General features: G+C 55.3%; 214 protein-coding genes, 6 tRNA genes, 3 rRNA genes and 2 riboswitches (1 of these 225 only partly in view). Of the genes, 105 read left to right on the top strand and 118 right to left on the bottom strand.

Annotation, left to right across the window (positions count from 1 at the left end):
• A protein-coding gene (locus tag LH86_RS07310) for an enterotoxin (RefSeq protein WP_039299730.1) crosses the window boundary here: on the top strand, positions 1 to 513 show its 3' end. The gene continues 1,377 nt to the left of window position 1, outside the view; only the last 513 of its 1,890 coding nucleotides appear in the window; its start codon lies beyond the left edge, outside the window; the stop codon is at positions 511 to 513.
• A 42-nt stretch (positions 514 to 555) separates the two neighbouring features.
• Here LH86_RS07310 and LH86_RS07305 read toward each other — a convergent pair whose 3' ends face one another.
• Positions 556 to 1,158 carry a hypothetical protein gene (locus LH86_RS07305; protein ID WP_039299728.1) on the bottom strand — a complete coding sequence of 201 codons (603 nt, stop codon included), beginning with the start codon at positions 1,156 to 1,158 and terminating at the stop codon, positions 556 to 558.
• A gap of 142 nt (positions 1,159 to 1,300) precedes the next feature.
• Positions 1,301 to 2,167, bottom strand: coding sequence for a 16S rRNA (cytidine(1402)-2'-O)-methyltransferase (gene rsmI, locus LH86_RS07300; RefSeq protein WP_039299726.1), 867 nt, complete (start codon positions 2,165 to 2,167; stop codon positions 1,301 to 1,303).
• A gap of 61 nt (positions 2,168 to 2,228) precedes the next feature.
• Between rsmI and LH86_RS07295 the strand changes: the two genes are divergently transcribed.
• Genes LH86_RS07295 through dolP form a run of 4 tightly spaced genes read left to right on the top strand, consistent with a single transcriptional unit; the run spans position 2,229 to position 5,904 of the window.
• On the top strand, positions 2,229 to 4,331 hold the full coding sequence (locus LH86_RS07295; RefSeq protein WP_039299717.1) for a penicillin-binding protein activator: 2,103 nt from the start codon (positions 2,229 to 2,231) through the stop codon (positions 4,329 to 4,331).
• Complete coding sequence (locus LH86_RS07290; RefSeq protein WP_008453674.1) at positions 4,289 to 4,684, top strand: YraN family protein; 396 nt, start codon at positions 4,289 to 4,291, stop codon at positions 4,682 to 4,684. Before LH86_RS07295 ends, LH86_RS07290 begins: the two co-directional genes overlap by 43 nt.
• 21 nt (positions 4,685 to 4,705) lie before the next feature.
• On the top strand, positions 4,706 to 5,296 hold the full coding sequence (diaA, locus tag LH86_RS07285) for a DnaA initiator-associating protein DiaA (protein WP_008453676.1): 591 nt from the start codon (positions 4,706 to 4,708) through the stop codon (positions 5,294 to 5,296).
• Positions 5,297 to 5,328: 32 nt separating this feature from the next.
• Entirely contained in the window at positions 5,329 to 5,904 is a 576-nt protein-coding gene (gene dolP, locus LH86_RS07280) for a division/outer membrane stress-associated lipid-binding lipoprotein (protein ID WP_008453679.1), read from the top strand.
• 155 nt (positions 5,905 to 6,059) lie between these two features.
• Here the strand turns inward: dolP and LH86_RS07275 are convergent, their stop codons facing one another.
• The 10 genes from LH86_RS07275 to LH86_RS07230 form a co-directional block, all read right to left on the bottom strand.
• The gene (locus LH86_RS07275) at positions 6,060 to 7,970 is read right to left on the bottom strand and encodes a BglG family transcription antiterminator (protein ID WP_039299715.1); all 1,911 of its coding nucleotides are present in this window, start codon (positions 7,968 to 7,970) and stop codon (positions 6,060 to 6,062) included.
• Positions 7,971 to 8,016: 46 nt separating this feature from the next.
• Positions 8,017 to 9,168: a lactonase family protein gene (locus LH86_RS07270; RefSeq protein ID WP_039299713.1), complete on the bottom strand. Its 1,152-nt coding sequence runs from the start codon at positions 9,166 to 9,168 to the stop codon at positions 8,017 to 8,019.
• Between the two features lie 154 nt (positions 9,169 to 9,322).
• Positions 9,323 to 10,063 (bottom strand): 2-dehydro-3-deoxy-phosphogluconate aldolase, encoded by a 741-nt coding sequence (gene dagF, locus LH86_RS07265; protein ID WP_039299712.1) that lies wholly within the window; start codon positions 10,061 to 10,063, stop codon positions 9,323 to 9,325.
• Positions 10,064 to 10,065: 2 nt separating this feature from the next.
• The gene (locus LH86_RS07260) at positions 10,066 to 11,178 is read right to left on the bottom strand and encodes a DgaE family pyridoxal phosphate-dependent ammonia lyase (protein WP_039299709.1); all 1,113 of its coding nucleotides are present in this window, start codon (positions 11,176 to 11,178) and stop codon (positions 10,066 to 10,068) included.
• The gene (locus tag LH86_RS07255; RefSeq protein WP_039299706.1) at positions 11,162 to 12,295 is read right to left on the bottom strand and encodes an amidohydrolase/deacetylase family metallohydrolase; all 1,134 of its coding nucleotides are present in this window, start codon (positions 12,293 to 12,295) and stop codon (positions 11,162 to 11,164) included. Before LH86_RS07255 ends, LH86_RS07260 begins: the two co-directional genes overlap by 17 nt.
• A gap of 55 nt (positions 12,296 to 12,350) precedes the next feature.
• Positions 12,351 to 12,992, bottom strand: coding sequence for a DUF4310 family protein (locus LH86_RS07250; protein WP_008453690.1), 642 nt, complete (start codon positions 12,990 to 12,992; stop codon positions 12,351 to 12,353).
• A gap of 11 nt (positions 12,993 to 13,003) precedes the next feature.
• A complete protein-coding gene (locus LH86_RS07245; RefSeq protein ID WP_008453692.1) occupies positions 13,004 to 13,780 on the bottom strand; it encodes a DUF4311 domain-containing protein in 777 nt (258 codons plus the stop codon).
• Positions 13,781 to 13,929: 149 nt separating this feature from the next.
• Positions 13,930 to 14,226 carry a DUF4312 family protein gene (locus LH86_RS07240; protein WP_039289594.1) on the bottom strand — a complete coding sequence of 99 codons (297 nt, stop codon included), beginning with the start codon at positions 14,224 to 14,226 and terminating at the stop codon, positions 13,930 to 13,932.
• A 2-nt stretch (positions 14,227 to 14,228) separates the two neighbouring features.
• Positions 14,229 to 14,591 carry an SFCGS family glycine-rich protein gene (locus tag LH86_RS07235; protein ID WP_008453696.1) on the bottom strand — a complete coding sequence of 121 codons (363 nt, stop codon included), beginning with the start codon at positions 14,589 to 14,591 and terminating at the stop codon, positions 14,229 to 14,231.
• 17 nt (positions 14,592 to 14,608) lie between these two features.
• The gene (locus LH86_RS07230) at positions 14,609 to 14,929 is read right to left on the bottom strand and encodes a glycine dehydrogenase (protein ID WP_419656866.1); all 321 of its coding nucleotides are present in this window, start codon (positions 14,927 to 14,929) and stop codon (positions 14,609 to 14,611) included.
• 475 nt (positions 14,930 to 15,404) lie between these two features.
• Here LH86_RS07230 and LH86_RS07225 point away from each other — a divergent pair, with 475 nt between their 5' ends.
• Positions 15,405 to 16,037, top strand: a complete 633-nt coding sequence (locus LH86_RS07225; protein WP_039299700.1) for a CatB-related O-acetyltransferase — start codon at positions 15,405 to 15,407, stop codon at positions 16,035 to 16,037.
• Positions 16,038 to 16,074: 37 nt separating this feature from the next.
• Here LH86_RS07225 and cybC read toward each other — a convergent pair whose 3' ends face one another.
• Both cybC and pmbA read right to left on the bottom strand, forming a co-directional pair.
• On the bottom strand, positions 16,075 to 16,461 hold the full coding sequence (gene cybC / locus LH86_RS07220; RefSeq protein WP_008453720.1) for a cytochrome b562: 387 nt from the start codon (positions 16,459 to 16,461) through the stop codon (positions 16,075 to 16,077).
• A gap of 64 nt (positions 16,462 to 16,525) precedes the next feature.
• Entirely contained in the window at positions 16,526 to 17,878 is a 1,353-nt protein-coding gene (pmbA, locus tag LH86_RS07215) for a metalloprotease PmbA (RefSeq protein WP_039305980.1), read from the bottom strand.
• A gap of 99 nt (positions 17,879 to 17,977) precedes the next feature.
• Between pmbA and yjgA the strand changes: the two genes are divergently transcribed.
• Positions 17,978 to 18,532, top strand: coding sequence for a ribosome biogenesis factor YjgA (yjgA, locus tag LH86_RS07210; RefSeq protein WP_008453724.1), 555 nt, complete (start codon positions 17,978 to 17,980; stop codon positions 18,530 to 18,532).
• A gap of 57 nt (positions 18,533 to 18,589) precedes the next feature.
• Here the strand turns inward: yjgA and LH86_RS07205 are convergent, their stop codons facing one another.
• The 3 genes from LH86_RS07205 to LH86_RS07195 form a co-directional block, all read right to left on the bottom strand.
• On the bottom strand, positions 18,590 to 19,219 hold the full coding sequence (locus LH86_RS07205; protein WP_008453726.1) for a LysE family translocator: 630 nt from the start codon (positions 19,217 to 19,219) through the stop codon (positions 18,590 to 18,592).
• A gap of 71 nt (positions 19,220 to 19,290) precedes the next feature.
• A complete protein-coding gene (locus tag LH86_RS07200) occupies positions 19,291 to 19,821 on the bottom strand; it encodes a GNAT family N-acetyltransferase (RefSeq protein ID WP_039299698.1) in 531 nt (176 codons plus the stop codon).
• 47 nt (positions 19,822 to 19,868) lie between these two features.
• Positions 19,869 to 20,831 carry a GlxA family transcriptional regulator gene (locus LH86_RS07195; protein ID WP_052045553.1) on the bottom strand — a complete coding sequence of 321 codons (963 nt, stop codon included), beginning with the start codon at positions 20,829 to 20,831 and terminating at the stop codon, positions 19,869 to 19,871.
• Positions 20,832 to 20,970: 139 nt separating this feature from the next.
• On the opposite strand from LH86_RS07195, the gene LH86_RS07190 reads away from it, so the two are divergent.
• Entirely contained in the window at positions 20,971 to 21,672 is a 702-nt protein-coding gene (locus tag LH86_RS07190; protein WP_039299695.1) for a cysteine hydrolase family protein, read from the top strand.
• Positions 21,673 to 21,709: 37 nt separating this feature from the next.
• Here LH86_RS07190 and epmA read toward each other — a convergent pair whose 3' ends face one another.
• From epmA to LH86_RS07175, 3 genes are all read right to left on the bottom strand, one after another.
• A complete protein-coding gene (epmA, locus tag LH86_RS07185; RefSeq protein ID WP_039299693.1) occupies positions 21,710 to 22,687 on the bottom strand; it encodes an elongation factor P--(R)-beta-lysine ligase in 978 nt (325 codons plus the stop codon).
• A 103-nt stretch (positions 22,688 to 22,790) separates the two neighbouring features.
• On the bottom strand, positions 22,791 to 23,837 hold the full coding sequence (locus LH86_RS07180; protein WP_039299688.1) for a bifunctional transcriptional activator/DNA repair enzyme AdaA: 1,047 nt from the start codon (positions 23,835 to 23,837) through the stop codon (positions 22,791 to 22,793).
• Entirely contained in the window at positions 23,824 to 24,597 is a 774-nt protein-coding gene (locus tag LH86_RS07175; protein WP_039299686.1) for an isocitrate lyase/PEP mutase family protein, read from the bottom strand. Before LH86_RS07175 ends, LH86_RS07180 begins: the two co-directional genes overlap by 14 nt.
• A 332-nt stretch (positions 24,598 to 24,929) precedes the next feature.
• Here LH86_RS07175 and frdA point away from each other — a divergent pair, with 332 nt between their 5' ends.
• Genes frdA through frdD form a run of 4 tightly spaced genes read left to right on the top strand, consistent with a single transcriptional unit; the run spans position 24,930 to position 28,226 of the window.
• Positions 24,930 to 26,723, top strand: coding sequence for a fumarate reductase (quinol) flavoprotein subunit (frdA, locus tag LH86_RS07170; protein WP_039299684.1), 1,794 nt, complete (start codon positions 24,930 to 24,932; stop codon positions 26,721 to 26,723).
• On the top strand, positions 26,716 to 27,450 hold the full coding sequence (locus LH86_RS07165; protein ID WP_008453741.1) for a succinate dehydrogenase/fumarate reductase iron-sulfur subunit: 735 nt from the start codon (positions 26,716 to 26,718) through the stop codon (positions 27,448 to 27,450). Before frdA ends, LH86_RS07165 begins: the two co-directional genes overlap by 8 nt.
• 10 nt (positions 27,451 to 27,460) lie before the next feature.
• A complete protein-coding gene (gene frdC / locus LH86_RS07160) occupies positions 27,461 to 27,856 on the top strand; it encodes a fumarate reductase subunit FrdC (RefSeq protein ID WP_008453742.1) in 396 nt (131 codons plus the stop codon).
• Between the two features lie 10 nt (positions 27,857 to 27,866).
• Positions 27,867 to 28,226: a fumarate reductase subunit FrdD gene (gene frdD / locus LH86_RS07155; protein ID WP_039299682.1), complete on the top strand. Its 360-nt coding sequence runs from the start codon at positions 27,867 to 27,869 to the stop codon at positions 28,224 to 28,226.
• A 42-nt stretch (positions 28,227 to 28,268) separates the two neighbouring features.
• Here the strand turns inward: frdD and rclR are convergent, their stop codons facing one another.
• A complete protein-coding gene (gene rclR / locus LH86_RS07150; protein ID WP_039299680.1) occupies positions 28,269 to 29,126 on the bottom strand; it encodes a reactive chlorine-specific transcriptional regulator RclR in 858 nt (285 codons plus the stop codon).
• A gap of 124 nt (positions 29,127 to 29,250) precedes the next feature.
• Here rclR and rclA point away from each other — a divergent pair, with 124 nt between their 5' ends.
• Positions 29,251 to 30,576, top strand: a complete 1,326-nt coding sequence (rclA, locus tag LH86_RS07145; RefSeq protein ID WP_039299678.1) for a reactive chlorine resistance oxidoreductase RclA — start codon at positions 29,251 to 29,253, stop codon at positions 30,574 to 30,576.
• Positions 30,577 to 30,602: 26 nt separating this feature from the next.
• Here the strand turns inward: rclA and ampR are convergent, their stop codons facing one another.
• Positions 30,603 to 31,481, bottom strand: a complete 879-nt coding sequence (gene ampR, locus LH86_RS07140) for a LysR family transcriptional regulator AmpR (RefSeq protein WP_039299676.1) — start codon at positions 31,479 to 31,481, stop codon at positions 30,603 to 30,605.
• 128 nt (positions 31,482 to 31,609) lie between these two features.
• On the opposite strand from ampR, the gene ampC reads away from it, so the two are divergent.
• Both ampC and blc read left to right on the top strand, forming a co-directional pair.
• The gene (gene ampC / locus LH86_RS07135) at positions 31,610 to 32,761 is read left to right on the top strand and encodes a CMY2/MIR/ACT/EC family class C beta-lactamase (protein ID WP_081942999.1); all 1,152 of its coding nucleotides are present in this window, start codon (positions 31,610 to 31,612) and stop codon (positions 32,759 to 32,761) included.
• Between the two features lie 108 nt (positions 32,762 to 32,869).
• A complete protein-coding gene (gene blc, locus LH86_RS07130; RefSeq protein ID WP_039299672.1) occupies positions 32,870 to 33,403 on the top strand; it encodes an outer membrane lipoprotein Blc in 534 nt (177 codons plus the stop codon).
• On the opposite strand, the gene sugE is transcribed toward blc, so the two are convergent.
• Positions 33,400 to 33,717: a quaternary ammonium compound efflux SMR transporter SugE gene (sugE, locus tag LH86_RS07125; RefSeq protein WP_008453755.1), complete on the bottom strand. Its 318-nt coding sequence runs from the start codon at positions 33,715 to 33,717 to the stop codon at positions 33,400 to 33,402. The two genes, blc and sugE, sit on opposite strands and share 4 nt — an antisense overlap.
• Before the next feature lie 288 nt (positions 33,718 to 34,005).
• Between sugE and LH86_RS07120 the strand changes: the two genes are divergently transcribed.
• Positions 34,006 to 34,614: a LuxR C-terminal-related transcriptional regulator gene (locus LH86_RS07120; protein WP_039299670.1), complete on the top strand. Its 609-nt coding sequence runs from the start codon at positions 34,006 to 34,008 to the stop codon at positions 34,612 to 34,614.
• Between the two features lie 31 nt (positions 34,615 to 34,645).
• Here the strand turns inward: LH86_RS07120 and ecnB are convergent, their stop codons facing one another.
• The 3 genes from ecnB to efp form a co-directional block, all read right to left on the bottom strand.
• On the bottom strand, positions 34,646 to 34,792 hold the full coding sequence (gene ecnB, locus LH86_RS07115) for a lipoprotein toxin entericidin B (RefSeq protein WP_008453759.1): 147 nt from the start codon (positions 34,790 to 34,792) through the stop codon (positions 34,646 to 34,648).
• Between the two features lie 104 nt (positions 34,793 to 34,896).
• Positions 34,897 to 35,031 carry an entericidin A/B family lipoprotein gene (locus LH86_RS07110; protein ID WP_039289517.1) on the bottom strand — a complete coding sequence of 45 codons (135 nt, stop codon included), beginning with the start codon at positions 35,029 to 35,031 and terminating at the stop codon, positions 34,897 to 34,899.
• Between the two features lie 64 nt (positions 35,032 to 35,095).
• Positions 35,096 to 35,662, bottom strand: coding sequence for an elongation factor P (gene efp / locus LH86_RS07105; RefSeq protein WP_008453764.1), 567 nt, complete (start codon positions 35,660 to 35,662; stop codon positions 35,096 to 35,098).
• Between the two features lie 41 nt (positions 35,663 to 35,703).
• On the opposite strand from efp, the gene epmB reads away from it, so the two are divergent.
• The gene (gene epmB / locus LH86_RS07100; protein WP_039299668.1) at positions 35,704 to 36,732 is read left to right on the top strand and encodes an EF-P beta-lysylation protein EpmB; all 1,029 of its coding nucleotides are present in this window, start codon (positions 35,704 to 35,706) and stop codon (positions 36,730 to 36,732) included.
• A 115-nt stretch (positions 36,733 to 36,847) separates the two neighbouring features.
• Here epmB and LH86_RS07095 read toward each other — a convergent pair whose 3' ends face one another.
• From LH86_RS07095 to LH86_RS07080, 4 genes are all read right to left on the bottom strand, one after another.
• The gene (locus LH86_RS07095) at positions 36,848 to 37,201 is read right to left on the bottom strand and encodes a DUF4156 domain-containing protein (RefSeq protein WP_039289510.1); all 354 of its coding nucleotides are present in this window, start codon (positions 37,199 to 37,201) and stop codon (positions 36,848 to 36,850) included.
• Positions 37,202 to 37,330: 129 nt separating this feature from the next.
• Positions 37,331 to 38,977, bottom strand: a complete 1,647-nt coding sequence (groL, locus tag LH86_RS07090) for a chaperonin GroEL (RefSeq protein ID WP_008453770.1) — start codon at positions 38,975 to 38,977, stop codon at positions 37,331 to 37,333.
• A gap of 40 nt (positions 38,978 to 39,017) precedes the next feature.
• Positions 39,018 to 39,311: a co-chaperone GroES gene (locus tag LH86_RS07085; RefSeq protein ID WP_008453772.1), complete on the bottom strand. Its 294-nt coding sequence runs from the start codon at positions 39,309 to 39,311 to the stop codon at positions 39,018 to 39,020.
• A 134-nt stretch (positions 39,312 to 39,445) separates the two neighbouring features.
• Entirely contained in the window at positions 39,446 to 39,922 is a 477-nt protein-coding gene (locus LH86_RS07080; RefSeq protein WP_039299667.1) for an FxsA family protein, read from the bottom strand.
• A gap of 344 nt (positions 39,923 to 40,266) precedes the next feature.
• Between LH86_RS07080 and aspA the strand changes: the two genes are divergently transcribed.
• From aspA to LH86_RS07050, 6 genes are all read left to right on the top strand, one after another.
• Positions 40,267 to 41,703: an aspartate ammonia-lyase gene (gene aspA / locus LH86_RS07075; protein ID WP_008453774.1), complete on the top strand. Its 1,437-nt coding sequence runs from the start codon at positions 40,267 to 40,269 to the stop codon at positions 41,701 to 41,703.
• A 115-nt stretch (positions 41,704 to 41,818) separates the two neighbouring features.
• Positions 41,819 to 43,120 (top strand): anaerobic C4-dicarboxylate transporter, encoded by a 1,302-nt coding sequence (locus tag LH86_RS07070; protein WP_039289500.1) that lies wholly within the window; start codon positions 41,819 to 41,821, stop codon positions 43,118 to 43,120.
• Positions 43,121 to 43,207: 87 nt separating this feature from the next.
• On the top strand, positions 43,208 to 43,531 hold the full coding sequence (gene cutA, locus LH86_RS07065) for a divalent cation tolerance protein CutA (RefSeq protein WP_008453776.1): 324 nt from the start codon (positions 43,208 to 43,210) through the stop codon (positions 43,529 to 43,531).
• Positions 43,507 to 45,237, top strand: coding sequence for a protein-disulfide reductase DsbD (locus tag LH86_RS07060; protein WP_039299666.1), 1,731 nt, complete (start codon positions 43,507 to 43,509; stop codon positions 45,235 to 45,237). Before cutA ends, LH86_RS07060 begins: the two co-directional genes overlap by 25 nt.
• Before the next feature lie 38 nt (positions 45,238 to 45,275).
• Positions 45,276 to 45,851 carry a transcriptional regulator gene (locus LH86_RS07055; RefSeq protein WP_008453778.1) on the top strand — a complete coding sequence of 192 codons (576 nt, stop codon included), beginning with the start codon at positions 45,276 to 45,278 and terminating at the stop codon, positions 45,849 to 45,851.
• A gap of 114 nt (positions 45,852 to 45,965) precedes the next feature.
• A tRNA-Phe gene (locus LH86_RS07050) sits at positions 45,966 to 46,041 on the top strand.
• 731 nt (positions 46,042 to 46,772) lie between these two features.
• Here the strand turns inward: LH86_RS07050 and asr are convergent.
• Entirely contained in the window at positions 46,773 to 47,252 is a 480-nt protein-coding gene (gene asr / locus LH86_RS21960) for an acid resistance repetitive basic protein Asr (protein WP_071842699.1), read from the bottom strand.
• A gap of 233 nt (positions 47,253 to 47,485) precedes the next feature.
• On the opposite strand from asr, the gene LH86_RS07040 reads away from it, so the two are divergent.
• Positions 47,486 to 47,779 carry a DUF1330 domain-containing protein gene (locus LH86_RS07040; protein ID WP_039299664.1) on the top strand — a complete coding sequence of 98 codons (294 nt, stop codon included), beginning with the start codon at positions 47,486 to 47,488 and terminating at the stop codon, positions 47,777 to 47,779.
• A gap of 29 nt (positions 47,780 to 47,808) precedes the next feature.
• On the opposite strand, the gene LH86_RS07035 is transcribed toward LH86_RS07040, so the two are convergent.
• The gene (locus tag LH86_RS07035) at positions 47,809 to 49,488 is read right to left on the bottom strand and encodes an ArnT family glycosyltransferase (protein ID WP_039299662.1); all 1,680 of its coding nucleotides are present in this window, start codon (positions 49,486 to 49,488) and stop codon (positions 47,809 to 47,811) included.
• A gap of 379 nt (positions 49,489 to 49,867) precedes the next feature.
• Here LH86_RS07035 and LH86_RS07030 point away from each other — a divergent pair, with 379 nt between their 5' ends.
• The 11 genes from LH86_RS07030 (at position 49,868) to LH86_RS06980 (ending at position 60,958) form a co-directional block, all read left to right on the top strand.
• Positions 49,868 to 52,012, top strand: coding sequence for a TonB-dependent receptor plug domain-containing protein (locus LH86_RS07030; RefSeq protein WP_039299659.1), 2,145 nt, complete (start codon positions 49,868 to 49,870; stop codon positions 52,010 to 52,012).
• Positions 52,012 to 52,854, top strand: coding sequence for a heme/hemin ABC transporter substrate-binding protein (locus tag LH86_RS07025; RefSeq protein WP_052045552.1), 843 nt, complete (start codon positions 52,012 to 52,014; stop codon positions 52,852 to 52,854). Before LH86_RS07030 ends, LH86_RS07025 begins: the two co-directional genes overlap by 1 nt.
• Positions 52,855 to 52,883: 29 nt before the next feature.
• On the top strand, positions 52,884 to 54,230 hold the full coding sequence (gene hutW, locus LH86_RS07020; protein WP_039305972.1) for a heme anaerobic degradation radical SAM methyltransferase ChuW/HutW: 1,347 nt from the start codon (positions 52,884 to 52,886) through the stop codon (positions 54,228 to 54,230).
• Positions 54,227 to 54,724, top strand: a complete 498-nt coding sequence (gene hutX, locus LH86_RS07015) for a heme utilization cystosolic carrier protein HutX (RefSeq protein ID WP_039299658.1) — start codon at positions 54,227 to 54,229, stop codon at positions 54,722 to 54,724. The genes hutW and hutX overlap by 4 nt, the downstream gene beginning before the upstream one ends.
• Entirely contained in the window at positions 54,721 to 55,344 is a 624-nt protein-coding gene (locus tag LH86_RS07010; protein WP_039299656.1) for an SDR family oxidoreductase, read from the top strand. Before hutX ends, LH86_RS07010 begins: the two co-directional genes overlap by 4 nt.
• Positions 55,345 to 55,458: 114 nt before the next feature.
• Positions 55,459 to 56,304 (top strand): glutathione-dependent disulfide-bond oxidoreductase, encoded by an 846-nt coding sequence (gene yghU / locus LH86_RS07005; RefSeq protein WP_039299654.1) that lies wholly within the window; start codon positions 55,459 to 55,461, stop codon positions 56,302 to 56,304.
• Between the two features lie 279 nt (positions 56,305 to 56,583).
• A complete protein-coding gene (locus tag LH86_RS07000; protein ID WP_039299651.1) occupies positions 56,584 to 57,498 on the top strand; it encodes a metal ABC transporter substrate-binding protein in 915 nt (304 codons plus the stop codon).
• A complete protein-coding gene (locus tag LH86_RS06995; RefSeq protein ID WP_039299649.1) occupies positions 57,495 to 58,313 on the top strand; it encodes a manganese/iron ABC transporter ATP-binding protein in 819 nt (272 codons plus the stop codon). Before LH86_RS07000 ends, LH86_RS06995 begins: the two co-directional genes overlap by 4 nt.
• The gene (sitC, locus tag LH86_RS06990) at positions 58,313 to 59,170 is read left to right on the top strand and encodes an iron/manganese ABC transporter permease subunit SitC (protein ID WP_039299647.1); all 858 of its coding nucleotides are present in this window, start codon (positions 58,313 to 58,315) and stop codon (positions 59,168 to 59,170) included. The genes LH86_RS06995 and sitC overlap by 1 nt, the downstream gene beginning before the upstream one ends.
• Positions 59,167 to 60,015, top strand: a complete 849-nt coding sequence (locus tag LH86_RS06985; RefSeq protein ID WP_039299646.1) for a metal ABC transporter permease — start codon at positions 59,167 to 59,169, stop codon at positions 60,013 to 60,015. Before sitC ends, LH86_RS06985 begins: the two co-directional genes overlap by 4 nt.
• Before the next feature lie 79 nt (positions 60,016 to 60,094).
• A complete protein-coding gene (locus tag LH86_RS06980) occupies positions 60,095 to 60,958 on the top strand; it encodes a MurR/RpiR family transcriptional regulator (protein WP_008453334.1) in 864 nt (287 codons plus the stop codon).
• Here the strand turns inward: LH86_RS06980 and LH86_RS06975 are convergent.
• Together LH86_RS06975 and LH86_RS06970 are read right to left on the bottom strand one after the other, a co-directional pair.
• Entirely contained in the window at positions 60,955 to 61,347 is a 393-nt protein-coding gene (locus tag LH86_RS06975) for a RidA family protein (RefSeq protein ID WP_039299637.1), read from the bottom strand. The two genes, LH86_RS06980 and LH86_RS06975, sit on opposite strands and share 4 nt — an antisense overlap.
• Positions 61,348 to 61,482: 135 nt before the next feature.
• Entirely contained in the window at positions 61,483 to 62,919 is a 1,437-nt protein-coding gene (locus LH86_RS06970) for an N-acyl-D-amino-acid deacylase family protein (protein ID WP_039305970.1), read from the bottom strand.
• Positions 62,920 to 63,121: 202 nt separating this feature from the next.
• Between LH86_RS06970 and LH86_RS06965 the strand changes: the two genes are divergently transcribed.
• A complete protein-coding gene (locus tag LH86_RS06965) occupies positions 63,122 to 64,342 on the top strand; it encodes an amino acid deaminase (RefSeq protein WP_039299634.1) in 1,221 nt (406 codons plus the stop codon).
• Between the two features lie 119 nt (positions 64,343 to 64,461).
• Here LH86_RS06965 and LH86_RS06960 read toward each other — a convergent pair whose 3' ends face one another.
• The 4 genes from LH86_RS06960 to LH86_RS06945 form a co-directional block, all read right to left on the bottom strand.
• Complete coding sequence (locus LH86_RS06960) at positions 64,462 to 65,790, bottom strand: PTS sugar transporter subunit IIC (RefSeq protein WP_039299631.1); 1,329 nt, start codon at positions 65,788 to 65,790, stop codon at positions 64,462 to 64,464.
• Complete coding sequence (locus LH86_RS06955) at positions 65,777 to 67,180, bottom strand: glycoside hydrolase family 1 protein (protein WP_039299629.1); 1,404 nt, start codon at positions 67,178 to 67,180, stop codon at positions 65,777 to 65,779. Before LH86_RS06955 ends, LH86_RS06960 begins: the two co-directional genes overlap by 14 nt.
• 8 nt (positions 67,181 to 67,188) lie before the next feature.
• On the bottom strand, positions 67,189 to 67,503 hold the full coding sequence (locus tag LH86_RS06950; RefSeq protein WP_039299626.1) for a PTS sugar transporter subunit IIB: 315 nt from the start codon (positions 67,501 to 67,503) through the stop codon (positions 67,189 to 67,191).
• A 382-nt stretch (positions 67,504 to 67,885) separates the two neighbouring features.
• Positions 67,886 to 68,629 (bottom strand): SDR family oxidoreductase, encoded by a 744-nt coding sequence (locus LH86_RS06945; RefSeq protein ID WP_039299624.1) that lies wholly within the window; start codon positions 68,627 to 68,629, stop codon positions 67,886 to 67,888.
• A 122-nt stretch (positions 68,630 to 68,751) separates the two neighbouring features.
• Here LH86_RS06945 and LH86_RS06940 point away from each other — a divergent pair, with 122 nt between their 5' ends.
• Positions 68,752 to 69,111: a winged helix-turn-helix transcriptional regulator gene (locus tag LH86_RS06940; RefSeq protein ID WP_081942998.1), complete on the top strand. Its 360-nt coding sequence runs from the start codon at positions 68,752 to 68,754 to the stop codon at positions 69,109 to 69,111.
• Positions 69,112 to 69,125: 14 nt separating this feature from the next.
• Here the strand turns inward: LH86_RS06940 and LH86_RS06935 are convergent, their stop codons facing one another.
• From LH86_RS06935 to LH86_RS06925, 3 genes are all read right to left on the bottom strand, one after another.
• Entirely contained in the window at positions 69,126 to 70,004 is an 879-nt protein-coding gene (locus LH86_RS06935; protein ID WP_231562721.1) for a YjcZ-like family protein, read from the bottom strand.
• Positions 70,001 to 72,364: a clamp-binding protein CrfC gene (gene crfC, locus LH86_RS06930; RefSeq protein ID WP_039299620.1), complete on the bottom strand. Its 2,364-nt coding sequence runs from the start codon at positions 72,362 to 72,364 to the stop codon at positions 70,001 to 70,003. The genes LH86_RS06935 and crfC overlap by 4 nt, the downstream gene beginning before the upstream one ends.
• A gap of 104 nt (positions 72,365 to 72,468) precedes the next feature.
• A complete protein-coding gene (locus tag LH86_RS06925) occupies positions 72,469 to 73,137 on the bottom strand; it encodes a WYL domain-containing protein (RefSeq protein ID WP_008455708.1) in 669 nt (222 codons plus the stop codon).
• Positions 73,138 to 73,546: 409 nt separating this feature from the next.
• On the opposite strand from LH86_RS06925, the gene LH86_RS06920 reads away from it, so the two are divergent.
• From LH86_RS06920 to phnP, 13 genes are all read left to right on the top strand, one after another.
• Complete coding sequence (locus tag LH86_RS06920) at positions 73,547 to 73,882, top strand: zinc ribbon domain-containing protein YjdM (protein WP_039299617.1); 336 nt, start codon at positions 73,547 to 73,549, stop codon at positions 73,880 to 73,882.
• A gap of 95 nt (positions 73,883 to 73,977) precedes the next feature.
• Positions 73,978 to 74,406: a VOC family metalloprotein YjdN gene (gene yjdN, locus LH86_RS06915; RefSeq protein WP_039299615.1), complete on the top strand. Its 429-nt coding sequence runs from the start codon at positions 73,978 to 73,980 to the stop codon at positions 74,404 to 74,406.
• A 615-nt stretch (positions 74,407 to 75,021) separates the two neighbouring features.
• Entirely contained in the window at positions 75,022 to 75,747 is a 726-nt protein-coding gene (gene phnF, locus LH86_RS06910) for a phosphonate metabolism transcriptional regulator PhnF (protein ID WP_039299612.1), read from the top strand.
• On the top strand, positions 75,748 to 76,209 hold the full coding sequence (phnG, locus tag LH86_RS06905; protein ID WP_039299609.1) for a phosphonate C-P lyase system protein PhnG: 462 nt from the start codon (positions 75,748 to 75,750) through the stop codon (positions 76,207 to 76,209).
• Positions 76,206 to 76,790: a phosphonate C-P lyase system protein PhnH gene (gene phnH / locus LH86_RS06900; RefSeq protein WP_039299606.1), complete on the top strand. Its 585-nt coding sequence runs from the start codon at positions 76,206 to 76,208 to the stop codon at positions 76,788 to 76,790. The genes phnG and phnH overlap by 4 nt, the downstream gene beginning before the upstream one ends.
• Positions 76,790 to 77,854: a carbon-phosphorus lyase complex subunit PhnI gene (locus LH86_RS06895; protein WP_039299602.1), complete on the top strand. Its 1,065-nt coding sequence runs from the start codon at positions 76,790 to 76,792 to the stop codon at positions 77,852 to 77,854. Before phnH ends, LH86_RS06895 begins: the two co-directional genes overlap by 1 nt.
• Complete coding sequence (locus tag LH86_RS06890) at positions 77,847 to 78,692, top strand: alpha-D-ribose 1-methylphosphonate 5-phosphate C-P-lyase PhnJ (protein WP_008455722.1); 846 nt, start codon at positions 77,847 to 77,849, stop codon at positions 78,690 to 78,692. The genes LH86_RS06895 and LH86_RS06890 overlap by 8 nt, the downstream gene beginning before the upstream one ends.
• The gene (phnK, locus tag LH86_RS06885) at positions 78,689 to 79,447 is read left to right on the top strand and encodes a phosphonate C-P lyase system protein PhnK (protein WP_008455724.1); all 759 of its coding nucleotides are present in this window, start codon (positions 78,689 to 78,691) and stop codon (positions 79,445 to 79,447) included. The genes LH86_RS06890 and phnK overlap by 4 nt, the downstream gene beginning before the upstream one ends.
• A gap of 9 nt (positions 79,448 to 79,456) precedes the next feature.
• Positions 79,457 to 80,161 carry a phosphonate C-P lyase system protein PhnL gene (phnL, locus tag LH86_RS06880; protein WP_039299599.1) on the top strand — a complete coding sequence of 235 codons (705 nt, stop codon included), beginning with the start codon at positions 79,457 to 79,459 and terminating at the stop codon, positions 80,159 to 80,161.
• Complete coding sequence (phnM, locus tag LH86_RS06875) at positions 80,148 to 81,284, top strand: alpha-D-ribose 1-methylphosphonate 5-triphosphate diphosphatase (RefSeq protein WP_039289427.1); 1,137 nt, start codon at positions 80,148 to 80,150, stop codon at positions 81,282 to 81,284. Before phnL ends, phnM begins: the two co-directional genes overlap by 14 nt.
• Positions 81,281 to 81,868, top strand: a complete 588-nt coding sequence (gene phnN / locus LH86_RS06870) for a ribose 1,5-bisphosphokinase (protein WP_231562729.1) — start codon at positions 81,281 to 81,283, stop codon at positions 81,866 to 81,868. The genes phnM and phnN overlap by 4 nt, the downstream gene beginning before the upstream one ends.
• Entirely contained in the window at positions 81,861 to 82,328 is a 468-nt protein-coding gene (gene phnO / locus LH86_RS06865) for an aminoalkylphosphonate N-acetyltransferase (protein ID WP_039299593.1), read from the top strand. The genes phnN and phnO overlap by 8 nt, the downstream gene beginning before the upstream one ends.
• Complete coding sequence (gene phnP, locus LH86_RS06860; RefSeq protein ID WP_039299591.1) at positions 82,306 to 83,064, top strand: phosphonate metabolism protein PhnP; 759 nt, start codon at positions 82,306 to 82,308, stop codon at positions 83,062 to 83,064. The genes phnO and phnP overlap by 23 nt, the downstream gene beginning before the upstream one ends.
• Here phnP and yjdP read toward each other — a convergent pair.
• Positions 83,061 to 83,381 (bottom strand): DDRRRQL repeat protein YjdP, encoded by a 321-nt coding sequence (gene yjdP, locus LH86_RS06855; RefSeq protein ID WP_039299588.1) that lies wholly within the window; start codon positions 83,379 to 83,381, stop codon positions 83,061 to 83,063. The two genes, phnP and yjdP, sit on opposite strands and share 4 nt — an antisense overlap.
• Positions 83,382 to 83,449: 68 nt before the next feature.
• Positions 83,450 to 83,899 (bottom strand): bifunctional allose-6-phosphate isomerase/ribose-5-phosphate isomerase RpiB, encoded by a 450-nt coding sequence (gene rpiB / locus LH86_RS06850; protein ID WP_039299585.1) that lies wholly within the window; start codon positions 83,897 to 83,899, stop codon positions 83,450 to 83,452.
• A gap of 354 nt (positions 83,900 to 84,253) precedes the next feature.
• On the opposite strand from rpiB, the gene LH86_RS06845 reads away from it, so the two are divergent.
• The 6 genes from LH86_RS06845 to alsK all read left to right on the top strand — a co-directional run bounded on the left by LH86_RS06845 (position 84,254) and on the right by alsK (position 90,564).
• Complete coding sequence (locus LH86_RS06845) at positions 84,254 to 85,144, top strand: MurR/RpiR family transcriptional regulator (protein ID WP_008455739.1); 891 nt, start codon at positions 84,254 to 84,256, stop codon at positions 85,142 to 85,144.
• Between the two features lie 55 nt (positions 85,145 to 85,199).
• On the top strand, positions 85,200 to 86,135 hold the full coding sequence (gene alsB / locus LH86_RS06840) for a D-allose transporter substrate-binding protein (RefSeq protein ID WP_039299582.1): 936 nt from the start codon (positions 85,200 to 85,202) through the stop codon (positions 86,133 to 86,135).
• A gap of 252 nt (positions 86,136 to 86,387) precedes the next feature.
• Positions 86,388 to 87,920: a D-allose ABC transporter ATP-binding protein AlsA gene (gene alsA / locus LH86_RS06835; RefSeq protein ID WP_039299579.1), complete on the top strand. Its 1,533-nt coding sequence runs from the start codon at positions 86,388 to 86,390 to the stop codon at positions 87,918 to 87,920.
• On the top strand, positions 87,899 to 88,879 hold the full coding sequence (gene alsC / locus LH86_RS06830) for a D-allose ABC transporter permease (protein WP_038476559.1): 981 nt from the start codon (positions 87,899 to 87,901) through the stop codon (positions 88,877 to 88,879). The genes alsA and alsC overlap by 22 nt, the downstream gene beginning before the upstream one ends.
• Before the next feature lie 61 nt (positions 88,880 to 88,940).
• Positions 88,941 to 89,636: a D-allulose 6-phosphate 3-epimerase gene (gene alsE / locus LH86_RS06825; RefSeq protein WP_039299576.1), complete on the top strand. Its 696-nt coding sequence runs from the start codon at positions 88,941 to 88,943 to the stop codon at positions 89,634 to 89,636.
• Entirely contained in the window at positions 89,620 to 90,564 is a 945-nt protein-coding gene (alsK, locus tag LH86_RS06820; RefSeq protein WP_039299573.1) for an allose kinase, read from the top strand. Before alsE ends, alsK begins: the two co-directional genes overlap by 17 nt.
• On the opposite strand, the gene LH86_RS06815 is transcribed toward alsK, so the two are convergent.
• Positions 90,497 to 93,079 carry an ATP-binding protein gene (locus LH86_RS06815; RefSeq protein ID WP_039299570.1) on the bottom strand — a complete coding sequence of 861 codons (2,583 nt, stop codon included), beginning with the start codon at positions 93,077 to 93,079 and terminating at the stop codon, positions 90,497 to 90,499. The two genes, alsK and LH86_RS06815, sit on opposite strands and share 68 nt — an antisense overlap.
• Before the next feature lie 326 nt (positions 93,080 to 93,405).
• Here LH86_RS06815 and LH86_RS06810 point away from each other — a divergent pair, with 326 nt between their 5' ends.
• The 4 genes from LH86_RS06810 (at position 93,406) to LH86_RS06795 (ending at position 97,934) form a co-directional block, all read left to right on the top strand.
• Entirely contained in the window at positions 93,406 to 94,929 is a 1,524-nt protein-coding gene (locus tag LH86_RS06810; protein WP_039299567.1) for a sugar ABC transporter ATP-binding protein, read from the top strand.
• Positions 94,922 to 95,914, top strand: a complete 993-nt coding sequence (locus LH86_RS06805) for an ABC transporter permease subunit (protein ID WP_008455753.1) — start codon at positions 94,922 to 94,924, stop codon at positions 95,912 to 95,914. The genes LH86_RS06810 and LH86_RS06805 overlap by 8 nt, the downstream gene beginning before the upstream one ends.
• Positions 95,915 to 95,949: 35 nt before the next feature.
• A complete protein-coding gene (locus tag LH86_RS06800) occupies positions 95,950 to 96,894 on the top strand; it encodes an ABC transporter substrate-binding protein (protein WP_008455755.1) in 945 nt (314 codons plus the stop codon).
• 356 nt (positions 96,895 to 97,250) lie between these two features.
• Positions 97,251 to 97,934, top strand: coding sequence for a D-lyxose/D-mannose family sugar isomerase (locus LH86_RS06795; RefSeq protein ID WP_039299564.1), 684 nt, complete (start codon positions 97,251 to 97,253; stop codon positions 97,932 to 97,934).
• Here the strand turns inward: LH86_RS06795 and LH86_RS06790 are convergent.
• Entirely contained in the window at positions 97,931 to 99,040 is a 1,110-nt protein-coding gene (locus LH86_RS06790; protein ID WP_039299562.1) for an FAD-dependent oxidoreductase, read from the bottom strand. The two genes, LH86_RS06795 and LH86_RS06790, sit on opposite strands and share 4 nt — an antisense overlap.
• 99 nt (positions 99,041 to 99,139) lie before the next feature.
• Here LH86_RS06790 and LH86_RS06785 point away from each other — a divergent pair, with 99 nt between their 5' ends.
• A complete protein-coding gene (locus LH86_RS06785; protein ID WP_039299560.1) occupies positions 99,140 to 99,952 on the top strand; it encodes an AraC family transcriptional regulator in 813 nt (270 codons plus the stop codon).
• Between the two features lie 3 nt (positions 99,953 to 99,955).
• On the opposite strand, the gene LH86_RS06780 is transcribed toward LH86_RS06785, so the two are convergent.
• Complete coding sequence (locus tag LH86_RS06780) at positions 99,956 to 100,690, bottom strand: response regulator (RefSeq protein ID WP_039299558.1); 735 nt, start codon at positions 100,688 to 100,690, stop codon at positions 99,956 to 99,958.
• A 294-nt stretch (positions 100,691 to 100,984) separates the two neighbouring features.
• Here LH86_RS06780 and fdhF point away from each other — a divergent pair, with 294 nt between their 5' ends.
• Entirely contained in the window at positions 100,985 to 103,132 is a 2,148-nt protein-coding gene (fdhF, locus tag LH86_RS06770; RefSeq protein WP_081942997.1) for a formate dehydrogenase subunit alpha, read from the top strand.
• A 171-nt stretch (positions 103,133 to 103,303) separates the two neighbouring features.
• Here the strand turns inward: fdhF and gltP are convergent, their stop codons facing one another.
• Complete coding sequence (gene gltP / locus LH86_RS06765; RefSeq protein WP_008455769.1) at positions 103,304 to 104,617, bottom strand: glutamate/aspartate:proton symporter GltP; 1,314 nt, start codon at positions 104,615 to 104,617, stop codon at positions 103,304 to 103,306.
• A 426-nt stretch (positions 104,618 to 105,043) separates the two neighbouring features.
• On the opposite strand from gltP, the gene acs reads away from it, so the two are divergent.
• From acs to actP, 3 genes are all read left to right on the top strand, one after another.
• Positions 105,044 to 107,002, top strand: a complete 1,959-nt coding sequence (gene acs / locus LH86_RS06760; RefSeq protein ID WP_039289388.1) for an acetate--CoA ligase — start codon at positions 105,044 to 105,046, stop codon at positions 107,000 to 107,002.
• An 81-nt stretch (positions 107,003 to 107,083) separates the two neighbouring features.
• A complete protein-coding gene (locus tag LH86_RS06755; protein ID WP_008455772.1) occupies positions 107,084 to 107,398 on the top strand; it encodes a DUF485 domain-containing protein in 315 nt (104 codons plus the stop codon).
• Positions 107,395 to 109,044, top strand: coding sequence for a cation/acetate symporter ActP (gene actP / locus LH86_RS06750; RefSeq protein ID WP_039299552.1), 1,650 nt, complete (start codon positions 107,395 to 107,397; stop codon positions 109,042 to 109,044). Before LH86_RS06755 ends, actP begins: the two co-directional genes overlap by 4 nt.
• Positions 109,045 to 109,083: 39 nt before the next feature.
• Here actP and LH86_RS06745 read toward each other — a convergent pair whose 3' ends face one another.
• Both LH86_RS06745 and LH86_RS06740 read right to left on the bottom strand, forming a co-directional pair.
• A complete protein-coding gene (locus LH86_RS06745) occupies positions 109,084 to 109,773 on the bottom strand; it encodes an LrgB family protein (protein ID WP_008455777.1) in 690 nt (229 codons plus the stop codon).
• Complete coding sequence (locus LH86_RS06740; RefSeq protein WP_039299549.1) at positions 109,766 to 110,191, bottom strand: CidA/LrgA family protein; 426 nt, start codon at positions 110,189 to 110,191, stop codon at positions 109,766 to 109,768. The genes LH86_RS06745 and LH86_RS06740 overlap by 8 nt, the downstream gene beginning before the upstream one ends.
• A 101-nt stretch (positions 110,192 to 110,292) precedes the next feature.
• Here LH86_RS06740 and LH86_RS06735 point away from each other — a divergent pair, with 101 nt between their 5' ends.
• Positions 110,293 to 111,192, top strand: a complete 900-nt coding sequence (locus tag LH86_RS06735; RefSeq protein ID WP_039299546.1) for a LysR family transcriptional regulator — start codon at positions 110,293 to 110,295, stop codon at positions 111,190 to 111,192.
• A 5-nt stretch (positions 111,193 to 111,197) separates the two neighbouring features.
• On the opposite strand, the gene LH86_RS06730 is transcribed toward LH86_RS06735, so the two are convergent.
• The 4 genes from LH86_RS06730 to soxR form a co-directional block, all read right to left on the bottom strand.
• Positions 111,198 to 112,844 (bottom strand): Na+/H+ antiporter, encoded by a 1,647-nt coding sequence (locus tag LH86_RS06730; RefSeq protein ID WP_008455781.1) that lies wholly within the window; start codon positions 112,842 to 112,844, stop codon positions 111,198 to 111,200.
• 149 nt (positions 112,845 to 112,993) lie between these two features.
• Positions 112,994 to 114,343, bottom strand: coding sequence for a guanine/hypoxanthine transporter GhxP (ghxP, locus tag LH86_RS06725; RefSeq protein WP_039289375.1), 1,350 nt, complete (start codon positions 114,341 to 114,343; stop codon positions 112,994 to 112,996).
• A gap of 345 nt (positions 114,344 to 114,688) precedes the next feature.
• The gene (locus LH86_RS06720; RefSeq protein ID WP_039299543.1) at positions 114,689 to 115,357 is read right to left on the bottom strand and encodes a glutathione S-transferase family protein; all 669 of its coding nucleotides are present in this window, start codon (positions 115,355 to 115,357) and stop codon (positions 114,689 to 114,691) included.
• 476 nt (positions 115,358 to 115,833) lie between these two features.
• Complete coding sequence (soxR, locus tag LH86_RS06715) at positions 115,834 to 116,289, bottom strand: redox-sensitive transcriptional activator SoxR (RefSeq protein ID WP_039299540.1); 456 nt, start codon at positions 116,287 to 116,289, stop codon at positions 115,834 to 115,836.
• Positions 116,290 to 116,369: 80 nt separating this feature from the next.
• On the opposite strand from soxR, the gene soxS reads away from it, so the two are divergent.
• Together soxS and LH86_RS06705 are read left to right on the top strand one after the other, a co-directional pair.
• Positions 116,370 to 116,693: a superoxide response transcriptional regulator SoxS gene (gene soxS / locus LH86_RS06710; protein ID WP_008455787.1), complete on the top strand. Its 324-nt coding sequence runs from the start codon at positions 116,370 to 116,372 to the stop codon at positions 116,691 to 116,693.
• Positions 116,694 to 116,713: 20 nt separating this feature from the next.
• A complete protein-coding gene (locus LH86_RS06705; protein WP_052045551.1) occupies positions 116,714 to 117,379 on the top strand; it encodes an alpha/beta hydrolase in 666 nt (221 codons plus the stop codon).
• Here LH86_RS06705 and LH86_RS06700 read toward each other — a convergent pair.
• A complete protein-coding gene (locus LH86_RS06700) occupies positions 117,353 to 118,960 on the bottom strand; it encodes an EAL domain-containing protein (RefSeq protein ID WP_039299538.1) in 1,608 nt (535 codons plus the stop codon). The two genes, LH86_RS06705 and LH86_RS06700, sit on opposite strands and share 27 nt — an antisense overlap.
• A gap of 442 nt (positions 118,961 to 119,402) precedes the next feature.
• Here LH86_RS06700 and LH86_RS06695 point away from each other — a divergent pair, with 442 nt between their 5' ends.
• Entirely contained in the window at positions 119,403 to 119,684 is a 282-nt protein-coding gene (locus LH86_RS06695; protein WP_039299534.1) for a YjcB family protein, read from the top strand.
• A gap of 48 nt (positions 119,685 to 119,732) precedes the next feature.
• On the opposite strand, the gene modA is transcribed toward LH86_RS06695, so the two are convergent.
• The 4 genes from modA to LH86_RS06675 all read right to left on the bottom strand — a co-directional run bounded on the left by modA (position 119,733) and on the right by LH86_RS06675 (position 122,289).
• The gene (modA, locus tag LH86_RS06690) at positions 119,733 to 120,437 is read right to left on the bottom strand and encodes a molybdate ABC transporter substrate-binding protein (protein WP_039299531.1); all 705 of its coding nucleotides are present in this window, start codon (positions 120,435 to 120,437) and stop codon (positions 119,733 to 119,735) included.
• On the bottom strand, positions 120,437 to 121,489 hold the full coding sequence (locus tag LH86_RS06685) for an ABC transporter substrate-binding protein (protein ID WP_039299528.1): 1,053 nt from the start codon (positions 121,487 to 121,489) through the stop codon (positions 120,437 to 120,439). The genes modA and LH86_RS06685 overlap by 1 nt, the downstream gene beginning before the upstream one ends.
• Positions 121,490 to 121,569: 80 nt before the next feature.
• Positions 121,570 to 121,956 carry a tautomerase family protein gene (locus LH86_RS06680; RefSeq protein WP_039299525.1) on the bottom strand — a complete coding sequence of 129 codons (387 nt, stop codon included), beginning with the start codon at positions 121,954 to 121,956 and terminating at the stop codon, positions 121,570 to 121,572.
• Positions 121,957 to 122,289, bottom strand: coding sequence for a carboxymuconolactone decarboxylase family protein (locus LH86_RS06675; protein ID WP_052045550.1), 333 nt, complete (start codon positions 122,287 to 122,289; stop codon positions 121,957 to 121,959).
• 103 nt (positions 122,290 to 122,392) lie between these two features.
• Between LH86_RS06675 and LH86_RS06670 the strand changes: the two genes are divergently transcribed.
• The 3 genes from LH86_RS06670 (at position 122,393) to LH86_RS06660 (ending at position 126,620) form a co-directional block, all read left to right on the top strand.
• Complete coding sequence (locus LH86_RS06670) at positions 122,393 to 123,253, top strand: LysR substrate-binding domain-containing protein (protein WP_039299522.1); 861 nt, start codon at positions 122,393 to 122,395, stop codon at positions 123,251 to 123,253.
• 494 nt (positions 123,254 to 123,747) lie between these two features.
• Positions 123,748 to 125,133 carry a diaminobutyrate--2-oxoglutarate transaminase gene (locus tag LH86_RS06665; RefSeq protein ID WP_008455804.1) on the top strand — a complete coding sequence of 462 codons (1,386 nt, stop codon included), beginning with the start codon at positions 123,748 to 123,750 and terminating at the stop codon, positions 125,131 to 125,133.
• Between the two features lie 14 nt (positions 125,134 to 125,147).
• The gene (locus LH86_RS06660; RefSeq protein WP_039299519.1) at positions 125,148 to 126,620 is read left to right on the top strand and encodes a pyridoxal phosphate-dependent decarboxylase family protein; all 1,473 of its coding nucleotides are present in this window, start codon (positions 125,148 to 125,150) and stop codon (positions 126,618 to 126,620) included.
• A gap of 59 nt (positions 126,621 to 126,679) precedes the next feature.
• Here LH86_RS06660 and LH86_RS06655 read toward each other — a convergent pair whose 3' ends face one another.
• Both LH86_RS06655 and LH86_RS06650 read right to left on the bottom strand, forming a co-directional pair.
• Positions 126,680 to 127,675 (bottom strand): alpha/beta hydrolase, encoded by a 996-nt coding sequence (locus LH86_RS06655; RefSeq protein ID WP_039299516.1) that lies wholly within the window; start codon positions 127,673 to 127,675, stop codon positions 126,680 to 126,682.
• Between the two features lie 19 nt (positions 127,676 to 127,694).
• The gene (locus LH86_RS06650; RefSeq protein WP_039299513.1) at positions 127,695 to 128,630 is read right to left on the bottom strand and encodes an aromatic alcohol reductase; all 936 of its coding nucleotides are present in this window, start codon (positions 128,628 to 128,630) and stop codon (positions 127,695 to 127,697) included.
• 144 nt (positions 128,631 to 128,774) lie between these two features.
• Between LH86_RS06650 and LH86_RS06645 the strand changes: the two genes are divergently transcribed.
• Positions 128,775 to 129,686 carry a LysR family transcriptional regulator gene (locus LH86_RS06645; RefSeq protein ID WP_039299510.1) on the top strand — a complete coding sequence of 304 codons (912 nt, stop codon included), beginning with the start codon at positions 128,775 to 128,777 and terminating at the stop codon, positions 129,684 to 129,686.
• A gap of 77 nt (positions 129,687 to 129,763) precedes the next feature.
• Complete coding sequence (locus LH86_RS06640; protein WP_039299507.1) at positions 129,764 to 131,005, top strand: MFS transporter; 1,242 nt, start codon at positions 129,764 to 129,766, stop codon at positions 131,003 to 131,005.
• Here the strand turns inward: LH86_RS06640 and LH86_RS06635 are convergent.
• Together LH86_RS06635 and ssb1 are read right to left on the bottom strand one after the other, a co-directional pair.
• A complete protein-coding gene (locus LH86_RS06635) occupies positions 130,952 to 131,569 on the bottom strand; it encodes a hypothetical protein (protein ID WP_039299503.1) in 618 nt (205 codons plus the stop codon). The two genes, LH86_RS06640 and LH86_RS06635, sit on opposite strands and share 54 nt — an antisense overlap.
• A gap of 119 nt (positions 131,570 to 131,688) precedes the next feature.
• On the bottom strand, positions 131,689 to 132,219 hold the full coding sequence (gene ssb1 / locus LH86_RS06630) for a single-stranded DNA-binding protein SSB1 (RefSeq protein WP_008455813.1): 531 nt from the start codon (positions 132,217 to 132,219) through the stop codon (positions 131,689 to 131,691).
• A gap of 231 nt (positions 132,220 to 132,450) precedes the next feature.
• Between ssb1 and uvrA the strand changes: the two genes are divergently transcribed.
• Complete coding sequence (gene uvrA, locus LH86_RS06625; protein ID WP_039299500.1) at positions 132,451 to 135,276, top strand: excinuclease ABC subunit UvrA; 2,826 nt, start codon at positions 132,451 to 132,453, stop codon at positions 135,274 to 135,276.
• Here uvrA and LH86_RS06620 read toward each other — a convergent pair whose 3' ends face one another.
• The 5 genes from LH86_RS06620 to dnaB form a co-directional block, all read right to left on the bottom strand.
• Positions 135,277 to 135,630 (bottom strand): MmcQ/YjbR family DNA-binding protein, encoded by a 354-nt coding sequence (locus tag LH86_RS06620; protein ID WP_008455815.1) that lies wholly within the window; start codon positions 135,628 to 135,630, stop codon positions 135,277 to 135,279.
• 138 nt (positions 135,631 to 135,768) lie between these two features.
• The gene (aphA, locus tag LH86_RS06615) at positions 135,769 to 136,482 is read right to left on the bottom strand and encodes an acid phosphatase AphA (RefSeq protein WP_039299497.1); all 714 of its coding nucleotides are present in this window, start codon (positions 136,480 to 136,482) and stop codon (positions 135,769 to 135,771) included.
• 216 nt (positions 136,483 to 136,698) lie between these two features.
• Positions 136,699 to 137,892 carry an aromatic amino acid transaminase gene (tyrB, locus tag LH86_RS06610; protein WP_039299495.1) on the bottom strand — a complete coding sequence of 398 codons (1,194 nt, stop codon included), beginning with the start codon at positions 137,890 to 137,892 and terminating at the stop codon, positions 136,699 to 136,701.
• A gap of 58 nt (positions 137,893 to 137,950) precedes the next feature.
• Positions 137,951 to 139,030, bottom strand: a complete 1,080-nt coding sequence (alr, locus tag LH86_RS06605; RefSeq protein WP_039299492.1) for an alanine racemase — start codon at positions 139,028 to 139,030, stop codon at positions 137,951 to 137,953.
• Positions 139,031 to 139,117: 87 nt separating this feature from the next.
• On the bottom strand, positions 139,118 to 140,524 hold the full coding sequence (gene dnaB / locus LH86_RS06600; RefSeq protein WP_039299489.1) for a replicative DNA helicase: 1,407 nt from the start codon (positions 140,522 to 140,524) through the stop codon (positions 139,118 to 139,120).
• A 79-nt stretch (positions 140,525 to 140,603) separates the two neighbouring features.
• Between dnaB and LH86_RS06595 the strand changes: the two genes are divergently transcribed.
• Entirely contained in the window at positions 140,604 to 141,587 is a 984-nt protein-coding gene (locus tag LH86_RS06595; RefSeq protein WP_039299486.1) for a quinone oxidoreductase, read from the top strand.
• Positions 141,588 to 141,795: 208 nt separating this feature from the next.
• On the opposite strand, the gene dusA is transcribed toward LH86_RS06595, so the two are convergent.
• The 3 genes from dusA to LH86_RS06580 all read right to left on the bottom strand — a co-directional run bounded on the left by dusA (position 141,796) and on the right by LH86_RS06580 (position 144,868).
• A complete protein-coding gene (dusA, locus tag LH86_RS06590; protein ID WP_039299483.1) occupies positions 141,796 to 142,800 on the bottom strand; it encodes a tRNA dihydrouridine(20/20a) synthase DusA in 1,005 nt (334 codons plus the stop codon).
• Between the two features lie 85 nt (positions 142,801 to 142,885).
• Positions 142,886 to 144,193 (bottom strand): conjugal transfer protein TraF, encoded by a 1,308-nt coding sequence (locus tag LH86_RS06585; protein ID WP_039299480.1) that lies wholly within the window; start codon positions 144,191 to 144,193, stop codon positions 142,886 to 142,888.
• 171 nt (positions 144,194 to 144,364) lie between these two features.
• Positions 144,365 to 144,868 (bottom strand): cupin domain-containing protein, encoded by a 504-nt coding sequence (locus LH86_RS06580; RefSeq protein ID WP_039299477.1) that lies wholly within the window; start codon positions 144,866 to 144,868, stop codon positions 144,365 to 144,367.
• Positions 144,869 to 144,963: 95 nt separating this feature from the next.
• Here LH86_RS06580 and zur point away from each other — a divergent pair, with 95 nt between their 5' ends.
• On the top strand, positions 144,964 to 145,476 hold the full coding sequence (zur, locus tag LH86_RS06575) for a zinc uptake transcriptional repressor Zur (protein WP_008455832.1): 513 nt from the start codon (positions 144,964 to 144,966) through the stop codon (positions 145,474 to 145,476).
• A 71-nt stretch (positions 145,477 to 145,547) separates the two neighbouring features.
• On the opposite strand, the gene LH86_RS06570 is transcribed toward zur, so the two are convergent.
• From LH86_RS06570 to LH86_RS06555, 4 genes are all read right to left on the bottom strand, one after another.
• Positions 145,548 to 145,757, bottom strand: a complete 210-nt coding sequence (locus tag LH86_RS06570) for a CsbD family protein (RefSeq protein WP_039289331.1) — start codon at positions 145,755 to 145,757, stop codon at positions 145,548 to 145,550.
• Positions 145,758 to 145,991: 234 nt separating this feature from the next.
• Positions 145,992 to 147,326 carry an MATE family efflux transporter DinF gene (dinF, locus tag LH86_RS06565; RefSeq protein WP_039299474.1) on the bottom strand — a complete coding sequence of 445 codons (1,335 nt, stop codon included), beginning with the start codon at positions 147,324 to 147,326 and terminating at the stop codon, positions 145,992 to 145,994.
• Positions 147,327 to 147,403: 77 nt separating this feature from the next.
• Positions 147,404 to 148,012: a transcriptional repressor LexA gene (gene lexA, locus LH86_RS06560; protein ID WP_038476699.1), complete on the bottom strand. Its 609-nt coding sequence runs from the start codon at positions 148,010 to 148,012 to the stop codon at positions 147,404 to 147,406.
• Between the two features lie 109 nt (positions 148,013 to 148,121).
• Positions 148,122 to 148,490, bottom strand: a complete 369-nt coding sequence (locus LH86_RS06555; protein WP_008455840.1) for a diacylglycerol kinase — start codon at positions 148,488 to 148,490, stop codon at positions 148,122 to 148,124.
• Between the two features lie 131 nt (positions 148,491 to 148,621).
• On the opposite strand from LH86_RS06555, the gene plsB reads away from it, so the two are divergent.
• On the top strand, positions 148,622 to 151,051 hold the full coding sequence (gene plsB / locus LH86_RS06550; RefSeq protein ID WP_039299469.1) for a glycerol-3-phosphate 1-O-acyltransferase PlsB: 2,430 nt from the start codon (positions 148,622 to 148,624) through the stop codon (positions 151,049 to 151,051).
• A 60-nt stretch (positions 151,052 to 151,111) separates the two neighbouring features.
• Here the strand turns inward: plsB and ubiA are convergent, their stop codons facing one another.
• The 5 genes from ubiA to malK form a co-directional block, all read right to left on the bottom strand.
• Complete coding sequence (ubiA, locus tag LH86_RS06545; RefSeq protein ID WP_039299466.1) at positions 151,112 to 151,984, bottom strand: 4-hydroxybenzoate octaprenyltransferase; 873 nt, start codon at positions 151,982 to 151,984, stop codon at positions 151,112 to 151,114.
• On the bottom strand, positions 151,984 to 152,493 hold the full coding sequence (gene ubiC / locus LH86_RS06540; protein WP_039299465.1) for a chorismate lyase: 510 nt from the start codon (positions 152,491 to 152,493) through the stop codon (positions 151,984 to 151,986). Before ubiC ends, ubiA begins: the two co-directional genes overlap by 1 nt.
• 438 nt (positions 152,494 to 152,931) lie before the next feature.
• Positions 152,932 to 153,882 carry a maltose operon protein MalM gene (malM, locus tag LH86_RS06535; RefSeq protein WP_039299462.1) on the bottom strand — a complete coding sequence of 317 codons (951 nt, stop codon included), beginning with the start codon at positions 153,880 to 153,882 and terminating at the stop codon, positions 152,932 to 152,934.
• Positions 153,883 to 153,981: 99 nt separating this feature from the next.
• Positions 153,982 to 155,304 (bottom strand): maltoporin, encoded by a 1,323-nt coding sequence (locus tag LH86_RS06530; RefSeq protein ID WP_039299459.1) that lies wholly within the window; start codon positions 155,302 to 155,304, stop codon positions 153,982 to 153,984.
• A 42-nt stretch (positions 155,305 to 155,346) separates the two neighbouring features.
• Entirely contained in the window at positions 155,347 to 156,456 is a 1,110-nt protein-coding gene (gene malK, locus LH86_RS06525; RefSeq protein WP_039289316.1) for a maltose/maltodextrin ABC transporter ATP-binding protein MalK, read from the bottom strand.
• Between the two features lie 373 nt (positions 156,457 to 156,829).
• Between malK and malE the strand changes: the two genes are divergently transcribed.
• From malE to malG, 3 genes are all read left to right on the top strand, one after another.
• On the top strand, positions 156,830 to 158,020 hold the full coding sequence (malE, locus tag LH86_RS06520) for a maltose/maltodextrin ABC transporter substrate-binding protein MalE (protein ID WP_039299456.1): 1,191 nt from the start codon (positions 156,830 to 156,832) through the stop codon (positions 158,018 to 158,020).
• A 136-nt stretch (positions 158,021 to 158,156) separates the two neighbouring features.
• On the top strand, positions 158,157 to 159,701 hold the full coding sequence (gene malF / locus LH86_RS06515) for a maltose ABC transporter permease MalF (protein ID WP_039299454.1): 1,545 nt from the start codon (positions 158,157 to 158,159) through the stop codon (positions 159,699 to 159,701).
• An 11-nt stretch (positions 159,702 to 159,712) separates the two neighbouring features.
• Positions 159,713 to 160,603, top strand: a complete 891-nt coding sequence (gene malG / locus LH86_RS06510) for a maltose ABC transporter permease MalG (RefSeq protein ID WP_039299451.1) — start codon at positions 159,713 to 159,715, stop codon at positions 160,601 to 160,603.
• Positions 160,604 to 160,706: 103 nt separating this feature from the next.
• Here malG and psiE read toward each other — a convergent pair whose 3' ends face one another.
• From psiE to pgi, 6 genes are all read right to left on the bottom strand, one after another.
• Complete coding sequence (gene psiE, locus LH86_RS06505) at positions 160,707 to 161,114, bottom strand: phosphate-starvation-inducible protein PsiE (RefSeq protein WP_039299448.1); 408 nt, start codon at positions 161,112 to 161,114, stop codon at positions 160,707 to 160,709.
• A gap of 85 nt (positions 161,115 to 161,199) precedes the next feature.
• Positions 161,200 to 163,296, bottom strand: a complete 2,097-nt coding sequence (locus tag LH86_RS06500) for a YjbH domain-containing protein (protein WP_039299445.1) — start codon at positions 163,294 to 163,296, stop codon at positions 161,200 to 161,202.
• Entirely contained in the window at positions 163,296 to 164,033 is a 738-nt protein-coding gene (locus LH86_RS06495) for a capsule biosynthesis GfcC family protein (protein WP_039299443.1), read from the bottom strand. The genes LH86_RS06500 and LH86_RS06495 overlap by 1 nt, the downstream gene beginning before the upstream one ends.
• Positions 164,030 to 164,668, bottom strand: coding sequence for a YjbF family lipoprotein (locus LH86_RS06490; protein ID WP_039299440.1), 639 nt, complete (start codon positions 164,666 to 164,668; stop codon positions 164,030 to 164,032). The genes LH86_RS06495 and LH86_RS06490 overlap by 4 nt, the downstream gene beginning before the upstream one ends.
• A 62-nt stretch (positions 164,669 to 164,730) precedes the next feature.
• Positions 164,731 to 164,982, bottom strand: coding sequence for an exopolysaccharide production protein YjbE (yjbE, locus tag LH86_RS06485; RefSeq protein ID WP_008455862.1), 252 nt, complete (start codon positions 164,980 to 164,982; stop codon positions 164,731 to 164,733).
• Positions 164,983 to 165,352: 370 nt separating this feature from the next.
• Positions 165,353 to 167,002 (bottom strand): glucose-6-phosphate isomerase, encoded by a 1,650-nt coding sequence (pgi, locus tag LH86_RS06480; RefSeq protein ID WP_039299435.1) that lies wholly within the window; start codon positions 167,000 to 167,002, stop codon positions 165,353 to 165,355.
• Between the two features lie 239 nt (positions 167,003 to 167,241).
• A riboswitch (Lysine riboswitch) is annotated at positions 167,242 to 167,462 on the top strand.
• Positions 167,463 to 167,565: 103 nt separating this feature from the next.
• Here pgi and lysC point away from each other — a divergent pair.
• From lysC to LH86_RS06465, 3 genes are all read left to right on the top strand, one after another.
• Positions 167,566 to 168,915 carry a lysine-sensitive aspartokinase 3 gene (lysC, locus tag LH86_RS06475; RefSeq protein ID WP_039299433.1) on the top strand — a complete coding sequence of 450 codons (1,350 nt, stop codon included), beginning with the start codon at positions 167,566 to 167,568 and terminating at the stop codon, positions 168,913 to 168,915.
• 93 nt (positions 168,916 to 169,008) lie between these two features.
• Positions 169,009 to 169,941, top strand: coding sequence for a ketopantoate/pantoate/pantothenate transporter PanS (panS, locus tag LH86_RS06470; protein WP_039299431.1), 933 nt, complete (start codon positions 169,009 to 169,011; stop codon positions 169,939 to 169,941).
• A gap of 91 nt (positions 169,942 to 170,032) precedes the next feature.
• The gene (locus LH86_RS06465; protein WP_008455871.1) at positions 170,033 to 170,305 is read left to right on the top strand and encodes a DUF3811 domain-containing protein; all 273 of its coding nucleotides are present in this window, start codon (positions 170,033 to 170,035) and stop codon (positions 170,303 to 170,305) included.
• A 1-nt stretch (position 170,306) separates the two neighbouring features.
• On the opposite strand, the gene rluF is transcribed toward LH86_RS06465, so the two are convergent.
• Positions 170,307 to 171,185, bottom strand: coding sequence for a 23S rRNA pseudouridine(2604) synthase RluF (gene rluF / locus LH86_RS06460; RefSeq protein WP_039299429.1), 879 nt, complete (start codon positions 171,183 to 171,185; stop codon positions 170,307 to 170,309).
• 348 nt (positions 171,186 to 171,533) lie between these two features.
• Between rluF and LH86_RS06455 the strand changes: the two genes are divergently transcribed.
• From LH86_RS06455 to sorE, 7 genes are all read left to right on the top strand, one after another.
• A complete protein-coding gene (locus LH86_RS06455) occupies positions 171,534 to 172,481 on the top strand; it encodes a sugar-binding transcriptional regulator (RefSeq protein ID WP_197061708.1) in 948 nt (315 codons plus the stop codon).
• 71 nt (positions 172,482 to 172,552) lie between these two features.
• Positions 172,553 to 173,356: an SDR family oxidoreductase gene (locus LH86_RS06450; RefSeq protein ID WP_039299424.1), complete on the top strand. Its 804-nt coding sequence runs from the start codon at positions 172,553 to 172,555 to the stop codon at positions 173,354 to 173,356.
• Between the two features lie 9 nt (positions 173,357 to 173,365).
• On the top strand, positions 173,366 to 173,773 hold the full coding sequence (locus LH86_RS06445) for a mannose/fructose/sorbose PTS transporter subunit IIA (RefSeq protein WP_039299422.1): 408 nt from the start codon (positions 173,366 to 173,368) through the stop codon (positions 173,771 to 173,773).
• The gene (locus LH86_RS06440; protein ID WP_039299419.1) at positions 173,773 to 174,267 is read left to right on the top strand and encodes a mannose/fructose/sorbose PTS transporter subunit IIB; all 495 of its coding nucleotides are present in this window, start codon (positions 173,773 to 173,775) and stop codon (positions 174,265 to 174,267) included. Before LH86_RS06445 ends, LH86_RS06440 begins: the two co-directional genes overlap by 1 nt.
• Positions 174,268 to 174,332: 65 nt before the next feature.
• Complete coding sequence (locus LH86_RS06435; protein WP_039299416.1) at positions 174,333 to 175,130, top strand: PTS mannose/fructose/sorbose transporter subunit IIC; 798 nt, start codon at positions 174,333 to 174,335, stop codon at positions 175,128 to 175,130.
• Positions 175,131 to 175,141: 11 nt separating this feature from the next.
• Positions 175,142 to 175,966 (top strand): PTS system mannose/fructose/sorbose family transporter subunit IID, encoded by an 825-nt coding sequence (locus LH86_RS06430; protein WP_039299414.1) that lies wholly within the window; start codon positions 175,142 to 175,144, stop codon positions 175,964 to 175,966.
• A gap of 51 nt (positions 175,967 to 176,017) precedes the next feature.
• Positions 176,018 to 177,247 carry an L-sorbose 1-phosphate reductase gene (gene sorE, locus LH86_RS06425; RefSeq protein WP_039299410.1) on the top strand — a complete coding sequence of 410 codons (1,230 nt, stop codon included), beginning with the start codon at positions 176,018 to 176,020 and terminating at the stop codon, positions 177,245 to 177,247.
• A 128-nt stretch (positions 177,248 to 177,375) separates the two neighbouring features.
• On the opposite strand, the gene LH86_RS06420 is transcribed toward sorE, so the two are convergent.
• Together LH86_RS06420 and metH are read right to left on the bottom strand one after the other, a co-directional pair.
• Positions 177,376 to 179,007, bottom strand: a complete 1,632-nt coding sequence (locus LH86_RS06420) for a Na/Pi cotransporter family protein (RefSeq protein ID WP_039299409.1) — start codon at positions 179,005 to 179,007, stop codon at positions 177,376 to 177,378.
• A gap of 269 nt (positions 179,008 to 179,276) precedes the next feature.
• The gene (gene metH / locus LH86_RS06415) at positions 179,277 to 182,960 is read right to left on the bottom strand and encodes a methionine synthase (RefSeq protein ID WP_039305965.1); all 3,684 of its coding nucleotides are present in this window, start codon (positions 182,958 to 182,960) and stop codon (positions 179,277 to 179,279) included.
• Positions 182,961 to 183,152: 192 nt separating this feature from the next.
• Here metH and iclR point away from each other — a divergent pair, with 192 nt between their 5' ends.
• Positions 183,153 to 183,986 carry a glyoxylate bypass operon transcriptional repressor IclR gene (gene iclR, locus LH86_RS06410; protein WP_039289289.1) on the top strand — a complete coding sequence of 278 codons (834 nt, stop codon included), beginning with the start codon at positions 183,153 to 183,155 and terminating at the stop codon, positions 183,984 to 183,986.
• On the opposite strand, the gene aceK is transcribed toward iclR, so the two are convergent.
• The 8 genes from aceK to LH86_RS06370 all read right to left on the bottom strand — a co-directional run bounded on the left by aceK (position 183,983) and on the right by LH86_RS06370 (position 195,604).
• Positions 183,983 to 185,725: a bifunctional isocitrate dehydrogenase kinase/phosphatase gene (gene aceK, locus LH86_RS06405; protein WP_039299408.1), complete on the bottom strand. Its 1,743-nt coding sequence runs from the start codon at positions 185,723 to 185,725 to the stop codon at positions 183,983 to 183,985. The genes iclR and aceK overlap by 4 nt on opposite strands.
• A 57-nt stretch (positions 185,726 to 185,782) precedes the next feature.
• Entirely contained in the window at positions 185,783 to 187,090 is a 1,308-nt protein-coding gene (gene aceA / locus LH86_RS06400; RefSeq protein ID WP_039299407.1) for an isocitrate lyase, read from the bottom strand.
• Between the two features lie 30 nt (positions 187,091 to 187,120).
• Positions 187,121 to 188,719, bottom strand: a complete 1,599-nt coding sequence (gene aceB / locus LH86_RS06395; RefSeq protein WP_039299404.1) for a malate synthase A — start codon at positions 188,717 to 188,719, stop codon at positions 187,121 to 187,123.
• 245 nt (positions 188,720 to 188,964) lie between these two features.
• Positions 188,965 to 189,894 (bottom strand): homoserine O-acetyltransferase MetA, encoded by a 930-nt coding sequence (gene metA, locus LH86_RS06390; RefSeq protein WP_008455894.1) that lies wholly within the window; start codon positions 189,892 to 189,894, stop codon positions 188,965 to 188,967.
• A 682-nt stretch (positions 189,895 to 190,576) separates the two neighbouring features.
• Positions 190,577 to 190,692, bottom strand: a 5S ribosomal RNA gene (rrf, locus tag LH86_RS06385).
• 93 nt (positions 190,693 to 190,785) lie between these two features.
• Positions 190,786 to 193,691: ribosomal RNA gene (locus tag LH86_RS06380) — 23S ribosomal RNA — on the bottom strand.
• A gap of 212 nt (positions 193,692 to 193,903) precedes the next feature.
• Positions 193,904 to 193,979 (bottom strand) — tRNA-Glu (locus LH86_RS06375).
• Between the two features lie 85 nt (positions 193,980 to 194,064).
• Positions 194,065 to 195,604, bottom strand: a 16S ribosomal RNA gene (locus tag LH86_RS06370).
• Together the 16S, 23S and 5S rRNA genes with 1 tRNA gene alongside form the textbook arrangement of a ribosomal RNA operon.
• A 618-nt stretch (positions 195,605 to 196,222) precedes the next feature.
• Here LH86_RS06370 and purH point away from each other — a divergent pair.
• Together purH and purD are read left to right on the top strand one after the other, a co-directional pair.
• Positions 196,223 to 197,812: a bifunctional phosphoribosylaminoimidazolecarboxamide formyltransferase/IMP cyclohydrolase gene (gene purH, locus LH86_RS06365; protein ID WP_039299400.1), complete on the top strand. Its 1,590-nt coding sequence runs from the start codon at positions 196,223 to 196,225 to the stop codon at positions 197,810 to 197,812.
• Positions 197,813 to 197,830: 18 nt separating this feature from the next.
• A complete protein-coding gene (gene purD, locus LH86_RS06360; protein ID WP_039299397.1) occupies positions 197,831 to 199,123 on the top strand; it encodes a phosphoribosylamine--glycine ligase in 1,293 nt (430 codons plus the stop codon).
• A 46-nt stretch (positions 199,124 to 199,169) separates the two neighbouring features.
• Here purD and LH86_RS06355 read toward each other — a convergent pair whose 3' ends face one another.
• From LH86_RS06355 to nudC, 6 genes are all read right to left on the bottom strand, one after another.
• On the bottom strand, positions 199,170 to 199,862 hold the full coding sequence (locus tag LH86_RS06355) for a DUF1481 domain-containing protein (RefSeq protein WP_039299394.1): 693 nt from the start codon (positions 199,860 to 199,862) through the stop codon (positions 199,170 to 199,172).
• A 14-nt stretch (positions 199,863 to 199,876) separates the two neighbouring features.
• Positions 199,877 to 200,149: a nucleoid-associated protein HU-alpha gene (gene hupA / locus LH86_RS06350; protein ID WP_002884342.1), complete on the bottom strand. Its 273-nt coding sequence runs from the start codon at positions 200,147 to 200,149 to the stop codon at positions 199,877 to 199,879.
• Positions 200,150 to 200,335: 186 nt separating this feature from the next.
• Positions 200,336 to 200,926 (bottom strand): YjaG family protein, encoded by a 591-nt coding sequence (locus LH86_RS06345; protein WP_039299389.1) that lies wholly within the window; start codon positions 200,924 to 200,926, stop codon positions 200,336 to 200,338.
• A 43-nt stretch (positions 200,927 to 200,969) separates the two neighbouring features.
• On the bottom strand, positions 200,970 to 201,641 hold the full coding sequence (nfi, locus tag LH86_RS06340; RefSeq protein WP_039299386.1) for a deoxyribonuclease V: 672 nt from the start codon (positions 201,639 to 201,641) through the stop codon (positions 200,970 to 200,972).
• 11 nt (positions 201,642 to 201,652) lie between these two features.
• Entirely contained in the window at positions 201,653 to 202,720 is a 1,068-nt protein-coding gene (hemE, locus tag LH86_RS06335) for a uroporphyrinogen decarboxylase (protein WP_008460163.1), read from the bottom strand.
• A 35-nt stretch (positions 202,721 to 202,755) separates the two neighbouring features.
• Complete coding sequence (gene nudC / locus LH86_RS06330) at positions 202,756 to 203,529, bottom strand: NAD(+) diphosphatase (RefSeq protein WP_039299382.1); 774 nt, start codon at positions 203,527 to 203,529, stop codon at positions 202,756 to 202,758.
• A 98-nt stretch (positions 203,530 to 203,627) separates the two neighbouring features.
• Between nudC and LH86_RS06325 the strand changes: the two genes are divergently transcribed.
• From LH86_RS06325 to LH86_RS06280, 10 genes are all read left to right on the top strand, one after another.
• Positions 203,628 to 204,131, top strand: a complete 504-nt coding sequence (locus LH86_RS06325; RefSeq protein WP_008460161.1) for an Rsd/AlgQ family anti-sigma factor — start codon at positions 203,628 to 203,630, stop codon at positions 204,129 to 204,131.
• A gap of 50 nt (positions 204,132 to 204,181) precedes the next feature.
• Positions 204,182 to 204,292: riboswitch (TPP riboswitch) on the top strand.
• Positions 204,293 to 204,381: 89 nt separating this feature from the next.
• Positions 204,382 to 206,283, top strand: coding sequence for a phosphomethylpyrimidine synthase ThiC (gene thiC / locus LH86_RS06320; RefSeq protein WP_039299379.1), 1,902 nt, complete (start codon positions 204,382 to 204,384; stop codon positions 206,281 to 206,283).
• A complete protein-coding gene (gene thiE, locus LH86_RS06315; RefSeq protein WP_156107013.1) occupies positions 206,283 to 206,918 on the top strand; it encodes a thiamine phosphate synthase in 636 nt (211 codons plus the stop codon). Before thiC ends, thiE begins: the two co-directional genes overlap by 1 nt.
• The gene (locus LH86_RS06310; RefSeq protein ID WP_039299375.1) at positions 206,911 to 207,666 is read left to right on the top strand and encodes a HesA/MoeB/ThiF family protein; all 756 of its coding nucleotides are present in this window, start codon (positions 206,911 to 206,913) and stop codon (positions 207,664 to 207,666) included. Before thiE ends, LH86_RS06310 begins: the two co-directional genes overlap by 8 nt.
• A complete protein-coding gene (thiS, locus tag LH86_RS06305) occupies positions 207,650 to 207,850 on the top strand; it encodes a sulfur carrier protein ThiS (RefSeq protein WP_039299373.1) in 201 nt (66 codons plus the stop codon). Before LH86_RS06310 ends, thiS begins: the two co-directional genes overlap by 17 nt.
• 1 nt (position 207,851) lies before the next feature.
• Positions 207,852 to 208,631 carry a thiazole synthase gene (gene thiG, locus LH86_RS06300; RefSeq protein WP_039299371.1) on the top strand — a complete coding sequence of 260 codons (780 nt, stop codon included), beginning with the start codon at positions 207,852 to 207,854 and terminating at the stop codon, positions 208,629 to 208,631.
• Entirely contained in the window at positions 208,631 to 209,764 is a 1,134-nt protein-coding gene (thiH, locus tag LH86_RS06295) for a 2-iminoacetate synthase ThiH (RefSeq protein WP_039299367.1), read from the top strand. Before thiG ends, thiH begins: the two co-directional genes overlap by 1 nt.
• A gap of 319 nt (positions 209,765 to 210,083) precedes the next feature.
• A complete protein-coding gene (locus LH86_RS06290; protein WP_008460154.1) occupies positions 210,084 to 210,389 on the top strand; it encodes a PTS sugar transporter subunit IIB in 306 nt (101 codons plus the stop codon).
• 3 nt (positions 210,390 to 210,392) lie between these two features.
• The gene (locus tag LH86_RS06285; protein ID WP_008460153.1) at positions 210,393 to 210,710 is read left to right on the top strand and encodes a PTS lactose/cellobiose transporter subunit IIA; all 318 of its coding nucleotides are present in this window, start codon (positions 210,393 to 210,395) and stop codon (positions 210,708 to 210,710) included.
• Positions 210,711 to 210,858: 148 nt separating this feature from the next.
• The gene (locus LH86_RS06280; protein ID WP_039299364.1) at positions 210,859 to 211,881 is read left to right on the top strand and encodes a helix-turn-helix domain-containing protein; all 1,023 of its coding nucleotides are present in this window, start codon (positions 210,859 to 210,861) and stop codon (positions 211,879 to 211,881) included.
• Here the strand turns inward: LH86_RS06280 and LH86_RS06275 are convergent.
• The 14 genes from LH86_RS06275 to LH86_RS06210 form a co-directional block, all read right to left on the bottom strand.
• Positions 211,820 to 212,884 carry an alpha/beta hydrolase family protein gene (locus LH86_RS06275; RefSeq protein WP_039299362.1) on the bottom strand — a complete coding sequence of 355 codons (1,065 nt, stop codon included), beginning with the start codon at positions 212,882 to 212,884 and terminating at the stop codon, positions 211,820 to 211,822. The two genes, LH86_RS06280 and LH86_RS06275, sit on opposite strands and share 62 nt — an antisense overlap.
• A 151-nt stretch (positions 212,885 to 213,035) precedes the next feature.
• On the bottom strand, positions 213,036 to 217,256 hold the full coding sequence (gene rpoC, locus LH86_RS06270; RefSeq protein WP_039299359.1) for a DNA-directed RNA polymerase subunit beta': 4,221 nt from the start codon (positions 217,254 to 217,256) through the stop codon (positions 213,036 to 213,038).
• A 75-nt stretch (positions 217,257 to 217,331) separates the two neighbouring features.
• On the bottom strand, positions 217,332 to 221,360 hold the full coding sequence (rpoB, locus tag LH86_RS06265; RefSeq protein ID WP_039299356.1) for a DNA-directed RNA polymerase subunit beta: 4,029 nt from the start codon (positions 221,358 to 221,360) through the stop codon (positions 217,332 to 217,334).
• A gap of 326 nt (positions 221,361 to 221,686) precedes the next feature.
• Positions 221,687 to 222,052 carry a 50S ribosomal protein L7/L12 gene (gene rplL / locus LH86_RS06260; protein WP_008460150.1) on the bottom strand — a complete coding sequence of 122 codons (366 nt, stop codon included), beginning with the start codon at positions 222,050 to 222,052 and terminating at the stop codon, positions 221,687 to 221,689.
• Between the two features lie 66 nt (positions 222,053 to 222,118).
• Complete coding sequence (gene rplJ, locus LH86_RS06255) at positions 222,119 to 222,616, bottom strand: 50S ribosomal protein L10 (protein ID WP_002438625.1); 498 nt, start codon at positions 222,614 to 222,616, stop codon at positions 222,119 to 222,121.
• A 299-nt stretch (positions 222,617 to 222,915) separates the two neighbouring features.
• On the bottom strand, positions 222,916 to 223,620 hold the full coding sequence (rplA, locus tag LH86_RS06250) for a 50S ribosomal protein L1 (protein WP_039289255.1): 705 nt from the start codon (positions 223,618 to 223,620) through the stop codon (positions 222,916 to 222,918).
• Between the two features lie 3 nt (positions 223,621 to 223,623).
• Positions 223,624 to 224,052: a 50S ribosomal protein L11 gene (gene rplK, locus LH86_RS06245; protein ID WP_008460147.1), complete on the bottom strand. Its 429-nt coding sequence runs from the start codon at positions 224,050 to 224,052 to the stop codon at positions 223,624 to 223,626.
• Positions 224,053 to 224,206: 154 nt separating this feature from the next.
• Entirely contained in the window at positions 224,207 to 224,752 is a 546-nt protein-coding gene (gene nusG, locus LH86_RS06240) for a transcription termination/antitermination protein NusG (protein WP_003862341.1), read from the bottom strand.
• Between the two features lies 1 nt (position 224,753).
• Complete coding sequence (secE, locus tag LH86_RS06235) at positions 224,754 to 225,137, bottom strand: preprotein translocase subunit SecE (RefSeq protein ID WP_008460146.1); 384 nt, start codon at positions 225,135 to 225,137, stop codon at positions 224,754 to 224,756.
• Positions 225,138 to 225,371: 234 nt separating this feature from the next.
• Positions 225,372 to 226,556: an elongation factor Tu gene (gene tuf, locus LH86_RS06230; protein ID WP_038476797.1), complete on the bottom strand. Its 1,185-nt coding sequence runs from the start codon at positions 226,554 to 226,556 to the stop codon at positions 225,372 to 225,374.
• Positions 226,557 to 226,668: 112 nt separating this feature from the next.
• Positions 226,669 to 226,744: transfer RNA gene (locus tag LH86_RS06225), tRNA-Thr, on the bottom strand.
• A 9-nt stretch (positions 226,745 to 226,753) separates the two neighbouring features.
• Positions 226,754 to 226,828, bottom strand: a tRNA-Gly gene (locus LH86_RS06220).
• Between the two features lie 117 nt (positions 226,829 to 226,945).
• A tRNA-Tyr gene (locus LH86_RS06215) sits at positions 226,946 to 227,030 on the bottom strand.
• A 12-nt stretch (positions 227,031 to 227,042) separates the two neighbouring features.
• Positions 227,043 to 227,118, bottom strand: a tRNA-Thr gene (locus LH86_RS06210).
• Positions 227,119 to 227,571: 453 nt separating this feature from the next.
• Here LH86_RS06210 and coaA point away from each other — a divergent pair.
• The gene (gene coaA / locus LH86_RS06205; RefSeq protein ID WP_039305962.1) at positions 227,572 to 228,525 is read left to right on the top strand and encodes a type I pantothenate kinase; all 954 of its coding nucleotides are present in this window, start codon (positions 227,572 to 227,574) and stop codon (positions 228,523 to 228,525) included.
• Between the two features lie 27 nt (positions 228,526 to 228,552).
• Here the strand turns inward: coaA and birA are convergent, their stop codons facing one another.
• Positions 228,553 to 229,515: a bifunctional biotin--[acetyl-CoA-carboxylase] ligase/biotin operon repressor BirA gene (gene birA, locus LH86_RS06200; RefSeq protein WP_039299351.1), complete on the bottom strand. Its 963-nt coding sequence runs from the start codon at positions 229,513 to 229,515 to the stop codon at positions 228,553 to 228,555.
• Positions 229,512 to 230,540: a UDP-N-acetylmuramate dehydrogenase gene (gene murB / locus LH86_RS06195; protein ID WP_039305958.1), complete on the bottom strand. Its 1,029-nt coding sequence runs from the start codon at positions 230,538 to 230,540 to the stop codon at positions 229,512 to 229,514. The genes birA and murB overlap by 4 nt, the downstream gene beginning before the upstream one ends.
• Positions 230,541 to 230,686: the final 146 nt, after the last annotated feature.

Below are 230,686 nucleotides of genomic sequence, written 5' to 3'. Positions count from 1 at the left end.
ATTAACTCACTGATGTACCACGGTATCGTCAGCGCGGAACATGCCTACTTTGGGCTGGAAAAAGTACAAACGGACCAGGACTTTGCGGACCAGACCTGGAGCTACTTCGCCACCGGCACTCAGTTGCAGGAGCTGTATATCACGCCTTCAATGCTGAACAAGGCCAAATGGGACACGCTTGCCGACGCGGCAAAATGGTCACGAGCAAACAGTAGCGTACTGGTCGACAGCCACTGGGTCGGCGGCGACCCGACGCAGCTTGAGGTGTACGGCTGGGCATCGTGGAGTAAGGAGAAAGCGATATTGGGCCTGCGGAACCCGTCAGATAAGCCGCAAAGCTACTATCTCGACCTGAGTAAGAACTTTGAAGTGCCGAACGGTGAGACCACGCGCTTTACGCTGAAGCAGATTTACGGCAAGAACGAGACCGTGAACAACGACTACAGCAAGCCGCTGGTTGTGACGCTGAAGCCGCTGGAAACGCTGGTGATTGAGGCCACGCCGGTAAACTAACAAAATCATAAGGCCCGAATATATCGGGCCTTATTCACGCTTTTATTCACAAGCCTTCTCTGCCACCAGCACAATACCACGGCGGGACTCATCAGGAGACAGGCTCCAAATCTCAGATTCAGGAATGCTTTCACCGTCATAGCAAACACGCTCTCCGTCATAGGGATAGAAATGCCCATTCTCGGTATTCAGCACAAACACCTTAACGTGCTTCGATGAACGGGCAATACGCCGCCAAATGCCTTGCCCCCCAGAGTACTGCTCATGATCGCTCATTAAGATCAGATCCTTATCCAGGATAAGATGCTCATAAAGCGTGGTTGCGACTCGCGTATCACGTGCCGGGCTGTCAACAACCACCCCCTCAACCTGAGTCACAGCTTTCGCTTCCCAGTAGCGCTTCACGGCAACAATAGATTCTTCCTGCCTGGTGCTTTTACGAGGAACAAGATCCAACTTAGCTACCACGAGATGGCGAAGTTCGTTGTTGTCATCAAGAGCCGGTTCAGCATAGATAATCGCCGCCGCAGTTTTATCTCTGCGAAAAACGATTAAAGCGGGCTCACCAAGAATTTCCGTGGTTCCAGAAATCTCGAATGCTCTTTCTAATGCTGCGGGGCTGTAGCTGATGGGGTAAACGACCATCCTTGAATCTCCTGGTATCAATACCGGCATAAACTTTAACTCCCTTAAAGTCATTCAGTCATGCACAAATTAACACCAGGGAGTTCGTTTTTTAAACGCTAACCGCACTGTAATGTGAAAACCAGGAGCCGGCTCGAGAAAACTATTTCTCGCTGTTTTCTAACGCATATTTGTACAAGGCATTCTTTTTCACGCCGTGAATTTCAGCGGCAAGCGCTGCAGCCTTTTTCAGCGGCAGCTCCGTCTGCAGCAACGCCAACGTACGCAGCGCTTCAGCGGGAAGTTCATCATCACCCTGAACTTTAAAGCCCTCAACAATCAGCACCATTTCGCCTTTACGGCGATTTTCATCTTCTTTTACCCATGTCAGCAGCTCACCAACGGGCGCGCCGTGAATTGACTCCCAGGTTTTGGTCAACTCGCGCGCCAGCACCACGTAGCGGGATTCGCCCAGCACCGTGCAAATATCATCGAGACTGTCGAGCAGACGGTGGGTGGATTCATAGAAAATCAGCGTTCTCGGTTCCTGCTCAATCGCCTTCAGCGCATCACGGCGACCTTTTGATTTTGCAGGCAGAAAACCTTCATAGCAAAAGCGGTCTGACGGCAAACCCGCCGCGCTAAGTGCAGCAATTGCGGCGCATGGGCCAGGAAGTGGCACGACGCGAATCCCCGCTTCGCGGCAGGTACGCACGAGGTGGTAGCCGGGGTCGTTAATCAGCGGCGTACCGGCGTCGGACACCAGCGCAATGCTTTGGCCTTCCTGCAGCTTCGCCAGTAGCGTTTCCGCTTTTTGTTGCTCATTGTGATCGTGAAGTGCGAAGAGTCGCGCATTAATCGCAAAATGCTGCAGCAAAAGTCCGGTATGACGGGTATCTTCTGCGGCAATCAGATCAACGCTTTGCAACACCGAGAGGGCCCGCTGGGTGATATCCCCGAGGTTGCCGATAGGCGTCGGGACGATGTAGAGCGTACTGGCTGAAATCGCCGCCGTTTCGTGTTGTTTCATTGTTTCATCCGTATTGCCGATTTAATATTGTACATTGGGAAATAAAACCACTGGATACAGAATGCTACCCTCAACCTTGAATCGTTCAAAAGCCGGGCGCTGCCTGCCTGTGTTGCTCGCGGCGCTGATTTTTGCCGGCTGTTCAACCCAGGCACCGGATCAGTCCGCCACGCTGCTGCAGGGCGACACCACCGCCGGGTCCGCTTACTATCTGCAGCAAATGCAGCAAAGTGCAGATGATAGCAAGACCAACTGGCAATTACTCGCCATTCGTTCCCTGCTAAAGGAAGGCAAACCTCAGCAGGCCGTGGCGTTGTATAACCAACTGCCGCAGCAGCTCAACGATGCGCAAGCGCGTGAACAACAGCTGCTGGTGCCGGAAGTGAAGATTGCGCAGAAAGATTTCAGCGCCGCCTCCGCCCTGCTGGAAAAGATTGACCCGAGCGCACTCGACAAGGGCCAACAGAGCCGTTATTACCAGGCTGTGATTGACGCTTCTCAGGGACGCCCGTCTTTAGCGCTGCTGCGCGCGTACATTGCTCAGGAACCGCTGCTGAAAGGCGATGCACATCAAAAGAACATTGATGGCACCTGGCAGGTTCTGTCGCAGTTCTCCCCAGAGCAAATGAACAGCCTGGTGATTAACGCCGACGAAAATACCCTGCAGGGTTGGCTGGATCTGCAGCACGTATGGAGCGATAACCGGAACGATCCTAACATGCTGAAAGCCGGGATTCAGGACTGGCAAACGCGCTACCCGAATAATCCAGGCTCAAAAACGCTGCCGACTCAGTTAGTGAATGTGCAAAACTTCAAACCGGCCTCAACCGGTAAAATCGCTCTCCTGCTGCCGCTCAACGGCCAGGCTGCGGTGTTTGGCCGCGCGATTGAGCAAGGGTTTGAAGCGGCGAAAAACAACGGCGTCGCGCCGGTTGCAGCCGTTCAGCCTGCCGCTCAGCCCGTAGGTCCTAATGCACAACAACAGTCTGCTCCGCCTCAAGAACAGCCTCAGCCGCAAGAGCCTCAGACCCCCGCAGATCCTAATGCTGCAGTGAGCCCGGCAAGCGCGTCCGTCAGCGATTTAACAGACCAGAAGGCACAGGCCGCAACGCCGCAAACCGCAGCGCCAGCAACGCCGGCTGCCCAGCCAGACGCGCAAACCGCACCATCTGTTGCCGCGAACCCTTCGGCAGAAATTAAGATTTACGACACCAGCAGCCAGCCGCTTTCTCAGGTTCTGGCACAGGCACAGCAGGACGGCGCTACACTGGTCGTTGGCCCGTTGCTAAAAAACAATGTTGATCAGCTGGCCAGCACTAACAGCCCGTTAAATATTCTGGCGCTTAACCAGCCTGAAAACGTGCAGAATCGCCCTAACATCTGCTATTTCGCGCTTTCTCCAGAAGATGAAGCCCGTGATGCGGCGGATCATATCTGGCAGCAAAGCCATCGCAATCCGCTGATGCTGATTCCTTCAAACGCTCTGGGCGACCGAGTGGCGAAAGCCTTTGCTACCGAATGGCAGAAACTCGGCGGCGGTCTGGTACTGCAGCAGAAATTTGGTTCAGTGAGCGATCTGAAGCGCGGGATTAACAGCGGCTCCGGCATCGCCTTGACCGGCACCCCGGTCAGCACCCCGTCCAATACGCCGCCAGGTGTCACCATTGGCGGGCTGACGATTCCGGCAGCACCTACAGATGCGCAAATCACCGCAGGCAGCAGCGGCAACGTGGACGCGGTCTACATCATTGCGACCTCCGAAGAAGTGGCGCTGATCAAACCGATGATTGCGATGCGCACCGGCAGCCGCAGCAGCGCTCAGCTGTATGCCAGCTCGCGCAGCTCGCAGGGCGTGAACGGCCCGGACTACCGCCTGGAAATGGAAGGCCTGCAGTTTAGTGAAATCCCGATGCTTTCCGGCGGTAATCCACAGCTGATGCAGCAGGCGTTAAGCAGCGTCAACAATGACTACTCGCTGGCGCGTCTGTATGCCATGGGCGTTGACGCCTGGACGCTGGCCAGCCACTTCTCACAGATACGCCAGGTGCCGGGCTACCAGGTCAACGGCAACACCGGGCAACTGACCGCCAGCCAGGACTGCGTCATTAACAGGAAGTTAAATTGGCTGCAATTCAGTCAGGGCCAGATCGTTCCGGTATCCTGAACCGCAAGCAACGCGGCGCACGCTATGAACAGCAGGCGCGTCGCTATCTTGAGCGCGAGGGAATGCGCTTCGTAGCCGCGAATGTGCATGTTCGCGGCGGCGAAATCGACCTCATCATGCAACAGCAGCAGGTTATCGTTTTTGTGGAAGTACGTTTTCGGCGTAACGATAAGTTCGGCGGAGCCGCCGCCAGCGTGACGCGCAGCAAGCAGCTGCGCCTGCTGCATGCCGCTCAGGTTTGGCTTAGCGGCAAAGGTCAAAGTTTTGATACTGTAGATTGCCGTTTCGATGTGTTAGCTTTCACCGGCAATGAAATAGCGTGGCTGACCAACGCGTTTGCCGCCGATATCTAAAAAACTCCAGGTAGAATCAACGTGCTCGAAAGAATCAAAGTCTGCTTCACGGAAAGTATTCAAACTCAGATTGCCGCAGCGGAAGCCCTGCCGGACGCCATCTCCCGTGCCGCGATGACGCTGGTTCAGTCTTTGCTGAACGGCAACAAAATCCTCTGTTGTGGCAATGGTACCTCCGCCGCCAACGCACAGCATTTTGCTGCCAGCATGATCAACCGTTTTGAAACAGAGCGCCCTAGTTTACCAGCCATTGCACTTAATGCAGATAATGTGGTCTTAACCGCGATCGCTAACGACCGTCTGCATGAAGAAGTTTATGCCAAGCAGGTTCGTGCGCTGGGCCACGCCGGGGACGTTTTGCTGGCGATTTCCACCCGAGGCAATAGCCGTGATATTGTCAAAGCGGTTGAGGCCGCTGTCACCCGCGACATGACCATCGTCGCGCTGACGGGATATGACGGCGGCGAACTGGCAGGACTGTTGGGGCCACAGGATGTTGAAATCCGAATCCCTTCTCATCGCAGCGCCCGCATCCAGGAGATGCATATGCTGACGGTAAACTGTTTATGCGATCTGATCGACAATACGCTATTTCCTCACCAGGATGGCTAATAGCTAATTTTGAGAAAGGAGAAGGAATGAACATGAAGGCCATTACGCCAGTCGCAGTTCTTATTTCCGCGCTGTTGCTGCAGGGCTGCGTCGGTGCCGTTGTTGTGGGAAGCGCCGCCGTGGCGACAAAAACTGCGACAGACCCACGCACCGTTGGGACTCAGGTTGATGACGGCACGCTTGAATTACGCGTGAACAGCGCGCTCAACAAGGATGAGCAAATCAAGAAAGAAGCACGCATTAACGTGACGGCTTACCAGGGCAAAGTGCTGCTGGCTGGTCAGTCTCCTAACCCAGACCTCGCCTCTCGTGCGAAGCAAATTGCGTTGGGTGTAGACGGCGCAACCGAAGTCTATAACGAGATTCGAATTATGGCTCCGGTCGGCCTGGGTGTCGCATCGAGCGATACGTGGATCACCACAAAAGTTCGCTCTCAGTTGCTCACCAGCGACCAGGTGAAATCGTCTAACGTGAAAGTCACTACGGAGAATGGCGAAGTATTCCTGCTTGGCCTGGTGACCGAACGTGAAGGTAAAGCCGCGGCGGATATTGCCAGCCGGGTTAGCGGCGTGAAGCACGTCACCACCGCGTTCACGATCCTGAAATAACGGCCCCTCACCCTAACCCTCTCCCCACAGGGGAGAGGGGATAACACCAATCCGTCGATTAAATTTACGCCAGTTTTCATCCCGGCGAAGTAACTGTGGCCACTGAACTCCCCCTATCCCTTCCAGGGAGAGGACCGGGTGAAGGTCAACAGCGATTACAGCTTACTCAGGCACTCCATCGCCACCGCTTTAAAACTGTCAAAATTCTTACTCTCGCGAAGCCGAACCATCGCTCGCTCACGCAGGAACGTCACAAACAGGTCGTAAATCGCCATCGCCTCTTCGTATTCGCTTTTGCTAATCGCCAGCAGGAAGATCACGTGCGCAGTCTCATCGCCCCAGCTAATACCGTGCGGCGCCAGCACGGTGTAAACCACCGTTTTTTTCGCCAACAGGCCCAGCGAGTGCGGCAGCGCAATGCCCTCGCCCAGCATCGTGCTGACAATGGCCTCGCGCTCCACCACCGACGGATGAAAATCTGCATCAACCACGCCTTCCCGCTCCAGCTGCTCGCAGAGCGTCAGGAACAGCTGCTGCTGAGTCATAGGTTGATCGATAATGCGGAAATGGCTGGCATCGAAGAATTTCTCCAGCATGTAAGGCCTTGTTCTGTCCACCAGCACCAGCTTACCAAGCTGCTCGAGCTGATAATCCGTCGGGAACGGCGCCATCACCACCACCGGCTTTTCTTTCTCATTTATGCGCGCCGTGCTGATCACAAAGTCCTCATCCACGGTTTCAAGCTGCTCGTAGTCGCGCAGAGAGATTATGTTGGTCACTTCCACCTGGGGATATTTACGCAGCAGCATGGCCTGCAGCATACGCACCGTGGAATTCCCCGTATCGCAAACCATCAGCACGCGAGGATGACGCTGGTAGCCAATGTTGTAATGACGTTCCAGGCCTACCCCGATGTGCAACACCAGAAAACCAATTTCGTTTTCGCTGATGGCGTAAGGGGTATATTTTCCCCAGCTTGAGACCGCCGCCAGCGTCATGTCGTAAGCCAGCGGGTAATGCTGTTTGATGTTAGCCAGCAGTGGATTCGGGATGTTTATCTGGTAGCGCACCCGGGTGATCATCGTCTTGATGTGGGTAAGCAGATCGGCGTGCAGCTGCTCGTCGCTAAGAAGATTGTAGTTATAGTGGGTGTTGATGTAGCGCAGGATATAGTTAACCAGCGCCTCGTCATCGTCGGCGCTGATCGCGCTCGGCGCCACTTCCTGCACCTGCCGCGAGGCGATATGCACCTGCAGCCACTGCTCTTCAGCTTCGGAAAGCGGTTTACCCGCCAGCTGCTGAAGAAGAGCGGCGATCTGTCTGGCCGCCTCTTTCACCTGGACATCAACGTTATCCGCCATAAATTCCGGTAGCGGATAACCTTCACTGATGCGGCGAACCGCCACCGAACAATAGAGGCGAATAAACTGCTCGCCTTCATCGGTCAGGCGGATGTGGCAGCGGGTAAAACAATCGTGCAGCGAACCGGCGAGCAACTCCGGGACACCCGCGTTCAGCGCTTCTTCCGTCAATAACGGATTATCGCTGTCCTCTAAGGTTAACTGCCACAGCAGGTCAGTCAGGCAGGCGCGGATAGCCGTCTCGCTGCCGAACAGCTTCATACCGTGGCGCGGACGTGTCTCAATGGTCAGATGATAGCGGTTAAACCACTCCCGCACTTCGGCCATATCGCTTTGCAGCGTGGCCCGGCTGACAAACCACTCTTCGGCCAGATCTTCCAGCTTCAGTGAAAACGCCGCCGTCAAAAAACGCACCACAAGGTAATGCACGCGTTCTGGCGAAGTGCGAGGAATACGAAGCTGGCGCGGACGATGCTGCACCAGCTCGCCGTAACGCTCAGTATCCTCGATATTCAGTTGATAGCCCGCACCGCGGGTAAGCGTAAACTGAGCCCCGAAGCCTGACATCAGCGCATTAAGCGCCGTAATATCGGCCCGAACCGTACGAGTAGAAACGGACAAACGCCGCGCCAGTTCATCCTGGGGCAGCGTTTCGTTTTGCAGCATCTCAAAAAGCTGAGCCAGCCGTTGATTGGGGAATCTCACTACCGCTTCCTTTGGTTATCGGGGCGTTTAAGCGCCCCGTCCTGCGTTACTTAAACGGGGTGAAGACCATCTGTGACGGGCTTCCCACAGCCGTATAATCGTCGATAAAGGTTAATTTACCGCTGCCCGAAGCCACGCTAAAGCGAGTGATGTTGTCGCTACGCTGGTTCAGGGCATAAAGATGTTTGCCGGTGCTGTCCAGCGTCAGGCCGCGTGGATAGTCGCCTCGGGTCCAGATATCGTCCTGATGAGTAAGCTCGCCGTTAGCGCCCACGCTGAAATGAGCGATGCTGTTATGCAGGCGGTTGGCCACATACAGTTGCTTACCGTCGTGGCTCAGCACCAGGCCCGCCGCAAAGCTCGTGCCCTTATAGCCTTTTGGCAGGGAAGAAATCGTCTTTCCTTCGGTCAGCGTGCCTTTCTCACGGTCGAGTTTGTAATGGGTAAGCGTAGAAGCTTCTTCGTTAATCAACCACAGGCTCGCACCGTCTGCGGCAAAGACAAAGTGGCGTGGCCCTGCGCCTTTTGAGGAGGCGGCGATAAACGGCGGATCGTTTGGCTCCAGCACGCCTTTGGTTTGATCGAAGCGATACTGATAGATCCGATCCAGACCAAGATCGGTAGAGAAGACAAACTTACCGCTCGGATCGGCGGCAATCATATGGGCATGCGGGCCGTTATGATCGCTGGCGGCAAAGCTACCTTCCACCGCAGCGTCTGGTTTTGCCGCCCCCGGCTCACCGCTGTCCTGATGCTTGTCGCTGGCTTCCTGCAGGCTACCGTCTGCGTTAATCGGCAATACGGCGATTGAGCCACTCACATAGTTAGCCACCAACAGGTGTTTGCCCTGCGGCGTCAGGGACAAGTAGACCGGGCCCGCGCCGCCGGAAGAAACCTGATTCAGCTCGGTCACACTTCCGTCGTCGCCGACACGCAATGCCGCCACTACGCCTTTCTCTGCTTCGCTGGCTACGTACAAAGTTTTACCGTCCGGTGACGCGGTGAGCTGCGCGGCGTTTGGCAATGAGTTGACCAGCGTTTTCTCGCTAAGCGCGCCGGTTTTGGCGTCAACCTGGAAGCGATAAAGCCCTTCGCCGTTCGGGTTGTAGGTGCCAACCCAGGCGTAATGACTTTGCGCCGCGCTGTTGCCAGCGGCGAGTAAGGCAAATGAAGCAACAAGCAGAGTGCGTGCAGACATGCGTTTGTCCTCGAAGTGTGGTTGATGAGGATTATACCCTCACCCTAACTCTCTCCCTAAAAGGGAGAGGGAATCTTTCGTAATCACATCTATCGTTCCTTTCCCCCTCGCCCCTTTGGGGAGAGGGCCGGGGTGAGGGGAAACAGCGAGCGCTTTACCCCACCAGCTTCTTCGTCATCGCCAACAGCGTGGCAACATCCGCCGGGCGCGTATTGCCGCTGGCCTTGTCGATAATCGAGCTGTAAATATGCGGGATCACTTTGCTGACGCCAGCATCCAGCGCAATCTTCAGGATCTCCTCGTAGTTCTCAAGATCGATACCGCCGGTTGGCTCGAGCCAGAAGTCATGCTTCGCACAGGCTTCGACAACCGCCTGATACTCTTCGCGACAGTCCAGCCCGCCCATCGGGAAATATTTGATTGAGCTGCCGCCCATATCCTTCAGCAGCGCAATGGCCGTTTCGACAGGCACGATGCCGTCTGCCGCGCCAGAGCTTAACGGGCCGGTGGAGATTTTTACCATCCCGACGGTGCCGGTCGGTGAAACCAGGCCATTGACCACGCTCTCGTTCTGGCCCAACAGCGCGCGGCTGGTGCCCACGCCGGTAAACACCTGGTTGACGTGCTGGGGCTGTATCTGGCCGGAGATTTCACTCACCATGGCAGATTGATTCGGATCGCCTGCGCCGAGGCCAACGGAGAGCGCGTTGTCGATGAGCGCCGCGTAATCACGCATATCGGCGACCGCACTTGCTACATCCGGGTAGTTTTTAGATAACACGCCGACCAGCACGTGACCTTCCGCCGCCTCGTAAATCTCTTTGGCGTTTTCTTTAGAGCCCGCAAGGACGTTCAGGCACACACGGTCACGGTAAAAATTCGGGGTCAGTTTCATGCTTATTTCTCCTTGTTTACCAGCGTTTTGATGCAGCGGTAAATAATCTCCAGCTGTGCCGCGCTTACGCTGCGCACATCCGCTTCAATAATGCCTTCGTTGGCCTTGTAGCCACGGAAGTAGATGGCGTATTCGCCCTGCTTCAGCTTGCTGACCAGCTCGCCGGTGCTGATGCCGACGGTCGCTTCATCGAACTTGATTTCGCTGCGGGCGATATCGCGGCCAGCGGCGTCCCACACCACGCGAGCGGTAACGCCGTTCAGCGTGTTCAGGCTGTCGATAAACGGCGTCATTTTGGCGACCATTTCGGCCCCGCTCTCTTTGGCCGCGCTCAGGTAATGTTCAATCGCGCAGGTCAGGCCGAGAATGCCTTCTTTGCCGACTTTCATCGCGCGCCCGATGCCGCCAGTTTGCAGCTTAACCCACTCGACGTACTGCTCTTTGCCTATAACCAGCCCGCTGGTTGGGCCTTCAATAGCTTTCGCCCCGCTGTAAATCACCAGGTCAGCCCCGGCGCGGTAGTAGCACTGCAAATCTTCTTCCGCCGCAGCGTCAACAATCAGCGGCAGGTTGTGCTTACGCGCCACGACAACGGCCTGCTCAACGCTGAGCATGCTTTTCTGCACCGAATGGTGGGATTTGATATACAGAATGGCCGCCGTGCGGGGAGAAATAGCCGCAGCCAGCTGATCCGCTGAACATTCGTTGGCGTAGCCCGCCTCAACGATTTTGCCGCCGCCCAGGTTCACCATCGTGCCGACCGGCGCGCCAAAGTTAACGTTGTGGCCCTTCGGCAGCACAATCTCGTTGTTCTCCAGCGGGGCCGCATGCAAGTTTTCGATCAGCCATTGATTGTCTTTGACCAGCACCGCAGCTACGGACTGGGCAATACCGGCAGAAGCGCAGGACACCACGGTCGCCGCTTCAACGTCGAGCAGTCCGGCAATGTAGGCGCCGGTCTTGTTCACCAGATCTTTCATTTCGAAGTAGTGATTCATGCCGGTGGTGACCGCGTCCACCACTTCCGGGCGAGGCGTAGACACACCGAGGGCAGTCATGCGGCCAGATGCGTTAATCACCTGTTTTAAATTGTATTTTTCATAGATCGAAGACATGTTCAGCTTTCCCTTGTTCGGTAGTAAACCATTTCCCGGCGCGCACTGCGGCCAGCGCCACCAGCGCCTGGTCACCCGTCAGCGTTTGCTGCTCTGCGTCGGTAAATACCGTTGGCTGGCGGCGCAGCTCAAAGACGGTCAGATCGCCATCCAGCCCCACGGCCAGACGACCTTTATTTTTCAGACGTAATCCATCGGCAGCGTGAGCGGTCACGCAATCGATCACCTGAGGCAATGACAGGCCAATGGAGAGGAATTTCGACATCACTGCGCCGAGTGAATGCACCGGGCCGCTGATGCGGTTGCGGCAGTAGATATCCGAGCTGATGCTGTGCGGCAGAATGCCCTGTTGAATAGCGACACGCGCCACGTCAAAACTAAAACTGGCGGTGCCGTGCCCGACATCCAGACGCACGCCGCGCTGAATAGCCTGCGCCACGGAGGCTCTCAGTTGCCCGGCAGGATTGAGAATGCGGTTCGGCTTGCCGTTGTAGCAGTGGGTGATGATATCGCCGCTGGTCAGCAGCTCGGCAACTTCATCGAGGTCCGGCGGGTTGTTGCCGATGTGCACCATCAGCGGCAAATCACCATTTTCTTTCTGGATAGCCTTGGCGCGCACCAGCGGCGTAATGCCGTTGTCACCCACCACGCTGCTGCTCATACGCGCCTTTAAGCCCACGATAAAGTCCGGGTGGCGCTTCACCGCGCCGCGTACGGCGTCAGCGTCAATATTCGCCATATTGGACAGCTCGTTCTGGGCAATCAGACCCACGCGGGAGATGTTCAGCAGCGCATAAACTTCCGTCGCTGCGCTGCGGGTGATTTGATAGAAATCGTCGACGTCATCGGCGCCGGTACTGCCAGCGTCAACAACCGTGGTCACGCCGGTATGAATCCCTACGCTGTCAGGTTCGTCGTGGTAAATCGGGGACTTGGGATAACAGTGAACGTGGGAGTCAATCCAGCCGGCGCTGACGTAGTATTCGCCGTTCAGCTGGCGCTCTTCAGTTGCCTCGCCGGTTATCTTGCCTAAGGCGGCAATTTTGCCGTCCTTCAGGGCGATATCGATCACGGTATCGTCCACCAGCCGCGCCTGGCGCAGGATCAGGTCAAACATATCTTTCTCCTTAACTGGCGGATGAGCCGCAGCCCGTCCGCCCTGGAAATACTGCTTACAACGCTACCGGGAAAATGGAGCCTAAAATCATTGCGCCCAGGATCGCCCCGCCGGTGATCGGTTTGCCCCAGAGGTAAAACAGCAGAGAACCGATCAACGAGCCGATGCCGATAGGAATCGAAGCCGTCATGGCGCTGAGGATAATCAACGGCCCAAGGAAGCGGCCGGAAGCGTTACCCGCGCCCATCATGACGTCCGCCCCGTAGGTGGAGTCGCTCTGATTGATGGTGAACTTACGCGCCAGAATGATGATGTAGCCAATGGCCAAACCAATCACCAGGCCGGTCACCAATGACGCCGCAAAGTTTGCCACCGGGAAGACAAAGCCCGCGCCCAGCAGCAGCGCCGGAACGCCAAGGCCTACGCCGGTTTGAATCGCCCCACCGATATCCAGGATCCCGACCAGAGAGCCTTCGATGATGCGGGCAAACAGGAAGCTGGCGCCGAAAGCCGCCACCGCGCCGTAAACGCCGGTATCAATCCCGGACTTCAGCATCGCCACGAAGGCGACTTCGTTAAACGCGCCGATGCCGTACAGGTAGTACATGTGTGTCCCGGCAAACACGCCGGAGGAGAGCAGGCCGACAAAGATCGGGAATGACCAGTCCGCGTACCAAAAGCCTTTATTCTGTTCCATGCGTTATCCCCTTATTTGCCGCTCAGCGAGTTATGCAGCAGATCCAGCCAGTTCGGCACGGTCATGTGGAAAGACTCAATCATCTTCATGTCGAACCCGCGGAAGAAGGCACTCAGCACAAACAGGGCCACGATAGCCGTCATCATCACTTTGGTGACGCGGTGCCAGCCGCTTTCTTCAACACCTTTACCGATCAGGATGCCGAGCACCAGCCCAGGAACGGCGTTGCCCATGATCAACTGCGCTGCGCCGCCAAAAATGGTTGCCCAGAATCCGGATTTTTTACCCGCGTCGATAGCCGCCAGCCAGAAAATCACCGGCATCACGGTGTTCACCAGCAGGTTAGCCGCAGGCACCAGCACTTTGACTGCCGTGACCTGAAGTGCCGCTGGCACCGCAGAGGCCGTAGAGTTCAGGAACGCCACCACGATCATGCCGATGATGCCGCAGGCGATAGCCATTTTTTTCGGGTCGTGGAGGGTTTCCGCCACGTTACGGTTCTTCACCATCAATGCCGCCGCGCCCCAGTTAGGGATGATGCGGTGGTCAACGTCCTGGGTGAATGCCCCCGCCGCGACGGAAGATGCCCAGGCGTTAAAGAAGAAGCCAAGCCCAAAGGAGAAGTGAGAAGCCGGGTCCCCTTCGCAGGAGTTCAGCTCGCCGAGTGTACGAAATGCGCCCATGCCCTGAGAGGTTGGCGCATGGAACATACGCGCGGCCCCGGCACCAACGCCCACACCGACGAGGCCGCCGATAATGAGTGATTTGAATAATATGATTAAGAACATGTATCTGCCCTTTTCTACCCTGCTTATCTGTCGCTGTAGCCGCGTTAGCTGCGCTCAGTCACCCGAATCACTTACCCAAGTAAGCTCATCGGACTGCCTTCCCTTGCTGCCTTGCTACAACACCAGCTAATTGGGTATAAATGTTTGAATTAATTAGAGACGAAATCCACCTCATCGAGGTTAAGAGCCGTCACGTTGACGGAAACATCCAGCTCCACGCTGTAGCTCCGCCTTTCCCGGCGCAGGAAGAAGAACAGAAAAGCTTCTTTGCGCACCCTGACCTGCGCCTGAACAACCTGCACGTCCTGTGGCTCAATGCGCAAAAGAATGTGGTTGGTGGATTTCAGCACCGTGCCCTGAACGTGATTCAGGGCGTCGGAAAAGGCTTTGGCTTTAGTATCGCCGCGCCCGCTAACTCGCACCGTGGTAGCGAATTTTTCTTTCATACTTAACTGCCGTACTTCTTGTTCCACGCCTGTACCAGGCGCTCACCCAGCTCTTCTTTGTCCATAAAGCCAAAGCCAAGCACGTTGTTGCCTTCGTTAATCGCCGTCACGCCTTCATCAACGGAGCGCATGCCGTACTTAGCTTTGTAGCCGTGTTTGGTTTGTGCAGTAATGGCGCCCGCGCCGCCGCTGCCGCAGAAGGAGATACCAAAGGTGGCGTTTTCTGCTTTCATCACGTCGCCCAGCTTCATGTCGGCGGCGACGCCTGGAATAACCACGGCGCGACCGCCCGCTTTTTCGATCCCTGCTGCAACTTTCTGGCCTTTGCCCAGACGGTCACCAATGACTACGGTAATTTGTTCCATTGTTTTCTCCTGATTATTCAAAGATTGTCTTTCGCCACTTCGAAATGCACTGACAGCAACCACGCTTCTTCTACCGGCAGATTCCCGAACTGATCGACCACCGCCTGCGCCATTTCCATCGACTCCGCGGAGATCTCCTCGAACAAGCTCTCTTCCACTTCTGGTAACGGCTCTCCGGTCAGAGAGCGATGAATCATCGCCTTCACGTGAGAGGCCAGCATTTGTTCCTGTACCGCGTTAGGCGTGATGTGCTTACTTTTGAACAGCGCGTCAATAAAATCCTGAATACGCGCCGTTAACTCCTCGGCTTCATTAACCATTACCGCTCCGTTATTCACCCTGGGTACCTCGTTAACTAATCTGTTTTTTAAGCTACCTGGCGGGGGGAAAGGTTTGTAGCGAGTTGTTTTCCACTTCGAAGTGGAAATCGCGGCGGCAATAGTGATCTGTTCCACATAAAGAGCCGGAATGGCGCTTTTCCGCTGGCTTACCGTGAATTAGCTCACATAACCGGGTGATAAAACGTCGTTTTTCCAGCGGCGTTTTTTGTTTGAAAGTGTGATGAAAGGACCGTTTTACCGCCATCATTGGCGTTGCTTATGACGAACAAGGAAGGAAAAAAGTTTACTCTGCGGCGCGTGGTGTTAAGGTTGGCGAGTCTTAAATACAGGTTTTAACGTCATGCTGCTCGCCGCCATACTCAACAATCCTCTGCTAAAACAGCCGCGCATCGCTTAGCGCGCTCACACATTCCCGTCTGCAATTTGAAACGGAACCTTGTTCCGTGGGTACACTTTTGTTGTGAGAAAAAACATGTCAAAGACTGAAAAGCACTGGTCTCAGGTCGAGTACCTGCACGAAACGGTGACCAACCCCAATATTCATATCAAAGGCCAGCACAGTTATTACAGCGACTGCTGGGATAGCGGTTTTGAGCGCAGCGTGGTGCGCTACCTGCAGGGCGACGCGGTAAGTCGGGAGTGGGAACCGATTGGCGAACTTGACCAACTGTGGATAGGTGATTACGTCTGTATTGCCGCCGAGGCGGTGATCCTGATGGGCGGCAACCACACGCACCGCAGCGACTGGTTTTCCCTTTACCCCTTTATCGAGACCATCAAAGACGCCTACCGCGCCAAAGGCGACACGACGCTCGGAAACGGCTGCTGGATAGGCATGAGGGCGATAATTATGCCCGGCGTGACCATCAGTGAAGGCGCGATTATTGCCGCTGGCAGCGTGGTGACGAAAGACGCCGCGCCTTACAGCGTCGTCGGCGGCAACCCGGCTAAACCGATCGCCCTGCGTTTCGAACCCGAGATGATTGAGCGGCTGCTAAAGCTGCACATTTACCAGCTAAGCGACGAGCATTTTCAGGCTATTCGGCCCCTGTTGAGCAATAACGATATTGATGCGCTGGAACGCGCGGTGAGAGCACTGCGGTAAAGAGAGCGGGCGGGAATAACCCGCCCGTTTTTAAATCTTAGCGAAACTTCTTGTGGTAGGTATCGCGAGTGGTTTTGAAGTCAGCGGCAGCAGCCTGAGCTTCTGTCACTTTGCCTTCGTTGGCCAGCTTCAGCGCACCGTCAATCTGGCCCACGAGAATATCAAACCCGTGGCGGTACTCTTTCATGTTGGCGCTGTCGGCCGCTTCATTTTCCAGCTTAGGCGGGGTGCCTTTCTGCGCATCCAGAGCCGCTTCACGCATATTGCCCAGTGAAGTTTTCAGCTCGGCGGCGTCTTTGGTGCTCAGCACGGTCTTGTAGTTTTTCGCGATAATGTCCATGTCGTCACCGACATCTTTGGCAAACGCAGCGCCGGACAGTAACACGGATGATACGGCTAACATTGCAATCAGTTGCTTACGCATTTACTCACCTTTCCTTTATCTTTTTTATATGAGAAACGGGCGCGGCAGGGCGCACCACATTGCTTTACTGACCGGCTATCTTCATCTCCGGAAGTAAGACTGAACCACACTGAATGTTGCTACGTGTTTCTATATCGTTGCCAATAGTAACTATCTCGCGCCACATGTCCTTCAGGTTACCGGCGATGGTGATTTCGCTCACCGGATACTGGATCTCACCGTTCTCAACCCAGAAGCCCGCCGCACCGCGAGAATAGTCGCCGGTAATGCCGCTCACGCCCTGCCCCATCAGCTCGGTCACCACCAGCCCGGTGCCCATCTGTTTCAGCATTTCCTCAAAGCCCAGGCCCTGGCCGGCGATGCGCCAGTTGTGGATACCGCCCGCGTGGCCGGTGCTTTTCAGCCCCAGCTTACGTGCGGAATAGTTGGTCAGCAGCCACTGCTGCAGCACGCCATCCTTGATGATGTCGCGGCGTTCAGTGCGCACACCTTCGCTGTCGAACGGCGTGGAGGCCAGGCCTTTCAGCAGGTGCGGATGCTCTTCAATGGTCAGCCAGTCCGGCAGGATTTGCTTGCCGAGAGAATCCAGCAGGAAAGTTGATTTGCGGTACACAGCGCCGCCCGCAATCGCGCCAACCAGGTGACCAAACAGCCCGGTTGCCACTTCATTAGCGAAAATCACCGGCGCTTTCATGGTAGAAAGTTTACGCGGAGACAGGCGAGACAGCGTGCGGCGCGCGCAGTCGGCACCTACCCACTCGGGTGATTTCAGGTCTTCCATCGCGCGACCGATGGTGTAGGCGTAATCGCGCTCCATATCACCGTTTTCTTCGGCAATTACGCAGCTCGAAAGGGAGTGACGGGTGGAGCAGTAGCTCTGCAGCATGCCGTGGCTGTTGCCGAAAACTTTGATGCCGTAATGGCTGTTAAAGCTGCCGCCTTCGGTATTGGTAATGCGTTTGTCCACGTTCAGGGACGCGTTTTCCGCTCGCGCGGCAAGCTCAATGGCGCGCTCCGGGTCAATTTCCGCTGGGTGGAAGAGATCCAGATCGGGTGCGTCAAAGGCCAGCAGTTCTTTATCCGCCACGCCAGCATAAGGGTCCGGCGAGGTATAGCGGGCGATGTCCAGCGCGGCCTGCACGGTACGGGCAATAGCATTCGGGCTCAGATCCGTGGACGAAGCGCTGCCTTTGCGATTTTGATGATAAACGGTGATGCCTAGCGCGCCATCGCTGTTAAATTCGACGTTCTCCACCTCACCGTAGCGGGTGCTGACGCTGATACCGGTGGTTTTACTGACCGCCACTTCCGCGCCGTCTGACTTGCCCTTTGCCAGCTCCAGCGCCTGTGAAACCGCCTGCTCCAGAACCTGACGTTGTTGTGCTACTTGCGTGTTTACTTTCATCGCTACTGCCATAATGTAAGGTGAGTCGTTCAAGTCTAACAGGATCAGAACAATTTCGCAGTGCAGGCCCATTGCTGGTAATATCCGCGTCAACTTTTTAAGGAGCCTAATATGACCAAGCAGCCCGAAGACTGGCTCGACGACGTGCCCGATGATGAAAATGAAGACGAAGATGATGAAATTATCTGGGTCAGTAAAAGTGAGATTAAGCGCGACGCCGAAGAGCTAAAACGCCTGGGCGTTGAGCTGATGGAACTGGGCAAAAATGCCCTGGAAAAAATCCCGCTCGACGATGATTTACGTGCCGCCATTGAGCTGGCGCAGCGCATCAAGAAAGAAGGCCGCCGCCGCCAGGTGCAGCTGATCGGCAAGATGATGCGTTCCCGCGACATGGATCCAATCCGTCAGGCGCTCGACAAGCTGAAGAACCGCCACAACCAGCAGGTTTCGCTGTTCCACAAGCTGGAAGCCCTGCGTGACCGCCTGGTTGAAGAAGGCGATGACGCGATGAGCGAAGTGCTGAGACTTTATCCGCAGGCTGACCGCCAGCAGCTGCGCGTGTTAATCCGTAACGCGCAAAAAGAAAAAGCGGCCAATAAGCCGCCTAAGTCCTATCGTCAGATCTTCTCTTATCTTCGCGAACTCGCCGAAGAGCAGGAAAGCTAAGACGCCAGCGCTGGCCTGTTTTCTCCCCGGCCAGCGCTCAATTTCCTCTGACTTTTCTCAGGTCAAATTACTGCGTCGATACAGCGCCACGCCCACCGCCAGCACGGCGAGCATACCCGCACAGCTGCGGTTAACCCAGCGCATCACGTTGGCGGAGAATTTACGCATCGCGTGGCGGCCACCCCAGGCGTAAATCGTCATCATGATGCAGTCAATAATCGCGCTGACCAGCGCCAGAATCATGTACTGCATCGCCACCGGCTCCTGCGGGCGGATGAACTGCGGTAAAAATGCCGAGAAGAACAGCAGCCCTTTGGGGTTGGATAAGCCGACCATCAGCGATCGCAGAAACGCCGTTTTGCCCGTGGCCACTGCCGCCGAAGCGCTCACGCTTAGCGCCTTAGCGGGTGCTCGCCACAGCACGTAAGCCAGATAGACCAGGTAAAGTGCGCCACCCCATTTCACTACCGCAAACAGCTGCTCGGAAGCCTGCAACAACGCGCCCAGACCACAGCCTACCGCGCCAATCAGCAGCAGGTCAGCCAGTACGGCGCCAAGAAAACCGTAGCCCGCAATGCGCATCCCGTAGGTGGCTCCGTTGTTGAGCGCTAAAAGCATCGACGGGCCGGGCGTCACCATGACCGCGCTAACGGCGATGACGTAAAGAAACAGCGTGGTGATATCCATCCATCAAGTCCTGGTAAAAAAATAGATTAGCGCCCGGCGGTCACTGCCTGCCGGGCACCTTAAAACGTTTCTTAAAGCGGGCGTTCCATCACGACGCGGCAGAGCTCGTCAAAAAAGCGGCCATACTGAACGTCATCGATGGACTGTGGATAACTCAACACAATCAGCTGATGATCGGGGATGTCCGCATGGTAAGTCGGATGGTAATGTACATAGTCGTTTTCGCAGAAACCGAGGCTTTGGTAAAAACGCAGCCGCTTATGGGCGATCTCGGTGGTGAGCGGATCGATTTCAAGAATTGTTTGCGGGTAGAGCTGCAAAAACTGGCTCAGCATTCGCTTGCCGTAGCCCTGCGCACGCAGCTGACCGTTCACGGCGAGGTGCTCAATATAGGCATAGTCGCCAAAATCCCACGCGCCGATCATGCCGACAAACTGCTCGCCATCGAACCAGGCCTGCAAGCTGTAGTTTGGGTTGGCAAGTGCGCTAATTTTTGCGGCGGGCTGGCGTTTTTCATGGCGCGGAAAGGCGCTTTCATACAGCTCGTCCACGCTTTCAAAATACGGGGAGCTGCGGTCGGTAATTCGTTTTATCGTTAGCATGGCGCGCAGTTTACCAAATGCAGGCGGAGAAAGAACCTGGCGGCGGGCTACTTGCCTTTGATCTGAAACGCCTTCCGGTACAAAGAAGGCGACGTTTTAAACTGCTGCTGAAAATGTCTGCGCAGCGAAAGCGCGGAGCTAAAACCAGACGCCATCGCCACCTGCTCTACCGGCTGGTCCGTTTTTTCCAGAAAGCGCTGCGCCAGCGCGAGGCGCTGATTAAGCAACCACTGCGTCACGGTTGTGCCGGTCGTTTGCTGGAAGCGGCGAGTAAACGTTCGGCGGCTCATACAGGCACGGCTCGTCAGGACATCAACCGAAATGGCCTCCTGCAGATTTTGCGTCGCCCAGCCGAGCGTCTGCATAAAGCGATCCCCGCCGTGGGTGTTATACACCGGCTGCTCGATAAACTGCGCCTGCCCGCCCTGACGCTGCGGAGGCACCACCAGCAGGCGAGCCACATGGTTAGCCACTTCGGCACCGCACTGTTGCCGGACCAGATGCAGGCAGCAATCAATGCTGGCCGCGGTTCCTGCCGAGGTCACCACATCCCCTTCATCAACGTAAAGCACGTTTCGGTCCAGGGCGACCGAGGGGTAAAGCTGGCTGAAAGCCTGCATCCAGTTCCAGTGGGTTGTCGCCGGGCGGCCATCAAGCAGCCCGCAGGCCGCCAGCACAAACGCGCCCATGCAAAGACCCACCACTTTTGCGCCGCGGGCATGGGCGCTTTTCAGGGCACCCAGCAGCTCTGCCGGAGGCGCTATGGCGGGATCGCTCCAGCTCGGCACAATGACCATGTCCATCTCGTCCAGCGCTGCCAGGCTGTGTTCGGCGGTAATGGTAAACCCTGCGTTGGTTTTTAGCGGCCCCGGCTGCGTCGCGCACACGGCCAGTTGGTAATAAGGCAGCCCTGCCGCATCGACGGCTTTTTCAAACACCGCACAGGGCACCGAAAGGTGAAAAGGAATGATGTCAGGAAACACGACAATCCCTATTTTAATCGCTGACATCCTGCCTCCGACAATTTGGCGCAATACGCTCGTTTTTGGGTATCACGGTAGCTATTTTCAAGCCAGCTAGCGCGGCAAACTTTATCTCGTCCACGGCGCAAAGCGCGCTACCTCAGTAACATACCCAAGGAAGAGCAAAATGAGAAAATTAATTGCCAGTAGTACCCTGGCCCTGTCAATGGCCGCAGCCAGCCTGAGCCTGCAGGCTGAAACCAAAACCGCCGAGCAAGCCCCGACGATTCGTACCATGAGCGGCGCAGAGAAAACCCGCACGCTGGATGCCAAAACTACCGCACTCGTGGTGATTGATTTCCAGAACGAATATTTCAGCGGGAAGATGCCCATCCCGGACGGCAAAAAAGCGCTGGATAACACCAAACGCCTGGTGAGCTTCGCCCATAAAGAAGGGATGCCGGTTTACTTCGTGCAGCACCTCGGCCCGGCGAACGGCCCGCTGTTTGCCAAAGGCAGCCGCTTTGCAGAATTCCATAAAGATCTGCAGCCAACAAAAGCTGACTATGTCATTACCAAAGAGACGCCAAGTTCGTTTGTGGGCACCACGCTCGACAGCCAGCTAAAAGCGAAAGGGATCAAGCAACTGGTCGTGACTGGCCTGATGACCCACATGTGCGTCTCTTCGACCGCTCGTGACGCGGTGCCGCTGGGTTATCAGGTGATTATTCCTGAAGATGCCACGGCCACGCGCGACCTTGCGACCTGGGATAACAAAGTTGTCGATCATAAAGTGCTGCAGGAAGCGGCGCTGGCGGGCGTAGCCGACGTGTTTGCAGAGATTAAAACCACGGATGAAGTGTTGAAGATGCCCGTGACTAAGGGTTAAAAAAATGGCCCCTTTGGGGGCCATTTTTCTTCGGGCGTTAAGCGCGGTCCACCGTAAAAGCTAAGACCTCGGCGAGGCTTTCCGCCCCCAGCGCCAGCATAATCAGGCGGTCAACGCCCAACGCCACGCCGGAGCTATCCGGCATGCCGGCTTCCAGCGCCGCCAGCAGGTTCATGTCCACCGGCTGCTGCGGCAGGCCAAGCGCCGCTCGTTTGCGGTTATCCTGCTCAAAACGCTGCTGCTGTTCACTGGCGTCGGTCAGCTCGTGGAAGCCGTTCGCCAGTTCGATACCTTTGAAGTAAACCTCAAAGCGCTCCGCCACGCGGTGATCTTCGGTGCTGATCTGCGCGAGAGATGCCTGGCTTGCCGGGAAGTGGTACACGAAGGTTGGCTTGTCTTTGCCAATGTGTGGCTCGACTCCCATCGCAAACAACAGCTGCAACAGCGTGTCCCGGTCTTCTTCTTTGTCGGCGATGTTGCTCAGGTCGAGCTTCGCCGCCGCCTCACGCAGTTGCGTTTTGTCTGCAGACAGCGGGTCGATATCCAGATGGCGCTGGAAGGCCTGCTGGTAAGACAAACTTTCTGCGGCGCCGCATTCCAGCACCTGCTGCAGGAGATCGTCCACCTCATTCATCAGGCGGTACATGTCGTAGTGTGGGCGATACCACTCCAGCATGGTGAATTCCGGGTTGTGGTGACGCCCCATCTCTTCATTACGGAAACTGCGGCACAGCTGGAACACCGGGCCACAGCCCGCCGCCAGCAGGCGCTTCATGTGGTATTCCGGGCTTGTCATCAGGTACAAATTCATGCCCTGAGAGTGACCCGGGCCAACGAAACGGGTTTCAAACGGCACCAGATGAATATCGGTAACCGTCGCCTGGCTCATGCAGGGTGTTTCCACCTCCAGAACGCCTCGGTCGGCGAAGAAGCGCCGAATCTCCGCCATAATGGCGGCGCGTTTTAACAAATTGGGGATGGACGCGCTCGGCTGCCAGGTGGCCGTTTCGCTCATGAGAAAGTCTCCGTATTTATGCAAGGCCGAGAAGTCTACCCGCATCACAGAAAGGAGACAAATTTTGTGCAGAGAATTTTACTCTCGGCGCAGATAGCAGGGGTTAAGTAAATTTTTTCTCATGCTCCAGCAGCCATTTTTTTCGTGCAATGCCGCCGCCGTATCCCGTCATAGTGCCGTTTTTGCCGATGATTCTGTGGCACGGAATGACGATGGCAACCCGGTTGGCACCGTTGGCTCCGGCCACCGCACGCACGGCATCCGGGTTCTCCATTTTTATCGCCAGCGCCTGATAGTGGGACGTTTCGCCATAAGGCACTGTATCAAGCTGCTGCCAGACTTTTTGCTGAAACGCACTGCCCGGCGTATGCAATGCAAGGGTGAACTTCTGCCTTTTTCCAGCAAAGTATTCGCCGATCTCTGCCTCCGCCTGCCGCGTGTGATTGTTCTCTCCGGCGATGATACGGGCGCTGAGCCGCAACTGCAGATCGTCGAATTCCCGCTCCAGCGCACGGCGGTCAACAAACTCCAGCAGGCAGACGCCTCGCTCGGTGGCACACACAAACATCGGCCCGATGGGCGTGGTGAAACGGTGAGTAACGATAATGTTTGCCGCACGGCTGGGGGTATCACCGGTGAGTTTTTTACAGGTATAGCCAAACCCACTCAGCGAATCATAGCCGCTGTTAAATGCGGCATCCGTCGCGCTTTTTCCACTTCTGAGCTCCTGCAACGCCACATTCACTCGCAGCATTCTCTGCCAGGCCTGGAAGGTCATCCCATGGTGTTGCACAAACCAGCGCCGGAGACGCTCGGGGCTGATGTTGTGCTGGCGAAGCTCGCTATCGCTGACCCGGTTCTCACTGCTCGCCCTGAAAAGGGCAATGGCCTGCTCGACTATGGGCGGCGCGGAGAAGGCGTTTTCGGTGGGACGGCAAATCTTGCAGGGACGAAAACCCGCGTGAAGCGCGGACTTGAAATCGTCATAAAACTCAACGTTACCCCGCTTAGGTTTCCGGGCACGGCAGTTGGAAATGCAGAACACACCGGTAGTTTTAACGCCCACGAAAAAAACGCCGACATGCTCGGAAGAACGCGCCACCAGCGCCTCGTACCAGGCATCGCACTGCTCGATATCAAGGATTTTCATCGGCAAAGATCTCGTCAAATGCGCCCTGTCGGCGAAGGCTAAACAACAGCTGCTGTAACTTGCGGTTAAGCGCAGCGTGCACAAAATTCCCCATCGAAATACGTTTCACCCCAAGCGCCGCCAGTTGATCAAAGTCGGGCAGACCCGGCATGCACATAACATTCAGCGGCAGATCAACTGCGCCGGCAATCGCCTGAATATCTTCAGGCGAGGTCACGCAGGGCACAAAGAAGCCGTCAGCGCCCGCCTGCTGATATAGCCTCCCACGAGTGAGAGTTTGATTCAGCGCATCCTGCTCACCAAGCAAAAAGCCATCTGTTCTGGCATTGATAAACAGCGGCGTATTTGCGGCATCCAGCCCTGCTTTGATCGCGCTCAGGCGGGCTGAAAAGTGTTTTGCATCAAATAAACGACGCTCTCCCCGCTCAACTTTGCTGTCTTCAAGGTTAATACCAACAACCCCCAGCGCTGCCAGTTGAATGGCCTGGCGCACCACCATGTCGATGTTTTCCCCATACCCAGCTTCCATATCGACGGAAAGCGGCAAGCTGACGCGCTCACGTATGCGGGCCGCCAGGGCCAGGAGGACAGAAAATGGCAGCTCTTCACCATCCTTGTAGCCCAGCATATCGGCAATGGCCGCACTTGAGGTGCCCAGCGCCTGATAACCCGCGTCCTGTGCCGCCTGAGCGCTTGTGACGTCCCAAACGTTAGCCAGCAATAATGGCGTGCTCTGATAATGCATCTGACTGAAGCTCATTTTTATCCCCTGCCTTTATAGAATGAAAAATATTCTGTGCTCCAGCCGGGGCGGCAACAACCGAAAAACAGACGACTATTTTTCGCCGCTTTTTGTTCGCATTACACCATTTAAGCATTCATTTTTGTGACGCAATTCATTAACAGCGGTAATTAATCGACCTGTAGAACAGCAAAAAAATCGAACAAATCAAATTTCCCTAAAATCCCTCCGGTTATACTTCCTCTACCTAAAAAGGAGCAGGGATACACCTTTCGCAGCCACCGCCTTTCAGGCAGTGAATACCCTTTGGTCGTATAGCTTTGCGAATTACTAAAATCTGGAGGAATGTCGTGCAAACCTTTCAAGCCGATCTCGCCATTATAGGCGCCGGCGGAGCAGGCCTACGAGCAGCCATTGCGGCGGCCCAGGCTAATCCACAGGCAAAAATCGCTCTGATTTCCAAAGTCTACCCGATGCGCAGCCATACGGTTGCCGCCGAAGGGGGTTCCGCAGCCGTCGCGCAGGATCACGACAGCTTCGATTACCATTTTCACGACACCGTTGCCGGAGGCGACTGGCTGTGTGAGCAGGATGTGGTTGACTACTTCGTTCACCATTGCCCCACCGAAATGACCCAGCTTGAGCAGTGGGGTTGCCCGTGGAGCCGCCGCCCGGACGGCAGCGTCAACGTCAGGCGCTTCGGCGGGATGAAGATCGAACGGACCTGGTTCGCCGCGGACAAAACCGGCTTCCATATGCTCCACACGCTCTTCCAGACTTCCCTTCAGTTCCCGCAAATTCAACGTTTCGACGAACATTTCGTGCTCGACATCTTAGTCGATGACGGCCAGGCGCGCGGCGTCGTCGCCATGAATATGATGGAAGGCGAGCTGGTGCAGATCCGCGCCAATGCGGTGGTGATGGCCACCGGCGGTGCAGGGCGCGTCTATCGCTACAATACTAACGGCGGCATCGTCACCGGGGACGGCATGGGCATGGCGCTGAGCCACGGTGTGCCGCTGCGCGACATGGAGTTTGTGCAATACCATCCAACCGGGCTGCCGGGTTCCGGCATCCTGATGACCGAAGGCTGCCGCGGTGAAGGCGGCATTCTGGTTAACAAAAACGGCTACCGCTACCTGCAGGATTACGGCATGGGGCCGGAAACCCCGCTCGGCGAGCCGAAGAACAAATACATGGAACTCGGCCCACGAGACAAAGTTTCTCAGGCCTTCTGGCACGAGTGGCGTAAAGGCAACACTATCTCCACCCCGCGTGGCGATGTGGTGTACCTCGACCTGCGCCATCTTGGCGAGAAAAAGCTGCTTGAGCGCCTGCCGTTCATCTGCGAACTGGCCAAAGCCTACGTGGGCGTTGACCCGGTCAAAGAGCCGATCCCGGTTCGCCCAACGGCGCACTACACCATGGGTGGCATCGAGACCGATACCCAGTGCGAAACCCGCATCAAAGGGCTATTCGCGGTGGGCGAATGTTCCTCTGTTGGCCTGCACGGCGCCAACCGTCTGGGCTCTAACTCGCTGGCAGAACTGGTGGTCTTTGGCCGCCTGGCGGGCGAGCAGGCAATGGAACGCGCCGCACAAGCGCAGCCCGCTAATGATGCCGCACTTAACGCCCAGACCGCCGATGTTGAAGGCCGTCTGAAGCAGTTGGTGAATCAGGAAGGCAACGAAAACTGGTCGAAAATCCGCGACGAAATGGGGCTTTCTATGGAAGAAGGCTGCGGGATTTACCGTACCCCAGAACTGATGCAGAAAACCGTCGACAAGCTGGCGGAGCTACAGGAACGCTTCAAACGCGTGCGCATCACCGACACCTCCAGCGTCTTCAATACCGATCTGCTGTACACCATTGAGCTGGGCCACGGCCTGAACGTTGCCGAATGTATGGCGCATTCCGCCCTTGCACGTAAAGAATCGCGCGGTGCCCACCAGCGTCTGGATGAAGGCTGCACCGAACGCGATGACGTCAACTTCCTGAAGCACACTCTGGCCTTCCGCGACGCCGACGGCACCACTCGCCTCGACTACAGCGATGTGAAGATCACCACGCTGCCGCCAGCGAAACGCGTGTACGGCGCTGAAGCGGAAGATGCTGAGAAGAAAAAGGAGAAGGCAAATGGCTGAGATGCAAACCCTGAAGATTGAGATTGTGCGCTACAACCCGGAAACGGACAGCCAGCCGCATAGCGCAATCTACGAGGTGCCGTTTGACGAGCAAACCTCGCTGCTGGACGGGCTGGGTTATATCAAAGATAACCTCGCGCCGGACCTCAGCTACCGCTGGTCGTGCCGCATGGCGATTTGCGGCTCCTGCGGCATGATGGTCAACAAAGTGCCTAAGCTGGCCTGTAAAACGTTCCTGCGCGAATACACCAACGGCATCAAAGTTGAAGCGCTGGCAAACTTCCCAATTGAGCGCGATTTGGTGGTCGACATGACCCACTTTATCGAAAGCCTGGAGTCGATTAAGCCTTATATTATCGGCAATCCACGCACGCCAGATCAGGGGCCAAACACGCAGACGCCCGCGCAGATGGCGAAATACCATCAGTTCTCCGGCTGCATCAACTGCGGGCTATGCTATGCCGCCTGCCCACAGTTTGGCCTGAATCCTGAATTTATCGGCCCGGCAGCGATTACTCTCGCCCATCGTTACAACCTGGACAGCCGTGACCACGGCAAGAAACAGCGTATGCCGCAGCTCAACGGGCAAAACGGCGTGTGGAGCTGCACCTTTGTTGGCTACTGCTCCGAAGTTTGCCCAAAACACGTCGATCCGGCCGCGGCCATCCAGCAGGGCAAAGTCGAAAGTTCGAAAGACTTTTTGATTGCCACCCTGAAACCACGCTAAGGAGTGCACCATGACCACGAAACGTAAGCCTTATGTCCGTCCCATGGCGCCAACCTGGTGGCGGCAGCTGGGCTTCTACCGTTTTTATATGCTGCGTGAAGGCACCTCGGTTCCGACAGTCTGGTTCAGCATCGTGCTGATTTATGGCCTTTTCTCGCTGAAACACGGCGTAGAGGGCTGGGCTGGCTTTGTCGGTTTCTTGCAAAACCCGGTGGTTGTCATCCTCAATCTCATTACGCTTGCCGCCGCCGTGCTGCACACCAAAACCTGGTTTGAGCTGGCACCAAAGGCCGCTAACGTCATCGTTAAGGGCGAGAAAATGGGGCCGGAGCCGGTCATCAAGGGATTGTGGGTTGTCACTGCGCTGGTGACTGTCGTTGTGCTGCTTGTAGCACTGTTCTGGTAAGGAGGCTGAGGTGATTAACCAAAATCCAAAACGTTCCGACGAGCCGGTATTCTGGGGCCTGTTTGGTGCAGGCGGCATGTGGGGGGCGATTTTCGCGCCGGTTATCGTGCTGCTGGTCGGTATCATGCTGCCGCTCGGCCTGTTCCCGGGCGATGCGCTGAGCTTTGACCGCGTTTATGCCTTCGCCCACAGCTGGATTGGCCGCCTGTTCCTGCTGCTGATGATTGTGCTGCCGCTATGGTGTGGCCTGCACCGTATCCACCATGCAATGCACGACCTGAAGATCCACATTCCGGCCGGGAAATGGGTGTTCTACGGCCTGGCCGCTATTCTGACGGTGGTGACCATTATTGGCCTGCTGACGCTCTAAGTATTCAGCACACACCAAGGCTCGCCATTGCGCGGGCCTTTTTTATTCCATCGCCAACGCCTTCACCCGCTTTCTGTATTCCCCAGGCGAACAGCCAAACTCCCGCATAAAAGCCTTATGGAATGACGATTCGCTGGCGTAACCCACGGCATCAGCGATAGTGATAATCGAACTTGCTTCACGCGAGAGTTGCTGTGCGGCAATTTGCAGCCTGATTCGGGTCAGCACTGCCAGCGGTGTGGTGCCGCTCACCTCGCGGAACAGCAACGCAAAACTGGCGCGAGACATATGCACTTGTTCAGCCAGCGAGGCGACGGTCCACGGCGTATGCGGTGCATTCAGCATGCTTTGGATTGCCACACCCAGTCGCGGATGCAGCAGCAGGTTCAACTGACTTTTATCCTGAATATTCACCCGTAGCCACTGCCGCAAGCCCAGGGCAACCATCGTGGCACATTGCTGGCTACATACCGCCGCCATACCAGGCTGTGGCACTTCCGCTTCCTGTTGCAGCAGCGCAACGGCTGCCAGCAGCCATGTCTGTTCGGGACTGCCTTGTTCGGGCGCCATCAGCAGGGCCTCCGGCAGCGCCGTCAAAAAATGGCGGGATGCCGAAGATAAATGCAGGCTCCCACAAACGATCCAGGTCTCTTCCGGCCCCTTCTGCCGCAGTCGGTGCGCAGAGTTTTGCGTCAGCACAACCACCTGCCCGGGCAGTAGCGTCAGCTTTTCGCCGGCAGGCAGCTCCAGCCATGCGGCGCCTTGCGTAACGGTGTGCCAGCGAATGGTCGCCAGCGATCCCGCCGCATGGGGCAAGCTCCAGCCCGCGCTTAGCTGGCAATTTTTATCAATCGAACCCTGCGGGGCGCTGAACGCCATCAACTGGCTGAGAGGATCCATCGCTCACTCCAACAAATCAGACGATAAGACAGGATTTAAAGATACCTGAAGAAATCACATTGACGCCATGCATACACAATAATTGCCATTAACTTAACGGCTGGCTCACTGACGGAGAACCTTCATGCAGACCTATCAGGCAATCATTATTGGATTTGGTAAAGCAGGTAAAACCCTGGCGGCAACCCTGGCAAAACAAAACTGGAAAGTCGCCATTATCGAGCAATCCGCCGAAATGTACGGCGGCACCTGCATTAACATTGGCTGCATCCCCACCAAAGCACTGGTCCACGATGCAGAACAGCATCAGGACTTTACGACAGCCATCGCACGTAAGACTTCAGTTGTCAGCTTCCTGCGCGACAAGAATTACCACTTGCTGGCCGACCTGAATAATGTGGACGTTATCAACGGCCACGCCGAGTTTATCGACCGGCATACGGTTCGCGTGGTGCAAAACGGTGAAACAATTGAACTGCAGGGGGAGAAAATCTTTATCAACACCGGTGCTCAATCCGTTCTGCCGCCGATTGACGGGCTGACGACCACGCCTGGGGTGTATGACAGCACCGGGCTGCTTAATCTGACCGCGCTCCCAACGCACCTCGGTATTTTGGGCGGCGGCTACATCGGGGTTGAGTTTGCCTCAATGTTTGCCGGTTTCGGCAGCAAGGTCACTATTTTCGAAGCCGCAGCCGATTTTTTGCCGCGTGAAGACCGCGATGTAGCCGCAGCCATCGCCCACATACTTCAGCAGCAGGGCGTGGAGCTGATCCTAAACGCTAAAGTTCAGCACGTTGAATCGCATGGCAACAAGGTGCATTTGCAGACGAGCGATAGTATCTACACGGTTGACGCGCTGCTTGTTGCCTCAGGGCGAAAACCCGCTACGGATACCCTGAATCTGAAAAACGCCGGGGTTGATGTCGATGCTCGTGGGGCCATCGTGGTGAATAAATACCTGCATACCTCAGCAGACAACATCTGGGCGATGGGGGATGTGACCGGCGGGCTACAGTTTACCTATATCTCGCTCGATGACTTCCGTATCGTGCGTGACGGCCTGTTGGGCGAAGGTAAACGCCATACAGGGGACAGAAAAAATGTGCCTTATTCCGTGTTTATGACGCCCCCGCTGTCTCGCATTGGCATGACTGAAGAACAAGCCCAGGCCAGCGGTAAACCCATTCAGATCGTTACGCTCCCCGTGACGGCAATTCCAAGGGCTCGAGTCATGGGCGACACACGCGGCTTGCTCAAGGCTACCGTGGATACCTCAACGCAGGAGATCCTCGGCGCATCGCTGCTCTGCCCTGACTCCCATGAGATCATTAACCTGATTAAAACCGTCATGGATGCCGGGCTGCCCTATACCACTCTGCGCGACCAAATTTTCACGCACCCTACCATGAGCGAAGCGCTTAACGACCTGTTTGGGCTGGTAAAATAAACCGCCCAGATTCTGGCATTCAGATCCTATGCTTTCTCACACTCTCCGGCTAACCAGCCGGAGAAGTCTCGCATCGAGGGCGTTTCTGTCCTGGACTGAAGCTTTGTCAGCCAGTAACTGCCGAGGCTGATTTCAGCCTCAAACGGGCGCACAATCCGCTCGCTGTTCACCAAGTGGGTAAACATATTCACCGGGGCAAGGGCAATCCCTGCCCCGGCCTGTGCGGCTTCGAGCATCGTTACCGACGAGTCAAAAACCATCACCAGATGCGTTGGCGACGGCGGAGCTTCCCCCGCCGCCTGCAACCATGCCGCCCATTCGTCACGCCGATAGGAACGCAGTAGCGTATGGTTCAGTACGTCCTGTGGCGCGTGGAGTTCAGCGGCCAGCGCAGGAGAACATAGCGGTGATAGCGGAGCATCACACAGATAAATCGCGTCTGTTCCGTGCCAGGCTCCGCTGCCAAATCGCACCGTATAGTCCAACCCCTCCGCAGCCGGATCCACCCGGTTGTTGTGCGTTGAAAGCTGAAGATCAATATGCGGATAGCGACGCCGAAACGCCTCAAGGCGCGGCAGCAGAAAGCCTGTTGCAAAAGTGCCCACCACGCCTAGCTTAAGTTTTTCTCTCGCCTGCGTACCGGAAAACCGATCCAGTACCCCGGCAATACGGTCAAAGGAATCGTTTAGCACAGGTAACAGATTTTCACCTTCCGTGGTCAACATTAATCCACGAGAAACGCGCACAAATAGCTGGCAATGCAGATGTTCTTCCAGCGCCTTTACCTGCTGACTGATGGCAGAATGGGTGACATTTAGCTCGATGGCGGCATGGGTAAAGCTAAGATGCCTGGCGGCGGCTTCAAAAGCGCGCAGGGAGTTTAACGGAATATAGCTGCGGGTCATGACATCACCTGTTAGAAAATCTTAAACCTAATGCCAAATTTAATCGTTTGTCATCGGGTGTCAAATCCAACAAACTTGCCTCGTCTGACGGGCCCGGACTGCTATCATCTCTCTAAGGAAGGTTATCCATCATGAAAAAATCCCTTTGCCTGACGCTGCTACTTGCCGCCTCATGCTCCAGCTTTGCCGCACAAAAAGAACTGACTGCACCGCAGATTGAAAAGCTCGTGAACCGCACCGTTGCCCCGCTAATGAAAGAGCAGGCGATCCCCGGCATGGCGGTGGCCGTTATCTACAAAGGCTACCCATTGTATTTCACCTGGGGAAAAGCCGATGTGCAGCGCAACGTGCCGGTAACGCAGCAAACGTTGTTTGAACTGGGCTCGGTCAGTAAAACCTTTACCGGCGTGCTGGGCGGTGATGCTTTGGCCCGCGGCGAAGTTAGCCTTAGCGACCCGGCGCAGAAATACTGGCCTGAGCTGAACGGCAAGCAGTGGAAAGGGATCACCCTGCTGCAGCTTGCCACCTATACCGCCGGTGGCCTGCCGCTGCAGGTGCCGGACGAAGTGACCAACAGCGATGCTCTGCTGAAGTTTTACCAGAACTGGCAGCCGCAGTGGGCACCGGGCACGCAGCGCCTCTACGCCAACGCGAGTATTGGGCTATTCGGAGCCTTGATGGTGAAACCGTCAGGCATGAGCTTTGAACAGGCGATGTTAAAACGCGTCTTTGAGCCACTGAATCTTCAACACACCTGGATTAACGTGCCGGCGACGGAATACAGCCACTACGCCTGGGGCTACCGGGACGGTAAAGCCGTACGCGTTTCACCGGGCATGCTGGATGCGGAAGCCTACGGCGTGAAATCCAGCATCGAAGATATGGCCCATTGGGTGCAGGCGAACATGTCCCCCGACCGCCTGGGAGACAAAACGTTAGCTCAGGGTATACAGCTCGCCCAGTCACGTTACTGGCGCGTGGGTAGTATGTATCAGGGGCTTGGCTGGGAAATGCTGAACTGGCCGGTGAAGGGGAAAACGATTATTGACGGCAGCGACAACAAGGTCGCCCTTGCGCCGCACCCGGCAACGCTGATTGATCCTCCCGCACCTGCGGTGAAAGCCTCATGGGTACATAAAACCGGGTCGACAGGCGGCTTTGGTAGCTATGTGGCCTTTATCCCAGAAAAACAGCTGGGCATCGTGATGCTGGCCAATAAAAGCTACCCGAATACCGAACGAGTAAAAGCTGCTTACGCCATTCTTGAAGCGCTGCAATAAAAATGACCACGGCCTGTTGAACACAGGCCATATTATTTCCGGCTTCGCTCACACTTTATTTCCTGCCGCCATCTACACTTAGCTAAAAAACCCTGGAAGGAATCTGCTATGCGCATTTGGCCCGCTGTCACCGCGCTTGCGGTCGCATTATTCGTTGTCTCCTGTAGCTCACCAACCCCTCCCCCCAGCGTCACGGTCGTGCAAAACTTCGAGGCAAAACGTTTTATCGGCACCTGGTATGAAATTGCGCGGATGGACCACAGCTTTGAAAGCGGCCTGAATCAGGTCACGGCCACCTACAGTTTTATGGATGACGGCGGCTTGCGCGTGATAAACCGGGGATTCAACCCGGACAGGCAGATGTGGCAGCAGGCAGAAGGTAAGGCTTATTTCACCGGAGACCCGAGCGTCGCTGCGCTGAAAGTCTCTTTCTTTGGCCCGTTCTACGGCGGCTATAACGTGATTGCGCTGGATAAAGACTATCGCCATGCGCTGGTGTGCGGGCCGGACCTCAGCTATCTGTGGATCCTGTCCCGCACGCCAACCATCAGCCAAGACCTCAAGCAACAGCTATTGGCTGTCGCCGCTCGCCAGGGCTTTGCGGTGGATAAATTGATTTGGGTGAAACAACCGGGCAGTTAATGCGTGGAAAGTTTCAGGCCAATGATCCCGACCACAATCAGAGCCAGGCTAGCCAGACGCATCGGGTTAGCCGACTCTCCCAGCAGCAGAATTCCGGTGATCGCCGCGCCGACGGCACCGATCCCGGTCCACACCGCATAGGCGGTACCGGTGGGCAGGGTCTTCATCGCCCAGGCGAGCAAAGCCATGCTGACAACCATCGCGACGATGGTGATAACGCTAGGCCACAGGCGGCTAAAGCCGTGGGTATACTTCAGTCCTACCGCCCAAACAACTTCCAGTAATCCGGCAATTAACAGTACGATCCAGGCCATAACAGCTCCAGTAGAAATGGGGCCGTCCCCGGTGTGAGATGCGCTTGCGGGTCGTCCCGTAAGGCTTAGGTGAGAAGCTGATTTTAGCACCCAAACGGCTGCCTGAAAATCCGTATCCAAATGCTACGCAATGAAATAATCGTTTCACTCGCCGGGCCTTGCTAAGCCTGGAATTGACTGCTAATTCGCGCGCATTTCCGTGATTCATTTTGGCAAATTTATTCATATGATAAAACGTGGTTTGCCAGCCTGCAAACGCCGCAGTAATAATTAACGTGAAGCGTGAAAATGTATAAAATATTATTGGTTGATAGGTGTTACTTCAGCCGTCAGGGACTGACGCACTTGCTCAATCAGAAAAATAATTTGGCTACGGCAGTGAGTATTTCAGAGACAGACAGTTTACTACTCGCCCGGGAAAAAATTATTAAATGGCAGCCAAATATGGTGATCGCCGACTTCAACAGTTTCTCAACCGCATTGCATAATATCCAGCAGCTTTCGACTATTTATTCTGCCTGTGGCGATACGACGCGCCTGCTGCTGCTGCAAAGCGGGCAACACCCCACCATTGCTGAGTACTGCGCGACGCAAGGCACTACAGATATTTGGGATAAGTCAGTATCATTGTCGGCATTAACGGCTCTGATTCAGCAGACTATTGCGACCCGCCCGCCATTCCGTGAAGTGAAACGACATATTACGCCATTACTGACCTTACGCGAAGAGAGAATATTAAAACTCTGGAAGGAAGAGGCGAATAACGAATATATTGCCAGAGTTATGGGAATAAGCGTCAAAACGGTTTACACCTATAAGCGTAATATTCGATTAAAGCTGGGAGCCGACAATCGATTATCACTTTTCTTAAATATTCCGGAAGCAGTTCTAGAATAACGGTACGGCACAAGTACCGTACCGAAAAATATTATTCCTGCGCTTTTGTTGCCGCACCAGAAATAGCCTTACCGCCGCTTTGAATATCCTCGCCCACGCCACGGGTCGTGTTACAGGCGGTCAACAAGGATGAAAGAACGACGAGAGAGAAAAACGCAGCAATGGTTTTCTTAATCATGAGCTTTTCCTTATAACTATGTTGTTTGTGTATAGCTTGTTAAGCATAGCTAAAAAAATGAACAACGAAGGAAAAGCGAGGCGATTTCGGATAACTGGAAGGGACTATTTATTGGCTACGCGCTCAATGGCGCCGCCGAGATGTTGCAAGTCTTCGCCAAACCCACGCGTGGTATTACAACCCGACAGCGCAGCGGCCAGCAGCGAGATAAAAAGAATCTGTTTCAACAAACGGTTCATCTTCCCTGCCCTGATAAAGCGGCGGCGCGAGCCTCAGGCACCGCGCCGCGAACCTTCACGAGAATTACTTCACGCGAGAAACGTATTCACCAGAACGGGTGTCAACTTTGATGACTTCGCCGATCTGGACGAACAGTGGAACTTTAACCACAGCGCCGGTGCTCAGGGTTGCAGGCTTGCCGCCGGTCCCTGCAGTGTCGCCTTTCAGACCTGGATCGGTTTCAACGATTTCCAGCTCAACAAAGTTCGGTGGGGTAACGGAGATTGGCTGGCCGTTCCACAGGGTCACGATGCACTCAGCCTGGTCCAGCAGCCATTTAGCGTTTTCACCAACGGCTTTTTCGTCTGCAGCCAGCTGCTCGAAGGTTTGGTTGTTCATGAAGTGGTAGAACTCACCGTCGTTGTACAGGTAAGTCAGGTTCATATCGACAACGTCAGCGCCTTCTGCAGAGTCGGTAGACTTGAAGGTTTTCTCAACGCGGGTACCGGTCAGCAGACGACGCAGCTTAACGCGCGCGAATGCCTGGCCTTTGCCCGGTTTTACGAATTCGCTGGCTTCAACCGCGTACGGTTCGCCATCCATCATGATTTTAAGACCGGCACGGAAATCGTTGCTAGAATAAGTCGCCATAAGGCCCTCTGAATTTGTTAACTGGTAGCTTAGCCAAAAAAATGGCACACATTGTAACCCTAAATCCCCCTCACAGAGAAGATTGGTTAACGCAACTTGCCGATGTTATAACCGATCCTGATGAACTGCTGCACATTTTAAATGTAGCCGACGATGAAGAACTGCTCGCCGGGCGTGAAGCAAGGCGTCTTTTTGCTCTGCGCGTCCCTCGCGCTTTCGTCGCGCGGATGGAAAAAGGCAACCCTAACGACCCGCTCCTGCGCCAGGTTTTGACGGCAAAGCAGGAGTTCGTTGCCGCACCCGGTTTCACCACCGATCCGCTGGAAGAGCAACACAGCGTCGTCCCTGGGCTGCTGCATAAGTACCGCAACCGCGCCTTGCTGCTGGTCAAAGGCGGCTGCGCCGTAAACTGCCGCTACTGCTTCCGCCGACACTTCCCGTATGCCGACAACCAGGGCAATAAACGCAACTGGCAAACGGCGCTGGCGTATATCAGCGAACACCCCGAGCTGGACGAAATTATTTTCTCCGGCGGCGATCCACTGATGGCAAAAGATCACGAGCTGGACTGGCTGATGGGCGAGCTGGAAGCCATTCCTCATATCAAGCGTCTGCGCATTCACAGCCGCCTGCCGATAGTTATCCCGGCGCGCATTACAGACGCATTGGCGGCAAGAATCGCCCGATCGTCGCTTCAGGTGCTGCTGGTGAATCATATTAACCACGCCCAGGAAATTGGCGACGATTTTCGCTCGGCGATGGCAAAACTACGCCAGGCGGGCGTCACGCTGCTGAATCAGAGCGTGTTGCTGCGCGGCGTGAACGACAACGCGCAAACCCTGGCCGATCTCAGCAATGCATTATTTGATGCAGGTGTGATGCCGTATTACCTGCATGTGCTCGACCGCGTACAGGGCGCAGCGCACTTTATGGTGGAAGACGAAGAAGCCCGGGCGATTATGCGTGAGCTGCTGACGCTGATATCTGGCTATATGGTGCCGAAGCTGGCGAGAGAGATAGGCGGGGAACCCAGTAAGACACCACTGGATTTACAGCTGCGCCAGAAGTGAGAGCGTAACGCCCTCACCCGCCCCCTCTCCTGAGGGAGAGGGAACCGTCATGCCTTCTTCCGTTTTCTCCCTCTCCCTGAGGGAGAGGGCCGGGGTGAGGGTAATACTTACCGAATCAGTTCGGGCACTTATAAACCTGGCCGGTCATTTGGCTGGCCGTTGGCGCAAAGCTCGAGAGCAGCGTCTGGGTAGGGCTGCTCACGCCATACAGCACGTTGCCGCCCATTTCGGCCGCATTGTTTCGCAATGCATTTGCCGCACCACGCATAGAACCACCTTCATCGCCGTGCTGGCCAGACAGCCAGTTGCTCTGCTCCCCAGTCGCAGTGCCTAATAAACGGCATTCGTTACCTGGTTTGTCTTCAACAAAACGAACGCTCTGGCCGCCAGAGCTAAGCTGATTGCCCGTGCTACATCCTGCCAGCAGCAGCGCTGCCACAACCACTCCTGATGAGACTTTCATGCGCATGTTATTCCCCGTAATCAAGGTATTGAGCCGTTATTGCCCGGTAAGCACTTATACCAGAGTGTGAACAAAAGAAAAAACCCCCAGACATTTCTGACTGAGGGTTTCTTTAACACAAGGTGCTAAGGCGAATTACATCATGCCGCCCATGCCACCCATACCGCCCATGCCACCAGCAGCGCCTAAGTCAGGAGCATCGCCTTTAGGCAGGTCGGTGACCATGCACTCGGTAGTGATCATCAGGCCCGCAACGGACGCCGCGTACTGCAGAGCAGAACGAGTCACTTTGGTTGGGTCCAGGATACCGAAATCGATCATGTTGCCGTATTCTTCGGTCGCAGCGTTGTAACCGTAGTTACCTTCGCCCGCTTTCACCGCGTTGGTGACAACGGATGGCTCTTCACCGGCGTTAGAAACGATCTGACGCAGAGGCGCTTCCATCGCGCGCAGCGCAACTTTGATACCCACGTTCTGGTCTTCGTTCTGAGCGGTCAGGCCAGCCAGTTTAGCGGCAACGCGAACCAGCGCTACACCACCACCGGCAACCACGCCTTCTTCAACCGCAGCACGGGTAGCGTGCAGGGCATCGTCGACGCGAGCTTTTTTCTCTTTCATTTCAACTTCGGTAGCAGCACCGACTTTGATTACCGCTACGCCGCCTGCCAGTTTCGCTACGCGCTCCTGCAGTTTTTCACGGTCGTAGTCAGAAGTTGCTTCTTCGATCTGCTTACGGATCTGACCAACACGGCCCTGAATAGCAGCTTCTTCACCCACGCCGTCGATGATGGTGGTGGTGTCTTTGTTGATCACAACGCGTTTAGCCTGGCCGAGGTCTTCCAGAGTCGCTTTTTCCAGCTCCATACCGATCTCTTCAGAGATAACGGTACCACCGGTCAGAGTAGCGATGTCCTGCAGCATAGCTTTACGACGGTCGCCGAAGCCTGGTGCTTTAACCGCAGCCACTTTCACGATGCCACGCATGGTGTTAACCACCAGGGTAGCCAGCGCTTCGCCTTCAACGTCTTCAGCGATGATAACCAGCGGTTTGCCTGCTTTCGCAACGGCTTCCAGCACTGGCAGCATTTCGCGGATGTTGGAGATTTTTTTGTCAGCCAGCAGGATGAACGGGCTTTCCAGCTCAACAGCGCCAGTTTCAGGCTTGTTGATGAAGTATGGGGACAGGTAACCGCGGTCGAACTGCATACCTTCAACCACGTCCAGTTCGTCTTCCAGACCGGTACCGTCTTCAACGGTGATCACGCCTTCTTTACCGACTTTATCCATCGCTTCAGCGATCAGTTTACCTACGGTTTCGTCGGAGTTAGCGGAGATAGTACCAACCTGAGCAATTGCTTTAGAGTCAGAGCACGGCACGGACAGCGCTTTCAGCTCTTCAACAGCGGCAACAACGGCTTTATCGATACCGCGTTTCAGGTCCATTGGGTTCATGCCCGCAGCAACGGCTTTCAGACCTTCGGTGATGATAGCCTGAGCCAGTACGGTTGCGGTGGTGGTGCCGTCACCTGCAGCGTCGTTCGCTTTAGAGGCAACTTCTTTCACCATCTGTGCACCCATGTTTTCGAACTTGTCTTCCAGCTCGATTTCACGTGCTACGGAAACGCCATCTTTGGTGATGGTCGGTGCACCGAAAGATTTATCCAGAACCACGTTACGGCCTTTAGGACCGAGGGTAACTTTCACTGCATCTGCCAGTACGTTAACGCCGCGCAGCATTTTTACACGAGCGTCGTTACCGAATTTTACGTCTTTAGCTGCCATTTCTTCTATTCCTCAAATTCGTTCAGGTTCGTGCGTCAAATTACGCTTCAACAATTGCCAGGATGTCGCTTTCGGACATGATCAGCACTTCTTCGTTGTCGATTTTCTCGGACTTCACGCCGTAGCCATCGTTGAAGATAACGATGTCACCCACTTTCACGTCCAGCGGCTGCACGCTACCGTTTTCCAGGATGCGGCCTTTACCGACAGCGATGATCTCGCCACGAGTTGATTTGCCCGCTGCGGAGCCAGTCAGAACGATGCCGCCCGCAGATTTGGACTCAACTTCTTTACGCTTGACGATGACACGATCATGTAATGGACGAATGCTCATTGATAGCTCTCCTTTGAGAAAGTCAGTATCAGATAGTTAGGTAACGCCGTCCCACAGGGGTAATCGGCTGGTGACCTGATTAATGGGGATGCGCTTTCCCCCCTTCAAGGGGGGAAAACAAAAAAAACTAAAATTTAACGATCGTCCCGGTGCTGGTCGTCGAGGCGCTTTGGCGCCTCGTCTTTACGCTGGAACTCACCGTCGAATGTATTGCCGCCTTCACTACCGGCACTAAAACCGCCGCCCGGCATGCGGGAGAAGCGCAAATGCGGCATCAGCTTCAGCGTCAGGTGCTTTTGCACCGGCGGTAACAGCAGCAGCAGGCCGAGGAAGTCGGTAAAGAAGCCCGGCAGCAGCAGCAAAATACCGGCCATGATCAGCGAAACGCTTTTGATCATCTCCGCCGCAGGGCTTTCGCCCGCAGCCATCTTCTGCTGCATCAGCATCAGGTTTTTAAAGCCCTGGTTACGCACCAGAGAAAGGCCAATCACCGAAGTGAAAATGACCAGAATCAGGGTCATAAAGACCCCCAGAACGTGTGCCACCTGTATGAACAGCGAAATTTCGATGTAAACATAGAGGAAAACGGCAATAAGCGGGATCCAGCGCACTATACGCTCCTGTCATCGGGCGAGCCCGTTAATGGTCTCGCGAAAAATAGATTAGCAATTACGCGTAGGAGGGAGATGGCGACGCTGTAGACAAAGATCAATGTTTATTGCGTGAATTTTTTCTGGAATTTTTCAACTATTGACCTATATCACATATTAATAATTGTTATGCGTGGCGGCTTTTAATAAGTGATCCAGGTTACTGCTTTTCGCTATCATCAGCATATCATCACGTTAACGCGGTCGAATATGGACATAATCGTCGGCCTATTAAGCTCACAACCACATATCGTGTGTGTGAATAAAACAGTGCATTTATCTGCAGCTTTACTAAGAAGGTTCACATGTTAAATAACATTCGTATCGAAGAAGATTTGTTGGGTACCAGGGAAGTGCCAGCGGATGCCTACTACGGCGTTCATACTCTGAGAGCGATTGAAAACTTCTACATTAGCAACAGTAAAATCAGTGACATACCGGAATTCGTGCGCGGTATGGTGATGGTAAAAAAAGCGGCGGCAATGGCGAACAAGGAACTGCAAACCATTCCTAAGAGCATCGCGAACACCATCATTCAGGCCTGTGATGAAGTCCTGAACAACGGCAAATGCATGGATCAGTTCCCGGTAGACGTCTACCAGGGCGGCGCCGGTACTTCCGTCAACATGAACACCAACGAAGTCCTCGCCAACATCGGCCTGGAACTGATGGGCCACCAGAAAGGTGAATACCAGTTCCTGAACCCGAACGACCACGTCAACAAATGCCAGTCCACCAACGATGCTTACCCAACCGGCTTCCGCATCGCGGTGTACGCCTCCATCGTGAAACTGATCGATGCTATCAACCAGCTGGGCGAAGGCTTCCAGCGTAAAGCGGTTGAGTTTTCTGAGATCCTGAAAATGGGCCGTACCCAGCTTCAGGACGCCGTGCCAATGACCCTCGGTCAGGAATTCCACGCATTCAACGTGCTGCTGACTGAAGAGACCAAAAACCTGCTGCGCACCGCTGAACTGCTGCTGGAAGTGAACCTTGGCGCAACCGCCATTGGTACCCGCCTCAACACGCCAGATGGCTACCAACAGCTGGCCGTACAGAAACTGGCGGAAGTCAGCGGCCTGGCCTGTGTGCCGGCAGAAGACCTGATTGAAGCGACCTCCGACTGTGGCGCATACGTGATGGTGCACAGCTCCCTGAAGCGTCTGGCCGTGAAAATGTCCAAAATCTGTAACGACCTGCGCCTGCTCTCTTCCGGCCCGCGCGCTGGCCTGAACGAAATCAACCTGCCAGAACTGCAGGCGGGCTCCTCTATCATGCCAGCCAAAGTGAACCCGGTTGTCCCGGAAGTGGTGAATCAGGTTTGCTTCAAAGTCATCGGTAACGACACCACGGTGACCATGGCGTCCGAAGCGGGTCAGCTGCAGCTGAACGTCATGGAGCCGGTGATTGGCCAGGCGATGTTCGAGTCCATCCACATTCTGACCAACGCCTGCTACAACCTGCTGGAAAAATGCATTAACGGCATCACCGCGAATAAGGAAGTGTGTGAGAGCTACGTGTACAACTCCATCGGTATCGTGACCTACCTGAACCCGTTCATTGGTCACCACAACGGCGACATCGTCGGCAAGATCTGTGCGGAAACCGGCAAGAGCGTGCGTGAGGTCGTACTGGAACGCGGCCTGCTGACCGAAGCCGAGCTGGACGATATCTTCTCCGTCCACAACCTGATGCACCCGGTCTACAAAGCTAAGCGCTATACCGATGAAAGCGAACAATAATTCATCCAGCTAAACGCCAAAAGGCACGTCCAGTCGGACGTGCCTTTTTCATTTTAACGGTATACGAAAACACAACATTTCATTTTCATCTCATTAAAACATCAAGGAAGCGACCATGATAGTCATCGAGCTCATCATCGTGTTAGCAGCGATTTTTCTGGGGGCAAGGCTTGGCGGGATAGGCATTGGTTACGCCGGTGGATTGGGGGTTTTGATTCTCGCGGCGATAGGCGTAAAGCCTGGCAGCATCCCCTTCGACGTTATTTCCATCATTATGGCGGTCATTGCGGCTATCTCGGCGATGCAAATCGCCGGCGGTCTGGATTACCTCGTTCACCAAACCGAGAAACTGCTCCGCAAGAATCCTAAATACATCACTATTCTTGCGCCCATTGTGACCTGGTTTCTGACCATTTTCGCCGGCACCGGCAACATCTCGCTGGCCACGCTGCCGGTGATTGCCGAAGTTGCCAAAGAACAAGGCATCAAGCCCTGCCGTCCGCTCTCAACGGCGGTGGTTTCAGCCCAGATAGCCATTACCGCGTCGCCCATTTCCGCCGCGGTAGTTTACATGTCATCGGTGATGGAAGGCCACGGTGTCAGCTACATTCAGCTGCTGTCCGTTGTGATCCCCTCAACGCTGCTGGCTGTGCTGGTAATGTCATTCCTGGTCTCGATTCTGTTCGACTCAAAGCTATCCAACGATCCGGTTTACCTCAAACGCCTGGAAGAAGGCCTGATTGAGCTGCGTGGCGACAAGCAAATCGAGCTTAAGCCTCGCGCCAAAACCTCCGTCTTCCTCTTCCTGCTTGGCGTGGTAGGCGTAGTTATCTATGCCATCGTCAACAGCCCAAGCCTCGGCCTTGTCGCTACGCCGCTGATGAATACCACCAATGCGATCCTGATTATTATGCTGTCGGTCGCCACCCTGACCACCGTGATTTGCGGTGTGGAAACGGAAAGCATCCTTAGCTCCAGCACGTTCAAAGCCGGGATGAGCGCCTGTATTTGTATTCTCGGCGTGGCGTGGCTGGGCGATACCTTCGTTTCCGCAAACATTGACTGGATCAAAGAAACCGCAGGCAGCGTCATTCAGGGCCACCCCTGGCTGCTAGCGGTGATTTTCTTCTTTGCCTCAGCGCTGCTCTACTCCCAGGCAGCAACGGCGAAAGCGCTGATGCCGATGGCGTTGGCGCTCAGCGTCTCGCCGTTAACCGCCGTTGCGTCTTTCGCCGCTGTCTCTGGCTTGTTTATTCTGCCAACCTATCCAACCCTGGTCGCCGCGGTACAGATGGACGATACCGGCACGACGCGCATCGGCAAATTTGTCTTCAACCATCCGTTCTTTATTCCCGGCACAATGGGCGTGGTGCTGGCGGTCTGCTTCGGCTTCGTGTTCGGCAGCATAATGCTGTAAATCTCTTCAAAGGCGGGCTGTTATTCGGCCCGTCTTCTCCTCCCCGTGCTATAGTCGATGCCGTTTCCTCCCATAATGAGGTTTGCGATGTCGATGACCCAGGCTGTCGTTGTACTCTGTACCGCCCCGGATGAAGCTACCGCGCAGGATCTGGCCGCAAAAGTGCTGGCGGAGAAACTTGCCGCCTGCGTGACGCTGCTCCCGGGCGCAACTTCGCTCTATTACTGGGAAGGAAAGCTGGAGCAGGAGTACGAAGTCCAAATGCTGCTCAAGAGCGACGTGGAACATCAGGAGGCGCTGCTTGCCTGCCTGAAAACCCATCACCCTTATCAAACGCCAGAGCTACTGGTTCTGCCAGTTGCACACGGAAACAGTGAATATCTCTCATGGCTTTACGCATCATTACGCTAGTCCTGCTGCTATGCAGTTCGCAGGCCTTCGCCGGGCTGTTTGACGCCCAGAATAAAACCCAGTTTGTCCCGGTCGACCAGGCCTTTGCCTTTGACTTTCAGCAGGCGGAGCACAAGCTAACGCTCAGCTGGCAGATAAAACCTGGCTATTATCTCTATCGCCAGCAGATAAAAGTGGTGCCAGCCAGCGCGGACATTGCGCCCCTGGCTATGCCTAAAGGCACCTGGCACGAAGATGAGTTCTACGGCAAAACCGAGATCTTCACCCGGCAGCTAACTCTGCCCATTACGGTAAATGCCGCCAATAAAGGTTCGTCCGTCAGCGTCACCTACCAGGGCTGTGCCGAAGCCGGGTTCTGCTATCCGCCGGAAACGCGCGTTGTGCCATTGAGTGCTATTGCTTCGTCGGCTAATGATGCCAATTTGTCTTCCTCCCTCTCCCCTTCCGGGGAGAGGGCCGGGGTGAGGGGCGCAAACAACTCCGCCCCCGCATCGCTCCCCTTCTCCGCGCTATGGGCCTTCCTGATCGGCATCGGCATCGCCTTCACGCCCTGCGTACTGCCGATGTATCCGCTCATCTCCGGCATCGTGCTGGGCGGTAAACAACGCCTGTCCACCGCCCGTGCATTGCTGCTGGCCTTTGTTTACGTTCAGGGCATGGCACTGACCTACACCGCGCTGGGCCTGGTCGTTGCCGCCGCGGGGCTCCAGTTCCAGGCGGCGCTACAGCATCCATACGTGCTGATTGGCCTGTCAGCGCTCTTTATCCTGCTCGCTGCCTCGATGTTCGGTCTGTTCACGCTGCAGCTGCCATCGTCGCTGCAAACGCGCCTGGCGCTGATGAGCAACCGCCAGCAGGGCGGCTCGGCGGGTGGTGTCTTTGCCATGGGCGCGCTGGCCGGGCTTATCTGCTCGCCGTGCACAACGGCACCGCTTAGCGCCATTCTGCTGTACATCGCGCAAAGCGGAAATATGTGGCTCGGCGGCGGTACGCTTTACCTTTACGCGCTGGGCATGGGCCTGCCGCTAATCCTCATCACCGTCTTCGGCAACCGCCTGCTGCCAAAAAGCGGGCCATGGATGGAAAGCGTCAAAACTGCCTTTGGCTTTGTGATTCTCGCGCTGCCGGTCTTCCTGCTGGAACGTGTGCTGGGCGACACCTGGGGGCTGAGGCTATGGAGTCTGCTGGGTGTCGCCTTCTTCGGCTGGGCATTTATCACCAGCCTTGGAGCGAAGAAGTCCTGGCTACGCGTGCTGCAAATCCTTCTTCTGGGTGCCGCGCTGGTGGCCGCTCGTCCGCTGCAGGATTGGGCTTTTGGCTCTCCGGCATCCGCTGAGGTTCTCCCTCACCTCAGCTTTCACAAAGTAAGCAGCGTTGAGCAGCTGGACGCTGCGCTAGCCGGGGCAAAAGGCAAACCAGTGATGCTCGATTTGTACGCCGACTGGTGCGTGGCGTGTAAAGAGTTTGAGAAATACACCTTTAGCGATCCGACGGTGCAAAAAGCGCTGTCTGGCGCCGTTTTACTCCAGGCCGATGTCACGGCAAATAACGCCGACGACAAAGCCCTGCTGAAGCATTTACAGGTGCTTGGCCTGCCAACCATTTTATTCTTTGATGCTAACGGCGTTGAACAACCGGCAGAGCGCGTAACAGGCTTTATGGACGCTACCGCGTTCAGCGAGCATTTGCGCAATCGCAGCCAGTAAACAACACTTAACCCGTTGGGAAACGTAAGGAGAAAACCGTGCAACGCGAAGAAGTTTTAGAGCACGCCCTGCATGTCCTTGAACGTGAAGGCATTGCCAGCACGACGCTGGAGATGGTGGCGAAAGAAGCCGATTATCCGCTCGCTGAGATTCGTCAGTTCTGGCCCGACAGCGAAGCCCTGCTGTACGACGCCCTGCGCTACTTAAGCTCACAGGTAGATGTCTGGCGGCGTCAGCTGATGCTGGACGAAGAGTTAACACCGGAGCAAAAGCTGCTTAAACGCTACCACGCCCTGACCGAATGCGTGAGCAACCAGCGCTATCCTGGCTGCCTGTTTATTGCCGCCTGCACCTTCTACCCCGATGCCGCGCACCCGATTCATCAACTGGCGGACCAGCAGAAAAAAGCGGCCTGGGAGTACACACACGAGTTGCTCACGCAAATGGAAGTGGACGACCCAACCATGGTCGCGCACCAAATGGAGCTGGTGCTGGAAGGCTGCCTGAGCAAGCTACTGGTGAAGCGTAGCCAGGCCGATATCGACACGGCCAGAACCCTTGCGGAAGATATTCTGCGCTTTGCGCTGTGCCGCACCGGCGGGGCATTAACCTGAAGCACGTCTTTTTGCTGTCTTTGACTGAAAAGCCAGCAATCAGCATAGTTTTAGGTAATTTTTATGACAAAGCCGTTGACGCCTGGCGGCCTTTACGGTTTAATGCGGCCCGTTGCCCGGATAGCTCAGTCGGTAGAGCAGGGGATTGAAAATCCCCGTGTCCTTGGTTCGATTCCGAGTCCGGGCACCACTATTTAGAAGAACCCGCCTATGGCGGGTTTTTTGCTTTTGGCGATACGGACTCTACATCGAACTGAAGTTCGATTATTCGTCTCATCCCTGAGACTCACCCCACAGGGGCCAGTGCAAGCACTGTTCAAAAACGTTCCCGACGTTTTTGTCCGAGTCCGGGCACCACTCTTTAGAAGAACCCGCCTATGGCGGGTTTTTTGCTTTTGGCGATACGGACTCTACATCGAACTGAAGTTCGATTATTCGTCTCATCCATGAGACTCACCCCAAAGGGGCCAGCGCAAGCGCTGTTCAAAAACGTTCCTTACGTTTTTGTCCGAGTCCGGGCACCACTATTTAAAGAAACCAGCCTACGGGCTGGTTTTTTGCTTTCTGGCGTCTGGACTCGTCATCGAACAAGAAATTACTGATGCCGCACGGCCAAAAGCGCCCTCTTCCAATGCTTCTTCCGCACCCAATAAATACACTTCTGCCTATTACGCACAATGTTCTCAACGGGGCGTTGAACTGTATTCTTGAGTAAAGCAGGGACTGGTGGCTCTTACGAACCCAGGAAGAACAAAAGCTACTGAAGCCAAAAGTTCAGTGTGATCAGGCCGCAGGTCAGCAGCGCGGTGAGGATTAATTCGAAACTGTAGCGTCGCAACATTATCTGAACTCCAGAAAGAAACACCCGGCAAGCCGGGTGTTTGTGTTAACGCTTCAAGCTAACGGGTAGCCCCGTTGAACTTATGCTGCTGGCTTAACGGCTGGTTTTGCAGCAGCTTTGTGATGTTTTTTCACGTGTTTCTTAGCAGCCTGCGCTTTCTGAGCAACAGGTTTTACTGCTTTTTTGTGATGCTTTTTAGCAGCCTGAGCCTTCTGTGCGGCTGGTTTTACTGCTTTTTTGTGGTGCTTTTTAGCAGCCTGCGCTTTCTGTGCAGCGGGTTTTACTGCTTTTTTGTGGTGCTTTTTAGCAGCCTGAGCTTTCTGCTCGGTGGCTGGCTTAGCGGCTTTTTTGTGTTTCTTTTTAGCGGCCTGAGCTTTCTGAGCGGCGGCTTTTTTGTGTTTCTTATGATGCGTTACTTTTGCAGCTGGAGCTTTAGCAGCAGGAGCAGCGGCGGTGGTTGCCGGCGCAGCAGCTGGTGCAGTAGCGGTAGTGTCAGCAGCGAAAGCGGCAGAAGACAGACCCATAGCAGCGGCAACAACCAGAGCTAATACTTTTTTCATTTCGACATCCTCGAATTTGTTTTCGTGTTTACCCCACTGCGGGGCCGTTGAAATGAACTATAGGCGTGTGGAACAAACTCTTCAGTGAGTGATTGGTATCGGCGTGTAATGAAATGTACAAAGTGAAATTGGGCGATTAGCGATCGCATCATGCCGCCTCTTTCCGGCAACACGGCCATTCACCGCTATGCTAGATTGGGTGACAAACAGACTTCCCCCTACAGGAGCAAAGCATGGCCGCATACTGGATTGCCCACGTCACCGTTCACGACCCTAAGCAGTATCAAAACTATATCGATTTATCCCCGGCGGCCTTTACGCGCTACAACGCCCGCTTTTTGGCGAGAGGCGGCAAAGCGGAAGTGGTAGAGGGTGATGCGGCTTTCACCCGGCATGTCGTCATTGAGTTTGCCGATATGGAAACGGCGCTGGCCTGCTACCACTCGCCGGAATACCAACGCGCTCGCCAGGAAAGAGCCAGCGTCGCAGAAGCAATGATCACAATTGTGGAAGGCCTGCCTGGTTGAGTCTTGTGAACCCAGCCCAGGCTGGGTTTTTAGTCTTTGTTGCCTGAAACGTCCCGGTAAACCATCAGGTTGTTGCGCTTTTCACCAGGGCGATTATCTTCCCAGAAAAAGACCATTCCCTTCGGCGCGGGCTGCAGCTTATCGCCGACCACAATCAGCCAGCGGCAGTGTTCGGGCTTGTGGAAGGTAGTTTGTGGCTGATGCAGGATCCCGGCAAAATAATAGAGCATCGGCGCTTCCGATTCTCCCAGCCGGTAAGAAGCCATGCAATCATCCGCCAGGTACTGCCCTGCAAGATGGCTTTTGAGATCCTTAAATACGCCTTCGTAGCCTTTGCTGTAGTCGAACCAGCCCACCATTAACGTGAACGCCACGCTCCAGACAGCGGTCACGCCTAATCCCCAGCTGAATGCCGCGCGCAATACCGGGTTGAGCGCCGCAGATAATCGCCCCCGGCAGATCCACAGTGCGGTAATGGCCAGGGCAAACACAAACGATGGCCAGGATAAATGCAGCCCGTAGTCAGGCGGCAGCCAGCGCTCAAGCGGATCCAGCCAGCCTTTTTTATCCCCACTTATCTTAAGCAGATAAATGCCCCAGACCACCGCAAGCAAAGCTGACCATAACGTAACGGAAAAAGAAGAGAAATAACGCAGCGCTTTGTCTTTTATTACGGGTAAAAGCTGAGATCCCAATATTGCCATCGGGGCAACAAAGGGCATTAAATATAAAGCACGACTGGTGGCAGACATCTGCAGAATAATAATGCCTAACAACGGGAAAAGCGTAATTGCGAACTCATCCTGATTTTTTAGCCGCTGAAGGGGGTGACGAAGAAAATAGAGTGTCGCCAAAATCCCGGCTGGCAGGGCAAAAAGCGTAACGGCCTCAGGCACTCGCATCAAGTTTGCTTTGGCACCCAGCTTAGCAACGGAAAACCCAAGGAAACGGCCAATATTATTTTCCCAAAACCACGCCATAAAAAGGTCGGGATGTTTACTGTAAAGCAGAACCGGCCAGGGTAGAATAAAAATAATCGCTACCAGGCCAGAGAGAATAACCGGATACCAAAATTCTTTAGTCCGGCATTGTGTAAAAAAGATTGAGCTTAAAAATAGCGTCATCCATAACACGCCGGGAATAAACACACCTTTGGATAACATCGTTGCTATCGTGCCCAGGCAAAGCCATACCGCGGAGGCGGCCGCCTTTTCCTGGCGAATCAAGCCGACAATGCCATACAGCGCCATGGTTGCGCCTGCGGTTAGCGCGGTATCGCTGAACATATCATGGCTGTGGCGCAGGATACCGGGTGCGCTCACATAAACGGCAAAGGCCAGCCAGATACGGTAATCCGCCAGGTTTTCACTGCGGAACACTCTTCTCGCCAGCAAAATAAAGAAGGAAAAATTAATAATTGAAAACAAAAGCGTCGCACTTCGGGCGGTATCGTGGAGCGGCATCACCCCGGAAAATAAATGCGCCATCAGCGTTGCCGTCCAGTAATAAAGCGGCGGCTTTTCCATAAACGGCTCACCGGCATTCACAGGCACTAACCAATTTCCCGTTTCATACATGGTTTGAATCACGCCGAAGGTATAGTTTTCGTCCTGCTTCCACGGCGTATGGCCATATATTCCCGGAAGAAGGTAAATAATAAGGAAACTAATAAATAAAAGGAGTATTTTTCTATCCCTATGCTGCAACATATAAACATCACTCCTTTACATGATTTGGCTTATTGTTTCTGGTTGTGTGTCATCGGAAACACGTTCGGGATAATAGTTTCCCCCGCCACAGGACATTACAAAGCACTAACGCAATGGAAAATAAACGGCATTTATCTTTTCAGACTCGCCGCATTTTTTTGTGAGTTCGTTGAGGAAATAAACAGGTTAGCAACATAAAAGCGATACATCCTGCCGCCGGGCACAGAAAGTTACCTCCTCTTTTCCTGACGCCCACCTTTCCCTTTGACCAAAATCAAAGTTGCATCTGGTTAGCAGGTTAAACGGTGGATATGTGCGCCACTCCTGGATATAAAGGCGAACGATAATAAATATCATTAACGTTCTCAAGGATGGGTTTATGCCAGGGAAATGTGAAACCTACGTGACTTTTTCAGCCATACCTCTGTTTATTGCCGGTGCCCTAGCCGCACCGGACTCCGCTTTCGCCCAGCCAAACACCGCGTCTGATGACACGATTATCGTCAGCGCAAGCCGCACGGAAACCAACCTCTGGAACAGCCCGGTTACCGTTCAGGTGGTTGACAGCAAAACGCTGGAACACTCCACCAGCGTCTCCATTGCAGACGACCTCAAAGATATTCCCGGGGTAGAGATCACCGATAATGCGCTCGCGGGTCGCAAGCAAATCCGTATCCGGGGCGAAGCATCAATGCGCGTGTTGATTCTGATTGATGGTCAGCAAGTCACTTACCAACGCGCCGGGCAGGACTACGGCGCGGGGCTGCTGGTCGATGAATCGGCTCTGGAACGTATCGAAGTCATTAAAGGCCCCTATTCCGTGCTCTACGGTTCACAGGCCATCGGCGGCGTGGTGAATTTCATCACCAAAAAAGGCGGGGATAAGCCGTTGGCCGGGCTGGTCAAAGCAACCTGGAACTCCGCCACCGCAGGCTGGGAGGAATCCGCAGCGGCCTGGGGCAGCATCGGCCAGTTCGACTACCGCATCAACGGCAGCTACTCGGACCAGGGCAACAGAAAAACCCCGGACGGGCGGCTGGATAACACGCACTTCCGCAATAACGGTCAGGGACTGTGGCTGGGTTACCGCTTCGATCGCCAGAAAATTGGCCTGTCTCTCGACCGCTATAGCCTCGCCACGCAAACCTGGTACAACGATCCAGATCAGCAGTTTGACGCCTTTAGCGTCAGGATCCCGAAGATGACGCGGGAAAAAATCGGGCTGTTTTACGACATTGATGTCGATGGCAATTACCTGAAAAAAGTCCATCTGGATGCCTACAACCAGACCGTTGAACGTCGTTTTGAAAACGAAGTCGCGACCACACAACCGATTCCTTCCCCGGCCATTCAGGCGCTAAGCGTAAAAAATCAGACCCAGACCAACGACAAACAGTATACCCAGGGCCTAACGCTACAAACCAACTTCTCGCTGCCCGCCGGGAACGACCTGGTGCTTGGGGCGCAGTATCAGCACGACAAGGTAGACCAGACCGGCAACGGCTATACGCGGCAGACAGCTAAAACCGGCGTCTTTGATATTGAAACCCGCAGCCAATCGCAGGACAAATCGGAACAAAGCAATACCTCACTGTTTGCGCAGAACGCCTGGCATCTGGCCGATGACTGGACATGGACGGCAGGCGCCCGCCAGTACTGGCTCTCCTCCAAACTCATTGATAGCAGCACGCAAACCACGGAAGGCGGCGTCACAACTCACACCGCAACCGGCAACAAATCCGCCAGCGATAGCCAGTTCGTGGCGGCGACCAGCCTGAACTACTCCGGGTTTAAAGATATCGAGCTGCGCGCGGCCTTTGCCCAGGGCTACGTCTTCCCGACGCTGGTGCAGCAGTTTATGCAGACTTCCGCCGGTGGCGGCGTGACTTACGGCAACCCAGATTTACGCCCGGAACACTCCAACAACTACGAAATTGGCGCCCGCTACAAAGGCAACCTGTGGCTGATTGACAGCACGGTCTACTACTCCGAAGCCAAAGATTACGTCGCATCCCGAGCCTGCGAAGGGCAAGCACTTTGCCAGGGTAACAGCAGCAGTTCCCGGGCCAACTATCGCTTTTACGACAACATCAACAGGGCCAAAACCTACGGCATCGAGCTGAGCGCGGAGTACAACGGCTGGGCCGTCTCCCCTTACCTGAGCGGTAATCTCCTGCGCCGACAGTATGAAAGCGACTCGCTAAAAACCTGGGATACCGGCGAGCCTGCCGTCAATGGCCGCTTCGGGGTCAGGCATACGCTAATGCTCAACGCCATGAATATCACCTCCGATGCCTTTATCCGCGCGGCTTCCCGCGCCAAAGAAAACACCGGTGACGGTGAAAGATGCTACCCCGGCTGGGCCACGTTAAACCTGGCCATCAATGCCGAGTTTGGTGACAACGACCAGTACCTGGTCAACCTGGCGCTGAACAACCTGACCAACAAACGCTACCAGACCGCCCACGAATCTATCCCGGAGGCGGGCTTCAACACGGCCCTCGGCTTTGGGTGGAAATTCTGATGAAGAAACGTATTTTTGCCGCGCTGCTGGCGCTGACCACCTCTTTTTCCAGCCAGGCCAGCGAGCGGCTGGTGGTGGCTGGCGGCTCTCTGAGCGAGCTTGTTTATGCCCTCGACGCGGGCAGCCAGGTGGTTGGCGTGGACGAAACCACCACCTGGCCGCCGGAAACGGCAAAGCTGCCGCACATCGGTTCCTGGATGCAGCTCAGCAGCGAATCCATCTTGTCGCTGCGCCCCGGACGCTTCATTACCTGGCAGGACGCCGGGCCGCAAATCGTCATCGGGCAGTTGGAAAAAACAAAGGTGAATATCCTGCAGCTCCCGCGAGTGCCCGCTACCGTCGAGCAGATGTACGCCAACATTCAAGCTCTGGCGATGACCTTACAGCGCCAGCCACAGGGAGAAGCGCTGATTACCAGCCTTAAACAGCGGCTGGAGGCGATTGCCAAAAGTAACGCGCTCAAGCCACACCCCGTTAAAGCGATGTTTATTCTCTCGGCGGGTGGCAGCGTGCCGCAGGTTGCCGGTGCGGGCAGCGTGGCCGACACCATCCTGACCATGGCCGGAGCAAAAAACATCGCCTGGCATCGTCAATACCAGAACTACAGCACCGAGGCGATGATCGCCGCCAACCCGGAAGTCATCGTCGCGACAACCCAAATGACCCAGGGCAACCCCGAAGCGCTGAAAGCCATTCCCGGGATCACCCACACCTCGGCCTGGAAAAACAAGCGGATAGTCATTCTCGATCAGGCTTTGATTCTGGGCATGGGGCCGCGCGTCGCAGAGGCCGTGGAACAGCTGCATCACCAGTTTTGGCCTGAGTCCGGCCAGAGCGATTAAAGATTACGTTGAAATGAGCGATGTTGAACATGAAACCTGAATTGGATCTCCAGGCGCACTTTGCGCTCCCCGGCGGGCAACCCTTTAAAGACAGGCACGCCACCATGCCCTGGCGCGGCGCAATGCCCATCGCCAAAGACCAGCTTGAGCACACCTGGCAGCAGGTGATTACCCGCCCAACGCCTCCCGGCAAAAGGCTGGTTTACCTCCACATTCCCTTCTGCGCAACGCACTGTACCTTCTGCGGTTTTTACCAGAATCGTTATGAAGCAGACCACTGCGAACGCTACACTGACGCGCTGCTCAGGGAGATCGAGCTGGAGGCCAGCAGCCCGTTGCACCAGTCGGCCCCCATTCACGCCATCTACTTTGGCGGCGGCACGCCTTCGGCGCTGTCAGCCAAAGATTTAGCGCGGATCATTACCGCCCTGCGCCACAGCCTGCCGCTGGCCCCGGACTGCGAAATCACCATTGAAGGACGGGTGCTGAATTTTGACGATGAGCGCATCGACGCCTGCCTCGACGCCGGAGCCAACCGCTTCTCCATCGGTATCCAGTCGTTTAACAGCAAAATCCGCAAAAAAATGGCACGCACCTCCGACGGCCCCACCGCCCGGCGCTTTATGGAAAACCTCTGCAAACGCGATCGCGCCGCCGTAGTCTGCGATCTGCTGTTTGGCCTGCCCGGGCAGGATCAAAAGCTGTGGGCAGAAGATCTGGCTATCGCGCGGGACATAGGCCTCGACGGGGTCGATCTTTATGCCCTGAATCTGCTGCCGCAAACGCCGCTGGGTAAAGCGGTGGAAAACGGACGTGTCACGCTGCCTTCCCCGGCCGAACGCAGGGATTTGTACCTGCAGGGCTGCGACTTCATGGACGGCGCAGGTTGGCGCTGCATCAGCAACAGCCACTGGGCGCGCACCACGCGGGAACGCAACCTTTACAATCTGCTGATTAAACAAGGTGCTGATTGCCTGGCCTTTGGCTCCGGCGCGGGTGGTTCGGTAAACGGCTACTCCTGGATGGTTGAACGCAACCTGGAGGCCTGGCACGCTGCCGTCGCCGCCGGAAAAAAACCGCTGATGATGATGACCCGCACCACTGACCCAGGCTACCGCTGGCGGCATCGCCTCCAGGCAGGCATTGAAACCGCCCGCGTGCCCCTCGACGAGTTAACCTCCGATGCGCATCTGCTCCAGCCGCTGCTTACCCAATGGCACGAATCCGGCCTGACCCGGGATGAGTCAACCTGCCTGCGCCTGACCGATGAAGGCCGCTTCTGGGCCAGCAATATCTTCCAGTCTCTGCAGACGCTGGTTGCCGCCCTCAATACCCCCATAACAACGGACAAAAAACCACAAGGAGCAACGCTATGACTTCCGTTTCCCTCGCCGATTACTTAAAAACCCAGCCGGACGGCACGCTGGAATCTATTGCCGCACAATATAATGTCACCCTGCTGGATGTTGTCTCCCAGCTCCCCGCTCAGGCGCTGGTTAGCGGCGAGCAGTTCGACACCGTCTGGGACACCGTTGTCGAATGGGGCAGCGTCACCACGCTGGTACACACCGCCGATGTGATTATTGAATTTTCCGGGGAACTGCCCTCCGGCTTCCACCGCCACGGTTATTTCAACCTGCGCGGCAAAAAAGGCATGACGGGGCATATCAAAGCGGCCAACTGCGCCCACATCGCTTTGGTGGAACGCAAGTTTATGGGGATGGACACCGCCTCGATTCTGTTCTTCAATCAGGCGGGCAGCGCGATGCTAAAAATCTTCATCGGGCGCGACGATCACCGCCAGCTACTGGCAGACCAGCTGGCGGCTTTTCGTGCGCTGGCAGAGAAAATTAAGGGAAATATTGCATGACGCCATGGTTAATTTTTGGGGCCGGAGGCAAAGGCGTAGGCGCGCTAACCGCCAAGCTGGCGCTGGCAGAAAACCGCCCCGTTGTTGCGCTGGTGCGTAACGAAGAAGCCGCCGCAAAACTGCGTGAGGCAGGTGCCCAGGTCATTATCGGTGACGCCTGCGACGCAGGCGCTGTCGCAGAAGCCTGCCGCCTGGCAGGTAAAGACGCCACCGTTATTTCAACGATGGGCGGGTCACATGATTACCAGGCGCACCGGACGGTTATCGACTGCGCCGAAAAAGCCGGGATCTCACGCATAGTGCTGGTCACCTCTTTAGGCTGCGGAGAAGGCTGGGCTTATTTATCCGATCGGGCAAAAGCGGCCTTTGGTCAGGCAGTACGGGAAAAATCCCTCGCCGAAAGCTGGCTGCAAACCAGCACGCTGGACTTTGCCATTGTGCGCCCCGGCGGCCTGCTTCACGGCGAACCAACCGGCAAAGCAACGCTCAGCCAGACAGCAGAGATCCACGGCATGGTCATGCGGGCCGATGTCGCCGCGCACGTCGCAGAGTTGGCAAAATCCTCCCACCTGAATCATCAGGTATACGGCCTCGTTGAACCGGGGCTGAAACCGGCTTAACGCCGCGCCGGGCTTTCGCTTTTCTGGCGGTATAGCCCGGCAGGCTCTTCCCTCTTGCTACACTTCAAGATAGTTTCATCAGATAACTAACCTGAGAAGAAGGCAGATCACGCGATGTCCGAACACAACTACCAGCCCCCAAAAGTCTGGACCTGGAACAAGACCGAAGCCGGTCAGTTCTCCAGCATCAACCGCCCGATTTCCGGCCCAACTCATGAAAAAACGCTGCCTGTCGGCAAACACCCGCTGCAGCTTTACTCCCTCGGCACGCCGAACGGGCAGAAAGTCACGATTCTGCTGGAAGAGCTGCTGGCGCTGGGCATCAGCGGGGCAGAATACGATGCGCACCTGATTCGCATCGGCGAAGGCGACCAGTTCTCCAGCGGCTTTGTGGAAGTAAACCCGAACTCCAAGATCCCGGCACTGTTTGACCACTCCGTCACGCCGCCGCTGCGCGTGTTTGAGTCCGGCAACATCCTGCTTTATCTCGCGGAAAAATTCGGCCACTTCCTGCCGAAAGATATCGTCGGACGTACCGAAGCGCTGAACTGGCTGTTCTGGCTGCAGGGTTCCGCCCCTTACCTGGGCGGCGGCTTCGGCCACTTCTACCACTATGCCCCAGTCAAAATTGAGTACGCCATCAACCGCTTCGCGATGGAAACCAAGCGTCAGCTGGACGTGCTCGATAAGCAGCTGGAGAAAAACCGCTTTATCGCCGGAGATGAATACACGATCGCCGATATTGCCATCTTTACCTGGTACGGCGCGCTGGCCAAAGGCGGCCTGTACGAATCCGCCGAGTTCCTCGACATAGCCTCCTACAAACACTTTGGCCGCTGGGCCGATGAAGTGGCTAGCCGCCCGGCGGTGAAGCGTGGCCGCATCGTGAACCGCACCTGGGGAGATGTGCAGCTGGCCGAGCGCCATAACGCTTCAGATTTTGATGCATTAGGGTTGTAGGACCCTCACCCTAACCCTCTCCCTGAAAGGGAGAGGGAATAACTGAACGTTTTCCGTGGCTTTTGTTCTCCCCTTCATTCCTTGAGTAGAAACAATAAACAGTGTTTTCCATTGTTTTTGTTTTCTCCCTCGCCCCTCTGGGGAGAGGGCTGGGGTGAGGGGGACTCCCCACATTTAAATCACACAAATGATAATAATTTGCATTCAGTTATAGCAACAGCTATGTTTTATAGCACTTGCTATAAATGCTGAATCTATAATCACTCGTGAGGGAAGACGATGCCCGGGAAACTGAAGTTAACGCAAAGTATTGTCGCTGTAGTCGCCGCGCTGGCGATGCTGCTAGGTGCCGCTCAGGCGCAGGCCAAATTTAAGGCGATCACCACCTTTACTATCATCGCGGATATGGCGCAGAACGTGGCCGGTGACGCGGCAGACGTGGAGTCCATCACCAAGCCCGGAGCGGAAATTCACGAATACCAGCCGACGCCGGGAGACATCCGTCGGGCGCAGGGCGCGCAGTTGATCCTGACCAACGGGCTGAATCTCGAACTCTGGTTCGCGAAGTTTTATCAACACCTGAAAGGTGTGCCTGAAGTCGTCGTCACCACCGGCATTCAGCCCACGGGCATCACCGAAGGCCCTTATAACGGCAAACCAAACCCTCACGCCTGGATGTCGCCGCAAAATGCGCTGATCTACGTCGATAACATTCGGAATGCGTTCGTTAAATACGATCCGGATAACGCGGCGACCTATACCCGCAACGCCGAAGCCTACAAACAGAAAATTCAGCAGACCATCGAGCCGCTTCGCAACGAACTGGCAAAAATTCCGGCGGATAAACGCTGGCTGGTCACCAGCGAAGGCGCTTTTTCCTACCTGGCCAACGACTTTGGTCTGAAAGAACTCTATCTGTGGCCGATCAACGCCGATCAGCAGGGTACCCCGCAGCAGGTGCGCAAAGTGATCGACAGCATTCGCCAGTACCAGATCCCAACGATCTTCAGCGAAAGCACCATCTCCGACAAACCTGCTCGACAGGCAGCGCGGGAGTCTGGCGCACATTATGGCGGCGTGCTTTATGTCGATTCTTTGAGTGCCGCAGACGGCCCGGTACCCACCTACCTTGACCTGCTGCGCGTCACCACCAGCACCATCGTTAACGGCATCAATGCAGGGCTGAAGAAATGAGTCGTCGTCCCGGCATAGTCGTTCAGGACGCCAGCGTCACCTATCGCAATGGCCACACCGCGCTGCGGGCGGCCAGCTTTGAAATCCCGACCGGTACCATTGCGGCACTGGTGGGCGTCAACGGCTCCGGGAAATCCACGCTGTTTAAAGCGATCATGGGCTTTGTGTGCCTCGCCAGCGGCAGTATCTCGATTCTGGATATGCCTACGCGCAAGGCGCTGCGCCACAACCTGGTGGCTTATGTGCCGCAGTCCGAGGACGTAGACTGGACGTTCCCGGTACTGGTGGAGGACGTGGTAATGATGGGCCGCTTTGGCCATATGGGGATGCTGCGTATTCCCGGCAAGGCTGACAAACAGGCGGTAGACAACGCCCTTGCCCGCGTCGGCATGAGTGATTTCCGCAAGCGCCAAATCGGCGAACTCTCCGGCGGCCAGAAAAAGCGCGTGTTTCTCGCGCGGGCGATTGCCCAGGACGGCCAGGTGATTCTGCTGGACGAACCGTTCACCGGCGTAGACGTGAAAACGGAAGAGCAGATCATCGCCCTGCTGCGCGAGCTGCGGGACGAAGGCCGCACGATGCTGGTTTCAACCCACAACCTCGGCGCCGTCACTGACTATTGCGACTATACCGTTTTGGTGAAAGGTACCGTGCTGGCCTGCGGCCCAACCGACGTCACCTTTACCCAGGAAAACCTGGAGCTGGCGTTCAGCGGCGTGCTGCGGCACGTCACCTTAACCGGGAAAGAGACCAGCGTCCTCACCGACGACGAAAGGCCGTTTATCCACGGTGCAGCGTTAAAAAGGGAGCCGTAATGTCCGTTCTCCTCGAGCCGTTCGGCTATGGCTACATGTTTAACGCCATCTGGGTATCGGCGCTGGTCGGCGGGGTCTGCGCCTTTCTTTCCTGCTACCTGATGCTGAAAGGCTGGTCGCTCATCGGCGACGCCCTTTCCCACTCCATCGTGCCTGGCGTGGCTGGCGCCTATATGCTCGGCCTGCCGTTTTCCATCGGCGCGTTTTTCTCCGGCGGCCTCGCAGCAGGCACTATGCTGTTTTTAAACCAGCGCACGCGCCTGCGTGAAGACACCATCATTGGCCTTATTTTTTCGTCATTCTTTGGCCTCGGGCTGTTTATGGTTTCGCTCAACCCAACGTCGGTAAACATCCAGACCATCGTGCTCGGCAATATTCTCGCCATCGCCCCGTCGGATATCGTGCAGCTGGCGATTATCGGCTTTGTATCCCTGGCGATTCTGCTGTTGAAGTGGAAAGACCTGATGGTGACCTTCTTCGACGAAAACCACGCGCGTTCCATTGGTCTTAACCCGCTGTGGCTCAAAGGCTTGTTCTTCACCCTACTGTCGGCCACCACCGTGGCGGCGCTGCAAACCGTTGGCGCGTTTCTGGTAATTTGTATGGTCGTCACGCCGGGTGCAACGGCCTATTTGCTGACGGATCGTTTCCCCAAACTACTGATAATTTCCGTTACGTTAGGCACTTTTACCAGCGCATTCGGCACCTGGATAAGCTATTTCCTCGACGGTGCCACCGGCGGCATTATCGTGGTGCTGCAAACGCTTATTTTCCTGCTGACCTTCGTGTTTGCCCCCAAACACGGCCTGTTGGCTAACCGTCGGCGCGCGCGCCTGAGCCTGGAGCAAACGCCATGAGCCTGTTAGACACGCTGCTTTCGCCCTTCCAGTTTAGCTTTATGATCAACGCCCTGACCATGACCACGCTGGTCGCCATTCCGTGTGCGCTGCTCTCCTGCTTCCTGGTGTTAAAAGGCTGGGCTCTGATGGGCGATGCCATGAGCCACGCGGTCTTCCCCGGCGTGGTGATCGCCTGGATGGTCGGCCTGCCGCTGGGCCTCGGCGCGTTCGTGGCCGGGCTGTTTTGCGCCTTTGCCACCGGCTATCTGCAGGACAACAGCCGCATCAAGCGTGACACAGTGATGGGCATCGTTTTCTCCGGCATGTTTGGCGCGGGCCTGGTGCTTTATGTCTACCTGAAACCGGATATCCATCTCGACCACATTCTGTTCGGCGATATGCTGGGCGTCAGCGGAAGCGATATTCTGCAAACGGGCGCTATCGTGCTGCTAACGGTGATTGTTGTAGGGCTAAAATGGCGGGACTTGCTGCTACATGCCTTCGACCCGATTCAGGCCCAGGTCTCCGGCCTGAACGTGAAGCTGCTGAACTACGGCCTGCTCTGCCTGGTTTCGCTAACCATCGTCGCGGCGCTGAAGGCGGTGGGGATTATCCTCGCGATTTCCCTGCTTATCGCGCCAGGCGCTATCGCTTCGCTGCTGACGCGAACCTTTAAAAGCATGATGCTGGTCGCGCTTGGGCAGGCCATCGTGACATCGTTTTTTGGCGTCTACCTTTCCTTCTTTATCGACAGCGCCCCCGCGCCGACCATCGTTGTGCTTTCTGCCCTGGTCTTCATCGCCGCCTTTATTCGGGCGACGATCAAACAGCGGCGTATGGAAGCGGTTAGCGAGCCATTCTGAATCCGCGTGAAGCGACCCTGACAACGGTTTTATGGTACAAAGTACCTTCTCTTTTTTGCACAAGTACCAGGGTCGCGCCATGAGCTACACCATCGATATTATCTCCTGCATCACCGACCGCTTCGTTGAGCTGACCGCCACCGAAAAGCGCATCGCGCAGTTTATTCTGGACGATGTGCAAACCGCTGCGGCGCTGCCCATTTCGGAAATGGCGCGCCAGACGCAAACCAGCCAGGCGTCGATAACCCGTTTTGCCCGCGCCATCGGCTGCAAGGACGTGCGCGAACTGAAGGTCAAACTCGCCCAGTCTCTGGCAGTGGGGCAGCGCTTTATTCTCGACGTGCCGGACCTCGAAGGCGTGCAGGGGATCTACGAAACCATCATCAATGTGCTGGATATCAACCGCCGCGCGCTAAATCCGGAGTCACTCAACAAGGCCGTGACCTGGCTGAGCAATGCACGCCAGATTCTGGCGCTGGGCATGGGCGGCGGATCAACAATTTGCGCGCAGGAATTACAGTTTCGTCTCTTTCGTCTGGGCCTGCCGGTGGTGAGCCAAAGCGATGGCCTGCTGGCGAGAATGATGGCGGCGTCGGTGGCCTCCAACGATGTGGTGGTGGCGCTATCACTGGGAGGTTACACGCCGGAAGTGGTGGAGAGCGCGGCGATTGCCCGCCAGTACGGCGCAAAGATCATCGCCATTACCCCGCAGGGAACACCGCTCGCTGAACAGGCGGACATCGTGCTGCCGCTGATTATTCGTGAAAACGACTACATTTTCAAGCCGAGCACTTCGCGTTACGCCATGCTGGCAATGATTGATGTGCTGGCCACCGAACTGGCGATGGCCAACAAAAGCCAGGCGAAGGACCGGCTGCGCCGCATCAAGCTGGCGCTGGACAGCCATCGCGGCGGAGCAGACAGGCAGCCGCTCGGCGATTAACCCCGGTCGGCGCGGTAGCAGGTCACATCCACTTCAACTTTACAGTCCACCACCAGGTCCACCACGCAGCACACGCGGGCCGGCGGGTGGTCGCCGAAGAACTCCCGGAACACTTTATTGAAGGACTGGAAGTAGCGGGCGTCAGTCAGGTAGACCTTCACGTGGACCACGTCAGCGAGGGTGTAGCCCGCTTCGGTCATGATATCCACGCAGTTTTGAATAGCCAGCCGCGACTGGTCGACAATCCCGCCTTCAACCACTTCGCCGTCTTTCATCGGCGTCTGGCCGGACACATACAGCCACCCGGCCGCTTCAACGGCTTTGGCAAAAGGCAGGTGCTGCCCGCCGGTACCGGTGCTGCCGCCCACGCCATAACGTTTAATGCTCATCATTGCTCCTTGTTGATCGGTTTACCCTCACCCTAACCCTCTCCCTGGAAGGGAGAGGGGACAAACGTCCAGTCCGGGAACTCTTATCCCTATCCCTATTGGGGAGAGGGCCGGGGTGAGGGGATAAATTTATACTCACTTCTGCCGACGCAGGAACCGCCCCGCCCGGCCAGTCACCTTCTGCTCGAGCCCGTAGCTCATCACGCCATTCACCATCACCGCTTCAATACCCGCTGCAGGCTGCTTCGGGTCACTAAAGCTCGCGACATCGCGCACGGTCAGCGGGTCGAATAACACCAGGTCAGCGTAATAGCCACACTTCACCAGACCCCGTTCGGGCAGTTGGAACCGCGCCGCCGACATCCCCGTCATCTTATGCACCGCCTGCGTCAGCGGGAAAAGCTTCTCGTCACGGCTGTAGTGCCCCAGCACGCGCGGGAATGCGCCCCACAGGCGAGGATGCGGCATCGGATCGTTCGGCAGCCCGTCTGACCCAACCATTGTTGCCGGGTAGCGCAGCACGCGCCGCACGTCCTGCTCGTCCATGTTGTAGTAAATCGCCCCAGCGGGCATCAGTAATTTTCCCGCTTCGTGAAGTGACATCGACCAGCCGTCAGCAATTTGCTTCAGCGACTTCCCGGCGACCTCCGGGTGCGGCTCAGACCAGGTAATCACGATCTCAAACTCGTCGGTGATCTGTTTCATGTCCAGCGTTGAAGAACTGGCGGAATACGGGTAACAGTCACAGGAGACATCCTGCTGCTCGCGCACCCTATCAAACAGCTTCAGCGTTTCAACCGTGCGGCCCCAGTTTTTCGCCCCGGCGCATTTGTGGTGCGACACCACAACCGGCACATTGCCGTGACGGCCAATGCGGAAAGCCTCATCCAGTGCCTCAAGAATCGGCTCAAATTCGGAGCGCAAATGGGTGGTGTAAATTCCCTTCTCCGCCGCCAATTCCTCCACCAGCGCCATCACCTCTTCGGTGGTGGACTGAAACGCGCTGGCATAGGCCAGGCCGCTGCTCAGCCCCAACGCTCCCTGCTGCAACGCCTGCTTTAGCTGCCCACGCATGGCGAGGATCTCCGCTTCCGTCGCCGGGCGGAACAAATCATCCATCTGATTGTTGCGCAGTGCGGTATGGCCAATCAGCGTACCCACGTTAATGGCCGGGCGAGCCTGCTCCACGGCATGGGCGTACGCTTCGACGGTGGGATAAACAAACTGGTGCGCCTCGCCCAGCAGATTCATCGGGTCAGGCACCAGAGCGTTGATGATCGCCCCCGCCGCACTGATGCCGCAGTTGCCGACAATCACCGTGGTAATGCCCTGGCTAATCTTTGGCAGATACTCAGGAAAACGGATCACGTTAATGTCGTCATGGGTGTGAACATCAATAAACCCCGGCGCTAATACCCGCCCGCTGCCGTCGATCTCATGCACGGCCTCGCCGGAAATCCCCGGGGCAATCTCGGCGATTCGGTCACCCTGCACCGCCACATCGGCCAGGTATTCCGCACCGCCGGAGCCATCAATCACGGTGACATTCCTGAAGAGATAATCGAACTTCATCTGCGCCTCACGCCAGTCATATTCTGCGTGCAAGTTAACCATTTACAAGCCATAAAAACAGTGAAAAACTAAACAAAACCCTTGCAAATCAATGATACTTTTATTCATTAAATTTAAAATCATTGAATAATTAATATAAATAACATCAAGTTAAAAATGATACTCAATCTGAAAGAAAGAATGACTCCGGAGGAAATACGATATGAAATACCAGGAAATTAACCTCGTACCCCATAAGTCCGCCCTCATGTATTCCCCTGCCAATGTCCTCAACGAAGACGTCTGCCTGCCCGCCGCGCTGATCAAAAAATCTGCTTTGAAAAACAACATCCGGTGGATGCAGGCCTACGCCGATGCACGCGGCGTTTCGCTGGCACCGCACGGGAAAACCACCATGACACCGTGGATCTTCCAGCAGCAGCAAAAAGCAGGCGCGTGGGCCATCGGCGTAGGCAGCGCATGGCAGGCCAGCATCGCGATGTCCGCGGGCATCGATCGCGTGCTGATGGTTAACCAACTGGTGGGCAAAGCGAACATCACCCTGGTATCGCAGCTAAAGCATAAACACACCGCCGTCGACTACATCTGTTGCGTGGACAGCGAAGCAAACGCCCGCACCCTGTCAGACTTTTTTAGCCAACAGGGGCAAACGCTCGACGTGCTGATTGAGCTTGGCGTGCCGGGTGGACGCTGCGGCTGCCGCAGCACCGAACAAGCGCTGGCGCTGGCGAAGCGGGTGGCAGAATTACCTGGCCTGACTTTACGCGGCCTGGAACTTTATGAAGGCGTGCTGCACGGTGACAATCCGCAACCAAAAATAGAAGCGCTGCTGCAAGAAGCGGCCGCGTTAGCCTGCCAGATGGAACGCTATGTCGATGGAGAATTCCTGCTCACCGGCGCGGGTTCAGTCTGGTACGACGTAGTGTGCAATATCTGGCTCGCAGCAGAAAAACCGGCCAACTGCCGCATTGCGATCCGTCCGGGCTGTTACATCACCCACGACGGCGGCATTTATCAGGAAGCCCAGGATCAGCTGATGGCGCGCGATCGGATCGCCTGCGATCTCGGCGGCGATCTGGTTTCCGCGTTGGAGCTGGTAGCAATGGTGCAGTCGGTCCCGGAAAGCGATCGGGCGATTGTGAATTTTGGCAAGCGCGACAGCGCGTTTGATGCCGGCCTGCCGCAGCCAATAGCCCACTATCGCCAGGGCAAGCCGCTGGCTTCGCCGTCGGAAACCATCGAAGCCACCGGGATTATGGATCAGCATGCCATGTTAAAACTCAAGCCGGGCGCGGACGTGCAGGTTGGGGATATTCTGGTGTTCAGCACTTCTCATCCGTGCCTGACGTTTGATAAGTGGAAGGCGCTGCTGCTGGTGGATGACGAATATAACGTGCTGGATGAGTTAGAGACGGCGTTCTAGATTTTTACCCTCACCCTAACCCTCTCCCTGGAAGGGAGAGGGGATAACAAACCACTCACTTAACTAAATTCCCCCTCTCCCCTTTGGGGAGAGGGCCGGGGTGAGGGGCCGCAGAAAATTTACTTAGCCTCAGCCAGCGACTTAGCCCTCTCCTCTTCTTCCTTCTGCTGAAGCTCCGTTTCCAGCATCTTCTTCTCATACACCTTAAAGAACGGGTAATAGATCGCCAGCGAAATAAAGAAGCAGATAAACACCAGGCCACAGGCAATCAGGTTCCAGTTGGTGGTGATCAGCGCCCCCAGCGGGGCCGGAACGGTAAACGGCGGCTTCACCATCATCCGAGGGATCAGCCCGCTAATGGTGAACAGATACACCACCACGGTATTCACCATCGGCGCCAGAATAAATGGGATCGCGAGGATCGGATTCATCACGATCGGCGCGCCGAAAATCATTGGTTCATTGATGTTAAAGAGCCCCGGAATAAACGACAGCTTACCCAGTTGCTTCAGGTAAATAACGCGGGAGCGAATAAACAGCACCACCAGCGCAAGCGTTGATCCGGTGCCGCCCATCTGCGCATACCACTGGAAGAACTGCTCGGTGAAAATGTTCGGCAGCTCATAGGCGCTCACGCCGGACTGGAACAGCTCCATATTCTGCACAATCGCCTGATCCCACAGCGGGCGGATCAGCGGCCCCATCACCGCGTGGCCGTGGATCCCCAGCACCCAGAACACGTCGATAAAGAACTGGGTCACAATCCCGCCAAACAGGTTGGTGCCGGTCATAAAGCCCTTCAGCGGCATAATGATGTAGCTGATGATGGCGTTAATATCGATGTTCAGAAAATGACGAGGGATCCAGAACACCAGCACCACGGCAAGCGTCGGGAACAGCGCCGAAAACGAGCTGGCGACCACCGGCGGCACGCCCGCGGGCATTTTGATTTCAATGTTGCGAACTTTGATAAAGCGGTAAATCTCAATCGCAATCAGCGAAGAGATAATCGCGCCAAACAGCCCCTGAGAACTCAGCGAAGTGATGGGAATGTAGCGCCCCGCCACCGCTTCACCCGCCACGGTCACGCCCTGCTTAATGTTCACCGGCACAATCATCAGCAGCGTCGCCAGCATCGCCAACAGGCCACTGGTAATGTCATTCAGCTTGTAGCTTTTGCCGAGGAACGAACCGATGGTAAACGCGGCGTACAGCGACATCAGCCCGACGGTAAAGCGGAACGGCACGTCAAGCGTATCTCGCCACGGCGCAATAAAATCCATGTAACCCTTAATCGGGATGTTCAGCAGAATCACGAAGAAAGAGCCGACGATGGTCAGCGGCAGAATCGAAATAAGCCCATTGCGAATCGCCTGCATATGCCGCTGGTTGCCGATAGCGTTCGCCACCGGCATCAGCTTGTCGGCTAACTTATCAAAGCTCGACATGGTCAGCCCCCTCAAACCCATTGTGCTCAATCACGGTACGGAACCAGCGCCCGGACTTTTTCAGCGAACGCTGCTGGGTGGCTAAATCCAGCCGGTAGAAGCCATAGCGGTTTTTATAGGCGTTCTGCCACGACCAGCAGTCGATGAAGGTCCACATCTGGTAGCCCAGGCACTGGCTGCCCTCCGCCATCGCTTTGTGCAGCCACGCCAAATGTTCCTGAAGAAACTCAATGCGGTAATCGTCCTGCACTTCGCCGTCCACCATGAACTGCTCTTCGTCCATGATGCCGATGCCGTTCTCGGAGACGAACCACGGCAGGTTGCCGTAACGCTCCTTCACCAGCATGGCGATGTCGTACAGCGCAGGCGGGTAAATCTCGATCCCGCGCGAGGTATTCATCCGCCGTCCCGGCATCACGTACTCTTCAAAAAAGCGCTCTGGCACAAAACCGTGGGGTTCCTCAAGCAGCGTCTCACGCGCTTTGACCCGGCGCGGGCGATAGTAATTAATGCCCAGTAAATCAACGTGGGTCGCGGCAATCAGCTCGCAGTCCCCCGGCAATATTTTTGGCAGCACATCGTATTCTTTCAGCAGCGCCACCAGCTCGGCAGGGTAGCGCCCAAGCAGCATCGGTTCGTTTATGCTGCGCGTGTAGAACAGGTCGGCCATCTCCGCCGCCCGCAAATCTTCCGGACTGTCGCTGCGCGGGTAGACGGGAATCACATCCATGATGATGCCAATCTGCCCCTCAAGATTCAGCTCGCGCCAGGCGGCGACCGCTTTGCAGTGGGCGATAACAATGTGGTGCAGCACCTGCGCCGCACGGCGGAAATCCGTCACGTAAGGGTAATGGCGAGGATGCAGATAGCCAGCTTCGGCGGGAATAAGCGGCTCGTTGAAGGTAAACCAGGAGCGCACGCGGTCGCCGAACAGGCGGTAGCAAATTCCCGCGTAGCGCGCAAAAGCGTCCACCACATCCCGGTTCTCAAACCCGCCTTTTGCCTGCAATGCCATCGGCATATCAAAATGGTAGAGGTTGATAAAAGGCTCAATGCCCTGGCGGATCAGCTCATCAATTACATCATTATAAAACTGCACGGCCTGAGGATTAATTTCTCCGTCGCCGTCGGGGATCAGGCGGGACCAGGAAATCGACGTGCGGAATGAATTCAGGCCAATGTTTTTCGCCAGCTGAATGTCTTCCCGCCAGCGCTGATAGAACGTAGAGGTTTCGTCGGAGGTGACGCCGTTGTAAAAACGGGCATTAAACTCGTGCGAGGCGAAATCCCAGATATTCTCCCCTTTGCCATCGCCCTCAACTCGCCCCTCTGACTGCGTGGCGCTGGTCGCCGTACCCCACCAGAATTTTTCAGGAAAGCGGTATTTCATACGGCCCCCTATTCAGTAGTTTTCAGCAGCGACAGCGCATGATCCAGTACCTTGTCACCCTGCATCGAGCCGTAATGCATCATGTCGATGGCCGCCACCGGAACGCCGTGGGGCGCCGCCGCCGCGCTCAGGTTTTGCAGCTGGAATTTTACCTGCGGCCCAAGGAGGATGACGTCGGCCTCATCGATAATCTGGTCGAAATCGGACACCGGCACGGCGGTAATTTCCACCGCCACATCACGAGCGTGCGCGGACTGCTTCATTCTTTCCACTAACATGCTGGTGGACATCCCCGCAGCACAGCATAAGAAGATTTTTTTCATCACTTTTCCCTCAGAGAATCAATGCAGTGTCCGCGGTATGCGGCCAAATATATTCTGGGTAGCGGTGAAAAAAGCCACAAGTGAGGGGCGGCACAGATTTGCTTTTAGCGGCTGGTACTTTTGGCGGGCGACCACCGGAACTTACCTTAAAAGCAATAATAAACAGACAGATAAGAATGTTACTTTTCTGGCGACGTTCGTCTTTTAGCGCGGTTTTATTCACGAGAATGGAGGGGCGGTCACAGGCAGAAGTTCATCTTAATATTGATCCCCTCACCCCGACCCTCTCCCAAAGGGAGAGGGAGGAAACAAGCGTCAGAGAAAATGGGTTATCCCCTCTCCCTTCCAGGGAGAGGGCTAGGGTGAGGGTAAGGGTAAAAAGCTACAAACTCCCCACGCCACCATCGACCAACAGGTCGGTGCCCACCACGAAGGCCGATTCGTCCGACGCCAGGAACACGGCGGCTTTTGCCAGCTCCAGCGCGGTGCCGAGACGCCCAATCGGCACCAGATCGCGGATCGCTTCCCGCAGCGTGTCGGCGGCTATACCATTGCCCAGTTTGCCCAGCGCCGGGGTTTCCGTCGGGCCTGGGCTCAGCCCGTTCACCCGAATCCCACGCGGATGCAGTTCTCCGGAGAGTGTGCGTGCTAACGAAAGAATACCGGCCTTACTCGCCGCGTAGGCGTTGGTTTGCGGCAGGCCGATACGCGCGCTGACCGAACCGCATACAATCACCGAAGAAGGGTTAGCCAGCTGTGACAACAGCGCCTGAATCAGGAAGAACGGGCCTTTGAGATTGATGTTCATCAGTCGGTCATAAGCCTGTTCGTCCCACTCTTCCAGCGAATGGTGAGTCACATCTCCCGCATTGATATAGAGCACATCCAACCGCGGCCAGAGCTGCTTCAACTCTTCCGCCACCGCACGTTGCCCGGCGATATCCCCCGCATCACTTTTAATCAGGTGCACATTACCCAAAACCTTTTTGGCTTCTTGTAGCCCCTGCTCGCTGCGCCCGGTGATCGCCACCGTTGCGCCCTCGGCAATAAACTGCCGCGCCGTTTCAAGCCCGATGCCGCTGGTGCCGCCGGTAATTAAGGCGTATTTGCCGTCAAGTCTGCCCATCGTCGTGTCCTAATAAATGGTTGGTGAGGGCATTATTTCCGCTATAGTATCTTTTGGATAGTAGGCACCAAATGGATACTAAGGAACCACAAGGGGCGCATTCGCGTGTGCCGGGAGCCAGCATGACAAAAAATTTTTCAACCCTGCCGCCGGCGGGCAGCGACTGCCCGATGGTGAATTTTGTGAACCTGATTTCAGGCAAGTGGGCCATTCCGATTCTGTACCGCCTGATCCTGCTCAACGATCCGGTGCGGTTTAGCGACCTGCAGCGGGCGGTCAGCCCCATTACGCAGAAGGAGCTAACTCGCCAGCTTCGTCAATTTGAAGCTCGTGGTCTGGTGGTGAGGCAAGTTTTTGCGGAAGTCCCGCCGCGCGTGGAATATCAAATCACTGCGCTCGGTAAGTCTCTGCGCCCAACGCTGGATTCACTCGCCGAATGGATGAGGGAGAATGCCGGTGAGATGGAACTGTCTCTTCCCTGAGAACGCTAAATCAGTTAGCCAAAAACTTCGTCGACCAGCGCGCTGCCGAGGCGCATGGCCGAACAAATACGCGGCATCCCCAACGCCACGCCCTGCCAGCTCTGGGTGACCGAGTAACAGATCGGCTGACGTTCGATATCGCAGCCGTCGCCGAGCCAGGTTAAAGCATCTTTATGCTCCAGCAAACCCGGTGATGTTGGCGTCGCCAGCCAGTCATGGAAATAGTGCCGGGTGCGAGGAGAAGCATTCACTTCCTCCGCCAGGCGGCTGATGGCGAGACTGCGCACATGCTCAATCAACGCCTCCGCCTGTTCTGCCGTCCCCAGACGAACAGCATCACCAAAGGTGCCCCAGCGCAGCTCTTCCAGCGCGACGTAGCAACGCGCCGCCGGAGAGAATGAAAAATAGTGCCCGCTGCGCCAGCGGGAAAAAATCTGCTCGCTGTGAACCATGCCCTGGCGAACAAGATCGCCGTGCTGAAATTCTTCTTCCAGCCGGATGAGCCGCTGAGAAAACTGCTCACGCAGGGCCTGAAGCCGCTCGCGAACGGCTGCCGAATGGTGCGCCGTGCGGGCAGAAACCGGCTCCAGCTGGGCAATCCTCTCGCTTATCTGGCTGTTGGCTAAGTAGCTTTTTGCCAGGTCTGCCGACAGCTGGCCGAGGCTTATCAGCGACGCGTCAAGATCGTCCTGCGGCAGTATTTCGACCCTCCCGGCCTGCCGCCGGGCCACGACGACAAATAGCGCCAAAAGCTGCTCATAAAACGCCTGACTTTGCGGGCTGCCCCACGGCTGGCGGGCGACATCAATCCCCATGGCAAAATCGACGACAAATTTTTCACTAAGACAGCTGAGGGTTCTTATTGGCCCTTCCATGAATACACTGCTCATCATTGCTCCGCTGAGAAAAGCGTCTGGATATCATCGCGCAACAGGCGGGTATCCTCGTGAATGTAACGTGCCGTTCTGACACTCTGTTCCAGCTTGCTCTGGAGAGAAAACAGCACGCTGTCGTTCTGCTGCTTAGCAGAAAGACTCTGGTGTAAATTGCTGTGAATAGCGTCCAGTGCTCCGGCAAAATCGGCGAAAAACGTCGCCATTCCGGCCGTGACGGAAATATCCACCTGCGCGGTAATGGCCTGGTTTATCTGGCCCAGGAAAGTCGACACATGGTCATGCAGCTTTTGCTGTAACTTTTCCAGGTCAATCACGTAGCGGCTATGGGTGGCCGCGTAATCTTCCCAGCCCCAGTCCACGCCGTTTAACCAGCGCGCCAGCACGCCCCGCATTCCGTTTTGCGGCTGCATTTGCGACATCGCCACTTCATGGTTTTCGATAACGTTGGTGAACGCCGAGTGGGTATTAAAATTAAGCTGGCTGGCCTCGAACGCAGGCAGGCTGATTTGAGCCCGGAATCCAGCCACTTTCAGGCCGTCGCTCACCCGCTGCTCAATAGGTTTCAACGCGGATTCCAGCGTGTAGCTCAGGCTTACTTCAAGGTTGCTGAGCAGCGCCCCAAGCTCTCCGCTTAGCGTCTGCTGGGCGGCAAACAAAATGCTTTCACTGGACGCGCGAACCTTATGCAGCAAGGTGCGAGCCGTCGCTTCATCTTCGCCCATCAGCTTGTCGCTGCCCGGCGAAAAATCCACGTGACGCGTTAATGTGTGCGGGTAAAGCGGATGCAACTTCTCTGCGCCCAGCCGCCCTTCCCGGAAATAGGTTGTCAGATCGCTATGAATCTGCGTTTCAAAGCGCTGCATAAAATCGCCTATGCCGGCGAGGGCATCGCTGACCTGCCGCTGAATCACCGTGCTCACCGACTGCTGAGTCTGCAGCAGCAGTTGAATATCCTGCTCCAGTTGCCGAATATTCTCCTGCAGGCCGTCGTTGGTTACCTGCAACCCCTGGCAGCGGAAACTCAGGTAGCGTTCAGCGCCCTCGGCATAGTCCAGCAGCTTGTGGCACGCAGCGCGCAGCGTGTAGAGAGAAGCGTTGGCGTGCGCGGTATGCAGGATAGTCTCAATGGGTGACTCAAACATCGAGTCTTCCCACAGCAAATCCGCCGCATGGCGCAGATGCTCGATATCGGCCAAATCCGCGCTGCGCCAGCGCCGGCCTAATGCCGCTTCCGCAAAATCCTGCACCCAGCGCTGCTCTTCGGGGTCGGGTAAACGGCCATGCGTGGCCAGCTCATAGCGGGCGCGGTTGGCAAGGTAGCCCCACATGCTCGACACCGGGAACACGTTTTCCGGCGCAATGCTGTCCTTCATTAGCGTCCCGGCGATCATCGCCTTCACCTGAGCGGCATCGTCGCCGTTGCGATCCTTCTGATCGAACTTGTTCACCAGCGCATACAGCGGCACCGATTTACTGACGCCGAGCACCGCCTCGCGGACTTCTTCGTCGGAGATGGACTTGAGCTGCGTATAGTCCATCACCGCCAGCACGGCGGAAGCTTGTGCCAGCTGCTCTCTAAGCATTTTTTGCAGGTGCGGCTGCCCCGCTTCGTTCGGCCCAGGCGTATCCAACAGCGTCAGCTGGCCGTGGCCATTTTTGAGACCGGCCAGATGCACAAATTCCACCTCAATGACCGGCACATGCTCAATAGCAGCGTAGGCTTTGAAGGGGAAAGCCACATCAAGCACCCGGCACAGGCGCACCAGATCGTTCAGGCTCTTCAGGCAGTGGAAAATAGGCTGCGCGCCGAGATAATGGCGCTCAAAACCTTTGCCGTTGGCAATCCGGGCGATAAGCGCCTCCATATCCCGGTCCACTTCCAGTGTGCGAGCCAGCGCTTCCCGGCTGGTGATCAGCAGTTTCTCCTGCAATTCCCCCATCAGGCTCTCTATCGGCTGCACGTAGGGAAAATGCAGCACCGGCTCGCGCTGGCCCGGCGTGTGGCGGATCAGCGTCGGCAGCGCCGTCATGGGCCGGTTGCGGTTAGGCAGAACCTCCGTGCCGACAATGGCATTAATGGTGGTCGACTTCCCCGCCTTCATGGTGCCGACAATCGCCAGCACCATTTCATGTTGGGTTATTTTACGCCTTTCGTTTTGCAGCATATCTTTCTGCAGTTCGATACCGCGTGGGCTAAATTTCAATGGATGTACCGTCGCCACAGGGTTCGCTAAAGCGCTATTTTGTTCATTTTGCAAAGCCAGCGGAGCGACTTTTAAAGCGCTAAGGTTTTGCAACGCTAATTGCAAAAGCCGCTCGGCTTCCTGACTCAGTTCAAAAATAGTTTGTGTGTGCATAAAAAATCTTTCCTTAACTCAAATTATCCGGTTTTATGACTGCCACCGTTTAGTTGTAATCATGGCAATACCGGTTTTTATAATTACGTGAGGGAAATAATTTATTAATTAACATTACACCATGCCGCGATCCTGGCTTTTAAGTCGCTCTGCCAGACCTGCGGGGAAATAATGGTGAGATGCGGTATCCAATACTGCACCAGCGGAAACAATTGTTCTGGCGAAGCAATATGACTCGCCAGGAGTAACTCTCCGTTATCAAGCTCTCTGACGGTTTTTTGAAAAGGTAATAGCTTGCGCTGCTTAAAATGTTCAGCCGCCTGCGCCGAAACCTGTAACAGCACTTCCGTTTTTACCCTTTCCCCACCAGGATCATCCCGATCGTCAAATAATGGATAAAAAATAGCTTTACGCTGCGGGCTATTTTCATATTCATACCCTACAACCAATAAATCTGGAATAGCGCGCAGCGTAATATATTGATTATGGCTCTTTATGTCGTACCACGGATAAAACGCAGCAAGCCCTACGCGTTTAGTAATGCGTAACAGGTCGTTTACGTTAAACTGTCCTTTTAAATGCGAAGAGAGACGCTTTTTCCCCTCGCCGACGTCCTCCAGAATAGCACCAAGCCGGTTCAAATCACGATACGCAGTTCGCATATCTACATCAAAACGCTGGCGGATAATATCAGCGGAAAGGGTTTCCCCCTGATAAAGACTTAAGACGATTTCGGCCAGTCGATCTGCAACTTTTACTTTCGCGCCTTTCATTCTCATCGGTTCCTGCCTCTGTATCGGTACATCCATAGGCCCAACCATACCCCTGTCAAGTGACAGGAGGTGTCAGCGCAATACGCTTTTTTTTATTTTTTCAAACAGGTATAGCACAGCAGCCCCTGCTGGCAGACTTGCTCGAAGCGAAGTGAAACTAAGTTAAATTAGCCTTATTTAACGGCAATTAAAGCCTGAACTTTAAGTTAAATTTGCTGCTTATTTCTTTGAATGAAAGGTTTTTTGCACTTTATGGCGGCCAGAAAGCCCGCCGGGCATAGGTTTACGGCAATAATCCCTGCAAATGTAGGGATTTGATGTATAATCTCAGCACTTTTTCGCGATTCAGCATATTTTTACGGCCAAATCGCTATTTTTCATTACTTTATCTCACCTTGAGGATCAGATAATGCAACTCCCTCATTGCCCGAAGTGCAATTCCGAATACACCTACGAAGACAACGGCATGCTGATTTGCCCGGAGTGTGCTCATGAATGGAACCCGGCTGCGGCGAGCGAAGAAGACGCCGCGCTGATCGTAAAAGATGCCAACGGCAACCTGCTGGTCGACGGCGACAGCGTCACCGTAGTGAAAGATCTGAAGGTCAAAGGCAGCTCTTCGATGCTGAAGATCGGCACAAAAGTGAAGAATATTCGCCTCGTAGAAGGCGATCACAATATCGACTGTAAAATCGACGGTTTTGGCCCGATGAAGCTGAAATCCGAGTTTGTGAAAAAGAACTGATCCCCCCGCAGGCGGCTCTGCTGCCTGCCCCGCCTGGCTTACCTGTCCCGCACAACCTACACTTCTTCTGCACTCTCCTTACAGAGGATTCGGTTATGTTTTTAGGCCCCTACATCTCATTAAACGGCCGCTGCGCGGAGGCCATCGCCTTTTACCAGCAGGTTTTAGGCGCTGAGCTAACGTACAAAATCACCTTCGGTGAAATGCCCAAAGAGGCGAAGAATACAGAAGGTTGCAGCGGCGAGACCGAGTATGCCGACGACAACATTATGCATGCCTGTTTGCGGGTGACTGGTGGCGCCCTGATGATGACCGACGCCAGCATGAGTGATGGAAAACCTCACCACAGCGGTTTCTCGCTCTGCCTGGTAAGCGCTCATACCGAAGAGGGTAAGCGCTGGTTTGACGGACTGGCTGCGGGCGGCACAGTGACCATGCCGTGGGGCGAAACGTTTTGGGCAAAAGGTTATGGCTCACTGACGGATAAGTTCGGCATTCCCTGGATGGTCAACGTCGAAAGATAAAGCGCTATATTCAATTATTCTTTTTGGGCTCGCTAATCCGGGCCCTTTATTTTTATGACCGATTAAAAACTCAAGTAAATCAATGCAACTTATATATTCAATTTTTTGATACTATTTCACTATTCCTTTTCAAAGAATTTATTCCTGACAAAAAGAGTCAACATGCCAGGACGCGATCGGCACAGGTGATAAATTAATTACTCCGAATCTAACCCTATTATTTCAGTAATAAGGGAATATATTTAAAGAGAAGCAATACCTGGATATAGAATATATTCATCAATCCATAGCAAGCGCCACGGGTAAAAATTGCCTACGGATGATTGTCCTGCTCTTACCCTTTTACTCCCACCCTCTACCGGTTTTTTTAGCGAAAACAAAGCAACTCTCTGATTCCTCGAAAAACAGGGTTGTGTGCTGGCCGCAAACTTCAACTCTTCATCGTACAGAAACCAATCATTAACAAAACCGTCACTTTCCCCCGGCACCATGAGGCAACTTTTGAAGGAGGCCCGTGATGCAAACGACTCTTCACCTCATCAAGCAAAACCCATGCACAGCCCAGCAGCCGCGCGTGCGCATTCGCTTTATCTGATTTGAGAGGCTTTGACTGTTATGCACTTGTCCAGACATCCGACCAGTTACCCAACCCGCTATCAAGAGATAGCCGCCCGGCTCGAACAGGAGCTGCGCAATAACTACCGCTGCGGCGACTATCTGCCCGCAGAAACCCAGCTGGCCGCCTACTACGAGGTCAACCGCCACACGCTGCGCCGCGCCATTGACGAACTGGTCAACAAAGGCTGGGTGCAGCGCCGCCAGGGCGTGGGCGTGCTGGTGCTGATGCGTCCGTTTGACTACCCGCTGAACGCTCAGGCGCGCTTTAGCCAGAACCTGCTGGATCAGGGCAGCCATCCCACCAGCGAACGCCTGCTGGCGGTGATTCGCCCGGCCTCTCAGGACGTGGCGGATGCGCTGGGGCTGGCCGAGGGAGACAACGTTATTCACCTGCGTACCCTGCGCCGGGTGAACGGCATCGCGGTGTGCATCATCGACCATTACTTCGCCGAGCAGGCCTGGTGGCCCGCGCTGCAAACCTTCAGCCACGGATCGCTGCACGATTTCCTCCAGGCCGAGTTAGGCATTGCCCTGACCCGCGCCCAAACCCGCATCAGCGCTCGTCGTTCCCAGGCCAAAGAGAGCCGCCTGCTGGAAATCCCCAACATGGCGCCGCTGCTCTGTGTTCGCACCCTTAACCACCGTGAAGGCGAGGCCAAAGCGGCGGAATACTCCGTCAGCCTGACCCGCGCCGACATGATTGAATTCACCATGGAGCACTAAATGGACACCAGCCATTTCAACCCCGAACAGCGCCGCGAGTGGATGGCGGTGCTGTCACACAGCCAACCGCAGGAGCTTCTTGAACGCTGGCACAGCCTGAACATTCAGGCGGATTACACGCTTATTCGCGCGCCGGAAATCGGCCTGGTTCAGGTGCAGGCCCGCATGGGTGGCACCGGCCAACGCTTTTTCACCGGCGACGCCACGCTGACCCGCTCGGTAGTCAAACTGGCGAGCGGCACCTACGGCTACAGCTACCTGCTTGGCCGCGACAAACAGCACGCCGAATGTTGCGCAGTGATCGACGCTTTGATGCAGGAAACCGCGCATTTTCACACGCTACAAGAAACCTTAATCGCACCGCTGGCGGTCAACCGCGAACAACGCCTTGCCGCTCGCCGTGCGGAAGTTAACAGCAGCCGCGTGGACTTCTTCACGCTGGTACGCGGAGACAACGCATGACTTTAATGACCGCTTTTACCCTTCCGGTGCAGGATGCCCAGCAGAGTTTTCGTCGCCTGCTCAAAGCGATGAGCGAGCCGGGCGTGATTGTTGCGCTGACCTCGCTCCAGCAGGGCTGGCTACCGCTGAACGTGGCGACCACCAGCGTGTTGCTGACGCTGGCCGATAACGACACGCCGGTGTGGATTGACGACACGCTGGGCAACGATATTGCCGCACAGAACATCCGTTTTCATACCAATGCGCCGCTGTGCGAACAGCCTGACCACGCGCAGTTCGCCGTCGCCAGCGACGCTATCTCTTCCGAACAACTGAACCTGCTGGCCCAGGGCTGCGATATCGCCCCTGATACCAGCGCGACGCTGATTCTGCAGGTGTCCAGCCTGAGCGGCGGCCGCATGCTTCGTCTGACCGGCGCGGGCATCAACGAAGAACGCATGATCGCCCCGCAGCTGCCCGAATGCGTCCTGCACGAACTGACCGAACGCCCGCACCCGTTCCCGCTGGGCATTGACCTGATTTTGACCTGTGGCGATCGCCTGCTGGCTATCCCACGGACCACCCACGTGGAGGTGTGCTGATGTACGTTGCCGTCAAAGGGGGCGAGAAGGCAATCTCCGCCGCCCACGCCCTGCAGGAGCGCAACCGACGCGGCGATGAAACGCTGAAAGAGCTTAGCGTCGCGCAGATTGAGCAGCAGCTCGGCCTGGCCGTTGACCGCGTGATGACGGAAGGCGGCATCGCCGACCGGGAACTCGCCGCGCTGGCCATCAAGCAAGCCAGCGGCGACATGATTGAGGCGATTTTCCTGCTGCGTGCTTACCGCACCACGCTGCCTCGTCTTGCCGTGAGCGAGCCGCTGAACACCGCAGAAATGCGCCTCGAGCGCCGTATTTCCGCCGTTTATAAAGACGTTCCTGGCGGCCAGTTGCTGGGTCCAACCTACGACTACACGCACCGCCTGCTGGACTTCACGCTGCTGGCTAACGGCGAAGTCCCTGCCGCCGAACCGGCCGACGAACAAAGCGCTCCAGCTCCGCATGTGTTCAGCATGCTGGCGAAACAGGGTCTGGCCAAAGTCGAAGCAGACGACGGCGCGCAGCCGGACGACATCACCCGCAACCCGCCGGTTTACCCGTGCTCGCGCTCTTCGCGTCTGCAACAACTGGTCCGCGGCGACGAAGGCTACCTGCTGGCCCTCGCCTACTCCACCCAGCGCGGATACGGGCGCAACCACCCGTTTGCCGCCGAGATCCGCAGCGGCTATGTGGACATCGAAATTGTACCGGAAGAGCTGGGTTTTGCAGTGAACATCGGTGAACTGCTGATGACCGAATGCGAAATGGTGAACGGTTTTGTTGCCCCGGCAGACGAACCGCCGCACTTCACCCGCGGCTATGGCCTGGCGTTTGGCATGAGCGAGCGCAAAACCATGGCGATGGCGCTGGTTGACCGTGCGCTGCAGGCGCCCGACTACGACGAAAACGTCGCTGGCCCGGCGCAGGACGAAGAGTTCGTGTTATCCCACGCGGATAACGTGGAAGCGGCAGGCTTTGTGTCCCACCTCAAACTGCCTCATTACGTGGATTTCCAGGCCGAACTGGAGCTGCTTAACCGCCTGATAAAGGAGCGAGCCAATGGCTAACCTGAGCGGCTATAACTTTGCCTATCTGGACGAGCAAACCAAACGCATGATCCGCCGCGCAATGCTAAAAGCGGTGGCGATCCCAGGTTACCAGGTGCCGTTTGGCGGCCGCGAAATGCCGATGCCTTACGGCTGGGGCACCGGCGGCATTCAGCTTACCGCCAGCCTGATTGGTGAGTCTGACGTGCTGAAGGTGATTGACCAGGGTGCGGACGACACCACCAACGCGGTCTCGATCCGCAACTTCTTCAAGCGGGTGACCGGCGTGAATACCACCGAACGCACCGAAGACGCAACGCTGGTGCAGACCCGCCACCGCATCCCGGAAACGCCGCTGGTGGAAGATCAGATCCTGATTTATCAGGTGCCGATCCCTGAACCCCTGCGTTTTATCGAACCGCGCGAAACGGAAACCCGCACCATGCACGCGCTGGAAGAATACGGCGTGATGCAGGTGAAACTGTACGAAGATATCGCCCGCTTCGGTCATATCTCTACCACCTACGCCTACCCGGTGAAGGTGAACGATCGCTACGTGATGGACCCGTCGCCGATCCCGAAATTCGATAACCCGAAAATGCATATGTCCCCTGCGCTGCAGCTGTTCGGCGCCGGACGCGAAAAACGCATTTACGCCGTGCCGCCGTTTACCCGCGTAGAGAGTCTCGACTTTGACGACCATCCCTTCCAGGTTCAGGAATGGGAAGAGCCGTGCGCGATTTGTGGGTCACGCCACAGCTACCTTGATGAAGTGGTGCTCGACGACGCGGGCAACCGCATGTTCGTCTGCTCCGATACCGACTACTGCCGCCAGAACAGTGAGGCCTCTCAGTCATGACCAGCCCGTTACTTTCGGTGAATAACCTCACCCACCTCTATGCGCCCGGCAAAGGCTTTATGGACGTGTCGTTTGACCTCTGGCCCGGAGAAGTGCTGGGCATTGTGGGCGAGTCCGGCTCCGGCAAAACGACGCTGCTGAAAGCCATTTCCGCCCGCCTTGCGCCGCAGGAAGGGGAAGTGATTTACCTCGACCGCTCGCTGTACGACATGTCGGAAGGCGAACGCCGCCGCCTGCTGCGCACCGAATGGGGCGTGGTTCATCAGCATCCGATGGACGGCCTGCGCCGCCACGTTTCTGCCGGGGGCAACATCGGCGAGCGTCTGATGGCCACCGGGGCGCGCCACTACGGTGACATTCGCGCCACCGCCCAGCGTTGGCTGGAAGAAGTTGAGATTCCGTCGGCCCGTATCGACGACCTGCCGACCACGTTTTCCGGCGGGATGCAGCAGCGCCTGCAAATCGCCCGCAACCTGGTCACCCATCCGAAGCTGGTGTTTATGGATGAACCGACCGGTGGGCTGGATGTTTCCGTGCAGGCACGCCTGCTCGATCTGCTGCGTGGTCTGGTGGTGGAGCTGAACCTGGCCGTGGTGATTGTGACCCACGATCTGGGTGTGGCTCGCCTTCTGGCCGACCGCCTGCTGGTGATGAAACAGGGCAAAGTGGTGGAAAGTGGGCTGACCGACCGCGTGCTGGACGACCCGCATCACCCGTATACCCAGCTTTTGGTGTCCTCCGTCCTTCAGAATTAGGTACTCGCTATGACCAGAATACGGGTTGAAAACCTGAGCAAAACCTTTGTCCTGCACCATCAGCACGGCATTCGCCTGCCGGTGCTGGCCAACGCCTCGCTGGAAGTCAAAGGCGGGGAATGTGTGGTGCTGCACGGCCACTCCGGCAGCGGGAAATCCACCCTGCTGCGCTCGCTCTACGCCAACTATTTGCCGGATGAAGGACACATCTGGGTTAAGCACGCCGACGAGTGGATCGACATCGTACAGGCCCCGGCGCGCGAAGTGCTGGCGGTACGCCGCCAGACCATCGGCTGGGTGAGCCAGTTCCTGCGCGTTATCCCGCGTATTTCCGCGCTCGAAGTCGTCATGCAGCCACTGCTGGATTTGGGCGTGCCGCGCGAAGAGTGCGAGGCAAAAGCCGCCAGCCTGCTGACCCGGCTCAACGTGCCGGAGCGTCTGTGGCACCTGGCCCCGTCGACTTTCTCCGGCGGCGAGCAACAGCGCGTGAACATCGCCCGCGGCTTTATTGTTGATTACCCAATTTTACTGCTGGATGAGCCTACCGCCTCGCTGGACGCCAAAAACAGCGCCGCCGTGGTGGCGTTGATTCAGGAAGCAAAAGCGCGTGGAGCTGCCATTGTCGGCATCTTCCACGATGAAGCTGTACGTGAACAGGTGGCCGACCGCCTGCATACGATGTCCGCGATGGAGCCCCAACATGATTATCAATAATGTTCGCCTGGTGCTGGAAGAAGAAGTGGTCAGTGGCTCACTGGAAGTGGCCGATGGTGTGATTCGCAACTTTGCCGAGACTCAAAGCCAGCTGCCGGGCGCACACGACGGCGGCGGCGGCTGGCTGCTGCCGGGGCTGATTGAGCTACACACCGACAACCTGGATAAATTCTTTACCCCACGGCCAAAGGTTGACTGGCCGGCACACTCGGCCATGAGCAGCCACGACGCGCTGATGGTGGCGAGCGGCATCACCACCGTGCTGGATGCCGTTGCCATCGGCGACGTGCGCGACGGCGGCGACCGCCTGGAAAACCTCGAAAAAATGATCAACGCCGTGGAGGATACGCAAAAGCGTGGCCTTAACCGCGCCGAGCACCGTCTGCACCTGCGCTGCGAGCTGCCGCACCACACCACGCTGCCGCTGTTCGACAAGCTGGTTGACCGCGAACTGGTCTCCCTCGTTTCGCTGATGGACCACTCGCCGGGCCAGCGCCAGTACGCGGAGCTGTCCAAATACCGCGACTACTATCAGGGCAAATACCATCTCACCAACGAGCAGATGGATCGCTTTGAAGAAGAGCAGCTGACGCTGGCGGCCCGCTGGTCGCAGCCTAACCGCCAGGCCATTGCCGCCCGCTGCCGCGACCGCAATATCGCCCTCGCCAGCCATGACGATGCGACGACCGCCCACGTAGTGGAGTCCCACGAAATCGGCAGCGTGATCGCCGAATTCCCGACCACGGAAGAAGCCGCCGAAGCCTCTCGCCGCCACGGCATGAGCGTGCTGATGGGCGCACCAAACATCGTGCGCGGCGGCTCTCACTCCGGCAACGTGGCGGCCAGCCATCTTGCTCAGGCCGGGCTGCTGGATATCCTTTCCTCGGATTACTACCCGGCGAGCCTGCTGGATGCGGCCTTCCGCGTGGCGCACGACGACAGCAACAGCTTCACGCTGGCGCAGGCGATTCACCTGGTGACGCGCAACCCGGCGCGGGCGCTGAACCTGACCGACCGGGGCACGCTGGCGGAAGGTAAACGAGCGGATTTGGTGCTGGCACACATGCACGGCGACCATATCCATGTCGATCACGTCTGGCGCCAGGGAATTCGGGTGTTCTGATGAGTAAACTAATCTGGCTGATGGGCCCGTCCGGCTCCGGCAAAGACAGCCTGCTGAGCGCCCTGCGCCAGCAGGAGCACGCCAGGCTGCTGGTGGCGCACCGGTACATTACCCGCGCCGCCGACGCAGGCTGCGAGAACCACATTGCGCTCAGCGCAAACGAGTTTGAGCAGCGCCAGCAGCTGGGGCTGTTTGCCCTGAGCTGGCAGGCGCACGAGCACTCCTACGGCGTCGGCGTGGAAATGGATATATGGCTCGAAGCCGGATTTGACGTGGTGGTGAACGGCTCGCGCCAGCACCTGAAGCAGGCGCGGGAACGCTATGGCGATGGGCTGGTGCCCATCTGCCTGCAAGTTTCGTCGAACGTGCTGCGCCAGCGGCTGGAGCAGCGAGGGCGGGAAAACGCAGAGCAAATCGAGCAGCGGCTGCAGCGGGCCGCGCTTTATTCGCCAGAGGGCGGCGATTGCCTGATACTCAACAACGACGGGAGTCTGCTACAGTCTGCCGCATTGTTTATGCGACTGTTAGCCCAGCACCGCTCGAACGTTATCCCTCTTCACCGCAAGGAGCCCCGCCATGTCTGATGTTGTTAAATTGAAAGCCGCCGCTATCGAAGACAGCGATACCGTTTACCGTATGATTTGCGAGCTAAAACAGGCCCAGGCCGACCGCCCCGGCTTTAACGCCTGCTTCACGGAGAACCTGCGCGATCCGAATATTTTTTATCAGCTGGCGTGGCTTGGGAACAAAGCCGTGGGGATGATTAGCCTCCACCTGCAATACCACCTGCATCACGCCCGCCGCATCGGCGAGATCCAGGAGCTGGTGGTACTGGCAGAAGCCCGCGGCCACGGCGTCGGCAAACAGCTCCTCGCCTGGGCAGAAGAAAAAGCGCGCAAAGCCGATGCGGAGCTGACGGAGCTTTCAACCAGCACCAGCCGCAAAGACGCCCATCGTTTTTACGAGCGTGAAGGCTATCGCGCCACCCATATCCGCTTTACCAAACCGGTGGAGACACCTGATGACGCTCACGCTAACGCTTAGCGGCACCGGCGGGGCGCAGCTTGTCCCGGCCTGGGGCTGCCGCTGCGCCGCCTGCTCACGGGCGCGCAGTAACCCGGAGCACCGCCGCCGTCCGTGCAGCGCGGTGCTCAAGTATAACGAAGCGATTACGCTGATAGACGCGGGGCTGCCTGACCTGATGGACAGCTGGCAGCCGGGGGATTTTCAGCAGTTTTTACTCACCCATTACCATATGGATCATGTCCAGGGCCTCTTTCCTCTGCGCTGGGGCGTGGGCGAGAAAATCCCGGTTTACGGTCCGCCGGATGAGCAGGGCTGCGACGATCTGTTCAAGCACCCCGGCCTGCTGGACTTTAGCCATACCGTCGAGCCGTTTGTCGCCTTCACTCTGCAGGCGCTGCGCGTCACGCCGCTGCCGCTGCTGCACTCAAAGCTGACGTTTGGCTATCTGTTTGAAACGGCCTACAGCCGACTGGCCTGGCTGAGCGATACGGCGGGGTTGCCGGACAAAACCCTGAAGTTTCTGGCCGCCAACCGCCCGGACGTGGTGGTGATAGATTGCAGCCGCGAACCCCGGCCTGAGACTCCCAAAAATCACTGTGACTTAACCACGGTGATCGCGCTGAACGAGCAAATTGGCAGCCCACGAGTCGTGCTGACTCACATCAGCCACCAGTTTGATGCATGGCTGATGCACAACGTATTGCCTGAAGGGTTTGAAGCGGGTTTTGACGGCATGGAGATCGTGCTGGACTAGCGATCGTCGTCGTCCTGCAGGCGGCTCTCTTCGTCATCCAACTGCTGGCGCTCGCGGTCGAGCTGGTTCTGGCGTTCATCAAGGCTGCGGCGCCTGTCCTCCAGCTGGCGGTAACGGGCTTCGTCCTGACGACTGAGCCGACGCTGATCCGCCGGATCGTCATTGTCATCATGATAAACGCGGTCGCCGCCCGGCTTGTAGGCATCGCTAAATGCCTGCTGGATATTGCCAATCGCATCATCAATCACGTCGGCCTGCGCGAACGGCGAGGCCAGGTAAAGCGTGCCGAGCAGCAGCGCGGCGGCATAAGATTTCATCGGTCAGTCTCCAGGATGGACTGGCCTCAGCGTAGTCAGCCGGCCTCACGCGCAGTAGCGGAGGAATCTCAAATTCTCGGCGATTCCAGCGCGCCAATAGCTTCGACTCGCGTCTGATGGCGTCCGCCTTCAAACTGCCCGCTTAGCCACGCATCGACGATCATTTTGGCCAAATCCAGCCCTACCACGCGGGAGCCGAAAGCCAGCACGTTGGTATTGTTGTGCTGGCGGGAAAGCAGCGCGGAATAAGGTTCGCTGCAGACCACTGCCCGAATACCGGGAAACTTATTGGCGGTGATCGAAATCCCCACCCCGGTCCCGCAAATTAAAATGCCGCCCTCGGCTTCACCATTCACCACGGCTTCTGCCACCGCGCTGGCGTAGAGCGGATAATCCGTGCGCTCGCCGGACCAGGTCCCCTTGTCCAGCACCTCAATGCCCTTTTCCTGAAGATGCGCCACAATCTCCGCCTTCAGCAGGAAGCCTACGTGGTCACAGCCAAATGCAATTTTTTTCATTTTATCCTCACCGTTGCCGTTACTTTACGAACCCGACAATTTTCGTGATTTAAGACCGGTTCACTGCCCAATTAATCGGCAAAACTGCCGGGTTCGTGGCCATTTCTACACCGATTCTCTTCACAACACAATGCATGGACTTGTCATTTTCGTGTCATAAAACGACTTCCATTAACGAGAGAATTTAAATTATTTCGTTATATTTCATATAGATTAACATAGTTAAGCGATCACCTTACTTCACAAGAATTAAAACTTTATGAATTAATTATTTTTGTGAAGTATGCAGCATATTTTCTGCACACGCTGTGGTGTTATAGTGGCGTCTTCACTCTACGGACACGAGAGAACAGGATGAGTCAGTCAGATATTGATTCACAGCCGCCGTTCGGCATCGGCCTTGCCCCCTGGCTGCGCATGAAGCAGGAAGGGATGACGGACAACGAAAGCCGCATCGTCGACTGGTTGTTGAAGCCCGGCAATCTGAGCGATGCCCCGGCCATTAAAGACGTTGCCGAAGCCCTTGCGGTGTCGGAAGCGATGATCGTTAAAGTCTCGAAGCTGCTGGGGTTCAGCGGTTTTCGTAACCTGCGCAGCGCGCTGGTCACCTACTTTTCCGAGTCAGAGCAGGTACTGCCGACCGAGCTGGCCTTCGACGAAGCGCCGCAGGATGTGGTCAACAAGGTGTTTAACATCACCCTGCGCACCATTATGGAAGGGCAGTCGATCGTCAACGTGGACGAGATCCACCGTGCGGCGCGCTACTTCGCGAAGGCAAAACAGCGCGATTTGTACGGCGTGGGCGGCTCAAACGCCATTTGTAACGACATTCAGCACAAGTTTTTGCGCATCGGCGTGCGCTGCCAGGCTTACCAGGATGCCCACATCATGATGATGTCGGCCTCGCTGCTAAAAGAAGGCGATGTGGTGCTGGTGGTGTCCCATTCGGGGCGAACGGGTGATTTAAAAGCGGCGGTGGAGCTGGCGAAAAAGAACGGCGCAAAAATAATTTGTATTACCCATAGCTATCATTCGCCGATTGCACGCCTTGCTGACTTTATTATTTGTTCACCGGCACCGGAGACACCTTTATTGGGCCGCAACGCCTCGGCGCGTATATTACAATTAACGTTACTCGATGCATTTTTTGTTTCAGTCGCACAGCAAAATATTGAACAGGCAACATTAAATATGCAAAAAACCGGCGCAATTGTGGATTTCTTTTCCCCAGGTGCGCTGAAGTAAAAAATAGATCCCGCCTCAGCGGGATCTGACTGTACCCTACACTGAGAATATTATTATGAATAAATATCTGAAAATATTCAGCGGCGCGGCTATGGGCCTGATGTTATCCACCAGCGCTTTTGCGGCTGCCGATTATGCGGTGGTATTAAAAACATTATCCAACCCTTATTGGGTGGATATGAAAAAAGGTATTGAAGATGAAGCCAAAACGCTGGGCGTCAGCGTAGATATTTTTGCTTCTCCTTCGGAAGGGGATTTCCAGTCGCAATTACAGCTTTTTGAAGATTTAACTAATAAGAAATACAAAGGCATCGCTTTTGCGCCGCTCTCCTCGGTCAACCTCGTGGTGCCGGTGGCTAATGCCTGGAAAAAAGGCATTTACCTGGTCAACCTCGATGAAAAAATCGATATGGATAACCTGAAAAAAGCCGGCGGCAACGTCGAAGCCTTTGTCACCACCGATAACGTGGCGGTCGGCACGAAGGGCGCAGGCTTCATCATCGATAAACTCGGTGCCGCAGGTGGCGACGTCGCCATCATCGAAGGCAAAGCGGGGAACGCTTCTGGCGAAGCCCGCCGCGTAGGCGCCAGCGACGCCTTTAAGAAAGCCAGCCAGATTAAACTGGTTGCCAGCCAGCCCGCCGACTGGGACCGCATCAAGGCGCTCGATGTGGCCACCAACGTGCTGCAGCGTAACCCGAACCTGAAAGCCTTCTACTGCGCCAACGACACGATGGCAATGGGCGCCGCTCAGGCGGTAGCTAACGCCGGGAAGACCGGGAAAATTCTGGTGGTCGGTACCGATGGTATCCCGGAAGCCCGCAAGATGGTGGCTGACGGGCAGATGACCGCGACCGTGGCTCAGAACCCGGCGGATATCGGCGCGACAGGCCTGAAGCTGCTGGTGGATGCGGCGAAAACCGGCAAGGTGATTGCGCTGGATAAGGCCCCGCAGTTTAGCCTGGTAGATTCGGTGTTAGTGACGAAATAGTTTAGGTCTGAGTGGCTTTATCCCCTCACCCCGCCCCTCTCCCCAAAGGGGAGAGGGAGAAAGAAGGAGTAGCCTGCACCCGCAGGCAAAGGTGCGAAAAGAGTACTAAAAGAAAAGCAGTGGCAGCAGTTATTCCCTCTCCCTTTCGGGACGAGAGAGAAAATCAACATCAGCTCGGTACCGTCCCCTCTCCCCTGTGGGGAGAGGGTTAGGGTGAGGGGAAACCTTCGCTAAAAATGATTGAGGCTCGTCATGGTCACGCCATACATTGCAATGGCGGGGATCGGCAAATCCTTTGGTCCGGTTCACGCATTAAAATCGGTTGATTTAACAATATTTCCCGGCGAAATTCATGCGCTGCTCGGGGAAAACGGTGCAGGTAAATCAACCCTAATGAAAGTCTTGTCGGGTATTCACGAACCGACCAAAGGCACCATTACGATTAATAATGTTAATTATGAAAAGCTTGATCATAAATTAGCGGCGCAGCTCGGCATTGGGATTATTTATCAAGAACTCAGCGTCATTGATGAATTAACAGTTTTAGAAAATCTCTATATTGGCCGTCATACCACTAAAAAAGTCTTCGGGATTAATATTGTTGACTGGAAAGAGATGCGTATTCGCGCGGCGATGATGCTTTTACGTGTCGGCTTAAAAGTGGATCTCGATGAAAAGGTGGGTAATTTATCCATCAGTCACAAGCAAATGTTAGAAATTGCCAAAACATTAATGCTGGACGCCAAAGTCATTATTATGGATGAGCCCACCTCTTCTTTAACCAATAAAGAAGTGGATTATCTTTTTCTCATCATGAACCAACTGCGGAAAGAAGGCACGGCGATGGTGTACATCTCCCACAAGCTCGCCGAAATCCGCCGCATCTGCGACCGCTACACGGTCATGAAAGACGGCAGCAGCGTCTGCAGCGGCCTGGTCAGCGACGTCTCCAACGACGATATTGTGCGCCTGATGGTGGGCCGCGAGCTGCAAAACCGCTTTAGCGCAATGAAAGAGAGCGCTGGCAACGTGGAGCCTGACGTGGTGTTTGAAGTGAAAAACGTCAGCAGCCGCGACCGCAAAAAAGTGAAGAACATTTCGTTCAGCGTTAACCGGGGCGAGATCCTGGGCTTCTCCGGCCTCGTCGGCTCCGGGCGCACCGAGCTGATGGACTGCCTGTTCGGCGTGGACAAACGCTCAGCCGGGGAGATTCTGCTTAACGGCACAAATATCTCGCCCAGCTCACCGATGGACGCGCTGAAAAAAGGCATGGGCTACATCACCGAAAGCCGCCGCGATAACGGCTTCTTCGCCAACTTCTCTATCGCGCAGAACATGGCCGTCAGTCAGAGCCTCAAGCGCGGCGGTTACAAAGGCGCCATGGGCCTGTTTAACGAGACCGAGGAGCGCCAGACCGCCGAAGCCCAGCGCCAGCTACTGGCGCTGAAGTGCCACAGCGTGGACCAGAACATTACCGAGCTTTCCGGCGGCAATCAGCAGAAGGTGCTGATTTCTAAGTGGCTGTGCTGCAACCCGGAAGTGATCATTTTCGATGAGCCTACCCGCGGCATCGACGTCGGCGCGAAGGCCGAAATCTACAAAGTGATGCGCCAGCTGGCGGATGACGGAAAAGTCATCCTGATGGTGTCGTCTGAGCTTCCCGAAATTATCGCCGTCTGCGACCGCATTGCCGTGTTCTGCGAAGGGCGACTGACGCAAATCCTGACCAATCGCGACGATATCAGCGAAGAGGAGATTATGGCATGGGCATTACCACAAGAATGAAACGCGAAGAAAGCGAGAAAAAACCGTTCAATTTCGCCCAGTTTTGGGACAAATACGGCACCTTCTTCATCCTCGCGATTATCGTCGCCATCTTCGGCACGCTCTCCGCTGAGTACTTCCTGACGGCCAGCAACATCAGCGCCATCTTTGTGCAAAGCTCGGTGACGGTGCTTATCGGCATGGGGGAGTTCTTCGCCATTCTGGTGGCGGGGATTGACCTGTCGGTGGGCGCGATTCTGGCGCTTTCCGGCATGGTCACCGCCAAACTGATGCTGGCGGGCGTCGATCCGTTCCTTGCGGCGCTGATTGGCGGCGTGATTGTCGGCGGGCTGCTCGGGGCGATTAACGGCTGCCTGGTGAACTGGACGGGGCTGCATCCGTTCATCATCACTCTCGGTACCAACGCCATCTTCCGTGGCATCACGCTGGTTATCTCTGACGCCAACTCGGTGTACGGCTTCTCGTTCGACTTCGTGAACTTCTTCGCCGCCACGCCGCTCGGCATTCCGGTGCCGGTGATCTTCTCGCTGATTGTCGCCGGGATACTGTGGTTCCTGACCACCCGCACGCGCCTGGGCCGCAATATTTACGCCCTCGGCGGCAATAAGAACTCGGCGTTCTACTCCGGCATCGACGTGAAGTTCCACATGCTGGTGGTGTTCATCATCTCCGGTATCTGCGCGGGGCTGGCGGGTGTGGTCTCAACCGCCCGCCTTGGTGCCGCAGAGCCGCTGGCAGGCATGGGGTTTGAAACCTACGCCATCGCCAGCGCCATCATCGGCGGCACCAGCTTCTTCGGCGGCAAGGGCCGGATTTTCTCGGTGGTGATTGGTGGCCTGATCATCGGCACCATCAACAACGGGCTCAATATTCTCCAGGTACAAACCTATTACCAGCTGGTGGTAATGGGCGGGCTGATCATCGCCGCAGTAGCCCTGGATCGGTTAATCAGTAAATAAGAACGGCAGATGCGTTGGCCGCACCCGCTGTCAGAAATCCATAGATTTACAGGAGCTTGTAATGAAAATTTCCCCCTCTTTGATGTGCATGGATCTGGCAAAATTCCAGGAACAGATTGCGTTTATCGACCTGCACGCGGACTACTTCCATATCGACATTATGGACGGTCACTTTGTGCCGAACCTGACGCTGTCCCCGTTCTTCGTCGGCCAGGTCAGGAAGCTTGCCAGCAAGCCGCTGGACTGCCACTTAATGGTCACCCGCCCGCAGGATTACATTGTCCCGCTGGCGGAAGCCGGAGCGGACATTATCACCCTGCACCCGGAAACCATTAACGGCCAGGCCTTCCGCCTCATCGAAGAAATCCGCCGCCACGGCATGAAAGTTGGCCTGATTTTGAACCCGGAAACGCCGGTCGAGGCGATGAAGTACTACATTCATAAGGCAGACAAGGTGACGGTAATGACCGTTGACCCAGGGTTTGCCGGCCAGCCCTTTATCCCGGAAATGCTGGAAAAAGTGGCCGAGCTGAAAGCCTGGCGCGAGCGCGAAGGGCTAAGCTACGAGATTGAAATTGACGGTTCCTGCAACGCGGCAACCTATGAACGACTCATGGCCGCCGGGGCAGATGTGTTTATCGTCGGCACTTCCGGGCTGTTTAACCACGCCCGGGATATCGACGAGGCCTGGCAGGTGATGAGCGAGCAGATCCTGGCGGCCAAAGACGAGGTTATGCCCCATGCCAAAACCGCTTAACGTGGTGGCCGGAGTGGATATGGGCGCCACCCATATCCGCCTGTGCTTGCAGGACGAGTCCGGCACGGTGCTGCACTGTGAAAAACAGCGCACGGCAGAGATTATCACTGGTGGCGTGGTCTGCGGGATCGCGCACCTGTTAAACGATCGGTTAGATCGCTTTCACGCCCGCTGCCGCGGCATGGTGATGGGGTTTCCGGCGCTGGTGGGCAAAGACAAGCGCACGATCATCTCCACCCCAAATTTGCCACTTTCCGCGCTGGAACTGAACGAGCTGGCAGGCAAGCTGGAGGATGCGATCGGCTGCCCGGTTGAGTTTTCTCGGGATGTAAACCTGCAGCTCTCTTTCGACGTCGCGCAAAACGGCCTGCAGCATCAGCAGGTGCTCGGGGCTTATCTCGGCACCGGCATGGGCTTTGCCGTCTGGCTGAACGGCGCGCCCTGGACCGGCGCTCACGGGGTTGCCGGGGAACTGGGCCATATTCCGCAGGGCGATATGCACCTGACCTGCGGCTGCGGGAACGCGGGCTGCCTGGAGACAGTGTGCTCGGGGATTGCCCTGAAACGCTGGTACGACGCCAGCCCGAAAACGTATGAGATTGGCGAGCTATTTACCTTTGCAGCGCAGGAACCGTTTGTCGCTGCCCTTCTCGACCACGCGGCGCGGGCCATCGCCACCAGCATCAACCTGTTCGACCCGGATGCGGTGATCCTCGGCGGCGGGGTGATGGACATGGCCGATTTCCCGCGTGAGGCGCTGGTGGCACAGACGAAACGCTATCTGCGTCGCCCTTTGCCGCACGATGCCGTGCGCTTTATCGACGCGTCTTCCTCGGCCTTCAACGGCGCTCAGGGGGCGGCTACGCTTGCCCGCGCCTGTTTCCTGCCCGCGCTTTACGTAGCGCCTCAGCAAGCTGCACTCGGGTAAACGGCTTGCGCAGCAGCTCCACGTCGGGCAGGTGCTGTTCGCTGCGGCGAAGGTCCTGCCCGCTGATCAGCAGCAAATCCAGGTGAGGGTGGTGGTGGCGAGCCTGCTGCAACACATCCGCGCCGCTTAGCTCCCCGGGCAGCATCAGGTCGCTGATCGCGAGGCTGATGTCCGGCACCTCCGCCATTAGCGCCAGCGCCTGCTGGCTGTCGCTGGCTTCCAGCGTCAGATATCCCAGCTCATGCAGCTGCTCGCACAGCGTCTGCCGCACATCTGGTTCGTCTTCGAGCACCAGCACAAGCTGGTCGGCAATATCAGCCTGTTCACCGGCCAGCGGCAAGGCCTCCGGCTGCACCTCCGCAGATGCACGAGGCAGTTGCAATATGACCCGAGTCCCTTTGCCGGGCTCGCTTTCAATTTGCACCCGCCCGCCGGACTGGCGCACAAAACCATACACCATCGACAGCCCCAGTCCGCTGCCGCTGCCGGTCTGTTTGGTGGTGAAGAACGGCTCAAACACCTGCGCTTTCACTTCGTCAGTCATGCCGTGGCCGGTGTCGGCCACTTCAATCACCACCATATCCTGCTTGCGCCCTTCGCCGCGCACCACGCGCTGGTTCCAGGTACGGATCTTAATTTCACCGCTGCGGCCTTCCATTGCGTCCCTGGCGTTCATCACCAGGTTGATGATCGCGTTCTCCAGCTGGTTGACGTCGATCCACGCAGGCCAGGCGGGCTGCTGGGCTTCTATGTTAAGCGTGAGGTGGGCAGGTAAAGAATGGCGCATCAGCGGGTCGAGGTTTTCCAGCAGGCTTTTCATCGCCACCGCCCTTGGATGAAGCGATTGCTTACGGGAAAAAGCGAGCAGCCGCTGGGTGAGCTGCGCGCCGCGCTCGGCGGCCTTCAGCGCACGTTGAATGCGCACGGCATCAGGCGAATCTGTCGCGGTCAGCTCCAGGCTGCCGATGATTACCGCCAGCAGGTTGTTGAAGTCGTGCGCCAGGCCACCGGTGAGCTGCCCCACCGCCTTCATTTTTTGACTGTGGACCAGCGCCTCTTCCAGCGCCTTGCGCTCGCTGCGCTCCAGCACCACGTTCACCATGCCCCGCCCCGGCACCGGGCTAAAGCGCAGCTCGATGGTGCGGCCGTCTGCCAGCCTCAGTTCCTGCGGCTTTGGTAAAGGCCGGGAGAGATTGCCGAGCATGTGTTCCTGCAGCGGCGTGACCTGTTTGAGCAGTCCGAGATAATGCTGGCCACGCTGCAGGCGCTGCGGATCCAGCCCCAGCAGCAGCGGGTACTGCTGGTTCCACACCACCAGGAAACCTTCGCTGTCGAACAGCGCAAAGCCGTCGCGCATGGCGTGGAAGGTGGTTTCCAGCAGGGTGCTTTTCTCTTTCAACAGGCGCGAGGTGTGCTCCAGCGACGCGGTATTGCGGGCAAAGACGTTAAACGCTCTGGCCAGTTCACCCAGCTCATCACGCCGCTGCTGCGCGGGCACGCTGACCTCTTTTTCACCCTTCGCCAGCCGCGTCATCGCCTGGGAAATGGCCGTTAAGTTAGAGCCGAGGTTGCGATAGATATACAGCCCGGCAAAGCCGGTGATCACCAGCGCCAGCAGGGCAAACAGGCCGATAAAGGCGATGATGGACTGCAAATCCCGGTGGCTTTGCTGGCTGCGCTGCCGGGATTCTTCCCCGACTTTTTGCACGTACAGGTTGATGTCCTGATTCAGAAAAGCCACCAGCGCTTTGATGTGGTACATGTGCCAGGCGATGCCCAGATCGCTCTCCTCAAGCTGGGCAGAGAGCGGCGGCAGCTGGTGCAGGCCGTTTCTGAACTGCTGCAAAATGCTGTCCGCCAGCGGCGACGGCGCCCGTTCGGGCAGGAGCTGCATCACTTCGCTAAGCTGGCGTACCGCTGGCCTCGGCGAGGAAGACTGAATCGCCACCAGGATCAGGCGATCCATCTCTTTCAGCAGCGCGGCATCCGGCACGTTCAGCCCTTCGCGCGCGTTAACCTCCTGCAAATGCTCAAGATAGCTCTGGTTCTGGTACAGGGCGCTCAGCAGCAGGTTGCGCTGCAGATGGCGACGGTGCCCCATCACCAGCATGTTGGTGACGCTGCTTTCCAGCTCGTTGCTGCGGGCGATGATCCGGCTGACCAGCTGTGGTTCACGCCTGGCCAGCGGCGCGGTAGCCAGATGAGAAAGCGAGTTTTGCAGCGAAAGCTGGGTCTGTTTCAGGCTTTCTGCTTCGCTCTGGTATTCCAGCGCGCCGACAACCTGAGAAAGCCTGACCGCCGCCGTTGCCACGTTGGAGGTGTCGCGCGCCAGCTCCATGCTGCCGGACATGTCGAGCAGCGTTTGCCCCTGTACTTGTTCCTGCAGGCGGCTGGCGTGTTCAAAGCCAAGCACCGCCACGCCGCAGACCATCAGCGTGACCGCCACCACCAGCAGGTTGAAGAACAGCAGGCGGCCACGGGCGCTGGCGAAGAAGGACGGGCGAGGCTGTGTCATAGGGGCTCCGTGGTTGTTTTCCCCCTCACCCTGACCCTCTCCCCAGAGGGGAGAGGGAAAAAAGGGGTAACCTCTCCCCAAGTGGAGTGAGGTCAAAGCATTGCACACCGCCTTTCCCCCTCTCCCTTTCAGGGAGAGGGCCGGGGTGAGGGTCACACATTCACTCCAGTTAAGCATTGCACGGATTTTGATAAATATTTCCACACCGGGAATGTGATCCAGGTTAACTATTCAACTCTATGACAAATATGAACGGCCGCTGACATTTTGCATTTACCGGCGCGTGGTTGACTGGCCTTATAAATAACCACCACAGGCGCCGCACCATGAGCAGAGTCCCCATTCTGGAAATGCGCAATATTGCCAAGTCGTTTGGCAAATTTTATGCGCTAAAAGGCGTCGATTTAACGGTCTTTCCCGGTGAAATTCATGCGCTAATGGGCGAGAACGGCGCGGGCAAAAGTACCCTGATGAAGATCCTCGCCGGGGCTTACATCGCCACCAGCGGCGAAGTGCTGATTGACGGTGAGCCGTACGCCATCAAAGGCCCGAAAGATGCCCTCAACGCGGGCATCACGCTGATTTACCAGGAAATGCAGCTCGCGCCAAACCTTACCGTGGCGGAGAACATTTTCCTCGGCAGCGAACTGGCGCGCGGCGGCCTGGTGCAGCGTAAAGAGATGGTGCAGCAGGCGCAGGCGGTGATTGACCGCCTCGGGGCGCAGTTCAAAGCCACCGATCTCGTCATGAAGCTCACCATTGCCGAGCAGCAGCAGGTTGAGATTGCCCGTGCGCTGCAGCGCAACAGCCGCATTCTGGTGATGGATGAACCCACCGCCGCCCTCTCCTCCCGCGAAACGCATCGCCTGTTTGAGCTGATTTTCCGCCTGCGTGATGAAGGCATGGCGATTATCTACATCAGCCACCGCATGGCGGAAATCTATGAGCTGTCTGACCGGGTCAGCGTGCTGCGCGACGGCCAGTACGTCGGCAGCCTGACACGCGAAAACCTCAACGCCAGCGAGCTGGTGAAAATGATGGTGGGCCGCCCCCTCAGCGACCTGTTTAACAAAGAGCGTGATATCCCGCTGGGCAGCCCTCGCCTGAACGTGCATCACATGACGGACAACGGCAAAGTGCAGCCCGTCAGCCTGCATGTACGTTCCGGGGAAATAGTCGGCCTGGCTGGCCTGGTTGGTGCGGGGCGTTCAGAGCTGGCGCAGCTGATCTTCGGCGTGCGCAAACCTACGGGCGGAACGATTGAGATCGACGGCGAGCCGGTGACGTTGCATTCCCCCCGCGAGGCGATTCAGCACGGCATTGGCTTCCTGACCGAAAACCGCAAAGAACAGGGGCTGTTCCTTGAGCTGGCCGCGCAGGACAACATCACCATGGCCACGCTGGAGCGTGACGCCCACTTCGGCATGCTCGACCGCAAAAAAGCCCAGACCATTTCAGACGACGCCATCAGCCTGCTGAATATTCGCGTTCCTCACGCGCAGGTTCGTGCCGGGGGTCTTTCCGGCGGCAACCAGCAAAAACTGCTGATTTCCCGCTGGGTTGCCATTGGCCCGCGCATCCTGATCCTCGACGAGCCAACGCGCGGCGTGGACGTGGGCGCTAAAAGCGAGATTTACCGCATCATGAACCAGCTGGCCCGCCAGGGCGTGGCCATTTTAATGATTTCCAGCGAGCTGCCCGAAGTGGTGGGCATGAGCGACCGGGTGTACGTCATGCGCGAAGGCAGCATTGCCGGCGAGCTGCTGCGTCACGACATTACGCAAGAAAATATTATGACCCTGGCTACCGGCGTGACCGAGGCCCATAAGAAAGAGGTTCACCATGACTAACTCAGGCACGCAACCGGTGGCAAAATCCGCCTCGCTCAAAAAAGCCCTGTTCGGCGATTTGATGCAAACCGTCGGCATTTTGCCGATTCTGGTGCTGATCATCGCCGTATTTGGCTTTGTAGCGCCTAACTTCTTCACCGAATCTAACCTGCTCAATATCGCCCGGCAGTCGTCCATTAATATCGTGCTGGCGGCGGGGATGACCTTCATTATTTTGACCGGCGGCATCGATTTGTCCGTTGGCTCCATCTTAGGCACCACCGCCGTCACGGCGATGGTGGTGTCGCTAATGCCTGGCTGGGAAGGCCTGTCGATTCCGGCGGCGCTGCTGATGGGCACCGGGCTGGGGCTGTTTAACGGCATGCTGGTCGCCTGGGCGGGGCTACCGCCGTTTATCGTCACGCTTGGCACCTATACCGCGCTGCGCGGTGCGGCGTATCTGCTGGCCGACGGCACGACGGTGATTAACTCCAACATTAACTTTGAGTGGATTGGTAACGCCTATCTCGGCCCGGTGCCGTGGCTGGTGGTTATCGCCCTGCTGGTGATTGCGGTGTGCTGGTTCATTCTGCGCCGCACCACGCTGGGCGTTCATATCTACGCGGTGGGTGGCAACATGCAGGCGGCACGCCTGACCGGTATCAAAGTGTGGATGGTGCTGCTGTTCGTGTACGGCATGAGCGGGCTGCTTTCCGGCCTGGGCGGCATCATGAGTGCGTCACGGCTTTACAGCGCCAACGGTAACCTCGGCGTGGGCTATGAGCTGGACGCCATCGCCGCCGTTATCCTCGGCGGAACCAGCTTCGTGGGCGGGATTGGTACCATCACCGGCACGCTGGTGGGGGCGCTGATTATCGCCACGCTCAACAACGGCATGACGCTGATGGGCGTCTCCTATTTCTGGCAATTGGTGATCAAAGGGGCGGTGATCATCATAGCGGTGCTGATCGACAAATACCGTACCCGTCACAATCAGAGTGCATAACAACAAAACCCTACCCTACGAGTGAGGAAAACAGCATGCGTTTGAAACCTATAGTTACTGCGTTACTGGCTGGTGCAATGATCGCAGGCGCGCCGTTTGCCCAGGCGAAAGAGTTAAAGTCGATCGGCGTGACGGTGGGCGATCTCGCCAACCCGTTCTTCGTGCAGATCACCAAAGGTGCCGAGCTGGAAGCCCGCAAGCTTGCAGGAGATAACGTGAAGGTGACGCTGGTCTCCAGCGGCTACGATCTTGGCCAGCAGGTGGCGCAGATCGACAACTTTATCGCCGCCAAGGTGGACATGATCATCCTTAACGCCGCGGATTCCAAAGGGATCGGCCCGGCGGTAAAACGCGCGAAAGACGCCGGGATCGTCGTTGTGGCGGTGGACGTTGCGGCAGACGGCGCCGATGCCACGATCACTTCCGATAACACCCAGGCCGGGCAAATGGCCTGTAAATACATTTCGGATCGCCTGAAAGACAAAGGCAACGTGGTGATCATCAACGGGCCGCCGGTTTCCGCCGTGCAGAACCGCGTTGAAGGCTGCGAAACCGAATTCAAAAAACACCCGGACATCAAGATCCTTTCGTCTAACCAGAATGCTAAGGGCAGCCGCGAAGGTGGCCTGGAAGTGATGACCTCGCTGCTGGCGGCAAATCCGAAGATCGACGGCGTGTTTGCGATCAACGATCCGACGGCGATCGGGGCCGATCTGGCGGCAAAACAGGCTCAACGTAACGAGTTCTTTATTGTCGGCGTGGACGGCAGCCCGGACGGTGAAGAAGCCCTGAAGCGCGGCGGCAGCTCGCTGTTTGTGGCGACCCCGGCCCAGGATCCGCAGGTAATGGCGGCGAAAGCGGTTGAGATTGGCTATGACATTTTGCAGGGCAAACCCGCGCCGAAAGGTCCGGTGCTGATCCCGGTGACGATGATCGATAAGAGCAATATCGGCAGCTATAAAGGGTGGACGGTGAAGTAATTTGCCCCTCACCCCGGCCCTCTCCCCAAAGGGGAGAGGGAGAAAATCGTTAGGTGTCTTTCAGATCGAGTCAGAACGCCGTCAGTCCCCTCTCCCTTCCAGGGAGAGAGTTAGGGCGAGGCTTTGTCCTCTCCGACCGAGTCAGAACGCCATCAGTCCCCTCTCCCTTCAAGGGAGAGGGTTAGGGTGAGGGTTTGTCCTCTCCGGTCGAGTCAGAACGCCGTCAGTCCCCTCTCCCTTCCAGGGAGAGGGTTAGGGTGAGGGTTTATCCTCTCCGACCGAGTCAGAACGCCATCAGTCCCCTCTCCCTTCCAGGGAGAGGGTTAGGGTGAGGGTCCACATCAAAGGAAGGCCAGATGAAACGCTCCGAGGTCAATCAGTACCTGAATGAAACCCGGCAGTTTTTTGCCCGCCACGGGGTGCAATTGCCCCCGTTCGCCAGCTTCTCACCGCAAAAATGGCTGCAGGTTAATCCCCGCAGCTGGCAAGAGGTCTTCGATCTGAAACTCGGGTGGGATATCACCGACTTCGGCGGCGGCGACTTCCTGACTATGGGCCTGACGCTGTTTACCCTGCGCAATGGTTCCCCGGAAGGCGCTCCCTACGCCAAATCCTACGCCGAGAAAGTCATGCACGTGCGGGATAACCAGATGACGCCGATGCATTTTCACTGGAGCAAACAGGAAGACATCATCAACCGCGGCGGCGGGAACTTGATTGTCGAACTGTGGCAGTCAGATCCCTTTGAACAACCTGACGAAACAGACATCACGGTGGTTATTGACGGCTGCCGCCAGACGCACGCGGCGGGCAGCCAGCTGCGTTTATCGCCCGGAGAAAGCATCAGCCTGGTGCCGGAGATGTACCACAGCTTTTGGGGGGAGCCGGGCTATGGCGACGTGCTGGTCGGCGAAGTGTCGATGGTTAACGATGACGACCACGACAACCGCTTTTTAAAACCGCTTGAGCGCTTCAGCACCCTTACCGAAGATATCGCCCCAGCGCTGCTTTTGTGCCATGAATACCGGCAATTTATCTAGCCGGAAAGCTTCGCGGCCGCCACGGCGGAATCTGCTACGGCCGCTTTGCCTCTGGCAAGCATCAGACGTTCATAATCCGCCATGCCGGACAGACCTTTGCCGTGAAGCGTTGCGGCAAGATCGGCGGCATCTCTCAGCGCAGTATTAGCGCCAATGCCGCCAGCCGGGCTCATAGCGTGAACCGCATCGCCCAGCAACGTGACGTTTCCAGGCTGCCAGGCAATGGCCGAATTGCCGTAGCGAACCGGCAAGGTCGCAATATGTTCTGGTACAGTCCGTTGAATAAGCTTTTGCAGCATCGGGGGAAGAGACAGGCTGTTTAAGGGAACAGCTAAACGCGAAGCAGGGCCGATCAGTGCCCAGTAAAGATAATCTTCGGTCTGCGTGAGACTGCCGCCAAACCCTGCCTTTGACGCCAGCGCTGTAAAATCCTGGCGAAAACGCATTTCATCCACAATGGCGCCGAACCCGTCGCAAAACACTACGTTAGTGCCTTCGTACTCGGCCTTTTCTGCCGTTAAAGCGCTTTTGCCATAAAGGCAGAGATAGCCGGAATTCGCCGGCACGGCGTCTGGGGCAAGCTGTGCCCTGACCCGGGAATTGACGCCGTCCGCGCCGACCAGAAGCTGGCAGCTTGCCTCAGCCGTATGAGCAAACCTTAGCCCTACCAGGCCTTCACTTTCCTGATGGTACCCCTCAAAGGCGTGGCCGTAGCGCAAAGATCCCTCGAGGCCGCACATCAGGATTTCCCGCATCGTCTGGCGATGAATGCTTAAATCTGGCGCAAGGTCGGGGTTTTGCCCGGACTGATGCCAGCCTTCAGGCTGACGCCCATTGGCCTCTTGCCCGGCGCGATCCAAAAAACGCCCTTCCGTACTGGCTACCGAGGCCGTTTGCCGAAAAAGCTGATAAAGCGCAGGAGGCAACACCTCCGCCAGCGCCCGCTGCCCCTGGGCATCGATCCGAATCCGGTAGCCCTGGATACGGCTGTCGGGTGCCGGATCTGCCTCGTAAACGATGGCGCTAATGCCGCGACTTTTCAGACCCTGAGCCAGCGCCAGCCCGCCCAGTCCCGCACCAATAATTGCAACATTTGAAGTACTCATGAGGCTTCCTGTGTGGTTTGTTCTGGTCCCACAAAAGAGTTGCACGGCTCGCCAGAGCAAGGATAACGTTATACGGACGATAAATAGTGAAAACCGGCCATGATAAAAAATCCTCCTCAGCCACCAGCCCCCGATTACAGCGAATGGCTTAGCGGCCCGGCGCTGATTGCGCTTGAAGGCAGCGTCGCCCCTGAAAGTGAATACCTGCTCGGCACGCGTGAGGTGGCCTGGCACCAGCATTTGCGCGGCCAGGTTTTTTGCGTTGAGTCTGGTTTACTGCACGTTCACACAGCCGATGGGGCCTGGTTTTTGCCGCCTCATCGCGCCAGCTGGCTGCCGCCAGGCGTCACCCACAAAGTCAGCATTAGCGGGGCCGTCAAAGGCTGGACGCTGCTGATTGCGCCCGAAAACTGCTCGGGTTTGCCGGAAAAGCCCTGCGTGATTGCCGTTTCGGCGGTGCTTGACGCGCTCGCCCGTCGCGCCTGCGAATGGGATAAGCAGGCAGAACCCGAGCCGGAACAGCAGCGCATGGCCGCCGTTATTTACGACGAGATCTGCCGTGCGCCGCATGAAGCGCTGCATTTACCGATGCCGACGGACAGCCGGCTGAAAAAAGTGGCTTCTGCGCTGCTCGCCAACCCAGGCGATGAGCGGACTTTTGAAGCGTGGGCGGCGTTCGGGGCGCTTTCCCCCCGCACTCTGCGTCGTCTTTTTGTGGCGGAAACGGGACTGAATTTTGCCCAGTGGCGCAGGCAGGTTCGGCTGACCCACGGACTGGATAAGCTGGCACAGGGAATGTCGGTGGCGGAGGTCTCAGAATGGTTGGGCTATGCGTCGCCGGGCAATTTTATTCATATGTTCAAAAATGCCTTTGGCACTTCGCCCGCCCGCTATTTTTCGGCAGGGAAATAACCACTAAACCGCATTATTTTCGCCGTGAGTGATATCGGCGGCAAAAACGTAGCCCACGCCGCGGATGGTGCGAATCAGCGTGGGCTGGTGCGGGTTAACTTCAATTTTGCGCCGCAGCCTCATGATTAATACGTCGATGGTGCGGTCGAACACTTCGAGGCTTTCGCTGTGGGTTAGCTCGAGCAGCTTCTCCCGCGACAGCACTTTCCTGGCGTTCTGCACCAGGGAAAGCAGCAGGCCATATTCGCCCTGAGTGAGATCAACCTGCTGCTGTTGAGCGTTCATCAGCTGGCAGCGATCGGTGTCCAGCCGCCAGCCGTTAAACTGCAGCCCGCTGGTTTTGGTCGGGCTGCTTTCTACGGCCAGCGCCCCGCTGCGCCTCAGCACAGCTTTCACCCGCGCGACGACCACGCGACCGTTGAAGGGTTTGGCGATGTAGTCATCGGCGCCCATTTCCAGGCCCACCACCACGTCGGACTCGCTGCCCATACCGGTCAACATCACCACTGGCAAAGCGGGACGCAGTTTCTGCACCTGCTGAAGCACCAGCAGGCCGTTGGTATCCGGCAGCATCATGTCCAGCAGGATAAGCGCAATCGAAGGCTCTGCCGCCACAATTTGCAGCGCTTCATTGCCGCTGTGGCATACCAGCACATCAAAAACGTGTTCACTGAGCACATCGCGCAGCACGTCGCAAATGGCCTTGTCGTCATCCACCACCAGGATTGCAGGTTTCATTATTTTCTCCGGAGGTGAGGAGGTTCTTTTTAGTGTGAGCGATTGTTGATTGCGCGCCGCAGAAAGAACACAAATCCGTGCGGAATTTTCTATCACTGTCACAAATGGCCGTCAGTTCGACACGTCATTTATGACGAAATACCCGGCCTTTCGTCAGCCCGCTCGCCAGATACCCGCCAAACCCGCGCCAATACCCACTCACTCTATGTGGCATAGATCATGCATTGAGTGGCGCAGCAAGGCGGTTTGCATTTATCGCCGCACTTAAATGACAGCATTGACTGGAGCAACATGATGAAAAAAGTCGTCACGGTTTGCCCCTATTGCGCCTCGGGTTGCAAGATAAACCTGGTGGTGGATAACGGCAAAATCGTCAAGGCGGAAGGCGCACAGGGTAAAACCAACCAGGGCGACCTGTGCCTGAAGGGGTATTACGGTTGGGATTTTATCACCGACACCAAAATCCTTACCCCGCGCTTGAAAACCCCGATGATTCGCCGCGAGCGCGGCGGCAAGCTGGAAGCCGTTTCCTGGGATGAAGCGCTGGATTACGTCAGCTCACGCCTGAGCGAGATCAAAGCCAAGTATGGCCCGAACGCCATTCAAACCACCGGCTCCTCACGCGGGACCGGCAACGAAACCAACTATGTAATGCAAAAATTTGCGCGCGCCGTTATTGGAACCAATAACGTCGATTGCTGCGCACGTGTCTGACACGGCCCATCGGTTGCAGGTCTGCACCAGTCGGTCGGGAATGGCGCGATGAGTAACTCTATCGTCGAGATTGAGGATACTGATTTAGTCTTTGTGTTCGGGTACAACCCGGCAGATTCACACCCTATCGTGGCTAATCGCGTGATTAAAGCGAAGCAGAAAGGGGCACAGATTATCGTTGTCGATCCGCGCAAAATTGAAACCGCGCGCATTGCCGACATGCATTTAAGGTTACGTAACGGCTCGAACATCGCGCTGCTGAACGCGATTGGCCACGTCATTATTGAAGAGAATCTTTACGACCCCGCTTTCGTCGCTTCTCGTACCGAGGGCTTCGAGGAGTATCGCAAAATTGTTGAAGGCTACACGCCAGAATCCGTAGAAGAAATCACTGGCGTCAGCGCCGGGGAAATCCGTGCGGCCGCGCGTATGTATGCCAAAGCAAAAACGGCCACCATCCTGTGGGGCATGGGCGTGACCCAGTTCTACCAGGGCGTGGAAACCGTACGCTCGCTCACCAGCCTGGCGCTGATGACCGGCAACCTCGGTAAGCCTAACGTGGGCGTGAACCCGGTTCGTGGCCAGAACAACGTGCAGGGTGCCTGCGATATGGGCGCGCTGCCGGACATGTTCCCCGGCAACCAGTATGTTCGTGACGCGGAAACCCGCAGCAAATTTGCTGCAGCCTGGGGCGTTGACGCGCTGCCGGAAGCTAACGGTTATCGCATCAGCGAACTGCCTCACCGGGTTGAACACGGGGAAGTTCGCGCGGCCTATATTATGGGGGAAGATCCGCTCCAGACCGACGCCGAGCTTTCCGCCGTGCGCAAAGCGTTTGCCGGGCTTGAGCTGGTGATTGTGCAGGACATCTTCATGACCAAAACCGCCGCCGAGGCAGACGTTATTTTACCGTCCACCTCCTGGGGCGAGCATGAAGGCGTCTTCACCGCCGCCGACCGTGGCTTCCAGCGCTTCTTTAAAGCGGTTGAGCCGAAGTGGGATCTCAAAACGGACTGGCAGATTATCAGCGAAATCGCCACCCGTATGGGCTACCCGATGCACTACAGCAACACCCAGGAAATCTGGGACGAGCTGCGCCACCTGTGTCCGGACTTCTATGGGGCAACCTACGAGAAGATGGGCGAGCTGGGCTATATCCAGTGGCCTTGCCGGGACACTTCCGACGCGGATCAGGGCACATCTTACCTGTATGAGAGCAAGTTCGAGCGTCCTAACGGGCTGGGGCAATTCTTCACCTGCGACTGGGCGCCGCCTATCGATCGCGTCACCGACGATTACCCGATGGTGCTTTCGACAGTGCGTGAAGTGGGCCACTACTCCTGCCGTTCAATGACCGGGAACTGTGCGGCGCTGGCAGCGCTAGCCGATGAGCCGGGTTATGCGCAGATCCACGTCGAAGATGCCGCACGGCTGGGCATTGAAGATGAAGCGTTGATTTGGGTGAATTCGCGTAAAGGCCGGGTTATTACCCGAGCTGCGGTCAGCGAACGTCCGAATAAAGGCGCGGTGTACATGACCTATCAGTGGTGGATTGGTGCCTGTAATGAGCTGGTGACGGAGAACCTGAGTCCGATAACCAAAACGCCGGAGTACAAGTACTGCGCCGTGCGCGTCGAGCCGATTGCCGATCAGCAGGCCGCCGAGCAGTATGTGATTGATGAGTACAATAAGCTGAAGGCCCGGCTGCGCGAAAGCGCGATGGGGTAAGACATCCCCTCACCCTAACCCTCTCCCCAAAGGGGAGAGGGGATAAAGAAAATGTATTCTCCTTCGCCCCTTTGAGGAATTTTCCTCCCTCTCCCCTGTGGGAAAAGCGGATAACGAACATGTTTTCCTCCCTCTCCCCTTTGGGGAGAGGGCCGGGGTGAGGGGCTTTACTTAACTACTCGCCTTACTGTCAAACTTCCCAAAAAGCTCACGCTCATAGGCCTGGGCTTTTTTATGGTCGAATTTATGCTCCCACTTGGCGATAACCAGCACCGCCAGCGCGTTGCCAACCACATTCAGCGCGGTACGCGCCATATCCAGAATACGGTCAACCCCGGCAATAAACGCCAGCCCTTCCAGCGGAATACCGACGCTGCCAAGCGTTGCCAACAGCACCACGAAGGAAACACCCGGCACGCCAGCAATCCCTTTTGAGGTCACCATCAGCGTCAGCACCAGAATGATTTCCTGCCACAGCGACAGCTCGATGCCGTACAGCTGAGCGATAAAGATCGCCGCGATGCTCTGATAAAGCGTGGAGCCATCCAGGTTAAACGAGTAGCCGGTCGGCACCACGAAGCTGGTGATCGACGCCGGAGCGCCATAGGCTTCCATCTTCTCGATGATACGCGGCAGCACGCTCTCGGAGCTGGCGGTAGAGAACGCCAGAATCAGTTCGTCTTTCAGGATGCGCATCAGGATGGTGATTTTCAGCCCGCACAGGCGCGCCACCGCGCCCAGCACCACCAGTGCAAAGAAGGCAATCGCCACGTACACCAGCACCACCAGCTTCAGCAGCGGCCAGAGCGAGGCAAAACCAAAGTTCGCCACGGTCACGGAAATCAGCGCGAAAACGCCCACCGGCGCATAGCGCATCACCATGTGCGTCACTTTGAACATGGTTTCAGAGATGGAGCGGAAAACGGTCACCAGCGGCTCGCGGTGAGTCGCGGGCAGCGACGACAGCCCCAGGCCAAACAGTACCGAGAAGAAGATGATCGGCAGCATCTCGCCCTTCGCCATTGATGCCACGATGTTGGTTGGCACGAGTGACAGAATTGTCCCCATCAGGCCATGAGCATGGCTTTGTACATCCTGCGCGGTGTGCTGGTATTTCGAAATATCCACGGTAGCAAGCTGCGACATATCTATGCCGTGGCCCGGCTGGAAAACATTCGCGAGCGTAATGCCCAGAATGATGGCAACCGTCGTGATCACTTCGAAATAAATGATGGTTTTAGCGCCGATGCGGCCAAGCTGCTTTGCGTCGCCGACGCCCGCAATCCCGACCACCAGGGTGGAAATCACAATCGGCACGACGATCATTTTGATCAGGTGAATAAAGATATCGCCCGCCGGTGACAGCAGGTTAGCGACCAGCCATTCACGGCTATCACTTTGATAATGAAGAAAACTTCCCAGGATAATGCCCAGCACCAGCGCCAGCAAGATTTGCCAGGCCAGGCTCATTTTAAAGTTTTTCATAACGACGACAGTTCCTCAAAAAAACGCCATTCCCATGCTGTTGACTCAGGAGAAGGTCACAAACTGAAAGGGGGTATGACAAACATCAGGTGTTAAGCGGGGTTTTTTAAAGCGCCGTATCAGTACCATCCCGATAGGCTGCTGCGCAACCCTTCATTTTTAGGGTTATGCACTTACATTGCATAGATAAACAGGATTTTGCGGGGGAACATGAATATAACTTATTGTTATGGAAAAAATTTCATTATTTGTTTTTGGAAATAAATACCAAAGGTAATTATTTCTTATGATTCATCTGTTTGAACAATTTTTGCGCGATTATTTTAATGCGTGATCTGCCGCCCAAAAAGTAAACAAAGCTGCCAATACCCCTACTATTAACGTTTGTGTGACATATTATTAACATCCTAAAGGAGAAAAAAAGCCATGAGCCAAGTACACAAACACGCTATTCCCGCAAACATTGCGGACCGTTGCCTGATAAACCCGGAGCAGTACCAGGCCATGTATCAACAGTCGATACAGGACCCGGATGCGTTTTGGGGCGAACAAGGGAAAATTCTTGACTGGATCAAACCGTACCAAAAGGTGAAAAACACATCTTTTGCGCCGGGAAACATTTCTATTAAGTGGTATGAGGACGGAACGCTTAATTTAGCCGCAAATTGCCTCGACCGGCACCTGAAAGAACGGGGTGATCAAACCGCCATTATCTGGGAAGGCGACGACGCCACCCAGAGCAAAAACATCACTTATCGTGAGCTGCATCGCGATGTCTGCCGTTTTGCCAACACTTTGGTCGAACTGGGCATTAAGAAAGGCGATGTTGTCGCGATTTACATGCCGATGGTCCCGGAAGCCGCCGTTGCCATGCTGGCCTGCGCCCGCATTGGCGCCGTACATTCCGTGATCTTTGGCGGCTTCTCGCCGGAAGCCGTGGCCGGACGCATCATCGACTCCAGCTCTCGCCTGGTGATCACCGCCGATGAAGGCGTGCGCGCCGGGCGCTCAATTCCGCTGAAAAAGAACGTGGATGACGCGCTTAAAAACCCAAATGTGAAAACCGTTGAGCACGTTATCGTCCTGAAGCGTACCGGCGGTAAAATTGACTGGCACCAGAACCGCGACCTGTGGTGGCACGAGCTGACAGAGAAAGCCAGCGACCAGCACCAGCCGGTGGAAATGAACGCTGAAGATCCGCTGTTCATCCTCTATACCTCCGGCTCCACCGGCAAGCCAAAAGGCGTGCTGCACACCACCGGCGGCTATCTGGTGTATGCCGCGACCACCTTTAAATATGTCTTCGACTACCATCCGGGCGATGTCTACTGGTGTACCGCCGACGTAGGCTGGGTGACCGGGCACAGCTATCTGCTTTACGGCCCGCTGGCCTGCGGCGCGATCACGCTGATGTTTGAGGGCGTGCCTAACTGGCCGAAGCCAAACCGCATGGCGCAGGTGGTCGACAAGCATAAGGTGAATATTCTCTACACCGCGCCAACCGCCATTCGCGCGCTGATGGCCGAAGGGGATAAAGCCACCGAAGGCACCGACCGTTCTTCGCTGCGTATTCTTGGTTCCGTGGGCGAGCCCATCAACCCGGAAGCCTGGGAGTGGTACTGGAAGCACATCGGCAATGAGAAATGCCCGGTGATGGACACCTGGTGGCAGACGGAAACCGGCGGCTTTATGATCACCCCACTGCCGGGCGCCACCGAGCTGAAAGCGGGCTCCGCGACCCAGCCGTTCTTCGGCGTTCAGCCTGCGCTGGTTGATAACGAAGGCAATCCGCAGCTGGGTGCTACCGAAGGCAACCTGACCATTACCGACTCCTGGCCGGGCCAGGCGCGTACGCTGTTCGGGGATCACGAGCGCTTCGAGCAGACTTACTTCTCCACCTTCAAAAACATGTACTTCAGCGGCGACGGCGCGCGCCGTGACGAAGACGGTTATTACTGGATCACCGGCCGCGTGGATGACGTGCTGAACGTGTCCGGCCACCGCCTGGGTACCGCCGAGATTGAATCGGCGCTGGTGTCCCATCCGAAGATTGCCGAAGCCGCGGTGGTGGGGATTCCGCACAACATCAAAGGCCAGGCGATTTACGCCTACGTGACCCTGAACCACGGCGAAGAGCCGACGCCGGAGCTGTACGCCGAAGTGCGCAATTGGGTACGCAAAGAGATAGGCCCGCTTGCCACGCCGGACGTTCTGCACTGGACCGATTCGCTGCCGAAAACCCGCTCCGGCAAGATCATGCGCCGCATCCTGCGCAAGATTGCCTCCGGTGACACCAGCAACCTGGGCGATACCTCCACCCTCGCCGATCCGGGCGTAGTAGAAAAACTGCTGGAAGAAAAGCAGGCTTTATCCATACCTTCGTAACCTTGTTCTCCCCCTCTCCCGTTCAGGGAGAGGGAATAACTACAAATACCTACCCTACAAAAAACCTCTGGAGATTCTGTGATGAATGACACCATTTATCAGCGGATAGAAAGCAGTGCGCATTTCAGGGAGTTGGTTTCCAAAAGGCAACGGTTTGCCGCCCTTCTGTCACTGATTATGTTAGTGATTTACGTTGGTTTTATTTTGCTGATTGCTTTCGCACCCGCGTGGCTCGGCACCCCGCTACATGACGGCACCAGCGTCACGCGGGGCATCCCTATCGGCATCGGCGTGATCGTTATTTCCTTCCTGCTCACCGGGATTTATGTCTGGCGTGCTAACGGCGAATTTGACCGCCTGAATAACGAAGTGCTGCGTGAAGTGGGGGTTAAATGAAACGTTTTCTTGCGGTCTTTGCCGCTCTGCTGCCTGCCGGTGCCTTCGCCGCCGATGCCATAACCGGCGACGTGCAGCGCCAGCCAACTAACTGGCAGGCGATCATCATGTTCCTGATTTTCGTCGCGCTGACGCTGTATATCACTTACTGGGCGTCCAAGCGCGTTCGCTCCCGCAGCGACTATTACACCGCGGGCGGCAACATTACCGGTTTCCAGAATGGCCTGGCGATTGCCGGTGACTTTATGTCGGCGGCCTCGTTCCTCGGGATTTCCGCGCTGGTGTACACCTCAGGTTACGACGGCCTGATTTACTCCCTGGGGTTCCTCGTCGGCTGGCCGATTATTCTGTTCCTGATTGCCGAGCGCCTGCGTAACCTGGGCCGCTATACCTTTGCCGATGTGGCGTCGTATCGCCTCAAACAGGGGCCAATCCGCACGCTGTCGGCCTGCGGGTCGCTGGTGGTGGTTGCCCTTTATCTGATTGCCCAGATGGTTGGCGCCGGGAAGCTCATCGAGCTGCTGTTCGGCCTGAACTACCACGTCGCCGTGGTGCTGGTCGGCGTATTGATGGTGATGTACGTGCTGTTTGGCGGCATGCTGGCGACGACCTGGGTACAAATCATCAAAGCCGTGCTGCTGCTGTTCGGCGCAAGTTTCATGGCGTTTATGGTGATGAAGCATGTCGGTTTCAGCTTCAATAACCTGTTCAATGAGGCAATGGCGGTTCACCCTAAAGGTGCGGCGATCATGAGCCCTGGCGGGCTGGTGAAAGACCCTATTTCTGCGCTGTCCCTGGGCCTCGGCCTGATGTTTGGTACCGCTGGCTTGCCGCATATTCTGATGCGCTTCTTCACCGTGAGCGACGCCCGCGAAGCGCGTAAAAGCGTGTTTTACGCCACCGGCTTCATGGGCTACTTCTACATTCTGACCTTTATCATCGGTTTTGGCGCCATCATGTTAGTAGGTGCTAACCCAGCGTTTAAAGACGCGGCGGGCGCGCTGATTGGCGGCAACAATATGGCGGCGGTTCACCTTGCCGACGCGGTGGGCGGGAACCTGTTCCTCGGCTTTATCTCTGCGGTTGCTTTCGCCACCATCCTCGCGGTTGTGGCCGGGTTAACGCTGGCGGGGGCTTCGGCGGTGTCTCACGACCTTTACGCCAACGTCTTCCGCAAAGGCGCGTCCGAACGCGATGAGCTGAAAGTGTCGAAAATTACCGTTCTGGTGCTGGGCGTGGTGGCTATCCTGCTGGGCATTCTGTTTGAAAAACAGAACATTGCTTTCATGGTGGGGCTGGCCTTCTCCATTGCGGCGAGCTGTAACTTCCCGATTATCCTGCTGTCGATGTACTGGTCGAAGCTGACCACGCGCGGCGCAATGATTGGCGGCTGGCTCGGCCTGCTGACGGCGGTGGTACTGATGATTCTTGGCCCGACTATCTGGGTGCAGATCCTCGGCCACGAAAAAGCGGTCTTCCCGTACGAGTACCCGGCGCTGTTCTCTATTCTGATTGCGTTTATCGGCATCTGGCTGTTCTCGATTACCGATAACACGCCGGAAGGGAAGCTGGAGCGGGAGAAATTCCGTGCGCAGTTTATTCGCTCTCAAACCGGTATCGGCATCGATCAGGGGCGGGCTCACTAGTTAGTAAGTACTTACCGGGGCTATCGCTGCCCCGGTAGGTTAAAACATCAGCCAGCTGACCAGCGGCGCGACCAAAACCGTCACCACGCCGGACAGCATCATCACCAGGCTGGCAATCACCCCTTCCTGCGGCCCCAGCTCATAAGAACGAGCGGTGCCCGCACCGTGAGAAGCCGCGCCAAATCCGGCACCTTTGGCTATCCCTTCCCTGATCGACAGGCGCAGAAACAGCACGTCCCCTACCGCCATGCCGAACACGCCGGTGATCACCACAAACAGCGCCACCAGTTCCGGCTCGCCGCCGATGGGCTTCGCGGCCGCGAGGGCAAAAGGCGTGGTAATTGAGCGCACCGCAAGGCTGCGCTGAATGCCGTCCGGCAGGGTGAATAAGCGGGCCAGCCAAATCGAGCTGGTTACCGCCACCACCATCGCCGTCAGCACGCCCGCAGAAAGCGACATCCAGTGGCGTTTAATCACCCGGAGGTTGTCATAAACCGGCACCGCAAAAGCAATGGTGGCAGGCCCAAGCAGCCACAGCAGCCAGTGCGCTTCCCCCATATAGTTGCTGTAGGAGATATGGCCGAAGACGAGCATCCCCACCAGCAGCACCGGTGTAAAGACCAGCGGCATTAGCGGCAGTTTGCGAAAGCGGCGATACAGGCGTTTATTGGCGAAGTAGAAAACCAGCGTGACCACAAGGCACAGCACGCTGAGCTGGAAATTAGTCATTGCGGGACTGCCTGCGGGCTTCGCGCGCCAGCTCAAAGCGGTAGACTTTTTCCACCACAAAGGCCGTGCTGCCGAGCACCAGCACGGTGCTGACCGCAATCACGGCAAAAATGCGCCAGCCTTCCAGCATCAGCAGCTGCGAGTAATTCACCACGGCCACGACCGCCGGGACGAAGAACAGCAGCATTTCGGCCAGCAGCCATTTCGACCCTTCCCTGACCCATTTCAGCGGTACGATGCGGCAAATTATCAGCGCCAGCAGGAGCAACATCCCCACCAGATTCGCGGGCAGCGGCAGATGCCCCCACGTCACCAACTGTTCGGCAAAAACAAAAAGTCCGGCGTACAGGGCAACCTGCACGGGGACACGCAGGCTATGCATTACAGCAGGCGTAAAGCGGCCTAACGCCAAAGCCATGATCGGTGCTCCAGAAAAAATACCAGCCCCGATTATAGAGAGCGGTTCATCGCTACTGAAATGAATTAAAATCATTGCAGGTATAGTTAACAGGAATAGTTATGGACATCAGAACGCTGCGTTATTTCGTTGAAGTCGTCCGCCAGCAGAGCTTCACCCGGGCGGCGGAGAAGATGTTCGTCACGCAGCCCACCATCAGCAAAATGCTGCGTAACCTTGAGGATGAGCTGAACTGCACGCTGCTGATCCGCGACGGCCGCCGCCTGCTGCTGACCGATACCGGCCAGGTGGTATTCCAGCGCGGGCTGGCCATCCTCGCCGAGTTTCGCCAGCTTGAGGCCGAGCTGAGCGATATCAAGCAGCTCACCAACGGCGTGCTGCGCCTGGGCATTCCACCGATGGTGGGCACGCTGATGACTGGCCCGATAGGCGTGTATCAGCACCGCTACCCCGGCGTGGAGTTCAAGATTTCCGAGTTCGGCGGCCTGACGGTGCAGCAGGCGGTGCTCAACGGCGACCTGGATTTGGCGGTAACGGCCATTCCCGTAGAAGACGAAGGCGCGCTGACGGTAATGCCGCTGTTTCGCCATCCGCTCTGCGTGCTGGTGCCCCGCTCCGGCCCGTGGATTGGCCGCACAAGCGTTGACCCGGCCGAGCTGGCCGAGCACCCGCTGCTTATCTACAACGAAGATTTCTCTCTTAGCCGCCAGCTGATGCAGCTGTTTGCCGACAACGGTTTTACCCCACGCATTGCGGTGCGCAGCGGGCAGTGGGATTTCCTGGCGGCGATGGTACAGGGTGGCGTGGGAATTGCCGTGCTGCCGGAACCGATTTGCCGCAAGCTGGACCACACCACGCTGATGTGGCTGCCGCTGAACAGCAACCTGAGCTGGCAGTTAGGGATGATTTGGCGTGAAGGGGTTTATATTTCGCAGAGCGCACAGGCGTGGATTGATTGCTGCAGAGAGTTCTGGCCGGAAATGGACACCGGCCAGAACTAGCGGGATTACTCTTTCTCGATCAGCAGCGCTTCCAGCAGGTCGAGATCGTGCAGGAGTTTTTGCAGGGTCTCGTTGCTGATTTGCTGGGTGGCGCGCAGATGGTAAAGCTCGGCGCGCTCTGAGCGCAGCGCGGTCAGGCGGAAGCGGCGCTCAAGGTTCTCTTCCAGCTCGCTGCTTTCAACGTCATTTCGCCCGTCTGCACGGCGGCGTAAATTCCCGATAACCCGCGAACTCACCTCTTTCAGCAGCTGGTCGTCGATATTCTCTTCGCTGTCCGCGGCCAGGCGCTCTTCCATTTTCTGGATAGCAACAATCGCCACTTCAGCCGTGGCGGAACGGGCCAGCCGCTCCTCTTTGCGCGACAGCGATTTATCCCCAACCTCAACGTTTCGCAGCAGAATCGGCAGCATGATGACCCCGGCAAACAGCGAGAACAGGATCACGCCTGCGGAGAGGAAAATCAGCTCATAGCGCGCCGGGAAAGGCGTGCCGTCGTTCAGCAGCAGCGGAATGGAAAGCACACCGGCCAGGGTGATGGCCCCGCGCACACCAGCGAAAGAGGCAATGCCCAGCTCGCGGGTAGTAAAGGAGCCAAACTCCAGCGGGCGCTTTTTCAAAAAGCGCAGGCTGAGCCGCTTCATCGACCACAGCCACAGGAAACGCACCGCAATCAGGGCGAAATAGATCATCGCCACGTCGAGGAACAGCATCCACAGCTCAACGTTCGGATCGGCATTGGCCGCCGCAACGGACGTTTCGAGAATGCCCGGCAGCTGCAGGCCCAACAGCAGGAAAACCATGCCGTTAAACACAAACTCCAGCATCGCCCAGACGCTGTTCGCGCGCAGGCGCATGGTCAGCGGGGCGCTACGCAGCACGCCGGAGCGGGTAATGGTCATCCCTGCGGCCACCGCCGCCAGAATGCCGGAAACGCCGATATGTTCAGCAATCAGGTAAGAAGCAAATGGCAGCAGCAGCAACAGCAGGATTTGGGTGGCGGGTTCGTCCCCGCTCCAGCGGCTCATCAGGCGCAGCGATTTGCCATACAGCCAGCTGACCGCAATCCCCGCTAGCAGGCCGCCAATGGCAACCTTGAAGAACTCCAGTGAAGCCCCGCCCACGCTAAAGGCCATCGCCCCAACGGCGACCGCCACCGCAAGCTTCAGGGACACCAGGCCAGAGGCGTCGTTCATCAACGCTTCGCCCTGCAATATCCCCATGATCTTCTTCGGAATACGCCCTTCTCCGACAATGCCGGACAGCGCCACGGCATCCGTCGGTGACAGCACGGCGGCCAGCGCAAAAGCAGGCACCAGCGGAATACCCGGCACCAGGAAGTAAATCAGGAAGCCGATGCCGACCACGGTGACCAGCACCAGCACCAGCGCCAGGCCTATAATTTCCCGGCCATGATGGAGAAACTCGTGGGTGGGCGTTTTCCAGCCGTCGGCAAACAGCAGCGGCGGAATGAACAGCACCAGGAACAGCTCAGGATCGAATTCAACGTGTAAGCCAAAGTGCGGCCAGGCGAGCAGCGCCCCGATAGCAATTTGCATTAACGGCAGTGGGATCTGAAACGGCAACATACGTGTTACCACCCCAGAGAGAGAGACCACGAGGGTCATAATCAAGATTGTGAAGAAAATTTCCATGTTTTCCCTGGACGTGATGTGTGATTTGAAGCGTCACTCTTAGCGGTTGTTTTAATAATAAAACAACTTTTTGCATCACATTGGAACCGGAAATGCCCGAAGTGGGTGAAAGCGGCGGGTTACAGAGCGCAACCCGCACGAATTGAAAATCAGATAGCCCAGCCGCCAGCGTAGAACGCCACCAGCGCAACGGCAATCACCACGGTGCCGATGTTCAGCTTGCGCCATTCACCGGAGACAACGCGGCCAATCACCAGAGAGGCAAAGCCAATCATGATGCCGGTCACGATGTTACAGGTCAGCACGATGAACACCGCGGTAATCAGCCCGGCCATCGCATCCACGAAGTCGGCAAAGTCGATTTTGGCGACGTTGCTCAGCATCAGCAGGCCAACATACATCAGCGCAGGTGCCGTGGCGTAGGCAGGTACCAGGTAAGAGAGCGGCGACAGGAACAGGATCAGCAGGAACAGCACGCCAACGGTGATTGCAGTCAGACCGGTTTTGCCGCCTGCGGCGGTACCCGCTGCAGATTCGATGTAAACCGCTGCCGGAGCTGCGCCCACCAGGCCGGAGAACACGCTGCTCAGGGAGTCGGTGGTCAGCGCTTTGCCGCCGTCGATGATCTGGCCGTCTTTGTCCAGCAGGTTCGCCTGACCAGCTACCGCACGGATAGTGCCAGTGGCGTCAAACACGGCGGTCATCACCAGCGCCAGCACGCTCGGCAGAATGATCGGGTTCAGCGCGCCCATGATATCCAGGCTGCCAATCAGCGAGTTGCCTTTGTCATCGCTCAGCGACGGCATGGCGAAAACGCCGGAGAAATGCACGTTCGGGTCGAAGATCAGGCCGACGATGGACACGCCGATAATGGTCAGCAGAATGCCGCCCGGCACCTTCAGTTTTTCCAGACCAATGATCACCGCCAGGCCAATCAGCGACATGATCACCGGGAAGCTGGCGAAATGCCCCAGCGCAACCGGCAGCCCGTCCAGCGGGTTTTTAATCACCAGGCCGACGCCGTTCGCGGCAATCAGTAGCAGGAACAGGCCGATACCGATCCCGGTGCCGTGCGCCACGCCCATCGGCAGATTGCGTAAAATCCAGCTACGAATGCCGGTGGCAGAGATAATGGTGAACAGAACGCCCATCAGGAACACCGCGCCAAGGGCGACCGGCACGCTGATGTGCTGGCCGAGCACCAGGCTAAAGGCGGTGAAAGCGGTCAGCGAGATAGCGCAGCCGATGGCCAGCGGCAGGTTCGCCCACAGGCCCATCACGATGGAGCCCACGCCCGCCACCAGGCAGGTAGCCACAAAGACCGCCGCCGGTGGGAACCCGGCTTTGCCGAGCATTCCCGGTACAACGATCACCGAGTAAACCATAGCAAGGAAGGTTGTCAGACCGGCGACAACTTCCTGACGCACGGTGCTGCCGCGTGCAGAGATTTTGAACCAGGCGTCGAGCGAACCGCCGGCGCGCGGAGAAGGTGTAGACATAGTGAAAAATCCCCTGAGATTTTTAGAATGACGTTTGCCCGGGTGGTGGACATCCCGCTGCCAGTTAAACGTTGTCTCCCTGCGCTACGATTGTGACAAAAGGGGTGTCACAAAAAAGCAATCGTTTAACTCCACACGGACAAATCGGTGTTACAGAATTAAGGCAAACGATTATCCAGCCTTCCTGACGGGATTTTCAACTTAACTTTTGCGATTTTCGCGGAAAATATGCTCAGCTGATGAATTAATCGCCTTACGGTGCGCAAACGTTATCGTCAATGCGCAATTTCGCAACAAAAACGCAAAAAGTTGGGCTAATTTTCTCTCGCTTTGCTTCTTCGGCGATCACGCCCCTGGGATCTCAAAAGGGCCGCCTTGATTTAACGCTCGCTGCCAGGCGGGGCGCGTTTGCACGTTTTTCATCCACGCCTGGGTGTGCGGCATGTCGTTGACTTCCCCTCTCGCCAGCAGCGCGGCCACCGGGAAACTCATCTGAATATCTGCCGCGCTAAACTGCTGCCCGGCGAACCACGGGTGCTGGCTCAGGTGATCCTCGATAAAACGGGCATGGGTGCTGAGTTGCTTATTCAACCAGGCTTTCTGCACGCCCTGCCCCAGCGCCTTGCCCACCGGGCGTAGCGGCCAGGGCACAGGTGCTTTACCGAGGCTGCCAAACACCAGCTTCATTAACAGCAGCGGCATCAGCGACCCTTCGGCGTAATGCAGCCAGAAGCGATACTGGATTTTGTCGTTAATCTCCTGCGGCTTCAGGCGGTTTTCACTGTCGTAGGTTTCCTGCAGGTACTCAAGAATGGCACCTGATTCCGCCAGGATATGGCCGTTATCTTCCACGACAGGGGATTTCCCCAGCGGATGGATTTTTTTTAGCGCTTCCGGGGCAAGCATGGTGGGTTCCCGCTGGTAACGCACGATCTGATAGGGCTGCGCCAGTTCTTCCAGCATCCAGAGCACGCGCTGGGAACGGGAATTATTGAGGTGATGCACCGTGAGCATGAGGTAACCCTCTGTTTAGCCAGATGGAATAACTATAGGAAAGCCGTACACGCATCACATGTCAAAAAAATGAACAAAAAAAGAACAATTGACCTTGCAAAGTGAAGGGGCAGACCTACACTTAAATTGTCGGTGCAGACCGGAACCTCCAAAGTCAGTGAAGTGTGTACGTAGGTATGTGTAAGCGTTATCGAGGGGTGCCGACGTCGGGGGAAACCCTCCTGTCAGAACGGGATAGAGCGAAAGACAAAGACCGGAAAACAACTAAAGCGCCCTTGTGGCGCTTTAGTTTTATGTGGCAACGGATGATTCCTGTTGAGCAATGAAGCTACAGAGAACGTCATTAATAAACCTGGAAAATCAATTCATTGATTTTCGGCTAATAACAACAAAGAGGGAAAAACCACGCTTTTTCCCTCTTTGTCAGCCGTCTTGAGCGCCCTTGTGGCGCTTTAGTTTTATGTAAAACACGCATTCTACTCTTCCAGCAGCCGTGCGCCGGTACCCTGCTCGCCCAGCTTATCTCCCGGGTTACGCAGCGGGCATTCCGCCCCGGATAAACAGCCACAGCCAATGCAGCCATTCAGTTCGTCACGCAGCGCGGTCAGCGTGGCAATGCGGTGGTTCAGCTCTTCGCGCCATTGGGACGACAGCTTCTTCCAGTCGTTTTTGTTGATCGAATGGCCGTCGGGCAGGACGCCAAACGCATCCCCGACGGTGCTCAGTGGAATGCCAATGCGTTGCGCGATTTTTATTATCGCTACCGTTCGCAGCACATCACGCTGATAACGCCGCTGGTTGCCTGCATTTCTCGTACTTTTGATCAAACCTTTGCTTTCGTAAAAGTGAAGCGCGGAGACGGCCACGCCGCTGCGCTTCGCCACTTCACCGGGCGTTAACAGCGTTTTTATTCGGGGTAATTTCTTTTCCATAATGCTCTTTACCTCAAGTTAACTTGAGGAATTATACTCCCTGGCAATGAAACTAGCTAACCCGGAAATGAGGACGACTCATGGCTCACCAGGACATCATTTATACGTTGACTGAATGGATTGATGAACATATTGACCAGCCGCTGAACATCGACGTGGTGGCGAAAAAATCAGGTTATTCAAAGTGGTATTTACAGCGTATGTTCCGTACAGTGATGCACCAGACGCTGGGTGAGTACATCCGCCAGCGCCGCCTGCTGATGGCCGCCACGGCGCTGCGCACCACCCAGCGCCCTATTTTTGATATCGCGATGGACTACGGGTACGTTTCGCAGCAGACCTTCTCCCGCGTGTTCCGCCGTGAGTTTGACCGTACGCCAACGGATTACCGCCATCAGGCCTAAGAAAACCAACAGGAGTTGGAGTGAGAAAGTTAAGTTTCGCCATTTTGGCCATCGGGTTTGCCTCAATGGCCGCTCAGGCGGCAACCATTTATACCGCGTTCCCGGACAGCGTTAATCCGAAGCAGAAATACGTTTTTTATACGCACGGGAAAGTGTTAGAGGGAAATGTTGACCGGCCGAGTAATCCAAATAAACCGCAGTGGGGCGTTTACGATTTCCCGGCGGTGAAAGAGAAACTAAGCGATGATGGCTACAACCTGATTGCTTATCACAGAGCTAAAGATACTCAGCCCGATAAATATGCCGAAAAGCTAAAACAGGATGTGAACACGCTGATTGCAAAAGGCGTCCCGGCTAAGAATATTACGCTTGTCGGCTTCTCACGCGGCGGCGAAATTACCATTCTGGCGGCAAGCAAGCTGCAGAATAAGGCGCTCAACGTTGCCATTCTGGCGGGATGTACTCATTCCATTCAGGATGACGCCCGCAATCGCCTGTACGGGAACGTGCTCTCCATTTATGAGGCCTCGGATGAAGTGGGTTCCTGCCAGACGATTGTGAACCACAGCCCGGGGATTACTCATTATAAAGAGATAAAAATCTCTACCGGCCAGCAGCACGGGGCATTTTTCCGCCCTAATCCAGAATGGGTTGTTCCTTTAAAGCAGTGGATCGCGAGCCACTGAGGCCTTGCGAACGGGGATCCCGCCTGGCGTATAGAGCCAGGCGATAAACTCTTGCGGAGGCAGCGCCTTCGCAAAATACCAGCCCTGGCAATACTCCACGCCGTGATCCACCAGCCATGCCACCTGCGCTTCGGTTTCAACCCCTTCGGCAATCGTCGTTAAATTCAGGCTGTGGGCAATTTCAATGATGTGTTCCACCAGCAAATGGCTGGCCCGCTCGCTGGCGAGGGAATCAATAAAACTTTTGTCGATTTTTAAAATATCGACGTTCAGGTACTGCAGATTGTGCAGATTCGAATACCCGGTGCCAAAGTCATCGATGGCAACTTTAAAGCCGGCGTTGCGGAACTCCTGGATAAACGGCCTGGTTTTTTCAACGTCAATAAACCCTCGCTCGGTCACTTCGATTTTTATCTGCCCCGGCCGAATGTTGTAGGTTTTAATCCGTTCTGAAAGTACGGTAATTAAGCGTGAAGAGTGAAAGTCAGACGCCGAAAGGTTAATCGAAATATAAAGTCCAGGGTGGTCGGCAAGAAATTCACCAAAATCTTTAAATACCGCATCAACCACATAGTCCGATATTTTGTGAATCAGGCCTTCAGATTCTGCCAGCGGAATAAACGTCCCGGGGCTGATAGTTTGTCCGTTAAAATTAACCCACCGCAGCAGTGCTTCTGCCCCCACGCAATAGCCGTTTTGAATATCAATAATCGGCTGGTAGTGAAGTTTGAGCTGTTTTCTGGCCAGCGCTCTTAAAAGCATCCGTCGCGGGGAATTTAACTGCTGACGGGTTCGGGACCACATAATTAATATCAGCAGGCTGCAAATAACGCCTAACGGAAGCGTCAGCGTCAGCTGGTGATACCACTGGCGGTTAAACAAAGTTTCTGACGTGGAAACAATCACCGCAATCGGCCTTTTAGCCGACTGGTCGACGGCGTAAAAACGATTATCCTCGGTAAACGCTTTCTCTTTACGCAGAATAAAACTGTGCAGCAGGTCGCTGTCGGCCCCCGGACTTAAAGAGAAAAAACTGCGGGTGACGGTGTCGTAGACGCCATAAATCAGCGAGTCATCTTCGGACAAGACTTCTGACCAGGTGAGCGGGTTAATCACCGCCATATAATGCCCACGCTGCATGTAGGTCATTTTATGCCCGGCATAAAACGGCGTATCCAGGTAATAATAAATGGCGATATCCGGTTTACGGGTATAAGAAGGAAGCGGCGTTGGTAGCGGTTTTAATGGCTTGTAGCTGGTCGAGCACAGCAGCTTATCGCCGCTGACGTAAATTAAATCGGCGACAAAAAGTTTACCACGAACGATATCCAGCATATTTGCCATATGCCGGGGGCTGCATATTTCCCCTGAAAAACGTTCCGCCTCGCTGCGCGCCTCATTAACGTGGCTGATGACGATTTCCGTTTTTTCCATCACCAGTTTGCCAAAAGAGTGCAGGTGCTGCTGGGTGTCACTCATGGCGCGAACATGGGCAAAATAGATCGCCAGCATTATCGGCAGGCAAACGATCAGGACAAAACCTGAGGTACGCAACGCCTTAAGATAAATCCGTTTCACCATGATGCTCACACGTCTCTGCTTTTATGCGCCTGTTTTTATACTTTATTAGAACAACCTGATGACCGCCGATTACGTTGCATCATAAAGCCCGCTTTAGCAATAGCCTTCAGCCGTTAACTCTGCGGAAATTAATTTGCGCAACAAAGAGATAAGAGGAACCGGGATGCTGTTTAGCTTAAGATTTAACCCACCGCGTTAATATGAGTTTTTCTGGGGTTAAAGCAGCAGGGAATGATTATTTAAACGAAATTGTGGTAAACGTCAGATAAACAAAATGTTCACGCCTTCCGCGTCCTGGTTTTCCTAAAAAACCCCGCCGACCCGGCCTCAATACCGCGCAAAAAAGCATCACAACGCTGGTGATTAAACGCACAAAAGTGATACACTTCACACTATCAGTGCAACAGAAAAATAAATTGCAGCTTTTTGAGGAAGAAGGTCCATGGCAACAATCACCACCGGCGTGATGCTCATCCGCTGGCCGCTGCTTAGCGCGGTTTTGATGTTTTTGGCAAGCAGCCTGAATATTCAGTTTCGCCGCTCGGATTACCGGGCTTTAGCCATGATCAGCAGCGGGCTGGGAATTGCCGCCTCCTGCTGGTTTGCGATGGGTTTATTAGGCCTGACGCTCGGCGACTTCCCGGTTATCTGGGCGTCGTTTAAAACGGGGCTGGTTGAGATCATCGCCAGAATGCCGCCCGAATGGCCGACGATGATGCCTTAGCAGACCGAAGCCTAAAAATAACCGCCCTTGTAGGCGGTTTTTTTGTTTTCAGACGACAAAGCCGTAGTCGCGCAGTATTTGCCGCGCAGCGTCCGAGACCAGGAATGCCCGCAGCGGCTCCGCCCGTTCGTCGCACACCGCCAGCCCATAATCGGCCTGAATATTGTAGAGAACCGGGATCTCAAACACCCGCAGTTCACGGTGCGCGTTCAGCGCTGCGGCATAGCTTCGGTAACCAATCATTAGATCGGCCTGCCTGCTGGTAATAAGCCACTGCGCCGCAAGCATGCCATCGGGCACGGCCTGAGTGTCCGGCCCGCCAACCAGCGGCAAGGCGCGCGACTGCAAAGCTGTGCCAAATTCAGCCTCAAATCTGGCAAAAAACTGCCAGGTATAATCCCCGGACGGATCGCTGCCCGGCGTGGACGTACCAATGCGTAAGGCCGGATTGCTCAATAGCGTTAGCCAGGTACTTTGCGCATCAACGCAGTGTGCAGCCGCCGTCAGGCAAAGGGCATTCCCGGCAAACCGCTGAACCGCCCGCGCTTTGCCCTGTTCCAGCAACGTGTGCGGGTGCGCCATGTTTGCCGACGCAAACAGCGAACAGGTTTCACCGGCTTCTATACGCGCTCTTAGCAGGCCCGCAGGCCCAAACTGGGTCTCTGTCGGCAGGCCAGTTTCCTGCTCAAACTTTGCCATAAGCGGCTGCCAGACCCGCCGCAGGCTTCCGGCCGCCAGGATCCGTAAGGTCATTACTCAACGCCTTCATAATGGGTGCGGTAAAAACGCTGATACCAGCTGTCGGCCACTTTCTTCATGTCGATATCTTTGAATCTGGCGGGGTACAATTTTTTCGCCATCCACAGCTCGCCAATCGCCATCGCTTCCGGCATCGGGTAGCCCCAGGCTTTGGCGTATTCCGGCATCAGCCAGACCTGATGGTTTTTCACCGCGTCGATCGGCTGCCATTCGGGTTTACTGACGATCTCGTCCACCACTTTGGGGTAACGATCCTGCACGAAGATCACCTGCGGATCCCAGGCGATCACCTGTTCCATCGACACCTGCTTGAAGCCTTTTACGGTCGACGCCGCGACGTTCAACGCGCCCGCATGGGCCATCATCAGGCCGGTATATTTTCCGGAACCGTAGGTGGTCAAATCAGGGTTGGCCATATAAGCACGCACCCGCTGGCTTGCCGGAATGTCTTTCAGGCGGTCGCTGACCAGCTTGCGCTCGGCAAAAGTGGCGTCGATCAGCGCTGTGGCCTGCTTCTCTTTATTAACGACTTCGCCAATCAGCTCGATGCCTTCTTTCAGGCCGAGATTGTAGGCCTGCTCTTCATCCTGCATCGACGGGTTCAGTTTACCCTGCTCGCCCGGAGCGTCGTGACGCAGCGAAATCGCAATCACCGGAATGCCGAGTTTGCTAATGCTGTCGATCATCTCCTGCGGTGCATAGTTGGTGACGAACACCACCTGAGGATGCAGCGCCACCAGCTTTTCGGTGTCCACGCTGGTTAAATCCCCTAGCTGGGCCTTGTGCTCAAGTTCCGGGGCCAGGCGAGCGTAGCCGCTGCCAAGCTGCTGCTTCCAGTTCGCCAGAATGCCGACCACTTTGTCGGTGGCGTTCATTTGCACCAGCAGGTTGAGCGTTTGATGCTGAAGCACCACGACACGGTCAACCTCATCAGGGATAGTGACCTGGCGGCCAAGTTGGTCGGTGAGAGTGCGGTTCGCCAGCGCGGCGAGCGGGGAAAGTACTAATAGTGCGCCCAGCGTCAGGCGGCGGGTAAATCGGTTCACGGCGGGAGTCCTTATGATCGTTGTGTATAAAAATATACAGCGATGACTCCCCCGCGCCCAGCGATTTTAAGGGGTAGATCTTACTCCGGGAGCAAACTCGCCTTCCCCCCTCCAAACGACCAGTCCTCAGCATTGTTATGGCGAATGACCACCATCACGTCGTTGGGATGAATGCCCGGTGACCCGGCAAGTTGCTCGGTAATGGCCCGGTAAAAACGTTGCTTCGTCTCAATACTCCGTGGCTTACCGGCCGTTATCTCAATCAGAAGCCAGTCATCGCTGCGCGGCCCTGCCATATAGTGGCGATCAAATCGCAGCGCAGATTTAGCTTGCTCGTGAAAAACCTGAAACAGATCCGCCTCCGGTACATCAAATGCCTCCACCAGCGCCCGCTGTATGCTGGATGAAACCGCCGCCAGCCAGACCTCCGTTTTTCCTTTTAATAAGGTGACATGAAGTACCGGCATTTATTGCTCCTCCCGATTACATTCAACGATCAACTTATCCAGAACCTTTAGCGCGCTGTGGGCGGCAGGCCAGCCCGCATAAAAAGCCAGATGGGTAATCAGCTCGCTTAACTCCTCATCGCTGACGCCATTTTTGCGCGCTAAATCAAGATGAATAGGCAGCTGTTCAAGCCGGTACAGCGCCAGCAGCGCCGCCACGGTGATCAGGCTGCGATCGCGTTTATTCAGTTCCGGTCTTTCCCAGATATCCCGGAATAACAGGTCGTTGCTCATACTGGCAAGTTTTGGCGCCCGGCTTAAAACCCGTTGAATGTCGTGTGATGTTTCGCCCATGAAGCCTCCCGGCTGTTGTTGACAACCTGAGCATACTCATTGAGTATCATTCCAAATATCAGATATTTTTTAACCAATAATCCTGATTTTCAGGACAATAATCATGACGAATTTAGATCTCGACGTTCTCCGCACCTTTGTGACCGGCATGACGCTCGGCAGCTTTGCCCGGGCAGCGGACCGGCTGGGGCGATCCACCTCAGCAGTCAGCGCCCAGTTGAAGAAACTGGAAGAGCAGGTCGGAACGCCGGTCGTCAAAAAATCAGGCCGGGGCCTGGCGCTGACGCCAACGGGCGAAATTGTGTTGAGTTATGCGAAACGCCTGCTGGAGCTGAATGATGCCGCAATGGCTGCGGTGGGCGACACACAGCTAAGTGGGCTCTTACGGGTAGGGTTTCAGGAGGATTTTGGTGAGGGTCTGTTAACCGACGTCCTTGGGTCATTTAGTCGCGCCCACCCCGCCGTCATTCTTGAGGCACGTATCGCACGAAACGCAGAGCTGGAATCCGCCCTCAACCATTCGCAGCTGGATTTGGCCTTACTCTGGCAAACGCCATCGGCTTTCGGGGAGAATGAGATAGGCAAAATCCCGCTGCACTGGATGGGCATCCCCGAGCAGGTAGAGACATGCCTCGGCAATGGGCAGCCGCTGCCTTTAGTGGTTTTTGATGCTCCCTGTATTTTACGCCGTCACGCCATTGAGGCCCTGGATTGTGCAGGGATCCCCTGGCGAATAGCCTTTACCAGCAGCAGTCTGAACGGCCTTTGGGCAGCTGCACGAGCCGGATTAGGCGTGACGCCAAGAACGCAGGTAGGAAAACCTGCCGATCTCCCGGTTGTCCAGACGCTTCCCGCTCTCCCTTCATTAGGCATTTGTCTACCACGAGCCACATCTGAACCTAACCCGATTCGGGATTGCCTGGCAGACATTATTGAAAAACAGGTGGGCGTTTTTTGCCGCTGAAGCTGAACCAGCGCCAGGTTTACGGGTAAAAAGTGCAACCCCTGTTGCCAATCAATGTCCCGGGGTAATTTTTTGTTGTTAATTATTTCTATCCAGCAAAACCTGGTCTGTCCAGACCGTTTTAATACGCAAAATTAGGCCTTTCAGGGGGCTTTTTTTCCTGCCATTGCCAATAGTTAAGAGATCGGATGTCTGGATACCCGTCAAAAGAGTCTTCAATTCATTGAATTTAAATTAAAAAAATCGGAAAAAATTAATGATTGAGCGGGGGGGTAAAAAGCCATATATTGGCGGCGTTTTATGCACCCTAACCGATACCTATACTCTGGATAATTCGAGTTTCAGGAAGGCGGCAAGACCGGGAATCCTCAGGAGCATAGCTACTATGTGACTGGGGTGAGCGGATGCAGCCAACGCACCTGCAACTTGAAGCATGACGAGTATTGTTTACTTAATTCAGCCGCTGCGCGCATGCCGACGGTTGTAGGAGAGATATGATGACGGATAAAGTCCGTATTGATACTTTAGATGCAAAATCTGCAAACGCTACCAACGAAACCTATTTGGCACGACAGGCTGAATTCGAATCGAATGTCAGAAGTTACCCGCGCAAATTACCGTTCGCTATAGCCAAAGCCCAGGGCGCCTGGATCATCGACGTGGAAGGTAACCGTTACCTCGACTGTCTGGCCGGTGCGGGTACGTTGGCGCTTGGCCACAACCACCCTGACATCCTGCAAAGCATCCAAAACGTCATTACCAGCGGCTTGCCGTTACATACTTTGGATCTGACTACGCCGTTAAAAGACGAGTTCTCAGAATACCTGCTCTCTTTACTGCCGAGCCAGGGTAAAGAGTACTGCCTGCAGTTCTGTGGCCCATCCGGCGCAGACGCAGTAGAAGCCGCTATCAAGCTGGCTAAGAAACACACCGGCCGCAGCGGCGTAATCAGCTTCTCCGGCGGCTACCACGGGATGACCCACGGCGCGCTGTCCGTGACCGGCAACCTGTCTCCGAAAGCGGCCATCAACGGCCTGATGCCGGAAGTTCAGTTCCTGCCATACCCGCACGAATACCGCTGCCCGCTGGGCATTGGCGGTGACGCGGGCGTGAAAGCGCTGACCTATTACTTCGACAACCTGATCAACGACGTTGAAAGCGGCGTGCGCAAACCTGCGGCCGTAATCCTCGAAGCCGTTCAGGGTGAAGGCGGCGTGAACCCGGCGCCTGCCGAGTGGCTGCAGCGCATCCGCAAAGTGACCAAAGAGCACGGCATCGTGCTGATCATCGATGAAGTTCAGGCTGGCTTTGCCCGTACCGGCAAGCTGTTCGCCTACGAACACGCTGGCATTGAGCCAGACATCATCGTGATGTCCAAAGCCGTTGGCGGCGGTCTGCCGCTGGCCGTTCTGGGCCTGAGAAAAGAGATCGATGCCTGGGAACCAGGTCACCACACCGGTACCTTCCGCGGCAACCAGCTGGCGATGGCCACCGGCCTGACCACCCTGAAGTACCTGAAAGACAACAAAGTCGCCGACAAAGTTGCCGCTCAGGGCGAATGGCTGAAAGGCAAACTGTACGATCTGCAGAAACGCTACCCGGCTATCGGCCACGTTCGCGGCCTGGGCCTGATGCTCGGCATTGAGATCGTGAAGCCAGAAGAAGCACAGGATCATATGGGTTGCTACCCGGCTGACGGCGCGCTGTCTGCTCTGATCCAGAAAAAATGCTTCGAAGCTGGCCTGATTCTGGAGCGCGGTGGCCGTAACGGCTGCGTGCTGCGCCTGCTGCCGTCCCTGCTGATCAGCGACGACGAGCTGGAAATCTTCCTGAGTAAATTTGAAAAAGCCTTGTTAGCCGCTGGCGCAAAAGCTGTCTGACTGGAGTAATAAATATGTCCCGATCTAACCCGATTCTGGCCTCCTCTGCCCAGAGCATTGAGGAATACCAGCAGGCGATCGCCCAGACCAGCCAGGCCGTTGTGGAGTGGCTGCAGCAGCCCCAGATGTACCAGGGCAAAACCGTCGCCGAGCTGAAAGAACGTATTCAGCTCGACTTCAATCCTCAGGGCCTGGGCAACCAGGTTGCGATTGAACGCGCGATTGAGTATTTCTTAAAAGACAGCCTGCTGGTGCATCATCCGCAGTGCGTGGCGCACCTGCACTGCCCAAGCCTGGTGGTTAGCCAGGCCGCAGAAGTGCTGATCAACGCCACCAACCAGAGCATGGACTCCTGGGACCAAAGCCCGTCGGCGACCATCATTGAGATGAAGCTGATCGAATGGCTGCGCGCACAGGTCGGTTATCAGCCTGGCGACGCGGGCGTGTTCACCAGCGGCGGAACCCAGAGCAACCTGATGGGCCTGATGCTGGCGCGTGACGCTTACTTTGCGCGTCAGGGCCACTCTGTGCAGCAGGATGGTCTGACCGGTGATATCCGCAAAATCAGAGTGCTGTGCTCTGAAAATGCCCACTTCTCCGTGCAGAAAAACATGGCGCTGATGGGCATGGGCTATCAGTCAGTCACGCTGGTGAAAACCGATGAATTTGCCCGCATGGACGTTATCGACCTGGCGGCTAAAATCGCCCAGGCGAAAGCGAACGGCGAGCAGATCATGGCTATCGTCGCCACTGCCGGTACGACCGATGCAGGCGCTATCGACCCGCTGAGCGACATCGCGAAGCTGGCCGCAGAGCACCAGATCTGGGTCCACGTTGATGCAGCCTGGGGCGGCGCACTGCTGCTGTCCGAGAAGTATCGCGATTACCTGAACGGCCTGGAGCTGGTGGATTCCGTTACCCTGGACTTCCACAAGCAGTTCTTCCAGACCATCAGCTGCGGCGCGTTCCTGCTGAAAGATGCTCGTCACTACGAGCTGATGCGCTACCAGGCGGCCTACCTGAACTCCGAGTTCGACGAAGAGCAAGGCGTACCGAACCTGGTGTCCAAGTCGCTGCAGACCACCCGCCGCTTTGACGCTCTGAAGCTGTGGATGGGCCTGGAAGCGCTGGGCCAGAAACAGTACGCTGAAATCATCGATCACGGCGTGACCATGGCGAAGAATGTAGCGGCCTACGTGGCTGACCACGCTGCTCTGGAGCTGGTAATGCAGCCTCAGCTGGCGAGCGTGCTGTTCCGCTTCCGTCCTGCAAGCCTGGCTGGCCGCAGCGATGCTGAAATCGCGCTGCTGAACCAGAAAATCGGCGATGCGCTGCTGGAGTCTGGCCGCGCGAACGTTGGCGTGACCGAACACAACGGCGTGACCTGCCTGAAGCTGACCCTGCTGAACCCAACCGTCACCCTGGAGGACGTCAAAGTCCTGCTGGCGCTGGTGGAGAAAACCGCAGAGCCGCTGCTGAACGCGTAATGTTAGCGTAATGAATAAAAGCCGGTCGCGACCCTTCGCCACCGGCTTTTTTATTGCCTTTAGTTCTCCAGCCTGAGCTGTCGACGAATAAATTGTGCGACTTCTTCAACCAGCTCTTTATCTTCAGGCGCGCCCATAAATCCTCCATGCGGCATCGCCTCAAAGACGTGTAGCTCGGCTTCGACGTTCGCTTTTCGCAACGCCCGGTGTAACCTGACCGCATTCGACAGGAAGAGATCACGCGTGCCGCTTTGAATAAACGTTGCCGGGAAACCACGGGTAAAATCGCCAAACAGCGGGGAAAGATAAGGATGCGTTAACTCAGCCCCCGCGGCATAGAGCAGGTTGTTTTCCCTTAACGACCCCGGCAGCACCACATCCACCAGCTGATTCACCTGGAAGCTGTCGCCGGACTCGGTCAGGTCTGCCTCCGGGGACAGCAACACGACGGCACCAGGCAACGGCAAGCCTTCATCACGCGCTCGTAGCACCATTGCAGCGGCCAGATTACCGCCAGCCGAACGCCCGGCAATCACGATATTTTCCGGGGTATAGCGCTCCAGCAGGTAACGGTATGTGGCCAGGCAATCATCCAGCGCAGCCGGATAAGGATGCTCAGGCGGCATGCGGTAATCAACGCTGTAGCAGCGGAGCCCATACAGCCCAGCCTGGGTGCTGGCGCTGGCCTTGCAGGCTTCCCCCCCGCCAAAGGTGAACGCCCCGCCGTGGAGATCCACCAGAACGTGATGCTCCGAAGCCAGCCCGCCTGGCGTGGCAACATGCACCGTGGCCAGCTCAATGTGCAGCGTTTGTGGTTCCAACTCACCGCCCGCTGGCCGGGACTTCATCGCTGCCGCATACCAGGCCGCCGAAGTAGACTGAATCTGCTTCCAGGCTTCGCCGTCGGTGTGGGATGGCATCGCAAAGCGCGCATTGTGGGGCACACCATGCTCATCAACCTGGCGACGCAGAGCGGCCTGAGCCTCATCGCTTATAGAGCCAGGAAAGGGGATAACTTGCTCGGGGCGCAGAACGCCATCAATTTTGTCTGTCATTGCCTGACCTGTGATTAATTTATGCTTTCAGATGCGACTGCAGCCAATGCGCCACATCCTGAACCGCGATTTTTTTGCTGACGTTATAGGTTTTTTCCATCGGCCACCAGACACCTTCGCCGCGCGCGAAAGCGGTACGATAGCGCAGCATGACGTCATCCGGATGACGGCTAAGCTTAGCCTGTAAGTCCGGCAGGCTCAGGATCGCTTTGCTAAATGGTTTGCCGCTGGTGCGCTCGACAATCTCCGACAGTCTGCCATAGGTGAGCGTTTCGCTGGCGATAAACACCACCTGGTTAGCCACGCGAGGCTGTTCAAGATAAATGGCTGTAGTGAGCCGGCCGATATCTTCCGGTGAAGTGACCGTAACTTGAGTATCCCAGCCACCCAGCGCGTTGACGGTTTGCTTCTCCAGGTTGACCACATCGAACTCAGGCTCAAACAGGAAGCTGGTGAACATCCCGGTGGAAACAATCACCCATTCGGTCACGCTCTGGCTCCGCAGCAGCGTTCTGACATCGTGCTGCTCATCCCAGACCGGCTGCCCGCTGCCTTTACCCACCACATCGTAGTCGACGCCAAACTGCCATGGGAAATAGCGGCTGACGCCAGCCTGAATCACTGCGCGGGTAATTTTAAGCTGCGTACCTTCGCCTGCAACAAAACCCATGCAGTTGATGACGGTATCGAATTGCTGGAACAATGGCACCAAAGCATCGCTCTCGCTGTCCGCGATATCCAGAGCGATAAAATCGATCCCGGCTTCGGCATACTTTTGGTGACGTGACGAAACCGGCCACCCGTGCTCATTGAGAGATCCCGGCGACACGCTGGCGGTTATCGTCCTGCCTGACCCCGAGACGGCCGGCTGCAGTGCATCCAAAATTGCCGCCCCCAACTGTCCCACACCCAGCACCAATATCTTTTCACCTGTATTCTCAGCATTGATAACCATATCACTCTCCCGACGCTTTACTTGTAGCTGAATTGCTACATCATTGCAGAGTCTACCGGCGTGATTAGCAAGCGATAAGTCGCCCAGGTCGGGTTAGACTATTCGCGAAATTGGCACAATCATATCGAACAGACGGAGGATTCAATGGATAAACTGGAAGCCATGCGGATCTACCGCCACGTGGTTGAGACTCAGAGTTTCGCCCGAGCCGCCGAGTTACTTGGACTACCGAGATCAACCGTCTCCCGGATGATTAAAGATCTGGAAAACTCTCTGGCCGTGCAGCTTCTTCAGCGTACGACGAGAAAATTAAGCGTCACATCCGACGGCCAGAACTATTACGCTGAATGTAAAAAAATCCTCGGTGATATTGCCGCCCTGGAATCCTCCTTCCCCGGAAAAACCGGGCAGCCGCGAGGACGCTTTAAGATTGGTATGCCGCAGTCGCTGGCCCGGCATTGTATTTTGCCTGAAATACAGAGCTTTATGTCGCGCTACCCTGAGCTGGAGCTGGTGCTTTGCTCAAGCGATCGAGTTACGGATTTAGTGCAGGAGGGATTTGACTGCGTTATTAGGACAGGCACGGTAGAAGACTCCACCACACTGGTCGCCCGCCCGTTAGCGCGTTTCAAGTGGTCGGTACTGGCTTCTGCGCAATACGTTTCTCAATACGGAACGCCGCAGTCCCTGGACGATTTGCAACATCATCATGCCGTGGGCTATCTCTCCCACGCCACCGGGCGCACAACCGAATGGCATTTTTACAATCAAGGCCGCGACGTCGCCATAAGAATGAAAGAAACGCTGGTGGTTGATGATACTGACGCCTATATCCAGGCCGGCCTTCAGGGAATTGGTTTAATTCGTGTGGCCAGCTACCTGGTGAATTCCTATCTATCCACTGGCACGTTAATTTCCTGCCTGGAGGAGTACGCCGTCGATATGCCGCTATTTCTGGTTTACCCGCAAAGCCGCCATGTTTCCCCGGCGGTGAGAGCGTTTTATGACTGGAGTAAGGAAGTGCTCGGCACAATTTCTCACTCACACACCAGCTAATATTGGCGGGATACTTTTACTAAAAAGCGAAACATAATGGCGCGCAATAATAACTATAAGGAGTGCCATTACGTTAGATGAAAATTACCTCTCCACTCGCGATATACCGTGGTTTACCTAAAGACGTTTATTTTATTGCCTTATCTAAATTCGTACTCGGTTTAGGCAATTTTATTATTCCTTTTATGATCTTGCTGTTAACGCAAAAACTGGGCTATTCCACTACGGTTGCCGGAAGTCTGGCAATGGGCGTCACCGGACTTTACCTGCTGGGTAACCTTGTTGGCGGTAAACTCTCTGATACGTACGGGCATAAAAAGGTCATGCTTTGGGGGGAGTCGCTCGGGGCATTGATCCTGATAATTAGCGGTTTTTTTGCCGACTGGCACATCGCTGTCCCCATCATGCTCTTTATCAGTTATCTGTTTTTCGGCATTGCGCTTCCCGCCAGTAATGCCCTGGTGGCCGATCTTTCAACCCCGGCCAACAGAAATGCGGTGATGTCTTTAAGCTACCTCACCTACAACCTGGGTTCCGGTATTGGCCCGATACTGGCCGGTTATTTATTCTGGAATCATACGGCCTGGGTATTTTGGGGTAATGGTCTCGCTGGGTTAGCCGGTGTAGTAATCGTATTGTTCTTCGTGACAGATAAAAATACGCCTGAAAATATCGCCCTGAATGCACTCTCAGACCGAGAGAAAGCGGTGGATGGCTCTGTCTGGCAAGTATTTAAACTGCGGCCACATTTACTCATCTTCGGCGTGCTTTGCACCTTACTCTGGCTTTCATTGCAACAGTTAACCATGACCACCCCGCTTTATTTAAGCCATATATTTGGCAAGCAGGGCCCCATTTTATATGGCCAGTTGATGACCTACGCCAGCATTTTGGTGGTGATCGTTACGCCATTAATTATCCGTCTGACCGCCGGAACGGATGATATGAAAAACCTGGCGCTTGCCGGATCCCTGTTTGCACTGGGCTACCTGTTAGTCCTGGCGGACAAATCCGTGGGAATGCAGTTTTTCGCCTGGAGTTTCCTGACCGCAGGCGAAGTGCTGCTTATCACGAAAGAATCGGTCTACCTGGCAAACAACTCACCGAGCAGCCATCGGGGCAGAATCAGCGGTGTACTTTCCACCATGAGGAGTTTTGGCCTGATGCCCATGTATGCCGTGATGGGTGCCTATATCGATACCTTTGGCTATCTCAGCACCTGGTTATTGATAGTGGGAGTCTCAACGATTGCCGCGATTTTGTTCTTACTGCTGGCTGCCTGGCAAAACGGCCGCCAGCTTCCGCTGGATGCCGAGTAGAGTGCGCCGCCTGATCCAGCCGCTGGCCGGGCGAATGAGCATCCAATAGAGCGCGAACAGGGCTTTCACGCGCGGCGTTGGGCAATAGACAAAGGTTTCGGTACGTAATACCGCCGTGCCGTTGTTCTCAAGCGTGACATCAAAGCGCAGAACCAGTTTAGCCGCACGTGAGTCAGCAAAAAGCTGGAAAGCTTCGGCATCTTTCAGCGACTCTACGTCAAGCAGAGGCCGCCAGAAACGCCCGGCCAAACCGAAAGAAACTTCGTGGCTGCTTTGATGCAGCAGAGTGAAAGAGCCAAATCCGAAGGCATCGGCCGGTTCCGCACTCTCTGACTTAAACAAGGCCCGGCGCAGGCGGCGAGGGAGCTGGCGCAAACGGAGTAGCCGACGAATCACCGGATCGTCTTCCATATTCAGCGCCAGAACAGCCTGAATAATGGCTTCCGGTGAACCCTCAATGGGCGGGGAGAGATGTTTTTCATAAAAGCTAAACGAAGGCAGCCAGGGCGTGGCGTCGGCCCAACGCTGAGACTCTCGCTCACTAACAAAACCTAAAAATGCCACGGTATCTTCCTTATCCGAGGGCCGCCTGTCCGGCAGATTTCATGCCGCCATAATAGAAAAAAACCCTGCGAGGCAGGGTTTTATTTGTTCGTTACGTACAGGGTTACACCCTGCGGGGATCAGAACGGGATATCGTCGTCGAAATCCATTGGCGGTTCGTTAGATGGCGCTGGCGCGCTCTGCTGCTGCGGACGAGACTGCGCGCCGCCGCTGAACTGGTTGCCGCCCTGTGGCTGCTGAGGCTGACCCCAACCGCCCTGCTGCTGGCCGCCGTTGCCGCCAGCCGGTGCGCCGCCGCCCTGACGGCCGCCGAGCATCTGCATGGTGCCGCCCACGTTAACCACGACTTCGGTAGTGTATTTTTCTACGCCAGCCTGGTCGGTCCATTTACGGGTTTGCAATGCGCCTTCGATGTAAACCTGAGAGCCTTTACGCAGGTATTCGCCGGCCACTTCTGCCAGTTTGCCGAACAGCACCACGCGGTGCCACTCGGTTTTTTCTTTGGTTTCGCCGGTTTGCTTATCACGCCAGGACTCTGACGTGGCCAGTGTAATGTTGGCGACAGCGCCCCCATTTGGCATATAGCGTACTTCCGGGTCCTGACCCAGATTCCCAACGAGAATCACCTTGTTTACGCCTCTGCTGGCCATGTTCGTGTCTCCTGAAACGTTTTTAAATAGTCTAAACCGGGGATTCTACACTATGCCACCCACAATGTTTATAGCTGCGAGGGACATTCCAGAATGTCGGCTAAGTATAGCTCGTTTCATTAAAACACTGGATATTCATTCAGGTTTTATTGTGTCATAATTAGCCGTTTCTGGCCGTCGGTTGTACCTCTACATACCAGGCGCATGCAGTCATTATTCCGGGAAAGGTGAATGGATAAGATCGAAGTTCGGGGCGCCCGCACCCACAATCTCAAAAATATCAACCTCGTCATCCCGCGCGACAAACTGATTGTTGTCACCGGGCTTTCGGGCTCAGGCAAATCCTCGCTGGCATTCGACACCCTGTACGCTGAGGGGCAGCGCCGCTACGTTGAGTCTCTTTCGGCCTACGCGCGTCAGTTCCTGTCGCTGATGGAGAAGCCGGACGTCGACCATATTGAAGGGTTGTCCCCTGCGATTTCTATTGAACAGAAATCCACGTCCCATAACCCGCGTTCCACCGTTGGTACTATCACGGAAATTCATGACTACCTGCGTCTGCTTTACGCCCGCGTAGGCGAGCCGCGCTGCCCGGATCACGACATTCCGCTCGCGGCACAAACCGTCAGCCAGATGGTGGATAACGTGCTCGCGCAGCCGGAAGGCAAGCGCCTGATGCTGCTCGCCCCGATCATTAAAGATCGCAAAGGCGAACACGCCAAAACGCTGGAAAACCTGGCCAGTCAGGGTTACATCCGCGCACGTATCGACGGCGAAGTCTGTGACCTGTCCGATCCGCCAAAATTAGAGCTACAGAAGAAGCACACCATTGAAGTGGTCGTCGATCGCTTTAAGGTACGTGAAGACATCGCCCAGCGCCTGGCTGAGTCGTTTGAAACCGCGCTGGAGTTGTCCGGCGGGTCTGCGGTTGTCGCCGACATGGACGATGAAAAAGCGGAAGAGCTGCTGTTCTCCGCCAACTTTGCCTGTCCGGTTTGCGGCTACAGCATGCGCGAGCTGGAACCGCGGCTGTTCTCCTTTAATAACCCGGCCGGTGCCTGCCCGACCTGCGACGGCCTGGGCGTACAGCAATATTTCGATCCCGATCGTGTGGTGCAAAACGGCGAGCTGTCGCTGGCCGGCGGCGCCATCCGCGGCTGGGATCGCCGTAATTTCTACTACTTCACCATGCTGCGCTCGCTGGCCGATCACTATAAGTTCGACGTTGAAGCCCCGTGGAACGAGCTGACCGACGCGGTGAAGAAAGTCGTCCTGCACGGCTCGGGCAAAGAAACTATCGAATTTAAGTACATGAACGATCGCGGGGACACCTCCGTGCGCCGTCATCCGTTCGAAGGCGTGCTGCACAATATGGAGCGCCGCTACAAAGAAACCGAATCTTCCGCCGTGCGCGAAGAGCTGGCGAAATTCATCAGCAACCGCCCTTGCACCAGCTGCGAAGGCACCCGTCTGCGCCGTGAAGCCCGCCATGTGTTTGTTGAAAACACCGCACTGCCGACAATTTCCGACATGAGCATCGGCCATGCGATGGAGTTCTTCCAGAACATGAAGCTCAGCGGTCAACGCGCACAAATCGCGGAAAAAGTGCTGAAAGAGATCGGCGATCGCCTGAAATTCCTGGTGAACGTCGGCCTGAACTACCTTTCTCTCTCCCGCTCGGCAGAAACGCTGTCCGGCGGAGAGGCCCAGCGTATTCGTCTGGCAAGCCAGATTGGCGCCGGGCTGGTTGGCGTAATGTACGTGCTGGATGAGCCGTCCATCGGCCTGCACCAGCGCGATAACGAGCGCCTGCTGGAAACGCTGATTCACCTGCGTAACCTCGGCAACACGGTGATTGTGGTTGAGCACGACGAAGATGCCATTCGCGCCGCCGACCATATTATCGATATTGGTCCTGGCGCGGGCGTGCACGGCGGCCAGGTGGTCGCGGAAGGCACCATGAAGGACATTATCGCGGTGCCGGAATCCCTGACAGGGCAATTCCTGAGCGGCAAGCGCGAAATTGCGGTGCCGAAACAGCGCGTGGCCGCCGATCCGTCAAAAGTGCTCAAGCTCTCCGGTGCGAAGGGGAACAACCTGAAGGACGTCACGCTGACGCTGCCGGTGGGGCTGTTTACCTGTATTACCGGGGTGTCCGGCTCCGGCAAGTCGACGCTTATTAACGACACGCTGTTCCCGATTGCCCAGCGTCAGCTGAACGGGGCGACAATCGCCGAACCGGCACCGTACCGTGAAGTTCAGGGCCTGGAGCATTTCGATAAAGTCATCGACATCGACCAAAGCCCGATTGGCCGTACGCCGCGCTCCAACCCGGCAACCTACACCGGCGTGTTCACCCCTGTGCGCGAGCTTTTTGCTGGCGTACCGGAAGCGCGCTCACGCGGCTATACGCCGGGGCGCTTTAGCTTCAACGTTCGCGGCGGGCGCTGCGAAGCCTGCCAGGGCGACGGTGTAATCAAAGTCGAAATGCACTTCCTGCCGGATATCTACGTGCCGTGCGACCAGTGCAAAGGCAAACGCTATAACCGTGAAACGCTGGAGATTAAGTACAAAGGCAAAAGCATTCACGAAGTGCTGGATATGACCATTGAAGATGCCCGCGAATTCTTCGACGCCGTTCCGGCGCTGGCGCGTAAGCTGCAAACGCTGATCGACGTAGGCCTGTCCTACATTCGGCTTGGCCAGTCGGCAACCACGCTGTCAGGCGGGGAAGCACAGCGCGTTAAGCTGGCGCGAGAGCTCTCTAAACGCGGCACCGGCCAGACGCTGTATATCCTCGATGAGCCGACCACTGGCCTGCACTTTGCGGATATCCAGCAGCTGCTGGAAGTGCTGCATCAGCTCAGGGATCAGGGCAATACCATTGTGGTGATTGAACACAACCTCGACGTGATTAAAACCGCAGACTGGATTGTGGATTTAGGGCCGGAAGGCGGCAGCGGCGGCGGCGAGATCCTGGTTTCCGGCACGCCGGAAACCGTTGCCACCTGCGAAGCCTCTCATACCGCGCGTTTCCTCAAGCCACTGCTGAAGTAGTCAAACCGACAATTGCTGCCTGACCTGCTCAGGCAGCAATGCCACCGCCTGCTGATACGAAGCATCCACCAGATAGTAAATTTGCGAACCGGGCAGCGAACCGTCCAGGTAGAGCGTGCTCCAGTGCGCCTTATTCAAATGGGCGCTGGGGAAGACGTCCTGATGCTGCTGGCGCAGAAGCTCTGCCAGATCGGGCGTGGCTTTGAGGGACACTGCCGGGCGCTGGTTCTCCGCATGCACCATGGCAAACAGCACATCGCCGACTTTGATTTGCGTGGCCTTCCAGTCGCTGTGCACGCTCTGCTCTGCGCCGGGTTTTTTCATGCAGTACTCTAAAAGATCCGAATGGGTCATCTTCATTTCCTCGTCCTGAACGTTTACCGGAAGCATTCGCGGCAGCATTAAGTGTGCGCCAAAAGCGGATAACAGACGAGATAATTGATTAAAAAAACGGCAGCAAATTTATGTTAGCTGCCGTTCTTCTGACCGGGATCAGTACTCGGAGTTGACGATAACTTCTTCGCCAAACGAGCCTGCTTTCGGTAGCGGCTGGTAGCTGGAATTGGAGGCTCTCAGGACGCGAATGCCGCGCGCGCCAACGTCCTGGGCCGCGGTGATGTCGTTGTCCGAGTCGCCGTAGAAGATTTTGATTTTCTTCTCTTTCAGCCACTGCGTTTTAGTGTTCTGGCCTTCTTTATCGCCGGCAAAGATCACCGGATTGACGCTCGGCTCAGGGATCAGGAAGTCACTTTGCAGGGTTTTAGTGACGGTTTCGGTTTTAGTCTGGCTGCGTCCGGTCACAAAGTACACGCTGTCGCCGCGCTTGAGGTGCATGGTGATCAGGCTTTTTGCCACCTCTTTGGGCATGCTGAAGTCATCCCAGCCGTTGTTCATCTTTTCCCAGAAGGCCGGGTTTTTCAGGTAGTCCTGCTTACCTGGAGAGAACTCTTTTTGCCCGCGGTAAAAGCCCGGGCTGGAAAACAGCACGGTATCGTCGATATCAAACCCGACGGCGATAGGCGCGCGGCCAAGCAGGCTGTTTTCAATTTGTGCCACGGAAACCCAGTGGATTGGCACCTGTTGCGCCAGCTGTGCCACGGTGACGCCAGGATTCAGCGGAGCGGGTGCGGATTCGGTTGCCAAAGCGGCGTGATTGAAGCCTGCCAGCAGGCAGACGGCACTGAGTGCCAGGGCGATCTTACGCATTGTTTTCCCTTAAATTTTCTGTTTTTAATCGTTGTTAAAATGAGCAGCCTTGCCATAAAGCCTTCCGACCATACCTGCCGGGGACCGATCGACAAAGATTTTTTTCAGTTTTATGTCAGAGAAAACAGGCAGGGTCACAGAATAGAGCAGAAATTTCCTCTCCCGAACAGGAGAGGAAAAGGGAGCATGCGGTAATTAAATTAAGTTAGCGAGCACTTACATTACTGCGGCGAACGCCTGCGCCACGCGCTGGACGTTGCTATGGTTAAGCCCAGCGACGCAGATACGACCGCTGGCAAGCAGGTAAATACCAAACTCATCACGCAGGCGATCGGCCTGAGCCGCGCTTAGCCCCGTGTAGCTGAACATGCCGCGCTGCTTCACCAGGTAGTCAAAGTTACGCCCCGGCACGGCTTTAGTCAGGACTTCCACCAGCACCTGGCGCATTTCCAGAATACGCACGCGCATGGTTTCCACTTCGGCAATCCAGCTGGCTTTCAGCTGCTCGTCATTCAGAACGGTCGCCACGACCTGAGCCCCGAAGTTCGGCGGGCTGGAGTAGTTGCGGCGCACGGTAGCTTTGAGCTGACCCAGCACGCGCCCTGCGGCGTCACTGTCTTCGCAAACCACGGAAAGCCCGCCCACGCGCTCACCGTAGAGAGAGAAGATTTTAGAGAAGGAGTTGCTGACCAGCATCGGCTGCCCGGAGGAAGCTATCGCGCGGATGGCATAGGCATCCTGCTCCATACCCGCGCCAAAGCCCTGATAGGCGATGTCGAGGAACGGAATCAGGTTGCGTGCTTTAAGAATTTCCGTGACGGCATCCCACTGGCTGTCTGTGAGATCGGAGCCGGTTGGGTTGTGGCAGCAAGGGTGCAGTAGCACGATGCTGAGTTCAGGCAGCGTATTCAGTTTTTCCAGCAGCGCCTCAAAGCGCACGCCGTTGGTTTCGCTGTCGAACCACGGGTAAGTATTCACGGTGAAACCCGCGCCTTCAAAGATGGCGACGTGGTTTTCCCAGGTAGGATCGCTGACCCACACCTGTGAATCAGGGAAATAGGTTTTCAGGAAGTCAGCGCCAATTTTTAAGGCACCGGAGCCCCCGAGCGTTTGCACGGTGGCAATGCGGCCTTCCACCAGTGCCGGATGGTTTGCGCCAAATAGCAGCGGGGCAATCGCGCTGCGGTAGCCATTCAGGCCTTCCATCGGTAAGTAGAGAGAGGCGCCGTGAGGCTGTGCGTTCAGGCGAGCTTCTGCTTCTGCCACGGCCTGTAACTGCGGGATCACCCCGTCTTCATTGTAATAGAGGCCGATGCTGAGGTTGACCTTGTCGCTGCGCGGATCGACTTTAAAGCGTTCCATGAGGGAAAGGATCGGGTCGCCAGCATAGGCGTCAACTTTTTGAAACACGGTGAGGTTCTCCTGGTTTACAGTTCACGGATTTCCACTGTAAACCAGGCGAGGACACTCAGTCCAGATACTTCATTGTTACCCTTGAAGTCAGGCGAGTGATAAGTTCGTAAGCACTTACATTTGAGTATTCAGCGATGCGTTCGACCGGCAAACCTTCTCCCCACAGCACCGCGCCATCGCCCGGTTTATCGGCGGCATCCGGCCCTAAATCGACGCAAATCATGTCCATGGCAACTCGCCCCACGATTGGCACTTCGCGACCATTGACCAGCACCGGAGTGCCGGACGGCGCGCTGCGCGGGTAGCCATCGCCGTAGCCCATGGCCACCACGCCAAGGCAGGTGTCGCGCTCCGCAGTCCAGGTGCCGCCATAGCCTACCGGTTCCCCGGCTTTATGGTCGCGAACCGCGATCAGGCTCGAGGTTAAAGACATCACCGGCAGGAAACCAAAGTCTTCACCCCACGGTTTTTGCTCCAGCGGCGAAACGCCATACAGGATAATGCCGGGGCGCACCCAGTCCATATGCGAGTCGGGCCACAGCAGAATGCCACCCGAGGCGGCGATAGAACGCTGCCCCGGCTTGCCTGCGGTGAAGGAATTAAATATATCGAGCTGACGCGGCGTGGCGTCGGACTCCGGCTCATCGGCACGGGCAAAGTGGCTCACCACGTTCACCGGCTGGCTGACGTTTTTGCAGGCCGCCAGACGCTGATAGAAAGCTTCTGCTTCTTCCGGGCGCACGCCGAGGCGGTGCATTCCAGTGTCCAGCTTCATCCAGACGGTGATGGGCTGGCTGAGATCGGCCTGCTCTAGCGCTTCCAGCTGTTGAATACTGTGGATCGCCGTCTGGAAGTTCTGGGCGGCAATCGTCGGCAAGTCTTCAGCATTGAAGAACCCTTCCAGCAGCAGAACGGGTTTAGTGATGCCTCCTTCCCGCAGGCGCAGGGCTTCTTCGAGGCGGGCCACGCCGAAGGCATCGGCGTTTTCTAAGGTACGGGCGGTCTCCAGCAGACCATGCCCATAGGCGTTTGCTTTCACGACTGCCACCATGCGACTGTTCGGAGCCAGTTCGCGGAGGCGTTGCAGGTTGTGTCGCAGAGCGCGGCGGTTAATGACGACGGTTGCCGCTTGCATGTTCGTTCCTTGCTTAAAAAGTAACAAAAACCTACCCCCTGAATCTTTCAAGCCCCAGCAAGGTGGCTTGAAAGATGACGAGGATTTTTATTCTTCGTCGTACTGCGGCCCGGCATAGTTATCGAAGCGCGACCACTGGCCGTTAAAGGTCAGGCGCACGGTACCGATGGGGCCGTTACGCTGCTTACCGATGATGATTTCCGCGATACCTTTCAGGTCGCTGTTTTCGTGGTAAACCTCGTCGCGATAGATAAACATGATCAAGTCGGCATCCTGCTCGATGGAGCCGGACTCACGCAGGTCGGAGTTGACCGGGCGCTTGTCGGCGCGCTGTTCCAGAGAGCGGTTAAGCTGCGACAGCGCCACCACCGGCACCTGAAGTTCTTTTGCCAGCGCCTTGAGCGAGCGGGAAATCTCGGCGATTTCCAGCGTACGGTTGTCGGACAGCGACGGCACGCGCATCAGCTGCAGGTAGTCGATCATGATCAGGCTTAGCCCTTCATGCTCGCGGTAGATACGGCGGGCACGGGAGCGTACTTCGGTTGGCGTCAGGCCGGAGGAGTCGTCAATGTACATGTTGCGCTTCTCCAACAGGATGCCCATGGTGCTGGAGATACGCGCCCAGTCCTCGTCGTCCAGCTGACCGGTACGGATTCGGGTCTGGTCCACCCGCGACAGCGACGCCAGCATACGCATCATGATCTGCTCGCCGGGCATCTCGAGGCTGAAGATCAGCACCGGTTTGTCCTGCAGCATCGCGGCGTTTTCGCACAGGTTCATCGCGAAGGTGGTTTTGCCCATCGATGGACGAGCCGCCACGATAATCAGGTCAGAGCGCTGGAGGCCTGCCGTTTTCTTGTTCAGATCCTGGTAGCCAGTGTCTACGCCCGTGACGCCGTCGTGCGGCGTCTGGTAGAGGGACTCGATACGCGACACGGTGGCTTCCAGAATCTGGTCGATACTTTTCGGACCTTCATCTTTATTGGCTCGGTTTTCGGCAATCTGGAAAACGCGTGATTCCGCCAGATCCAGCAGGTCTTCACTGGTACGCCCCTGCGGGTCGTAGCCGGCATCAGCAATTTCATTGGCGACTGCAATCATTTCGCGCACAACCGCACGTTCGCGCACGATATCCGCATAGGCGCTGATGTTCGCTGCACTTGGCGTGTTTTTAGAAAGCTCCGCGAGATAAGCAAAGCCGCCGACGCTCTCGAGCTGGCCCTGAAGCTCCAGGGATTCGGAAAGCGTAATCAGGTCGATGGGTTTGCTCATTTCGAGCAGGCGCTGCATTTCAGTGAAGATCATGCGGTGCGGACGGCTGAAGAAGTCATTGGCGACCACGCGCTCGGCGACGTTGTCCCAGCGTTCGTTATCCAGCATTAAACCGCCCAACACCGACTGCTCCGCCTCAAGCGAGTGCGGCGGCATTTTTAGCCCTTCTACCTGACGGTCGCGGGGTTCGTTCGGTTTGTTGAAGGGTTTATTTCCTGCCATAGTGAGGGAGCTACCAAATTCATAGTGAGAGACCGGGAAGTATAACCATTCTTGTCACTCTTCGACACAAGGAGTTTCCATGGCAACGCGCATCGAATTTAGCCAACACGGCGGGCCCGAAGTACTGAAAGCCGTTGAGTTTACGCCGAAAGATCCGGCGGAGAACGAAGTTCAGGTTGAGAATAAAGCGATAGGCATCAACTATATTGATACCTATATTCGCAGTGGGCTTTACCCGCCTCCAGCGCTCCCGAGCGGCCTGGGGACCGAAGCCGCGGGCGTTGTCAGCAAGGTCGGCAGCAATGTCACTCATCTGAAGGTTGGCGATCGGGTGGTTTACGCGCAGTCTGGCCTGGGAGCCTACAGCAGCGTCCACAATGCACCAGCCGACAAGGTCGCTAAAATCCCGGATGCTATCTCTTTCGAACAGGCAGCAGCTTCTTTCCTGAAAGGGCTGACCGTGTTTTACCTGCTGCGTAAAACCTACGAAATTAAAGCCAATGAAACCTTCCTGTTCCACGCGGCAGCGGGTGGCGTGGGCCTGATCGCCTGCCAGTGGGCAAAGGCGCTGGGCGCAAAATTGATTGGTACTGTCGGTTCGGCACAAAAGGCCGATCGCGCTTTGCAGGCCGGGGCGTGGCAAACCATCAACTATCAGCATGAAAATATTTCTGAGCGCGTCAAAGAGCTGACCGGCGGCAAGAAAGTAGCGGTGGTGTATGACTCCGTCGGGAAAGAGACCTGGGAAGCGTCGCTGGATTGCCTGCAGCGCCGTGGCCTGATGGTGAGTTTTGGTAACTCTTCCGGGCCGGTGACCGGCGTGAACCTGGGCATTCTGAACCAGAAGGGATCGTTGTATGTGACGCGTCCTTCGCTGAATGGCTATCTCACTACCCGCGCAGAGTTCGATGAAGCCTGCCACGAGCTGTTTTCGCTGATCGCCAGCGGCGCGATTAAGGTGGATGTCGCGGAAAACCAGAAGTTTGCGCTGAAGGACGCGGTGCTTGCACACCAGACGCTGGAAAGCCGTGCCACGCAGGGTTCAAGCCTGTTGATTCCGTAACCCTTTCAAAATCCAGAAAGAATTAGGGCTTCCCGGAGGAAGCCCTTTCTTTTTTGTTCGTGCTGTATGTAGGGTACAGCGCGATGAATTCTTGTTACTGCGAAAGGATAGTCGCAGATTTAATAAGTAAAAGAAATGACGCCGCCGGGATTAAGTTCAGGCTTGTGATCGGCCCCGCAATACCTGAATTCTCCCGGTGGTTTAAAGGCTAAAGCTGGCGCTTATCGGCCACCAAAGACAGCGCGTGTTCAACCACTTCAATACCTGCCCCGGCTTTATGGGCGTTCTCGCTTAAGTAACGGCGCCACTGACGCGCGCCCGGTATTCCCTGGAATAAACCGAGCATATGGCGAGTCACATGGCCAAGATAAGTACCGTTTGCCAGTTCACGCTCAATGTACGGATACATTGCTCGCACCACGGCAACGGGGTCGCTGTCCGCAACATCTGCCCCGAAAATTTCGCGGTCGACCGTCGTCAGCAAGCCTGGGTTTTGGTAAGCCTCGCGCCCGACCATCACGCCATCCAGGTGCTGGAGGTGAGTTTTCGCTTCCTCCAGCGTCTTAATCCCGCCGTTAATCGCCATGGTCAGCTGCGGGAAATCACGCTTGAGCTGGTAAACGCGCGGGTAATCCAGCGGGGGAATTTCACGGTTTTCTTTTGGGCTCAGGCCAGAAAGCCAGGCTTTACGCGCGTGGATGATAAACATCTCGCATTCGCCCTTGCCAGCCACCGTGCCAATAAAATCGCAGAGGAATTCGTAGCTGTCCTGGTCATCAATGCCGATGCGGGTTTTTACCGTCACCGGAATAGAAACTACGTCGCGCATCGCTTTAATACAATCGGCAACCAGCTGCGCTTCACCCATCAGGCAGGCACCAAAGCGCCCGTTCTGCACCCGGTCAGAAGGGCAGCCTACGTTAAGATTAATTTCATCGTAGCCGCGCGCTTCGGCAAGCTTCGCGCAGTGTGCCAGCGCCTGCGGGTCACTGCCGCCAAGCTGCAGCGCAATCGGATGTTCTTCTTCGCTATAGGCCAGATAGTCCCCTTTACCGTGGATGATCGCCCCGGTCGTCACCATTTCGGTGTACAGCAGCGTGTGGCGGGACAGCTGACGCAAGAAATAGCGGCAGTGGCGATCGGTCCAGTCGAGCATCGGCGCAATGGAGAAGCGGTGCGGCTGGAAAGGAGTCTGGTTGCTTTGTGAGGACATACGTTTACGCAGGCTACGATTAAAAAAGGGTCGCTACTATAGCATAAAGCCGCGCCGGGGCATCAGGCTGCCCCGGCATTCAGCATCAGAAGGCCACGCTCAGCTGCGCCCCTGCGCCCCAGGTTTGGTCTTCACCGTACAGGCCCATCAAATCAATATTGACGTGCTTGCCAGCCGCAAACCCAACCCCGCCTGTAAAGACGTTGCTGTCGTTGCTTTTCATGTCCGCACGGTAGCCGGCACGCAGCGCCAGCCAGGAAAGCGGCCTCACCTCAGCGCCGACACCCACGTACTGGGAATTGGCTTCGCTTTTAAAGCCTTTAGTTTCGGTCAGATCGCCGTCCGCGCTCAGGGTCACCAGCTCGTTATGCCAGGCCACTCCGGCGGTGACCAGCGGGCTAATTTGATAAGTATCTTTGTAGTTCCGTACTTCGCCGGTGCGCCCATTAGTGATGCGAATATCTTTCGTGTCGATATCGCGGGACACCAGGTTTTGGCCGCTCAGGCCAACGGTCCAGTTCTCGCCAAAATCGGCCGCCACGCCAGCGTCAAGGTTGAATCCGGTGTCATCGTTGCGGTACTGGCTGTTCTTCCAGTCGCCGCTGCGGTAGTCGTAAATGGATGTCGTGTAGTTATACAGCCAGGTTTTCTGCAGCTTTGGCGTGACGCCAACGGAAACCGGGACACCGCCAACATCGAACTTGTGGGCGAGAGCGATACCATAATCAGAAACAATGGCCGCGCGACCGGAAGCGGTCGAATTCAGGTTACGAGTGATTTGGTCGGAGCCGTTCAACGCCGCATCAATCGCCACGCTTCCCGCCACCGCGCTGGAATTCTGGATACTGCGTAGGTAATTGATATCGTTCTGGTCTATATCGGAGCTGACTTTTGCACGGGCGTAAGCTTTGGTGACGAAAGCCACGGAAAGCGTGTCATTTGGTATGCTGACCGCAATCCCTGCGGCGGCTTTGGCGTTCGCCGTTTCGCCTCGTAAATCTTCAAGCTCACCGGCTAAATCCCCTGCGGCGCTACGGAATTGATTTAACGTCCCGTTAGGATTTAAAAGAATATCTCGCGGCGTTAATGACCCAATGGCTTGTTTATAGTTATCAACTTTATCGCTGATATCGTCGATGCGATCCTGGAGGTTGTCTTTATCCGTTATTTGCGCCCCGATAGACGGTAAAATAACGGTAATATTGTCGTCTGGTTTGGACCGGGCTAATAGCGCCGGGTTGATTAACACGCCACTGCCATAATTAGCCGAAGCCACGCCGGTGCCCCCCATCGCATCATTTCGCGCTTCGGACCAGGTCCCTGCCGCCCCGGCCTGATGGGCAATAAAGAAGGTTGCGGCGAGTGTCGCCACCGAAGATTTTATTTTATTCATTCACAGCACGCCTGTCTGATTGTCAGATGAAGTAATTCGCCCCTGACAGTTATGACTGAACAGAGGCAGACTATTGCTGTGAATAGCGCGATAAAAAGATGGATATTTGAACCATCAGGATCCCAGATATATCCTTAGGGTTAACGTCTTATTGTTTCCATGCTAATTAATTTATAGTTTACCCTTCGGCTTTCGTGAAGGAAGACCGTTGTGCGGGCCAAAGAATTGAGGCGGATGATCTATCCAGCGATCCTTGCGCTGCACGGCATAAGACTGATTTAGCGGGTAATAAATTTTATTTTCGGCTTTATTAGCTTCGCCTACGACTAATAGCCGCACATCCTGTTCGGTATTATTAATAAAGGTATGGCAAATGCCGGTTCCGGCAGGAAATCCCACGCTATCGCCCGGTTCAAGCGCCCAAAGATGGCCATTGATCCACACTTCCGGGTGCCCTTCGAGCACATAAGCAAACTCCTCTTCGCTGCTCTCCGCATGGGGATAAGAGGTTCTGCGGCCTGGGGGAATACGCTCATGGTGAATACCAAGGCGGGTTAAACCGAAATTACGGGCAAGAGGCGCGCCAATAGAAAACAGCTCCGTGCTGTCCGGATATGTTGAGTCATCCTCGCCTTCCAGCTCGCACCAGTGACGAATACAATCGGGTTTTTGCATCACTTCCTCCTGAGTAGATAGGGTCAGTATGTACCAGGATTCGGCGTTTTATCCGCATTATGGTAAAGTATTGCGTCAATGACCGGGAGAGGCTGATGGATACCACAACTTCGCAAAACGTGTTAGCTCAGGCTGAAAAGCTCTGCCTGCAACGCAATGTACGCCTGACGCCACAGCGTCTCGAGGTTTTGCGCCTTATGGCCGAGCAAACCGGGGCCATCAGCGCCTACGACCTGCTGGATCTCCTGCGCGTTAGCGAGCCACAGGCTAAGCCTCCAACGGTTTATCGCGCGCTGGATTTTCTGCTGGAGCAAGGTTTTGTGCACCGTGTGGAATCCAACAACAGTTACGTGCTGTGTAATTTTATCGATCATCCAACCCACTCTTCTGCCATGTTTATCTGCGACAGATGTGGGGCAGTGAAAGAGCAGGCCGCTCAGGGTGTAGAAGATATTATGCAGAAACTGGCGTCCAAAATGGGGTTTGCCCTGCGCCATAACGTGATTGAAGCCCACGGACTGTGTGCTGATTGTTCGGAAGTTGAAGCCTGTAGCCACCACGGCGCCTGCGACCACGATCATTCAGTGCAGCCGAAGAAAAAGCGTTAAGAGGGAGTGGTACGTCCTTGTACCCGGGCAGGATTGGTCTTACTGAGTAGCACATTTGAGGGTCCGCCAGGTTACCAGCGGTATTTGCTCCCGGACTCCCAGTCCTTCACTTCTTTCTCTGCCTGGTCTTTGGCGTAGCCGTAGCGTTCCTGGATTTTACCTACCAGCTGGTCACGCTTCCCTTCGATGACGGTCATATCGTCATCGGTCAGCTTACCCCATTTCTCTTTGATCGTACCTTTGAACTGCTTCCAGTTACCGCCGATTTCGTCCTTATTCATCGTCATCTCCTCATCGTTCGGTTTAGATTTTGCATCCAGGCTGCAGGATGCTGACTTTCTGGAACACACCCACTGTCTGCTGGATGTAAAGGTAATTGTAGACAAGGATTCTGAGTTAAATTTAAAACTCAGAATCTTTAACCATTCTTAAAAACGATGACATGCTGATTCCTCGCCTTAAAAACGAGAAATCAGCACGATAGAAGATGGGTTAACGAAGGCCTGGAAGCAGGATCAGTGGCCGCCCGAAGTAGCGAACCAGGTGTTATTGCGCCAGTGGCGTCGCCAGATGACGCCAAGCGACAGGCCACGCAAGGCTAAAAACACCGCCAGCGACAGCCACAGAGCGTGGTTGCCCCACAAAGGCAGAGTAAGCATCGTCACGCCAAAGCCCAACGCCGCAACCGCCATGCTGTTTCGCATTTCGGCCCCCCGCGTCGCGCCGATAAACATACCGTCCAGCAGGTAGCACCAAACGCCCACGACCGGCAAAATAACCTGCCAGGCGAGGTAATGATTTGCCAGAACACGAAGCTCCGGCAGGGAAGTGAGCAGCGCGACAATTTGCTCCCCGGCAAAGGCATAAATTGCGGCAAACGCTAGCGCAACCAGCCCCGCCTGCCTGCACGCGGCCCCCCAAACCTCGAGCAACTGCCCACGGTTACGCGCCCCGTAGGCCTGCCCTGAATGGGCTTCCACGGCGTAAGCAAAGCCGTCCAGCGCATAAGCGGTAAAGGTCAACAGCGTCATCAGCACGGCGTTAACGGCGACAATTTCGCTGCCGAGACGCGCTCCAAAAATGGTGATGGAAGCAAAGCAAATTTGCAGCAGCAGCGAACGCAGCATAATGTCGCGGTTAAGCGCCAGCAGCTTGCGTAAATCCCCCTGCCAGGCCGTCTTAAGACGAGCCCAGCTAATACCCCGCAGCTTCAGTACCTTCCGCACCATCACCAGGCCGATAATAAACGTGGCATATTCGGACACCGCCGTGGCCAACGCCGCCCCCTGCACGTTCATGTGCAGCCCCATCACCAGCCAGAGGTCGAGCACGATATTAATCAAATTGCCGACGACCAGCAGAATGACCGGCGCCCGCGCATACTGCACGCCAAGCAACCAGCCTAACAGCACGAGGTTAGCCAGCGATGCCGGGGCGCTCAGCCAGCGGATCTCCAGGAACCGCCTTGCCTGATACAGCACCTCGTCATTGCCGCCAACAACGTGCAGCGCAAGGTTGATCAGTGGATAACGCAGGACCACGATAGCCAGCCCGGCTATCAGCGCCAGCATCAGGGGTTGAACCAGCGCGCGCGCCAGCCGCTGCGGATCGTTCGCACCAAAAGCCTGCGCCGTTAACCCGGTGGTGCTCATGCGCAGAAAAAGCAGCAGCATAAAGAGGAAACTGGTCGCCGTGGCGCCGATAGCCACCCCGCCGAGATAAGTCGGGCTATCAAGATGACCAATGACCGCCGTATCGACCAGGCCCAGCAGCGGCACGGTAATGTTGGAAAAAATCATCGGCAGCGCAAGCCGCCACAGCGCACCATCCGTTGACGAAAAGAATCGCATGGGAATGATCCAGGGGAAAATTGAGAGGTGTTTAAGGCAGGTGGTACGGCAGATTTACCGCACCACCGGAAGAGGTGTTACAGCCATTCGCCGTTGCGGATCACCCCGACGGCCAGGCCTTCAATGCTAAAATTCTGCTCGCGAAGATCGACCACGATAGGCTGGAACTCGCTGTTTTCCGGCAGCAGGTGCACGGTGTTACCCTGCTTTTTCAGGCGTTTCACGGTCACTTCATCGTCGATACGCGCGACAACGACCTGGCCGTTGCGCACGTCCTGAGTTTTGTGTACCGCTAATAAATCACCGTCCATGATGCCGATATCTTTCATCGACATGCCGCTGACGCGCAGCAGGAAGTCGGCATTCGGCTTGAACAGAGAAGGGTCAACCTGGTAGTGGCCTTCGATGTGCTGTTGCGCCAGCAGCGGCTCACCGGCGGCAACGCGGCCCACCAGCGGCAGGCCACTTTCTTCTTCAACCAGCAGACGAATACCGCGTGATGCACCAGAAACAATCTCGATGGCACCTTTACGTGCCAGCGCTTTAAGATGCTCTTCCGCTGCGTTTGGAGAACGGAACCCCAGACGTTGTGCAATTTCGGCGCGCGTAGGTGGCATGCCGGTCTGGTTGATATGATCCCGAATGAGATCAAACACCTCTTGCTGCCTGGTAGTTAGTGCTTTCATTCCGCCCCCTGGGTGTTTATACAGTTATGCTGTGAGTATATACAGCCCCGGGCGATTTTGAAACCACAAATTAAGCAAAAAACCAGCGACTTAAACTATTCTGGAAGGGCTATCGCAAATGTGACCAAAGCAAGGTGGCCCAGGTCGCAACCGCAAGGATAATCGCTATCAATACGGCGGCTGAACCCATATCTTTGGCTCGCCCTGAAAGCTCGTGGTACTCGGTGCCGACACGGTCAACCAGCGCTTCAATGGCGCTGTTGAGGATTTCGACAATCATCACCAAAACAACCGAGCCAATCAGTAAAATACGCGTGATGGGGTCCACGTCCAGCCAGCAGGCGATGATGATAGCGATGACCGCAGCCACGCCCTCCTGACGAAAGGCGGCTTCGTTGATCCAGGCCGCACGGAGCCCTTTCCACGAGTAGCCTGCAGCCTTAATAATGCGGGTGATGCCAGTGGTATTATTCGCCATTCAAGGAAACCTTTTTAAAGATTGAGCGTCAATGCTCATTGAGTCTAAATCGCAGCGCCACAGAAATTCCCCAGAGTTTCTGATATCCTTGCGGCGCATTTGCATTATTAACCTGAGGCTTTACATCATTTATGTCAGGCTGGCCAAGAATTTACTACAAATTACTGAATTTACCATTAAGCGTTCTGGTAAAGAGCAAGTCTATCCCGGCGGATCCGCAAACCGAACTCGGTCTGGACCCTTCACGCCCCATCATGTACGTCCTGCCCTACAATTCTAAGGCAGACTTACTGACGCTGCGTGCCCAATGTCTGGATCACGACCTGCCCGACCCGCTGGAACCTCTGGAAATTGACGGCGTACTGCTGCCGCGCTACGTGTTTATCCACGGCGGGCCGCGCGTCTTTACCTATTACACGCCAAAAGAAGAGTCGGTAAAACTGTTCCACGATTATCTGGATCTGCACCGCAGCAATCCCGATCTCGATGTACAGATGGTGCCGGTTTCCGTGATGTTCGGCCGCTCGCCAGGGCGCGAAAAAGGCGAAATCAACCCGCCTTTACGCACGCTGAACGGCGTCCAGAAATTCTTTGCAGTTTCCTGGCTGGGTCGCGATAGCTTCGTGCGTTTCTCGCCGCCAGTGTCGCTTCGCCGCATGGCAACCGAACACGGTACGGACAAGATTATCGCCCAAAAACTGGCTCGCGTGGCGCGCACTCACTTTGCCCGCCAGCGCCTGGCTGCCGTTGGCCCGCGCCTGCCGGTTCGCCAGGACCTCTTCAACAAGCTGCTGGCATCAAAAGCCATTGCCCGCGCGGTAGAAGATGAAGCCCGCAGCAAGAAAATCTCCCACGAAAAAGCGCAGCAAAACGCCGTCGCTCTGATGGAAGAAATCGCCGCGAACTTCTCCTACGAAGCCGTACGTCTGACAGACCGCGTGTTAGGATTAACCTGGAACCGCCTCTATCAGGGCATTAACGTGCACAACGCCGAGCGTGTGCGCCAGCTTGCCCATGACGGCCACGAAATCGTCTATGTGCCCTGCCACCGCAGCCACATGGATTATCTGCTGCTTTCCTACGTGCTTTATCACCAGGGGCTGGTTCCGCCGCACATCGCCGCCGGGATCAACCTGAACTTCTGGCCAGCCGGCCCGATTTTCCGCCGCCTGGGCGCGTTCTTTATTCGCCGTACCTTCAAGGGCAACAAGCTTTACTCCACGGTGTTCCGCGAATACCTGGGCGAGCTGTTCAGCCGCGGCTATTCCGTTGAGTATTTTGTAGAGGGTGGCCGTTCCCGTACCGGCCGCTTGCTGGATCCTAAGACCGGCACGCTGTCGATGACGATTCAGGCCATGCTGCGCGGCGGCACCCGCCCGATCACTCTGGTGCCGATCTACATCGGTTACGAGCACGTCATGGAAGTGGGCACTTACGCGAAAGAGCTGCGCGGTGCGACCAAAGAAAAAGAGAGCTTCATGCAGATGGTGCGCGGCCTGAGTAAGCTGCGCAACCTCGGCCAGGGTTACGTTAACTTCGGTGAACCGCTGCCGCTGATGACCTACCTGAACCAGCATGTGCCGGAATGGAAAGACTCTATCGATCCGATAGAAGCAATTCGCCCGGCCTGGCTGACGCCAACGGTGAACGATATCGCCGCCGATCTGATGGTGCGCATCAACAACGCAGGGGCCGCTAACGCCATGAACCTGTGCTGTACCGCGCTGCTTGCTTCACGCCAGCGCTCGCTGACCCGTGAACAGCTCACCGAACAGCTCGACTGCTACCTCAACCTGCTGCGTAACGTGCCGTATTCCCCGGATGCCACCGCACCAACGGTTTCCGCCAATGCGCTGATCGACCACGCACTGCAGATGAACAAGTTCGAGGTGGAGAAAGACACCATCGGTGACATCATCATTCTGCCGCGCGAGCAGGCCGTGTTGATGACCTATTATCGCAACAACATCATGCACATGCTGGTGTTGCCGTCGCTGATGGCGTCCATCATCACTCAGCATCGCCACATCGCGCGCGCAGAGCTGCTGCGTCAGATAGAAGTCATTTATCCGATGCTGAAAGCCGAGCTGTTCCTGCGTTGGGAAAAGAGCGAGCTGGGCAGAGAAATTGATGCGCTGATCGCCGAGATGGAGCGTCAGGGTCTGGTCATGGTTGTCGGTGACGAAGTGCAGATCAACCCTCACCGCTCACGCACTCTGCAGCTTTTGGCGGCGGGCGTGCGCGAGACAGTGCAGCGGTATGCCATCACCTTCTGGCAGCTGAGCGCTAACCCGTCGATCAACCGCGGGACGCTGGAGCGCGAAAGCCGCACGGTGGCACAGCGCCTGTCCGTTCTGCACGGCATTAACGCCCCGGAATTCTTTGATAAAGCAGTCTTTACCTCGCTGGTCCTTACCCTGCGCGATGAAGGCTATATCAGCGATACCGGTGATGCGGACGCCACCGAAACCATCAAGGTTTACCAGATGCTAGCGGACCTTGTGACCTCGGACGTACGTCTGACGATTGAGAGTTCCGCTTCCCAGGACGCGGTTTCTTAATTCTGCGGAAACGAAAAAGGCGGGTAATTAACCCGCCTTTTTTATTGCCTGAAGACTGACTCAGAAATGCAGATAGCTCAACGCCAGGCCCAGGAACAGCACCAGCCCGACATAGTTATTGTTCATAAACGCTTTAAAGCAGCCTTCACGCTCGCGTTTGGCAATCAGCTTCTGCTGATGCACAAACAGCCCGCCCGCCAGCAAAATTGACCAGTAGAACGTGCCACCCAGCCCGTTTAGCCAGCCCACAACGCCCATCAACAGCATAGTGGCGATTTGCAGCAGGCCGATAATCAGCTTATCGTTGCGGCCAAACAGGATCGCCGTCGACTTAATCCCAATCTTCAGGTCGTCGTCGCGGTCGACCATCGCATACTGCGTGTCGTACGCCACGGTCCAGCAAATATTGGCGAGGAACATCAGCCAGCAGCTTAACGGCACCGATTCGCTGGCGGCAGCAAATGCCATGGGAATGGACCAGCCAAAAGCGGCACCCAGCACCACCTGAGGCAGATGGGTGTAGCGCTTCATAAACGGATACACCCACGCCAGCGCCAGCCCGGCCACGGACAGCAGGATCGTCATGGTGTTGAGCGTCAGCACCAGCAGGAAAGCCAGGCCCACCAGTACCGCAAACAGGATCTTCGCTTCTTTCTCAGAAACTGCGCCGCTGGGAAGCGGACGCTGCGCGGTACGCTTAACGTGGCCGTCAAATTTGCGGTCGGCATAATCGTTCACCACGCAGCCCGCGGCGCGCATCAGCCAGACGCCGGCGATAAAAACAACCAGATTCAGCAGCGAAGGTAAGCCCGGCGTTGCCACCCACAGCGCCCACAGCGTTGGCCAGAGCAGCAACAAAGCGCCAATAGGCTTATCGGTTCGCATCAGCCGGTGATAAGCCAGCAGTTTTCCCTGCTTAAGACTCCACTCCATTATTTTTCCTCTTCATACAGCGGAGACGCCGGCAGGAACAGTTCTGTCAGCAACAAAGGCTTACCGGACAGTCTCAGCCGCGAACGCCGTCCCCACAGTTCGGCGCTGCGGCCAATCTCAATATAGTCACGCGTCAGGGTTGATGAACTAAAAAGGTAGCGCCCGAGCGGCGTGTCGCCAAGCTTTTGCAGCGCCAGTTCAGGGCCATCAAGCGTGCTTTCCGGCACCACCGTGCGGCCCAGTAGCCAGGGTTCGTCATCCCCGCAGAGGATAATTTCCCGCAGCCAGTAACGCTCAGAGGCGGGTAATAAATCGGCTTCGGGCAAATCATTGCCAGCAGGGACAAAACCTTCACGCACGATGCGGACGGTGACTTTTTGGCAATGCTGTTCGAAGCGTTTCGTCATCGAATCTTCCAGCAACAGCCAGTCGAGATAAGCGGAGCTAAGCCCTTGCGGGACCTCCGTGTAGAAATTCAGGGCGCGCAACGGCGACAGCGCGTCGGACATGGGAATACTCTCCGATACATAACCTGATGGCATTGTAACGCAGAACATCTCTGTGCGGGCAGACAATGGCAACACACGCGGCAAATACCGCAACAATTGAGCAACAGGAAATGCTATTCCCTCTTTCCCCTAAATAATTCCAGTCACACCCAGGCGGCAAGGGGGTGACAAATTCGCGTAAGCGACTTTGAACGCAGTTTACTGCGGCCCCGTAGGGGGAATAATCTCCAGGAGCTTATATAAATAAGTGACTGGGGTGACAAATCTGCCGGGAGCAGATTTGAACGTTGCCAGCAACGGCCCTGAAAGGGTGAAGCTCATGGATGAGCTGAATAACCAAAGTGCAGCCAACACCCCTGTGGCTTGAATTATGACGGGGAAAAAAAAGGTGCGCCTGAGCGCACCAATACTTCAAGCATCAGCAACGTGGGGAAATGCTTACCCCTTGCCTTTTACACTGCTGATAAAAGTTTTACGGGCGGAGGTGGAACCCAGACGCTCGGCTTCATTCAGCAGTTTCAGGGCTTTATCGATGTCGCCTTTATCCACCGCCTGTTTAATGGCGCGGTTAAAATAGCTTTCCGTATCATTGAGCATAGGTTCGCTCTTCGCGGCAGGCGCCGGAGCTGGCGCTGCTACTGGTGCTGGTGCTGCAGCCGGTGCCGAGTAGGCCGTCGGTGGCGCTACGTTACCCACCACAACAGGTTTCGCATCTGACCCACCAAAGATCTTACCGATCATGATGTTGCCGCTGTTCTGCTCAGTTTTGACCTGCACTGTCAACGAGCCCTGTCCACTGTGGCGGGCAACCGGGTCGGCAACGTCAGGAATGGCGTTACTTGCACCTTCCGCATAGAGCTTCGCCGGGTTAATCATCCGAGTGGTTTCTGTCAGGTCACGTTTCGTGGTGTAGACGAGCATGTAGATCTGTTTCTGCCCCATCATCGGGGTCAGTTTCATGACGTTTTCCAGACGGTTACCGGAGGTCATGCCCGGTTTCTGGTACTGGAAGTAACTGCTCGGGAAGAAAGCAGAAGGCTGCATCTGCCCGTCGAGAATCAGAACGTTTGGCGCATAAACGCTTAGGTCTTTAACCACGCTAGACAACGTGATTTCCAGTGAGCCCTGATCCGCTGGCAGCACGAAGGCGGCCACACTCCCGGTGAGCTCTCCGACATTAATGCTGGCCGAAGAGGCGCTCAGCACCACGTCCTGGCTGACGGGAGGTATCAACGGAACCCATGGCAGGCTTTGTAATTTGTCCGCAGGAATAGACGGTGCGGTAGAGACGTTTTGTGGGTTAATCGCCGTATTGGCGGCAAAAGAAGCCGGCACGGACGATAGGCCCAGAACGGGAAGCAGGCAAAGCGCAAGAAGATGTTTTTTCATTGTTTTATCCTCGAAGCGAACCCGTCTCCTTCAGGCAAAAAAGAGACGGGTCAGGCATGTGAAACTGGCGGGCGCTAAGCACCCGCGCAGTGGGTTAACTTACCACCAGGCTTCCATCTGAATACCGAAGGTGACTTCGCTGTCGTTGCCGCGGCTGAAAGTACGGGCGCTGGTATCGGCGAAAGCAATGCCGGATGGGGTGTTCGCAACGTAGTTAGCATCGCCGGCGTCACTGGAAGAGTAACCCCACTTCTCATCCCACTTGGCGTAGGTCGCGAAGACGCGGATAGCCGGACGAGACCAGATACTGTTGCCCGCCTGCCACTGTTGCGCCAGGGTGATTTTGTACTGATTGTTGCTCTTGTCGGTCAGCTGAGACTTCACGTTGTCGTAGCCAACTTCCATCAAGGTGCTCATGATTGGCGTCCATTTGTACATAGGACGAACGCCCACGGTCCACCATTTGGTGCCGTTGTTATCATCGCGGTTGATATCCTGGTACATACCCACATACATCAGGCCCCAGGTATCGTTGAAGTCGATAGCCCCGTGGTCAATCACGCGCAGCATTTTGCCATCGTTGTTTCTGGAAGTATCCGGACGACCGGTACCGTTGGTCTGCGCCATGGCGTTAGTGCCGTACTGCACAACAAATTTGTTCAGGCTGGTGCCGAGGAAGGTCTGGGTATGTTCCACGGTTCCCAACCAACCATTTTTAGTCGCATCCTGCTCAACAAAATCGTAGTGCTTGGTGGTGTTTGCACGACCGTAGTCAAAACCAACTTCCAGAGAGCCGCCAGGGTTCACTTGCATCTGGCCTAAACGAATATCAAAGATATCGTTCGCCAGGTCTTTATTTTTGGTAGAACCGTTGATAAAGGCCTCTGAACCACCGGCTTCACCATTACGGGTTGCTGCAAGAGAGAGTTTACCGAAGCCCAGATCGATATCTTCGATACCGCCGCCAGGGCCTGAGATATCCCAGTAGTAGAAGTCGATCATGTGTACGTCATGACGCTTGTAGTAACGCTTACCTGCCCAAATGTTCGCGCCCGGCAGCGCGTCGATCAGGTTTTTACCCACGACATTCATCTGGCGTACACGCGGGCCACCGTCGGTGTCTTCAACGTCGTTCAGCTGGCTGGTGGCATAGCCAATCATGGTGTCAACGTAGAAGCTTTTTTCACCTTCTTGCCAAACTTGCTGACCTAACTCAACTTCAGCATAAGTTTCACATTCGTTACCCAGACGGTATTTAGAACCGGCACCTGTCGCTTTAAAACACTGCTGCTCGCCGCCGCTACCGGTCCAGCCAATACCAGAACGTGCATAGCCCTTGAAATCAACGGCGCCAGCCTGTGCAGACACGATGCCTGCAATGACGGCGACCGCCAGTGGGAGTTTGCGCAGAGTAATCATCATTCTATCTCCTGAGATCATTGCTTTTATTTTTTATGGGAATGCTTAAACGCCGGGCTCTTGATGCAACCGACGACATGCGGTGCCATCTTCTCGGAACAGATGGCAGCGCTCTGGCGGCAGGCCAATAGCGAATGTGGCACCCTCTTTTACCAACACCACGTCGTTCTGGCGGTAGACCAGGTTTTGACGAATGGCGGGGATTTGGATGTGAATCTGAGTCTCATGTCCCAACTGCTCAACGACCTGCACTTCCCCTTCAAGGGTGACGTCAGCAATGTCGCTCGGCAGCAGGTGTTCCGGGCGAATGCCAAGTGACATATTGGCCCCCACCTGAACGTTGCGGCTTTCCACCGGCAGCCAGACATGCTGACGGTTAGGCAATTCCACCTGCACCTGGTCAATGGCCGTCGCGGTCACTTTTACCGGCAGGAAGTTCATTTTTGGCGACCCGATGAATCCCGCTACAAAGCGGTCAGCCGGGTAGTGATACAGCTCGAGCGGCTTCCCAACCTGCGCGACGCGGCCAGCATCCAGCACGACGATTTTGTCGGCCAGGGTCATCGCCTCAATCTGGTCATGGGTGACGTAAATCATCGTGCGGCCCAGACGCTTGTGCAGACGGGATATCTCGATACGCATCTGCACGCGCAGCGCCGCATCAAGATTTGAAAGCGGCTCATCCAGCAGGAAGACTCGAGGCTCCGCGACCAGCGTTCGACCAATCGCCACACGCTGGCGTTGCCCACCGGACAGCGCCTTCGGGCGGCGGTCCAGCAGATGCGCGAGCTGCAGGGTTTCAGAAACCTGATTCACCCGCTGGTTGATATCGTCTTTTTTTGCCCCGGCAAGCTTCAGGCCGAAGGACATGTTTTCCGCGACAGACAGGTGGGGATAGAGGGCGTAAGACTGAAACACCATCCCCACGCCACGCTCGGCGGGAGGGATATCGTTCATGCGCTTTTCACCAATCAGCAGTTCACCGCTGGTGATAGTTTCAAGCCCCGCGATCATTCTCAGCAGCGTTGATTTACCGCAGCCTGATGGCCCGACAAAAACCACGAATTCTCCTTCATTGATGTCGAGATTGATGTCTTTCGACACCACCACGTCACCCCAGGCTTTTGTTACGTTCCGTAGCTGCACGCTCGCCATTACCACTCCCTCATTACTGCCGCCTGCCGTCGGACAGGTGCTTCAAGATGTGTCCGACTATGAGGGAAAGCGACATTTGGTAAATCCTCCACCCTAACGCTTTTTTATGGGGGAGGAGGCGGGAGGATGAGGCAGGGGCATCTGCAACCGGTTGCAGGTGGCACAAGGGATTTTCGTGATCGTGGTTTCAATTTTCACTGCGTTTTTATGTGCGCCAGGACACATAACGGCCAGTTATGCAAAGCAGATCACAGATAACCACTCAGGGGCGTAGAGCAAAGGAGGATGAGAAGCGCTTGCCATCTCCGCAGACTTAGCAACGTTAATCTGCACTACCCTATAAAGCGCACACCACCACTCAAAGGATGGGAACATGAAAATTAAAACCGGCGCCCGTATCCTCGCTCTGTCAGCCCTGACGACGATGATGCTTTCCGCCTCTGCACTGGCAAAAATCGAAGAAGGCAAACTGGTCATCTGGATTAACGGCGATAAAGGCTACAACGGCCTGGCCGAAGTCGGTAAGAAGTTTGAGAAAGATACCGGTATTAAAGTCACCATTGAACATCCTGATAAACTTGAAGAAAAATTCCCTCAGGTGGCGGCAACCGGCGATGGCCCGGATATTATCTTCTGGGCTCATGACCGCTTTGGAGGCTATGCGCAATCCGGCCTGCTGGCCGAAATCACCCCAGACAAAGCCTTCCAGGACAAGCTCTATCCGTTCACCTGGGACGCTGTTCGCTACAACGGCAAATTCATTGCCTACCCCATTGCGGTAGAAGCGCTGTCGCTGATTTATAACAAAGACCTGGTTCCAAACCCGCCGAAAACCTGGGAGGAGATCCCCGCCCTGGATAAAGAGCTGAAGGCGAAAGGTAAGAGCGCGCTGATGTTCAACCTGCAGGAACCGTACTTCACCTGGCCGCTGATTGCGGCAGACGGCGGCTATGCCTTCAAGTTCGAAAACGGCAAATATGATGTGAAAGATGTGGGCGTAGACAGCGCAGGTGCAAAAGCGGGTCTCAGCTTCCTGGTTGATATGATCAAGAACAAGCAGATGAACGCCGACACCGACTACTCAATCGCCGAAGCCGCGTTCAATAAGGGCGAAACGGCGATGACGATTAACGGGCCCTGGGCCTGGTCTAACATCGACAAGAGCAAAATCAACTACGGCGTGACGCTGCTGCCTACCTTTAAAGGCAAGCCGTCTAAACCATTCGTGGGCGTCCTGAGCGCCGGTATCAACGCCGCCAGCCCGAATAAAGAACTGGCGAAAGAGTTCCTTGAGAACTACCTGTTGACCGACCAGGGTCTGGCGGATGTGAATAAGGACAAACCGCTCGGTGCCGTGGCGCTGAAATCGTTCCAGGAGCAGTTGGCGAAAGATCCACGTATTGCCGCCACCATGAATAACGCCCAGAAGGGCGAGATTATGCCGAATATTCCTCAGATGTCTGCTTTCTGGTATGCCGTGCGCACGGCAGTTATCAACGCCGTTAGCGGCCGCCAGACCGTTGATGCTGCGCTGAAAGATGCTCAGGGACGTATCACTAAGTAAACCTTGCCCCTCACCCCGGCCCTCTCCCCATAGGGGAGAGGGGGAATTCAGATTGAGTCCGGCCCTTTCTGTCCCCTCTCCCCCTTGGGGAGAGGGTTAGGGTGAGGGGAAATAACACGCTGTAGAGGAACACCCCATGGATGCAGTTAAAAAGAGCCGCTGGTGGCAAAGCGAGGGACTGAAATGGTCAGTCATCGGGGCATTAGGCCTGCTGGTTGGCTATCTTGTGGTTTTAATGTACGCCCAGGGGGAGTACCTGTTCGCCATAATGACGCTGATTTTAAGCTCACTTGGCCTCTATATTTTTGCTAACCGCAAGGCCTACGCCTGGCGCTACGTTTATCCCGGTATGGCCGGCATGGGGCTGTTTGTCCTCTTCCCGCTGATCTGCACTATCGCTATCGCTTTTACCAACTACAGCAGCACCAACCAGCTGACGTTTGAACGCGCGCAGCAGGTGCTGATGGACCGCCAGTATCAGGCAGGCAAAACGTTCAACTTTGGCCTTTATCCAGACGGCAATGAATGGACGTTAGCGCTCACCGACGGGGAAAGCGGGAAAAACTATGTCTCGGACAAGTTTATCTTTGGTGGCGCACAAAAAATCCAGCTGAAAGAAGCCGATGCGTTGCCAACAGGCGAGCGCGGTAACCTGCGCGTGATCACCCAAAACCGCCAGGCGCTGAGCCAGATAACCGCTGTGTTGCCGGATGAAAGCAAGGTGGTGATGAGCTCCCTACGCCAGTTCTCTGGCACCCGCCCGCTCTACACTCTGGCGGCAAACGGCGAGCTGACCAATAACCAGACCAGCGTAAAATACGCTCCAAACGACCATATTGGTTTTTACGAGTCAGTAAACGCCGACGGCAGCTGGGCCGGAGAACAGCTAAGCCCGGGCTATACCGTCACCATCGGCTGGAAAAATTTCCTGCGCGTTTTCCACGATGACGGGATCCAAAAACCGTTTCTGGCTATCTTCGTCTGGACGGTGATTTTCTCGGTGCTGACGGTGATTCTTACCGTCGCGGTGGGGATGGTGCTGGCCTGCGTGGTCCAGTGGGAAGCGCTCAAAGGCAAGGCGGTTTATCGCCTACTGTTGATTCTACCCTACGCCGTACCTTCGTTTATTTCCATTTTGATTTTCAAAGGCTTATTCAACCAAAGCTTCGGCGAAATCAATATGATGCTGAGCGCGATCTTCGGCATTAAGCCAGCCTGGTTCAGTGATCCAACCACCGCTCGCTCGATGATCATCATCGTCAATACCTGGCTGGGTTACCCCTACATGATGATTCTGTGCATGGGGCTGCTGAAAGCGATTCCTGACGACCTTTACGAAGCGTCGGCAATGGACGGCGCGAGCCCGTTACAGAACTTCTTTAAAATTACGCTGCCACTGCTGATTAAGCCTCTCACGCCGCTGATGATTGCCAGCTTTGCCTTTAACTTTAACAACTTCGTTCTGATTCAGCTGCTGACCAACGGCGGCCCGGACAGACTCGGGACGACCACGCCAGCCGGTTATACCGACCTGCTGGTTAGCTACACCTACCGCATCGCCTTTGAAGGCGGCGGCGGTCAGGACTTTGGCCTGGCTGCAGCTATCGCAACGCTTATCTTCCTGCTGGTGGGCGCCCTTGCGATTGTGAACCTGAAAGCCACCCGCATGAAGTTCGATTAAGGAGACCGATGATGGCCATGGTGCAACCCAAATCTCAAAAGCTGCGTCTGTTTCTCACGCACTTGCTGCTGCTACTGTTTATCGCGGCAATCATGTTCCCGCTGCTGATGGTCATCGCCATCTCGCTGCGTCCGGGTAACTTTGCCACCGGGAGCCTGATCCCGGACCAGGTTTCATGGGAGCACTGGAAGCTGGCGCTGGGCTTTAGCGTTGAACACGCGGATGGTCGCGTCACGCCGCCGCCGTTCCCGGTGCTGCTCTGGCTGTGGAACTCGATAAAAATTGCCGGGATCACGGCGATAGGTATCGTCACCCTTTCCACCACCTGCGCCTACGCTTTTGCCCGTATGCGTTTCCCCGGCAAAGCCACGCTGCTGAAAGGGATGCTTATTTTCCAGATGTTCCCGGCGGTGCTGTCTCTGGTGGCGCTGTATGCCCTGTTTGACCGCTTAGGCCAGTACATTCCGTTTATTGGTCTGAACACGCATGGCGGGGTGATCTTTGCTTATTTAGGTGGGATAGCGCTGCACGTCTGGACGATTAAGGGCTACTTCGAAACGATTGATGGCTCGCTGGAAGAGGCCGCCGCGCTGGATGGCGCGACGCCGTGGCAGGCATTCCGTCTGGTGCTGCTGCCGCTGTCGGTGCCGATTCTGGCGGTGGTCTTTATTCTGTCGTTTATTGCCGCAATTACCGAGGTACCGGTGGCTTCGCTGCTGCTGCGCGATGTGGACAGCTACACGCTGGCCGTGGGGATGCAGCAATACCTCAATCCGCAAAACTACCTGTGGGGCGATTTTGCCGCTGCGGCGGTGCTCTCCGCGATACCGATTACCGTTGTGTTCCTGCTGGCCCAGCGCTGGCTGGTGAGCGGCCTGACCGCTGGCGGGGTGAAAGGTTAACGTTTATCCCTGAAAGTCATTTGCTTCATCTTTATGTCATACCACTGCAACCCTCACTTTGACCTTAGCACTTTATTCAGGCGGCCCCTGGGCCGCCCTTTTTTTATTCCCGTTTCAGGCGCTGGCTGTTGCAAAGCCAAAGCGTAATCACCAGCACCAGAATCGCGGCCGAGTAAATCAGCACGTCCAGCGGCGATTTATGGTCGATGATAATCAGGCGCACAATCGCGGTGATGCCGATATACACGAAGTAGCGCAGCGGAAAGTGATAGCCCGACTGGAAATACTTCACAATCAGCGCGATAAATTCGAAATAAAGGAAATAAACCACCAGCCCTTCGATAAACAGGTACGAGCTGGCGTCATCCCCCGGCGTGAACAACACGGTGGCGAGATGAACGGTTTCTTTGCCCAGGAAGATAATCAGGATCAGCCCCAGGGCTAATAAACCCAGATTGAGCACCGTCTGCATGACGGTAGAAATCCAGGCAAAACGCGGTGTCGCAGGCATAACGGCCTCTCATTTTTATTGTGGTCTTGAGAGGCTGTTATACGTCTAAAATGTGATCTGGATCTAGTTTATTTACTTACCTTCATTAGCGGAAATTTTCGCTGCGGTCGCTGGTCACGCCGTACAAGTCAAACTTACGGCCCAGCATCTGCCCGCCGTCACGCGTCAGCGGCGTCCAGGTTACCTGTGCACGGCTGCGGGTCGGGTAAGCAGAGAAGATATCCAGCGGCACATTGATGTAGAAACCTTTGGTGAAGTCCCCCTCGCCGTACTCTTTCTTCGACACGTTGGTGATGGTGGCGTAGGTGCCCACCACGATCCCGCTGTCAAAGTGTTTGGAGATCTCCAGCGTGCCGCCTTTATCCTGCGCCAGATACTGGCCGATGCTGAGCTTAACCAGCACATCCTGAGCAAACGGCGGTGTCCAGTAGCCGGTGATATGCCCGGTCTTCGCGCTGTAGTCGGTGAATTTCATCATGTCCTGCGAACTGCGCCAGTCACGCTGTTTGACGTAGTTGCCGTTGACGCCGATAGCCCAGTTGCTGTCCACCGGACGGTAAAGCAGCTCCGCCCCCGCGCCGCCATACATAGTTTCCAGGTAGCCCGCGTAAACCTGGCCGTAGATCCCATGCCCGAAGTACTGGAAGTAGTTAGCTTGCAGGTTGTTGATGTAAATATCGTTTTCTACATATTCGCGAACATGGGTACGCACGCGCGGCAGCGTAGAATCCGTTGGCGGGTTGGTGTAGTTAAATTTGTCGTAGTTATTGGCGACGTTAGCAAACAGGCTGCCGCTTGTTAACAGGTGGTCCGTCAGCCAGTAATCAACGTTCCCCATCACCCCGACCTGGTACATGTAGAAGCTTTCCGGGCCACCGATAGACTGGTTGAGAATCGGATCAACCGAATAATTAAAGCGAGACTTCTCGATGTAATATCCCTGTTCGGTGCTGTCTGGCACCACCGGCTCAACGCGTTTTTGTACCAGCGTTGTTTCCTGCCCCAGCGGTTCACCCTCCAGGTGACGGCGCAGGCTGGCGACGTCCGTTTCAGTGGTGACCTGCGGCATATTAATCCGGCTTTCGGTAATGCGGATGGTGCGAATATTATCCGGCAGATCATTCATCACGATGCGGTTGGCGCGTTCGATGCCTTCGCGGGAATTGCGGTATTTCACCTGCTCGCCCGTGACGTAGAGCGTGTCCCCTTTGACCTGAATGTTCGGGTTGATCAGCCCGGCGTTGTATTTCAGGTCTGTCAGCTGGTTGGCCACCACGTTGTGCTGCAGAATTTCGTCCTGCGGATGCGGCTGGTACTCAGGACGACGGGAATCATTGTACCCCGGCTTGAGATCGTTGAAGTTGGTGCGGAGCGTCACGCCAAACATAAAGGTGTTGCCGCGCTCGTAGCTCATGTTCACGTCGGCCCAGTCGGTCACCCGGTAGATTGCGCCGACGTTAACGCTGCTGCGCTGGTCTATTTTCCCTGCAAATTCATGGCTGTAGTTGTTGCCTTCATACTCAACTTTTAGCCTGAGTGGCTGCCACGGCGTCTGGTATTCTACGCCGCCAAACAGCGACGTCGGGCCGTGAAACATGCCGCTAAAGTTGAAGGAGCCCGCCATTTGGTAGCTGTTATCCCGGTGGCAGTACTTGTTGCTGTATTCGCAGAGCGGGTTTTTGATGTTGCCGCTGGTGCCTAAATACCCCCAGCCCATGCCAAGGCTGAAGTCGAACGGCCCCCAGGCTTTGCTGGCCACCACATATTCACCGTCAAACAGCCCGGTGCCGCCCAGGTCACGAATACCGGCGGAGACCTGAGGCAGCCAGTAGCCCTCTTCCCACAGGCGGAATTTCACGTCAAACGCTTTGTCTTTATAGGTCTGATCACCCGAGAAAGCCTTCACGCTACTGTAGTGACGTGTTCGCACATCGGTGTAACGGAGCGTGGCTTCCATCCAGGGGAAAAGCTGCATGGAGGCGGAGTAGAAGCGATACTGGTCGTTGTCGCGGTAGTTGAGGTTAAATTCGCCCTCAGGCGCCATGCGCGCCGTCGGCGTTTGCAGCAGACCCGCACCGCCAAAGTCTGCCTGCGAAGGGCCAACGGGTGCCGGATACGTTTCGGCGCGACAGGCGGAAGTCACCGCCAGCGCAATCAGGCTATACAGGTAACGTTTTTTCATTAATCCGGTATCCGATGGGTCAGGGTATTAAGAATCTGCTGGTTCAGCTCATCAAAGGTGGAGCTAAAAAGGCGGTTGGAGAATCCCACAAAGATGATGCTGCCTGGCGACGGTTCTCTATGGCGTTTATTCCAGTACGCGACCGGCGCTTTTTCGATTTTGCCGTCCGGGTAAATCACCCAGGCATAGCTCCTTTCGGCCCCGCTCAGCAGGCTGACGTCGTCCAGATAGTCATCCACGCTGCGTCCGGGGGTAAAAGGCTTCACGCCGGGCGAACTGACTAATCCCACGAGGGTGATGGTTGTTGGCTGCGGCCCGGCCCAAAGGCTATATTCCCCCTGAAGCGGCACGTTTGATTGTGGGCGAAGGCGAACCCAGTCGGGGTCCAGATTGACAAACTGCCGCCCGGTCACCTGCATGGCGCTGAGCTGCTGACGCAGTCCGTTGATGGCGGCACCGTCATCTCCGCCTTCGTCTGCGGCCACCGCTGCAAGGCGGGCCAGAAGCTGCTGGTGCTTTTGCTCTTCTGCAGCGCTTGCCTGCCGGGTACTCATCACCGCTGCAGGCCACCAGGTGCGGCTTAATACAGGGTTAGTCACTACATCTGCCAGCCGGGCGGCATCTTTAATCACCAGCGGCGGCGTTTGCGGTTGGGCATAAACCGTCACGGTACTTTCTGCGTGGGTAAAGGCGCTGGCAAAAAGCAGAGTCATAAACATAAAGGGGAGTTTTTTCATTGTTTTGCCGCCTTCACCAGAAGCGTGGTAATAGGCCAGTAATCAGGGCCAAGATACTGTTTTGATTTGCGGATTTGGCCTTCATCGTCCACCCAATAGCGGTTCGTCCAGCTTTTCCCCAGTGCGGTCACCTCTTCTTCCAGCACGCGCACTTTGGTCACGCTACTGCCGAGCTTCACCGTGTTGGTGCCATCAAATTCAAAGGTGGACGTTGCGGTGGCGTAGCGAACCTGCTGGCGTTCAGTCCAGGCCATCTGCCGGGTCCAGCTCGCACCATCCTTAATCTGTTTCACGTTCGCCAGCGGGTCACTGGCCAGGTTGGTCACTTCCGTCAGGTTGTCGCCCAGCCCGGAGGTTTTCACAATGCGGCCGTTTTGCGTGACGATGACCGACCTGTCCTGCGTCACCCACTTTTGCTGGCCGTCTTCGTTATAAGCGAGCACCACAAACAGCTGCGGGCCGTTGTTGATGCTCATGTACTGGCTCGCGTAGCGCATCTCGGCAATTTCATCGTCGGTAAGCTGCACGCCCCCACCTCCGGCAATACTGTTCCAAAGCGAGGTGCCAAGCCCTCTGGTGGTCGCTGAGCACGCCTGGAGTAACAGACAGACAAAGAGTATTGCGAGTCGCTGCACGGTGATTCCCCGATTTAAAATAACCACACCGAAGTGTGGTTATGGTTAAAAACACCCAAACGTTAACGGGTGGTGGTGCTGGTCGTTGTGGTTGTGGTGGTCCCGGTGTTAGAACCGTCGCCGCCACCGGTGGCGGCTAGTGCCACACCCACCGCAGACCCAACAGTGCTGGCGCTGGTTGCAGCAGAACTGCCTGCAGACACAGACGTCGCCTGCGCGCCGGCCGCATCACCCACAGCTACAGGGTCAGCATTCGCCGCGCCGGCGGCAGCCAGCGTAAATATGGCTAAAGCGCCATAAAGGGTTTTTCTCATTACAATTTCCCTTCATTGAATGAATGGAGATTTACCTGAAAAGGTCTCAGGCGCGATCGAGTATACACAACACAATGTGATGAATTAGCCTGCGGGAAATAAGGGGTTAATTTTAAGAAAAAGAGTAAAAATCAAGACTTGAATTATATTCTTATAAATACAATTTAAATAAAAACAATAGATTATGAATGAATCAAAGAGGATTTAATTCAATATAATCTTAAATTAAAGACCTGAGAAAGTGGCGGGAAAATCATTTTTCAGATTAACCTCAGGGTGGCAATATCGAGAATTATGACGGCAAGGGGATAACTCTTATAAAAAATATGCCAGCACGAGGCTGGCATATTTTCATCATCACGCGGGTTAATTAATCACGCCATGCTTTATAGCGGTTAATCAGGCCGTTGGTTGAGCTGTCGTGGCTGGCGATTTGTTTGTCGTCGCCCAGCTCTGGCAGGATACGGTTAGCCAACTGTTTGCCCAGCTCCACGCCCCACTGGTCGAAGGTGAAGATGTTCAGGATTGCGCCCTGGGTGAAGATTTTGTGCTCGTAGAGAGCAATCAGCGCGCCCAGGCTGAACGGGGTGATTTCGCGCAGCAGGATGGAGTTAGTTGGGCGGTTGCCTTCGAACACTTTGAACGGCACAACGTGGTCCAGCGTGGCCGGATCTTTACCCTGGTCACGGTATTCCTGCTCAACCACTTCACGGGATTTCCCGAACGCCAGCGCTTCGGTCTGTGCGAAGAAGTTAGACAGCAGTTTTGGATGGTGATCGGACAGTGGGTTATGGCTGATGGCCGGCGCGATGAAGTCGCACGGCACCATTTTGGTCCCCTGGTGAATCAGCTGATAGAACGCGTGCTGCCCATTGGTGCCCGGCTCGCCCCAGATAATTGGACCAGTCTGGTAGTCCACGGCATTGCCGTTGCGGTCAACGTACTTACCGTTGGACTCCATGTTGCCCTGCTGGAAGTAGGCTGCAAAACGGTGCATGTACTGGTCGTAAGGCAGAATCGCTTCAGTTTCAGCGCCGAAGAAATTGTTGTACCAGATGCCGATCAGCGCCAGCAGAACCGGCAGGTTTTGCTCGGCAGGCGTGGTGGAGAAGTGTTTGTCCATCGCGTGCGCGCCGGACAGCAGCTCAACAAAGTTGTCGAAGCCCACGGACAGAATGATGGACAGGCCAATGGCGGACCACAGAGAGTAACGGCCGCCAACCCAGTCCCAGAATTCGAACATGTTTGCGGTGTCGATACCAAATTCACCAACGGCTTTACCGTTAGTGGACAGCGCAGCGAAGTGTTTTGCCACGTGTTTTTCATCGCCAGCGGCGCGCAGGAACCAGTCACGCGCGCTGTGGGCGTTGGTCATCGTTTCCTGAGTGGTGAAGGTTTTAGAGGCCACCAGGAACAGCGTGGTTTCCGGGTTAACTTTCTTCAGCACTTCGGCAATGTGGGTACCGTCAACGTTGGACACAAAGTGCATGTTGAGGTGGTTTTTGTATGGACGCAGCGCTTCGGTAACCATGAATGGGCCGAGGTCAGAGCCGCCGATACCGATGTTAACCACGTCGGTGATGGCTTTGCCGGTGTAGCCTTTCCAGTTGCCGCTGATGATGCTTTCAGAGAAGGCTTTCATCTTCTCAAGCACGGCGTTCACTTCCGGCATCACGTCTTTGCCATCGACCACGATAGGCGTGTTGCTGCGGTTACGCAGCGCAACGTGCAGCACGGCGCGATCTTCGGTGCGGTTGATTTTCTCGCCGGCGAACATGGATTTGATCGCGCTCTGCAGATCGGTCTCTTTCGCCAGCGCCTGCAGTTTTTCGAGGGTTTCGGTGGTGATGCGGTTTTTGGAGAAGTCCACCAGCATCAGGTCATCGAAGGTCGCGGAGAACTTGCTGAAGCGGTCGTTATCTTTCGCGAACAGGTCGGAAAGCGTAACGTCTTTCATCTCATCGTAATGTTTCTGGAGTGCCTGCCAGGCAGAGGTCTGCTTCGGGTTGATGTTTTTCATAGCAATACTCTTCTGATTTGAGAATTGTGACTTCGGTCGATTGTAGCGCCTGCAGGCAAAAATTGTGATTGATTTTATGCCATTAACCGAGGGTTTCCCGTAACCCCCTAAAAAGCGGCAAAAATACCCTCTTATAAGTTAAATTCCTGATTAACGATTTAACATGAAAAATCCGCATAACCCCGCAGTTGACATGCCTTCGCCGAAGCTTTATTTATTAGGCGCTACCTGCGCGTGCGCAGGCCAGAAGAGGCGCGTTGCCCAGAAAATCGTATCCGAGGAACCAGTAACAAGGACGATACGTGAGGGGGAGCAACGCCGAGATGATGAAGCGGCTGGTCACGCTTATTGTCGGCTGCAGGGGCTGAATCCTCTGGGTTGTCACCAGAAACGTTCGCAGTCGAGCGTTTCATATCCGGTTCAAAAGGCCGGATAGACAAGGTGGAGCACTTCTGGGTGATATCGTAGTTCTCCTGCTCTGCGCCCACCCGTTTACCGCTCTTCCCTTGTGCCAAGGCTGAATACTTTTTTGCCAGTTGAATGGCCCCTGACACGAGGTAGTTATGTCTCAAACCGTAGTCGCCAAATTTGGTGGGACCAGCGTCGCCGATTTCGACGCGATGAACCGCAGCGCCGATGTGGTGCTGGCCGATAGCCACGTCCGCGTGGTGGTGCTTTCCGCCTCCGCTGGCGTGACTAACCTGCTGGTTGCTCTGGCTGAAGGCCTCGAAGCGACCGAACGTTTCGTCAAGCTCGATGCCATCCGCAAAATCCAGTACAACATCGTTGAGCGTCTGGCAAATCCGGACGTTATCCGCGAAGAGATCGATCGCCTGCTTGAAAATATCACGACCCTTGCAGAAGCAGCCTCTCTGGCAACCTCCACCGCGCTGACCGATGAGCTGGTCAGCCACGGCGAGCTGATGTCCACCCTGCTGTTCGTGGAAATCCTGCGCGAACGTCAGGTAGAAGCGCAGTGGTTCGATATTCGTAAAGTCATGCGCACCAACGACCGCTTTGGCCGTGCCGAGCCAGATATCACCGCGCTGGCGGAACTGGCAAGCCAGCAGATGCTGCCGCGCCTCGCGGAATCCCTGGTGATCACTCAGGGCTTTATCGGCAGCGAAGAAAAAGGCAGAACGACTACGCTTGGCCGCGGCGGCAGCGACTATACCGCTGCACTGCTCGGCGAAGCGCTGAATGCCGCTCGCGTGGATATCTGGACCGACGTGCCGGGCATCTACACCACTGACCCGCGCATGGTGCCTGCGGCAAAACGCATTGACCGCATCGCCTTTGAAGAAGCCGCTGAAATGGCTACCTTTGGTGCGAAAGTGCTGCATCCGGCCACGCTGTTGCCTGCCGTGCGCTGTGACATTCCGGTATTTGTCGGCTCCAGCAAAGATCCAGCGGCTGGCGGAACGTTGGTATGCAAAAAAACGGAAAACCCACCGCTTTTCCGCGCCCTTGCGGTACGTCGCAAGCAAACGCTGCTGACGCTGCACAGTCTGCATATGCTCCATTCCCGCGGTTTCCTGGCGGAAGTGTTTAGCATTCTGGCTCGCCATAATATTTCCGTGGATCTGATCACCACCTCCGAAGTTAGCGTGGCGTTGACCATGGACACCACCGGCTCTACCTCCACCGGCGACAGCCTGCTGACCACCGCGCTGCTCACCGAGCTTTCATCTCTGTGCCGTGTGGAAGTCGAAGAGAACCTGGCGCTGGTGGCTATCATCGGCAATAAGCTGTCCCAGGCCTGTGGCGTTGGCAAAGAAGTGTTCGGCGTGCTCGATCCGTTCAACATCCGCATGATTTGCTACGGCGCTTCCAGCTACAACCTGTGCTTCCTGGTGCCCGGCGACGATGCAGAGCAGGTGGTACAGAAGCTACACCGCAACCTGTTTGAATAAGCGTTCAATCCATGCCATGAATACAGAAAGCCGGGCTCGCACCCGGCTTTTTTTATAACCATAAAACAACACAAACTCTGCAAGGACATCGCTATGATCGCCACCCTAACCCGGCTGTTCCCGCTCTGGGCGCTGCTGCTCTCCGTCGCTGCGTATTATACCCCTTCAACCTTTACCCCAATTGGCCCGTGGGTCAGCACGCTACTGATGCTCATTATGTTTGGCATGGGCGTCCACCTGCGACTTGAAGACTTTAAACGCGTGCTGTCGCGCCCGGCCCCGGTAGCTGCAGGCATTTTTCTGCATTACCTGGTGATGCCGCTGGCGGCGTGGCTGCTGGCGATGTTGTTCCATATGCCGCCCGACCTGTCAGCCGGGATGGTTCTTGTCGGCAGCGTAGCCAGCGGGACGGCGTCCAACGTCATGATTTATCTGGCTAAGGGCGATGTTGCGCTCTCTGTGACGATCTCTTCTGTTTCCACGCTGGTCGGCGTATTTGCCACACCGCTGCTAACCCGTCTCTATGTCGACGCCGACATTAAAGTCGATGTGATGGGCATGCTGGTCAGTATTCTGCAAATCGTCATCATCCCGATTGGCCTTGGCCTGATTGTGCATCACCTGTTCCCGCGACTGGTGAAGCGTGTGGAACCGTGGCTGCCTGCGTTTTCCATGCTCTGTATTCTCGCCATCATTAGCGCAGTTGTGGCAGGTTCGGCGTCACACATCGCTTCCGTTGGCCTGGTGGTGATTGTCGCGGTGATTCTGCATAACACCATTGGCCTGCTCGGCGGCTACTGGGGCGGGCGGCTGTTTGGGTTTGACGAGTCGACCTGCCGGACGCTGGCCATCGAAGTGGGGATGCAGAACTCCGGTCTGGCGGCCACGTTGGGTAAAATTTACTTCTCGCCGCTCGCAGCGCTGCCTGGCGCGTTGTTCTCCGTCTGGCACAATCTTTCCGGCTCTCTGCTGGCCGGGTATTGGTCTGGCAAAGCGATAACGCCAAAGCCAGACGGCAAAAAATAATCGCTAAAAGCCTGCTGATGCAGGCTTTTTTGTCTCGTCGGCGCGGTGGGTTTGTTTTACACTGAGGGTCCTTTCCTGGGAGATTGCAACGATGGCCACAGCCAGACTGACACAGCAAGACATGACGGAAAGCGAACAGCGTGAGCTAAAAACGCTGCTGGATCGCGCCCGCATTGCCCACGGTCGTACGTTGACCAACTCAGAGACTAATCAGGTAAAAAAAGAGTACATCGACAAGCTGATGGCGGAACGTGCGCTGGCGGCCAAGAAAGCTCGCCAGCTGAAGAAACAAAATGCCTTAAAGCCGGATACCACGACGACTTACTCATGGTCTGCCAACAACCATACGCGAGGCAAACGCTAGCTTAGCGGCCTTTTTTCTTCCGGCCTGGAGAAGCAAAGCGTTTACGCGAGGCAAGCTCAGCGGGCGTTTTTGCTGAGCTTTTCGGGCCGCTTACCAACGGTTTTTTCGCCGCTGGGCTGGCCGCTTTTGGCTTCGCTTTTTTAGCCGGTTTCGCCTCTGAGGACGAATCCTCAATCAGCTTAAACAGCTCAATCAGTTCATCATCCGTCAGGTCGCGCCATTCCCCCAGCGGAATACCGGTAAGATTGACGTTCATGATGCGCGTACGCTCCAGCTTCGTCACTTCATAGCCAAAGTGTTCGCACATGCGGCGGATCTGGCGGTTCAGCCCTTGAACCAGGGTGATGCGAAACGCAAACGGCGCTTCTTTTTTAACTTTGCATTTCTTGGTGACGGTACCCAGAATCGGAACGCCCGCCCCCATACCGCGGATAAACTCGTCGGTAACCGGCTTATTCACCGTGACCACGTACTCTTTCTCATGGTCGTTCCCTGCGCGCAGGATTTTGTTCACCAGGTCGCCGTGGTTGGTGAGGAAAATCAGCCCCTGAGAATCTTTGTCCAGGCGGCCAATGGGGAACACGCGCTTGCTGTGGTTTACATAGTCAACGATGTTGTCTTTCTCACCGTCTTCCGTGGTGCTAACAATCCCCACCGGCTTATTCAGCGCAATGAGCACCAGATCTTCTTCATTGCGGGGTTCGATGAGCTGACCATTCACCTTCACGCTGTCACCGGCAAAAACCTGATCGCCAATTTTGGCGCGTTTGCCGTTAATAAAAACGTTGCCCTGTTCGATGTAGCGATCGGCGTCACGGCGTGAGCAGATCCCGCTCTCGCTGATGTATTTGTTAAGACGGGTTGATGACTCTGGCAGCATAAATTCTCCTGTAAAAGCGAAATATACCTCACCTCGACAGCGATAAAAATCATCGCGCTTTGTTCCCTGAACGCTGAGTGTGATCTGACGCGCCTTTCAAGACAAAAGTGCACGCCCCCCACGAGAGCAACTTTGCCTGATGAAATAAAGCAGAATCAACCTATTACAAGCAAATGCACAAAAGTGCCAGCGGCTGACTTTCTGTTCATCAAATGTGCAACATAACCCACCGTAGAACCGCAATGAAAACGAAGATAATTTCTTTAAATAGCGGCAAAGCTGAGGTTATATCAGATTGTGTTCGGAAGAACAGGATTTGCACAAATGTGCAGGAGTCGGCAGATGACGATGGAAAATAGCGATGATATCCGACTGATAGTCAAAGTCGCTCAACTCTATTATGAGCAAGAGATGACCCAGGCGCAGATTGCACGCGAGCTGGGAATTTACCGGACGACCATTAGCCGGTTGCTAAAGCGCGGCCGTGAACAGGGTATTGTTACCATCGCTATCAACTACGACTACAACGAAAATCTGTGGCTCGAGCAGCAGCTTAAGCAAAGGTTTGGTCTCAGAGAAGCGGTTGTCGCCACCAGCGACTCTATGCAGGAAGACGATCAGCTCAATCTTATAGGCCAGCACGGGGCCCAGTTGGTCGACAGGCTGCTAAAGCCCGGTGATATTGTTGGTTTTTCCTGGGGCCGCGCGGTACGTGCGCTGGTAGAAAATCTGCCGCAAGCCAGCCAGTCTCGCCAGGCTATCTGCGTGCCAATCATCGGTGGCCCGTCAGGAAAACTGGAAAGCCGTTACCACGTCAATACGCTAACCTACGGCGCGGCGGCGAAGCTGAAAGCGGAATCGCATCTTGCTGATTTTCCGGCACTGCTCGATAACAAGTTAATTCGCAACGGTATTATGCAGTCCAGACATTTTAAAACCATCGCCTCTTACTGGGATAACCTGGACATCGCGCTGGTAGGAATAGGTTCCCCGGCTATCCGGAACGGCGCGAACTGGCATGCATTTTACGGCAGCGAAGAGAGCGATGACCTCAACGCTCGCCACGTGGCCGGTGATATCTGCTCCCGTTTTTACAATATTGATGGCGAGATGGTTGAAACTGCCATGAGTGAGAAAACACTCTCTATTGAGATAGCGAAACTCAAGCAGGCGCGTTATTCCGTAGGTATTGCAATGGGAGAGGAAAAATACTCTGGTATTCTTGGCGCACTAAACGGAAATTACATTAACTGCCTGGTGACAAACAGAGAAACCGCTGAGTCGTTACTGAAATAAATTTAAAAAAGATGATTTCACGCAGCGCTGCCGCGAGGAATCCCTTTATCTAAAGAAAACAGGAGTCAATAATGGATACGTGGTTAAACTTAAAAGATAAACTTATTATTGTTACCGGTGGTGCGTCGGGAATTGGCCTGGCCATCGTAGATGAGTTATTACTACAGGGTGCCAGAGTGCAGATGGTTGATATTCACGGCGGAGATAAGCACCAGGATCGCGAAAATTATATTTTCTGGTCAACTGATATTTCCAGCGCCAACGAGGTAAATAAAACTGTCGACAGTATTATTCAACACTTTGGTTGTATTGATGGGCTGGTGAATAACGCAGGCGTTAATTTCCCACGTTTATTAGTCGACGAGAAATTACCAGCCGGTCGTTACGAGTTAAATGAAGCGGCATTTGAAAAAATGGTCAATATCAACCAGAAAGGTGTTTTTCTGATGTCACAAGCGGTGGCCCGCCAAATGGTTAAACAACGCAACGGCGTGATTGTTAACGTTTCGTCGGAAAGCGGCCTTGAAGGTTCTGAAGGGCAAAGTTGCTATGCTGCGACCAAAGCCGCGCTGAATAGCTTTACTCGCTCTTGGTCAAAAGAGTTGGGCAAACACGGCATCCGCGTGGTGGGCGTCGCGCCAGGTATTCTGGAGAAAACCGGACTCCGCACCCCAGAATACGAGGAGGCGCTGGCCTGGACTCGTAGCATCACCGTCGAACAATTACGCGAAGGCTATACAAAGAACTCAATTCCAATTGGGCGCTCAGGTCGCCTTTCTGAAATCGCTGATTTTGTTTGCTACTTACTCTCAGAACGCGCCAGCTATATCACTGGCGTAACCACTAACATCGCGGGCGGAAAAACGCGCGGCTAAGGGGGAAAAATGGTTAACGTCATCTTCTGTGCCCACGGCCAGCTTGCCTGCGCCATGCTCGACTCGGTGCGAATGGTCTACGGCGATGTCAACGTCAGCACCGTGGAGTTTGTACCCGGTGAAAACGCTGGCAATATCGCCATTAATCTTGAAAAGCTAGTAGAGACTCGCAAAGAAGAGCAGTGGCTTATCGCCGTTGATTTACAGTGCGGCAGTCCTTGGAATGCCGCTGCGGGGCTAGCAATGAGCAACCCACATCTGCGGGTTATCAGCGGCCTGTCGCTGCCGCTGGCTCTGGAGCTGGTGGACAATCAACAAACGATGAACGCTGACGAACTCTGCATTCACCTGGAGACTATTGCCAGCCAGTGCTGCGTCACCTGGCGGCAACCGGAGACCGTTGAGGAGGACTTTTGATGAACATTACGCTCGCTCGCATCGATGACCGTTTGATTCATGGTCAGGTCACTACCGTTTGGTCAAAAGTGGCCAACGCCCGGCGAATTATTATTTGCAATGACGATGTTTATAACGATGACGTTCGTCGCACGCTACTTCGCCAGGCCGCACCTCCGGGTATAAAGGTTAACGTGGTAAATATCGAAAAAGCCGTCGCCGTATATCATAACCCGCAATATAAAGACGAGTCCGTTTTTTATTTATTTACCAACCCGCATGATGTTTTAACTATGGTCCAACAGGGAGTAAAAATAGCGACTCTAAATATCGGCGGCATGGCCTGGCGACCAGGTAAAAAACAACTAACCAAGGCCATCTCATTAGATGAAATGGATATTAATTCATTTCAACAATTAGATAATCTAGGGGTAAAACTCGATTTACGCGTTGTGGCCTCCGACCCTCCGGTAAATATTCTCGATAAAATAGCAGAACTGTCCGTTACAAAATAATAAATCGGGCCTGTAGTAATATGCCGTAACAGGCAGGGATCCTTATACCTCCAAGGTGACAGATTATGGAAATCAGTACCCTACAAATAATAGCTATTTTTATTTTTTCCTGTATTGCCGGGATGGGCAGCGTGCTGGATGAATTTCAGACTCACCGTCCGTTAATTGCCTGTACCGTGATTGGCTTAATTCTTGGCGATTTAAAAACCGGAATTATGCTCGGCGGAACTCTGGAATTGATCGCACTGGGCTGGATGAACGTCGGCGCGGCTCAGTCTCCGGACTCGGCGCTGGCCAGCATTATCTCGGCTATCCTGGTGATCGTTGGTCACCAAAGCATCGCAACCGGGATAGCTATCGCACTCCCGGTCGCCGCCGCGGGCCAGGTGCTCACCGTATTCGCCCGTACTATTACCGTGGTGTTCCAGCACGCCGCAGATAAAGCCGCTGAAGAGGCACGCTTTGGGACAATCGATCTTCTGCACGTCTCAGCGCTGGGCATCCAGGCGCTGCGCGTCGCCATCCCTGCGCTGGTGGTTTCGCTGTTTGTCAGCGCCGACATGGTCAGCAATATGCTGGGTGCTATTCCAGAATATGTCACCCACGGTTTGCAAATCGCTGGCGGTTTTATCGTGGTGGTCGGCTACGCCATGGTGCTTCGCATGATGGGCGTGAAATATCTGATGCCTTTCTTTTTCCTTGGCTTCCTCGCGGGCGGCTATCTCGATTTCAGCCTGCTGGCCTTCGGCGGCGTGGGGGTCATCATCGCGCTGATTTATATCCAGCTTAACCCGCAGTGGCGCAAGCCTGAACCCCAGGCTATGGCCGCCTCTTCCACTGCCCTTGACCAGCTTGACGACTGATGGAGCCCAATATGGAACAGAGAAAAATTACCCAAGGCGACCTGGTGAGCATGTTTCTGCGATCCAACCTGCAACAGGCGTCATTCAACTTCGAACGTATCCACGGGCTAGGTTTTTGCTACGACATGATCCCGGCCATTAAACGCCTTTATCCGCTAAAAGAGGATCAGGTCGCCGCGCTGAAACGTCACCTGGTGTTCTTCAACACCACACCTGCGGTCTGCGGTCCGGTTATTGGCGTAACGGTAGCGATGGAGGAAGCGCGAGCTAACGGTGCGGCTATAGATGATGGCGCGATTAACGGCATAAAAGTGGGCCTGATGGGACCACTTGCAGGGGTTGGCGACCCGCTAGTGTGGGGCACATTGCGGCCAATCACCGCCGCCCTGGGCGCATCGCTGGCGCTCTCTGGCAATATTCTTGGACCACTTCTGTTCTTCTTTATTTTCAACGCGGTACGTCTTGCCATGAAGTGGTATGGGCTGCAGCTGGGCTTCCGTAAAGGGGTCAGTATCGTCAGCGATATGGGCGGAAACCTGCTGCAAAAACTGACCGAAGGTGCCTCCATTCTTGGCCTGTTTGTCATGGGCGTACTGGTGACCAAGTGGACCACCATCAACGTACCGCTGGTGGTCTCACAAACGCCGGGTGCCGATGGTTCTACCGTCACTATGACCGTACAGAACATCCTCGATCAGCTCTGTCCCGGCCTTCTGGCACTGGGCCTGACAATGCTAATGGTTCGCCTGCTCAATAAGAAAGTGAATCCGGTGTGGCTGATTTTTGCCCTGTTCGGTCTGGGGATTATCGGTAACGCACTGGGCTTCCTGTCCTGATCATTCCGCTCCGGCGATGCCGGAGCTAACGTGCTAAATAAGAGGTGGTTTATGCAAACAACAGCCCTGCGCCTATACGGCAAACGCGATCTGCGTCTGGAAACCTTTGAACTCCCGCCGATGCAGGAGGATGAAATCCTCGCCCGCGTAGTTACCGATAGCCTGTGCCTCTCGTCGTGGAAAGAGGCGAATCAGGGTCAGGATCACAAAAAGGTGCCTGACGATGTGGCGACTAACCCGATCATCATCGGCCATGAGTTCTGTGGGGAAATTATCGCCGTCGGCAAGAAGTGGCAGCACAAGTTTCACGCCGGACAGCGCTATGTGATTCAGGCCAATCTACAGTTGCCGGATCGCCCGGACTGTCCCGGCTATTCATTCCCGTGGATCGGTGGAGAAGCGACCCATGTGGTGATCCCTAACGAAGTGATGGAACAAGATTGCCTGCTCTCCTGGGAGGGCGATACCTGGTTTGAAGGCTCGCTGGTGGAGCCCCTTTCCTGCGTGATTGGCGCTTTCAACGCCAACTATCATCTGGAGAAAGGCAGCTATAACCCTGTAATGGGCATTCGCCCTCAGGGACGCACGCTGATTCTCGGCGGCACCGGTCCAATGGGCTTGCTGGCTATCGACTACGCGTTGCATGGCCCGATCAATCCGGCGCTGCTGGTGGTGACCGACACCAATAAGCCTAAGCTCAGCTATGCACGTCAGCACTATCCGTCCGAGCCGCAAACATTGATTCACTATATTGATGGCCATGATGCCAGCCGCGAAACGCTGATGGCGCTCTCCTGCGGCCACGGTTTTGACGATATCTTTGTCTTCGTCCCCAACGAGCAGCTTATCACTATGGCTTCATCGCTGCTGGCACCCGATGGCTGCCTCAATTTCTTTGCTGGCCCGCAGGATAAGGGGTTCAGCGCCCCCATTAACTTTTACGACGTTCATTACTCCTTCACCCATTACGTAGGCACCTCAGGCGGCAATACTGACGATATGCGTGCCGCAGTTGAGCTGATGCAGACGAAAAAAGTCCAGACAGCAAAAGTTGTGACTCATATTCTGGGGCTTAATGCGGCGGGCGATACCACGCTGGACTTACCGGCGGTTGGCGGCGGTAAAAAGCTGGTTTATACCGGGAAAAAAATGCCACTAACGCCGCTGGGGAAAATTAGCGACCCAGCGCTGGCAGCAATTATGGAGCGTCACCGCGGCATCTGGTCAAAGGAAGCGGAGGAGTATCTGCTGGCCCACGCGGAGGATATTGTTTCCGGTTAGTCGATACCCGCTAATGGTGAAAAGAAAGGCAGCCTGATGGCTGCCTTTCAAGTACATCATCGCCCTTCTTGCACAAGAAGGCGATTTCGTAGCCCCGGCTCCTGAAAATAACGGTGCCATACGGGCGATCAATATTCATCCCGCTCGTCGTCATCGTCCGGCTGGTCCAGCACGCTATAGGCGACGGAGCAGAACAACGAGTTCAGGCGCTTCATGTCCCCCAGCAGCCCAAGGTGCAGCGAGCTGGTCTCAATACTCTGCACGTTCTGCTGGTGCAGGCGATCAACGTGGGCATGAGAGTAACGGCGGTTCATGATACGGAAGCGGTGTTTGTTTCGGCGCAGCCGACGGGCGCTGCCCAGGTCGCTCGAGAAGAACACCGACAGACTCAGCTGCAGGTTGCTGATCAACTGCTGGAGCAGGTTATCCAGCTCGGTCAGGCCGTCCGGCGAGAAGGCCCGGCGCGCGGCGAGAGATTTATCCGCCACTTCGCTGCCCATACGTTCGATAATGTCCGCTGCCTGTTCCAGGTTAAGCGACATTTCAATGATTTCAGCCCAGCGGCGCGACTCCATTTCCGCCAGATCTTCCTTCGGCATCTGCGCGAGATAGAGTTTGATGGCGGTATACAGCACGTCCACGTCATCAGCCAGCTTACGCAGCTCTTTTTCCTGACGCGGCTCACCGTGCATCACCTTGCTCCAGGTTTCCAGCATCTGCTCAAGCACGTCGCCCATTCTCAGGGTTTCACGCGCGGCGTTAGATAACCCCAACGCAGGAGTATCCAGCGCCGTAGGATCGAGGTGCTTCGGCTTCATCCGGGCGTCGACTTCCGGTACTTCGCTGATCACCCGGCGGCAGAAGCGCGCCATGGGTTCGGCAAACGGCACCATCACCAGGCAACGAATCAGGTTGTAGAACACGTGGAAGTAGATAACCAGTTCAGATTCCGGCAGCGGCAGGTGGTGCATCAGCCGGGCCAGGACATGCACAAACGGCAACACCAGCAGACTGCCCACCAGCTTGAACAGCAGACTGCCAAGCGCCACGCGACGCGCGGCAGCATTGGCAGCGCTGTTGTTGATCATCGCCAGTAGGCCGGAGCCGAGGTTAGCCCCGATAACCAGGCATAGCGCCACATCAAATGAGATCACGCCGGTGGAGGTCAGCGTGGCCGTCAGCAGGACGGCGGCCAGACTCGAGTAGCTGATAATGGCAAACATCGCGCCAATCAGCGCGTCGAGCATGATGTCGCCGGTCAGGGAAGCAAAGATCACCTGGACGCCGTTCGCCTGGGTAATCGGCGTAACGGCCCCTACAATCAGCTCAAGCGCCAGCAGAATAAGGCCCAGGCCAATCCCCACGCGGCCAAGCTGCCCGGCGCGGGTCTGCTTGCGGCTGAGGAAGAAGATAACGCCGATGAAAATCAGCAGCGGTGAAAGCCATGAGAGATCGAAAGTCAGGATACGCGCCATTAGCGCTGTACCCACATCAGCCCCCAGCACAATCACCAGCGCAGGGGCGAGCGCCACCAAATCCTGGGCAACAAACGAGGTCACCAACATGGTGGTGGCATTGCTGCTCTGCACCAGCGCGGTAACGCCTATCCCGGCGCAGAAGGCGAGCGGTTTCTTTTCTACGCTGTGGCTAAGCACACTGCGCAGGTTGGCACCGTAAACACGCATGATACCGGTGCGCACAATATGCGTGCCCCAGACCAGCAGCGAAACGGCGGACAGCAGGTGTAACAACGTCAGCACGGATTCTTGTTCTCCTTATCTACCCGTCATACTTCAAACCGCAGGTGTGTTGACTGCACCCGCCCACCCCAGTCACATAGTTAGCTATGCTCCCGGGGATTGTCGGTCTTGTCGCCTTCCTGCAATTCGAATTATTTAGGGTAAAGTTTTTAGGGTTCCCGAAGCAAAAATAACCACCATCCTTCAGTATAAGGGTTTAACTTCAATAAAGAGACAAGGCGCCCCCAGAGCGCCTTGTAAGTTGTAAGGAAAGATAACAGGTTTGTGAGTCAGTCGGCGTCGTAACCGAGGTTTGGCGCAAGCCAGCGTTCAACCTCGCTGACCGGCATGCCTTTGCGTCGGGCGTAATCTTCGACCTGGTCACGCTGAATTTGTGCGACGGCAAAGTACTTACTGTCCGGGTGACTGAAGTACCACCCGGAAACCGACGCACCGGGCCACATGGCGTAAGACTCGGTGAGTTTCATGCCAATCACGTTTTCGACGTCCAGCAGCGCCCAGATGGCCGCTTTTTCCGTGTGCTCCGGGCAGGCCGGGTAGCCTGGGGCCGGACGAATCCCCTGATAATTCTCGCGAATCAGCTCCTCGTTGCTGAGGTTTTCCGTGGCCGCGTAGCCCCAGTAGACTTTACGCACGCGCTCGTGCAGATATTCAGCAAAAGCTTCGGCCAGGCGATCGGCGACCGCTTTCACCATGATTTTGTTGTAATCATCGTGCCGGGCATCGTAGGCGCCTGCCAGCGCGTCTTCTTCAATACCGCCGGTGACCGCAAAAGCGCCGATGTAGTCGGCTTTACCGCTGTGTTTAGGCGCCACAAAATCGGCAATGCAGTAGTTCGCGAAGCCGTTCTTTTCCGTTTGCTGGCGTAGATGGCGGCTGAAGCCTTTAACCTGAGAGCGTGTTTCATCGGCATAAACTTCCACGTCGTCGCCCACGCGATTCGCCGGGAACAGGCCGACCACGCCGCGCGGCGTCATTGTTTTCGTCCGGTGGAGCATATCCAGCATGTCGTTAGCGTCTTTAAACAACCGTTTTGCCTCCTCGCCAACCACCTCATCTTCCAGAATGCGGGGGTATTTACCGGCCAGCGACCAGGTCATGAAGAACGGTGTCCAGTCGATATAGTTTCGCAGCGTTTCAATACTGGCGGTCACTTCCTGCACGCCCAGCCGATGCGGAACCGGAGGCGTATAGCTTTCCCAGTCGAAAGGCAGATCGTTATCCCGCGCGACTTCCAGCGTAACCGGCGGCGTGCGCGGTTTTTTACGCGCGTGCTGCGTACGAACAACTTCGTACTCTTTGCGAGTGCGGGCGACAAACTCATCACGCTGGGTTTCTGAAAGTAGAGCAGAAACCACGCCAACGGTACGTGACGCATTCTGCACGTAGACGGTTGGCCCGCTGTAGTTCTGCTCTATTTTCACCGCCGTGTGGGCTTTTGACGTTGTCGCGCCGCCGATCAGCAACGGCAGCGTAAAACCCTGCCGCTCCATCTCTTTGGCCACATTGACCATTTCGTCCAGCGATGGGGTAATAAGCCCTGACAGGCCGATGATATCGGCCCCGACTTCACGGGCGGTTTTCAAAATTTTCTCACCGGGCACCATCACGCCAAGATCGATAATCTCGTAGTTGTTACATTGCAGCACCACGCCGACGATGTTCTTGCCGATGTCATGCACGTCGCCCTTGACGGTGGCCAGCACGATTTTACCGTTGCTGCTGCCCTGTTCCTTGCTGGCTTCGATGTACGGCTCAAGGTATGCCACCGCCTGCTTCATCACGCGGGCAGACTTCACCACCTGCGGCAGGAACATTTTCCCTTCGCCGAACAAATCACCCACCACGTTCATTCCGGCCATCAGCGGGCCTTCAATCACTTCAATGGGGCGAGCCGACTGCAGGCGGGCTTCTTCGGTATCCGCTTCAATAAACTCGGTGATGCCTTTCACCAGCGAATATTCCAGACGTTTCGCCACGTCCCAGCTACGCCACTCCGCCAGTTGAGCATTGGCGCCGTCATCGCTTTTGCTGCCGCGATATTTTTCAGCCAGCTCCAGCAAACGTTCGGTGCTGTCGTCGCGACGGTTAAGAATGACGTCTTCAACCGCATCCCGCAGCTCAGCCGGGAGATCGTCGTAAATCGCCAGTTGCCCGGCGTTCACAATCCCCATGTCCATACCGTTACGAATTGCGTAATAGAGGAATACCGCGTGAATAGCTTCCCGCACTGGCTCGTTGCCGCGGAAAGAGAAGGAGACGTTAGACACGCCGCCGGATATCATCGCGTGGGGCAGCTCGCGCTTAATGTCTTCGCAGGCGCCGATAAAATCCTGGGCGTAGTTGTTGTGTTCTTCGATGCCGGTCGCCACCGCGAAGATATTTGGGTCAAAGATGATGTCTTCCGGCGGGAAGCCCACCTCTTCGGTAAGAATTTTATAAGCTCGCCGGCAAATCTCGATTTTACGCTCTCGCGTATCGGCCTGGCCGGCCTCATCGAACGCCATCACCACCATCGCCGCGCCGTAGCGGCGCACCAGCTTCGCATGATGGATAAACGGCTCAATGCCTTCTTTCATGGAAATAGAGTTAACGATGCCTTTGCCCTGAATGCACTTCAGCCCTTTCTCGATCACCTCCCATTTCGAGGAGTCGATCATGATTGGCACCCGGGCAATATCCGGTTCACCGGCAATCAGGTTCAGGAAACGCACCATCGCCGCTTCGGCATCCAGCATTCCCTCGTCCATGTTGATGTCGATGATTTGCGCGCCGCTGGCGACCTGTTGCAACGCCACGTCCAGCGCTTCGCTATATTTCTCTTCTTTGATCAGACGCTTAAACTTTGCCGAGCCGGTAACGTTGGTGCGTTCACCGACGTTAACGAACAGGCTGTCCGCGCCGATATTAAGCGGCTCAAGCCCGGCGAGACGACAGGCAACCGGCAGATCGGGGAGTTTGCGCGGCGCAACGCCTGCTACCGCTTTGCTCATCGCGGCGATGTGCGCAGGCGTCGTCCCGCAACAGCCGCCGACAATGTTCAGGAATCCAGCCTGCGCCCATTCCCCAATCTGCTGCGCCATCACTTCCGCATCGAGGTCGTACTCACCGAAAGCGTTCGGCAGACCAGCATTAGGGTGAGCCGTCACGTAGCACTCGGCAATGCGCGACAGTTCAGCCACATACTGCCGCAGTTCGTCCGGCCCCAGCGCGCAGTTAAGCCCGAAAGAGAGCGCGTCGGCGTGGCGCAGGGAGTTATAGAAAGCTTCTGTCGTCTGACCGGAAAGCGTGCGGCCTGACGCATCGGTGATGGTGCCGGAAATCATGATCGGCAGGTCAACGCCGAGCGCTTCAAACTCTGCCTTTACGGCGAAGATGGCGGCTTTGGCATTCAGGGTGTCGAAAACCGTTTCGATCATGATCAGGTCGGCCCCGCCTTCCACCAGCGCCCTGGTCGATTCACGGTAAGCGGCGACCAGCTGATCAAAGGTGATGTTGCGGAAGGCAGGGTCGTTCACATCCGGGGAAATTGACGCCGTGCGGTTGGTCGGGCCAAGTACACCGGCGACGTAACGCGGTTTTTCCGGCGTGCGGGCCGTCCATTCGTCGGCACAGGCACGCGCCAGCTTAGCGGCTTCGAAGTTAATTTCTGCCGACAGCGACTCCATTTGGTAATCCGCCATCGCAATGGTGGTGGAGTTAAAGGTGTTGGTTTCGACGATGTCGGCGCCAGCTTCAAAGTAGGCATAGTGAATCGCGGCGATAATTTCCGGTTTGCTGAGCACCAGCAGATCATTGTTGCCTTTGAGGTCACACGGCCAGTCGGCAAAACGCTCGCCACGGAAATCACTCTCATCGAGACGGTAGCTTTGGATCATGGTCCCCATACCGCCGTCCAGCACCAGAATGCGCTCACTAAGTTGTTGTTTCAGTTTTTCTACGTTGTTGCTCACGCTCACTCCCACCTGTTTTCCCTGCCTGACGGATATGCCATCCCATACTTGCACAATCTATAGGGTCGTAAAAGCCGCATATCGGGAACATGAGAGATGTTCAGCATCACTCCTCCGATCAGTCTGAGTAGCGGTTGCAAATTCGCCAAATAAAACGAAAATGATTTCCACGATACGAAAAAGGAGTCCGGTATGGTTGCTACAGTCCCCGCTAAACGAGGTAAGAAACCCCGCGCCGCAGCCGCTGCGGCTCCGGCTGCTACCGGGCAAGTGCAGTCCCTGACCCGCGGCCTTAAGCTGCTGGAGTGGATTGCCGAATCTCACGGTAGCGTGGCGCTCACCGAGCTTGCCCAGCAGGCTGGTTTGCCCAATTCCACCACCCACCGTCTGCTCACTACGATGCAGCAGTTAGGTTTTGTGCATCAGGTGGGCGATCTTGGTCACTGGACGATTGGCGCGCACGCATTTGTCGTCGGCAGCAGCTTCCTGCAAAGCCGCAATCTGCTGGCCATTGTGCACCCTATTCTGCGCAAACTGATGGAAGCCTCCGGCGAAACCGTCAACCTTGCGGTGCTCGACAAGAGCGATCATCAGGCGATTATTATCGACCAGGTGCAATGCACGCAGCTGATGCGTATGTCAGCACCTATTGGCGGCAAGCTGCCGATGCACGCGTCCGGTGCTGGCAAAGCGTTTCTGGCTCAGTTGAACGACGACGAACTGGCGGGCCTGCTGCACCGCAAAGGACTGCACAGCTACACGCCAGCCACGCTGACTTCACCGCTGCATTTAAAGGAAGATTTAGCGCAAACCCGCAAGCGCGGTTATTCATTTGACGATGAAGAGCATGCCTTGGGGCTGCGCTGCGTGGCTTCGTGCATCTACGATGAACACCATGAGGCGTTTGCGGCGATCTCTATTTCTGGCCCGATTTCGCGCATCACCGATGACCGCGTGACGGAGCTGGGTGCGCTGGTAATCAAGGCTGCAAAAGAAATTACGCTGGCTTACGGCGGCGGGCGCTAGCCCGCTCGCTTCACTTCCCCAAACCGCTGGCTGAAGCGCTGCCGGCGGCGATAAGCATAAACATCTTCTACATAGCCATCGCGGATGCGGGTTTGCAAAGCGCGCCAAAAGTCGGCGCGGAACAGGTCGGCGTGCATTTCATCGAATAGCGGGCGAATGCGTCTGTCCGCGCAAAGATAGTGGCGGAACTCTTCCGGGAAGACATCTCCCGGCGAGATGCTGTACCACGGCTCCGAAGAGAGTTCATCTTCAGGGTAACGCGGCGGCGGAATATCCCGGAAATTCACCTCGGTCATGTAGCAAATTTCATCGTAATCGTAGAACACCACCCGCCCGTGGCGCGTCACGCCAAAGTTTTTAAATAGCATGTCGCCAGGGAAGATGTTGGCTGCCGCCAGTTGGCGAATGGCATTGCCGTACTCTTCCACTGCATCCCTTAGCTGCTGGCCTTCTACCTGCTCCAGCCACAGGTTAAGCGGCACCATTCGCCGCTCAATGTAGAGATGGCTGATGGCAATTCGGTCGCCAAGATCGGTTAGTTTTTCAGGTACTTCTTCCTGTAGCAGCGCCATGAGATCGGAACTTATCTGCCGCTTATCCAGCACGAAGTTTTCAAACTCCTGAGTATCCGCCATGCGCCCCACGCGGTCGTGTTCTTTGACCAGTTGATAACAGGCACGAACCCTTTCGGCGGTGACCTCTTTTTGCGGCGCGAACTTGTCCTTTATCACTTTAAACACGCGATCGAAGCCCGGCAGCGTGAACACCAGCATCACCATGCCGCGTATGCCGGGTGCCTCAATAAACTGCTCGGCCGTGCTCTGAATGTAGGTCAAATACTCGCGATAGCTTTCGGTTTTGCCGTGCTTCTGGCAGCCAATCGCCATGTACAGTTCGGCGGTCGTTTTACCCGGTAAAATCTCGCGCAGCCACTCCACAAGCGCTGCGGGAAAAGGGGCATACACCATGAAATAAGAGCGAGCGAAGCCAAAAACGATGCTGGCTTCAGGCGAGCTGGTCAGGCAGGTATCCACCAGTAACCGGCCATCATCGGTGCGATGGATCGGCAACAAAAAGGGGATTTTTCCTCCCGGCAGAACCAGTTTGCCAACCAGCCAGGCGGCTTTATTGCGATAAAACAGTTCATTAGCCACTTCCAACGTGGCCGTTCGCAATGTTTCTGCGCCGAAGGTTTCATGCAGATGAGCGAGGATAAAACCCACATCCCGCGCAATATCCTGCCAGGGCAGGCGCAGCGGGAGATCGGAGAGCAAGGTCGTGAGCAACGTCGTCCAGCCTTGCTCCGGGAGAAACGTTTTTGCGAGTGGGCGAGGCAGCGGCCGAAGCTGCTTGCCTGCCTGTGAGCTGAAGATAAAAAGCCGCTCGGGAGTAAGCGAGCGGTGGTCGAAGAGCCGACAATAGACAGAATTAAAAAAGCTTTCGGCAATTTCAAAGCGTGGGTAATCCGGCAGTAGCCGGGTGTATTGCTCTTTCACGCGCAGTAAAAAGGCCGCGTCGGTGTTCTGCCCGCCGGTAATGCAGCGAAGCTGTTCTGCTACGAGGCCTACGTGGTGATCGTACAGGTTGATGCGGCTTTTCATCGCCTGTTGAACGGCATGCCAGTCGGCCTGTTCAAAGCGCTGCTGGGCACCCGCAGTGACCTCCAGAAATCGACCGTATTGGGCGTCGAACCCCTGCAGGATGGTGTGGGCAATTAACAGCTCCAGCCTGTGTGACATTTATTTCTCCCCTCACCCCGGCCCTCTCCCAAAGGAGAGGGGGAAAATAAAGTTTGTTCAGAACTGCTCTTCTTCAGTCGAACCTGTCAGCGCCGTGACGGAGGAAGATCCGCCCTGGATGACGGTAGTTACGCGGTCAAAGTAGCCGGTGCCCACTTCCTGCTGGTGAGAAACGAAGGTGTAGCCTTCGGAAGCGGCAGCAAATTCAGGCTGCTGTACTTTCTCAACATAGTGACGCATCCCCTCACCCTGCGCATAAGAGTGCGCCAGGTCGAACATGTTGAACCACATGCTGTGGATCCCCGCCAGGGTGATGAACTGGTATTTGTAGCCCATGTCCGACAGTTCTTGCTGGAAGGACGCGATGGTTTTGTCATCGAGGTTTTTCTTCCAGTTAAACGACGGCGAGCAGTTGTAGGCCAGCAGTTTGCCAGGGAAGCGTGCGTGGATGGCTTCCGCGAAACGGCGGGCCTGGTCCAGGTCAGGTTTAGAGGTTTCACACCAGACCAGGTCGGCATAAGGCGCGTAGGCCAGGCCACGGCTGATGGCCTGCTCAATGCCAGCGCGAGTACGGTAGAAACCTTCCTGAGTGCGTTCACCGGTGATGAATTCACGGTCGTATTCGTCGCAGTCGGAGGTGATCAGATCTGCCGCGTCAGCATCGGTACGGGCGATCAGCAGCGTTGGAACTCCCATCACGTCAGCCGCCAGACGAGCCGCGGTCAGCTTCTGGATAGCTTCCTGAGTTGGGACCAGAACTTTACCGCCCATGTGGCCACATTTCTTGACCGAGGCAAGCTGGTCTTCAAAGTGCACCGCAGCGGCACCGGCCTGAATCATCGACTTCATCAGTTCGAAGGCGTTCAGCACGCCACCAAAACCAGCTTCTGCATCGGCAACGATCGGCAAGAAGTAGTCAATGTGGCGCGGATCTCCCGGTTCAATATTGGATGCCCACTGGATCTGATCCGCACGCTGGAAGCTGTTGTTGATCCGATCGACAACCGCAGGGACAGAGTTCGCCGGGTAGAGTGACTGATCCGGATACATGCTGGACGCCAGGTTCGCGTCTGCCGCAACCTGCCAGCCGGAGAGGTAAATGGCTTCGATACCCGCTTTCGCCTGCTGTAAAGCCTGGCCGCCGGTTAACGCCCCCAGACTGTTTACGTAGCCTTTTTTCGATTCACCGTGCAGCAGGCGCCAGAGTTTAGCCGCCCCGTGCTGTGCCAGGGTACATTCCGGGGTCAGTGAACCGCGCAGTTTCACAACGTCTTCTGCGCTATAGGTACGCTTGATGCCTTCCCAACGTGGCTGTGTCCATTCTTGTTGTACTTGTTGAATCTGTTGGCTACGAGAGGTTTTCATTTCAGATGCTCCATTTTTATAGGGTTAGGTTCAGGCAAGCAGGCGGTAGCCCGGCAGCGTCAGGAAGTCGATTAACTCTTCTGAGGTGGTAATTTGTTCCATCAGCCGCGCAGCTTCATCGAAGCGTCCCTGGCTAAAACGCTGGTCGCCCAGCTCGTCCTGAATTACCAACATCTCTTCGGCAAGCATCTGGCGGAACAGCGCTTTCGTCACGGTCTGACCGTTGCTTAGCGTCTTTTGGTGGTGGATCCATTGCCAGATGGAAGTACGGGAGATTTCAGCGGTCGCGGCATCTTCCATCAGCCCGTAAATCGGTACGCAGCCGTTGCCGGAGATCCACGCCTCGATGTACTGCACCGCCACGCGAATGTTGGCGCGCATGCCTTCTTCGGTGCGCTCGCCAGGGCAAGGCTCAAGCAGCTGTGCCGCTGTGATGGGTGCATCTTCGCTGCGGCTGATATCCAGCTGGTTCTGGCGCTCACCCAACGCTTTGCCAAAGACCTCAACAACCGTGTCCGCAAGGCCCGGATGCGCAATCCAGGTACCATCATGACCGTTGTTGGCCTCCATCTCTTTGTCCGCTTTGACTTTGTTCAGTACCCATTCATTACGCGCGCTGTCTTTGCTCGGGATAAAGGCCGCCATGCCGCCCATCGCAAAGGCACCGCGACGATGACAGGTCTTGATCAGCAGGCGCGAGTAAGCATTCAGGAAAGGCTTATCCATCGTCACGGACTGTCTGTCCGGCAGGACGCGATCCGGGTGGTTTTTCAGGGTTTTGATGTAGCTGAAGATGTAGTCCCAGCGACCACAGTTCAGGCCCACGATGTGATCTTTCAGGGCATGCAGAATCTCATCCATCTGGAAGACAGCAGGCAGCGTTTCGATCAACAAAGTCGCTTTAATCGTGCCACGTGGCAGATCGAAGCGATCTTCCGTGAAGCTGAAGACTTCGCTCCACCAGGCCGCTTCCTGCCATGACTGGGTTTTGGGCAGATAGAAATAAGGGCCACTGCCTTTAGCCAGCAGGGCATCCACGTTGTGGAAGAAATAGAGCCCGAAGTCGAACAGGCTGCCAGGGATTGCTTCCCCGCGCCAGGTCACATGTTTTTCAGGCAGATGCAGACCGCGCACGCGGCAAACCAGTACTGCCGGATCGGGTTTCAGCTGATAGATTTTTCCCGCTTCGTTTGTCCAGCTGATGGTGCCGTTAATCGCATCTCGCAGGTTGATCTGCCCGTCGATGACTTTGCTCCAGCTCGGCGCCAGGGAATCTTCAAAGTCGGCCATAAAGACTTTTACGTTAGCATTCAGGGCGTTGATCACCATTTTGCGTTCAACCGGCCCGGTAATTTCTACCCTGCGGTCGAGCAGATCCTGCGGAATACCACGAATCTGCCAGTCACTTTTACGAATGGAATCGGTTTCCGAATTAAAATCAGGAAGCTTTCCGCCGTCGATGGCCTGCTGTTCAGCAATGCGAGATGCCAGCAGCTTGTTGCGCTGTGGGGTAAAGCGACTCACCAGCTCGCCGAGGAACTCTACGGCTTCCGGGGTGAGGATCTGCTTCTCTTGCTCGCCAAACGGCTGGCTAAAGGCCAGCTCTTCGCTAACTGTCTGTTGTGTCATTCGGTTACTCCTTCGTCTTATCCCGTCGAGACGGCCAAAAGTGAATCGCGCACGGCTGTGCAGTTTTCATGCAACAGAATTAAGACTACTTGATGATTTTTTAAAATCAAAAACTATTTCCATTTTTGATTTTAAATTGATTTATCACGTTGATATTTATGAGATTAAAGTTTGTTCGAGGAGGGAAGTGATTTTCAGAATAGAAAAAAGGCGCCGAAGGCGCCTGGAATGGGAAGCTGAAACGCTTAATCGAGCGTCGGGTTCATGTGGCGAAGGTCGAATGGCGTAATCTGGTAGACGTAATAGTTCAGCCAGTTGGTGAACAGTAAATTGCCATGACTGCGCCAGGTTGCGTGAGGTTTCTTCGCCGGATCGTCCCCCGGGAAATAGTTATATGGCACCTCTGGCTGGAGCCCAGCATCAACATCGCGGAAGTACTCGCCGGACAGCGTCAGCGCATCATATTCCGGGTGACCGGTCACGAACGCAATGCGCTTATCCCTGCTGCCAAACAGGTAGGCATCGCCCTGTTCTGTTTCAGCAAAGATCTCCAGATCGGTGTAGTCGCGGATCAACTGCGCAGGAAAATCAGCATAGCGAGAGTGAGGTGCCAGGAATGAATCATCGAACCCGCGCGTCAGCAAAGCATGGGGCTGGGTAACATTGTGCTCGTAGACACCGGAAAGTTTTTCATCCCGGGTTTGTTTAGGAATACCGTACAAAATATTCAACGCGGCCTGAACTGCCCAGCAGACAAACAGCGTCGAGGTGACATGATCTTTGGCCCATTCCAGCACCTGCTGGATCTGCGGCCAGTAAGCCACATCATTAAATTCGACCAGCCCGAGCGGAGCGCCGGTGACGATCAATCCGTCGTAGTTGTCGTGTTTAATGTCGTCAAAATTGCAGTAAAAGTTATTGAGGTGCTCGCCAGGCGTATGGCGAGACTCCCGGCTGTCGATGCGCAGCAGCTGGATATCCACCTGCAGTGGAGAGTTGGAGAGCAGCCGCAGGAACTGGTTTTCCGTCTCAATTTTCTTTGGCATCAGATTCAGGATCAGTACCTTTAACGGACGTATTTCCTGATTGCTGGCGCGCGATGTCGTCATCACAAAGACGTTTTCTTCACGCAGGAAATTGACGGCTGGTAGCTCGTCCTGCACCCGAATCGGCATAACCTTATATCCTCAAAGCATACGTTTAAACGTTTAGACATCCAGACACCTGACGATACCGAGTTTATGGTTCAATGTCGAGTCAGAAGCGAAAAGGTGAAAATGTTTCATTTAAGAGTGATAACTTAGAGAAGAGACTTACGCTGGATTGAATACAAGATTGCAGTGAATAGCTCTGTCGTAGAAAGATAAAAATATGAAGGGTATAAAAAGCAAAAAACCCCGTCCTTTCGGTCGGGGTTAATGCTTAATTTGATGCCTGGCAGTTGTATGCCGGGCTGTCCTGCCCCTCACCCTGCGGGCAGCCTAAGGCTGTGCAAAATCGTTCCAGACGATTTTGTATTCGTATCATCCTGATACTCACCCCTCCGGGGCCGCCGCACGCGGCGTTCAAAATCATTACTAATGATTCTTGTCCTCCTCAGAAGAGCGCTCACCGACAAACAGCAGATAAAACAAAAGGCTCAGTCTTTCGACTGAGCCTTTCGCTTTTATTTGATGCCTGGCAGTTCCCTACAATACTCGTATCGTCCTGATACTCGCCCCTCCGGGGCCGCCGCGAGCGGCGTTCAAAAGTGTTCCCGACACTTTTGTCGCATGCCTATGCTCGTGCAGAGAATTTCCTGATACCAGATAAACAAAAAACCCCGGCCTTTCGGTCGGGGTTAATGCTTAATTTGATGCCTGGCAGTTCCCTACTCTCGCATGGGGAGACCCCACACTACCATCGGCGCTACGGCGTTTCACTTCTGAGTTCGGCATGGGGTCAGGTGGGACCACCGCGCTACGGCCGCCAGGCAAATTCTGTTTATTGACCGCTATGCTCGCGCATAACCATCAATCTAATCCTGAACTAAGCTGAAAATCTCTCTAAAACACCTTCGGTGTTGTAAGGTTAAGCCTCACGGATCATTAGTACTGGTTAGCTCAACGTATCACTACGCTTACACACCCAGCCTATCAACGTCGTAGTCTTCAACGTTCCTTCAGGACCCTTAAAGGGTCAGGGAGAACTCATCTCGGGGCAAGTTTCGCGCTTAGATGCTTTCAGCGCTTATCTCTTCCGCATTTAGCTACCGGGCAATGCCATTGGCATGACAACCCGAACACCAGTGATGCGTCCACTCCGGTCCTCTCGTACTAGGAGCAGCCCCCCTCAATTCTCCAGCGCCCACGGCAGATAGGGACCGAACTGTCTCACGACGTTCTAAACCCAGCTCGCGTACCACTTTAAATGGCGAACAGCCATACCCTTGGGACCTACTTCAGCCCCAGGATGTGATGAGCCGACATCGAGGTGCCAAACACCGCCGTCGATATGAACTCTTGGGCGGTATCAGCCTGTTATCCCCGGAGTACCTTTTATCCGTTGAGCGATGGCCCTTCCATTCAGAACCACCGGATCACTAAGACCTGCTTTCGCACCTGCTCGAGCCGTCACTCTCGCAGTCAAGCTAGCTTATGCCTTTGCACTAACCTCACGATGTCCGACCGTGATTAGCTAACCTTCGTGCTCCTCCGTTACGCTTTAGGAGGAGACCGCCCCAGTCAAACTACCCACCAGACACTGTCCGCAACCCGGATCACGGGTCTACGTTAGAACATCAAACATTAAAGGGTGGTATTTCAAGGTTGGCTCCACGCAGACTGGCGTCCACGCTTCAAAGCCTCCCACCTATCCTACACATCAAGGCTCAATGTTCAGTGTCAAGCTATAGTAAAGGTTCACGGGGTCTTTCCGTCTTGCCGCGGGTACACTGCATCTTCACAGCGATTTCAATTTCACTGAGTCTCGGGTGGAGACAGCCTGGCCATCATTACGCCATTCGTGCAGGTCGGAACTTACCCGACAAGGAATTTCGCTACCTTAGGACCGTTATAGTTACGGCCGCCGTTTACCGGGGCTTCGATCAAGAGCTTCTCCTTACGGATAACCCCATCAATTAACCTTCCGGCACCGGGCAGGCGTCACACCGTATACGTCCACTTTCGTGTTTGCACAGTGCTGTGTTTTTAATAAACAGTTGCAGCCAGCTGGTATCTTCGACTGCCTTCAGCTCCACCCGCGAGGGGTTTCACCTACCGACAGCGTGCCTTCTCCCGAAGTTACGGCACCATTTTGCCTAGTTCCTTCACCCGAGTTCTCTCAAGCGCCTTGGTATTCTCTACCTGACCACCTGTGTCGGTTTGGGGTACGATTCAATGTTACCTGATGCTTAGAGGCTTTTCCTGGAAGCAGGGCATTTGTTACTTCAGCACCGTAGTGCCTCGTCATCACACCTCAGCGTTAACAGAAGTCCGGATTTACCTAAACTTCCCGCCTACATGCTTAAACCGGGACAACCGTCGCCCGGCTAACATAGCCTTCTCCGTCCCCCCTTCGCAGTAACACCAAGTACAGGAATATTAACCTGTTTCCCATCGACTACGCCTTTCGGCCTCGCCTTAGGGGTCGACTCACCCTGCCCCGATTAACGTTGGACAGGAACCCTTGGTCTTCCGGCGAGCGGGCTTTTCACCCGCTTTATCGTTACTTATGTCAGCATTCGCACTTCTGATACCTCCAGCAAACCTCACAGTTCACCTTCGACGGCTTACAGAACGCTCCCCTACCCAACAACACATAGTGTCGCTGCCGCAGCTTCGGTGCATGGTTTAGCCCCGTTACATCTTCCGCGCAGGCCGACTCGACCAGTGAGCTATTACGCTTTCTTTAAATGATGGCTGCTTCTAAGCCAACATCCTGGCTGTCTGTGCCTTCCCACATCGTTTCCCACTTAACCATGACTTTGGGACCTTAGCTGGCGGTCTGGGTTGTTTCCCTCTTCACGACGGACGTTAGCACCCGCCGTGTGTCTCCCGTGATAACATTCTTCGGTATTCGTAGTTTGCATCGGGTTGGTAAGCCGGGATGGCCCCCTAGCCGAAACAGTGCTCTACCCCCGAAGATGAGTTCACGAGGCGCTACCTAAATAGCTTTCGGGGAGAACCAGCTATCTCCCGGTTTGATTGGCCTTTCACCCCCAGCCACAAGTCATCCGCTAATTTTTCAACATTAGTCGGTTCGGTCCTCCAGTTAGTGTTACCCAACCTTCAACCTGCCCATGGCTAGATCACCGGGTTTCGGGTCTATACCCTGCAACTTAACGCCCAGTTAAGACTCGGTTTCCCTGCGGCTCCCCTATACGGTTAACCTTGCTACAGAATATAAGTCGCTGACCCATTATACAAAAGGTACGCAGTCACCCCATAAAGAGGCTCCCACTGCTTGTACGTACACGGTTTCAGGTTCTTTTTCACTCCCCTCGCCGGGGTTCTTTTCGCCTTTCCCTCACGGTACTGGTTCACTATCGGTCAGTCAGGAGTATTTAGCCTTGGAGGATGGTCCCCCCATATTCAGACAGGATACCACGTGTCCCGCCCTACTCTTCGAACTCACAACTTGTGCATTTTAGTGTACGGGAGTATCACCCTGTACCCTGCGACTTTCCAGACGCTTCCACTAACACACAAACTGATTCAGGTTCTGGGCTGCTCCCCGTTCGCTCGCCGCTACTGGGGGAATCTCGGTTGATTTCTTTTCCTCGGGGTACTTAGATGTTTCAGTTCCCCCGGTTCGCTTCATTACGCTATGTATTCACGCAATGATAGTGTGACGAATCACACTGGGTTTCCCCATTCGGAAATCGCCGGCTATAACGGTTCATATCACCTTACCGACGCTTATCGCAGATTAGCACGTCCTTCATCGCCTCTGACTGCCAGGGCATCCACCGTGTACGCTTAGTCGCTTAACCTCACAACCCGAAGATGTTTCGCTTCAGATTATGAAAATTTGAGAGACTCGAACATGTCTTAACCTCATTCTTTATTACGGAAGAATGAGACGACATGTCGTTTCAATTTTCAGCTTGTTCCGGATTGTTAAAGAGCAAATATCTCAAACATGACTCTTTCAAGTCAGCTTTGAGATATAACGGCACGCAACTTTCACTTACATACCAGCAAGTGGCGTCCCCTAGGGGATTCGAACCCCTGTTACCGCCGTGAAAGGGCGGTGTCCTGGGCCTCTAGACGAAGGGGACACTGAAGTCTCAATCGCAAGACGCCTTGCTTCTCTACATCTATCAGACAATCTGTGTGAGCACTACGCGGGTTGTATCTATTAGGTAAGGAGGTGATCCAACCGCAGGTTCCCCTACGGTTACCTTGTTACGACTTCACCCCAGTCATGAATCACAAAGTGGTAAGCGCCCTCCCGAAGGTTAAGCTACCTACTTCTTTTGCAACCCACTCCCATGGTGTGACGGGCGGTGTGTACAAGGCCCGGGAACGTATTCACCGTAGCATTCTGATCTACGATTACTAGCGATTCCGACTTCATGGAGTCGAGTTGCAGACTCCAATCCGGACTACGACGCACTTTATGAGGTCCGCTTGCTCTCGCGAGGTCGCTTCTCTTTGTATGCGCCATTGTAGCACGTGTGTAGCCCTACTCGTAAGGGCCATGATGACTTGACGTCATCCCCACCTTCCTCCAGTTTATCACTGGCAGTCTCCTTTGAGTTCCCGGCCGAACCGCTGGCAACAAAGGATAAGGGTTGCGCTCGTTGCGGGACTTAACCCAACATTTCACAACACGAGCTGACGACAGCCATGCAGCACCTGTCTCAGAGTTCCCGAAGGCACCAATCCATCTCTGGAAAGTTCTCTGGATGTCAAGAGTAGGTAAGGTTCTTCGCGTTGCATCGAATTAAACCACATGCTCCACCGCTTGTGCGGGCCCCCGTCAATTCATTTGAGTTTTAACCTTGCGGCCGTACTCCCCAGGCGGTCGACTTAACGCGTTAGCTCCGGAAGCCACGCCTCAAGGGCACAACCTCCAAGTCGACATCGTTTACGGCGTGGACTACCAGGGTATCTAATCCTGTTTGCTCCCCACGCTTTCGCACCTGAGCGTCAGTCTTTGTCCAGGGGGCCGCCTTCGCCACCGGTATTCCTCCAGATCTCTACGCATTTCACCGCTACACCTGGAATTCTACCCCCCTCTACAAGACTCAAGCTTGCCAGTTTCGAATGCAGTTCCCAGGTTGAGCCCGGGGATTTCACATCCGACTTAACAAACCGCCTGCGTGCGCTTTACGCCCAGTAATTCCGATTAACGCTTGCACCCTCCGTATTACCGCGGCTGCTGGCACGGAGTTAGCCGGTGCTTCTTCTGCGAGTAACGTCAATCACTAAGGTTATTAACCTTAATGCCTTCCTCCTCGCTGAAAGTACTTTACAACCCGAAGGCCTTCTTCATACACGCGGCATGGCTGCATCAGGCTTGCGCCCATTGTGCAATATTCCCCACTGCTGCCTCCCGTAGGAGTCTGGACCGTGTCTCAGTTCCAGTGTGGCTGGTCATCCTCTCAGACCAGCTAGGGATCGTCGCCTAGGTGAGCCATTACCCCACCTACTAGCTAATCCCATCTGGGTTCATCTGATGGCAAGAGGCCCGAAGGTCCCCCTCTTTGGTCTTGCGACGTTATGCGGTATTAGCTACCGTTTCCAGTAGTTATCCCCCTCCATCAGGCAGATCCCCAGACATTACTCACCCGTCCGCCGCTCGTCACCCAGGAGCAAGCTCCCCGTGCTACCGCTCGACTTGCATGTGTTAGGCCTGCCGCCAGCGTTCAATCTGAGCCATGATCAAACTCTTCAATTTAAAAGTGTTTGATGCTCAAAGAATTAAAACTGTTTATAAAATCAGTAGTCACTCTTCAAGACTTGATATTTGTTTGCATCCGAAGATGCTTAGATATCAATCCTGCGAGTGCCCACACAGATTGTCTGATAAATTGTTAAAGAGCAGTGAGTCAGTCGCTTTCGCTTGCTAACTCGAGGTGGCGTATAATACGCTTTCCTCTTTCAGAGTCAACCCTTAATTTCAGGATTTTTAACTCTCATCGCCGCCGTTACTCTGTGATGTTGTTCACATGTTCCGTGTCGATGGAGGCGCATTATAGGGAGTTCTCCCGGCGCTGCAACACTAAAATGACAGAAAAATGACTGACTGCTGCATTCCACAGCAAAACCCCGCCTTATACCCTTTTGCACACAGACTTATCCACAATCCGGATTTGAACTTAAAATTCGCGAGCGTGACGCAAACGTTTTCGCTACAATGCACCGCGATAAAATGGACACCCCCGATGGGGGCGTTAGCTGAGTTTTCGTCTCTTCTTTTCCTTAATTTCCCTTTTCTGCGCCGCCAGAACTAAGGTGAAGACTAAAATTCAGCTAACGCTCTTCTATATGCGAACCAAAGCCAAGGGATAAAACCATGTCACAACGTCGTCCTGTACGCCGCGCACTGCTCAGTGTTTCTGACAAAGCCGGTATCGTCGAATTCGCTCAGGCCCTCTCCCAACGTGGAGTGGAGCTGCTGTCCACCGGCGGAACCGCCCGCCTGCTGGCAGAAGCAAACCTGCCGGTAACCGAAGTCTCCGACTACACCGGTTTCCCGGAGATGATGGACGGACGCGTCAAAACGCTGCACCCGAAAGTTCACGGCGGCATTCTGGGCCGTCGCGGCCAGGACGATGCCATCATGGCGGAGCACGCCATCTCTCCTATTGATATGGTCGTCGTTAACCTTTATCCGTTTGCCCAGACCGTTGCCCGCGAAGGCTGCTCTTTAGAAGATGCCGTTGAGAACATCGACATCGGCGGCCCAACCATGGTTCGCTCCGCAGCCAAGAACCATAAAGATGTGGCGATCGTAGTAAAGAGCAGCGACTACCAGGCGATCGTTGCCGAGCTGGACTCTAACGAAGGATCCCTGACGCTGGAAACCCGCTTCGATCTGGCGATCAAAGCTTTCGAACATACTGCCGCATACGACAGCATGATCGCTAACTACTTCGGTAGCCTGGTCCCGGCCTATCACGGCGAAAGTAAAGATCCTGCAGGGCGCTTCCCACGCACGCTGAACCTGAACTTCATTAAGAAGCAGGATATGCGTTATGGCGAAAACAGCCACCAGCAGGCCGCCTTCTATATAGAAGAAGAAATTAAAGAAGCATCCGTGGCAACCGCGACCCAGGTTCAGGGCAAAGCGCTCTCCTATAACAACATCGCGGATACCGATGCGGCACTGGAATGCGTGAAAGAGTTCGACGAACCGGCCTGCGTTATCGTTAAACACGCCAACCCTTGTGGCGTGGCCGTCAGCGGTTCCGTTCTCGAAGCCTACAACCTGGCTTATAAAACCGATCCAACCTCTGCCTTCGGCGGCATCATCGCTTTCAACCGTGAGCTGGATGCAGAAACCGCACAGGCCATTATTTCCCGTCAGTTCGTCGAGGTTATTATCGCCCCTTCCGCTAGCGAAGAAGCGCTGAAGATCACCGCGGCCAAACAGAACGTTCGCGTCCTGGTTTGCGGCCAATGGCAGAAGCGCACGGCAGGCCTCGATTTCAAACGCGTCAATGGCGGCCTGCTGGTTCAGGATCGTGATTTAGGTATGGTAACCGCAGGCGATCTGCGTGTAGTCACAAAACGTCAGCCGACCGAGCAAGAACTGCATGACGCGTTGTTCTGCTGGAAAGTGGCGAAGTTCGTGAAATCCAACGCCATCGTTTATGCCCGTGACAATATGACCATCGGCATAGGCGCAGGCCAGATGAGCCGGGTCTATTCCGCCAAAATTGCTGGTATCAAAGCCAGCGATGAAGGCCTGGAAGTAAAAGGTTCTGCCATGGCCTCCGATGCCTTCTTCCCGTTCCGCGATGGCATTGATGCGGCAGCCGAAGCTGGCGTGAGCTGCGTTATCCAGCCGGGCGGTTCTATTCGTGATGATGAAGTCATTGCCGCCGCCGACGAGCATGGGATCGCGATGATCTTCACCAACATGCGCCACTTCCGCCATTAATTACCGGAGCGTTTATAGATGAAAGTTTTAGTTATTGGCAACGGCGGGCGCGAACACGCGCTGGCCTGGAAAGCGGCTCAGTCTCCTTTAGTACGTACTGTATTTGTTGCGCCAGGTAACGCGGGCACCGCGCTGGAGCCAGCGCTGCAGAACGTTGCTATCAGCGCGACAGACATTCCAGCTCTGCTGAGTTTTGCGCAGAATGAAAAAATCGACTTAACCATCGTCGGCCCGGAAGCGCCGCTGGTTATTGGCGTAGTGAATGCCTTCCGCGCCGCTGGCCTGAAAATCTTCGGGCCTACCGAAGGGGCTGCACAGCTGGAAGGCTCGAAGGCTTTTACCAAAGACTTCCTGGCCCGCCACAATATCCCAACGGCAGAATACCAAAACTTTACCGAAGTTGAGCCTGCGCTGGCTTATCTGCGCGAGAAAGGCGCGCCTATCGTGATTAAGGCCGACGGCCTTGCTGCGGGTAAAGGCGTTATTGTCGCAATGACGCTGGAAGAAGCAGAAGCTGCCGTCAATGACATGCTGGCCGGGAACGCGTTTGGCGATGCGGGCCACCGCATTGTTATTGAAGAGTTCCTCGACGGCGAAGAAGCCAGCTTTATTGTGATGGTAGATGGCGAGCACGTTCTGCCGATGGCCACCAGCCAGGATCATAAACGCGTTGGCGATGGCGATACTGGCCCGAACACCGGCGGTATGGGCGCTTACTCCCCCGCTCCGGTTGTGACTGACGAAGTGCATCAGCGCACCATGGAACGCGTGATTTGGCCGACCGTGCGCGGTATGGCTGCCGAAGGGAACACCTACACGGGCTTCCTGTATGCCGGGTTGATGATCGACAAGCAGGGTAACCCGAAGGTGATTGAGTTCAACTGCCGCTTCGGCGATCCGGAAACTCAGCCCATCATGCTGCGTATGCAGTCAGATCTGGTTGAGCTGTGCCTCGCGGCCTGCGACGGCAAGCTGGATGAGAAAGACTCTAAGTGGGACGAACGTCCGGCTCTGGGCATCGTGCTGGCGGCGGGTGGTTATCCGGCCGATTATCGCAACGGCGACGTTATCCATGGTCTGCCGCTGGAAGAAGTGGCCGACGGCAAGGTGTTCCACGCTGGGACTAAGCTCAGCGAAGATGACCGCGTACTCACCAACGGCGGGCGCGTATTATGCGTGACTGCATTGGGCGAAACGGTTGCCAAAGCGCAACAGCGCGCGCTGGAGCTGAAAAAAGAGATTCACTGGGAGGGCAGTTTCAGCCGCTCGGATATCGGTTATCGCGCTATTGCGCGTGAAAACGCGAAGTAATCTCGACAGCACACACTAAACCGCCCGCGTGGCGGTTTTTTTATACCTAGAAATCGCCAGGCTTAGGCTGCCAGCTGCAGAAGTTCTGGTTCGCCACCAGCAGCAGCTGTGAACCTTCCGGGGCTTCCAGCCAGGCAATGCTGACGTCAAGGGATGAGTTGCTCTGACGGCGCGCTATATGGCTCAGGGAGGCGCTATCAAGCTTTGGCGATAACGTTTCGCCTTCGCAGGTCGTTACCGTGCCGTTCTGGTGCCAGCGCCCCTGGCGCAGCACAACGTGACCGATGCGAAGCGCTTCACTGGTCTCACGAATACGATTGGCGTTGAACTGGTACAAAGCCACCTGATCGTTAGAAAGCTGCTGCTTCTGACTATTCACTTCCCTCTGCATAAAGCTCAGGTCGCCGTGGTCGTCAAAGCGGACTTTGACATGCTCCGGCTGCTTGCCCTGAATATTGAGTTCGATGAACGTCAGTTTGTCACCCTGCCAGCGGTATTCACCGGTGGTGGTGGCGCCGTGCTGCCACGGGCTAAATGCAGTAAGGATATGGGTGGATTCATCGGCGTTGTCTTTTCGCCAGATGCGCACCACGCCCTGGTCGGCAACATAGCCGGTAGCGGTAAAGGGAGGGAGTTTGTTACTGCTGCATGCCGTGAGCGCCAGTACACCCGCCAGCGCCAGTAGCGGACGCCAGACGGACAAAAGGGGCGTAAACGCCCCTCTGTTAAAACTGTTCACTGACACGCGTTAACTTACTTAACCGCGTCTTTCAGTGCTTTACCAGAAACAAATGCCGGCACGTTAGCAGCAGCAATTTTGATTTCTTTACCGGTCTGCGGGTTGCGGCCAGTGCGCTCAGCACGGTGGTTCACTTTGAAGGTACCGAAACCAACCAGTTGTACAGCATCACCTTCTTTCAGAGACTCAGTAATTGCAGCCAGAGTGGATTCCAGAGCAGCTTTAGCCTGTGCTTTAGACAGGTCAGCCTTGTCAGCAATTACATCAATCAGTTGAGTCTTGTTCATAAGTTATCCTTACAATGTGTTTATCGCTTGCTAAGCATCGAGTGCGACGGAAATGCCTAAAAAGCACTCTCCTGCATACACGCACCGATAGCCACTTTTATTCGCCCCACAAATGTAGACCAGACGGGGGGTTAATTGGAAGCCTCCAGGGAGGACAAATCAGACTGTATGTCACGTTTTACTGTCTTACTGCTGCAAATTTATACCGATATTACTGATACTGGCCTCACGGAGGTCAGCACGAAGCCCTTTAATGAGCTCAATATCGCGTTCTTCGCAGTCCGCCAGCAGCCGGAAAATCTCCCACTGAATGTCCCATTCTTCTTCTACCGCCGGGTTTGCTCTCAACTCCTCGTCGGTCATTTCACGACCGGCCTGAGTCATTTCCAGCATCGCCACCGAAGTGATTGAACATTTACTGACTTCGATTGCGTGCTCCAGCGTTTCACCCGAGAGACGGGAGTGAATAAGCTCACTCAACGCCACGCACGCGTCAATCGCCGGATAGACACCGTAAATATCATAGTCGTCAGCCGCAGGAATTGCCTCTTCAAGTTTCTCTAACTGACTATCAAAGTTCACTTTGGCATCTTTCACCGTTTGGGTTTCCCAAACCAGGTCAAGGATCTTGCGATAAAGCTGGGGATCGCCAAAGCCGGTTTGCTGGCAAAACATGGCGTAGTTCGGGTACATACGCTCGCACAAAGAAGCCATAAAGGTGACGTGCTGCCAGCTTTCCAGCTTCTCCAGGCGTAAATGAATAGGGTTCTGTAACATGACGGTGTCTCAAAGACGGAAAATTAGCGGCAGTTTACCTGAATCACCTGCCGATTGCTTGCAGGCGCTTAAAAGCCGGGCGCCCGGAGGCAACGGCATCGGCCCAACGGGTTGGCTCCGGTAAACGGTAGCCACCCATGCAGCGCTCCACCCAGGCTAACGCTCCGTCGAGGCTTACGCGGTGTCCGGTAGAAATAAACAAAGGATTACAGCGTTTTTTACTGCGCCAGACCCACGCCAGTTGCTCGCCCTTGTCCATCAACGGCGCACGAGCGCCGGGTTCTTCCCCCAACGGTTCAAACTTCCCGCACAGCCGCTTTTTCGCCACGCCAATCGTCGGTACGTCCACCAGCAGGCCAAAATGGCTGGCAACGCCCAGACGACGGGGATGGGAGATGCCGTGGCCATCCACAAACACTAAATCGGGTTTTTGCGACAGCATGCCCCACGCCTCAAGCAGCGCGGGATATTCGCGGAAGGATAAAAAACCGGGGATATAAGGCATGGTGGTGGCAATTCTTGCCACCTGATATTCAACCAACTCAAGAGATGGATAACTCAACAAAACGATGGCCGCGCGGGTGACGTCTCCGCCTTGTTCAAACCCCACATCGGCCCCGGCGATCAACCGAGGTGGATCCTGCTCAAGACGATCCTCATGGATCACCTTTGAGGCCAGATCCAGCTGTTGCTCTCGCAGTAAGGTGAGATCCATCTCTTGCTACCTTAAGCCTGGTGGTATTGCGCGGACAGGCGATGTACTGCTTCCACAAAGACGCCAGCATGCTCTGGCGGAACGTCCTGGTGAATACCATGCCCAAGGTTGAAGACGTGCCCTTCTCCCTGCCCGAAACCAGCCAGGATCGTAGCAACTTCTTCTTCAATGCGTGCAGGCTGAGCGTAAAGCATGGAAGGGTCCATGTTGCCCTGCAGCGCGACTTTATGGCCTACGCGACGGCGAGCATCTGCGATGTCCGTTGTCCAGTCGAGGCCCAGCGCGTCACAGCCGGTTTCCGCCATCGCTTCAAGCCACTGCCCGCCGCCTTTGGTGAACAGCGTCACCGGCACACGGCGGCCATCGTTTTCACGCAGCAGGCCATCGACGATTTTGTGCATGTAGTAGAGCGAGAATTCTTTGTAATCACGGCCGCTCAGCACGCCGCCCCAGGTATCAAAGATCATCACCGACTGCGCACCCGCGCGGATTTGCGCGTTCAGGTACAGCGTCACGCTCTGCGCCAACTTATCCAGCAGCAGGTGCAGTGCTTTCGGATCGGCAAACATCATTTTCTTGATCACGGTGAAGGCTTTGCTGCTGCCGCCTTCCACCATATAAGTGGCCAGCGTCCACGGACTGCCGGAGAAGCCAATCAGCGGCACTTCGCCCTTCAGTTCACGGCGAATGGTGCGCACCGCGTTCATCACGTATGCCAGCTCGCCCTCCGGATCGGGAATCGGCAGCTTTTGAACGTCGGCCAGGCTTTGAATCGGGGAGCTAAAGCGCGGGCCTTCCCCGGCTTCAAAGTACAGCCCAAGCCCCATCGCATCCGGGATGGTCAGAATGTCCGAGAAGAGGATCGCCGCATCCAGCGCATAACGGCGCAGCGGTTGCAGGGTAACTTCGCAGGCCAGCTCGGCATTTTTGCACAGCGACATAAAGTCACCCGCCTGAGCGCGCGTCGCCTTATATTCCGGTAAATAACGCCCTGCCTGGCGCATCATCCACACCGGGGTGACATCTACCGGCAAGCGCTGCAGCGCGCGCAGGTAACGATCGTTCTTCAGTTCAGTCATGTTTACCTTTCCTTTAGCTGTATCGCCGCAGTCTATCATTCATAGTCCGCGCGACACAGGGCGACGGTATCTTCAATTAAGCGGCGCGCCACGGTGCCCGGCGGCGGTAACAGCGGCAACTGGTCATAGCGATACCAGCCCGCATCCAGCAGCTCTTTCGGGTCAATCTTGATTTCACCACTGTGATAATCCGCCATGAATGCAGTCATCAGTGACTGCGGGAACGGCCAGGGCTGGGAAGTTACGTAGCGCAGGTTTTTCACCTGAATGCTGCTCTCTTCCATGACTTCGCGAGCCACCGCCTGCTCCAGTGTTTCGCCCACTTCGACAAACCCAGCCAGCACGGTGTAGACGCCGTTGCGGTGGCGCGTGTGCTGAGCCAGCAAGATATGATCTTCCTTACGGATAGCGACAATAATGCAGGGGGCGATTTGCGGGTAATAGCGTTCGCGACAGTGCCCGCAGAGCATCGCCCATTCGTTTTTGCTGAAGTGCATTTCATGCCCACAGTAACCGCAATACTTATGCGAGCGATAAAACTCTGCCAGTTGGACGCCGCGCCCGGCCAGTTGGAACAGGCCCACATCGCGATCCAGGAGCTGGCGCAGCGAGCCCATGTCCGAGCGGCGATTTTCGCGAATCAACCAGACGGGCTCACCTTCCCACTCACCGATATCCAGAGCGCGGCTGCCTATGAGCTGAAATTCTGCCGCGCTGCCGTGAGGTAAGTCACCCTGCGGCAACCATATTTTTTGCTCATGGCTGACTATCCACCAACCATGATCTAAGTTTTGAATAACACGTTCCATAACCTGGTGCACATCCCCGTGTTCACTGATATAAACAATTAGTTTTTACTTTTTTGGGTTAGTTTGCGTTCAATCTTTTAACTCACGGAGTCTCAATCATGCTGAACCAGTTAGCCAATCTGACTGAGCGCGTTGGTGGTAGTAATGAGTTAGTTGACCATTGGCTGCAGGCCCGTAAGCACCTGTTGGTCGCCTATTACAACATGGTCGGGATCAAGCCTAACAAGGAATCGCACACCGCGCTCGACGAAAAAGCGTTAGACAATTTTTGCCACGGCCTGGTGGATTACCTCTCTTCCGGTCATTTCAGTATCTACGAGCGAATCATCAGCAACCTGGAAGGCAGCAGTCCGCTGCTAAGCGCAGCCCAGCTTTACCCTCAACTGGAAGCTAACACCCAGCAAATCATGGACCTCTACGATTCCCATCTGGAAAACGCCATCGACCGCGACAGCTGGGTCGAGTTTCAGCAGGCGCTGTCGGAGATTGGCGAGTGCCTGGAGTCCCGCTTCACCCTTGAGGATAAGCTAGTCCTCCTGGCTATTGATAACAACCTTGACGGCAGCGCCAGCGATCCTGCCGGGCTGGCAAGTCCAGCTTGAGTTGTTAGCTATTAACGAGTAATTTACAACTTTCCCGCCGCAAGGTGGGATCATTCTTGTCGGAGTGCCGAGTGCGTTATGCACCGGCTGAGACCGTTAATTCGGGATCCGCGGAACCTGATCAGGTTAGAACCTGCGAAGGGAACAAGAGTAATTCTGTCTTTGGGTACACCCGTTCTCGGGCGGCCCATATCCATTACTCCTTCCGTTGTCCTGACAAGCCATATCCTGACTAAACCTGGAATGAGCTATGTCTGCATCTGAAAAAAAACCTGGCCGCCGCGAACAACGCGCCGCCGCCCAACACTTTATCAACACGCTTGAAGGCACCGCCTTCCCTAACTCCAGACGCATCTATCTGACCGGATCACGCGAAGATATCCGCATCCCGATGCGCGAAATCCAGCTCAGCCCAACGCTCACCGGTGGGAGCCAGGATGCCCCGCAATATCAGCCGAACGACGCTGTCCCCGTCTACGATACTTCCGGCCCCTATGGCGATCCCGACATCGCCATAAACGTGTTACACGGGCTAAATCCCCTACGCAGCGCCTGGATTGCCGACCGAGGCGACAGCGAAACGCTGGATGAACGCAGCTCCGCTTACACAAAAGCGCGTCTTGCCGACGACGGCCTGGACGAATTGCGCTTTGAAACTCAGTCCAAACCTCGCCGGGCAATAGCAGGACAATGCGTCACCCAGTTGCATTACGCCCGCAAAGGCCTTGTCACCCCGGAGATGGAATTCATCGCCATTCGTGAAAATATGGGGCGCGAGCGCATTCGTGATGCTGTCCTGCGCCACCAGCATCCCGGTGAAGGGTTTGGGGCCCGCCTGCCGGAAAACATCACGCCGGAGTTTGTCCGGGATGAAGTCGCCGCCGGGCGAGCGATTATTCCCGCCAATATCAACCACCCTGAATCAGAGCCGATGATTATCGGCCGCAATTTCCTGGTGAAGGTCAATGCCAATATCGGCAACTCGGCGGTCACGTCTTCTATTGAAGAGGAGGTGGAGAAGCTGGTGTGGGCCACCCGCTGGGGGGCAGACACGGTGATGGACCTTTCAACCGGCCGCTATATTCACGAAACGCGGGAATGGATCCTGCGTAACAGCCCGGTGCCCATCGGCACAGTCCCCATCTACCAGGCACTGGAGAAAGCGAACGGTATCGCCGAAGACCTGAGCTGGGAGATGTTCCGTGACACGCTGCTGGAGCAGGCAGAGCAAGGCGTGGATTACTTCACCATTCATGCGGGCGTGCTGCTTCGCTATGTCCCGATGACCGCGAAGCGCCTGACCGGAATTGTGTCACGCGGGGGATCAATTATGGCGAAGTGGTGCCTGTCCCATCATCAGGAAAACTTCCTGTATCAGCACTTCCGTGAAATTTGCGAAATCTGCGCCGCCTATGACGTTTCCCTTTCCCTGGGCGATGGCTTACGTCCGGGCTCCATCCAGGATGCCAACGACGAAGCTCAGTTTGCCGAACTGCATACGCTGGGCGAGTTGACCAAAATTGCCTGGGAGTACGATGTCCAGGTGATGATTGAAGGCCCGGGGCATGTGCCGATGCAGATGATTCGCCGCAACATGACCGAAGAACTGGAGCATTGTCACGAAGCACCTTTCTACACCCTTGGTCCGCTCACGACCGATATCGCGCCGGGATATGACCACTTCACCTCCGGCATTGGCGCCGCCATGATTGGCTGGTTTGGTTGTGCGATGCTTTGCTACGTCACGCCGAAAGAGCACCTCGGCCTGCCGAACAAAGAGGACGTTAAGCAGGGGCTGATCACTTACAAGATTGCCGCTCACGCCGCGGACCTGGCCAAAGGGCATCCGGGCGCGCAAATACGCGACAACGCGATGTCCAAAGCACGCTTTGAATTCCGCTGGGAAGATCAGTTCAACCTGGCGCTCGACCCCTTCACCGCCCGCGCTTACCACGATGAAACCCTGCCGCAGGAATCCGGCAAAGTCGCGCATTTCTGTTCCATGTGCGGCCCGAAGTTTTGCTCTATGAAGATCACCCAGGAAGTGCGCGATTACGCTGCCAAACAGGCGAGGGATGCTGGCATGGAAGATATGTCCCAACACTTCCGCGCCCGGGGCGGTGAAATTTATCTCAGACAAGAGGAAGCATAATGTCCAGACTCATTTTCCCAGCCACGTCACGCAGGCTGGGCCTTTATCCAGTCGTCGACAGCGTGGAGTGGATCGAACGCCTCCTCGGGGCGGGCGTCAAAACCATCCAGCTCCGCATTAAAGATAAACGCGATGCAGACGTTGAAGCTGACGTCATCGCCGCCATTGCGCTGGGCGAACGCTACAACGCCCGCCTGTTCATCAACGACTACTGGCGACTGGCCATCAAACACGGCGCCTACGGCGTACATCTCGGCCAGGAAGATATGGATGTCGCCAATCTGGCGGCGATAAGCGAAGCCGGGCTTCGGCTGGGGCTTTCAACCCACGACAACATGGAAATGGATCGCGCCTTAAGCGCTAACCCGTCCTACATTGCGCTGGGCCATGTCTTCCCTACCCAAACCAAGCAAATGCCCTCCTCCCCGCAGGGGCTGAATAAGCTGGCAGAACATATCCAGACGCTGGGTGATTATTCCACTGTCGCCATCGGCGGGATAAGCATCAATCGTGTGCCTGCCGTGTTAGCTACCGGCGTGGGCAGCGTCGCCGTCGTCAGCGCCATTACGCAGGCTCCCGACTGGCGAGCGGCCACGAGGCAATTACTCGACCTGGCAGGAACTGGCGATGAATGACGCGGATTTTATGCGCTACAGCCGCCAGCTGCTGCTGGAAGACGTGGCGATTGAAGGGCAGGAAAAACTGCTGTCCAGCACGGCGCTGGTCGTCGGTCTGGGCGGCTTAGGTTCACCTGCCGCGCTGTATCTCGCCGCCGCTGGCGTAGGCAAGCTTATCGTCGCGGACGATGACAAGGTGCATATCAGCAATCTCCAGCGCCAAATCCTGTTCACTTCAGAAGATATTGAGCGCCCGAAATCTTCGGCGGCCCACCAGCATTTGCAGCGCCTTAACCCAGGCGTAAAAATTGTTTCGCTGACAGAGAGGCTGACGGGGGATTCTTTGACAGAAGCCGTGCACGAAGCCGACGTGGTGCTGGACTGTAGCGACAATATGGCAACCCGCCAGGCGGTTAACGCCGCCTGCGTGGCCGGGAATACGCCGCTTATCACCGCCAGCGCCGTCGGTTTTGGCGGCCAGATGATGGTCCTGACACCGCCCTGGGGGCATGGCTGCTACCGCTGCGTCTGGCCTGACGAGAGTGAACCTGAACGCAACTGCCGCACCTCCGGCGTCATCGGCCCGGTCGTGGGCGTGATGGGTACCCTCCAGGCACTGGAAGCCATCAAATTGCTGACCGGTATGGCACCGGCTACTGGCGAGCTGCGTCTGTTTGACGCCCGGCAGCACAGCTGGCGCACGCTAATGATGCAAAAATCAGCCACCTGCCCGGTCTGCGGAGGCCACGATGCGCATTCAGTTTAACGATGAACCTCTGGAATGTACGGCTGGCCTGACGCTCGCAGCCCTTCTGGCCCAGCTTGATCAGGGCAAAACTGGCGCGGCGCTCGCCGTTAATCAAACCATTATCCCGCGCGACCAGTGGAGCAATCATCTGCTGCGCGAGGGCGATATCATTCTGCTGTTTCAGGCAATTGCCGGGGGCTGACATGTTACAGATTGCCGATAAAACCTTTTCCTCTCGCCTGTTCACCGGCACCGGAAAATTCTCCTCCAGCCAGATGATGATCGACGCGATTCGTACTTCTGGCTCACAGCTTGTCACCATGGCAATGAAACGCGTGGATTTACGTGGCCATAGCGATGATATTCTTCTGCCGCTACAGCAGGCGGGCGTGCATCTGCTGCCCAATACTTCCGGGGCAAAAACGGCAGAAGAAGCTATTTTTGCAGCCCAGCTTGCCCGCGAAGCGCTGGGAACAAACTGGGTTAAGCTGGAAATTCATCCTGATGCCCGCTATTTACTTCCTGACCCGATTGAAACGCTGAAGGCCGCCGAAACGCTGGTCAAACAAGGATTTGTGGTGCTGCCTTACTGCGGCGCCGACCCCGTGCTCTGCAAACGCCTCGAGGAAGCTGGCTGTGCGGCCGTGATGCCGCTCGGCGCGCCCATCGGTTCAAATCAGGGTTTGCAAACCCGCGCGCTGCTGGAAATCATCATTGAGCAATCCCGCGTGCCGGTTGTTGTCGATGCGGGGATCGGTGCCCCAAGCCATGCGGCCGAAGCCTTAGAGATGGGCGCTTCTGCCGTGCTGGTCAATACCGCCATAGCGGTCGCCCGTGATCCGGTGCAAATGGCTCAGGCGTTCCGTCTGGCCGTGGAAGCTGGAAGCCTTGCGGCACAGGCCGGGTTAGGCTCTCGCCACCAGCAGGCGCAGGCCTCCAGCCCGCTGACCAGTTTCCTGCAGTTTAGCGAGGAGAATGCCTGATGGCGGAAACCTTTACCGACCGCTGGCGGCAGTTGGACTGGGACGATATCACTCTGAGCATTAACGGTAAGACGGCGGCGGACGTCGAACGGGCAATTCACTCGCCCCGCCTGACGCGCGAGGACTTGATGGCTTTGCTCTCCCCCGCCGCCAGCCGCTACCTCGAGCCTCTTGCCCAGCGGGCGCAGCAGCTTACGCGCCAGCGCTTCGGCAACACCGTCAGTTTTTACGTGCCGCTCTATCTCTCTAACCTGTGCGCCAACGACTGCACCTATTGCGGTTTTTCCATGAGTAATAAGCTGAAACGCAAAACGCTGGATGAAGCGGAGATTGAACGGGAATGTGCAGCTATTCGTGAGCTGGGGTTCGAACATCTTTTGCTGGTGACCGGCGAACACCAGACCAAAGTCGGCATGGATTATTTCCGCCAGCATCTGCCGGCTATCCGCAGCCGCTTTAGTTCGCTGCACATGGAAGTCCAGCCGCTGGACGAGCATGAGTATGCCGAACTCAAAACCCTCGGGCTTGATGGCGTGATGGTGTACCAGGAAACCTATCACCCGGCGACCTACGCCCAGCACCACCTGAAGGGCAACAAGCAGGATTTCTTCTGGCGACTGGAAACACCCGACAGGCTGGGACGCGCGGGCATTGATAAAATCGGCCTCGGCGCGCTGATTGGGCTGTCGGACAGCTGGCGCACCGATTGTTTTATGGTGGCTGAACATTTGCTCTGGCTACAGCAGCGCTACTGGCAAAGCCGCTATTCCATCTCCTTCCCACGCCTGCGCCCGTGCACCGGCGGCGTAGAACCAGCCTCAATCATGACTGAACAGCAACTGGTACAGGTGATCTGCGCATTCCGCCTGCTTGCGCCGGACGTGGAACTGTCGCTTTCAACCAGAGAATCACCGTGGTTCCGCGACCACGTGATCCCGCTGGCGATAAACAACGTCAGCGCGTTTTCGAAAACACAGCCCGGCGGCTATGCCGATAACCATCCAGAACTTGAGCAGTTTGCTCCTCACGATGGCCGAACGCCTCAGGAAGTGGCCGCCGTGCTCCGCCAGTCAGGTTTGCAGCCTGTCTGGAAGGACTGGGATCACTTTTTGGGAAGGAACGCGCAACCCTGATGTAACACACGGCAAGCGGAAGGATAGGTCTCGACGTTTACCGTAAGAACGCCACCAGGATGTTGCCGCTTCCCTGCCGTTCAAATACTGTCCTCCGGTCAGCATAGATGACTGACCGGAGCGGCAGCAAACGCTTCCTCACGCCGCTCCGCCTTCTCAACTGCCGTCTTGATTCTTAGAGAAAAAGCAAAAATGTAACCGGTTTCAGTTTTCTGTGGTTTCTTTTGTGATACCTGACACACAATCGGGTTAAAGCGGTTGTTGCCTCCCCCTCTGACGGATAAATATCTCTGTATCCTTCGGACATTGAGAGCGAACTATGAAAAATATCGTGTTGTGTTGTGCTGCAGGTATGTCGACCAGCATTCTGGTTCAACGTATGGTTGATGCCGCACAAAAGAAAGGCATCGAGGTCTCTATCAAAGCTGTGCCTGTGGCAGAGTTTAAAGAGAATATCGAACGCGCCGACATCGTTCTGCTTGGTCCGCAGGTGAAATATGAGCAGGCCAAACTTCAGGCCCTTGCCGATCCTCTGGGTAAAAAAGTCGCCGTTATCGACATGATGGATTACGGTTTGATGAAAGGCGACGTGGTGCTTGATAAAGCCCTGAAAATGATGGAGTAAGATGTGGAAGATTTAGAGTCAATTATTATGGAACTGCTGGTCAATGCCGGCAGCGCACGTAGCCAGGCCCTGACTGCTCTGCAGCTGGCACGTAAAGGTGACTTTGAGGGTGCCGAGAAGGCAATGGAAGAGTCACACGAATTCGTGAAACACGCCCATAAAATCCAGACCCAACTGATTGGCCTGGATGAAGGCTCCGGCAAACTGCCGGTAAACCTGATTACCGTTCACTCTCAGGATCACCTGATGAACGCGATGGTCATTCAGGATCTGGCCACCGATATGATTGAGCTTTACCGCCGCCTGCCGCTGGTGAAATAAGTTCGCTCAGCCTGACCAGACAAAATGTCCGCATTGCGGGCATTTTGTTTTTCATCTACGTCTACTGCTAAAAGTCGAGATCTGCCTTTCGCCTTGTTTTGTGGCATAACACTGCATAAAGCCTTGAGCTGCATCGACAGAGATTACTATGCCCGCCATCCCACTGCCTTTTTACACGTTAACCGTTCTCCTTCTTCTACTGTTGAAGATCCTGTTTTCCAGGCATGCGGAATACCGTAATGCGGCGATATTCCTCTCGGGATGTGCAATCCTGATCCTGATGTCGGCGCTACGGTGGACGTTTGATGCCGTCATTCTGCGCCAGCTCCAGTCTCTTGCTGCGATTGCACTTCCGCCACTGGCCTGGTACTGCTTCGCCAGCCTGCCCAGGCAGCGCGGTGGGCCAAAAATCGCAGCCTACTGGCTTGCCCCTCTTTCAGCGCTGATCGTGAATCTCGCGGCGCCAGCGATGACGGATATCGCATTGATGTTCTTGTTTATCGGATATGGCTCTGCCTTGATCAAAATATCCCACCTGGGCGTTGATAGCTTTATTTTCAGTCGGTTAAGTGATGCTAACATCACTGCATCGACGGCTTTTTTCGCAGGTTGTTTCCTTTGTTTTTCCGGCCTGGTTGATTTAGCCATAGCGGTAGATTTTCGTTTTTTTGGAGGCATGCAGGCTCCGATATTAGTGGCGCTATCCCAGACGCTGCTACTTCCGTTTATCGGTATGGCTGTTGTATTTAAGGGCAAAGTCGCGCCTCCGCCAAAGATGCCTGATGCTCAGAAAGAAGCAGTGCAGGAGCATAATGACGAGGAGTTGACGGCGCTATACCATCATATTGAGAAAACCCTCTTAGAAGATAAGTTGTTTCTTGATCCTGACATTACGCTCAGCCTCATCGGAAAAGCATCAGGGATAGCGCCACGACAGCTTTCACGTGCCATAAATCAGATCTGCGGCTGCAATGTCTCTCAGTGGGTCAACGGGTTTCGCGTCAGGCACGCTCAGGCACTGCTGCGCAATACCGGCGTCCCGGTGACCCAAATCATGCTGGACTCAGGTTTCTCAACAAAATCTCACTTCAATAAAGAGTTTGCCCGCCTTAGTGGGTCAACCCCGACGGACTTCCGGCGTTTAGCGGGTGAAAATCCAGTGCCTGATTAACAAATTCGCCGATTTCACGACCAAGAGAAGCATGGATGGCTGCTCTGCTAATGGAGCCACCATCCATACAGACAATGCCTTCTCCCGGGTTTGCTTGCTCAATAAGTTCGGTAGCCCCTGGCTTACATAATTGCATAAAGCTGAAGTGCGTCGCCCCTGGTACGCTAACATCCCGACGCTGTTTTTGAGGAATATAACGCGCCAGATATGCCGACTCGAGACTGGCGGGTAACTCTTCGCTGTCTGACTGGGCAGACATGACCAAAACGGGGACAGCTATTTGTGCCAGGCTGGCGGGTGAAAAACCGCGGGCCAGGCCAAGATCAAGCGAGACAATGGCTTTGATGCGCGGATCGCGAGCGTCTTTCGACAATGGTGCCGCTGATTCCTGCCGGTCTATCCCTAAGGTGTGCAGCAGTTTACAGCCTGACAATACTGAATGCAGTTTACAATCCTGTAAGAACCGGTCAGCGTCAAAACGCCCACCAGCCAGTTCTATCACTGTCCAACCGCCTAATGAATGCCCTACGGCCGCGATGCGCTGCGGATCGATCTTCCCGGCAATGTCTGGCGAAGCCATCAACGCGTCCAATACTCGCCGGAGATCCTGAGGGCGCTGCCAAAGCCGTTGCGCTTCGGCCTCATTTTTATTACCAAATGTTGTCCCGGGGTGATTCACCGCCGCAACAATATAGCCCTGAGCGGCCATCAGGCTTGCCAGCCAGTTCAGATTGCGCCAGCTACCGCCATACCCGTGGGATAGCAGCAACAGCGGGTGCACTTCATTGTCCGGGGTGGCGTTCAGTAACGCATGAGTCCCCTTAAATACAACGTTATCGCCAACAAGCTCTGGATTGCCCGTCTGCCGGGTCGGATACCAAACGGCCATTTCAAGAGGCAGGGAACTCTGTTCATCCAGTAGACGCTGGCGAAAAGCGGTTTCACCATAGGCCGTTTGGCTGAACATACAGAACAAACTAAAAAGGAAAAGGATCCGTGACATTGTGATTCTCCGGTGAAGTAAACAGAGCTGCATTCTGTTTGTCTTCGCTGGGCAAATCGTCCTGAAACACGATCGAGTACCTGTTTTTCACCGATTTCAGACATAAAAAAACCCGCCGAAGCGGGTTTTTTATTTCAGGCGTATCGCACGATTACTCGTCGTTACCGCCCAGGCCTGCGTTCAGCAGTTCTGCCAGGCTGGCAGAAGCGTCTTCAGCAGTCACCTGAGGTGCCGCAGGGATTTCACCTGCTGCACGGCGACGCATACGATCCTGGTGGTACGCATAACCGGTACCGGCCGGGATCAGTCGACCCACGATGACGTTCTCTTTCAGGCCGCGCAGTTCGTCGCGTTTACCCGCAACGGCTGCTTCGGTCAGCACTCGAGTGGTCTCCTGGAACGATGCCGCGGAGATGAAGGACTCGGTTGCCAGAGAGGCTTTGGTGATACCCAGCAGATCGCGTGCAAAGGTCACGTTGATCTTGCCGTTCGCATCCAGTTCGCGGTTAGCGATCTTAATGCGGGAGTATTCAGCCTGCTCGCCTTCCAGGAAGTCGGAGCTGCCTGCGTTAACGATGGTGGCTTTACGCAGCATCTGACGAACGATAACTTCGATGTGTTTATCGTTAATCTTAACGCCTTGCAGACGGTAAACGTCCTGTACTTCGTTAGTGATGTAACGAGTTACAGCGTACACGCCACGCAGACGCAGGATGTCATGCGGAGACTCTGGACCATCGGAAACAACGTCACCACGTTCAACACGCTCGCCTTCGAACACGTTAAGCTGACGCCATTTCGGAATCATCTCTTCGTACGGCTCGCTACCGTCTACCGGGGTGATAACCAGACGACGTTTCCCTTTGGTTTCTTTACCGAAGGAAATGATACCGCTGATTTCAGCCAGGATTGCCGGCTCTTTCGGACGACGGGCTTCGAACAGGTCAGCAACGCGTGGCAGACCACCGGTAATATCCTTGGTACCGCTGGATTCCTGTGGAATACGCGCCAGGGCGTCACCGGAGCTGATCTGAATACCATCTTCCAGCTGAACAATCGCTTTACCCGGCAGGAAGTACTGAGCCGGCATATCGGTGCCAGGGATCAGAACGTCGTTGCCTTTAGCATCAACGATTTTCAGAGCAGGACGCAGGTCTTTACCACCCGCAGTACGCTCAGCAGAATCCAGAACGACCAGAGAAGACAGACCGGTCAGCTCGTCGGTCTGACGAGTAATGGTCTGGCCGTCGATCATGTCGGTAAAGCGAATGAAACCACTCACTTCCGAGATAACCGGCATGGTGTGTGGATCCCAGTTTGCTACGGTTTCACCGCCGGCAACCTGCTCGCCATCACCTTTCGCCATCACAGCACCGTAAGGCACTTTGTAGCTTTCTTTGGTACGACCGAATTCGTCGATCAGTTTCAGCTCTGTGTTACGAGAAGTGATAACCAGTTTACCGCTGGAGTTCACAACCGACTTCGCGTTGCTGAGCTTGATGCTACCTTTGTTCTTAACCTGAATGCTGGATTCAGCAGCAGAACGGGATGCCGCACCACCGATGTGGAACGTACGCATCGTCAGCTGTGTACCAGGTTCACCGATGGACTGTGCCGCGATAACCCCGATAGCTTCACCTTTGTTGATGATGTGACCACGTGCCAGGTCGCGACCGTAGCAGTGAGCACACACGCCAAAGTCAGTTTCGCAACCTACTACGGAACGGACTTTCACGCTGTCAACGGAGTTAGCTTCCAGCAGGTCACACCACTGTTCGTGCAGCAGCGTGTTGCGTGGAACCAGGATATCCGCAGTGCCAGGCTTCAGAATATCTTCAGCAGTCACACGACCCAGTACGCGATCGCGCAGCGGCTCTTTAACGTCGCCACCTTCGATAACTGGCGTCATGGTGATGCCTTCCAGGGTGCCACAGTCGTCTTCAGTGACGACCAGATCCTGGGCAACGTCTACCAGACGACGAGTCAGGTAACCGGAGTTCGCCGTTTTCAGTGCGGTATCCGCCAGACCTTTACGAGCACCGTGAGTGGAGATGAAGTACTGGAGTACGTTCAGACCTTCACGGAAGTTCGCGGTGATTGGCGTTTCGATGATGGAGCCATCTGGCTTAGCCATCAGGCCACGCATACCGGCCAGCTGACGAATCTGTGCTGCAGAACCACGAGCACCGGAGTCGGCCATCATGTAGATGCTGTTGAAGGAAACCTGCTGCTCTTCGACGCCGTCACGGTTAATCACGGTTTCGGTTTGCAGGTTATCCATCATCGCTTTGGATACACGATCGTTCGCCGCAGCCCAGATATCGATAACTTTGTTATAGCGTTCGCCAGCGGTAACCAGACCGGACTGGAACTGCTCCTGGATCTCAGCAACTTCAGCTTCCGCTTCGCTGATGATCTCGTATTTTTTCTCCGGGATGACCATGTCATCAATACCAACGGATGCACCTGAACGCGCTGCGTAAGCAAAGCCGGTGTACATCGTCTGGTCCGCAAAAATAACGGTCGGTTTCAGGCCCAGAATACGGTAACAGGTGTTCAGCATCTTAGAGATGGCCTTTTTACCCAGCGCCTGGTTGACGATGGAGAAAGGCAGACCTTTCGGTACGATCATCCACAGAATCGCACGACCAATGGTGGTGTCGATCAGGCTGGTTTTCGCAACGAATGTGCCCTGAGCATCTTTTTCGTATTCGGTGATACGCACTTTAACGCGCGCATGCAGAGAGGCCAGGCCAGCGCGATAAATACGCTCAGCTTCTTTAGGGCCAGTCAGCACCATGCCTTCGCCTTTGGCGTTAACACAGTCACGGGTCATGTAGTACAGACCCAATACAACGTCCTGAGAAGGAACGATGATTGGCTCACCGTTCGCTGGAGACAGGATGTTGTTGGTAGACATCATCAGCGCACGCGCTTCCAGCTGAGCTTCAAGCGTCAGTGGAACGTGTACTGCCATCTGGTCACCATCGAAGTCGGCGTTATATGCCGCACAAACCAGCGGGTGCAGCTGGATAGCTTTACCTTCGATCAGAACAGGTTCAAATGCCTGGATACCCAAACGGTGCAGAGTTGGTGCACGGTTCAGCAGTACCGGGTGTTCGCGGATAACTTCGTCCAGGATATCCCAAACGACAGCTTCTTCACGCTCAACCATTTTCTTAGCAGCTTTGATGGTGGTCGCGAGGCCACGCAGTTCCAGCTTGCCGTAGATGAACGGTTTGAACAGCTCCAGTGCCATTTTCTTCGGCAGACCGCACTGATGCAGACGCAGGTATGGACCTACGGTGATTACAGAACGACCGGAGTAGTCAACACGTTTACCCAGCAGGTTCTGACGGAAACGACCCTGCTTACCTTTGATCATGTCGGCCAAAGATTTCAGAGGACGTTTGTTAGAGCCGGTGATGGCACGACCGCGACGGCCGTTATCCAGCAGGGCATCTACCGCTTCCTGCAGCATACGTTTTTCGTTACGTACGATGATGTCAGGCGCAGCCAGATCAAGCAGACGTTTCAGACGGTTGTTACGGTTGATCACGCGACGGTACAGATCGTTCAGATCTGAGGTTGCGAAACGACCACCATCCAGCGGTACCAGCGGACGCAGATCTGGCGGCAGAACCGGCAGAACGGTCAGGATCATCCACTCTGGTTTGTTACCAGACTGAACGAACGCTTCCAGCAGCTTGATACGCTTGGTCAGCTTTTTACGTTTGGTTTCGGAGTTGGTTTCGTTCAGCTCTTCGCGCAGAGTTTCACACTCTTGCTCCAGATCCATGCTCTTCAGCAGGGCCTGAATAGCTTCCGCACCCATCTTCGCATCGAATTCGTCACCGAACTCTTCCAGCGCATCCAGATACTGCTCTTCAGTCAGGATCTGACGGCGCTCGAGGTTGGTCATCCCGCCTTCGATAACAACATAAGATTCAAAGTACAGCACGCGCTCGATATCACGCAGCGGCATATCCAGCAGCAGGCCGATACGAGATGGCAGAGACTTCAGGAACCAAATGTGGGCAGTTGGAGAAGCCAGTTCGATGTGACCCATACGCTCACGACGAACTTTAGTCTGGGTAACTTCTACGCCACACTTCTCACAAATGACACCACGGTGCTTCAGGCGCTTGTACTTACCGCACAGGCACTCGTAGTCTTTCACTGGCCCAAAAATACGGGCGCAGAACAGACCGTCACGCTCAGGTTTGAACGTACGGTAGTTGATGGTTTCCGGCTTTTTAACTTCACCGAAAGACCATGAACGGATCATGTCTGGCGATGCCAGAGCAATTTTGATCGCATCAAACTCTTCGGTTTTAGTTTGCGCTTTCAGAAACTTTAATAAGTCTTTCACGGATTTGCTCCCGTCGGAGTTAGCACTCTGTGATGCCCGGCGTTAGCCGGGCACCCTGGACCTTTTGAGCAACGATTACTCGTCTTCCAGCTCGATGTTGATACCCAGCGAACGGATCTCTTTCAACAGAACGTTGAAGGATTCCGGCATGCCCGGTTCCATCTGATGGTTGCCATCCACGATGTTCTTATACATCTTGGTACGGCCGTTCACGTCATCAGACTTAACGGTCAGCATTTCCTGCAGGGTATATGCAGCGCCATATGCTTCAAGCGCCCACACTTCCATCTCACCGAAGCGCTGACCACCGAACTGAGCCTTACCACCCAGCGGCTGCTGAGTAACCAGGCTGTAAGAACCGGTAGAACGCGCGTGCATCTTATCGTCAACCAAGTGGTTCAGTTTCAGCATGTACATGTAACCTACGGTTACCTGACGCTCAAACTGTTCACCGGTACGGCCGTCGAACAGGGTAATCTGACCAGAAGATGGCAGACCGCCGAGTTGCAGCAGCTCTTTGATTTCCGACTCTTTTGCACCGTCGAATACCGGAGTAGCAATCGGCATACCTTTTTTCAGGTTTTCAGCCAGACGCAGAACTTCTTCGTCGGTGAAGGTATTCAGATCAACCTTCTGACGAACGTCTGTACCCAAGTCATACGCTTTCTGGATGAATTCGCGCAGTTTCGCGACTTCCTGCTGCTGTTTCAGCATGGCGTTGATCTTCTCGCCAATGCCTTTCGCAGCCATACCCAGGTGGGTTTCCAGGATCTGACCGATGTTCATACGAGATGGTACGCCCAGCGGGTTCAGTACGATGTCTACCGGCGTGCCGTTTTCATCGTATGGCATATCTTCGATCGGGTTGATCTTGGAGATAACACCTTTGTTCCCGTGACGACCTGCCATCTTGTCACCAGGTTGAATCTGACGTTTAACGGCCAGATACACTTTCACGATTTTCAGCACGCCAGGTGCCAGGTCATCGCCCTGAGTGATTTTGCGGCGCTTAGCTTCGAGTTTCTTCTCAAACTCGTGCTTCAGCTCGTCGTACTGCTCTGCCAGCTGCTCCAGCTGGTTTTGCTTCTCTTCGTCGGTCAGGCCCAGTTCCAGCCAGCGGTCACGTGGCAGTTTGTCGAGCTTGTCAGCTTCAACACCACCGGAAACCAGCACGGCATAGATACGGCTGAACAGACCCGCTTCGAGGATCTGCAGTTCTTCAGACAGGTCTTTCTTAGCCTGCTTCAGCTGCATCTCTTCGATTTCCAGCGCACGTTTGTCTTTTTCCACACCATCGCGGGTGAAGACCTGAACGTCGATAACAGTACCGGAAACACCGTTTGGTACGCGCAGGGAAGAGTCTTTAACGTCAGACGCTTTCTCACCGAAGATTGCACGCAGCAGTTTTTCTTCTGGCGTCAGCTGGGTTTCACCTTTCGGCGTTACCTTACCAACCAGAATATCACCGCCGGTCACTTCAGCACCGATGTACACGATACCGGATTCATCCAGTTTGGAGAGCGCAGCTTCACCCACGTTAGGGATGTCAGCAGTGATCTCTTCTGGCCCCAGTTTGGTGTCGCGAGACACACAAGCCAGTTCCTGAATGTGGATGGTGGTGAAACGGTCTTCCTGAACAACACGCTCGGATACGAGGATGGAGTCTTCGAAGTTGTAACCGTTCCAAGGCATGAACGCTACGCGCATGTTCTGGCCAAGCGCCAGCTCACCGAGGTCGGTAGACGGGCCGTCTGCCAGCACGTCGCCACGTTCGATCGGCTCACCCAGGGACACACAAGGCATCTGGTTGATGCAGGTGTTCTGGTTAGAACGGGTGTACTTGGTCAGGTTGTAGATGTCGATACCCGCTTCGCCTGGGTACATCTCGTCTTCGTTAACTTTGATAACGATACGGGATGCATCAACGTACTGAACGGTACCGCCACGTTTAGCTACGGCAGTAACACCGGAGTCAACGGCTACAGCACGTTCCATACCGGTACCAACCAGCGGCTTATCAGCACGCAGAGTTGGAACCGCCTGACGTTGCATGTTCGCACCCATCAATGCACGGTTGGCGTCATCGTGTTCCAGGAACGGGATCAGGGACGCACCGACGGAAACCACCTGCTGGGTGGAAACGTCCATGTAGTCAACCTGGTCGTTGCTGAACAAGCTGGATTCGCCTTTGCTACGGCAGGTAACGAGGTCGTCTACGAAACGGCCTTCTTCGTTCAGGTTAGTGTTCGCCTGAGCGATGACGTAGTTACCTTCTTCGATAGCAGACAGGTAATGAATTTCGTCGGTCACAACACCGTCAACCACGCGACGATACGGAGTCTCAAGGAAGCCGTATTCGTTAGTCTGTGCGTACACGGACAGGGAGTTGATCAGGCCGATGTTTGGACCTTCAGGGGTTTCGATTGGACACACACGACCGTAGTGGGTTGGGTGTACGTCACGTACTTCGAAGCCCGCGCGCTCACGGGTCAGACCGCCTGGGCCCAACGCGGAGATACGACGTTTGTGCGTAATCTCGGACAGCGGGTTGTTCTGGTCCATGAACTGAGACAGCTGGCTGGAACCGAAGAACTCTTTCACTGCCGCAGAGATTGGCTTGGCGTTGATCATGTCCTGAGGCATCAGGGTATCCAGATCGCCCAGAGACAGACGCTCTTTCACCGCACGCTCAACACGCACCAGGCCAACACGGAATTGGTTTTCCGCCATTTCGCCTACGGAACGGATACGACGGTTGCCGAGGTGGTCGATGTCATCCACTTCGCCTTTGCCGTTACGGATATCGATGAGCTTCTTCATCACTTCGATGATGTCGTCGTTGCTCAGGATACCGGAACCTTCAATCTCTTCACGCAGCAGAGAACGGTTGAACTTCATACGACCTACCGCAGACAGATCGTAGCGGTCTTCAGAGAAGAACAGATTCTCAAACAGGCTTTCGGCTGCTTCGCGTGTTGGTGGCTCACCAGGACGCATCATGCGGTAGATCTCAACCAGCGCGCTCAGGCGGTCGTTGGTTGGGTCGACGCGTACGGTTTCAGAAATGTACGGGCCGTGATCCAGGTCGTTGGTGAACAGCGTTTCGATACGCTTGTGGCCTGACTGGCTCAGTTTGGCCAGCAGATCCAAAGACAGTTCCATGTTCGCCGGGCAAATCAGTTCGCCGGTAGAAGCATCAACGTAGTCTTTAGCCGCAACTTTACCGGCAATGTACTCAACAGGAACTTCGATATGTTTGATATCGTCTTTTTCCAGCTGGCGAATGTGGCGCGCGGTGATACGGCGGCCTTTTTCAACGTACACTTTGCCGTCAGCTTCGATGTCGAAGGAGGCGGTTTCGCCACGCAGGCGCTCCGGTACCAGCTCCATCTGCAGCTTGTTGTCACGGATTTCGAAATTAACTTTCTCAAAGAACAGGTCAAGGATCTGCTCAGTGGTGTAGTTCAGTGCGCGCAGGATGATGGTCGCAGGCAGTTTGCGGCGACGGTCAATACGCACGAACAGGTTATCTTTCGGGTCGAATTCGAAGTCCAGCCAGGAACCACGGTAAGGGATGATACGTGCGTTATACAGCACCTTCCCTGAAGAGTGGGTCTTACCTTTGTCACTGTCGAAGAACACACCCGGGCTACGGTGAAGCTGAGAAACGATAACGCGCTCAGTACCGTTGATAACGAAGGTCCCGTTGTCGGTCATGAGCGGAATCTCGCCCATGTACACTTCTTGTTCTTTGATGTCTTTAACGGTGCCTTCCGGCGCTTCGCGCTCGTAGATCACCAGACGCAGTTTTACACGCAGCGGAGCAGAATACGTCACGCCACGGATTTGACATTCTTTAACGTCAAATACAGGTTCGCCCAGGCGATAGCTCACATACTGCAGCTCGGAGTTACCGCTGTAGCTTGCGATCGGGAATACGGAGCGGAAAGCTGCTTCCAGGCCGTACTGTCCTTCGGGATCTTGCTCGATAAACTTCTGGAACGAGTCAAGCTGGATAGAAAGGAGATAAGGAATGTCCAGTACTTGTGGACGCTTTCCAAAATCCTTACGAATACGTTTTTTCTCGGTATAGGAGTAAACCATTAGGGTTCCTCAGCTCGCTGACAAGTCGACCCATCTGCCCGTCGAAAGGGGCAGTTTATGCAACACTATTTTGTGGACCGGAAAGTGGAACACTCCCCGCAATACCTGTTTCTATCACTCTTAAACCATTTCATTGCGCTTTACCCCGGAACTCCCGGCGTAGAAAGTCGCAGTATATTAAGGCGTCGATAGAAACATGCATTGAATGGAAACCAGCAGTCAAACAGTGTGAAACACTACTGGCACCCTACAGCGCAAAAAGGCTGGTGACTAAAAAGTCACCAGCCATCAGCCTAATGACTTAGGCTGCAACCGGAAAGGTTGGCTTATTTAACTTCAACTTCAGCGCCAGCTTCTTCCAGAGATTTTTTCAGAGCTTCTGCGTCGTCTTTGCTGATGCCTTCTTTCAGAACGGCATTCGGGGTTTCTGCCAGGTCTTTAGCTTCTTTCAGACCCAGGCCAGTTGCGCCACGAACTGCTTTGATTACGGCAACTTTGTTAGCGCCAGCAGATTTCAGAATAACGTCGAACTCAGTTTTTTCTTCAGCAGCTTCAGCTGGGCCAGCAGCAACAGCTACAGCAGCAGCAGCAGAAACACCGAATTTTTCTTCCATTGCAGAGATCAGTTCTACAACGTCCATTACGGACATAGCGGATACTGCTTCAATGATTTGATCTTTAGTGATAGACATTTAAATTGTTCCTGAATATCAGAATAAGTTTATACGTAAGCGAATACTTGATAAAGAAAACTGCGATTAAGCAGCTTCTTTCGCATCGCGTACAGCAGCCAGAGTACGAACCAGTTTGCCAGCCGAAGCTTCTTTCATGGTTGCCATCAGGCGTGCAATTGCTTCTTCGTAGGTCGGCAGAGTTGCCAGGCGGTCGATTTGCGACGCCGGGATCAGCTCACCTTCAAAGGCAGCGGCTTTGACCTCAAATTTTGCATTCGCTTTAGCGAACTCTTTGAACAGACGAGCAGCAGCGCCCGGGTGTTCCATAGAATATGCAATCAGGGTCGGACCAACGAACGCGTCTTTCAGGCACTCAAACTGAGTACCTTCAACAACACGGCGCAGCAGGGTGTTACGAACAACACGCATGTAAACGCCGGCTTCGCGACCTGCTTTACGCAGTTCGGTCATTTTGTCTACAGTAACGCCACGGGAATCCGCAACTACTGCAGACAGCGCGCCTTTGGCTACTTCGCTGACTTCAGCAACAATCGCTTGTTTGTCTTGAAGATTTAAAGCCATTAGCTTTTGCTCCTGGGTTTTAGCCGGGACGAAACGTCCCGAAACTCACTTCGCACTTAACCAAAATGGAAAAGTGCGTCTACATACGGTGAGCAGAAACAAGCTAAAGACTATCTAAAAATATTCTTCAGGTTCTGTCACCGTCTACGCAGGCAATTAAGTCTCTTGCGAAACACCTGCGGTCTTGGACGGAGGCCTGGATAAGGCCAGGCTCCAACCGAAAATTCTTTGTGTTCTGCCTAAACAGAACAACGGGCGTAAGATAATAGACTAATCTTTCGCCCGCGTAAAGGCGATTATTAGTTCGCCGCTGCGTTCAGACCAGCCTGGTCAACCGCAACACCTGCACCCATGGTGGTGGAGATGCTAACTTTCTTGATGTACACGCCTTTTGCCTGAGATGGTTTTGCTTTTTTCAGCGCAACCAGCAGAGATTCCAGGTTTTCTTTCAGTTTGTCAGCGTCAAAGTCCACTTTACCGATGGTGGTGTGGATGATGCCGTTTTTGTCGTTACGGTAACGAACCTGACCTGCTTTAGCATTTTTAACTGCTTCAGCAACGTTAGGAGTTACGGTACCAACTTTCGGGTTTGGCATCAGGCCGCGTGGACCCAGAACCTGACCCAGCTGGCCAACAACGCGCATTGCATCTGGAGATGCGATAACAACGTCGAAGTTCATTTCGCCTTTCTTGATCTGGTCAGCCAGATCTTCCATACCTACCAGCTCTGCGCCAGCAGCTTTAGCTGCTTCAGCGTTAGGGCCCTGAGCAAATACGGCTACGCGAACGGAACGGCCAGTACCGTGTGGCAGTACAGTTGCACCACGAACGTTCTGGTCAGATTTACGAGCATCGATGCCCAGGTTAACAGCAACGTCAACGCTTTCAACGAACTTAGCGGTAGCCAGTTCTTTCAGCAGAGCGATAGCTTCGTTGATGTCGTACTGTTTGGTAGCATCAACTTTGTCACGGATCACGGACATGCGCTTGGTCAGTTTAGCCATTTCTTAGTCCTCCACTACCAGGCCCATGGAACGTGCAGTACCTTCAATGGAGCGAGTCATCGCTTCAATGTCGGAACCAGTCATGTCGGCAGCTTTGGTCTGCGCGATTTCCTGCAGCTGGGCGCGGGAAACTTTACCTACTTTGTCTTTGTTCGGCTTACCGGAACCAGACTTGATACCAGCCGCTTTCTTCAGCAGAACTGCTGCTGGAGGGGTTTTGGTAACGAAAGTGAAAGAACGGTCAGCGTAAACGGTAATAACAACCGGAATTGGCAGACCTTTTTCCAGGGATTCAGTTTTTGCGTTAAACGCTTTACAGAATTCCATGATGTTCACACCCTGCTGACCCAGAGCTGGACCAACTGGTGGACTTGGGTTCGCCATACCAGCTGCAACCTGCAGCTTGACGTAGGCTTGTACTTTCTTAGCCATTCTAAAATCCTCTGATTGGGTAATAGCGCCTCAAGAAGGCTCCCCGTGAATAAACGTCTTACGTGTACTGGACACATAAAAACAAAAGGCGCGAAATTGTATGCCAATTTCGCGCCCTGTGCAATGAACAATCGCTGCTTAAACGATCAAATTATCAGGCTTTTTCCACCTGAGCAAAATCCAGCTCAACCGGTGTTGCACGACCAAAGATGGAAACGGAAACCTTCAGGCGGCTCTTCTCGTAATCCACTTCTTCCACTACACCGTTGAAGTCCGCAAATGGACCGTCATTAACGCGAACCATTTCACCTGGTTCAAACAGCGTTTTCGGACGCGGCTTGTCACCCACCTGCTGCAGGCGGTTCATGATCGCATCAACTTCTTTATCGCTGATTGGGGCTGGACGATCGGAAGTCCCGCCGATGAAACCCATTACGCGCGGAACGCTACGCACCAGGTGCCAGCTCGCATCGTTCATCACCATCTGGACCAGAACGTAACCCGGGAAGAATTTACGTTCGCTCTTACGGCGTTGGCCACCGCGGATTTCAACAACCTCTTCGGTTGGAACCATCACTTCGCCAAACAGCTCTTCCATATTATGGAGTTTGATATGTTCGCGCAGCGACGTGGCTACACGACCTTCAAAACCGGAAAACGCCTGAACGACGTACCAACGCTTTTTAGGGGCTTCAGACATCTCAGAACCTCAGGCCAGTAATAAAAGATACCAGGCGGACCAGAATACCATCCAGCCCCCACAGAATCAGTGACATCACAGCGGTAACCGCTGCCACGATTAAAGTGGTGTGCAGAGTTTCCTGGCGAGTAGGCCAAATAACCTTACGTACTTCCGTTCTTGCTTCACGAGCAAACGCTACGGTTGCTTTGCCTTTTACCGTCAGCAGCGCAACACCACCTGCTGCTGCAATCAGAATGACCACAGCCAGTGCTCGAAGCGGCAGAGTGATATCACGATAAATGTAGTTGCCCACGATTGCCACGAGCAGCAAAACGACTACTGCCAGCCACTTCATCGCTTCGAGGCCACGCCCGCTCCCTTGAGCTTCGGTATTCGCACTCATAAACCAACCTGTCACAATAAATCAGACAAACACTTTTGCCCCGCCACTGCGAGGCAAACCAAACCGAATGGCTCTTTTCAGACACTACCCGGCATAAACGCCATCTTCAGAGCCTGTCTCAGCAATGATTATCGGTAAAAAATCACTGATGAGCCAGGTTCTGGTTCGAAAGCGTACAAAAAGGGCATCAAATGATGCCCTCTTCTTGTGCATTGCGTCAAATGTTATCAGCGATTAAGCGATAACTTTAGCTACAACGCCTGCACCAACGGTACGACCACCTTCACGGATTGCGAAACGCAGACCGTCATCCATCGCGATTGGGTGGATCAGGGTAACAACCATTTTGATGTTGTCGCCTGGCATTACCATCTCTACGCCTTCTGGCAGTTCGATGGTACCGGTCACGTCAGTAGTACGGAAGTAGAACTGTGGACGGTAGCCTTTGAAGAACGGAGTATGACGGCCGCCTTCGTCTTTGGACAGGATGTACACTTCAGATTCGAACTTGGTGTGTGGCTTGATAGAGCCTGGCTTAGCCAGTACCTGACCACGTTCGATTTCTTCACGTTTGATACCACGCAGCAGAACACCTACGTTCTCACCAGCACGGCCTTCGTCCAGCAGTTTGCGGAACATTTCAACGCCGGTACAGGTAGATTTCGCAGTATCTTTGATACCAACGATTTCAACTTCTTCACCCACTTTAACGATACCGCGCTCTACACGACCGGTAACAACGGTACCACGACCGGAGATGGAGAATACGTCTTCGATTGGCAGCAGGAACGGCAGGTCGATTGCACGTACTGGTTCTGGGATGTAAGAATCCAGGAAGCCAGCCAGTTCAACGATCTTAGCTTCCCACTCTGCTTCGCCTTCCAGCGCTTTCAGAGCAGAACCACGGATGATTGGGGTGTCATCGCCTGGGAAGTCGTACTGAGACAGAAGTTCACGAACTTCCATTTCAACCAGTTCCAGCAGCTCTTCGTCATCAACCATGTCACATTTGTTCAGGAACACGATGATGTAAGGAACGCCAACCTGACGACCCAGCAGGATGTGCTCACGGGTCTGAGGCATAGGGCCGTCAGTCGCAGCAACAACCAGGATAGCGCCGTCCATCTGAGCAGCACCGGTGATCATGTTTTTCACGTAGTCGGCGTGCCCTGGGCAGTCAACGTGCGCGTAGTGACGAGTCGGGGTGTCGTACTCAACGTGGGAGGTGTTAATGGTGATACCACGAGCTTTCTCTTCTGGTGCGTTATCGATCTGGTCGAATGCACGAGCAGAACCACCGTAGGTTTTAGCCAGAACGGTAGTGATTGCAGCGGTCAGCGTTGTTTTACCATGGTCAACGTGGCCGATAGTACCGACGTTAACGTGCGGTTTTGTACGTTCAAACTTTTCTTTAGACATCGATTGTCCCTCTAAGACACGGATAAATCGGTGATATCACCACATCAACCAGGCATATGCCTGAATTAGCTGAATGCATTAACAGAAGAGAAACAGGGAGGAGATAAAGAAGTGGTGCTGATAGGCAGATTCGAACTGCCGACCTCACCCTTACCAAGGGTGCGCTCTACCAACTGAGCTATATCAGCACATCTTGTTGGAGCGGGCAGTGGGAATCGAACCCACATCATCAGCTTGGAAGGCTGAGGTAATAGCCATTATACGATGCCCGCATCCTGGAACTCGGCTACCTGAATCTTTCTGTAGTGAATATGAGAGAAGGCCTCTCAGTATTCGGGTCGACAAACTGTTCGTTTATCGCACCGGGCTTCGCAATGCGTTGCCGAATATGGTGGTGGGGGAAGGATTCGAACCTTCGAAGTCGATGACGGCAGATTTACAGTCTGCTCCCTTTGGCCGCTCGGGAACCCCACCTGGGGTACTTGATGGTGCCGGCTACCGGAATCGAACTGGTGACCTACTGATTACAAGTCAGTTGCTCTACCTACTGAGCTAAGCCGGCATCAAGTAGCGCGCATTCTAGGAAGAGAGCGCCGCTCATGCAACAAAAAAATCGCATAAAATGCACTACCGCTCATATTTTGCGCTAGATCTCGAGAATATGGCGGCTAAAGCACCAATTGAGAGCAAATTTTCATCGTTCCCGGCATCCGTTTTTCCTGGGAGTAGGTGCCTGACGATGCCTGAATGACAAATAATAATCATCAGAAATAAGACTGTCCCTCTAAAATAGCTCGCAGCCCCTTCTTTCACTGCAAGCGCAACGTGATGCACCCGCCGTAATACATCAATGTTGTTGATTTTTTCTTATCGTTCTCTTCATTCAGGTGTTACCCTCCTGCCCACTGTTGAAAAGTTAAATACGCGGCATACTTTTTATACACAACGTCTGATTACTTGCGTTCGAGAATGTAGCGCGTAAATTTTGTCCTGAATTACAGGCAGAAGCATGCTTATGAGTAATAAAGAGCAAATGTTGGCAACAACCCCTTATCTACAATTTGACCGGAGCCAATGGGCAGCATTGCGTGACTCTGTTCCCATGACGTTAACCGAAGGGGAAATCGCCCGGTTAAAAGGCATTAACGAAGACCTCTCCCTGGAAGAGGTGGCGGAGATTTATCTGCCGCTGTCTCGTCTGCTCAATTTCTATATCAGTTCAAACCTACGGCGCCAGGCAGTACTCGAGCAGTTCCTTGGCACCAATGGCCAACGTATTCCCTACATCATCAGTATTGCGGGAAGCGTGGCTGTCGGAAAGAGCACGACAGCGCGTGTGCTGCAGGCGCTACTCAGCCGTTGGCCTGAGCATCGTCAGGTTGAACTGATTACCACCGACGGCTTCCTTCATCCAAATAAAGTGCTTAAAGAGCGCAATTTGATGAAGAAGAAAGGTTTCCCTCAATCCTATGATATGCATCGCCTGGTGAAGTTTGTCTCTGACATCAAATCTGGCGCAACCAACGTGACGGCACCTGTGTACTCACATTTGGTGTACGACGTGATCCCCGAGGGCGATAAGACCGTTGCCCAGCCGGATATCTTGATTCTGGAAGGGTTAAACGTTCTGCAAAGCGGAATGGATTATCCTCACGACCCACATCATGTATTTGTTTCTGACTTCGTAGATTTTTCTATATATGTAGATGCGCCGGAAGAACTATTACAGAATTGGTATATAAATCGGTTCTTAAAGTTCCGTGAAGGTGCATTCACCGATCCAAACTCTTATTTCCACAGCTATGCAAAGCTCTCTAAAGATGAAGCGATAAACATTGCAACGCAGCTATGGAATGAAATTAATTTATTGAATTTAAAACAAAACATATTACCAACACGAGATCGTGCAAGCTTGATTATGACAAAAAGTGCTAATCATGCCGTTGATTGTGTCAAGCTGAGAAAATAATAAGATGAGGGGGGATTCCCCCTCTCTTTAATTTACGCCGCGCAGAGAAATCTCACCGCCAACCCAGGCCTTTATTACTCCGTCCTGCTCCAACAATAATCCACCCTGCTCATTAATGCCGCGAGATATTCCATGAACCTCTCGTTCTCCAATAATGAGTTTTACCGGCCGATTAATAAAGTTATCCAGTTTTTCCCAACGAGGCAGGAACGGTAATAAACTTTCTTGCTCAAAGAGTTGTAATGCCGTACGTAATTCCTGGATTAGAGTGACAGCCAACGTATTCCTGTCAATGCGGATACCAGCTTCCTGAAGGTTGATCCATCCCTGATTAATCACATCTGTAGCAACATTACGCATTGCAAGATTGATCCCAGCGCCGATAACGATTTGCGCTGCATCCCCTGTTTTACCGGTGAGTTCAACCAGAATACCAGCAAGCTTACGGTCATTGAGATAGAGGTCATTTGGCCATTTTACCCTGACGTCTTCAGCGCCAAGGCGTTGTAATACTTCCGCCATCACAATACCAATAACCAGACTGAGCCCAATTGCCGCAGCTGGCCCCTGTTCCAGACGCCAGTACATGGACAAATAGAGATTTGCTCCAAAGGGCGAGAACCACTGACGGCCTCGTCTTCCACGCCCGGCCTGCTGATATTCAGCTATGCAGGCATCACCAGATTGAAGGGAATTAAGGCGATCGAGCAGATACTGGTTGGTAGAATCAATCACCGGGAGGACAGCCACGCTCCCGTTAGCTATTTGTGACTTAATAAAGCCTTCATCCAGTAATTGGATAGGCTCCGGCAAACTATATCCTTTCCCCGGCACGGTAAATACGTCAATACCCCAGTCTCGCAGAGTCTGTACGTGCTTATTAATGGCCGCACGACTCATCCCTAACTGCTCACCCAGCTGCTCACCTGAATGAAACTCACCGTCTGCCAGAATACCAATTAACGTTAACGGAACTCGATTGTCTTTCACGCGATAGTCTCCACGGCACTGGCTTCCCCTTTGCTCGCCATAAAGCGAACTTCTGGTTCAAGCCAGACATCAAACTTTTCACCAACCTGTTGGCGTACGTAGTGTGCAAGGGCAACAATATCTGCGCTGCTGGCATTTTCTTCGTTAATGATAACCAAAGCCTGTTGCCGATGAATCGCAGCTCCACCAATGCGGTATCCCTTCAACTGGCATTGATCGATCAGCCAACCTGCTGCAAGTTTAACGCTGCCATCTGGCTGAGGGTAATGGGGGACGTTCGCGCCGCAAGAAATCAGTTTTTCTGCCTGTTCCGCGCTAACAACGGGGTTTTTGAAGAAACTGCCGGCATTACCATTCACTTTTGGATCGGGCAGCTTCGAGCGTCTCATATTGCAGACGCTTTCAAAAACCTGCTGGGGTGTAACAATCGCAGGATCCAGTTTAGCCAGATCGCCGTAGCTGAGCACCGGCCTCCAGGCTTTAGGCAAGCGATAGCCAACGGCAATAATTGCAAAGCGGTCCTGGTAGTCATGTTTAAAGATGCTGTCCCGGTAGCCAAAGCGACATTCTGCGTTTGTTAAACGCAGTGCCTGGCCATTACTTAGCTCAACGCAATCGACATAGTTACATACCTGTTTAATTTCAACACCATATGCACCAATATTTTGAATGGGCGATGAGCCAGCACAGCCCGGAATCAGAGCGAGGTTTTCCAGACCAGGCATGCCTTGTTGGAGAGTATATTCCACGAGGTGATGCCAGTTTTCACCAGCGCCGACATGGAGCAACCAGGCATCATCCGTCTCAACAATCTCAATTCCTTTAATGCGATTGATAATGACCATGCCTTCGAAGTTTTCGAGGAAAAGAACGTTACTGCCTTCCCCCAGAATAAGGACTGGCTGATGAGCCTGCGTCGATTCTGCCCATGCTTCAGTAAGCTGTTGTACAGATTCAGCGATAACAATATGTGCCGCAGTTGCCTGAATACCGAAGGTATTGAAGGGTTTAAGAGAGGAGTTCATGTCAGCCATTTTCCGGAATATCAACTCAACTAGTTTACCCGATCCTGTTAGGATTGGCTTGCCTGTCTCAGTTGAACACGCACAGCAAAAAGGCCCAGTCTTTCGACTGAGCCTTTCGCTTTTATTTGATGCCTGGCAGTTCCCTA

Origin of the sequence: Cedecea neteri (assembly GCF_000758325.1) — a bacterium.
GTDB classification, from domain to species: Bacteria; Pseudomonadota; Gammaproteobacteria; order Enterobacterales; family Enterobacteriaceae; genus Cedecea; species Cedecea neteri_B.
The sequence above is the reverse complement of the archived record's forward strand: the minus strand, read 5'-3'. Positions and strand labels throughout refer to the sequence as shown.

Coding starts and splice junctions, on each gene's coding strand:
- LH86_RS07305 (WP_039299728.1), bottom strand. CDS start 1,158: ATGGTCGTTTACCCCATCAGCTACAGCCCCGCAGCATTAGAAAGAGCA.
- rsmI (WP_039299726.1), bottom strand. CDS start 2,167: ATGAAACAACACGAAACGGCGGCGATTTCAGCCAGTACGCTCTACATC.
- LH86_RS07295 (WP_039299717.1), top strand. CDS start 2,229: ATGCTACCCTCAACCTTGAATCGTTCAAAAGCCGGGCGCTGCCTGCCT.
- dolP (WP_008453679.1), top strand. CDS start 5,329: ATGAAGGCCATTACGCCAGTCGCAGTTCTTATTTCCGCGCTGTTGCTG.
- LH86_RS07270 (WP_039299713.1), bottom strand. CDS start 9,168: ATGTCTGCACGCACTCTGCTTGTTGCTTCATTTGCCTTACTCGCCGCT.
- dagF (WP_039299712.1), bottom strand. CDS start 10,063: ATGAAACTGACCCCGAATTTTTACCGTGACCGTGTGTGCCTGAACGTC.
- LH86_RS07260 (WP_039299709.1), bottom strand. CDS start 11,178: ATGTCTTCGATCTATGAAAAATACAATTTAAAACAGGTGATTAACGCA.
- LH86_RS07255 (WP_039299706.1), bottom strand. CDS start 12,295: ATGTTTGACCTGATCCTGCGCCAGGCGCGGCTGGTGGACGATACCGTG.
- LH86_RS07250 (WP_008453690.1), bottom strand. CDS start 12,992: ATGGAACAGAATAAAGGCTTTTGGTACGCGGACTGGTCATTCCCGATC.
- LH86_RS07245 (WP_008453692.1), bottom strand. CDS start 13,780: ATGTTCTTAATCATATTATTCAAATCACTCATTATCGGCGGCCTCGTC.
- LH86_RS07240 (WP_039289594.1), bottom strand. CDS start 14,226: ATGAAAGAAAAATTCGCTACCACGGTGCGAGTTAGCGGGCGCGGCGAT.
- LH86_RS07235 (WP_008453696.1), bottom strand. CDS start 14,591: ATGGAACAAATTACCGTAGTCATTGGTGACCGTCTGGGCAAAGGCCAG.
- LH86_RS07225 (WP_039299700.1), top strand. CDS start 15,405: ATGTCAAAGACTGAAAAGCACTGGTCTCAGGTCGAGTACCTGCACGAA.
- cybC (WP_008453720.1), bottom strand. CDS start 16,461: ATGCGTAAGCAACTGATTGCAATGTTAGCCGTATCATCCGTGTTACTG.
- pmbA (WP_039305980.1), bottom strand. CDS start 17,878: ATGGCAGTAGCGATGAAAGTAAACACGCAAGTAGCACAACAACGTCAG.
- yjgA (WP_008453724.1), top strand. CDS start 17,978: ATGACCAAGCAGCCCGAAGACTGGCTCGACGACGTGCCCGATGATGAA.
- LH86_RS07205 (WP_008453726.1), bottom strand. CDS start 19,219: ATGGATATCACCACGCTGTTTCTTTACGTCATCGCCGTTAGCGCGGTC.
- LH86_RS07200 (WP_039299698.1), bottom strand. CDS start 19,821: ATGCTAACGATAAAACGAATTACCGACCGCAGCTCCCCGTATTTTGAA.
- LH86_RS07195 (WP_052045553.1), bottom strand. CDS start 20,831: ATGTCAGCGATTAAAATAGGGATTGTCGTGTTTCCTGACATCATTCCT.
- LH86_RS07190 (WP_039299695.1), top strand. CDS start 20,971: ATGAGAAAATTAATTGCCAGTAGTACCCTGGCCCTGTCAATGGCCGCA.
- epmA (WP_039299693.1), bottom strand. CDS start 22,687: ATGAGCGAAACGGCCACCTGGCAGCCGAGCGCGTCCATCCCCAATTTG.
- LH86_RS07180 (WP_039299688.1), bottom strand. CDS start 23,837: ATGAAAATCCTTGATATCGAGCAGTGCGATGCCTGGTACGAGGCGCTG.
- LH86_RS07175 (WP_039299686.1), bottom strand. CDS start 24,597: ATGAGCTTCAGTCAGATGCATTATCAGAGCACGCCATTATTGCTGGCT.
- LH86_RS07165 (WP_008453741.1), top strand. CDS start 26,716: ATGGCTGAGATGCAAACCCTGAAGATTGAGATTGTGCGCTACAACCCG.
- frdC (WP_008453742.1), top strand. CDS start 27,461: ATGACCACGAAACGTAAGCCTTATGTCCGTCCCATGGCGCCAACCTGG.
- rclR (WP_039299680.1), bottom strand. CDS start 29,126: ATGGATCCTCTCAGCCAGTTGATGGCGTTCAGCGCCCCGCAGGGTTCG.
- rclA (WP_039299678.1), top strand. CDS start 29,251: ATGCAGACCTATCAGGCAATCATTATTGGATTTGGTAAAGCAGGTAAA.
- ampR (WP_039299676.1), bottom strand. CDS start 31,481: ATGACCCGCAGCTATATTCCGTTAAACTCCCTGCGCGCTTTTGAAGCC.
- blc (WP_039299672.1), top strand. CDS start 32,870: ATGCGCATTTGGCCCGCTGTCACCGCGCTTGCGGTCGCATTATTCGTT.
- sugE (WP_008453755.1), bottom strand. CDS start 33,717: ATGGCCTGGATCGTACTGTTAATTGCCGGATTACTGGAAGTTGTTTGG.
- LH86_RS07120 (WP_039299670.1), top strand. CDS start 34,006: ATGTATAAAATATTATTGGTTGATAGGTGTTACTTCAGCCGTCAGGGA.
- ecnB (WP_008453759.1), bottom strand. CDS start 34,792: ATGATTAAGAAAACCATTGCTGCGTTTTTCTCTCTCGTCGTTCTTTCA.
- LH86_RS07110 (WP_039289517.1), bottom strand. CDS start 35,031: ATGAACCGTTTGTTGAAACAGATTCTTTTTATCTCGCTGCTGGCCGCT.
- efp (WP_008453764.1), bottom strand. CDS start 35,662: ATGGCGACTTATTCTAGCAACGATTTCCGTGCCGGTCTTAAAATCATG.
- epmB (WP_039299668.1), top strand. CDS start 35,704: ATGGCACACATTGTAACCCTAAATCCCCCTCACAGAGAAGATTGGTTA.
- LH86_RS07095 (WP_039289510.1), bottom strand. CDS start 37,201: ATGCGCATGAAAGTCTCATCAGGAGTGGTTGTGGCAGCGCTGCTGCTG.
- groL (WP_008453770.1), bottom strand. CDS start 38,977: ATGGCAGCTAAAGACGTAAAATTCGGTAACGACGCTCGTGTAAAAATG.
- LH86_RS07085 (WP_008453772.1), bottom strand. CDS start 39,311: ATGAGCATTCGTCCATTACATGATCGTGTCATCGTCAAGCGTAAAGAA.
- aspA (WP_008453774.1), top strand. CDS start 40,267: ATGTTAAATAACATTCGTATCGAAGAAGATTTGTTGGGTACCAGGGAA.
- LH86_RS07070 (WP_039289500.1), top strand. CDS start 41,819: ATGATAGTCATCGAGCTCATCATCGTGTTAGCAGCGATTTTTCTGGGG.
- cutA (WP_008453776.1), top strand. CDS start 43,208: ATGTCGATGACCCAGGCTGTCGTTGTACTCTGTACCGCCCCGGATGAA.
- LH86_RS07060 (WP_039299666.1), top strand. CDS start 43,507: ATGGCTTTACGCATCATTACGCTAGTCCTGCTGCTATGCAGTTCGCAG.
- asr (WP_071842699.1), bottom strand. CDS start 47,252: ATGAAAAAAGTATTAGCTCTGGTTGTTGCCGCTGCTATGGGTCTGTCT.
- LH86_RS07040 (WP_039299664.1), top strand. CDS start 47,486: ATGGCCGCATACTGGATTGCCCACGTCACCGTTCACGACCCTAAGCAG.
- LH86_RS07035 (WP_039299662.1), bottom strand. CDS start 49,488: ATGTTGCAGCATAGGGATAGAAAAATACTCCTTTTATTTATTAGTTTC.
- LH86_RS07030 (WP_039299659.1), top strand. CDS start 49,868: ATGCCAGGGAAATGTGAAACCTACGTGACTTTTTCAGCCATACCTCTG.
- LH86_RS07025 (WP_052045552.1), top strand. CDS start 52,012: ATGAAGAAACGTATTTTTGCCGCGCTGCTGGCGCTGACCACCTCTTTT.
- hutW (WP_039305972.1), top strand. CDS start 52,884: ATGAAACCTGAATTGGATCTCCAGGCGCACTTTGCGCTCCCCGGCGGG.
- hutX (WP_039299658.1), top strand. CDS start 54,227: ATGACTTCCGTTTCCCTCGCCGATTACTTAAAAACCCAGCCGGACGGC.
- LH86_RS07010 (WP_039299656.1), top strand. CDS start 54,721: ATGACGCCATGGTTAATTTTTGGGGCCGGAGGCAAAGGCGTAGGCGCG.
- yghU (WP_039299654.1), top strand. CDS start 55,459: ATGTCCGAACACAACTACCAGCCCCCAAAAGTCTGGACCTGGAACAAG.
- LH86_RS07000 (WP_039299651.1), top strand. CDS start 56,584: ATGCCCGGGAAACTGAAGTTAACGCAAAGTATTGTCGCTGTAGTCGCC.
- LH86_RS06995 (WP_039299649.1), top strand. CDS start 57,495: ATGAGTCGTCGTCCCGGCATAGTCGTTCAGGACGCCAGCGTCACCTAT.
- sitC (WP_039299647.1), top strand. CDS start 58,313: ATGTCCGTTCTCCTCGAGCCGTTCGGCTATGGCTACATGTTTAACGCC.
- LH86_RS06985 (WP_039299646.1), top strand. CDS start 59,167: ATGAGCCTGTTAGACACGCTGCTTTCGCCCTTCCAGTTTAGCTTTATG.
- LH86_RS06980 (WP_008453334.1), top strand. CDS start 60,095: ATGAGCTACACCATCGATATTATCTCCTGCATCACCGACCGCTTCGTT.
- LH86_RS06975 (WP_039299637.1), bottom strand. CDS start 61,347: ATGAGCATTAAACGTTATGGCGTGGGCGGCAGCACCGGTACCGGCGGG.
- LH86_RS06970 (WP_039305970.1), bottom strand. CDS start 62,919: ATGAAGTTCGATTATCTCTTCAGGAATGTCACCGTGATTGATGGCTCC.
- LH86_RS06965 (WP_039299634.1), top strand. CDS start 63,122: ATGAAATACCAGGAAATTAACCTCGTACCCCATAAGTCCGCCCTCATG.
- LH86_RS06960 (WP_039299631.1), bottom strand. CDS start 65,790: ATGTCGAGCTTTGATAAGTTAGCCGACAAGCTGATGCCGGTGGCGAAC.
- LH86_RS06955 (WP_039299629.1), bottom strand. CDS start 67,180: ATGAAATACCGCTTTCCTGAAAAATTCTGGTGGGGTACGGCGACCAGC.
- LH86_RS06950 (WP_039299626.1), bottom strand. CDS start 67,503: ATGAAAAAAATCTTCTTATGCTGTGCTGCGGGGATGTCCACCAGCATG.
- LH86_RS06945 (WP_039299624.1), bottom strand. CDS start 68,629: ATGGGCAGACTTGACGGCAAATACGCCTTAATTACCGGCGGCACCAGC.
- LH86_RS06940 (WP_081942998.1), top strand. CDS start 68,752: ATGACAAAAAATTTTTCAACCCTGCCGCCGGCGGGCAGCGACTGCCCG.
- LH86_RS06935 (WP_231562721.1), bottom strand. CDS start 70,004: ATGATGAGCAGTGTATTCATGGAAGGGCCAATAAGAACCCTCAGCTGT.
- crfC (WP_039299620.1), bottom strand. CDS start 72,364: ATGCACACACAAACTATTTTTGAACTGAGTCAGGAAGCCGAGCGGCTT.
- LH86_RS06925 (WP_008455708.1), bottom strand. CDS start 73,137: ATGAAAGGCGCGAAAGTAAAAGTTGCAGATCGACTGGCCGAAATCGTC.
- LH86_RS06920 (WP_039299617.1), top strand. CDS start 73,547: ATGCAACTCCCTCATTGCCCGAAGTGCAATTCCGAATACACCTACGAA.
- yjdN (WP_039299615.1), top strand. CDS start 73,978: ATGTTTTTAGGCCCCTACATCTCATTAAACGGCCGCTGCGCGGAGGCC.
- phnF (WP_039299612.1), top strand. CDS start 75,022: ATGCACTTGTCCAGACATCCGACCAGTTACCCAACCCGCTATCAAGAG.
- phnG (WP_039299609.1), top strand. CDS start 75,748: ATGGACACCAGCCATTTCAACCCCGAACAGCGCCGCGAGTGGATGGCG.
- phnH (WP_039299606.1), top strand. CDS start 76,206: ATGACTTTAATGACCGCTTTTACCCTTCCGGTGCAGGATGCCCAGCAG.
- LH86_RS06895 (WP_039299602.1), top strand. CDS start 76,790: ATGTACGTTGCCGTCAAAGGGGGCGAGAAGGCAATCTCCGCCGCCCAC.
- LH86_RS06890 (WP_008455722.1), top strand. CDS start 77,847: ATGGCTAACCTGAGCGGCTATAACTTTGCCTATCTGGACGAGCAAACC.
- phnK (WP_008455724.1), top strand. CDS start 78,689: ATGACCAGCCCGTTACTTTCGGTGAATAACCTCACCCACCTCTATGCG.
- phnL (WP_039299599.1), top strand. CDS start 79,457: ATGACCAGAATACGGGTTGAAAACCTGAGCAAAACCTTTGTCCTGCAC.
- phnM (WP_039289427.1), top strand. CDS start 80,148: ATGATTATCAATAATGTTCGCCTGGTGCTGGAAGAAGAAGTGGTCAGT.
- phnO (WP_039299593.1), top strand. CDS start 81,861: ATGTCTGATGTTGTTAAATTGAAAGCCGCCGCTATCGAAGACAGCGAT.
- phnP (WP_039299591.1), top strand. CDS start 82,306: ATGACGCTCACGCTAACGCTTAGCGGCACCGGCGGGGCGCAGCTTGTC.
- yjdP (WP_039299588.1), bottom strand. CDS start 83,381: ATGAAATCTTATGCCGCCGCGCTGCTGCTCGGCACGCTTTACCTGGCC.
- rpiB (WP_039299585.1), bottom strand. CDS start 83,899: ATGAAAAAAATTGCATTTGGCTGTGACCACGTAGGCTTCCTGCTGAAG.
- LH86_RS06845 (WP_008455739.1), top strand. CDS start 84,254: ATGAGTCAGTCAGATATTGATTCACAGCCGCCGTTCGGCATCGGCCTT.
- alsB (WP_039299582.1), top strand. CDS start 85,200: ATGAATAAATATCTGAAAATATTCAGCGGCGCGGCTATGGGCCTGATG.
- alsA (WP_039299579.1), top strand. CDS start 86,388: ATGGTCACGCCATACATTGCAATGGCGGGGATCGGCAAATCCTTTGGT.
- alsC (WP_038476559.1), top strand. CDS start 87,899: ATGGGCATTACCACAAGAATGAAACGCGAAGAAAGCGAGAAAAAACCG.
- alsE (WP_039299576.1), top strand. CDS start 88,941: ATGAAAATTTCCCCCTCTTTGATGTGCATGGATCTGGCAAAATTCCAG.
- alsK (WP_039299573.1), top strand. CDS start 89,620: ATGCCAAAACCGCTTAACGTGGTGGCCGGAGTGGATATGGGCGCCACC.
- LH86_RS06815 (WP_039299570.1), bottom strand. CDS start 93,079: ATGACACAGCCTCGCCCGTCCTTCTTCGCCAGCGCCCGTGGCCGCCTG.
- LH86_RS06810 (WP_039299567.1), top strand. CDS start 93,406: ATGAGCAGAGTCCCCATTCTGGAAATGCGCAATATTGCCAAGTCGTTT.
- LH86_RS06805 (WP_008455753.1), top strand. CDS start 94,922: ATGACTAACTCAGGCACGCAACCGGTGGCAAAATCCGCCTCGCTCAAA.
- LH86_RS06800 (WP_008455755.1), top strand. CDS start 95,950: ATGCGTTTGAAACCTATAGTTACTGCGTTACTGGCTGGTGCAATGATC.
- LH86_RS06795 (WP_039299564.1), top strand. CDS start 97,251: ATGAAACGCTCCGAGGTCAATCAGTACCTGAATGAAACCCGGCAGTTT.
- LH86_RS06790 (WP_039299562.1), bottom strand. CDS start 99,040: ATGAGTACTTCAAATGTTGCAATTATTGGTGCGGGACTGGGCGGGCTG.
- LH86_RS06785 (WP_039299560.1), top strand. CDS start 99,140: ATGATAAAAAATCCTCCTCAGCCACCAGCCCCCGATTACAGCGAATGG.
- LH86_RS06780 (WP_039299558.1), bottom strand. CDS start 100,690: ATGAAACCTGCAATCCTGGTGGTGGATGACGACAAGGCCATTTGCGAC.
- gltP (WP_008455769.1), bottom strand. CDS start 104,617: ATGAAAAACTTTAAAATGAGCCTGGCCTGGCAAATCTTGCTGGCGCTG.
- acs (WP_039289388.1), top strand. CDS start 105,044: ATGAGCCAAGTACACAAACACGCTATTCCCGCAAACATTGCGGACCGT.
- LH86_RS06755 (WP_008455772.1), top strand. CDS start 107,084: ATGAATGACACCATTTATCAGCGGATAGAAAGCAGTGCGCATTTCAGG.
- actP (WP_039299552.1), top strand. CDS start 107,395: ATGAAACGTTTTCTTGCGGTCTTTGCCGCTCTGCTGCCTGCCGGTGCC.
- LH86_RS06745 (WP_008455777.1), bottom strand. CDS start 109,773: ATGACTAATTTCCAGCTCAGCGTGCTGTGCCTTGTGGTCACGCTGGTT.
- LH86_RS06740 (WP_039299549.1), bottom strand. CDS start 110,191: ATGGCTTTGGCGTTAGGCCGCTTTACGCCTGCTGTAATGCATAGCCTG.
- LH86_RS06735 (WP_039299546.1), top strand. CDS start 110,293: ATGGACATCAGAACGCTGCGTTATTTCGTTGAAGTCGTCCGCCAGCAG.
- LH86_RS06730 (WP_008455781.1), bottom strand. CDS start 112,844: ATGGAAATTTTCTTCACAATCTTGATTATGACCCTCGTGGTCTCTCTC.
- ghxP (WP_039289375.1), bottom strand. CDS start 114,343: ATGTCTACACCTTCTCCGCGCGCCGGCGGTTCGCTCGACGCCTGGTTC.
- LH86_RS06720 (WP_039299543.1), bottom strand. CDS start 115,357: ATGCTCACGGTGCATCACCTCAATAATTCCCGTTCCCAGCGCGTGCTC.
- soxR (WP_039299540.1), bottom strand. CDS start 116,289: ATGGAAAAGAAATTACCCCGAATAAAAACGCTGTTAACGCCCGGTGAA.
- soxS (WP_008455787.1), top strand. CDS start 116,370: ATGGCTCACCAGGACATCATTTATACGTTGACTGAATGGATTGATGAA.
- LH86_RS06700 (WP_039299538.1), bottom strand. CDS start 118,960: ATGGTGAAACGGATTTATCTTAAGGCGTTGCGTACCTCAGGTTTTGTC.
- LH86_RS06695 (WP_039299534.1), top strand. CDS start 119,403: ATGGCAACAATCACCACCGGCGTGATGCTCATCCGCTGGCCGCTGCTT.
- modA (WP_039299531.1), bottom strand. CDS start 120,437: ATGACCTTACGGATCCTGGCGGCCGGAAGCCTGCGGCGGGTCTGGCAG.
- LH86_RS06680 (WP_039299525.1), bottom strand. CDS start 121,956: ATGCCGGTACTTCATGTCACCTTATTAAAAGGAAAAACGGAGGTCTGG.
- LH86_RS06675 (WP_052045550.1), bottom strand. CDS start 122,289: ATGGGCGAAACATCACACGACATTCAACGGGTTTTAAGCCGGGCGCCA.
- LH86_RS06670 (WP_039299522.1), top strand. CDS start 122,393: ATGACGAATTTAGATCTCGACGTTCTCCGCACCTTTGTGACCGGCATG.
- LH86_RS06665 (WP_008455804.1), top strand. CDS start 123,748: ATGATGACGGATAAAGTCCGTATTGATACTTTAGATGCAAAATCTGCA.
- LH86_RS06660 (WP_039299519.1), top strand. CDS start 125,148: ATGTCCCGATCTAACCCGATTCTGGCCTCCTCTGCCCAGAGCATTGAG.
- LH86_RS06655 (WP_039299516.1), bottom strand. CDS start 127,675: ATGACAGACAAAATTGATGGCGTTCTGCGCCCCGAGCAAGTTATCCCC.
- LH86_RS06650 (WP_039299513.1), bottom strand. CDS start 128,630: ATGGTTATCAATGCTGAGAATACAGGTGAAAAGATATTGGTGCTGGGT.
- LH86_RS06645 (WP_039299510.1), top strand. CDS start 128,775: ATGGATAAACTGGAAGCCATGCGGATCTACCGCCACGTGGTTGAGACT.
- LH86_RS06640 (WP_039299507.1), top strand. CDS start 129,764: ATGAAAATTACCTCTCCACTCGCGATATACCGTGGTTTACCTAAAGAC.
- ssb1 (WP_008455813.1), bottom strand. CDS start 132,219: ATGGCCAGCAGAGGCGTAAACAAGGTGATTCTCGTTGGGAATCTGGGT.
- uvrA (WP_039299500.1), top strand. CDS start 132,451: ATGGATAAGATCGAAGTTCGGGGCGCCCGCACCCACAATCTCAAAAAT.
- LH86_RS06620 (WP_008455815.1), bottom strand. CDS start 135,630: ATGACCCATTCGGATCTTTTAGAGTACTGCATGAAAAAACCCGGCGCA.
- aphA (WP_039299497.1), bottom strand. CDS start 136,482: ATGCGTAAGATCGCCCTGGCACTCAGTGCCGTCTGCCTGCTGGCAGGC.
- alr (WP_039299492.1), bottom strand. CDS start 139,030: ATGCAAGCGGCAACCGTCGTCATTAACCGCCGCGCTCTGCGACACAAC.
- dnaB (WP_039299489.1), bottom strand. CDS start 140,524: ATGGCAGGAAATAAACCCTTCAACAAACCGAACGAACCCCGCGACCGT.
- LH86_RS06595 (WP_039299486.1), top strand. CDS start 140,604: ATGGCAACGCGCATCGAATTTAGCCAACACGGCGGGCCCGAAGTACTG.
- dusA (WP_039299483.1), bottom strand. CDS start 142,800: ATGTCCTCACAAAGCAACCAGACTCCTTTCCAGCCGCACCGCTTCTCC.
- LH86_RS06585 (WP_039299480.1), bottom strand. CDS start 144,193: ATGAATAAAATAAAATCTTCGGTGGCGACACTCGCCGCAACCTTCTTT.
- LH86_RS06580 (WP_039299477.1), bottom strand. CDS start 144,868: ATGCAAAAACCCGATTGTATTCGTCACTGGTGCGAGCTGGAAGGCGAG.
- zur (WP_008455832.1), top strand. CDS start 144,964: ATGGATACCACAACTTCGCAAAACGTGTTAGCTCAGGCTGAAAAGCTC.
- LH86_RS06570 (WP_039289331.1), bottom strand. CDS start 145,757: ATGAATAAGGACGAAATCGGCGGTAACTGGAAGCAGTTCAAAGGTACG.
- dinF (WP_039299474.1), bottom strand. CDS start 147,326: ATGCGATTCTTTTCGTCAACGGATGGTGCGCTGTGGCGGCTTGCGCTG.
- lexA (WP_038476699.1), bottom strand. CDS start 148,012: ATGAAAGCACTAACTACCAGGCAGCAAGAGGTGTTTGATCTCATTCGG.
- LH86_RS06555 (WP_008455840.1), bottom strand. CDS start 148,490: ATGGCGAATAATACCACTGGCATCACCCGCATTATTAAGGCTGCAGGC.
- plsB (WP_039299469.1), top strand. CDS start 148,622: ATGTCAGGCTGGCCAAGAATTTACTACAAATTACTGAATTTACCATTA.
- ubiA (WP_039299466.1), bottom strand. CDS start 151,984: ATGGAGTGGAGTCTTAAGCAGGGAAAACTGCTGGCTTATCACCGGCTG.
- ubiC (WP_039299465.1), bottom strand. CDS start 152,493: ATGTCCGACGCGCTGTCGCCGTTGCGCGCCCTGAATTTCTACACGGAG.
- malM (WP_039299462.1), bottom strand. CDS start 153,882: ATGAAAAAACATCTTCTTGCGCTTTGCCTGCTTCCCGTTCTGGGCCTA.
- LH86_RS06530 (WP_039299459.1), bottom strand. CDS start 155,304: ATGATGATTACTCTGCGCAAACTCCCACTGGCGGTCGCCGTCATTGCA.
- malK (WP_039289316.1), bottom strand. CDS start 156,456: ATGGCGAGCGTGCAGCTACGGAACGTAACAAAAGCCTGGGGTGACGTG.
- malE (WP_039299456.1), top strand. CDS start 156,830: ATGAAAATTAAAACCGGCGCCCGTATCCTCGCTCTGTCAGCCCTGACG.
- malF (WP_039299454.1), top strand. CDS start 158,157: ATGGATGCAGTTAAAAAGAGCCGCTGGTGGCAAAGCGAGGGACTGAAA.
- malG (WP_039299451.1), top strand. CDS start 159,713: ATGGCCATGGTGCAACCCAAATCTCAAAAGCTGCGTCTGTTTCTCACG.
- psiE (WP_039299448.1), bottom strand. CDS start 161,114: ATGCCTGCGACACCGCGTTTTGCCTGGATTTCTACCGTCATGCAGACG.
- LH86_RS06500 (WP_039299445.1), bottom strand. CDS start 163,296: ATGAAAAAACGTTACCTGTATAGCCTGATTGCGCTGGCGGTGACTTCC.
- LH86_RS06495 (WP_039299443.1), bottom strand. CDS start 164,033: ATGAAAAAACTCCCCTTTATGTTTATGACTCTGCTTTTTGCCAGCGCC.
- yjbE (WP_008455862.1), bottom strand. CDS start 164,982: ATGAGAAAAACCCTTTATGGCGCTTTAGCCATATTTACGCTGGCTGCC.
- pgi (WP_039299435.1), bottom strand. CDS start 167,002: ATGAAAAACATCAACCCGAAGCAGACCTCTGCCTGGCAGGCACTCCAG.
- lysC (WP_039299433.1), top strand. CDS start 167,566: ATGTCTCAAACCGTAGTCGCCAAATTTGGTGGGACCAGCGTCGCCGAT.
- panS (WP_039299431.1), top strand. CDS start 169,009: ATGATCGCCACCCTAACCCGGCTGTTCCCGCTCTGGGCGCTGCTGCTC.
- LH86_RS06465 (WP_008455871.1), top strand. CDS start 170,033: ATGGCCACAGCCAGACTGACACAGCAAGACATGACGGAAAGCGAACAG.
- rluF (WP_039299429.1), bottom strand. CDS start 171,185: ATGCTGCCAGAGTCATCAACCCGTCTTAACAAATACATCAGCGAGAGC.
- LH86_RS06455 (WP_197061708.1), top strand. CDS start 171,534: ATGGAAAATAGCGATGATATCCGACTGATAGTCAAAGTCGCTCAACTC.
- LH86_RS06450 (WP_039299424.1), top strand. CDS start 172,553: ATGGATACGTGGTTAAACTTAAAAGATAAACTTATTATTGTTACCGGT.
- LH86_RS06445 (WP_039299422.1), top strand. CDS start 173,366: ATGGTTAACGTCATCTTCTGTGCCCACGGCCAGCTTGCCTGCGCCATG.
- LH86_RS06440 (WP_039299419.1), top strand. CDS start 173,773: ATGAACATTACGCTCGCTCGCATCGATGACCGTTTGATTCATGGTCAG.
- LH86_RS06435 (WP_039299416.1), top strand. CDS start 174,333: ATGGAAATCAGTACCCTACAAATAATAGCTATTTTTATTTTTTCCTGT.
- LH86_RS06430 (WP_039299414.1), top strand. CDS start 175,142: ATGGAACAGAGAAAAATTACCCAAGGCGACCTGGTGAGCATGTTTCTG.
- sorE (WP_039299410.1), top strand. CDS start 176,018: ATGCAAACAACAGCCCTGCGCCTATACGGCAAACGCGATCTGCGTCTG.
- iclR (WP_039289289.1), top strand. CDS start 183,153: ATGGTTGCTACAGTCCCCGCTAAACGAGGTAAGAAACCCCGCGCCGCA.
- aceK (WP_039299408.1), bottom strand. CDS start 185,725: ATGTCACACAGGCTGGAGCTGTTAATTGCCCACACCATCCTGCAGGGG.
- aceA (WP_039299407.1), bottom strand. CDS start 187,090: ATGAAAACCTCTCGTAGCCAACAGATTCAACAAGTACAACAAGAATGG.
- aceB (WP_039299404.1), bottom strand. CDS start 188,719: ATGACACAACAGACAGTTAGCGAAGAGCTGGCCTTTAGCCAGCCGTTT.
- metA (WP_008455894.1), bottom strand. CDS start 189,894: ATGCCGATTCGGGTGCAGGACGAGCTACCAGCCGTCAATTTCCTGCGT.
- purH (WP_039299400.1), top strand. CDS start 196,223: ATGTCACAACGTCGTCCTGTACGCCGCGCACTGCTCAGTGTTTCTGAC.
- purD (WP_039299397.1), top strand. CDS start 197,831: ATGAAAGTTTTAGTTATTGGCAACGGCGGGCGCGAACACGCGCTGGCC.
- hupA (WP_002884342.1), bottom strand. CDS start 200,149: ATGAACAAGACTCAACTGATTGATGTAATTGCTGACAAGGCTGACCTG.
- LH86_RS06345 (WP_039299389.1), bottom strand. CDS start 200,926: ATGTTACAGAACCCTATTCATTTACGCCTGGAGAAGCTGGAAAGCTGG.
- nfi (WP_039299386.1), bottom strand. CDS start 201,641: ATGGATCTCACCTTACTGCGAGAGCAACAGCTGGATCTGGCCTCAAAG.
- hemE (WP_008460163.1), bottom strand. CDS start 202,720: ATGACTGAACTGAAGAACGATCGTTACCTGCGCGCGCTGCAGCGCTTG.
- nudC (WP_039299382.1), bottom strand. CDS start 203,529: ATGGAACGTGTTATTCAAAACTTAGATCATGGTTGGTGGATAGTCAGC.
- LH86_RS06325 (WP_008460161.1), top strand. CDS start 203,628: ATGCTGAACCAGTTAGCCAATCTGACTGAGCGCGTTGGTGGTAGTAAT.
- thiC (WP_039299379.1), top strand. CDS start 204,382: ATGTCTGCATCTGAAAAAAAACCTGGCCGCCGCGAACAACGCGCCGCC.
- thiE (WP_156107013.1), top strand. CDS start 206,283: ATGTCCAGACTCATTTTCCCAGCCACGTCACGCAGGCTGGGCCTTTAT.
- LH86_RS06310 (WP_039299375.1), top strand. CDS start 206,911: ATGAATGACGCGGATTTTATGCGCTACAGCCGCCAGCTGCTGCTGGAA.
- thiS (WP_039299373.1), top strand. CDS start 207,650: ATGCGCATTCAGTTTAACGATGAACCTCTGGAATGTACGGCTGGCCTG.
- thiG (WP_039299371.1), top strand. CDS start 207,852: ATGTTACAGATTGCCGATAAAACCTTTTCCTCTCGCCTGTTCACCGGC.
- thiH (WP_039299367.1), top strand. CDS start 208,631: ATGGCGGAAACCTTTACCGACCGCTGGCGGCAGTTGGACTGGGACGAT.
- LH86_RS06290 (WP_008460154.1), top strand. CDS start 210,084: ATGAAAAATATCGTGTTGTGTTGTGCTGCAGGTATGTCGACCAGCATT.
- LH86_RS06280 (WP_039299364.1), top strand. CDS start 210,859: ATGCCCGCCATCCCACTGCCTTTTTACACGTTAACCGTTCTCCTTCTT.
- LH86_RS06275 (WP_039299362.1), bottom strand. CDS start 212,884: ATGTCACGGATCCTTTTCCTTTTTAGTTTGTTCTGTATGTTCAGCCAA.
- rpoB (WP_039299356.1), bottom strand. CDS start 221,360: ATGGTTTACTCCTATACCGAGAAAAAACGTATTCGTAAGGATTTTGGA.
- rplL (WP_008460150.1), bottom strand. CDS start 222,052: ATGTCTATCACTAAAGATCAAATCATTGAAGCAGTATCCGCTATGTCC.
- rplJ (WP_002438625.1), bottom strand. CDS start 222,616: ATGGCTTTAAATCTTCAAGACAAACAAGCGATTGTTGCTGAAGTCAGC.
- rplA (WP_039289255.1), bottom strand. CDS start 223,620: ATGGCTAAACTGACCAAGCGCATGTCCGTGATCCGTGACAAAGTTGAT.
- rplK (WP_008460147.1), bottom strand. CDS start 224,052: ATGGCTAAGAAAGTACAAGCCTACGTCAAGCTGCAGGTTGCAGCTGGT.
- nusG (WP_003862341.1), bottom strand. CDS start 224,752: ATGTCTGAAGCCCCTAAAAAGCGTTGGTACGTCGTTCAGGCGTTTTCC.
- secE (WP_008460146.1), bottom strand. CDS start 225,137: ATGAGTGCGAATACCGAAGCTCAAGGGAGCGGGCGTGGCCTCGAAGCG.
- tuf (WP_038476797.1), bottom strand. CDS start 226,556: ATGTCTAAAGAAAAGTTTGAACGTACAAAACCGCACGTTAACGTCGGT.
- coaA (WP_039305962.1), top strand. CDS start 227,572: ATGAGTAATAAAGAGCAAATGTTGGCAACAACCCCTTATCTACAATTT.
- murB (WP_039305958.1), bottom strand. CDS start 230,540: ATGAACTCCTCTCTTAAACCCTTCAATACCTTCGGTATTCAGGCAACT.